Source organism: Mucilaginibacter rubeus (assembly GCF_014643835.1).
GTDB lineage: Bacteria > Bacteroidota > Bacteroidia > Sphingobacteriales > Sphingobacteriaceae > Mucilaginibacter > Mucilaginibacter rubeus.
Genome location: NZ_BMKD01000001.1, coordinates 865,074 through 1,095,759 on the forward strand (window position 1 = coordinate 865,074; position 230,686 = coordinate 1,095,759).

At 42.0% G+C, this 230,686-nt stretch carries 209 protein-coding genes, 1 tRNA gene and 1 riboswitch (2 of these 211 only partly in view); of the genes, 64 read left to right on the forward strand and 146 right to left on the reverse strand.

Annotation, left to right across the window (positions count from 1 at the left end):
- The 4 genes from IEX80_RS03395 to IEX80_RS03410 all read left to right on the forward strand — a co-directional run.
- Nucleotides 1-479 carry the 3' portion of a glycosyltransferase family 2 protein gene (locus IEX80_RS03395; protein ID WP_229701538.1) on the forward strand. Its footprint begins 361 nt before the window's first position, so only the last 479 of its 840 coding nucleotides appear in the window; its start codon lies off the left edge, out of view; the stop codon is at nucleotides 477-479.
- 175 nt (nucleotides 480-654) lie between these two features.
- Nucleotides 655-1,743 carry a GNAT family N-acetyltransferase gene (locus tag IEX80_RS03400; protein WP_188831915.1) on the forward strand — a complete coding sequence of 363 codons (1,089 nt, stop codon included), beginning with the start codon at nucleotides 655-657 and terminating at the stop codon, nucleotides 1,741-1,743.
- 62 nt (nucleotides 1,744-1,805) lie between these two features.
- Nucleotides 1,806-2,555, forward strand: a complete 750-nt coding sequence (locus IEX80_RS03405) for a phytanoyl-CoA dioxygenase family protein (protein WP_229701502.1) — start codon at nucleotides 1,806-1,808, stop codon at nucleotides 2,553-2,555.
- A 107-nt stretch (nucleotides 2,556-2,662) separates the two neighbouring features.
- The gene (locus IEX80_RS03410) at nucleotides 2,663-3,457 is read left to right on the forward strand and encodes an SDR family NAD(P)-dependent oxidoreductase (protein WP_188831917.1); all 795 of its coding nucleotides are present in this window, start codon (nucleotides 2,663-2,665) and stop codon (nucleotides 3,455-3,457) included.
- A 74-nt stretch (nucleotides 3,458-3,531) separates the two neighbouring features.
- On the opposite strand, the gene IEX80_RS03415 is transcribed toward IEX80_RS03410, so the two are convergent.
- Nucleotides 3,532-3,723 (reverse strand): hypothetical protein, encoded by a 192-nt coding sequence (locus IEX80_RS03415; RefSeq protein ID WP_139159935.1) that lies wholly within the window; start codon nucleotides 3,721-3,723, stop codon nucleotides 3,532-3,534.
- A 174-nt stretch (nucleotides 3,724-3,897) separates the two neighbouring features.
- On the opposite strand from IEX80_RS03415, the gene IEX80_RS03420 reads away from it, so the two are divergent.
- Genes IEX80_RS03420 through IEX80_RS03435 form a run of 4 tightly spaced genes read left to right on the forward strand, consistent with a single transcriptional unit; the run spans nucleotide 3,898 to nucleotide 6,920 of the window.
- Nucleotides 3,898-4,374, forward strand: a complete 477-nt coding sequence (locus IEX80_RS03420; protein ID WP_090525580.1) for a DUF4442 domain-containing protein — start codon at nucleotides 3,898-3,900, stop codon at nucleotides 4,372-4,374.
- 9 nt (nucleotides 4,375-4,383) lie between these two features.
- A complete protein-coding gene (locus IEX80_RS03425; protein WP_090525582.1) occupies nucleotides 4,384-4,839 on the forward strand; it encodes a GNAT family N-acetyltransferase in 456 nt (151 codons plus the stop codon).
- 13 nt (nucleotides 4,840-4,852) lie between these two features.
- On the forward strand, nucleotides 4,853-5,485 hold the full coding sequence (locus tag IEX80_RS03430) for an AlbA family DNA-binding domain-containing protein (RefSeq protein ID WP_308421671.1): 633 nt from the start codon (nucleotides 4,853-4,855) through the stop codon (nucleotides 5,483-5,485).
- 52 nt (nucleotides 5,486-5,537) lie between these two features.
- Complete coding sequence (locus IEX80_RS03435; protein ID WP_188831918.1) at nucleotides 5,538-6,920, forward strand: MATE family efflux transporter; 1,383 nt, start codon at nucleotides 5,538-5,540, stop codon at nucleotides 6,918-6,920.
- Here the strand turns inward: IEX80_RS03435 and IEX80_RS03440 are convergent.
- From IEX80_RS03440 to msrC, 6 genes are read right to left on the reverse strand one after another with little or no spacing between them, the layout of a single operon-like run.
- The gene (locus IEX80_RS03440) at nucleotides 6,917-7,819 is read right to left on the reverse strand and encodes a histone deacetylase family protein (RefSeq protein WP_188831919.1); all 903 of its coding nucleotides are present in this window, start codon (nucleotides 7,817-7,819) and stop codon (nucleotides 6,917-6,919) included. The two genes, IEX80_RS03435 and IEX80_RS03440, sit on opposite strands and share 4 nt — an antisense overlap.
- A 5-nt stretch (nucleotides 7,820-7,824) precedes the next feature.
- Nucleotides 7,825-8,679, reverse strand: coding sequence for a bestrophin family protein (locus IEX80_RS03445; RefSeq protein WP_090525589.1), 855 nt, complete (start codon nucleotides 8,677-8,679; stop codon nucleotides 7,825-7,827).
- Nucleotides 8,680-8,693: 14 nt separating this feature from the next.
- Entirely contained in the window at nucleotides 8,694-9,977 is a 1,284-nt protein-coding gene (gene kynU, locus IEX80_RS03450; RefSeq protein WP_188831920.1) for a kynureninase, read from the reverse strand.
- Nucleotides 9,978-10,002: 25 nt separating this feature from the next.
- A complete protein-coding gene (locus IEX80_RS03455; protein ID WP_188831921.1) occupies nucleotides 10,003-10,605 on the reverse strand; it encodes a DNA-3-methyladenine glycosylase in 603 nt (200 codons plus the stop codon).
- Nucleotides 10,602-11,252, reverse strand: a complete 651-nt coding sequence (locus IEX80_RS03460; protein ID WP_090525595.1) for an alpha/beta hydrolase — start codon at nucleotides 11,250-11,252, stop codon at nucleotides 10,602-10,604. The genes IEX80_RS03455 and IEX80_RS03460 overlap by 4 nt, the downstream gene beginning before the upstream one ends.
- Entirely contained in the window at nucleotides 11,252-11,728 is a 477-nt protein-coding gene (gene msrC, locus IEX80_RS03465) for a free L-methionine (R)-S-oxide reductase MsrC (RefSeq protein WP_090525597.1), read from the reverse strand. The genes IEX80_RS03460 and msrC overlap by 1 nt, the downstream gene beginning before the upstream one ends.
- 23 nt (nucleotides 11,729-11,751) lie before the next feature.
- Between msrC and IEX80_RS03470 the strand changes: the two genes are divergently transcribed.
- Nucleotides 11,752-12,504 (forward strand): DUF3291 domain-containing protein, encoded by a 753-nt coding sequence (locus tag IEX80_RS03470; protein WP_229701503.1) that lies wholly within the window; start codon nucleotides 11,752-11,754, stop codon nucleotides 12,502-12,504.
- A 6-nt stretch (nucleotides 12,505-12,510) separates the two neighbouring features.
- Nucleotides 12,511-12,759: a hypothetical protein gene (locus tag IEX80_RS03475; protein WP_090525603.1), complete on the forward strand. Its 249-nt coding sequence runs from the start codon at nucleotides 12,511-12,513 to the stop codon at nucleotides 12,757-12,759.
- Between the two features lie 225 nt (nucleotides 12,760-12,984).
- On the opposite strand, the gene IEX80_RS03480 is transcribed toward IEX80_RS03475, so the two are convergent.
- From IEX80_RS03480 to IEX80_RS03495, 4 genes are all read right to left on the reverse strand, one after another.
- On the reverse strand, nucleotides 12,985-13,698 hold the full coding sequence (locus IEX80_RS03480; protein WP_090525613.1) for a Dph6-related ATP pyrophosphatase: 714 nt from the start codon (nucleotides 13,696-13,698) through the stop codon (nucleotides 12,985-12,987).
- Between the two features lie 38 nt (nucleotides 13,699-13,736).
- On the reverse strand, nucleotides 13,737-14,423 hold the full coding sequence (locus IEX80_RS03485; protein WP_090526225.1) for an SIR2 family NAD-dependent protein deacylase: 687 nt from the start codon (nucleotides 14,421-14,423) through the stop codon (nucleotides 13,737-13,739).
- Nucleotides 14,424-14,510: 87 nt separating this feature from the next.
- A complete protein-coding gene (locus IEX80_RS03490; protein ID WP_090525616.1) occupies nucleotides 14,511-15,083 on the reverse strand; it encodes a DUF6580 family putative transport protein in 573 nt (190 codons plus the stop codon).
- A gap of 51 nt (nucleotides 15,084-15,134) precedes the next feature.
- Nucleotides 15,135-17,084, reverse strand: coding sequence for a TonB-dependent receptor plug domain-containing protein (locus tag IEX80_RS03495; RefSeq protein ID WP_188831922.1), 1,950 nt, complete (start codon nucleotides 17,082-17,084; stop codon nucleotides 15,135-15,137).
- A gap of 120 nt (nucleotides 17,085-17,204) precedes the next feature.
- Nucleotides 17,205-17,404, reverse strand: a riboswitch (cobalamin riboswitch).
- Between IEX80_RS03495 and IEX80_RS03500 the strand changes: the two genes are divergently transcribed.
- Together IEX80_RS03500 and IEX80_RS03505 are read left to right on the forward strand one after the other, a co-directional pair.
- Nucleotides 17,378-18,706 carry a serine hydrolase gene (locus tag IEX80_RS03500; RefSeq protein ID WP_308421673.1) on the forward strand — a complete coding sequence of 443 codons (1,329 nt, stop codon included), beginning with the start codon at nucleotides 17,378-17,380 and terminating at the stop codon, nucleotides 18,704-18,706. (Overlaps the previous riboswitch by 27 nt.)
- Nucleotides 18,707-18,771: 65 nt before the next feature.
- Nucleotides 18,772-19,506: an SRPBCC family protein gene (locus IEX80_RS03505; protein WP_090525622.1), complete on the forward strand. Its 735-nt coding sequence runs from the start codon at nucleotides 18,772-18,774 to the stop codon at nucleotides 19,504-19,506.
- Between the two features lie 67 nt (nucleotides 19,507-19,573).
- Here the strand turns inward: IEX80_RS03505 and IEX80_RS03510 are convergent, their stop codons facing one another.
- The 6 genes from IEX80_RS03510 to IEX80_RS03535 form a co-directional block, all read right to left on the reverse strand.
- Nucleotides 19,574-20,710, reverse strand: a complete 1,137-nt coding sequence (locus IEX80_RS03510) for an acyltransferase family protein (RefSeq protein ID WP_308421674.1) — start codon at nucleotides 20,708-20,710, stop codon at nucleotides 19,574-19,576.
- Nucleotides 20,711-20,726: 16 nt separating this feature from the next.
- Nucleotides 20,727-21,071 (reverse strand): 50S ribosomal protein L20, encoded by a 345-nt coding sequence (gene rplT / locus IEX80_RS03515; RefSeq protein WP_022829871.1) that lies wholly within the window; start codon nucleotides 21,069-21,071, stop codon nucleotides 20,727-20,729.
- Between the two features lie 81 nt (nucleotides 21,072-21,152).
- On the reverse strand, nucleotides 21,153-21,353 hold the full coding sequence (gene rpmI, locus IEX80_RS03520) for a 50S ribosomal protein L35 (protein ID WP_090525627.1): 201 nt from the start codon (nucleotides 21,351-21,353) through the stop codon (nucleotides 21,153-21,155).
- A gap of 81 nt (nucleotides 21,354-21,434) precedes the next feature.
- Nucleotides 21,435-22,001 carry a translation initiation factor IF-3 gene (gene infC, locus IEX80_RS03525; protein ID WP_090525629.1) on the reverse strand — a complete coding sequence of 189 codons (567 nt, stop codon included), beginning with the start codon at nucleotides 21,999-22,001 and terminating at the stop codon, nucleotides 21,435-21,437.
- 1 nt (nucleotide 22,002) lies between these two features.
- Nucleotides 22,003-23,928 carry a threonine--tRNA ligase gene (thrS, locus tag IEX80_RS03530; RefSeq protein ID WP_188831924.1) on the reverse strand — a complete coding sequence of 642 codons (1,926 nt, stop codon included), beginning with the start codon at nucleotides 23,926-23,928 and terminating at the stop codon, nucleotides 22,003-22,005.
- Nucleotides 23,929-24,157: 229 nt separating this feature from the next.
- The gene (locus tag IEX80_RS03535) at nucleotides 24,158-26,761 is read right to left on the reverse strand and encodes a M1 family metallopeptidase (protein WP_188831925.1); all 2,604 of its coding nucleotides are present in this window, start codon (nucleotides 26,759-26,761) and stop codon (nucleotides 24,158-24,160) included.
- Nucleotides 26,762-26,978: 217 nt separating this feature from the next.
- Here IEX80_RS03535 and IEX80_RS03540 point away from each other — a divergent pair, with 217 nt between their 5' ends.
- The 6 genes from IEX80_RS03540 to rseP all read left to right on the forward strand — a co-directional run bounded on the left by IEX80_RS03540 (nucleotide 26,979) and on the right by rseP (nucleotide 33,752).
- Nucleotides 26,979-27,929, forward strand: a complete 951-nt coding sequence (locus IEX80_RS03540) for a glycosyltransferase family 2 protein (RefSeq protein WP_188831926.1) — start codon at nucleotides 26,979-26,981, stop codon at nucleotides 27,927-27,929.
- Between the two features lie 97 nt (nucleotides 27,930-28,026).
- Complete coding sequence (locus IEX80_RS03545; RefSeq protein ID WP_188831927.1) at nucleotides 28,027-28,995, forward strand: glycosyltransferase family 2 protein; 969 nt, start codon at nucleotides 28,027-28,029, stop codon at nucleotides 28,993-28,995.
- Nucleotides 28,996-29,000: 5 nt separating this feature from the next.
- On the forward strand, nucleotides 29,001-29,702 hold the full coding sequence (locus IEX80_RS03550; protein ID WP_188831928.1) for a hypothetical protein: 702 nt from the start codon (nucleotides 29,001-29,003) through the stop codon (nucleotides 29,700-29,702).
- Between the two features lie 2 nt (nucleotides 29,703-29,704).
- On the forward strand, nucleotides 29,705-31,204 hold the full coding sequence (locus IEX80_RS03555) for a GH3 auxin-responsive promoter family protein (protein WP_090525639.1): 1,500 nt from the start codon (nucleotides 29,705-29,707) through the stop codon (nucleotides 31,202-31,204).
- A gap of 6 nt (nucleotides 31,205-31,210) precedes the next feature.
- A complete protein-coding gene (locus IEX80_RS03560; RefSeq protein WP_218117146.1) occupies nucleotides 31,211-32,398 on the forward strand; it encodes a 1-deoxy-D-xylulose-5-phosphate reductoisomerase in 1,188 nt (395 codons plus the stop codon).
- A gap of 19 nt (nucleotides 32,399-32,417) precedes the next feature.
- Nucleotides 32,418-33,752, forward strand: a complete 1,335-nt coding sequence (rseP, locus tag IEX80_RS03565; RefSeq protein WP_188831929.1) for an RIP metalloprotease RseP — start codon at nucleotides 32,418-32,420, stop codon at nucleotides 33,750-33,752.
- Between the two features lie 172 nt (nucleotides 33,753-33,924).
- On the opposite strand, the gene IEX80_RS03570 is transcribed toward rseP, so the two are convergent.
- The 5 genes from IEX80_RS03570 to IEX80_RS03590 form a co-directional block, all read right to left on the reverse strand.
- Nucleotides 33,925-34,491, reverse strand: a complete 567-nt coding sequence (locus IEX80_RS03570) for a DUF4199 domain-containing protein (protein ID WP_090525643.1) — start codon at nucleotides 34,489-34,491, stop codon at nucleotides 33,925-33,927.
- 463 nt (nucleotides 34,492-34,954) lie between these two features.
- A complete protein-coding gene (locus IEX80_RS03575; protein WP_090525645.1) occupies nucleotides 34,955-35,533 on the reverse strand; it encodes a DUF4199 domain-containing protein in 579 nt (192 codons plus the stop codon).
- Nucleotides 35,534-35,541: 8 nt separating this feature from the next.
- Nucleotides 35,542-36,210 (reverse strand): hypothetical protein, encoded by a 669-nt coding sequence (locus tag IEX80_RS03580; protein WP_176624697.1) that lies wholly within the window; start codon nucleotides 36,208-36,210, stop codon nucleotides 35,542-35,544.
- Nucleotides 36,211-36,217: 7 nt separating this feature from the next.
- Nucleotides 36,218-37,468, reverse strand: a complete 1,251-nt coding sequence (locus IEX80_RS03585; RefSeq protein WP_090525649.1) for a dihydroorotase — start codon at nucleotides 37,466-37,468, stop codon at nucleotides 36,218-36,220.
- Between the two features lie 32 nt (nucleotides 37,469-37,500).
- Nucleotides 37,501-39,549 (reverse strand): vWA domain-containing protein, encoded by a 2,049-nt coding sequence (locus IEX80_RS03590; protein WP_188831930.1) that lies wholly within the window; start codon nucleotides 39,547-39,549, stop codon nucleotides 37,501-37,503.
- Nucleotides 39,550-39,721: 172 nt separating this feature from the next.
- Between IEX80_RS03590 and IEX80_RS03595 the strand changes: the two genes are divergently transcribed.
- The 6 genes from IEX80_RS03595 to IEX80_RS03620 all read left to right on the forward strand — a co-directional run bounded on the left by IEX80_RS03595 (nucleotide 39,722) and on the right by IEX80_RS03620 (nucleotide 46,854).
- The gene (locus IEX80_RS03595) at nucleotides 39,722-40,717 is read left to right on the forward strand and encodes an aldo/keto reductase (RefSeq protein ID WP_188831931.1); all 996 of its coding nucleotides are present in this window, start codon (nucleotides 39,722-39,724) and stop codon (nucleotides 40,715-40,717) included.
- A gap of 59 nt (nucleotides 40,718-40,776) precedes the next feature.
- Nucleotides 40,777-41,235 carry a DUF3592 domain-containing protein gene (locus IEX80_RS03600; RefSeq protein ID WP_188831932.1) on the forward strand — a complete coding sequence of 153 codons (459 nt, stop codon included), beginning with the start codon at nucleotides 40,777-40,779 and terminating at the stop codon, nucleotides 41,233-41,235.
- Between the two features lie 61 nt (nucleotides 41,236-41,296).
- Nucleotides 41,297-42,472 (forward strand): dipeptidase, encoded by a 1,176-nt coding sequence (locus IEX80_RS03605; RefSeq protein ID WP_090525657.1) that lies wholly within the window; start codon nucleotides 41,297-41,299, stop codon nucleotides 42,470-42,472.
- A 73-nt stretch (nucleotides 42,473-42,545) separates the two neighbouring features.
- The gene (trxB, locus tag IEX80_RS03610; RefSeq protein ID WP_090526227.1) at nucleotides 42,546-43,502 is read left to right on the forward strand and encodes a thioredoxin-disulfide reductase; all 957 of its coding nucleotides are present in this window, start codon (nucleotides 42,546-42,548) and stop codon (nucleotides 43,500-43,502) included.
- Nucleotides 43,503-43,786: 284 nt separating this feature from the next.
- Nucleotides 43,787-46,090: a family 20 glycosylhydrolase gene (locus tag IEX80_RS03615; protein WP_188831933.1), complete on the forward strand. Its 2,304-nt coding sequence runs from the start codon at nucleotides 43,787-43,789 to the stop codon at nucleotides 46,088-46,090.
- A 17-nt stretch (nucleotides 46,091-46,107) separates the two neighbouring features.
- Nucleotides 46,108-46,854: a hypothetical protein gene (locus IEX80_RS03620; protein ID WP_188831934.1), complete on the forward strand. Its 747-nt coding sequence runs from the start codon at nucleotides 46,108-46,110 to the stop codon at nucleotides 46,852-46,854.
- A gap of 121 nt (nucleotides 46,855-46,975) precedes the next feature.
- Here the strand turns inward: IEX80_RS03620 and IEX80_RS03625 are convergent, their stop codons facing one another.
- Entirely contained in the window at nucleotides 46,976-48,604 is a 1,629-nt protein-coding gene (locus IEX80_RS03625) for an acyl-CoA carboxylase subunit beta (RefSeq protein WP_090525663.1), read from the reverse strand.
- Between the two features lie 181 nt (nucleotides 48,605-48,785).
- A complete protein-coding gene (locus IEX80_RS03630) occupies nucleotides 48,786-49,370 on the reverse strand; it encodes an LOG family protein (protein WP_090525665.1) in 585 nt (194 codons plus the stop codon).
- A 97-nt stretch (nucleotides 49,371-49,467) separates the two neighbouring features.
- Between IEX80_RS03630 and IEX80_RS03635 the strand changes: the two genes are divergently transcribed.
- Nucleotides 49,468-50,247, forward strand: coding sequence for a hypothetical protein (locus IEX80_RS03635; protein WP_090525667.1), 780 nt, complete (start codon nucleotides 49,468-49,470; stop codon nucleotides 50,245-50,247).
- Between the two features lie 78 nt (nucleotides 50,248-50,325).
- Here the strand turns inward: IEX80_RS03635 and guaB are convergent, their stop codons facing one another.
- The 3 genes from guaB to IEX80_RS03650 form a co-directional block, all read right to left on the reverse strand.
- Nucleotides 50,326-51,798: an IMP dehydrogenase gene (guaB, locus tag IEX80_RS03640; protein WP_090525669.1), complete on the reverse strand. Its 1,473-nt coding sequence runs from the start codon at nucleotides 51,796-51,798 to the stop codon at nucleotides 50,326-50,328.
- 278 nt (nucleotides 51,799-52,076) lie between these two features.
- Nucleotides 52,077-53,354 (reverse strand): M16 family metallopeptidase, encoded by a 1,278-nt coding sequence (locus tag IEX80_RS03645; RefSeq protein ID WP_090525671.1) that lies wholly within the window; start codon nucleotides 53,352-53,354, stop codon nucleotides 52,077-52,079.
- Nucleotides 53,355-53,461: 107 nt separating this feature from the next.
- Nucleotides 53,462-54,700 carry a M16 family metallopeptidase gene (locus tag IEX80_RS03650; protein WP_090525673.1) on the reverse strand — a complete coding sequence of 413 codons (1,239 nt, stop codon included), beginning with the start codon at nucleotides 54,698-54,700 and terminating at the stop codon, nucleotides 53,462-53,464.
- A gap of 123 nt (nucleotides 54,701-54,823) precedes the next feature.
- On the opposite strand from IEX80_RS03650, the gene IEX80_RS03655 reads away from it, so the two are divergent.
- Nucleotides 54,824-55,387, forward strand: coding sequence for a HEAT-like fold family protein (locus IEX80_RS03655; protein ID WP_090525675.1), 564 nt, complete (start codon nucleotides 54,824-54,826; stop codon nucleotides 55,385-55,387).
- A 138-nt stretch (nucleotides 55,388-55,525) separates the two neighbouring features.
- Here the strand turns inward: IEX80_RS03655 and IEX80_RS03660 are convergent, their stop codons facing one another.
- The 4 genes from IEX80_RS03660 to gpmA form a co-directional block, all read right to left on the reverse strand.
- Nucleotides 55,526-55,870 carry a phosphoribosylpyrophosphate synthetase gene (locus IEX80_RS03660; RefSeq protein ID WP_090525677.1) on the reverse strand — a complete coding sequence of 115 codons (345 nt, stop codon included), beginning with the start codon at nucleotides 55,868-55,870 and terminating at the stop codon, nucleotides 55,526-55,528.
- A gap of 176 nt (nucleotides 55,871-56,046) precedes the next feature.
- Nucleotides 56,047-57,657, reverse strand: a complete 1,611-nt coding sequence (locus tag IEX80_RS03665; protein WP_217633109.1) for a hypothetical protein — start codon at nucleotides 57,655-57,657, stop codon at nucleotides 56,047-56,049.
- Nucleotides 57,658-58,081: 424 nt separating this feature from the next.
- A complete protein-coding gene (locus IEX80_RS03670; protein ID WP_090525680.1) occupies nucleotides 58,082-58,567 on the reverse strand; it encodes a hypothetical protein in 486 nt (161 codons plus the stop codon).
- Between the two features lie 89 nt (nucleotides 58,568-58,656).
- The gene (gpmA, locus tag IEX80_RS03675) at nucleotides 58,657-59,346 is read right to left on the reverse strand and encodes a 2,3-diphosphoglycerate-dependent phosphoglycerate mutase (RefSeq protein ID WP_176624717.1); all 690 of its coding nucleotides are present in this window, start codon (nucleotides 59,344-59,346) and stop codon (nucleotides 58,657-58,659) included.
- Between the two features lie 190 nt (nucleotides 59,347-59,536).
- On the opposite strand from gpmA, the gene IEX80_RS03680 reads away from it, so the two are divergent.
- From IEX80_RS03680 to IEX80_RS03700, 5 genes are all read left to right on the forward strand, one after another.
- Nucleotides 59,537-60,127 carry an acetate uptake transporter gene (locus IEX80_RS03680; protein WP_129570160.1) on the forward strand — a complete coding sequence of 197 codons (591 nt, stop codon included), beginning with the start codon at nucleotides 59,537-59,539 and terminating at the stop codon, nucleotides 60,125-60,127.
- A gap of 23 nt (nucleotides 60,128-60,150) precedes the next feature.
- The gene (locus tag IEX80_RS03685; protein ID WP_090525689.1) at nucleotides 60,151-60,534 is read left to right on the forward strand and encodes an SRPBCC domain-containing protein; all 384 of its coding nucleotides are present in this window, start codon (nucleotides 60,151-60,153) and stop codon (nucleotides 60,532-60,534) included.
- A gap of 58 nt (nucleotides 60,535-60,592) precedes the next feature.
- Nucleotides 60,593-61,369, forward strand: coding sequence for an HAD-IIA family hydrolase (locus IEX80_RS03690; RefSeq protein WP_188831935.1), 777 nt, complete (start codon nucleotides 60,593-60,595; stop codon nucleotides 61,367-61,369).
- Nucleotides 61,370-61,681: 312 nt separating this feature from the next.
- The gene (locus IEX80_RS03695; RefSeq protein WP_175489937.1) at nucleotides 61,682-62,698 is read left to right on the forward strand and encodes a serine hydrolase domain-containing protein; all 1,017 of its coding nucleotides are present in this window, start codon (nucleotides 61,682-61,684) and stop codon (nucleotides 62,696-62,698) included.
- 18 nt (nucleotides 62,699-62,716) lie between these two features.
- Entirely contained in the window at nucleotides 62,717-63,139 is a 423-nt protein-coding gene (locus tag IEX80_RS03700; RefSeq protein WP_090525696.1) for an acyl-CoA thioesterase, read from the forward strand.
- Between the two features lie 9 nt (nucleotides 63,140-63,148).
- Here the strand turns inward: IEX80_RS03700 and xerD are convergent, their stop codons facing one another.
- A complete protein-coding gene (gene xerD / locus IEX80_RS03705) occupies nucleotides 63,149-64,048 on the reverse strand; it encodes a site-specific tyrosine recombinase XerD (protein WP_188831936.1) in 900 nt (299 codons plus the stop codon).
- Nucleotides 64,049-64,088: 40 nt separating this feature from the next.
- On the opposite strand from xerD, the gene aroQ reads away from it, so the two are divergent.
- Nucleotides 64,089-64,508: a type II 3-dehydroquinate dehydratase gene (aroQ, locus tag IEX80_RS03710; protein WP_188831937.1), complete on the forward strand. Its 420-nt coding sequence runs from the start codon at nucleotides 64,089-64,091 to the stop codon at nucleotides 64,506-64,508.
- Nucleotides 64,509-64,587: 79 nt separating this feature from the next.
- Entirely contained in the window at nucleotides 64,588-67,131 is a 2,544-nt protein-coding gene (locus IEX80_RS03715; protein ID WP_188831938.1) for a mechanosensitive ion channel family protein, read from the forward strand.
- Here IEX80_RS03715 and IEX80_RS03720 read toward each other — a convergent pair.
- Nucleotides 67,103-68,140, reverse strand: coding sequence for a glycosyltransferase family 2 protein (locus tag IEX80_RS03720; RefSeq protein ID WP_188831939.1), 1,038 nt, complete (start codon nucleotides 68,138-68,140; stop codon nucleotides 67,103-67,105). The two genes, IEX80_RS03715 and IEX80_RS03720, sit on opposite strands and share 29 nt — an antisense overlap.
- Nucleotides 68,137-69,021 (reverse strand): lysophospholipid acyltransferase family protein, encoded by an 885-nt coding sequence (locus tag IEX80_RS03725; RefSeq protein ID WP_188831940.1) that lies wholly within the window; start codon nucleotides 69,019-69,021, stop codon nucleotides 68,137-68,139. Before IEX80_RS03725 ends, IEX80_RS03720 begins: the two co-directional genes overlap by 4 nt.
- Nucleotides 69,022-69,056: 35 nt before the next feature.
- Here IEX80_RS03725 and IEX80_RS03730 point away from each other — a divergent pair, with 35 nt between their 5' ends.
- Nucleotides 69,057-69,668: a WbqC family protein gene (locus IEX80_RS03730; protein ID WP_188831941.1), complete on the forward strand. Its 612-nt coding sequence runs from the start codon at nucleotides 69,057-69,059 to the stop codon at nucleotides 69,666-69,668.
- Complete coding sequence (gene corA, locus IEX80_RS03735) at nucleotides 69,669-70,793, forward strand: magnesium/cobalt transporter CorA (RefSeq protein WP_188831942.1); 1,125 nt, start codon at nucleotides 69,669-69,671, stop codon at nucleotides 70,791-70,793. It begins immediately after the preceding gene.
- A gap of 95 nt (nucleotides 70,794-70,888) precedes the next feature.
- Here corA and IEX80_RS03740 read toward each other — a convergent pair whose 3' ends face one another.
- Together IEX80_RS03740 and IEX80_RS03745 are read right to left on the reverse strand one after the other, a co-directional pair.
- A complete protein-coding gene (locus tag IEX80_RS03740) occupies nucleotides 70,889-71,158 on the reverse strand; it encodes a DUF3820 family protein (RefSeq protein WP_188831943.1) in 270 nt (89 codons plus the stop codon).
- A 37-nt stretch (nucleotides 71,159-71,195) separates the two neighbouring features.
- Nucleotides 71,196-72,131 carry an MBL fold metallo-hydrolase gene (locus IEX80_RS03745; RefSeq protein ID WP_188831944.1) on the reverse strand — a complete coding sequence of 312 codons (936 nt, stop codon included), beginning with the start codon at nucleotides 72,129-72,131 and terminating at the stop codon, nucleotides 71,196-71,198.
- 164 nt (nucleotides 72,132-72,295) lie between these two features.
- On the opposite strand from IEX80_RS03745, the gene IEX80_RS03750 reads away from it, so the two are divergent.
- Nucleotides 72,296-72,535 carry a hypothetical protein gene (locus IEX80_RS03750; RefSeq protein WP_090525721.1) on the forward strand — a complete coding sequence of 80 codons (240 nt, stop codon included), beginning with the start codon at nucleotides 72,296-72,298 and terminating at the stop codon, nucleotides 72,533-72,535.
- A gap of 52 nt (nucleotides 72,536-72,587) precedes the next feature.
- Here IEX80_RS03750 and IEX80_RS03755 read toward each other — a convergent pair whose 3' ends face one another.
- The 7 genes from IEX80_RS03755 to IEX80_RS03785 form a co-directional block, all read right to left on the reverse strand.
- The gene (locus tag IEX80_RS03755) at nucleotides 72,588-73,898 is read right to left on the reverse strand and encodes an MFS transporter (protein WP_188831945.1); all 1,311 of its coding nucleotides are present in this window, start codon (nucleotides 73,896-73,898) and stop codon (nucleotides 72,588-72,590) included.
- A 19-nt stretch (nucleotides 73,899-73,917) separates the two neighbouring features.
- Nucleotides 73,918-74,580 (reverse strand): bifunctional 4-hydroxy-2-oxoglutarate aldolase/2-dehydro-3-deoxy-phosphogluconate aldolase, encoded by a 663-nt coding sequence (locus IEX80_RS03760; RefSeq protein WP_188831946.1) that lies wholly within the window; start codon nucleotides 74,578-74,580, stop codon nucleotides 73,918-73,920.
- Complete coding sequence (locus IEX80_RS03765; protein ID WP_188831947.1) at nucleotides 74,580-75,608, reverse strand: sugar kinase; 1,029 nt, start codon at nucleotides 75,606-75,608, stop codon at nucleotides 74,580-74,582. Before IEX80_RS03765 ends, IEX80_RS03760 begins: the two co-directional genes overlap by 1 nt.
- Nucleotides 75,609-77,009, reverse strand: coding sequence for a glucuronate isomerase (gene uxaC, locus IEX80_RS03770; protein ID WP_188831948.1), 1,401 nt, complete (start codon nucleotides 77,007-77,009; stop codon nucleotides 75,609-75,611).
- Between the two features lie 208 nt (nucleotides 77,010-77,217).
- The gene (locus IEX80_RS03775) at nucleotides 77,218-78,924 is read right to left on the reverse strand and encodes a sodium/sugar symporter (RefSeq protein WP_188831949.1); all 1,707 of its coding nucleotides are present in this window, start codon (nucleotides 78,922-78,924) and stop codon (nucleotides 77,218-77,220) included.
- 48 nt (nucleotides 78,925-78,972) lie between these two features.
- Complete coding sequence (gene xylA / locus IEX80_RS03780) at nucleotides 78,973-80,298, reverse strand: xylose isomerase (RefSeq protein ID WP_188831950.1); 1,326 nt, start codon at nucleotides 80,296-80,298, stop codon at nucleotides 78,973-78,975.
- Nucleotides 80,299-80,409: 111 nt separating this feature from the next.
- A complete protein-coding gene (locus tag IEX80_RS03785) occupies nucleotides 80,410-81,885 on the reverse strand; it encodes a xylulokinase (RefSeq protein WP_188831951.1) in 1,476 nt (491 codons plus the stop codon).
- 130 nt (nucleotides 81,886-82,015) lie between these two features.
- On the opposite strand from IEX80_RS03785, the gene IEX80_RS03790 reads away from it, so the two are divergent.
- The 4 genes from IEX80_RS03790 (at nucleotide 82,016) to IEX80_RS03805 (ending at nucleotide 86,793) form a co-directional block, all read left to right on the forward strand.
- Nucleotides 82,016-83,047 (forward strand): LacI family DNA-binding transcriptional regulator, encoded by a 1,032-nt coding sequence (locus IEX80_RS03790; protein WP_188831952.1) that lies wholly within the window; start codon nucleotides 82,016-82,018, stop codon nucleotides 83,045-83,047.
- Between the two features lie 272 nt (nucleotides 83,048-83,319).
- Nucleotides 83,320-84,642 carry a cytochrome ubiquinol oxidase subunit I gene (locus tag IEX80_RS03795; protein ID WP_188831953.1) on the forward strand — a complete coding sequence of 441 codons (1,323 nt, stop codon included), beginning with the start codon at nucleotides 83,320-83,322 and terminating at the stop codon, nucleotides 84,640-84,642.
- A complete protein-coding gene (locus IEX80_RS03800; protein WP_308421675.1) occupies nucleotides 84,639-85,652 on the forward strand; it encodes a cytochrome d ubiquinol oxidase subunit II in 1,014 nt (337 codons plus the stop codon). Before IEX80_RS03795 ends, IEX80_RS03800 begins: the two co-directional genes overlap by 4 nt.
- A gap of 112 nt (nucleotides 85,653-85,764) precedes the next feature.
- Nucleotides 85,765-86,793, forward strand: coding sequence for a GntR family transcriptional regulator (locus IEX80_RS03805; RefSeq protein ID WP_188831954.1), 1,029 nt, complete (start codon nucleotides 85,765-85,767; stop codon nucleotides 86,791-86,793).
- 107 nt (nucleotides 86,794-86,900) lie between these two features.
- Here the strand turns inward: IEX80_RS03805 and IEX80_RS03810 are convergent, their stop codons facing one another.
- The 4 genes from IEX80_RS03810 to IEX80_RS03825 all read right to left on the reverse strand — a co-directional run bounded on the left by IEX80_RS03810 (nucleotide 86,901) and on the right by IEX80_RS03825 (nucleotide 92,011).
- On the reverse strand, nucleotides 86,901-88,262 hold the full coding sequence (locus tag IEX80_RS03810) for a 3-keto-disaccharide hydrolase (RefSeq protein ID WP_188831955.1): 1,362 nt from the start codon (nucleotides 88,260-88,262) through the stop codon (nucleotides 86,901-86,903).
- 70 nt (nucleotides 88,263-88,332) lie between these two features.
- Nucleotides 88,333-89,664, reverse strand: a complete 1,332-nt coding sequence (locus IEX80_RS03815) for a Gfo/Idh/MocA family protein (protein WP_188831956.1) — start codon at nucleotides 89,662-89,664, stop codon at nucleotides 88,333-88,335.
- Between the two features lie 332 nt (nucleotides 89,665-89,996).
- Nucleotides 89,997-90,815 (reverse strand): peptidoglycan-binding domain-containing protein, encoded by an 819-nt coding sequence (locus tag IEX80_RS03820; RefSeq protein ID WP_188831957.1) that lies wholly within the window; start codon nucleotides 90,813-90,815, stop codon nucleotides 89,997-89,999.
- Nucleotides 90,816-90,979: 164 nt separating this feature from the next.
- A complete protein-coding gene (locus IEX80_RS03825; protein WP_188831958.1) occupies nucleotides 90,980-92,011 on the reverse strand; it encodes an aldo/keto reductase in 1,032 nt (343 codons plus the stop codon).
- Between the two features lie 149 nt (nucleotides 92,012-92,160).
- On the opposite strand from IEX80_RS03825, the gene IEX80_RS03830 reads away from it, so the two are divergent.
- The 4 genes from IEX80_RS03830 to IEX80_RS03845 all read left to right on the forward strand — a co-directional run bounded on the left by IEX80_RS03830 (nucleotide 92,161) and on the right by IEX80_RS03845 (nucleotide 95,325).
- Nucleotides 92,161-92,388: a hypothetical protein gene (locus IEX80_RS03830; protein ID WP_139159937.1), complete on the forward strand. Its 228-nt coding sequence runs from the start codon at nucleotides 92,161-92,163 to the stop codon at nucleotides 92,386-92,388.
- 102 nt (nucleotides 92,389-92,490) lie between these two features.
- Complete coding sequence (locus tag IEX80_RS03835; RefSeq protein WP_090525766.1) at nucleotides 92,491-92,715, forward strand: CDGSH iron-sulfur domain-containing protein; 225 nt, start codon at nucleotides 92,491-92,493, stop codon at nucleotides 92,713-92,715.
- Nucleotides 92,716-92,808: 93 nt separating this feature from the next.
- Nucleotides 92,809-93,621 carry a tRNA pseudouridine synthase A gene (locus IEX80_RS03840; protein ID WP_188831959.1) on the forward strand — a complete coding sequence of 271 codons (813 nt, stop codon included), beginning with the start codon at nucleotides 92,809-92,811 and terminating at the stop codon, nucleotides 93,619-93,621.
- Between the two features lie 405 nt (nucleotides 93,622-94,026).
- The gene (locus IEX80_RS03845) at nucleotides 94,027-95,325 is read left to right on the forward strand and encodes a DEAD/DEAH box helicase (protein WP_188831960.1); all 1,299 of its coding nucleotides are present in this window, start codon (nucleotides 94,027-94,029) and stop codon (nucleotides 95,323-95,325) included.
- A gap of 63 nt (nucleotides 95,326-95,388) precedes the next feature.
- Here IEX80_RS03845 and IEX80_RS03850 read toward each other — a convergent pair whose 3' ends face one another.
- The gene (locus IEX80_RS03850) at nucleotides 95,389-95,601 is read right to left on the reverse strand and encodes a VF530 family protein (protein ID WP_091170888.1); all 213 of its coding nucleotides are present in this window, start codon (nucleotides 95,599-95,601) and stop codon (nucleotides 95,389-95,391) included.
- A 173-nt stretch (nucleotides 95,602-95,774) separates the two neighbouring features.
- On the opposite strand from IEX80_RS03850, the gene IEX80_RS03855 reads away from it, so the two are divergent.
- Nucleotides 95,775-100,079 (forward strand): hybrid sensor histidine kinase/response regulator, encoded by a 4,305-nt coding sequence (locus IEX80_RS03855; protein WP_188831961.1) that lies wholly within the window; start codon nucleotides 95,775-95,777, stop codon nucleotides 100,077-100,079.
- An 18-nt stretch (nucleotides 100,080-100,097) separates the two neighbouring features.
- Here the strand turns inward: IEX80_RS03855 and IEX80_RS03860 are convergent, their stop codons facing one another.
- A complete protein-coding gene (locus IEX80_RS03860) occupies nucleotides 100,098-100,628 on the reverse strand; it encodes a hypothetical protein (RefSeq protein WP_176624770.1) in 531 nt (176 codons plus the stop codon).
- A gap of 301 nt (nucleotides 100,629-100,929) precedes the next feature.
- Here IEX80_RS03860 and IEX80_RS03865 point away from each other — a divergent pair, with 301 nt between their 5' ends.
- Nucleotides 100,930-102,429 carry a malate:quinone oxidoreductase gene (locus IEX80_RS03865; RefSeq protein ID WP_188831962.1) on the forward strand — a complete coding sequence of 500 codons (1,500 nt, stop codon included), beginning with the start codon at nucleotides 100,930-100,932 and terminating at the stop codon, nucleotides 102,427-102,429.
- 7 nt (nucleotides 102,430-102,436) lie between these two features.
- Here the strand turns inward: IEX80_RS03865 and IEX80_RS03870 are convergent, their stop codons facing one another.
- The 14 genes from IEX80_RS03870 to IEX80_RS03935 form a co-directional block, all read right to left on the reverse strand.
- Nucleotides 102,437-102,955, reverse strand: a complete 519-nt coding sequence (locus IEX80_RS03870) for an energy transducer TonB (RefSeq protein ID WP_188831963.1) — start codon at nucleotides 102,953-102,955, stop codon at nucleotides 102,437-102,439.
- Nucleotides 102,956-103,047: 92 nt separating this feature from the next.
- Nucleotides 103,048-104,136, reverse strand: coding sequence for an efflux RND transporter periplasmic adaptor subunit (locus IEX80_RS03875; RefSeq protein ID WP_188831964.1), 1,089 nt, complete (start codon nucleotides 104,134-104,136; stop codon nucleotides 103,048-103,050).
- The gene (locus tag IEX80_RS03880) at nucleotides 104,133-107,294 is read right to left on the reverse strand and encodes an efflux RND transporter permease subunit (protein ID WP_188831965.1); all 3,162 of its coding nucleotides are present in this window, start codon (nucleotides 107,292-107,294) and stop codon (nucleotides 104,133-104,135) included. The genes IEX80_RS03875 and IEX80_RS03880 overlap by 4 nt, the downstream gene beginning before the upstream one ends.
- The gene (locus IEX80_RS03885; protein ID WP_188831966.1) at nucleotides 107,291-108,697 is read right to left on the reverse strand and encodes a TolC family protein; all 1,407 of its coding nucleotides are present in this window, start codon (nucleotides 108,695-108,697) and stop codon (nucleotides 107,291-107,293) included. Before IEX80_RS03885 ends, IEX80_RS03880 begins: the two co-directional genes overlap by 4 nt.
- 78 nt (nucleotides 108,698-108,775) lie before the next feature.
- Nucleotides 108,776-109,615, reverse strand: coding sequence for a chromate resistance protein ChrB domain-containing protein (locus IEX80_RS03890; RefSeq protein ID WP_188831967.1), 840 nt, complete (start codon nucleotides 109,613-109,615; stop codon nucleotides 108,776-108,778).
- A gap of 109 nt (nucleotides 109,616-109,724) precedes the next feature.
- Entirely contained in the window at nucleotides 109,725-110,933 is a 1,209-nt protein-coding gene (locus tag IEX80_RS03895) for a glycoside hydrolase family 88/105 protein (protein ID WP_188831968.1), read from the reverse strand.
- A 110-nt stretch (nucleotides 110,934-111,043) separates the two neighbouring features.
- Nucleotides 111,044-112,699, reverse strand: a complete 1,656-nt coding sequence (locus IEX80_RS03900) for a glycoside hydrolase family 43 protein (RefSeq protein WP_176624784.1) — start codon at nucleotides 112,697-112,699, stop codon at nucleotides 111,044-111,046.
- Nucleotides 112,689-113,411, reverse strand: coding sequence for a rhamnogalacturonan acetylesterase (locus IEX80_RS03905; RefSeq protein ID WP_229701504.1), 723 nt, complete (start codon nucleotides 113,409-113,411; stop codon nucleotides 112,689-112,691). Before IEX80_RS03905 ends, IEX80_RS03900 begins: the two co-directional genes overlap by 11 nt.
- Nucleotides 113,412-113,591: 180 nt before the next feature.
- Nucleotides 113,592-115,250 (reverse strand): RagB/SusD family nutrient uptake outer membrane protein, encoded by a 1,659-nt coding sequence (locus IEX80_RS03910; RefSeq protein WP_112652357.1) that lies wholly within the window; start codon nucleotides 115,248-115,250, stop codon nucleotides 113,592-113,594.
- A gap of 28 nt (nucleotides 115,251-115,278) precedes the next feature.
- Nucleotides 115,279-118,533 (reverse strand): SusC/RagA family TonB-linked outer membrane protein, encoded by a 3,255-nt coding sequence (locus IEX80_RS03915; protein ID WP_229701505.1) that lies wholly within the window; start codon nucleotides 118,531-118,533, stop codon nucleotides 115,279-115,281.
- A gap of 243 nt (nucleotides 118,534-118,776) precedes the next feature.
- On the reverse strand, nucleotides 118,777-119,796 hold the full coding sequence (locus IEX80_RS03920; protein ID WP_188831969.1) for a FecR family protein: 1,020 nt from the start codon (nucleotides 119,794-119,796) through the stop codon (nucleotides 118,777-118,779).
- Nucleotides 119,797-119,860: 64 nt separating this feature from the next.
- Nucleotides 119,861-120,526 (reverse strand): RNA polymerase sigma factor, encoded by a 666-nt coding sequence (locus IEX80_RS03925; RefSeq protein ID WP_188831970.1) that lies wholly within the window; start codon nucleotides 120,524-120,526, stop codon nucleotides 119,861-119,863.
- Between the two features lie 135 nt (nucleotides 120,527-120,661).
- Nucleotides 120,662-121,015, reverse strand: coding sequence for a HopJ type III effector protein (locus IEX80_RS03930; RefSeq protein ID WP_176624791.1), 354 nt, complete (start codon nucleotides 121,013-121,015; stop codon nucleotides 120,662-120,664).
- Between the two features lie 91 nt (nucleotides 121,016-121,106).
- Nucleotides 121,107-122,621, reverse strand: a complete 1,515-nt coding sequence (locus IEX80_RS03935) for a lipase maturation factor family protein (RefSeq protein ID WP_090525786.1) — start codon at nucleotides 122,619-122,621, stop codon at nucleotides 121,107-121,109.
- A 177-nt stretch (nucleotides 122,622-122,798) separates the two neighbouring features.
- Here IEX80_RS03935 and IEX80_RS03940 point away from each other — a divergent pair, with 177 nt between their 5' ends.
- Complete coding sequence (locus tag IEX80_RS03940; RefSeq protein WP_090525787.1) at nucleotides 122,799-123,215, forward strand: DUF1003 domain-containing protein; 417 nt, start codon at nucleotides 122,799-122,801, stop codon at nucleotides 123,213-123,215.
- 130 nt (nucleotides 123,216-123,345) lie between these two features.
- Here IEX80_RS03940 and IEX80_RS03945 read toward each other — a convergent pair whose 3' ends face one another.
- The 5 genes from IEX80_RS03945 to IEX80_RS03965 all read right to left on the reverse strand — a co-directional run bounded on the left by IEX80_RS03945 (nucleotide 123,346) and on the right by IEX80_RS03965 (nucleotide 131,116).
- Complete coding sequence (locus IEX80_RS03945) at nucleotides 123,346-124,398, reverse strand: metallophosphoesterase (protein WP_188831971.1); 1,053 nt, start codon at nucleotides 124,396-124,398, stop codon at nucleotides 123,346-123,348.
- 76 nt (nucleotides 124,399-124,474) lie between these two features.
- Complete coding sequence (locus IEX80_RS03950) at nucleotides 124,475-126,013, reverse strand: RagB/SusD family nutrient uptake outer membrane protein (RefSeq protein WP_188831972.1); 1,539 nt, start codon at nucleotides 126,011-126,013, stop codon at nucleotides 124,475-124,477.
- Between the two features lie 18 nt (nucleotides 126,014-126,031).
- Entirely contained in the window at nucleotides 126,032-129,385 is a 3,354-nt protein-coding gene (locus tag IEX80_RS03955) for a SusC/RagA family TonB-linked outer membrane protein (RefSeq protein WP_229701506.1), read from the reverse strand.
- 122 nt (nucleotides 129,386-129,507) lie between these two features.
- Nucleotides 129,508-130,452, reverse strand: coding sequence for a FecR family protein (locus IEX80_RS03960; RefSeq protein WP_176624801.1), 945 nt, complete (start codon nucleotides 130,450-130,452; stop codon nucleotides 129,508-129,510).
- Between the two features lie 70 nt (nucleotides 130,453-130,522).
- Nucleotides 130,523-131,116, reverse strand: a complete 594-nt coding sequence (locus IEX80_RS03965) for an RNA polymerase sigma factor (RefSeq protein ID WP_176624803.1) — start codon at nucleotides 131,114-131,116, stop codon at nucleotides 130,523-130,525.
- Nucleotides 131,117-131,239: 123 nt separating this feature from the next.
- On the opposite strand from IEX80_RS03965, the gene IEX80_RS03970 reads away from it, so the two are divergent.
- Entirely contained in the window at nucleotides 131,240-132,217 is a 978-nt protein-coding gene (locus IEX80_RS03970) for a 3-keto-disaccharide hydrolase (protein ID WP_188831973.1), read from the forward strand.
- A gap of 88 nt (nucleotides 132,218-132,305) precedes the next feature.
- On the opposite strand, the gene IEX80_RS03975 is transcribed toward IEX80_RS03970, so the two are convergent.
- From IEX80_RS03975 to nirB, 6 genes are all read right to left on the reverse strand, one after another.
- Nucleotides 132,306-133,748: a rubredoxin gene (locus tag IEX80_RS03975; protein ID WP_229701507.1), complete on the reverse strand. Its 1,443-nt coding sequence runs from the start codon at nucleotides 133,746-133,748 to the stop codon at nucleotides 132,306-132,308.
- A 4-nt stretch (nucleotides 133,749-133,752) separates the two neighbouring features.
- A complete protein-coding gene (locus tag IEX80_RS03980; protein WP_188831974.1) occupies nucleotides 133,753-137,268 on the reverse strand; it encodes a nitrate reductase in 3,516 nt (1,171 codons plus the stop codon).
- A 124-nt stretch (nucleotides 137,269-137,392) separates the two neighbouring features.
- A complete protein-coding gene (locus IEX80_RS03985; RefSeq protein WP_188831975.1) occupies nucleotides 137,393-138,679 on the reverse strand; it encodes an MFS transporter in 1,287 nt (428 codons plus the stop codon).
- 106 nt (nucleotides 138,680-138,785) lie between these two features.
- On the reverse strand, nucleotides 138,786-140,327 hold the full coding sequence (locus IEX80_RS03990) for an alginate export family protein (RefSeq protein WP_188831976.1): 1,542 nt from the start codon (nucleotides 140,325-140,327) through the stop codon (nucleotides 138,786-138,788).
- Between the two features lie 596 nt (nucleotides 140,328-140,923).
- Nucleotides 140,924-141,274 (reverse strand): nitrite reductase small subunit NirD, encoded by a 351-nt coding sequence (gene nirD, locus IEX80_RS03995; protein ID WP_090525796.1) that lies wholly within the window; start codon nucleotides 141,272-141,274, stop codon nucleotides 140,924-140,926.
- Nucleotides 141,275-141,340: 66 nt separating this feature from the next.
- Nucleotides 141,341-143,836 (reverse strand): nitrite reductase large subunit NirB, encoded by a 2,496-nt coding sequence (nirB, locus tag IEX80_RS04000; protein WP_188831977.1) that lies wholly within the window; start codon nucleotides 143,834-143,836, stop codon nucleotides 141,341-141,343.
- Nucleotides 143,837-144,124: 288 nt separating this feature from the next.
- Between nirB and cobA the strand changes: the two genes are divergently transcribed.
- Nucleotides 144,125-144,853 (forward strand): uroporphyrinogen-III C-methyltransferase, encoded by a 729-nt coding sequence (gene cobA / locus IEX80_RS04005; protein ID WP_188831978.1) that lies wholly within the window; start codon nucleotides 144,125-144,127, stop codon nucleotides 144,851-144,853.
- A 4-nt stretch (nucleotides 144,854-144,857) separates the two neighbouring features.
- A complete protein-coding gene (locus IEX80_RS04010) occupies nucleotides 144,858-145,217 on the forward strand; it encodes a DUF7009 family protein (RefSeq protein WP_188831979.1) in 360 nt (119 codons plus the stop codon).
- A gap of 37 nt (nucleotides 145,218-145,254) precedes the next feature.
- Here the strand turns inward: IEX80_RS04010 and IEX80_RS04015 are convergent, their stop codons facing one another.
- Nucleotides 145,255-145,491 (reverse strand): hypothetical protein, encoded by a 237-nt coding sequence (locus IEX80_RS04015; protein WP_188831980.1) that lies wholly within the window; start codon nucleotides 145,489-145,491, stop codon nucleotides 145,255-145,257.
- A 4-nt stretch (nucleotides 145,492-145,495) separates the two neighbouring features.
- Entirely contained in the window at nucleotides 145,496-148,999 is a 3,504-nt protein-coding gene (locus IEX80_RS04020) for a beta strand repeat-containing protein (protein WP_188831981.1), read from the reverse strand.
- Between the two features lie 528 nt (nucleotides 149,000-149,527).
- Here IEX80_RS04020 and IEX80_RS04025 point away from each other — a divergent pair.
- Entirely contained in the window at nucleotides 149,528-149,857 is a 330-nt protein-coding gene (locus IEX80_RS04025) for an ArsR/SmtB family transcription factor (protein WP_090525802.1), read from the forward strand.
- 14 nt (nucleotides 149,858-149,871) lie between these two features.
- Here IEX80_RS04025 and IEX80_RS04030 read toward each other — a convergent pair whose 3' ends face one another.
- Complete coding sequence (locus IEX80_RS04030; RefSeq protein ID WP_255485253.1) at nucleotides 149,872-151,026, reverse strand: hypothetical protein; 1,155 nt, start codon at nucleotides 151,024-151,026, stop codon at nucleotides 149,872-149,874.
- Nucleotides 151,027-151,729: 703 nt separating this feature from the next.
- Here IEX80_RS04030 and IEX80_RS04035 point away from each other — a divergent pair.
- From IEX80_RS04035 to IEX80_RS04045, 3 genes are all read left to right on the forward strand, one after another.
- A complete protein-coding gene (locus IEX80_RS04035) occupies nucleotides 151,730-152,065 on the forward strand; it encodes a hypothetical protein (RefSeq protein WP_188831982.1) in 336 nt (111 codons plus the stop codon).
- A gap of 172 nt (nucleotides 152,066-152,237) precedes the next feature.
- Nucleotides 152,238-152,324, forward strand: a tRNA-Ser gene (locus tag IEX80_RS04040).
- Between the two features lie 247 nt (nucleotides 152,325-152,571).
- On the forward strand, nucleotides 152,572-152,769 hold the full coding sequence (locus tag IEX80_RS04045) for a hypothetical protein (RefSeq protein ID WP_176629017.1): 198 nt from the start codon (nucleotides 152,572-152,574) through the stop codon (nucleotides 152,767-152,769).
- Between the two features lie 100 nt (nucleotides 152,770-152,869).
- Here the strand turns inward: IEX80_RS04045 and IEX80_RS04050 are convergent, their stop codons facing one another.
- The 10 genes from IEX80_RS04050 to IEX80_RS04095 form a co-directional block, all read right to left on the reverse strand.
- Nucleotides 152,870-153,088: a transposase gene (locus IEX80_RS04050; protein ID WP_188831983.1), complete on the reverse strand. Its 219-nt coding sequence runs from the start codon at nucleotides 153,086-153,088 to the stop codon at nucleotides 152,870-152,872.
- Nucleotides 153,089-153,243: 155 nt separating this feature from the next.
- The gene (locus IEX80_RS04055; protein ID WP_188831984.1) at nucleotides 153,244-154,509 is read right to left on the reverse strand and encodes a glycosyltransferase family protein; all 1,266 of its coding nucleotides are present in this window, start codon (nucleotides 154,507-154,509) and stop codon (nucleotides 153,244-153,246) included.
- A gap of 145 nt (nucleotides 154,510-154,654) precedes the next feature.
- Nucleotides 154,655-155,971: a hypothetical protein gene (locus IEX80_RS04060; RefSeq protein WP_176629020.1), complete on the reverse strand. Its 1,317-nt coding sequence runs from the start codon at nucleotides 155,969-155,971 to the stop codon at nucleotides 154,655-154,657.
- A gap of 188 nt (nucleotides 155,972-156,159) precedes the next feature.
- Complete coding sequence (locus IEX80_RS04065; RefSeq protein ID WP_188831985.1) at nucleotides 156,160-157,791, reverse strand: DUF6734 family protein; 1,632 nt, start codon at nucleotides 157,789-157,791, stop codon at nucleotides 156,160-156,162.
- Between the two features lie 46 nt (nucleotides 157,792-157,837).
- A complete protein-coding gene (locus tag IEX80_RS04070; RefSeq protein ID WP_188831986.1) occupies nucleotides 157,838-160,639 on the reverse strand; it encodes a TonB-dependent receptor in 2,802 nt (933 codons plus the stop codon).
- Entirely contained in the window at nucleotides 160,636-161,361 is a 726-nt protein-coding gene (locus tag IEX80_RS04075) for a hypothetical protein (protein ID WP_188831987.1), read from the reverse strand. Before IEX80_RS04075 ends, IEX80_RS04070 begins: the two co-directional genes overlap by 4 nt.
- Before the next feature lie 4 nt (nucleotides 161,362-161,365).
- A complete protein-coding gene (locus tag IEX80_RS04080; RefSeq protein WP_090525811.1) occupies nucleotides 161,366-163,543 on the reverse strand; it encodes a peptidase domain-containing ABC transporter in 2,178 nt (725 codons plus the stop codon).
- A gap of 242 nt (nucleotides 163,544-163,785) precedes the next feature.
- Nucleotides 163,786-164,628, reverse strand: a complete 843-nt coding sequence (locus IEX80_RS04085) for a hypothetical protein (RefSeq protein ID WP_188831988.1) — start codon at nucleotides 164,626-164,628, stop codon at nucleotides 163,786-163,788.
- 397 nt (nucleotides 164,629-165,025) lie between these two features.
- Nucleotides 165,026-166,612 carry a vitamin K epoxide reductase family protein gene (locus IEX80_RS04090; RefSeq protein WP_188831989.1) on the reverse strand — a complete coding sequence of 529 codons (1,587 nt, stop codon included), beginning with the start codon at nucleotides 166,610-166,612 and terminating at the stop codon, nucleotides 165,026-165,028.
- A gap of 741 nt (nucleotides 166,613-167,353) precedes the next feature.
- On the reverse strand, nucleotides 167,354-167,587 hold the full coding sequence (locus tag IEX80_RS04095) for a hypothetical protein (protein ID WP_188831990.1): 234 nt from the start codon (nucleotides 167,585-167,587) through the stop codon (nucleotides 167,354-167,356).
- Between the two features lie 104 nt (nucleotides 167,588-167,691).
- On the opposite strand from IEX80_RS04095, the gene IEX80_RS04100 reads away from it, so the two are divergent.
- Complete coding sequence (locus IEX80_RS04100; protein ID WP_188831991.1) at nucleotides 167,692-168,453, forward strand: hypothetical protein; 762 nt, start codon at nucleotides 167,692-167,694, stop codon at nucleotides 168,451-168,453.
- Between the two features lie 628 nt (nucleotides 168,454-169,081).
- Here IEX80_RS04100 and IEX80_RS04105 read toward each other — a convergent pair.
- The 9 genes from IEX80_RS04105 to IEX80_RS04145 form a co-directional block, all read right to left on the reverse strand.
- Nucleotides 169,082-169,855 carry a hypothetical protein gene (locus IEX80_RS04105; RefSeq protein ID WP_188831992.1) on the reverse strand — a complete coding sequence of 258 codons (774 nt, stop codon included), beginning with the start codon at nucleotides 169,853-169,855 and terminating at the stop codon, nucleotides 169,082-169,084.
- Between the two features lie 68 nt (nucleotides 169,856-169,923).
- Nucleotides 169,924-171,255, reverse strand: coding sequence for a beta-helix domain-containing protein (locus IEX80_RS04110; protein WP_090525818.1), 1,332 nt, complete (start codon nucleotides 171,253-171,255; stop codon nucleotides 169,924-169,926).
- A gap of 398 nt (nucleotides 171,256-171,653) precedes the next feature.
- On the reverse strand, nucleotides 171,654-174,908 hold the full coding sequence (locus IEX80_RS04115) for a TonB-dependent receptor (RefSeq protein WP_188831993.1): 3,255 nt from the start codon (nucleotides 174,906-174,908) through the stop codon (nucleotides 171,654-171,656).
- A gap of 140 nt (nucleotides 174,909-175,048) precedes the next feature.
- Nucleotides 175,049-176,074 carry a FecR family protein gene (locus tag IEX80_RS04120; protein ID WP_188831994.1) on the reverse strand — a complete coding sequence of 342 codons (1,026 nt, stop codon included), beginning with the start codon at nucleotides 176,072-176,074 and terminating at the stop codon, nucleotides 175,049-175,051.
- Between the two features lie 235 nt (nucleotides 176,075-176,309).
- Nucleotides 176,310-176,915, reverse strand: a complete 606-nt coding sequence (locus IEX80_RS04125; protein WP_188831995.1) for an RNA polymerase sigma factor — start codon at nucleotides 176,913-176,915, stop codon at nucleotides 176,310-176,312.
- A gap of 79 nt (nucleotides 176,916-176,994) precedes the next feature.
- Complete coding sequence (locus tag IEX80_RS04130; RefSeq protein WP_188831996.1) at nucleotides 176,995-178,395, reverse strand: S41 family peptidase; 1,401 nt, start codon at nucleotides 178,393-178,395, stop codon at nucleotides 176,995-176,997.
- 236 nt (nucleotides 178,396-178,631) lie between these two features.
- The gene (locus tag IEX80_RS04135) at nucleotides 178,632-178,871 is read right to left on the reverse strand and encodes a PDDEXK nuclease domain-containing protein (protein WP_176629034.1); all 240 of its coding nucleotides are present in this window, start codon (nucleotides 178,869-178,871) and stop codon (nucleotides 178,632-178,634) included.
- A gap of 15 nt (nucleotides 178,872-178,886) precedes the next feature.
- On the reverse strand, nucleotides 178,887-179,408 hold the full coding sequence (locus IEX80_RS04140; RefSeq protein ID WP_176629035.1) for a DUF1016 N-terminal domain-containing protein: 522 nt from the start codon (nucleotides 179,406-179,408) through the stop codon (nucleotides 178,887-178,889).
- A gap of 88 nt (nucleotides 179,409-179,496) precedes the next feature.
- Nucleotides 179,497-180,696, reverse strand: coding sequence for a site-specific integrase (locus tag IEX80_RS04145; protein WP_188831997.1), 1,200 nt, complete (start codon nucleotides 180,694-180,696; stop codon nucleotides 179,497-179,499).
- Nucleotides 180,697-181,220: 524 nt separating this feature from the next.
- Between IEX80_RS04145 and IEX80_RS04150 the strand changes: the two genes are divergently transcribed.
- Both IEX80_RS04150 and IEX80_RS04155 read left to right on the forward strand, forming a co-directional pair.
- Nucleotides 181,221-181,766, forward strand: a complete 546-nt coding sequence (locus IEX80_RS04150; protein WP_188831998.1) for a hypothetical protein — start codon at nucleotides 181,221-181,223, stop codon at nucleotides 181,764-181,766.
- Nucleotides 181,767-181,781: 15 nt separating this feature from the next.
- Entirely contained in the window at nucleotides 181,782-182,696 is a 915-nt protein-coding gene (locus IEX80_RS04155) for a DUF4365 domain-containing protein (protein WP_188831999.1), read from the forward strand.
- Nucleotides 182,697-182,706: 10 nt separating this feature from the next.
- Here the strand turns inward: IEX80_RS04155 and IEX80_RS04160 are convergent, their stop codons facing one another.
- From IEX80_RS04160 to IEX80_RS04175, 4 genes are read right to left on the reverse strand one after another with little or no spacing between them, the layout of a single operon-like run.
- Nucleotides 182,707-184,584 (reverse strand): HsdM family class I SAM-dependent methyltransferase, encoded by a 1,878-nt coding sequence (locus IEX80_RS04160; RefSeq protein ID WP_188832000.1) that lies wholly within the window; start codon nucleotides 184,582-184,584, stop codon nucleotides 182,707-182,709.
- A 1-nt stretch (nucleotide 184,585) separates the two neighbouring features.
- Entirely contained in the window at nucleotides 184,586-185,377 is a 792-nt protein-coding gene (locus IEX80_RS04165; RefSeq protein ID WP_188832001.1) for a hypothetical protein, read from the reverse strand.
- 2 nt (nucleotides 185,378-185,379) lie between these two features.
- Complete coding sequence (locus IEX80_RS04170) at nucleotides 185,380-186,459, reverse strand: hypothetical protein (protein ID WP_188832002.1); 1,080 nt, start codon at nucleotides 186,457-186,459, stop codon at nucleotides 185,380-185,382.
- A 7-nt stretch (nucleotides 186,460-186,466) separates the two neighbouring features.
- Nucleotides 186,467-188,755 (reverse strand): ATP-binding protein, encoded by a 2,289-nt coding sequence (locus tag IEX80_RS04175; RefSeq protein WP_188832003.1) that lies wholly within the window; start codon nucleotides 188,753-188,755, stop codon nucleotides 186,467-186,469.
- 193 nt (nucleotides 188,756-188,948) lie between these two features.
- Between IEX80_RS04175 and IEX80_RS04180 the strand changes: the two genes are divergently transcribed.
- Both IEX80_RS04180 and IEX80_RS04185 read left to right on the forward strand, forming a co-directional pair.
- A complete protein-coding gene (locus IEX80_RS04180) occupies nucleotides 188,949-189,251 on the forward strand; it encodes a hypothetical protein (protein WP_188832004.1) in 303 nt (100 codons plus the stop codon).
- Nucleotides 189,200-190,135 carry an SOS response-associated peptidase gene (locus IEX80_RS04185; protein WP_188832005.1) on the forward strand — a complete coding sequence of 312 codons (936 nt, stop codon included), beginning with the start codon at nucleotides 189,200-189,202 and terminating at the stop codon, nucleotides 190,133-190,135. The genes IEX80_RS04180 and IEX80_RS04185 overlap by 52 nt, the downstream gene beginning before the upstream one ends.
- Nucleotides 190,136-190,137: 2 nt before the next feature.
- Here the strand turns inward: IEX80_RS04185 and IEX80_RS04190 are convergent, their stop codons facing one another.
- Genes IEX80_RS04190 through IEX80_RS04205 form a run of 4 tightly spaced genes read right to left on the reverse strand, consistent with a single transcriptional unit; the run spans nucleotide 190,138 to nucleotide 195,870 of the window.
- Nucleotides 190,138-193,347 carry an error-prone DNA polymerase gene (locus IEX80_RS04190; RefSeq protein ID WP_188832006.1) on the reverse strand — a complete coding sequence of 1,070 codons (3,210 nt, stop codon included), beginning with the start codon at nucleotides 193,345-193,347 and terminating at the stop codon, nucleotides 190,138-190,140.
- Nucleotides 193,344-194,846, reverse strand: a complete 1,503-nt coding sequence (locus IEX80_RS04195; RefSeq protein WP_188832007.1) for a Y-family DNA polymerase — start codon at nucleotides 194,844-194,846, stop codon at nucleotides 193,344-193,346. Before IEX80_RS04195 ends, IEX80_RS04190 begins: the two co-directional genes overlap by 4 nt.
- The gene (locus IEX80_RS04200; RefSeq protein ID WP_188832008.1) at nucleotides 194,839-195,564 is read right to left on the reverse strand and encodes an ImuA family protein; all 726 of its coding nucleotides are present in this window, start codon (nucleotides 195,562-195,564) and stop codon (nucleotides 194,839-194,841) included. The genes IEX80_RS04195 and IEX80_RS04200 overlap by 8 nt, the downstream gene beginning before the upstream one ends.
- A 9-nt stretch (nucleotides 195,565-195,573) precedes the next feature.
- Nucleotides 195,574-195,870 carry a hypothetical protein gene (locus IEX80_RS04205; RefSeq protein WP_188832009.1) on the reverse strand — a complete coding sequence of 99 codons (297 nt, stop codon included), beginning with the start codon at nucleotides 195,868-195,870 and terminating at the stop codon, nucleotides 195,574-195,576.
- 105 nt (nucleotides 195,871-195,975) lie between these two features.
- Between IEX80_RS04205 and IEX80_RS04210 the strand changes: the two genes are divergently transcribed.
- Both IEX80_RS04210 and IEX80_RS04215 read left to right on the forward strand, forming a co-directional pair.
- Nucleotides 195,976-196,329 (forward strand): hypothetical protein, encoded by a 354-nt coding sequence (locus tag IEX80_RS04210; protein WP_188832010.1) that lies wholly within the window; start codon nucleotides 195,976-195,978, stop codon nucleotides 196,327-196,329.
- A 5-nt stretch (nucleotides 196,330-196,334) separates the two neighbouring features.
- Nucleotides 196,335-196,586, forward strand: coding sequence for a hypothetical protein (locus IEX80_RS04215; protein ID WP_188832011.1), 252 nt, complete (start codon nucleotides 196,335-196,337; stop codon nucleotides 196,584-196,586).
- An 11-nt stretch (nucleotides 196,587-196,597) separates the two neighbouring features.
- On the opposite strand, the gene IEX80_RS04220 is transcribed toward IEX80_RS04215, so the two are convergent.
- The 3 genes from IEX80_RS04220 to IEX80_RS04230 all read right to left on the reverse strand — a co-directional run bounded on the left by IEX80_RS04220 (nucleotide 196,598) and on the right by IEX80_RS04230 (nucleotide 198,287).
- Nucleotides 196,598-196,858 (reverse strand): hypothetical protein, encoded by a 261-nt coding sequence (locus IEX80_RS04220; protein ID WP_188832012.1) that lies wholly within the window; start codon nucleotides 196,856-196,858, stop codon nucleotides 196,598-196,600.
- A gap of 190 nt (nucleotides 196,859-197,048) precedes the next feature.
- On the reverse strand, nucleotides 197,049-198,014 hold the full coding sequence (locus IEX80_RS04225; RefSeq protein WP_188832013.1) for a phage exclusion protein Lit family protein: 966 nt from the start codon (nucleotides 198,012-198,014) through the stop codon (nucleotides 197,049-197,051).
- A gap of 51 nt (nucleotides 198,015-198,065) precedes the next feature.
- On the reverse strand, nucleotides 198,066-198,287 hold the full coding sequence (locus IEX80_RS04230; RefSeq protein ID WP_188832014.1) for a DUF6965 family protein: 222 nt from the start codon (nucleotides 198,285-198,287) through the stop codon (nucleotides 198,066-198,068).
- Between the two features lie 69 nt (nucleotides 198,288-198,356).
- Here IEX80_RS04230 and IEX80_RS04235 point away from each other — a divergent pair, with 69 nt between their 5' ends.
- On the forward strand, nucleotides 198,357-199,589 hold the full coding sequence (locus IEX80_RS04235; RefSeq protein ID WP_188832015.1) for a hypothetical protein: 1,233 nt from the start codon (nucleotides 198,357-198,359) through the stop codon (nucleotides 199,587-199,589).
- 306 nt (nucleotides 199,590-199,895) lie between these two features.
- Nucleotides 199,896-200,675 (forward strand): hypothetical protein, encoded by a 780-nt coding sequence (locus IEX80_RS04240; RefSeq protein WP_188832016.1) that lies wholly within the window; start codon nucleotides 199,896-199,898, stop codon nucleotides 200,673-200,675.
- Nucleotides 200,676-200,918: 243 nt separating this feature from the next.
- Here the strand turns inward: IEX80_RS04240 and IEX80_RS04245 are convergent, their stop codons facing one another.
- The 12 genes from IEX80_RS04245 to IEX80_RS04300 form a co-directional block, all read right to left on the reverse strand.
- On the reverse strand, nucleotides 200,919-201,752 hold the full coding sequence (locus tag IEX80_RS04245) for a DNA adenine methylase (RefSeq protein ID WP_188832017.1): 834 nt from the start codon (nucleotides 201,750-201,752) through the stop codon (nucleotides 200,919-200,921).
- A gap of 17 nt (nucleotides 201,753-201,769) precedes the next feature.
- Complete coding sequence (locus IEX80_RS04250; protein ID WP_188832018.1) at nucleotides 201,770-201,970, reverse strand: hypothetical protein; 201 nt, start codon at nucleotides 201,968-201,970, stop codon at nucleotides 201,770-201,772.
- 216 nt (nucleotides 201,971-202,186) lie between these two features.
- Complete coding sequence (locus IEX80_RS04255) at nucleotides 202,187-202,687, reverse strand: hypothetical protein (RefSeq protein WP_188832019.1); 501 nt, start codon at nucleotides 202,685-202,687, stop codon at nucleotides 202,187-202,189.
- Entirely contained in the window at nucleotides 202,684-203,556 is an 873-nt protein-coding gene (locus IEX80_RS04260) for a hypothetical protein (protein WP_188832020.1), read from the reverse strand. Before IEX80_RS04260 ends, IEX80_RS04255 begins: the two co-directional genes overlap by 4 nt.
- 19 nt (nucleotides 203,557-203,575) lie before the next feature.
- Entirely contained in the window at nucleotides 203,576-203,896 is a 321-nt protein-coding gene (locus IEX80_RS04265) for a hypothetical protein (protein WP_188832021.1), read from the reverse strand.
- Entirely contained in the window at nucleotides 203,886-204,494 is a 609-nt protein-coding gene (locus IEX80_RS04270) for a hypothetical protein (RefSeq protein ID WP_188832022.1), read from the reverse strand. The genes IEX80_RS04265 and IEX80_RS04270 overlap by 11 nt, the downstream gene beginning before the upstream one ends.
- A gap of 6 nt (nucleotides 204,495-204,500) precedes the next feature.
- Complete coding sequence (locus IEX80_RS04275) at nucleotides 204,501-205,283, reverse strand: DUF4099 domain-containing protein (protein WP_188832023.1); 783 nt, start codon at nucleotides 205,281-205,283, stop codon at nucleotides 204,501-204,503.
- Between the two features lie 10 nt (nucleotides 205,284-205,293).
- Complete coding sequence (locus IEX80_RS04280) at nucleotides 205,294-206,502, reverse strand: ArdC family protein (protein WP_188832024.1); 1,209 nt, start codon at nucleotides 206,500-206,502, stop codon at nucleotides 205,294-205,296.
- The gene (locus IEX80_RS04285; RefSeq protein WP_188832025.1) at nucleotides 206,492-206,668 is read right to left on the reverse strand and encodes a hypothetical protein; all 177 of its coding nucleotides are present in this window, start codon (nucleotides 206,666-206,668) and stop codon (nucleotides 206,492-206,494) included. The genes IEX80_RS04280 and IEX80_RS04285 overlap by 11 nt, the downstream gene beginning before the upstream one ends.
- Before the next feature lie 17 nt (nucleotides 206,669-206,685).
- On the reverse strand, nucleotides 206,686-207,177 hold the full coding sequence (locus IEX80_RS04290) for a M23 family metallopeptidase (protein WP_188832026.1): 492 nt from the start codon (nucleotides 207,175-207,177) through the stop codon (nucleotides 206,686-206,688).
- A 1-nt stretch (nucleotide 207,178) separates the two neighbouring features.
- Nucleotides 207,179-207,601, reverse strand: a complete 423-nt coding sequence (locus IEX80_RS04295; RefSeq protein ID WP_188832027.1) for a hypothetical protein — start codon at nucleotides 207,599-207,601, stop codon at nucleotides 207,179-207,181.
- Nucleotides 207,602-207,622: 21 nt separating this feature from the next.
- Nucleotides 207,623-209,656, reverse strand: a complete 2,034-nt coding sequence (locus tag IEX80_RS04300; RefSeq protein WP_188832028.1) for a TraM recognition domain-containing protein — start codon at nucleotides 209,654-209,656, stop codon at nucleotides 207,623-207,625.
- Nucleotides 209,657-209,754: 98 nt separating this feature from the next.
- Between IEX80_RS04300 and IEX80_RS04305 the strand changes: the two genes are divergently transcribed.
- Nucleotides 209,755-210,792 (forward strand): hypothetical protein, encoded by a 1,038-nt coding sequence (locus IEX80_RS04305; protein WP_188832029.1) that lies wholly within the window; start codon nucleotides 209,755-209,757, stop codon nucleotides 210,790-210,792.
- Nucleotides 210,793-210,794: 2 nt separating this feature from the next.
- Here IEX80_RS04305 and traN read toward each other — a convergent pair whose 3' ends face one another.
- The 27 genes from traN to IEX80_RS04440 form a co-directional block, all read right to left on the reverse strand.
- Nucleotides 210,795-211,637: a conjugative transposon protein TraN gene (traN, locus tag IEX80_RS04310; RefSeq protein WP_188832030.1), complete on the reverse strand. Its 843-nt coding sequence runs from the start codon at nucleotides 211,635-211,637 to the stop codon at nucleotides 210,795-210,797.
- Between the two features lie 14 nt (nucleotides 211,638-211,651).
- Nucleotides 211,652-212,857, reverse strand: a complete 1,206-nt coding sequence (locus IEX80_RS04315; protein ID WP_188832031.1) for a conjugative transposon protein TraM — start codon at nucleotides 212,855-212,857, stop codon at nucleotides 211,652-211,654.
- 18 nt (nucleotides 212,858-212,875) lie between these two features.
- Complete coding sequence (locus tag IEX80_RS04320) at nucleotides 212,876-213,307, reverse strand: hypothetical protein (RefSeq protein ID WP_188832032.1); 432 nt, start codon at nucleotides 213,305-213,307, stop codon at nucleotides 212,876-212,878.
- Entirely contained in the window at nucleotides 213,279-213,905 is a 627-nt protein-coding gene (gene traK, locus IEX80_RS04325) for a conjugative transposon protein TraK (RefSeq protein ID WP_188832033.1), read from the reverse strand. The genes IEX80_RS04320 and traK overlap by 29 nt, the downstream gene beginning before the upstream one ends.
- Before the next feature lie 66 nt (nucleotides 213,906-213,971).
- Entirely contained in the window at nucleotides 213,972-215,090 is a 1,119-nt protein-coding gene (locus tag IEX80_RS04330; protein WP_160845188.1) for a TraJ family protein, read from the reverse strand.
- 10 nt (nucleotides 215,091-215,100) lie between these two features.
- On the reverse strand, nucleotides 215,101-215,889 hold the full coding sequence (locus IEX80_RS04335) for a hypothetical protein (protein ID WP_188832034.1): 789 nt from the start codon (nucleotides 215,887-215,889) through the stop codon (nucleotides 215,101-215,103).
- 4 nt (nucleotides 215,890-215,893) lie between these two features.
- Nucleotides 215,894-216,565 carry a hypothetical protein gene (locus IEX80_RS04340; protein WP_188832035.1) on the reverse strand — a complete coding sequence of 224 codons (672 nt, stop codon included), beginning with the start codon at nucleotides 216,563-216,565 and terminating at the stop codon, nucleotides 215,894-215,896.
- A 6-nt stretch (nucleotides 216,566-216,571) separates the two neighbouring features.
- Nucleotides 216,572-217,228, reverse strand: a complete 657-nt coding sequence (locus tag IEX80_RS04345) for a hypothetical protein (RefSeq protein WP_188832036.1) — start codon at nucleotides 217,226-217,228, stop codon at nucleotides 216,572-216,574.
- On the reverse strand, nucleotides 217,225-217,893 hold the full coding sequence (locus IEX80_RS04350) for a hypothetical protein (protein ID WP_188832037.1): 669 nt from the start codon (nucleotides 217,891-217,893) through the stop codon (nucleotides 217,225-217,227). The genes IEX80_RS04345 and IEX80_RS04350 overlap by 4 nt, the downstream gene beginning before the upstream one ends.
- A gap of 17 nt (nucleotides 217,894-217,910) precedes the next feature.
- Complete coding sequence (locus tag IEX80_RS04355) at nucleotides 217,911-220,370, reverse strand: TraG family conjugative transposon ATPase (RefSeq protein ID WP_188832038.1); 2,460 nt, start codon at nucleotides 220,368-220,370, stop codon at nucleotides 217,911-217,913.
- Complete coding sequence (locus IEX80_RS04360; RefSeq protein WP_160845194.1) at nucleotides 220,342-220,647, reverse strand: DUF4133 domain-containing protein; 306 nt, start codon at nucleotides 220,645-220,647, stop codon at nucleotides 220,342-220,344. Before IEX80_RS04360 ends, IEX80_RS04355 begins: the two co-directional genes overlap by 29 nt.
- Nucleotides 220,644-220,958 (reverse strand): DUF4134 domain-containing protein, encoded by a 315-nt coding sequence (locus IEX80_RS04365; protein WP_158993902.1) that lies wholly within the window; start codon nucleotides 220,956-220,958, stop codon nucleotides 220,644-220,646. Before IEX80_RS04365 ends, IEX80_RS04360 begins: the two co-directional genes overlap by 4 nt.
- A 43-nt stretch (nucleotides 220,959-221,001) precedes the next feature.
- Entirely contained in the window at nucleotides 221,002-221,331 is a 330-nt protein-coding gene (locus IEX80_RS04370; protein ID WP_188832039.1) for a DUF4134 family protein, read from the reverse strand.
- A gap of 1 nt (nucleotide 221,332) precedes the next feature.
- Nucleotides 221,333-221,680, reverse strand: a complete 348-nt coding sequence (locus IEX80_RS04375) for a hypothetical protein (protein WP_188832040.1) — start codon at nucleotides 221,678-221,680, stop codon at nucleotides 221,333-221,335.
- Nucleotides 221,677-222,066: a hypothetical protein gene (locus tag IEX80_RS04380; protein WP_188832041.1), complete on the reverse strand. Its 390-nt coding sequence runs from the start codon at nucleotides 222,064-222,066 to the stop codon at nucleotides 221,677-221,679. Before IEX80_RS04380 ends, IEX80_RS04375 begins: the two co-directional genes overlap by 4 nt.
- Complete coding sequence (locus tag IEX80_RS04385) at nucleotides 222,063-222,698, reverse strand: ParA family protein (RefSeq protein ID WP_188832042.1); 636 nt, start codon at nucleotides 222,696-222,698, stop codon at nucleotides 222,063-222,065. The genes IEX80_RS04380 and IEX80_RS04385 overlap by 4 nt, the downstream gene beginning before the upstream one ends.
- Nucleotides 222,699-222,715: 17 nt before the next feature.
- The gene (locus tag IEX80_RS04390; protein WP_188832043.1) at nucleotides 222,716-223,927 is read right to left on the reverse strand and encodes a relaxase/mobilization nuclease domain-containing protein; all 1,212 of its coding nucleotides are present in this window, start codon (nucleotides 223,925-223,927) and stop codon (nucleotides 222,716-222,718) included.
- Between the two features lies 1 nt (nucleotide 223,928).
- Complete coding sequence (locus IEX80_RS04395) at nucleotides 223,929-224,348, reverse strand: plasmid mobilization protein (RefSeq protein WP_188832044.1); 420 nt, start codon at nucleotides 224,346-224,348, stop codon at nucleotides 223,929-223,931.
- Nucleotides 224,349-224,536: 188 nt separating this feature from the next.
- Nucleotides 224,537-225,136, reverse strand: a complete 600-nt coding sequence (locus tag IEX80_RS04400; RefSeq protein WP_188832045.1) for a hypothetical protein — start codon at nucleotides 225,134-225,136, stop codon at nucleotides 224,537-224,539.
- Nucleotides 225,137-225,318: 182 nt separating this feature from the next.
- Nucleotides 225,319-225,615 carry a hypothetical protein gene (locus IEX80_RS04405; RefSeq protein WP_188832046.1) on the reverse strand — a complete coding sequence of 99 codons (297 nt, stop codon included), beginning with the start codon at nucleotides 225,613-225,615 and terminating at the stop codon, nucleotides 225,319-225,321.
- A 297-nt stretch (nucleotides 225,616-225,912) separates the two neighbouring features.
- Nucleotides 225,913-226,884, reverse strand: a complete 972-nt coding sequence (locus IEX80_RS04410) for a DUF8464 domain-containing protein (RefSeq protein ID WP_188832047.1) — start codon at nucleotides 226,882-226,884, stop codon at nucleotides 225,913-225,915.
- Between the two features lie 30 nt (nucleotides 226,885-226,914).
- A complete protein-coding gene (locus IEX80_RS04415) occupies nucleotides 226,915-227,190 on the reverse strand; it encodes a hypothetical protein (protein ID WP_158993882.1) in 276 nt (91 codons plus the stop codon).
- On the reverse strand, nucleotides 227,159-227,860 hold the full coding sequence (locus tag IEX80_RS04420; RefSeq protein WP_188832048.1) for a DUF8464 domain-containing protein: 702 nt from the start codon (nucleotides 227,858-227,860) through the stop codon (nucleotides 227,159-227,161). The genes IEX80_RS04415 and IEX80_RS04420 overlap by 32 nt, the downstream gene beginning before the upstream one ends.
- A 108-nt stretch (nucleotides 227,861-227,968) precedes the next feature.
- Nucleotides 227,969-228,247 carry a hypothetical protein gene (locus IEX80_RS04425; RefSeq protein WP_188832049.1) on the reverse strand — a complete coding sequence of 93 codons (279 nt, stop codon included), beginning with the start codon at nucleotides 228,245-228,247 and terminating at the stop codon, nucleotides 227,969-227,971.
- Nucleotides 228,248-228,454: 207 nt separating this feature from the next.
- Nucleotides 228,455-229,135 carry a hypothetical protein gene (locus tag IEX80_RS04430; protein WP_188832050.1) on the reverse strand — a complete coding sequence of 227 codons (681 nt, stop codon included), beginning with the start codon at nucleotides 229,133-229,135 and terminating at the stop codon, nucleotides 228,455-228,457.
- A 145-nt stretch (nucleotides 229,136-229,280) separates the two neighbouring features.
- Entirely contained in the window at nucleotides 229,281-230,222 is a 942-nt protein-coding gene (locus IEX80_RS04435; RefSeq protein WP_229701509.1) for a response regulator transcription factor, read from the reverse strand.
- A protein-coding gene (locus IEX80_RS04440; RefSeq protein WP_188832051.1) for a GNAT family N-acetyltransferase crosses the window boundary here: on the reverse strand, nucleotides 230,209-230,686 show its 3' portion. The gene runs 95 nt beyond the window's last position; the window shows 478 of its 573 coding nt (coding positions 96-573); its start codon lies beyond the right edge, outside the window — the gene reads right to left on this strand; the stop codon is at nucleotides 230,209-230,211. The genes IEX80_RS04435 and IEX80_RS04440 overlap by 14 nt, the downstream gene beginning before the upstream one ends.

Sequence of the window (230,686 nt, forward strand, 5' to 3'; positions counted from 1 at the left end):
CAAGAGTGATTGATATCAACAATAACACCCTGAATATCGAGCCAAATCCTGTACCGCTTGAGTATACTTATCAAGATTTATTAGTTGGCCGGCAGGTAGAGACTAAAACAGCAACTGTTGTTTATCATAACATCCCAGAAGTACATGAATTGTTTCAGGAGTCATGGTATACGAGTTGCTATGCAGCAGATAAATTCTTTAAAATCTTTGCCACATTCAACACCGGGCGCAAAATATATGTAATGCCTGAGGTTATGAGCTGCTATCGCAATCATGTTGGCGGCATTTGGAGCATGATAAGAGATGACGCCCGGATGGAGATGGTTATCAGTGATTTTAATCTCATTATCCGGCGCTTTCGCTATCGTGGAATGCAAAAGAAAATGCTGCTGCTGCTGTATCTTAAGAGATACATACTATTTGAATTAGGCCGGTTTCGGTTACGTAAAGCTTTTGATACTGTAAAATATCTGCTTTAAACTTTATCCCAGTTTTTCCTTCCTGCTGTATTATGATCAACCTGTATCCAACCGGTACGTGGATAAGTATTTTCATTTTTTTGAGGCATAAACTGCCTCGTATTATCGACTAACAAGCACCCCATGTCCTACCCTCGGGCATATAATCAATAATTAAACGTAATTAAAACCACTTATGAGCTATCGAAGTTTCACCATACATAATAGAAAAGATTGGGACGAATATATAAACCAGTCATATGCGCACGAGGGATTTCATACCTGGTACTATCACTCTTTAAATAATGAAGGCGAGCCGCTTTTATTTGTTTATGAAGAAGATGCGGTTTTTATAGCATTACCTGTAATCAAGAGGAAAATTGAAGGTTCCGAATACTTCGATATGACTTGCGTGTATGGCTATTCAGGGCCTTTATCCAACATACCCCTTGAAAACTTACCGGTCGCAATAACTACACAATTTAAGGTTGCATTTACAGGTTTTATGAAAGAAGAATCGGCCATTTGTATCTTTTCAAGATTACATCCGTTCCTCAATCAGCATCATCTTTTGGAAAATATTGGCGGTATTAAGGATAACGGCACAACGCTGTACGTTGATCTTTCCATGTCTGAAGAAGAACAACGGAATGGCTATGACAAAAGACTTGGCCGCCAAATAAGAAGCCTGCGAAAAATGGGCTTTGTTATTAAAGAAGCGGATACAATTCAGGAAATTGAACATTTTGCGGAAATGTATTATAAAAACATGGATAGGCTGCATGCCTCATCTAATTATTATTTTGATGTTCAGCATTTTATCAATCTTCTTAACGAGGAATACATGAAAAATAAACTGATCTTAATTTACGATGGCCTAAACCTAATGTGCGGAGCGCTCATTTTATTATCAGATAACATAGTAAGAAACCACCTTTCTGCTACTTCTCCCGATTATCTGAATATTTCTCCGAGTAAACTATTAACAGACGAGATAAGTATGATTGGAAGAAGATTAGGAAAAAAGATCTTTCACCTTGGAGGCGGCGTAGGCGGAAAAGAAGATTCACTTTTTAATTTCAAAAAGCTTTTCTCCAACTTACAGGTAAAAGACCGGATCTGGTGCTATATCAATGATGAGCCTGCATATAACGAGCTTGTTTTAAAATCGGGTGTGGATCCCAATCCTGAAATTAAATTCTTTCCATTATATCGCCATCCTAACAGAAAAACACGGTCAACTACCTCTGAACCAGAAACCACCACAATTGAAAACCTTAATTAAATACAGAAATGAAAAATAAGTTTAACTATTCCGATGCTGACCTTGCCGTATTCGACCGGGTAATGGATGAATATGGATGGATTATATACGAAAATGCCCTGGACGAAGAATTCATTGATGAAATAACAGATTCATTGATACCTGCATACGATATCAGGCGTAAAATTCAAATTGCAAATGGTATAGGTGATAACATGAACGGAACGTTACACCACCTTGTTGAACGGGAAAGATTTTCACTGAAGTTTCTTGAACGAAAATATTGTGCAGATCAGATGATGCATTTCTTAAAAGGAAATTACATTATAAATTCGCTGGGCGCGGTCATCAATTTAAAAGATGAAAAACCATATGTTCAAAACATCCATCGGGATATAAGAAGTTTTACCGGCGATTTTAAAGTAATGATTCAAATGATGATAATATTAGATGATTTTACTCCTGAAAACGGGTCAACTTATTTTTTGTCAGGCTCGCATAAAAGCGATGAAAAACCGGAGAGTGATTTCTTCTACAAAAATGCAGATCGTGCCAATGCAAAAAGAGGCAGCATTATCTTGTTTGACTCCAATTTGTGGCATGCGGCTGGTAAAAATTATACTGATGCATCAAGGCGGACATTAACCATGGCTTTTACTAAGCCTTTTTTTAAACAACAGCTTGATTATCCAAGATTTTTGGGATATGAATTTGGCGAAGGATTAAGTGATGACCTGAGGCAAGTTTTGGGTTATAAATCCCGGGTGCCGGAAAACTTAAACGAATATTATCAGCCTGTTGAAAAAAGAATGTACCAGCCCGGTCAGGGTTAAATTCAAAATTTGCCATCTATTGTCAATGCTGTTTAATCTTTGATTTTAAAATCTGCCTTAAACTAACAACAATGCTACACTTGTGTTATTAAGCAAAAACTAAAATCATGGATCTTAAACTTAATGACAAAATCGCGCTGGTAACCGGATCAACAGCCGGAATTGGCTATGCTATTGCAAAATCATTAGCCAACGAGGGCGCCACGGTATATGTAAATGGCCGAAGCCAAACCAAGGTTGACGAAGTTGTAAAAAAGCTGATTGCCGAAACCGGTAACAATAAAATTAAAGGCATTGCTGCTGATTTTTCAAATATTGCGCAAGTTGAAACACTGACAGCACAATTGCCGGAAGTTGATATCCTGGTGAACAACGTGGGGATTTTTGAACCTAAACCATTTACCGAAATTACCGATGCCGACTGGCTGAAGTTTTTTGAGGTCAATGTACTAAGCGGGGTACGGTTGTCGAAAGCCTATTTTGATAAAATGATCAGTAAAAATTGGGGCCGTATTATTTTTATCTCTAGCGAATCGGCATATCAGATCCCCGAAGAAATGATCCATTATGGCACAACCAAAACGGCTCAAATTGCAGTTGCACGTGGTTTGGCCGAACTTACTAAAAGCACAGGTGTTACTGTAAATACTGTTTTGCCCGGGCCGACTTTATCTGAAGGCGTGGGCGATTTCATTGAGGCTTTAGCAAAAGATCAGGGTTTGAGTAATACTGAGGTAGAAAAAGAATTTTTCACTAATGTGCGTGGCACGTCATTAATAAAACGCTTTATTACTACAGAGGAAATTGCAAACATGGTTACCTATATTGCAAGTCCGCTATCGGCAGCAACTAATGGTGCAACTTTACGTGCTGATGGCGGGGTTATAAAAACAGCATTCTGAAATTTAAACGAAAAAGCACAAAAATCCCGGTCAGGCGTAATACCTGGCCGGGATTTTTTATGCGTTCTAAATTTCTAATGTTTTGTAGTGTCTTTTTTGCTTGTGTCGGTCTTAGCTGTGTCAGTAGCCGCCGGTGCACTTTGACTTGTTGAATCCATTTTTGTACTGTCAGAGCCATCGCCTGCTTTTTTTTCCGAGCTACAGCTGGTAGCAATAGCGCCTATCATTGCCGCGACAAGTGCGAAACTTAAAAATTGCTTTTTCATAGTTATTTGCTTTTGATTAATAATCAATTTATGATGAACCATACTATTAACGAAGCTTTAACCGTATTGTTTACCGGTAATTCTGGATTTTATTATCTTTTTATTTTTAAACATACGCCTGTTTGATTCACATTTGCCACTTATTGTTTAATTTTTTTCTGATCTTTAAGCGCTATGGTAGTATCCGAAGGATTATTAAAGTGGGTAATGCGCTTCTACCCTCCTCTCCTTTTCCAGCGTATCTGGGTAGTTAAATTCAGCAAAGGCTATCGCGGTGTTAAGGTAAAAGTCAGGAAGAGTTTTCTCAATAAAAACTACAATAACTCAATTTTTGGCGGCACGCTTTTCTCGGCCGCAGATCCCTTTTACCCTATCCTGTTTTATCAAATATTTAGCCATAAAGGTTATAAACTTACGGTTTGGTCAAAATCGGCAACGGTAAAATACGCAAGGCCGGCAGCAACAAATTTATCTTTTGATATCGAGCTATCAGACAGCGATATAGCCGAAGCAGAGCATGTTTTAAATACAGCCGGGAAATTTATTCGCTCGTTCCCTATTGACATTTACAATAAAGATGGCGAAATATGCGTATCCCTCATGATTGAGGTATATATTCGAAACTTAAACTTTACTGATACTACTATATAACTTATACTGATGACTGTAATTATGAATGACGAAGCTTTTGAAAAAAAAGGCTTCAAAATCTCAACCGATAAAAACCTGCTTAACGTTGATGTTATTTATGATTATCTGAATAATGAATCATACTGGGCAAAAGGCATCCCGCGACAAAAAATGGCAAAAGCCATCGAAAACTCCATGTGTTTTGGTATTTATCTAAACCATGAACAGGCGGGCTTTGCACGTGTTGTTACCGATAATGCTACGTTTGCTTATATCTGCGATGTATTTGTACTGCCTGCTTATCGTGGTAAAAGCCTTTCTAAATGGTTAATCCAAACAATTGTTAAACATCCGGATTTGAAAGGTTTAAGAAGATGGTCGTTAGCTACATTGGATGCGCATAACTTGTATAATCAATTTGGTTTTTCGCCACTCTCCCGCCCGGAAAACTGGATGGAGATTTTTACACCATATATTAAGCCCTAATAATCAAAAGGCTATGAACAAAATAAACGTTAAGAAGCTGATTTTTGAAGGTGAAGGGGTTACTGTTGATTTTAAAAAAACGATAACCAGTTGTGAAAAAATAGCCCGGACAATGGTATCATTTGCTAACAACAAAGGTGGTAAATTACTTATTGGGGTTATTGATGACGGCACAATAAAGGGTGTGAAATCAGACGACGAAGAAAGGTACATGATAACAAAGGCAGCTCATTTTTTTTCGAGGCCGGCGCTTGAACCTGTTTTTGAAGAGGTATATTTTGATGATAAATTGGTACTCGTTGTAGAGATTGCTTCAAGCGAGCTAAAGCCTCATTATGCTCTCGCCGAAGATGGTAAATGGTGGGCTTATGTACGCGTTAAAGATAAAAGCGTATTGGCCAGTAAAATTGTGCTGGAAGTTTTAAAACGTTCGTCAAATGATCAGGGTGTTTTAATTGAGTATTCTGAAAACGAAAGCACCTTGCTTGGCCATTTGGAAAAGGCTGGCCGAATCACCATAAAAGAATGCAGCGAGCTGCTTAAAGTTGGGCGCCGTCGTGCTCAGAATGTACTTGTTGACCTGATATTATCAGGCCTGATCAAGATCAACACCACCGAAAAGGAAGAATATTATACAGCCTGCTGACTTTTCTGTGTGCCCGAATGGTTACTTTTGCCCTCCTGTTGCCTGAGTAATTATGAGAGCCCTTTACCAAAAATACAAACCTTATTATCTTGAAAGCCTTAAATTGGCTATACCGGTAATTATATCAAATGTAGGACATACGCTCGTTCAGATGTCTGATACCATCATTGTGGGGCATTTTGCGGGCACTGTTTCTTTGGCTGCGGTATCAACAGTAAATAGTCTGTTCATGGTTCCGCTGGTGATTGGTATGGGGATCTCTTATGGTTTAACGCCGCTTATCGCCCAAAATAATGGGCGCAAAAATCACAAAGAATGCGGTCTGTTATTATCCAATAGTTTATTCCTGAATATACTGAGCGGAATCATCCTGTTTTGCGGAATTTACTTTGGCACCATGTTGCTTATCAATCATCTTGACCAGTCGCCCGCGGTTGTGAAGGAAGCAAAGCCATATTTATTTTTGCTTAGCTTGTCCCTAATCCCCTTGCTCATTTTTAACACGTTTAAGCAATTTGCAGAAGGTTTGGGTTTTACTAAACAGGCCATGATGATATCGATATGGGGTAACCTTATTAATATTTTGTTTGGGATAATTTTTGTTAAGGGCCTGTTTGGCATCCAACCAATGGGTATCAGAGGTGTTGGCTACAGTACACTGATTGATCGTTGCTTAATGGCCATCGTTATGGGTATTTATGTTTTCCGCTCAAAAAATTTTAAAACTTATTTAACGGATTTTGCCATTAAGAATATTGATAGGCTTCGAGGTATTCAGATCATGAAAATTGGTGCACCGGTAGCTATGCAATATACTTTCGAGATCAGCGCATTTGGCGGCGCTGCATTATTGGTTGGCACCATCGGCGTAGTTGCGCAGGCCGCACACCAGGTAACCATAACCATGGCATCCATGACTTATATGATGGCCAGCGGCATTGGTGCGGCTGCAGCAATTAAATCGGGTAACTATTTTGGTGTAAGTGATCATCGTAATTTGAGGCTTGCGGCTATATCCAATTATCACATTGTATTGCTGTTCATGACGTTTACAGCAGTAGTATTTGCTTTAGGCAGGCATCTTTTACCATGGATTATTACTTCGGATAAAGAAGTAATAACCATTGCATCACAGCTACTTATCATTGCAGCATTTTTCCAGCTGTTTGATGGTGCGCAAGTTGTTGGGCTTGGTGTGCTAAGAGGTATGGGCGATGTAAATATCCCAACCGTTATTACTTTTCTGGCGTATTGGATAATTGGTTTGCCCGTTGGTTACCTGCTTGGTATTAAATTAAACCTTGGGGTTTATGGGGTTTGGTATGGCCTTGTGCTGGGCTTGGGAACCGCATCGGTACTTTTATTTGTACGGTTTAACCTGTTGAGCAAAAGCCACAAGATAAAGCCGGCAATGCCAATAATAGCAAAGGATTAAAAATAGAGGTCAATAGCTGCTTTGAAGGTATTACAATGCGCCTCGACAATATCTTTAATTTGTGGTGAATAACCTCCTCCCATACTTACTTGTACCGGCATATCGTATTTGATGCATTGTTCAAAAACAAACTGATCGCGGGCTTTGCAGGCTTCTTTGCTTAACGCAAGCTTGCCCAGTTTATCAGTAGCCAAAATATCTACACCTGATAGATAAAAGATAAAGTCGGGGTTACGTTGCTCAATTAATCGCGGCAGCGTTGTTTTAAGTATGTCGAGAAACTCATCATCACTTACGCCATCCTGTAAAGGTATATCCAGATCAGATTGCTCCTTTCTGTATGGGAAATTGTTAGCCCCATGCATTGAGAAAGTAAATACCCTGGACTCATTTTCAAAGATTTCAGCTGTGCCGTTGCCTTGATGTACATCTAAATCAATTATTAAGATAGATGTGGCTAATTTATTGTCCAATAAATAATTAGCTGCAATGGCTTGGTCATTTAACAGGCAGAAACCTTCACCCCAGTTACTGCCTGCATGATGTGTACCGCCTGCAACATTGAACGCGACACCATCGTCAAAAGCGTACCGGCAGCCATCAATTGTGCCTTTTGCTATCCTGATCTCCCGTTCAACCAATTGCGCTGATAAAGGAAAACCCGTGCGGCGTTGTTCCTTCGGTGAAAGCGTGAGGTCTCGAAGCTGGTGCCAGTAATTTTCATCATGGGTACGGGTAATGATATTTTCTTCCAGCAGCCCCGGCGAAAACAAATTATTCCTGCCTATCACGCCTTCATATAATAACTGGCCCGGGATCAGTTCATACTTCAGCATAGGAAAGCGGTGCCCTTCGGGCAGCGGATGGGCATATATCGGATCGTAAGCTATTTTGAGCATACCTTCTATCCTATCAACTCTCCAACATGTTTTTGAATATTGTCGCAAATGCTATCCAACGGTAAATCATTAGCATCCCGACCAAAAGGGTCCTCAATTTCTTCAGCTAATAACTCAATACTCGCAAAAACAAAAAGTACAAAGCAGATTATCGGGATAATAAAATATTTGAGGTCAAAGGCCCAGGTAAAGGGCAGGGTCATGATGTACGTAAAGATAAATTTCTTGATAAAAACATTGTACGAAAACGGAATAGGCGTTTTCTTAATTCGTTCACATGCTCCGCAAATATCTGTAAAAGAAGTAATTTCAGCTGTTATGCTAAACAATTGCTCCGGGTTGATAGCACCTTCTTTATTTAACCTGTAAATGTTTTTAATCATTTCAGAAGCTACCTGGTTGGGTACATGTTTTTGTGCATCAACACTGATGAACGACTGCTCCTCCGGAACATATTCATCCCGTAAATGATCTCTCAAGGCTCTTGCATAACGCGGAATAGCGTAATTAAAAAAAGCCAGTTCATTTTCGCCAATCAGATGTTTTAATTTGATGGCAAGGTTGCGGCTGTTATTCACCAGGCTTCCCCAGATCTTACGGCCTTCCCACCAGCGGTCATAAGCCGAGTTGATACGGAATGCCAGCAATAAGGAGAATACGAAACCTATTGTTTGATGAATAAAGATTACCTTCTTAAGTATGCTTGTATCGGGTAGCTGCCAAAAATCAATCAGGAAATAGGTAACAACACCTGCATATGCACCTACGGCAAGCATAAGTGGAAATAACTCGCGCAGCGTTTCGGCTTTATTTATTTTAAAAATGAATGAAAACCACTCTTTGGGATTGTAGTAAACCATATATCTCTGAAAATTTAAACAGCTTTTAGTGCATCAGCCATCAATCCGGCTGCTTTATAAACATCCTCAAATGTATTGTAAAGCGGTACAGGGCTTAGGCGGATCACGTCCGGTTCGCGCCAATCGCCTATAACACCATTTTGTGCAAGATAGTTGAAAATAGCCCTGGCTTTTCGTTCGCAAACTACTGAAAGCTGGCAGCCGCGGGCAGTCGCGTCAGATGGAGTAATTATCCGATAAACCTCTTCGCCCTGCTGTTTATTAATGCTTTGAATCAAAAATTCCAAATACCCCGTTAAATAAAGACTTTTTTGCCGGAGGGTATCTAACCCGCCTGCACTGTCAAAAATAGCCATAGAGGCTTTAAATAAAGCGAGAAGCGGAATTGGGCTTGTGCTTACCTGCCAGCCGGCTGCCCCAGCCTCGGGGTCGAAGCCCGGAGCCATCAGAAACTGCTTATCACGACGGTATCCCCACCAGCCGGCAAACCTGTTCAGTTCCTTATCGGTAAAATGTTTTTCATGTACAAAAATGCCGCTTATGCCGCCCGGTCCGGAGTTCATGTATTTGTACGAACACCAGCAAGCGAAATCGGCTCCCCAATTGTGCAACTGCAAGGGAACGTTCCCCGCAGCATGAGCCAGATCAAAGCCTGCATAAGCGCCTGCTGCGTGGGCGGCATCTGTAATTGCTTTCATATCAAAAAACTGTCCGGTATAGTAATTGATTCCGCCGAACAGCACTAAGGCAAGTTCATTTTTGTTTTGATCAATGGTTTGAATGATGTCTTCAGTACGTAATGTGACCTCCCCGTTCCGCGGGAAAATCTCAATTATTGTATCCTTAGGATCGAGACCGTGGAATCTCACCTGGCTTTCCATTGCATATTGATCAGAAGGGAAAGCCCCTCCCTCCATGAGAATTTTAAAACGCTTATTATCTGGTTTATAAAAACTTACCATCAATAAATGAAGATTTACTGTAAGTGAGTTCATTATGGTAACTTCATTATCCCGCGCGCCTACAACGCCGGCAATTGAGCCGGTAATAGATTTATGATAATCAAGCCAGGGATCATCTCCCCGAAACCAACCTTCAACAGCAAGGTTTTTCCAGGTGTTTAATTGATCGGCTAAATATTGTTGCGCGGAAACCGGTTGCAAGCCAAGCGAGTTACCGCAAAGGTAAACCGCGTCTTCACCATTGTGCTGGGGAATTAAAAAACGACTTCGGAAATTTTTTAATGAATCCTGCTCATCCTGCTGCCGGACAAACGCCAGATCGTTTTGATAGTTCATTCGCCAATAATACAAAATAGGAAGCTTATTTGTTGGGCTTGCTCACGTAAATATTGCCTTTTACATAGAAACGATAAGGCAGCAAGGCATCTTCAGCAGCGTAAGCCACTCCTATTCGTGGGCCGGCTTTTATCTGATTATCCGGAAAATGAAGGCCTCGGTCTTCAAGCCAGATCGTATCGCCCTGCAAACTAAACGCATTGATATTGCGCGAAATGCCTAACGCCTTGGCTACCGAACCGGGCCCGGCAGTTATGGTTGGCTTAAGAACCGGCATGTTGCGCCGTATCTGCATTGCTTCAAGCCCATCGGTAGGTTGGATAGCCCGGATAAGAATTGCCTGCGGGTGCCCTTCACTTGAGGTGACGATATTAAACATTTCATGAATACCATAACACAGGTAAACATAGGCAATGCCTCCCTGCATAAACATGGTTTTAGTACGTGGCGTAAGGCGGTTACCGAAAGCATGGGAAGCTTTATCTGCCCCCCCATTATAGGCTTCTGTTTCAACTATATAGCCACCTGTAGTTACACCGTCAATACAGGTAAATAAATACTTGCCTAACAGGTCTTTACTGATACTTACAACATCGTTACCCAGGTAATAACTTTCAGGTATTTTCATTTTTTCAGGATTCCCTTCAATAATTTGTTAATCTCTTTTGCCTTGTCAAAGATCATGATATGTGTACCTCCTTTAACAATGGTGGCGTTTTTTATTCTTTTGTAATCAAACACCAAATCCATATCACCGGTGATGTGATAGAGGTTTGGCGGGATAACTTTGTTCTCCCAGTGCAAAATGGCATACATAGCCCATTTCATAAATACCGGCGATGATCTTTTGAGCATATCGCTAAATAACCAGGCATCCTCCTGACTCATGTGACCAAACAAAGGTTTGATCATAAAACCCATCAAATTAAATACTTTTCCCGGGACAAGTTTGTAAACAGGCAGCGCGTGAAAGAGTTTAAAATACCATGGCGCCTCATCACTGGTTTTAATACTGGAAATCAAAATAACCTTTTCGGCAGGGATGAGCTTCGCCATTTCAACAGCGACAATCCCGCCTAAGGAGTTGCCAATCAGCACTGAGTTTGACTTGATATTGTATTGGTAAATAAGCTTTTGAGCATAACTAACTAAAGTGTCTTTTGAATTCGGTTCTATCCAGTCTACCGTAATTACCTCATGCTCATCACTGAGGTTAATATTGTTGTATACACGCGTATCAGCACCGAGACCGGCAATTAGATAGATCCTGCTCATTAAAAATTAATAAGCTTTATTATTTGTTCAAGATATTGCGCATCAGTTTCATTGAACTGATCAAGCAACTCGCTGTCTACATCAAGTACGGCCGCTACCTTATCGTCTTTAAATACCGGCACCACAATTTCCGAGCGGGAAAGTGAGCTACACGCAATATGCCCGGGAAATGCATCAACATCCGGCACAATCAAAGTTTTAGCCTGCTGCCATGCGGCTCCGCAAACACCTTTCCCCAGGCCAATACGGGTACACGCAACCGGCCCTTGAAATGGGCCTAAAACCAATTCGTTTTCTTTAACCAGGTAAAAACCTACCCAAAACCATTTAAACTGCTCTTTTAAAGCCGCCGCTACGTTTGCGATATTAGCTATAAGGTCAGGTTCGCCATAAAGTAATGCTTCTATTTGAGGGACAAGCGAGGCGTATTGCTCCGCTTTATCGGTCGATGTATTTATTGTTAGATCTTCTGCCATGATGTAAAAGTAAGGATGCCACGTTGAAACTAAATAAGGCAAATATCATATTTAATCTTTTATTTAGCATTTACATGATCGTTAGCCTTACCATAATCCGCTACCGCAAACTGTTTGTTCCTTTTGCCCTGTTGGCTATGGCTATTCATCGCCTTCCCCTATTGATGCAAAAAGGATGCAGTTTTTACAAACTTCTTGGTTCTGGAAAAAACGGAACATTTGACCTTGAACCCGACTGGCAACAATGGGGCTTATTGGCTTGCTGGGATAGCAGGGGAAATTTTGACGCATTTTATAACAGGTCGTTCGTCTCATCCTGGTGGAAGCTGTTAGGTACTGAAAGCTGGACAATGATTTGTCAGCCCCTGCAAAGCCACGGGAGTTGGGATGGAAAAGAGCCATTCGGCAAGCCCGATGTAAGCGACATCAATGGCCCAGTCGCCGTACTCACACGCGCAACAATCAAACTTAGCAGGTTAAAGAATTTCTGGGCCAATGTAGATACCGTTGCAAACATAATGACATCCGCTCCCGGATATATAAATTCATTTGGCGTTGGTGAAGCTCCGGTATACAGACAAGCTACATTTTCTGTTTGGGAAAGCCTGGAACACGTCAAAGCTTTTGCATATAAAAGCCCCGAACATGCCGAAGTAATTAAAAAGACAAGAAGCGAAGGTTGGTATAGCGAGGAACTTTTTGCACGATTTAAACCTATTGCCAGTTTCGGTACCATTAACGGAAAAGACCCATTAAAGGGCTTATTGAATAAATAAAAAGACATGAGAATTATTGCAGAACTCCCCCATCCCGATTTTAAAATCTCTATCCTGAATATGAATAATAAATTTATTGTAAAGGTAGAGCAGGGTTCCCTTGAGCAGAGTTACAAGATCCCGGAAATGGATTTAACCGACGGGGTAAACAGTGTTTTTGAATTACTTGATGAGGAGTTTTTAAAAAAGATAGCCGCCCGGTTTATCGACATGCGTAACGATTATAAAGACGCTTATTTTAGATATAACTATTGAAGTAAAACATCCATTTACATTGATAAACAATAGCTTATAAGTAAAAGCAACTGTAGGCAAAATTTAATTTGGCAAAAAAAATGCATTTAAGTTCTGCTTGTCTTCATTTTACATAGTATCTAAATAAAAAATTGAATAAACTAATATTAATATATTGATATTAAATTAGTTATATAGCTAAACAAAATTTTATTCTGCGTTGATTTTAACGGAATAAATGAAAGGTCAAGCCAATAGCAAGTCGCAATACCAAAAACCGGAAGGTTTGGTATCGGTAGCAGAAACGCAGGAATCATTGGCGTTTTTCGGCGTGGCGTATTCCTTAAAAATTTTCACACCTGTTTTGTATTCAATTGGGTTTTTAAATATTGGCCCTTTAAAAGTGAAGGTATGAAATTCCCCATTCTCGCCGCAAACGTCAACATCGTCAGGCAACGCATCAATTAACTCCCGACTGATCTCTTTACCAACAATGCGTTCCAAACGTTGCTGGGTACAGGCTATCACGGTTCCGAAACCGAGGTTCAAAAATTCATTTATTAATTCGGATGTATCCCTTTTCCATAAGGGGTAAATACCTTTGAGCCCAACCTCGCTTAACCGTGCATCGCGGTAATCTTTTAGGTCTTGCAAAAATATATCGCCAAAAATGGAATGGGTTACACCTTCATTTTTAAAGCGAGTTAAATGGTGTCGCATCACATCGTCATATTCCTGCATACCCGGCATTTCGGGCAGGCGGATTTGATATAATGGAATACCGATAGCTTCTGCTTGTTTAGTCAGTAATTCCGTCCTTACACCATGCATGGAAATCCTGTCGGCTGCATCATTGATCGTAGTTACAAGATAGGCGATTTCAAGATCCGGATTTTGCAGGCAATGATATAAAGCGAGGGCGCTGTCTTTACCGCCGCTCCAATTGAAGATACACTTCATATTTAATTGGTGATTTAGTGAGTTAGCGAATTAGTGATTTAATCCTTTAATAATTGGTTCACTAATTCAGGTACGCCAACTGTTGCTTTTTCCTGGATTTTAATAACCGGCCCTTTAACATTTACAAAAGGTATATTGGGATCGATAATATACTTTGGCGTCTCGCGGTCAACATAACCGATAAGCCCTGCGGCCGGGTAAACAGCAAGGGAGGTACCTATAAGCATAAATATATCAGCCCCCACGCATATAGCGGCTGCATGTTCTATCATTGGTACGGGCTCACCAAACCAAACTACGTGCGCACGTAATTGTGAACCTAATTCGCAAAGCTCTCCCATTTTAATTTCCCACCCATCGATAGGATAAGTAAGTTCTGGTTTGATACTTGATTGTGAGCGGGTGATAATGCCATGTAAATGCACCACATTGGTTGAACCTGCCCTTTCATGCAGGTCATCTATATTTTGAGTAATGATGGTTACCCTATACTTTTCTTCGAGCGCAGCAAGTGCATAGTGGGCCGCATTAGGTTTTGCTTCCAATACAGATTTACGGCGCTCGTTATAAAATTGCTGTACCATAACCGGGTTATGCTCCCAGGCTTCGGGGGTGGCTACGTCTTCAATATTATACCCTTCCCAAAGCCCATCGCTATCCCTGAAGGTTTTTAAACCACTTTCGGCGCTGATACCTGCGCCGGTTAACACTACTAAGTTTTTCATTTTAATATAAACAGATGATAATTGATTAGGCCATAAAAAAAGCGGACTGCCTTTCAACAATCCGCTTTAAATTTAAACGCTTTTATATTATAAAGCCAATTGCTTTTTGTCCTGAAGAAAAGTGTACTTATTCTTAGCCAATTCAAAACCACCAAAAAGTATTGCACTAAATACTAATGTACCCAATGCCATATTTTTCTCAAACGGAATAGCTTTAATCAATGATTCACCATAGCCAGCTAAGGTATGCGGATAAAGTGTACCATATAACCAGGGCAGATCTGTAATTAACCAGTGAATTAAAACTGCTGCGATTGAGCCTAAAAGCACATTAAGAACATTTACCTTTTCAAGCAAATTACCAACAAGCACCATTAATGCAAAACACAGGTAAACCCATGCGGCTCCGCCATACCATAAAGTTAACTTTGAAGTATACAGGTAATTAATCACGATATCTGTAGTAAACAACGTAAGCAATACAGTAGCATACCCTTTCCACTTTGAGGTAAAATAAGCACCGCCAAATAATGCAATAGCACCTACCGGATTGAAATTACTCAATTCTTTATACTTAAATGCTAAAAGCCTGAATGCGGCAGCAACCAGGATCATCAGGATCAGAAACAGGTTGCGGTTGGTGTTATCTTTTGCGGTCATGATTTTATATATGGCGTAAAATTACTTAATAATCCGAACAATACGCAAACGCTATTTAAATTGATACCTGGCACCAAGCAAGAAGTTGATACCACGGGTGTTATATCCTAACCAATCTACGTATTTGGTATCCAAAACGTTGTTCAGATCGCCAAAAACATTTAGATTTTTGGTTGCCTTGTATTCCAAATGTAAATCTACCAGGTTATAGTGTTTCAATGTAATCACTTCCGATCCATTGTTTGTAAAAGTCAGGTCAGTACGGTTGCCTGTATATTTGTAGTTAACGCCAACCTGAAAATCGTTTAAAATATCATAACTGATGTTGGTACCTAAAGTACTTTTAGGCCTGCGGTAAAGGTTGCCGGTTTGTGTACCGGCTTCGTCGGTTAGTTTACCTGTTACATAAGCGTAATATGCAGATGCATGAATGTTATTATCGTGATATTTTAATTCGGTTTCAAAGCCTTTATCTTTTTGCTGTTGCCCGTTTGCATATTGACTATAAGGAGGGCCAGACAGGTTTTTAAAATAGATAACATCTTTGGTATTGCGCTTGAAAAACTGGGTATTAAATGAAAGGGTATTCTTAACAATCTCCCAATCAAAACCAGCTTCATATGATGTAGTGATCTCGGGGTTTAATTTCGAATTACCATATTGCGAAAACAGTTGATATAGCGAAGGTGATTTGAAGGCCGAAGCTATGGTACCAAAGATCTTAAACTGATCGGCAAGGAATAATGATGGGTTGATGGTGTAGGTAAACTTGTCGCCATATTTGCTATGGTTGTTGTACCTGCCACCTAACTCCATGTGGAAGATATCGTATTTGAAAAATAACGACGTATAAGCGCTGAATATGTTATTAGCAGCATCACCAGCTTTAATAATGCTCGGCACACCCGGATAAGATGTTGATTCATACAGACTGTACTGGCTTGTGTTGCTGTATTTAAAGGCCGCACCGCTGGTAATATCAAAATACTTATTCAATTCATAATTAAACACAGCTTCGACATTGGTTATACGACCTGTATTTTTTGTAACCTGGTGGGTTCCGTAATTGTCAGATGGCAGGTTATTGAAATCATTTTGAACCGTATTTTGCGACAGGTTCACGTTGAGGTTACCTTTTGGTAAAATCAATTTTGCACCTATGCCACCAAATAAAAATGTGTTTTTATAAGTGTAATCATTGTCGTTTATAAAAGAACCGTAAGGCAGATCACCAGTATTGTGGCTCACCTGCAGGTTTCCATTAAGAATAAATTTAGATGAGACATTTTGGCTCAGGTTTACACTGGCCGAACGTTGGTGAAAACCATCTTTCTTAAAATCGCCTTTGCCAGTGGTATCTGTAGCCGCGGCAAAGCCTTTTGAATCGGTATTTGACAGATTAATGGCTATGCCTGTATTTTTCACCTGTCCAATTAATGAGGCCGACTCTTTGAACGTATTATAGCTGCCACCTGTTAGCTGCAATCCACCGGTTAATCCTTGCTGTTTAGCTTTTTTTGTGATGATATTAATAACGCCTGCTACAGCATCAGAACCATACAGCGTTGAACCGCTTCCTTTCAAGATCTCGATATGATCTATCAGATCCAGCGAAAAAGCGTTAAGATCATAACTACCATCAATGCCCGAAGCATTGTTTACCGGAAAACCATCAACCAGGATAAGGGTATTGCCAGATGAAGCCCCGCGCAGGAAAACCGATGTGCTGATACCGGGGGCATTATTTGCACCAGAAAAAGTTATCCCGGCAACCGTATTTAATAATTGAGGCAATGATTTGCCCTGCGATTTATTGATCTCATCGGCAGAAATGATGGTAACAACGCGGCCAATGTCTGACAGTTTTTTAGGCGACCGGCTTGCAGTTACTACTACCGTATTGAGTGTGCGTGTGGTATCCTGTGCATATGCTGCTGAGGTAGATAACCCAACAGTTAACAAACCGAATCCTAAAATAATTTTAGCGTACTTTTTTTCCATGTATGATTGATATGTATAAAATAATAATGCAGCCTTAATAGCATACACGGAAATGAATAAAATGAAAACACGCCAAACGAAGAGCATTCACATCCAAGCTTCAATCCCCGAAAGCTATGAATAACATATAATGCCTTGGCAGGTCTTCTGACTTGCTCCCCATTTTGCCTGGCCTTCCCTCCTGTTTACAGAAAGTGGCTGTATAGATTTGGCAACGGTTACGGAGCTTACAGCTGCGGGACAGTTACGGATTTACACCATATTCCCTTTTAATTCATTAAAAAAATAGTTTAATGAAACCTAAAGCGCTGCAAAAGTACAATAAGTATCTGTTAACCTCAAACTACATAACTATATTTATCATGATGAAATATTGCTGCATTTTATTATTGATGATGAGCTCGTTTGGCAGTTTTGCCCAGCAACCAGATACCATTTTTCTGAAGGGTTTGCTACATGAACATCCCGAATTCTTTTCAGGTATCCTGAACCATATTACACAAAACGAGGTGCAAATACTGTATACCCGGATAGACAGGGATAAAAACAACATTCCTCACTTTACCTCATACAGTTATCGCCTTAATGCGCAGCATTATTTTTATCCGGCAAGCACGGTAAAGCTTCCGACGGCCATATTTGCGCTGGAAAGACTTAACGAATTAAAAATAAAAGGCTTAAGTCGTAAATCGGTCATGATTACTGATAGCGCATTTGCCGGCCAAACTAAAGTTAAAATAGATACATCATCCTCAACAGGTTTGTCGAGTATCGAAAATTATATTAAAAAGATCTTGCTGGTAAGCGATAATGATGCATATAACCGGCTCTATGAATTTGTCGGCCGTACAGAGATCAATCAAAAGCTAAAGAAGTATCATCTTAACAATACCCGTATTGTAGGCAGGTTAGCCATAGGTGATGCAGGCGAAAGCACAAAGCACACCAACCCTATTGATTTTTACAATGATAATAAGCTAATTTATCAGAAACCGGCGCTATATGATGCGTCAAATTATCCCATGCACCTGGAAAACATGCTGCAGGGTAAAGCTTATTTAGATAGCAGCGAACGGCTGGTTAACAAGCCTCTTGACTTTTCTGAAAAGAATGTTTACTCTCTCGCCGATCAGCAAATGGTGCTTAAAAGGTTGTTGTTTCCTGAAACTTTCCCTAAAAAGCAACGCTTTAATTTAACGATAGATGACTATCGCTTCATTTACCGTTATATGAGTACCTTCCCCACCGAAAACACCAAACCCACCTATCGCCGCCCCGAATATTTCCCTGCTTATTGCAAGTTTTTGTTCTATGGCGGAGACAGTACAGCAGTTATTAACCCTGACATCAGGATCTTTAATAAAGTTGGTGATAGTTATGGTTATGATATTGATAATGCATATATCGTAGATTTTAAAAACAATGTTGAGTTCATGCTCAGTGCCGTCGTGCAATCAAATGAAGATGGGATACTGAACGATAATAAATACGAGTACACAACGGTATGCCTGCCTTTCCTGAAAAACCTTGGCCAGGTGATATACCAATATGAACTCAAGCGCCCTAAAAAACACCTGCCCCATTTAACTAAATTTAAATTTACTTATAGCAAAAAGCAATAAAATTCACTTCTGGAAAACTTAGTAGCCCTAAAGGTGTTTTAAAAACGATAACTATTTAAAAACCTATGGCAACTACAATAGTAAAATATACCGACAACTTCCCTGTGCTTTATGGAGATGACCGCATAAACCTGAATTGGCCCGAACGCTTTACGTCCATCGCAGGTGGTATGAAGCTCGGTTTCTCAGGTTTTAAAAATATTTTTAAAAACCCGTTTGCAAGTATCGTAAAAATAGGTGCCGGTGGCTATTTGTTAAACAGGGGCATCACAGGGCATTGTGAGCTTTACAAACGTATTGGTAAATTATCCACCAATCCCATAAATGTAAATATTCGTTCGTCGTTTATTGTAAATAAACCCCGGCAAAAGGTTTATGAATTTTGGCGCAAGCTTGATAACCTGCCCCTTTTTATGAAACACCTGGAAAGTGTGGAGGTCATCGACTCTAAATATTCACACTGGGTTTTGAAGCTTCCCAAAAATGTAGCTACAATCAGCTGGCATGCCGAAATTGTCCATGACGAACCTAATGAAGTGATCGGCTGGAGTTCGCTGTCTGATTCGATGATTAATAATGCGGGTAAAATTCGTTTTCAGGATACGGTTGACGGGCAGGGTACCATTGTTGATGTGGTGATCAGTTATCAGCCCCCGGCAGGCGGTGTAGGCGCAGGCATAGCCAAAATACTAAACCCGGTATTCAAAAATATGGTTGATAAGGATATTCAGAACTTTAAACAGTATATGGATATCAATAACGATCCGGATGAGTTTGTTGAAGTAATTGTCGTCAAATAAAAAAATAACACCTTTATCCAAGGGCGCTCAGGTAATGCGAACGCCTTTATATCTTACAACAATAGCATCATTTATGGGTGAATTTTGATTTGAGTTTTAGAAAACGCCGTTCATAAAGATAATACGATAATAAAGGGACAGTAATCAAACCCAATACATTGTTAGGAAATATGCTTAATAGCATTTTACTATCCCGGCCGGTAAATAACTGTTGCCATATGTATATGCCATAAGATAGAATACCAATAAATGATAGAAATTTATTGTTTAACACCTTAAAAATCCAATCGTTTGCGGGTACGATATTGCTTAAAATTAAATAGCCGGTAATTACTGAAATCGCCAGGTTTACGTACAGTGATTTTAAGGTATAAAATTCGTCAAAGCGCAATCCAAACATCAATATTATAGCCAAAATATTGCCAGCTGCCTTTGTTTGTTTGAGCCAAATTACATTCAAAATTTCTTTGGACGCCATCAACGCAAAAAAACAGCCGACACCAATTGATTGAAACTTTATAAAATAGTGAGTAAAACAGTAAATAATGCCACGATTCAAAACCGGAACAAACTGTTGCACTGTACACAATAGCGGCAATGCGAATACAATGCTGATAATAATATAATAAAATGCAGTTCTGTTGATCTTTAAAATAAAAGGAAAAAGGAGATAAAATTGTTCTTCAACCGATAACGACCAATAATGACTGAAGTAATAAGTGAAATCATGGCTGCGGAAATAGCTAAAATTCATTAGATATAATGCCGAGCCAAAAAATTGAATCCAGGAAATGTTTAAACTATAGAAATGGTTTAATAAAAACACCACTCCAATATATAAATAGGCTAAAGGAAATATTCGCAAAAAACGCCTGATATAAAATTTTTTTAGCGATAAGCCACCTGTTACTTCTTTTTCTTTTAAACATAGGCTCGTAATTAAAAAACCACTTATTACAAAGAAAATGTTTACTCCCAACCCACCATTGAATATTGTAGTATAAAAATAATTATCAGATAACTGAAGGTGGTAAAATACAACCAGGATAATTGAAATGCCGCGAAATCCATTTAAAGAGTAATAATAGTTACTGCGCAATAAGCTGGATAAGACAGGCTGTCCCTCCTTGTTTGATGTCATACCATAAAAATAGACACTCAAATAATTAAAACAAAAAAGGCCGCAATTTGCGGCCTCTCTCATGCATTAGAATGCGATATTATTTTACTGCATCAACAACTGCTTTGAAAGCGTCTGGGTTGTTCATTGCTAAGTCAGCCAATACTTTACGGTTTAAACCGATTTCTTTAGCGGCTAATTTACCCATCAACTGAGAGTAAGAAATTCCGTGCTGACGGGCACCAGCGTTAATACGTTGGATCCATAAAGCCCTGAACTCTCTCTTTTTGGTTTTACGGTCGCGGTAAGCGTATTGTAAACCTTTTTCAACTGTGTTTTTTGCAATGGTGTATACCTTGCTACGTGAACCCCAATAACCTTTGGCGAGGTTCATGATCCTTTTCCTGCGTCTTCTCGACGCTACTGCGTTAACTGAACGTGGCATCTTGTGTGTTTTTTGGTAGTGAGTGCCTGCATCTCGTGTGCCGGACTTAAAACTCTAATACCTGGTTTTAAAATTTGTGAATTACTTTCCGATACAAAGCATACGTTTTACGTTACCCATGTCGGCATCAGATACTAAGCTGGTTTGACCAAGGGCACGCTTACGTTTTGTCGACATCTTGGTTAAGATGTGGCTTTTGTATGCGTTTTTTCTTGCGATTTTACCGGTTCCAGTAAGCTTAAAGCGCTTTTTAGCACTGGAATTGGTTTTCATTTTTGGCATAACTCTATTTATTTGTGTTAGATATTAACGTTTCTCAACGTTTTATTTTCAAACCCCGATCCTGAGACCGAGGTTATTTAATTACTTTTTAGCTGCCTTAGGTGCAAGGGTTAAAAACATCCTTTTCCCTTCAAGCTTTGGTAATTGCTCCACTTTACCAACTTCTTCCAATGCCTGGGCAAAGCGAAGTAGTAAGATCTCGCCTTGTTCTTTGTAAACAATGGCACGACCTTTAAAGTGTACGTAAGCCCTCACCTTTTCGCCAGCTTCCAAAAACTTAATGGCATGCTTTAATTTAAATTCAAAGTCATGATCATCAGTATTCGGTCCGAAACGGATCTCCTTAATAACCGTTTGCTTGGCATTGCTTTTTATCTCTTTAAGCTTTTTCTTTTGTTCGTAAATGAACTTGTTATAGTCCGTTACTTTACAAACCGGCGGTACGGCGTTAGGAGATATTTCAACCAAATCCAGTTCCTGCTCCTGCGCTATTGCAAGGGCATCTCTTAATGAGTAAACTCCCTGCTCAACGTTATCACCTACAAGGCGAACTTCCTGAGCCCTAATGAATTGGTTTATGTTATGTTCGGCTTCTTTTTTCTTAAAAGGAAGCCTTGGTCCTCTATTGAAAGGTTTGTTTAATGCCAAGTTATACTGTTATTTCTTTAGTTATCTGTTCTTTAAAATCTTCAATGCTCATACTTCCCAAATCACCGGTACCATGTTTACGTACAGAAACCAAGCCTTCGGCAGCTTCTTTTTCGCCCACAACCAGCATGTAAGGGATTTTTTTGACTTCAGCATCTCGTATCTTTCTGCCTATTTTCTCGTCCCTGAAGTCGATTAGCCCGCAAATATCGGAATCTTTTAATATATCAGAAACTTTTTTTGCATATTCTTCATATTTTTCTGATATGGGAAGTATAATGAACTGCTCGGGCGATAGCCACAACGGGAAATTACCTGCACAATGCTCAATTAATACCGCTATAAAGCGTTCCATCGAACCAAACGGCGCCCTGTGGATCATTACCGGACGGTGCTTCTGATTGTCGCTGCCTGTATATTCCAGTTCAAAACGTTCAGGCAGGTTATAGTCAACCTGGATAGTACCCAATTGCCATTTACGGCCAAGAGCGTCTTTTACCATAAAATCAAGCTTAGGGCCGTAAAATGCAGCCTCACCGTATTCAACAACGGTAGGCAAGCCTTTTTCGGCTGCTGCCTCAATGATGGCATTCTCGGCCAATGCCCAGTTTTCGTCACTGCCGATATATTTAGCGCGGTTCTCCGGGTCACGTAACGACACCTGCGCTATGTAGTTATCAAAGCCCAAAGCTTTGAATACATACAATACAAGGTCAATTACTTTTTTAAATTCATCCTTCACCTGATCCGGACGGCAAAATAAGTGGGCATCATCCTGAGTAAAACCACGTACACGGGTTAAACCGTGCAACTCGCCGCTCTGCTCATAACGGTACACAGTACCAAACTCAGCAAAACGAACCGGCAGGTCTTTGTATGAACGCGGTTTTGTTTTGTAGATTTCGCAATGGTGAGGGCAGTTCATCGGTTTTAAGAAAAACTCCTCTCCTTCCTGCGGGGTCTTTATCGGCTGGAATGAATCGGCACCGTATTTTTCATAGTGACCCGATGTTACATACAGATTTTTATGACCAATATGAGGAGTGATTACCTGCTCATAGCCTGCTTTTACCTGTGCTTTTTGCAAGAAATTTACCAAACGTTCGCGCAATGCAGTTCCTTTAGGTAACCACAATGGTAATCCCATACCTACCTTTTCCGAAAAAGCGAACAGTTCCAGTTCCTTACCCAATTTGCGGTGATCGCGCTTTTTAGCTTCTTCGATCATGTGCAGGTATTCAGTAAGTTCGCTTGCTTTAGGGAATGTAACGCCGTAAATACGGGTTAATTGCTTGCGGGTTTCGTCACCACGCCAGTATGCACCGGCAAGGCTCATCAACTTAACCGCTTTTATAAAGCCTGTGTTAGGGATGTGAGGCCCACGGCACAGATCTGTAAAATTACCTTGCGAATAAAAAGTAATAGCACCATCAGGCAAATCTTTAATCAGATCGAGTTTATACTCATCGCCTTTTTCTGTGAAATACTCAATAGCATCAGCCTTGCTCACCGGTTTGCGGATGTACTCTTCTTTGGTTTTGGCAAGTTCAATCATTTTATCCTCTATCTGCTTAAACTCGTCAGAAGATAAAACCTTGTCGCCAAAGTCAACATCGTAATAAAAACCTGTTTCAATAGCCGGACCGATACCAAATTTAGTACCCGGATAAAGGGCTTCCAAAGCTTCGGCCATTAAGTGGGCCGATGAATGCCAGAAAGTCGACTTTCCATCAGCATCATTCCAGGTTAATAATTTAACATGGGCATCCTGCTCAATGGGGCGACTTGCGTCCCAAACCTGACCGTCAACTTCGGCCGCTAATACGTTACGAGCTAATCCTTCGGAAATCGACTGTGCGATTTGCATTGAAGAGATCCCTTTGTCATACTGACGAATGGATCCATCAGGAAGTGTAATGTTAATCATCTACAACTATGATTTAATTTTTATAAAATTACGTTTAAACGGTCACCTACAAAGTGACCCTCATTTTGTGGGTACAAAAATAGAATTTTAAATAGCATTTAACATCAAAGCAGTTTCAAATTTTTGTTTGATAGGGATTTTCAGACTCACACCATAGAAAATAAAATGGGGCGTCTTCATTTTCATATAAATTGAAAATTAAGATGCCCCATCAGTTTATGTATTGAACCTACTTAAAAGCCTCGTTCGACGGATTTGAATTAACAGATGTCTCTTTAATCTTAAATTCAATTGGTTGCCCAACCAGGATGGCCTTTACAGAGAACGGAATTTTAATACCTCCGTTTATACCTTCGTAGTTACCAAACTCAATAGTCAGGTCATTTGCCCCTTCAATGGTTTGTTTAAGCTTCAACCCTGTTTTTTGGCTGTAATAATTATGAATATGAATTTCAGTACCTATGTTGATATCAACCTCGTAGGCAAGCTCGTTATTTACCACTCTTAAAATAGGCTGCAGCGTTATATTTTGATTTATCCGTTCATAATCAAGTTCAGGAAACGGGCGACTTTTAAGTTTGATCATTTTTTTAGCTGCATCATCAAGCTGTACATCCCTGTTAACCTGTCGTGCTTTTATACTATCGCCATTAAGTGTTATATGCGACACAACAAGGTTATTATATGAAGGCACTATTGCTTCCTGGTAGTACTTATCAGGCATTTTATACCGGGTTACCAATTGCACGTCAGCGCCTTGTATATTACCAACTGCCGATGTTTGCAGATCGCGAATATTTTTTAGTTTGTCGGCACCGCCAATGGCATCTAAATACGCCTTGATTACAGTACTTGCAGTTGTGCCTTGTGGAATCGGCAGCCCGCTATATGAGTTATTTTCGGGATTAACATCAGGTAAATTATGATCAGGATCGATGGTTGCATAAGCAATTTTCGAGGTCGATTTGTACGGGAAGGTCCAGGTATCGCCGCGCTGCCAGATCTCTGCCGGAAGCTTTACAATGCCGGTTTTTCCGTTCTCTTCTTTAATTGATATGGTAACCGGCAATGCCATTTCTTCCAGGTTTACAATGGTGATCATAGCACCTTTGGTGGCATCATTATCAGGATATGAAATATCCTTTATACCCTGATCAACTTTCCAGGTGGTGAAAAACCATTCGTTCCAAAACCAGCTCAGGTCCTCACCTGCGGCATTATCCATCGTATGGAAAAAATCCCAGGGAGTTGGATGTTTAAAAGCCCAGCGTTTGATATAGGTTTTAAATGCATAATCAAAACGCTCTTCACCTAAGATCTGTTCGCGTAAAATAGTTAATCCTAAGGCCGGTTTTTCATAAGCAGCAACTGCTAAAAAATCCTCCTGTATCACATCGGGCGTATTCATAATAGCCTCAGCACCTGGGCTAAATAAATAAGCGGCACTTTTTTGCTGATCGGGCTTTTCATAATATTCACCCTTGTTAAATACCTTGGTATCAACATTATTTAAAAAGGTGTTAAAACCCTCGTCCATCCAGGCGTATTTACGCTCATTTGAACCGACGATCATCGGGAACCAGTTATGGCCAAACTCGTGGTTGGTAACCTCCCACAAACCCCCGTTTTGATTATTTGAGCCACAGAATACGATACCCGGATACTCCATCCCTCCTACTATACCGGCCACGTTGGTAGCTACAGGATAGGTATATTCAAACCATTTATCACTATATAGTTCAATTGCGGCTTTAACATATTCGGTTGAGCGGCCATACGAGTTATTCCCTTTAGCTTCCACAGGGTAAACAGATTGGGCAAGCGCTTTTTTACCGCTTGGCAAATTGATGCGTGCAGCATCCCAAATGAATGCTTTTGACGCAGCCCAGGCCACATCGCGGGCGTTTTTACACATAAAATGCCAGGTAAGCGTCGGCTTTTTCGGGTAATCGTTATTACGTAAAATATCAGTTGAATCTTTAATGATAACTGTTTTATCACTCTTACGGGCTTCGGCCAAACGGTTTATCGAGGTAGGTGATAATACTTCGGCAGGGTTAAGCAGTTCGCCCGATCCTGCTACAACCAAACTTGCAGGCGCGGTAATAGTATAATCAAAATTGCCGTACTCCAGGTAAAACTCGCTTGCACCAAGATATGGTATGGTGTTCCATCCGGTTACATCGTCGTAAACTTCCATGCGTGGGTACCACTGCGCAATTTCATAGATCCAGCCATTTTTAGTATGCTGACGGCCCATTCTGTCGGTACCATATTCGGGAATATCAAAACCGTATTCAATCTTGATCTGCAATTTGCTCCCGGCTGCACGTAATGAATCTTTAAGCTTGATCTGCATACGGGTATCAGTGATCAGGTAATCGGCTTTCAGCGTTTTGCCTTTGTTGATGATATAAACCGATTTTATTTCGGCACCCTTTGTATATGATTTATTTGCAAACCTTCCACCCGAAACATTGCTTGTAGATTCGGCACGTGAATCCTCTTTATAAATATTCTGATCTACCTGGAGCCATAAAAACCCAAGCGCATCCGGGCTGTTATTGGTGTAAGTAATTAAAGTACTGCCCTCTACCCGGTGTTTAGCGGTATCAAGCGTAACATCAAGCTTATAATCGGCCCGGTTTTGCCAGTATTTTGGACCTGGAGCACCACTGGCCGTCCTGAACTCACCGCCCCTTTCGGGGTAAAATATAGGGTTAAATACTTTGTGCTGATCATACTTGGGTGCTGCCTGATCTGCATTTTGCGCTTTTACTTCACCGGCATAAATGCCTAAAACCAATAACAACGCGGCTTTGTAGAATTTCATTAACTGTGTTTTAATTGTGAGGGAAAGATATTAAAATATATTTGACTTGAAACGTAATTGCTTGGTTACGTAGTATCAAGCTCATTTGTTTATAACAATTACGAATAAACTATTTTGCTAAAATGGCCGTTGATACATTGTTGCAAATCAATCCCTATTTTTTATATTTTTGCGGATGATTTACGGCACATACAGTCGTTGATCGCAGCCCTAATAAATGGATATATCAGTTATAGTACCTCTTTACGATGAAGTAGAGTCGTTACCCGAATTAACCTCTTGGATTAGCCGGGTAATGGACGAAAACCGTTTTACTTACGAGATAATTTTGGTTGACGATGGCAGCAAGGACGGATCATGGGAAATGATCAGGAAGCTGCAAACCGGTAATCCTTTTATCAAAGGCATTAAATTCAGGCGTAATTATGGTAAATCCGCAGCCCTTAACACCGGTTTTATCGCTGCCAAAGGCAATGTGGTGATCACCATGGATGCCGATTTGCAGGATAGTCCGGATGAGATCCCGGAACTTTACCGCCGGATAACTGAAGAGAAATACGACCTTGTTTCGGGCTGGAAAGCAAAAAGGCACGACCCATTGAGCAAAACTATACCTACCAAACTATTCAACGCGGCAACCCGTCGTATGAGTGGCATCCATAACCTGCACGATTTTAATTGCGGTTTAAAAGCCTATCGTAATGTTGTAGTTAAAAACATTGAAATTTATGGCGAGATGCACCGTTATATCCCGGTTCTGGCAAAATGGGCCGGCTTCACCAAAATTGGCGAACAGGTTGTTGAGCACCGTCCTCGTAAATATGGCAAAACCAAGTTTGGCTTAAGCCGGTTTATCAACGGCTTTCTCGATCTGCTTTCAATTTTCTTTGTAGGTAAATTTGGCAAGCGTCCGATGCATTTTTTTGGTACGCTGGGCACATTGAGCTTTTTTACGGGTTTGATTATGGCCATCTGGATAATTTGGGAAAAGCTTTACAATATAGCACACAACCTAAAATACAGGGATGTAACCACGAGTCCGCTGTTTTATATAGCATTGGTAGCTATCATATTAGGTTCACAATTGTTTTTAACAGGCTTTGTTGCCGAGCTTGTTTCACGCAGCGCAAGCGAACGTAACCATTATCAAATTGAGGAAACAATTTAATTAGATTTGAGATGTTAGATATGAGATTTGAGACTTTTTGAATACTTGCTTCCTGTCTCATATCTAACATCTCAAATCTCACATCTATTCTAAAAACATGTTTTTTTCCATCATCATTCCTTTATATAACCGACCGCAGGAAATTAAAGAACTGCTGGAAAGCCTCACCTTGCAAACCTATCACAATTTTGAGGTTTTGGTTATTGAAGATGGTTCTGTAAATGATGCTGAAGTCATAGTAAATACCTTTACCGATAAGCTTAACCTGCGTTATTTTAAAAAACAGAATGAAGGCCAGGGTTTTGCACGTAACTTTGGTTTTGAGCGTGCCAAAGGCGATTATTTTGTAATTTTTGACTCGGATTGTTTAGTCCCCCCCAATTACCTCCGAGTTGTAAACGATTCATTGGCAAAAAACTATCTCGATGCCTATGGTGGTCCCGATGGCGCACATGAATCTTTTACCCCAACACAAAAAGCCATAAGCTATTCCATGACCTCCCCTTTTACTACCGGAGGTATTCGTGGTAATAAAAAAGGTATAGGGCAGTTTCACCCACGTAGTTTTAACATGGGTGTTTCAAGGCAGGCCTGGGAAAAAGCCGGCGGATTTATTATCACCCGCCTTGGTGAGGATATAGAATACAGCATTAGGATCCATTCGCTGGGCTTTAAAATTGGGTTGATTCCAGATGCAATAGTCTATCATAAACGACGAACCAACTTTTATCAGTTTTATAAGCAGCTGCACTTTTTCGGAAGGGCGCGCATCAATATTTCTAAATTTTTCCCGCAGGAGTTAAAGCTGGTTCATTTTTTCCCGGCTGCTTTTACAGTAGGTGTTATCCTTACTATTATTCTAAACCTATTTGGCTCTGTATTAGCACCTGTAGGTAATTTTATACTGTTGATTTTCACTTTGTTAATATTTTTCCATGCATGGTGGAAAAATAAATCGTTAAAAATCGCATTTTTGAGCATTATAGCTGCCTTCACACAACTTATTGCCTACGGGTTAGGATTTATACAGGATTTTTGGAAGCGGAAAGTTTTAAGTAGATCATAAGCAATATGTACCACCCCTTTTCTGTAGCGGAGACCATTAAAACCGCATGGAATATTTTAAAGAAGAATTTTGCCATAATCTCGGTCTACTCGGTAGTTGCCATGATATTTGTCTTCATATCAGGCTTTGCCGTATTTTATTTTGATGATAATGCAATGGTGAGTTCTATTGGCTTTGTTGTGTTACTGGTTGAAATAACTTTCATATTCTTAGCATTTATAAAGCTGGTATTCAGATTAATGGACAAAGAATACTATGATTTTGATTTTAGCGAGATCATTCCTAAAATCAGGATGCTGGTAAGCTATCTTACGTTATTGGTACTGGTGAGTACATTAGCTGTTTTTGCGACCCACCTGGTTGAAGGTTTAAAAGAAGGTTTCGCCCAGGATTTTTTCAAATTTATTATCGGACTTATTGTTCAGTTCTTTTTCCTGTTCTATTTTCCTATTTGCACCTGTTTCATTGTTGATGACGCGTCGGGGCCGATAGAATCAGTACAACAAAGCTTTTATTTGATAAAGGGGAATTTTTTTAAATATTTCTTGATCTTCATTATAATCGAAATATTGATGCTGGTTGCAGCAATCACCGTTGTAGGGTTAATAATAGCTATTCCATTTGCTAACATAATTTTGATGGCAGCCTATCGCAAACTGGTTTATAGCCACCTTGATGTGGATGATGACCTATCTGAAACCAATTAAAAATGGGATTTAAATCTGCATTAAGTAAAGTATTTGCTGCCTTTGTTAATCGGGAATTAAATAAGGTTCGTAAAAACGCGGTTGCATTTCAGCAAAAGGCATTTACAGATCTGGTGCATGCGGCCAAAGACACCAGTTTTGGTAAAGATCATCAGTTTGAAAAGATCAACAACTACGAGGATTTTAAGCGATTGGTGCCTGTACATGACTATGAAGACCTTCGCCCCTATATCGACCGAGTGGTTAATGGCGAGGAGGATGTGCTATGGCCCGGGAAACCTGCTTATCTCGCCAAAACATCCGGTACAACATCCGGTGTAAAATATATCCCCATTTCTAAAGAAAGCATGCCGGAGCATATCAAAGCGGCACGTAATGCTTTGCTAAGCTATATCCACGAAACCGGTAACTCTGATTTTGTTGATGGCAAATTGATATTTTTGCAGGGCAGCCCCATTTTAGCCGAAAAGCATGGCATTTCAACAGGCAGGCTTTCGGGTATCGTTGCGCATCATGTTCCCGCTTATCTGCAAAAAAACCGCTTGCCCAGCTACGAAACCAATTGCATTGAAGATTGGGAGCAAAAGGTTGAAGCCATTGTAGACGAAACTGTTAATGAAGATATGCGCCTCATCAGTGGGATCCCGCCATGGTGCCAGATGTATTTCGACAGACTTTCGGCCAAAGCAGGAGGTAAAAAGATAAAAGACATTTTCCCAAACTTTAAGCTTTACGTTTATGGAGGAGTTAATTACGAGCCTTACCGCGCCCGTATTGAGGAAAGTATCGGTTTCAAGGTCGATTCGATAGAAACCTACCCGGCATCCGAAGGCTTTATCGCGTTCCAGGATTCACAAAAAGAAAAAGGCCTTTTATTATTAGTTGATTCTGGGATCTTCTACGAGTTTATCCCATCCGATGAGTATTTTAATGAAAGCCCAACCCGCATTAATATTAAAGATGTAGAGTTGAATAGAAACTACGCGCTCATCATGAACACCAGCGCTGGTTTATGGGGCTATAGTATAGGCGATACGATTAAATTTGTTTCAAAAGATCCGTATCGTATTGTCGTAACCGGCCGTATTAAGCATTATATATCGGCTTTTGGTGAACATGTTATAGGCGAAGAGGTAGAGTATGCATTAATGAGCGTGGCTAAAGAAGAGGGCGTTGACGTGGTTGAATTTACCGTTGCACCCCAGGTTAACCCTGCAGCGGGGCAATTACCTTACCATGAATGGTTTATCGAGTTTGGTACAGCCCCTGACAATCTTCAGGCTTTCGCCATAAAAGTGGACAAGGCGTTGCAGAATAAAAATATTTACTATTTTGACCTGATTGAAGGTAACATTTTGCAACCTTTGGTGATCCAAAGCCTGCAAAAAGATGCCTTTATCAATTATATGAGGACTGAAGGTAAACTTGGCGGGCAAAACAAAGTACCACGGCTATCAAACGACAGGAAGATTGCCGAAGGATTAAAGAGTTTTATAAAATAAAGATACTTGAGTAACCAAATAAAAAACATTGCCATCCTTGGCTCAACAGGCAGCATCGGTACACAAACACTTGATGTTATAAGGTGGAACAGCAATTTATTCAGGGCGTTTTTGCTCACAGCACATTCTAATGCCGATTTACTCATCAGCCAGGCTATTGAGTTTGTGCCGGAATATGCCATTATCTGTGATCAAAGCAAATACCAGGAAGTTAAAGAGGCTTTAGCACATTTGCCAATACAGGTACTTGCCGGTCACCAGGCTATCATTGATACAGTAACGCATCCCGAAATTGCGGTTGTGCTAACTGCCATGGTAGGCTTTGCAGGTCTGGAGCCAACAATAGCTGCCATTAAAGCCGGTAAAGACATTGCTCTTGCTAATAAAGAAACATTGGTTGTTGCCGGCGATATCATAACCGCTTTGGCGAAACAAAATGCAGTTCAGATTTTACCGGTTGATTCGGAACATTCAGCAATATTTCAAAGCCTTGTTGGTGAGGAGTATAAGTCGATAGAAAAACTGATCATTACCGCATCGGGCGGTCCTTTCCGTGGCCGTAGTCTCGACTTTTTAGCCAACGTTACCCGTGAGGATGCCCTTAAACACCCCAACTGGGTAATGGGCGCTAAAATAACTATCGACTCGGCATCATTAATGAACAAAGGGCTTGAAGTTATTGAGGCCAAATGGCTGTTTGATATTGAGGCCGATCAGATCGAGGTTGTAGTTCATCCGCAATCTATTATTCACTCACTGGTACAGTTCAGGGATGGATCAATTAAGGCACAATTGGGTTTGCCCGATATGAAGCTACCTATACAGTATGCCCTCACCTATCCCAACCGGATCGAAACGAATTTTAAACGTTTCAGCTTTGCCGACTACGCTAACCTCACTTTCGAAAAACCAGACATGGAAACTTTCCGTAATCTAAGCTTAGCGTACGCTGCGTTAAAACAGGGAGGTAACATACCTTGCATTATCAATGCGGCAAATGAAATAGCGGTTGCCGGGTTTCTTGACCGTAAAATTGGCTTTTTAACTATGAGCGGCATTATTGAAGAATGTATGCAGAAAATAAATTTTATTGCAAAGCCAACCCTAACCGATTATTTGAATACTGACAAAGAAACACGCATCTTTGCGGAAAATTATATACAGCAACTACCTTCAAAAACATTACAGTTTTAATATTACATAGATATAGATAATGAGTATAGTGATCATGGTGGGCCAGCTTATACTGGGCCTTTCAATTTTGATAATCCTGCATGAACTGGGGCATTTCCTGGCGGCACGGGCCTTTGGCATTAAGGTAGAAAAATTCTACCTGTTTTTTGATGCCTGGAACGTGAGCCTGTTTAAATTTACATATAAAGGCGTTGAGTATGGTATTGGCTGGCTACCACTTGGTGGCTATGTTAAAATTGCCGGTATGATTGATGAATCGATGGATACAGAACAAATGGCTGGTCCGCCGCAACCTTGGGAGTTTCGTTCAAAACCAGCTTGGCAGCGCCTTATTGTAATGCTTGGTGGTGTTACGGTAAATGTTATACTGGGCATCTTGATATTTTGGGTGCTAACCATGCGTTTTGGCGATAGTTATATACCTAATTCGGCAGCAAAATACGGTATTGTACCAGGTGAAGTAGGTAAAAAAATAGGCCTTCAAATAGGCGACAAGGTTGTTGCTATCAATGGTAAGCCATTTGAACGTTTTGATGATCTTACAAGTCCGCAGGTATTATTGGATAATACTGTTTTTACCGTGTTGCGTGGCACCCAAACTTTGCAGATCAGCATTCCGCGTACCATCCTAAATGATTTGAACGATCATGATATAGAAGGTTTCATCAGTCGCCTGCCCCGTGCCAAGTTCATTGTTGATTCATTGGAACCGGGCAGTAATGCTGTAAAAGCAGGTTTAAAAAAGGGCGACAGCATTGTAATGGCCAACAATCATCCAATTGTATTTTGGGACGAATTGCAGGCTCAACTATCGGCTAATAAAGGCAAACAGGTTGAACTGGGTATAAAACGCAACCATGAACTGGTTACCTTGAAAGCACAGGTTACGCCAGAAGGCAAGCTGGGCTTTTACCGTGCAAAAAGCGATTTTCCGGATATCAAAACAATAAAGTACGGTTTTTTCGAAGCTTTTCCTATAGGAGCACAAAGAGCATGGGGAACTTTCAGGGATAATGCCAAAGGTATCGGTAAGATTTTCAGAGGTGATGTTAACCCTAGTAAAGCAGTAAGCGGACCGGTAGCTATAGCCAACCTGTTTGGTGGTACTGTTGATTGGGTCCACTTTTGGACATTGGTAGGCTTTCTTTCGATGGTATTGGCATTGATGAACCTTTTGCCTATCCCGGCGCTTGACGGAGGTCACGCGGTATTCCTGATCATTGAAATGATTAAAGGTAAACCGTTGAGCGATAAGTTCCTTGAACGCGCCCAGATTGTAGGCTTTGTAATTTTAGTTACCCTAATGGTATTTGTTTTTGGTAACGATATTGTGAAGCTGGTAATGAAGAAATAGCGATTAGAGATTAGTGATTGGAGGTTAGAGATGCCTCCCAAGCATATAAAACAAGAAAGGTCTTTCAACTACTGAAAGGCCTTTCTTGTTTTATATGAATTTATCAATCAATTGAATAGCTGTACAAATTAGAATTAGCTTTAAGCTTTGAGCATTCTGCTTTCAGCTTGTTTTATACCGCCGGATCAATAGGTTTAGGATCTTCGTAATTATCGGAAACGGTGTCAAAAGGTGATCTTTCATTTTTGAATACCGCTGCCGAGATCAGACTCACTATAGCGCCAAAAATGGCGTATATAAATACAACGCTTACTGTCGCTATAACCGCAAAATATTTACTTACCATACTTAAGGCATTGTCTATTTGATCCTGCGACAGATTTCCTTTTGCTTCCATTTGCGCGCGTGAGGCAGTTAGGGCCTTATTAACCATTTCCGGACTTAATATCGCATAATATACATAAGTGAATACCGCAACGAAAACTCCTGTAAAAATCGCATATAAAAAACCGGATAAAAAGCCTTCTCCGTAGGTAATATATCCGCCAAGCTGATCTTTGTATTCTTTTTGCGTTAACAGCAAGAAAGCGATGAAGGGCAAAAAGCTCAGGTATTTAAGAGATGAGTTGGGGTCAATATCAAGAAACTGAAATGCATAAGTTATAACTATTGAAGTTACCAGGTTAATTAGCGCCCACTTCAGGGCTGGTTGCGATGGGCTCGCTTTTTTTATTTCCATGATATAGGTTATTTAGTGTTTGGTTAAAATTAACTAATTATCTTATATCATGTATATGTTTATTTTTTACCCAGGCAAATGCTTTTCAAATGTTTATCGCCGATATCTCGTTGTTAATTAATATAACTGAGGAAAGGCTATGATACAGGCGAGCTATTAGATGCTGTTTTATGGTCTGAAGCAGGTTAAACGCCCAGGCCCACTCGGCACCTATTTTTGCAAATAACAGGCGCAAACATTCAGATGTGCTTAATTATTCAAAAATATCAGTAGTGTTAACCCGGTAGAAATACAATATACTGATTACTAATTATTTATAATCACTTTATTTAAAATGTGTTAGCCAGTGTTAACCCAGTTTATTAGGGTGTGTTATCTTGGTTTTAATTTCGTAAACTCGGTATAACAAAACAGGCCTTTCAAAATTTGAAAAGCCTGTTTTGTTATACGATTAATCTTTTATTCAAGAAATAGACTCCGCCGGCTCCCGTTTAAAGAAAGCAGCGAAAATTATCGATAAAACAAACAGAAATATAATGCTTATACCTAATGACTGGATTTGCTGACCTATGGTAATGCTTTTTCCGGTTTGAAAGCTTTTCTCCATCTCCTGAATCTTGGCGTCAGCTTCCTTCTTTTCTTCCGGTTTGGCAGTGCTTTCTTTCAGTTTAGTCAAAGCTGTAACCATAGCTGTCTTAGTCTTCTGAGCCATTTGCGGTTCTATAGCGTTTGCAAATATCTGATCACGTAGTATAAATATGGTCAGGTTTGAAATGAAAAACATAATGAAAATTCCGGTGGCGGCCTGCCTCATTGTCCAATACCCGCCGACTTTGCTCCTCAGATTTATGCAAAACAAAGCAGCAATAGCTATCGGAAATATGTACGTGAAAAGTATTGCACCAACTGTTATTGCGACAGCCGATGCTACACTTACCATAAAATAAAAATAAATAATACTTACCACAGCCAATACTGCACCTAAAATCAATCCTTTGATAAGTCCTTGTATTTTTATGGTTCTTTCTAATTGTGCGCTCATCAAAAAGGCTATTGAAAACTAACTAAAATTTCTAAAACTGCCATATCAAACTCTTTGTTGATAGCATTATCAGCAATCTCTTTCTTCTCTTCGTCAGATGGATCAATGTTTTGAAAAAAGCACATCATGGGGTAAAACAGCTCTTTAAGCTCCGAATCTTCAGGAAGCGTAGTAGCAACCTTGCTGATTTCGGATACCGGGCTTTCAATCAGGATTTGGTTGGCAATAACCGGCTCATAAATGCGGTATTCATCCTGGAACTCGTCTTCATCAACTAATAAAAACTCTTTCAGGTAATCTTCCAGTTCCGGCTCAATATCTTCATCTTCACACTCATTCAGATATAGTAAAAGGTTAAGGAGTTCGGTACCGCGGTCGAGTGTTTCTTCTTCAATGCTCTCCCATTCAGGAGTATCGAGGTAATCTTCTTCCAGTTTTTTAACATCTGCGCTAAAGAAGTTGATCATTAGCAAATCGAAGAAGATCTCACGAAGTTCTTCTACTTCAGGATTTTCATCAAAAACCGCATCAAGCTCATCTACTTTAGATAAAAAATCTTCGTCGGACGCAAAAACATCAGCAAACTCATCGGTTAGCTGGGTTGCATCAAAGTTGTTGTATTTGGAGAAGGCCTCAAGCGCTGCTATAAAGGCGTTTTCTATTTTAGGATCGATCATAGGTATATTATTTAAATATTTGGTGATTGTTGTAAGTTAACAATACTTTACCTTTTAAACGCTGCCCGATATAAGGCGAGTTTGCAGATTTAGATTTGTTGTTAGCCGCAGTGTATTCCCATTCGGTATCAGTATCAAAAACCACGATGTTTGCCTTTTCATCTTCAGCGATAACCGACAGTTCAACACTAAGTATTTCGCGGGGATTAACAGCCAGTTTTTCAACTATAAGTTCAACCGGTAAACCCGCTTTTAAAGCCAGGGAAAATGCGGTTTGCAGACCTATTATGCCATATTCAGCAACTTCAAACTCCACATCTTTAAATTCAATTTCGTGTGGGGTATGTTGCGATACAATGGCGTCGATAGTGCCGTCTTTTAAACCTTTTATCAACGCAGCAACATCATCGGCAGTACGCAGGGGTGGTTTCACTTTATATAAACTGTCAAAGCCTAAAAGGGCTTCATCGGTTAATATTAAATGATGCGCAGCAACGTCGCAGGTAACTTCAATGCCTTTACGCTTGGCCTCACGGATCAATTCGACCGAACGCGCAGTTGATATGGTTGTAAAATGGATGCGGGACACGGTGTATTCTGCAAGATAAAGATCACGGGCAACCATCAGTTCTTCGGCCAGTGAAGGAATTCCCTTCATGCCAAGCAGTGTGCTGATCTCTCCCTCATTAACTTTTGCCTTACCTGCTATAGCGGTATCTTCAGGGTAAGAGAAAACCAGTGCATCAAAACCCTGTGCATACAGTAAAGCTCTTTCCATTAAACCCGCGTCCTGTACCGGGCGACTGCCATCGGTAAAAGCCCTGGCACCGCTTTGGTACATATCATACATTTCGGCAAGATCTTTCCCTTCACGCTTCTGCGATATGGTACCCAGAGGATAAACATCAACCAGGTTACCTTTTGAGCGGTTTAGCAGGTATTCAACTTCCGACTTGGAATGCACCGGCGGCTGGGTATTGGGCATTAGTGCTATGCCCGTAAAACCTCCTGCTGCTGCGGCTACTGTACCGGAACGAAGGTCTTCCTTGGTTTCAAGGCCCAACTCGCCTACATTACAGTTAAGATCGAAAAAACCGGGCGAAACATATTTGCCTTCGGCATCAAACAGTTCGGCATCGGCATCTATATCGTCGCCTATGCGGGTGATAACACCATTTTCAATTAAAATATCGGCAACTTGTTGATGAAAGGATGATCCGGGATCAAGAATAGTGGCTGATTTGATAAGCAAATTCATTAGCACTGCTTTATGTGTGGATTTGTATCGATCTATCCAGCCTGAATAACGCCCTGTTGATCAGGCTTATAAAACCTGATTAACAAAATTTCTGCAAGCAGGAAGATCAGCGCCAAAATTATACAAAGTTTCCATAATTGTGTGCCAAAATTTGATTCGGCAACAACACTTTTTAATGAACCGCTTCCTGCTGTTAATAAGGGCTTTGCATTTGGTAGTATTTTTTCGAGATCGGCCGCCGTAAAATAACTCATATCTGATTCTGCCCGGTTATCGTTAAGAGCAAGTGTTGCCAGCGTACTGTCCTGCTTGCGGAGCGAATAAATTCCGGGTTCATTTAATTGATCAGAAACATATAACAACGTACTTCCCTCCTGCTGCCTTACATCCGGGATAACGCTTTGATTGCCTTTGGTGAGTTTGAGCAATTGCTTTTCGGTGGTTTGTACGGGTGGTACCTCAAAATTTTCGTCGGCACCAAAAGTGTAAAATAAGGGTTGGTCATGCCCGCTTAATAATGCCATCCTAAAAAGTATGGGTACAAACAGCGCATGCCTTGGCAGGTTACTAAAATCTTCGCTAAGAGGTACAGCACACATGTAAACATTCCCTTTTCCGCTGCTGTAACCCTCCCAAAAAGCTTCGCCGGTAGCAAGGTTCATCAGGCTTTCCTGCTTAGAACCGCTTTTACTCAGCTGATAATATTTTTTTACGGATGGCAAATCAGGATTTTGAGGAAAGCTCTCAAATACATTTTTAAATACTGCGCTCTGTTTGTTGATGGAGGCTACTTTTACGTCCTGGGTTATTAGCTTTTCAGGATATCCGGCATTTAAGGCTAATAAAAATGACTTATAATTAGCCAGATCAGCATCGGCCGACGGAAATACAACCAGCGTCCCTCCTTTTGTCACGTAGGTTCTCAACTGCTGTGCCAGTCCGGTAGCTATGGTTTTAATGTCGCTGATAATTACTATAGGGTAGCTATTAAGTGCAGCGTAATCAACGTTACCATCGGTTACACGGGATGCAGCAAAGAAAGCGTCAGATGCAAAAACAGCCTTCAGATATGGATTTGGAGCGCCTCCATCTATCAGCAGAACCGGCATTTGCTCCTTTACATTAAAACTAAAATAAAACTGGTTGTCAAATGTGACCGGGTTGTCCTGCAACTGAATTTCACCGCTCTGCCATCCAGGTTTTAAGCCCGAAAATGATAAGGTATCATTTTGAACATGGCGGGCATTGATACTGAAGCTACCGAGCGCCTTTTGCTCACCATTAATTAATATTTTGAGGGGAATCTTTTCTGCTTTTTCTGTAGCGTAATTATGTAGGCGTACAACCAGTTTTTCACTTTCACCCGGGCGATGTACCGCACCAAGGAGCCAAATCGAATCAACAGCAACATTGGGAAGGTTCCCGGCTTTAAGCTGAACAAGGTTAACGGCAATATTACTATCGGCTTTCACTGGTTTATCATTTCTGTTTTTTTGAAAATCAGAAATAATAAACACCGACTTGGCAGCTCCCGGTTGATTTTGCAATAGGTTTTCCTGTCTGCTGATAACCTGTTGTAAGCTCCTGCTTTGTGAACTTACTTTAACCGCATCAACTGCATCATTAAATTCATCACGGCTCAATAGTCTTTGATGTTTACCTTCAAAATCTTGCGTAAGTAATTGAAACCGATCATTAATATTATAAGCCGAAGTAATTTCCTTAGCACGGCGTTTGGCTTCATCAAGTAACGAGCCCTCGCGGTTAAGGGTTTCCATGGAGTAAGAATTATCCACAAAAACGCTGATCACCTGCTGTTTACCAGCATTAGCATTTTGCGCGCCGGGGATATAAGGTCGGGCAAATGCCAGTATCAGAAATAACAAAGCAAGTAAACGCGACGCCAATATCAATCGCTCCTTCAAATTGCGGCGTGAAGCCTGCTGTTCCTGCACCTCTTTCAGAAACTGTACATTACTGAAATATACCTTTTTGTATTTACGAAAATTGAACAGGTGGATCACAACCGGGATAGCCAGGCTCAGCAACGCGAATAAAAAAGCAGGATATAAAAAATACATATTTTATATAGATGGTTGTGCTATTTACAAATGTGGTAATTTTTTAAATATGCCGATGTGCAAATTTCAGATGCGTAGGTTTTAGCCTGGCTTTATTCATACATCTATAGATGCCCCTTTCAAATCATGTATAAATAAATATATTTGGTGCATACATCAATCTACTTAAAAAATGGAATACAGAAGATTAGGCGAAAGTAAACTAAGCGTATCGGCAATAACTTTTGGGGCATGGGCTGCTGGCGGCTGGATGTGGGGAGGCAATGATGACCAGGAAGCTATTGATGCCATGCGCGCGGCTTACGATCTTGGAATAACATCAATTGATACAGCCCCAGTTTATGGACAAGGTAAAAGCGAAGAGCTGGTGGGCCGGGCTATTAAAGACCTGCCCCGGGATAAGGTACAGATCCTGACTAAATATGGCTTGCGCTGGGACCTTGCTAAAGGTGAGTTCTTTTTTAAGAGTAAAGACAACAACGGGAAGGATATTGATGTATATCGATATGCCGGTAAAGACAGCATTATTGCCGAGTGTGAAACCAGCCTCAAACGTCTTGGTACCGATTATATCGACTTGTACCAAATTCATTGGTCGGACAAAACTACGCCTATTGACGAAACGATGGAAGCCATTTTACGTCTTCAGGAACAGGGTAAAATTCGCGAAGCAGGTGTTTGTAATTATAATTTGAGTCAAATGCAAATCGCTGCCAAAACCATTAAGCTGGCGGCAAACCAGGTTCCGTTTAGCATGGTAAACCGCGCTATTGAAGATGAGCTAATTCCTTATTGCATCGAGAATAGGAAAGCGATATTAGCTTATAGTCCCCTTGAGCGTGGTTTATTGACCGGTAAAATGAAACCCGGCCAAAACTTTGATGAGGGCGACCATCGCGCAGGCGTCAAATACTTTAAAGATCAAAACATTGAGCGTACCAATGCCTTTCTTGCCAAAATAAAACCATTGGCCGACGAAAAAGGTGCAACTTTAGGGCAATTGGTTATCCGCTGGACAATCAATCATCCAGGCATAACTGTAGCGCTGGTTGGCGCCCGTAATGCCGAACAATCTGTTCAAAATGCCAAAGCCATCAATATTCATATCAATGGAGAGGAAATGGAGTTTATCAATAACCAGTTAAGTGATTTGGTGATTGCTGGATAAACATCTTTAACACCGCGGAGAGCTATTAGTCTCTTCGCATGATTATATAAACCTGAACCATGATCATTGATACATTACTATATAGCAGCCATTTAATATCAAGCAATAATCCTACAATAACTGCTTTGACACTGGGGGGTACCGGAGCCATATTTAGCCTGTTTGGGGCTATACTATATGATAGCCACAAAAAACTCATGAAAAGAGGTATACAAGTTGAGGGTACGGTTATAAGTATTGAACATGAAAGGAGCAATAAAGATTCGATGGTATTAAACTACCCGGTAATTAGATATCGGACATTACAAAACGAATTGATAACAAAAAAACACAACATTGGTATCAGCAGATACTCATATAAAGAGGGTGATTCGGTAAATGTGGTATATGATCCTGCTGATAATTCGCTATTTACATTAAATGACAGTTCTTCAAAAAGCGTCCCCATTAGCTTCATTTTACTTGGATTAACGTTATTAGCTGCATCAATTATTATTTTCATAGTGAAAGCTGGATAGCCAAAATCGGTAAAATCGAAAAAACATGTGAATCAGCGGTCAATTTCCTTATCTTCCAATTATGAAAAGATCGTTATTATTATTTCTTTTATCACTCACGCTAAAACTATCTGCCCAAAACGTACAGCAAATTCATCAAAAGGCAGTTCTAATTGATGCCCACAATGATGTTATTTCAAATGAGCTGATAACCAAAGTTGATTTAAGCAAACATCAAAGCGAAGGTAACTTCGATTTGGTTCGTGCGAAAGAAGGCGGGCTTGATGCACAAATCTTTTCTATCTGGTGCGGTGAGAGTTATGGTAAAGGATCCGGTTTTGCCTTTGCTAACCGGGAAATTGATTCTTTGTACGCGCTCATCAAGCGTAATCCTGATAAAATAGCTTTAGTGCGCAACACCAAAGAACTTAAAAAAGCTGTGGCCGACAAAAAGCTGGCGGCGTTGATTGGTGTTGAAGGCGGGCATATGATCGAAGACAGGATGGATTACATCGACAGCCTTGCTAAACGTGGGATGCGTTACCTCACCCTCACCTGGAATAACAGTACTTCATGGGCAACTTCAGCACGTGACGAGGTTACTAAAAAAGATAGTTTGAAACATTTAGGGCTCACCGATTATGGTAAGCAGATTGTTAAACACCTGAACGAGCTTGGTGTTATGGTTGACGTATCGCACGTAGGTGAACGCACTTTTTATGATGTACTGGCAACTACCACAAAGCCTGTTATCGCTTCACATAGCTGTGCTTATAGTATCGATCCATTTCGCCGCAACTTAAAGGATGACCAACTAAAGGCGCTGGCAAAAAACGGCGGTGTGGTATGCATTAATTTTTATAGTGGCTTTGTAGATAGTACCTATACACCCAAAGTGCTTAAGTTTTTGGCGCTGCATAAAACAGAGCTCGATTCATTGACCAAAGTTTATCATGACGTCGATCTGGCCAATATCAGGATAAACGCCTTGTATAAATCGGAATCAGACAAGCTCAGACCACCGCTTGAGCTGCTGATCAAGCATATCGATTATATTGTGAAACTGATAGGTGTTGATTATGTGGGTATCGGGTCGGATTTTGATGGTGCCGAATCATACCCTCTTGGTTTGGATAGCGTTGCTGATTATCCAAAAATAACCGGAGAACTATTGAAATTAGGCTACAGCCAAAAAGATATTGATAAAATATTAGGTGGAAATGTAATGCGGGTGCTTGCCGCAAATACAGGCAAATGATGTCACTTTGTTGACGATATGCGCTTTGCCTTATGCGCTTAAAATCGTAAATTCGCAACTCATTTATAATAAAATGTCTCAAGAAACTGAACACGTAAAATGCCTGATCATAGGCTCAGGTCCTGCAGGTTATACTGCAGCTATATATGCTTCCCGCGCTGATCTTAAGCCAGTTATGTATACTGGTTTACTGGCAGGCGGCCAGCTTACACAAACTACCGAAGTTGAAAACTTCCCGGGCTATCCGCAGGGCATTATGGGTCCTGAACTGATGGAAGATTTTCGCAAACAGGCTGAGCGCCTGGGTACCGAAATCCGTTTCGGATATGTTAGTTCTGTAGATTTTTCAAGCCTGCCACATAAAGTTGTAGTTGATGATGTGAAAACCATCACAGCTGATACCGTGATTATTTCAACCGGAGCTTCGGCCAAATGGCTTGGTTTAGAGTCTGAACAAAAATATAGCGGCTTTGGTGTTTCTGCATGTGCAGTATGCGATGGTTTCTTTTTTAAAGGCCAGGATGTGGCTATTGTTGGTGCCGGTGACACCGCTGCCGAAGAAGCTACTTATTTAGCTAAACTTGCCCGCAAGGTATATATGATCGTTCGCAGGGACGAGTTCCGCGCTTCAAAAGCGATGGTTCACCGCGTGCTGAACACTCCAAACATTGAAATATTATATAATACCGAAACCAAAGAAATTTTAGGCGATGGTCAAAGCGTTACTGGTGTTAAAGTAATTAACAACCAAACAAACGCCGAAACCGATCTTGATGTTACAGGATTCTTTGTAGCAATTGGTCACCACCCTAATACCGATATTTTTAAAGGCTGGTTACATATGGACGAAACCGGTTATATCATCACCCGTCCCGGTTCAACTGAGACCAACGTTGAAGGTGTATTTTGCGCCGGCGACGCCCAGGATCACATTTACCGCCAGGCTGTAACAGCAGCCGGCACCGGCTGTATGGCCGCTATCGACGCTGAGCGTTATCTGGCTGCCAAAGAGCATGTGGTGACGGCTTAATTAAAGTGATTAGAGATTGGAGGTTAGAGATTAGTGTCTTAGCCTCAAAAAAGCGATAGGTTTTGCCTGTCGCTTTTTTATTTTCAAAGTACTCATCATTAAATAGCAACCGTGTTAGATTGCAATGGAAAGTCCACAGCGAGTATTGGGATTGTGGGCGGGCAAAGAGAGGCGAAGTATGTAATCATCTCTACTATTGAACTAACATTTTTACACATTAAAACTTTTTAAATTTTTTAAAAAAGTTTTATCTTACGGGCTCACACTAACCTGTTAGATAAATTATGTATAAAAAGGCTTCTTTAGTACTGCTTGCCGTGCTTGCAGTGTACACCTCCACTGTAAACGCACAGGACACGGATCCAAACCTGGGTATTATCCCCGCTCCTGTTTCCTTGAAAAAAGCTTCCGGGCAATTTGTTTTGAGCCAGGAAACTACCGTTCAGGCAGATACACCATCAAATAAAGCGGTGATATTTTTTAAAGATTACCTTGCCAACAATAAGGCTTATAACAAACCGGTTGCTTTAAAAGGCAGCAGAAGCAACAACGTTATAACTCTTACTGCAGCCGGTACCGAAGGTTTACCTGCCGAAGGTTATCGCTTAACCATTACGCCACAACAAATTACTGTTGCTGGCAAAGGGGCTGGATTATTTTACGGTGTGCAAACATTACTTCAACTGATGCCTACCGAACATTCCGCTACCATAAAGCTGCCTGCCGTGCAAATTGAAGATTACCCGCGTTTTGGATATCGTGGCGCAATGCTTGATGTTGGTCGTCATTTTTTTGGGATTGAGATGGTTAAGAAATATATCGACCTGTTGGCTGCTTATAAACTGAATACTTTTCACTGGCACCTTACCGAAGATCAGGGCTGGCGCATTGAAATAAAGAAATACCCTAAGCTTACCCAAATAAGCAGTATGCGTGCACAAACGCTTATAGGTGGTTATCACGACCGTACGCCACAACAATTTGATGGGACACCGTACGGCGGCTTTTATACACAAGATCAAATCCGCCAGGTAGTAAAGTATGCCTCAGACAGGTTTGTTACCATAGTACCTGAAATTGAAATGCCGGGACACTCTAAAGCTGCGCTTGCTGCTTATCCCGAGTTAAGTTGTGACCCGTCAAAAACGTATCAGCCTGCCGAAACCTGGGGCGTATTTAATGATATTTATTGCCCTAATGAAAAAACCTTTGCTTTTTTGCAGGATGTTTTAACAGAAGTGATGGCGCTTTTCCCGAGCAAATACATTCACATTGGCGGTGACGAAGCTCCGAAAGATGCCTGGAAAAGTTCGCCATTTTGCCAGCAATTAATAAAAAAATTAAAGCTGAAAGATGAGCACGCACTGCAAAGTTATTTTATACAACGCATTGAAAAGTTTTTAAACTCAAAAGGTCGCAGTATCATTGGCTGGGATGAGATTTTAGAAGGTGGCCTTGCCCCTAACGCTACAGTTATGAGCTGGCGCGGCGAAGAAGGTGGAATTGCAGCAGCTCAACAAAAACATGATGTGATCATGACACCGGGAAGCAACGGTTTATATATTGATCATGGCCAGGGAAAACCAAGCCAGGAACCTTTGAGCATTGGCGGTAACGAACCATTATCAAAAATTTACAGCTACAACCCTACCCCTGCTGTGTTAACACCAGATGAGCAGAAATACATTAAAGGTGTACAAGCCAATTTGTGGACAGAATATGTAGCAACCGATGCCAAGGTAGAGTTTATGCTATTGCCGAGACTGCTTGCCCTGTCGGAAATAGCCTGGTCGCCATTGGCTAATAAAAATTATGTTGATTTTGCTGATACACGTTTACCTGCTCATTTGGCCTGGCTGGATAAAAACGGTTTTGATTACCACGTGCCAACAGCTATAGGTGCAAAAGATACAGTGATGATAGGCAGTAAGTTAAATGCCGTATTAAAACCATCTGTTGAAGGTGCAAAAGTTCATTATACTATTGACGGTTATACCCCGCGCGAAACAGATTTGATTTATACTATTCCGTTGAATTTGGAGATACCTGTTGATCAATACCGCGAACTACAGACTATCGTTATCACTCCTTCGGGCAAACGGAGCAATGTTACCCGTACATTGGTTTACAATAAAGCGCCAATGGCAGCCGTTACTTATACAGGTACAGCATCAGGACTAAAGTATCAGGTTTTTCCTGGTCTTTACAGCAGTACAAACCAACTTGGCGTTATGCCTGCCGACAGCGGTGTAACCAAAACCTTTAATACGGCCGATCTGCGAAAAAATAAAGGTAAATATGGTGTGATTTATACAGGATTTATTAATATTGAAACAGATGGCGTTTATGGCTTTGCAACGTCATCCGCAGGTGGTTCGGTTTTATTAATCGATGACCAACCGGTAGTTGATAACGACGGAAAGCATACCATAAATGAACAAATGGGAGCTGCGCCGTTATTAAAAGGCTACCATAAGGTAACGGTAAAATATTTTGATCAGGGGATTGGCCCGGTATCGTTAAAAGTGTTTATTACCGCACCTGGTAAAGCAAAAGCCGAGCTAACACCAGATACATTATACAACTAAGTTGAACCCTAAGAAATATGACTAACAGGTTTTACCTTTTTGTACTTGCAATAAGTGCATTAATGGCTGGATGCGGTGGGCAGGAAACAAAAAAGCCTGCCGCTCCTACGGCACCTAAAAAGCCGGAACTGATGGCACCTTTCAGGTATCACAAACTGATAGAGGTGTCTCCGGGCCAAAGCTATGATATTTTGAGCTGGGGGCGCGGTGCCGAAGAAGCTGGTTCGTTCATGATATTGCATTCAGATTCGTCGGCCATAAAATACACTACAACAACCGGCGATTTGGATGGCGCAATTATTGATGTTTACAATTCGGATATGGATGTGGATGGCAATCCGGAGATCCTGATCCAGGCGAAATCAAAGGATACAACCAATTACACGTCAATTTACGCCTTTGAGTTTAACGACAATAATAGTAAGGCCAATAAGCTGGATTTTCCGAAGCTGACCAGCTCGCAGCGCAAAGGTTACCGTGGTAATGATAATTTCTATATTAAGGAAGGTAAGCTGATGCGGGAGTTCCCGATATTTAACGGAACCGGCAAAGATGCCAAACCATCAGGAGCAAAACGCCAATTGGAGTATGGTTTACGGGGTAATGAATTTACCGTTAAGCAGTTGAGCAAAGATTCGACAGATGTAAAGCAACCGGACAATCAGCCTGCTAAAACTGATGAGAAAAAATCATCAGATAAACAAAATTCATCGTCATCCTCGTCAAAACCATCTAAGAAAAAGCATAAAAAGCGTAGAGGGTAGTTTAGTTTGCGTTACAAACGAGCGCAAGGCGAAACAAATCAAAATATTAAAAGCGCCGTGATGAGCAGTTCATCATGGCGCTTTTTATTAATCACTAATCTCCAACCTCTAATCACTAAGATCACGTCTGCATAACCCCTACATTAAAAGCCTTTTCTATCGGTGCGTGGTTAGCCGCGTCGATACCCATTGAAATTACTTTACGGGTTTCAAGCGGGTCGATGATCCCATCAACCCAAAGTCGGGCAGCGGCATAATATGGAGTTGTTTGAGAGTTATATTTATCTGTTATCTGTTTCAATAACTCAGCTTCTTTTGTTGCGTCAATCTCTTCGCCTTTCGCTTTGAGGCTTGCTTCCTGGATTTGTAACAGCGTTTTCGCTGCTTGTCCGCCGCCCATTACCGCAATTTTGGCCGACGGCCAGGCATAGATCAATCGTGGATCGTACGCTTTGCCACACATGGCGTAATTGCCCGCTCCGTAACTATTGCCAATAACAATGGTAAACTTTGGCACTACTGAATTTGCTACTGCATTCACCATTTTGGCGCCATCTTTAATGATGCCTCCCTGCTCCGAGCGGCTACCCACCATAAAACCGGTGACATCCTGTAAAAACACCAATGGGATTTTTTTTTGATTGCAATTCATGATAAAACGGGTAGCCTTATCTGCCGAATCAGAATAGATCACCCCACCAAACTGCATTTCTCCTTTTTTTGATTTGATCACTTTGCGCTGATTAGCTACAATCCCTACAGCCCATCCGTCAATGCGGCCTAAGCCGCAAATGATAGATTGTCCGTAGCCATCTTTATAGGGTTCAAATTCTGAGTTATCCAACAAACGGAGTATGATCTCCTTCATATCATAGGCTTTTTCCCGGTTATCGGGCAGTATTCCATAAATTTCTTTTTCACTGAGTTTTGGAGCTGAGGGCTGGATCCTGTCGAAACCGGCTTTGGTATAATCGCCCGTCATACTCATGATATTACGGATGGAATCAAGAGCGGCTTGATCATTAGGCTGTTTATAATCGGTAACGCCTGAAATTTCGCAATGAGTAGTGGCACCACCGAGGGTTTCGTTATCTACATCCTCGCCAATGGCCGATTTTACGAGATATGATCCCGCCAGGAAAACAGAGCCTGTGCCTTCTACTATCATCGCTTCATCGCTCATGATAGGCAGATATGCACCTCCTGCCACGCATGAACCCATAATGGCGGCGATCTGGATAATTCCCATACTGCTCATGATAGCATTATTGCGAAAAATGCGGCCAAAGTGTTCTTTATCCGGAAAGATCTCGTCCTGCAAAGGCAGATAAACTCCTGCTGAATCGACGAGGTAAATGATAGGTAACTTGTTTTCGATGGCTATTTCCTGGGCACGGAGGTTCTTCTTAGCTGTTATCGGAAACCAGGCCCCAGCTTTTACAGTTGCATCATTGGCAACTACAACACATTGCCTGCCGGATATGTACCCAATGCCACAAATAACGCCACCTGACGGACAGCCGCCATGCTCGGCGTACATGCCGTCGGCAACAAAAGCGCCGAGCTCCAGCCATGGTTTATCTTTGTCAATGAGGTAAGCTACCCGCTCGCGGGCCAGCATTTTTCCTTTTTCTTTTTGTTTGGCTGCGGCTTTTTCACCACCGCCCTGATGTACTTTGTTAAGCCGGGTGTTTAGCTCATAAACAAGCTGCTTATTAATATCTTCATTTTTATTGAATTCGATATTCATAATTGGTTTTAGATAGGACAGGTAATTTAGAAAATTTCCTATCTAAAAAAGGAAATTGTAAACGGTTTTGTTTCAAAGGGATAAAACAGTTAGCAGTAAATAGTTGGCAACAGGCAGTTCATTAGCTTATAAAACCTTCGCAAACACCAAAACTTTTGACTTAAAACTTCGAACTTAAGACTTAAATAAGGTTTTTGTCTTTAAACCATACTTCATCCGGTTTTACGTCGAAATTATCCATCAGGTTTACCAGCTCTATCGGATCGCCTGAGGTAAGAATCAGTTCGCGATTGGTTGGCTTCAGAAAACGTTGTTCAACCATTACATCCATTTGTTTAAGTAACAGATCGTAAAAGCCGTTGACGTTGAGCAAGCCGATAGGATGGTTATGCAAACCCAACTGCAGCCAGGTTAGCACCTCAAAAAACTCCTCAAGAGTGCCCCATCCGCCCGGAAGCGTAATGATGCCTTCACTAAGATCGTTCATCATTTGTTTACGCTGATGCATATTTTCTACAATGTGCAACTCGGTTAAACCTGTATGTCCTACTTCTTTATCCATCAAAAACTGCGGGATTATACCGATAACTTTACCTCCCCTGCTTAACACAGCATCGGCCATCAAACCCATAACGCCAACTTTACCGCCGCCAAACACAAGTGTAATGTTACGGCTTACCATAACCTCTGCCAATAGTTCGATGGCTTGTTTTAATGCAGGATCGCCATTGAAATTGGCACCGCAGAACACACAGATAGATTTCATGCTCAATGATAACAAAATTTGTTCAATGGCCTATTAAGGTTTTGTTACCTGTTGATTGTATGTTATCCAATATTTATATATTTAGAAAAATTATCACATGAAAAAACCTATCTTAACCATTATCACGTTTTTTATTGTTGCAGTGCAGGCATTCGCACAAAACATCACAACTCCTAATGTTGAGCAAAAAGACGATCAATCAACAATCATCAAAAAAATAGAAACCAATAGTCAGTATACTATTGTGACCTTTGAAAACTATGCTTACCAGGATAATGCGTGGCTACAGCTCAATAAAGAGATCTTTATTCAAACTGATTTAAGCAACGCACATTATGAGTATGTTAAGTCGGAAAACATAGCCATGGTACCCAATAAAAATGTATTAAAAAAGGCTGGTGATAAGCTTGAGTTTAAGGTATATTTTAAAAAAATACCTTCTGCTGCAAAATCCATTGACATCATAGAGCATGCCGGGTTAAGCAGGTCGGGAATTAACTATTTTAATTTTTATAATGTTAGTTTAACTGAGCAAGCTGCCGCAACCAAGCATGTCAAGGTAACCGATGTTGTATTGCTTCCGCCACCACCTGTAGCCACGGATACAGCCTCAACAGGACTATTTAATGGAAGCCCCTCTAATGACATGCAAAACGCGATGAATTCTATGGGACCGATGTACGCATCGATGGCAAAATCAGTGCTTGATGCTCAACTCGCTTACTTTAAGCAGCCCGGCAAAATAGCCGAAATAGCTAAATTAAATAAAGATTATTTTGATGCACTTGTTAAAGTGGGATTCAATTACGAACAGGCGTTAAAGATCATCACCGCGAACGGTTTAATTTCAAAATCATCATCAGTGACCGGCCAATAGGTTATTATCAAAAACAAAAGCGGCTGAAAGATAGAGGATCTTTCAGCCGCTTTTGTTTTATGCAGTTTATATTAAGAATTACCTGCTTGTATAGTTAGGCGCTTCTTTAGTGATAGTAATATCATGCGGATGACTTTCGCGCATACCAGCAGCGGTGATCCTCACAAATTTGGCACGTTGGAGGTCTTCGATATTGGCAGCACCGCAATAGTGCATGCCGGCACGTAAACCACCGATGTACTGGAAAATCACTTCGGCCATGCTGCCTTTAAACGGCACGCGACCAACAATTCCTTCTGGTACCAGTTTTGTCACTACATCGGTTTCATCCTGAAAATAGCGGTCTTTTGAGCCTTTGGCCATCGCCTCAACCGAACCCATACCACGGTATGATTTAAATTTACGGCCTTCATATATAATAGTTTCGCCGGGCGACTCTTCAACACCGGCAAATAATGAACCTGCCATAATTGAGCTTGCGCCGGCGGCAATAGCTTTAACGATATCTCCGGTTTGTTTAATACCGCCATCGGCAATTACCGGAACCCCACGACCTTCAAGTGCCTTGGCGCATTCATATACCGCGTATAACTGTGGTACACCCACACCGGCAATGATACGGGTTGTACAAATCGAGCCCGGGCCAATACCTACTTTAACCGCATCAGCACCGGCATCAGCAAGTGCGATAGCAGCATCGCCTGTTGCGATGTTGCCGGCAATTACCTGTAGGTTAGGATAGAGTTTTTTAACTGCCTTAACCATATCAATAACTCCTTTTGAATGGCCATGAGCTGTATCAACCGTAATTACGTCAACACCGGCATTAACCAGGGCGGTTACCCGGTCAATGTTATCGGCGGCCACACCAACGGCTGCACCAACACGTAAACGACCGTATTCGTCTTTACAAGCGTTAGGGAAGTTTTTAACTTTCTGAATATCTTTATAAGTGATGAGGCCTACCAGTTTCCCATCTTTATTCACAACCGGTAGTTTCTCAATCTTATTACTTTGCAATATGTTGGCAGCGTCAACTAAAGTAGTTCCTTCAGGTGCAGTGATCAGGTTGGTTTTGGTCATTACTTCGCTCACGGGAACGCTCATATCTTTTTGGAAGCGAAGATCACGATTGGTGATAATGCCTTTCAGATTATGATCGGCATCAATAACCGGGATACCACCAATGCTAAATTCCCTCATGATCTGGAAAGCGTCTGCAAGCAAGGCGTCTTCCAGTAAAGTTACCGGATCCTGGATCATACCGCTTTCTGAGCGTTTAACCTTGCGCACCTCGTCGGCCTGTGCCTGTATGGTCATGTTTTTGTGTAACATGCCTATACCGCCTGCCTGTGCAATGGCAATAGCCAGATCAGCCTCAGTAACGGTATCCATGGCTGCCGAAATGATAGGAATGTTTAACCGGATGCTTTTAGTTAAGTAAGTGCCGGTATTCACTTCGCGCGGTAACACTTCTGAATAAGCCGGGAGTAGTAAAACGTCGTCGTAAGTTAATCCTTCGGCAACAAATTTTGATGGGTCTAACTGCATAGCAAATAATTATTTTGGAGTTATTATTTGCCGGGCAAAGGTAATAAAATATTTCGGATTTTGGAATTTCGCTTTTCTATTTATTTAAAATTGCCTTAAGATGATAATTCGGGATTTGGGATTTCGAATGTTCGATTTCGGATTTATTTTATTTTTACTGCTCAAATCCATTCAAGAATTTTGGAATTTCGCTTTCTGATTCGCCGTTAGACAAATCAAAAAGCGAAATTCCGAAATCAAAGTAATCCGAAATCGAACATCCCAATTCCGAAATCAAATTAATATTTCCCTACAATCACTTTATAAAACTGATCGAAGTTGAAATACGTATTGGCCAGTTGGATCAGCTTATCTGAAGTTATGTTTTTTACGGTCACCGTGTACCTGTCATAATAATCGTAATCCAAACCTGCAAAATAGATGGTTTTGAATTTATCAGCATGTGAAAATACATTTTCCAAACTTCCTAATAATGAGCCTAACATGTAATTGCGCACCAGGGAAAGTTCCTCTTCCGGTACCAGTTCGGTTTTCAACAGGTTCATTTCTTTTTCAATCTCGGCAACCGCCGACTTACAAACATCTGCACCAACCTCTGTCGCTATAAAGAATGATCCGCCCTGCTTAAATGACGCCAGCCCTGATCCTATACCATAGGTATATCCTTTATCCTCGCGGATATTAGCCATTAACCGCGATCCAAAATAACCACCGAATACTGTATTTAAAACCTGTAACGCCTGGAAGTCTTCATGCGAACGGTTGATGATAGGCGTACCTATCCGGATAGCCGATTGCAAAGCTTCCGGTTTTTCTGTAAAATAAAACAGGTCGGCGGCGGCTTTAATATCGGGCTGAATTGTAACCGCCGGGGTTGGGCTGTTTTCCCAGTCTTTATCAAACGTATCGGTAAGCAATGTCAGCATTTCAGGCTCAATCTTACCCGCTATAACGATAGTGCAATTGGAAGGCTGGTACATTTTTTTGTAATGTGCCAGCATATCATCATGCTGTAGGGTTTGATAGTCGGTCATCTCAGCAGCATATCCAAAAATGGTAGTTCCATAAACAGCCCTGTTAAATGCTCTGCGGGCCACCACATCATTTTTTTGCAGACTAACCTGCAATTTTTGTTGTTGGTTGCGCTTAAAGGTTTCCAGTTCCTTCTTCGGAAAAATGGAATTATTCAGGATATCGGCAATAACCGGTAAAGTATGGTGCAGGTGTTTATTTAAGCTATACAGTGTTACCTGCGAGTTTTCATATCCATAGTCAACCTGTAAAAAGGCGCCGTAAAAGTCAATTTTGTCGGCAATCTGTGCAGCAGTTAAAGTTGTAGTGCCATCAGTAAGCATGGAGTTTACGGCCATGTTAAGCAATGGTTTCGCCGGATCAAAGCTTAGGTTACCGAAGACCCACTCAATGCGCACAAGCTCCTGGTCGCCGGAGTTAAAGCAAAAAATGTTGCAGCCATTGCTTAGTTTCTTGTGCTCTGGCCTAATCAGATTAATATTATCGATAGCCCTGAATTCGGGGGCTAATTTTCTGTTGATCATATGTATATTGTTTATCTGAATCAGAATTTACAGAATTTTACAATTCACAGAATGCCATTTGAAATTCAGCTAATTCTTAAATTCTGTAAATTCTGATTCAGACGGTTTTATTTCTCAGCCAAATAAATAAGTGTTGATGAATTATCTTTTCTGAACAGTTTATTGGCTTGTGCTTTTACCTGGGCAGCGTTTACAGCAAGATATTTTGCTGTTTCATGGTTGATCAGGTCAGCATCACCCAGCAATTCAAATGAGGCCAGGTTCATGGCCTTATCCAATAGCGACATTTCGGAAAATATCATGGTTGACTCGGTTTTGTTCTGAACTTTAGTAAGTTCATCTGCCGGGATTCCCTCAGTTTTTATTTTCTCCAGTTCCTCCCATAATGCAGTCTCTGCCTGTTCAATGCTGATGCCATCGAGCGGTTTGCCTTCTAACACAAACATGCCTTTATCCAAACTGCCGGTAATATAGGCATGCACCTCGCTAAAAATCTGTTTTTCCTTAATCAGCGATTTATATAACCGTGATGAATTGCCGCGCGAAAGAATATCCGAAAGCAGCTCTACCACATAGTAATCTTGATCTGTGCGGGCCCCCATCTGAAAAGCGATATACACATCATTGAGTGGTACTTTGGCGGTAACCGTTTCGCGGCGGGCTTCCTGCTGTTCAGGTTCCTGGGGAAGGCTGCGGTGATATCTTTCGCCGGCCGGGATCGGAGCAAACCATTTTTCGGAGAGCTCTTTTACCTGTTCAGTTGTTACGTTACCCCCTACTACCATAATGGCGTTTTGTGGGTTATAATGTTTTTTGAAGAACGCTTTTACGTCTTCGATTTGTGCATCCTCGATATGTTTGATGGTTTTGCCGATAGTCGCCCAACGATAAGGGTGTTTTTTGTAAACCAGCGGACGAAGCTTTAACCAAACATCGCCGTATGGCTGATTTAAGTACCGCTGTTTAAACTCCTCTATAACTACGTTACGCTGCACCTCAAGGCTTTTTTCGCTAAAAGCAAGGCTCAGCATCCGGTCACTCTCCAACCAAAATGCGGTTTCCAGGTTAGCCGATGGCAGAGTGATATAATAGTTGGTGATATCGTTGCTGGTAAAGGCATTATTTTCACCTCCTACCCTTTGCAGTGGTTCGTCATAAACAGGGATATTGACTGATCCGCCAAACATGAGATGCTCAAACAAATGGGCAAAGCCGGTTTGTTCAGGATCTTCATCGCGTGCACCAACATCATATAAAATGTTAAGCACCGCCATTGGCGTTGTATTATCTTCATGCACAATAACCCTAAGGCCATTGTCAAGTGTGAATCGGTTGAATTTAACCATGTATCTCTTAAATTTTTAATACGGATAGCAAATGTATAACTTTTGATGACATTGAAAGTGAATGCCAAAAATGAACAAGTGTTTTAGGTTAGGCCCCGGTATTTTTTTACTTTTAGGCTACCAATGACCCGCGACGAACTTACCCAAAAAATAGCGAATACCATAGGCAAACTCAAAGTGCTTGAATTAAGCCGTATTTTGACGGAACAACAGTTTGATTTGCGCGACCTGATAGAGATTACCTTTCATGCTGATAAACCCCTCGGGTTCCGTGCGGCGTGGCTCCTGGAAAACATGTTTTTAAAAGATCCTGAGGTGTTTACCAATAATCTTGAATATTTGATTGAACGGTTACCACAGGTTACCAATCCAGGCTGCCAAAGGCATTATGCTAAAATATTGATGCACGCCACCGAAGAAAAAGAACAATCGCCGGTAAAACAAAAACTGAACAGCATCGATCTTGAACCAGCGGTTGAGCAGCTTTTTGACTGGATGATAGATCCAAAAGTTAAAATAGCGGTGAAAGTATTTGCTGGTTGGGCTTTGTTTAATTTGCGGCACCGTTACCCCTGGGTGGCCGATGAGCTACCGGCCCAGCTTGAATTTTTAACGCGTAATGGTACGGCGGCTATCCAGTCGGCAGGAAAAAAAATGACGAAGGAATTGAGATCTAAGCCTCTCTAATCCCCCGAAGGGCAGACGTTTAAAAATTGGCTGTTATATTAAAAGCCAAAAGCCGCCAACAAATATCCCGCTGTCCCTACAGAAATATTTGTCACCGACTTTTAACTTAAGATTTTTGACTTAAGACTTTCGACTTACTTACGCAGTGGGCCTGTCGTCGCCGTGCAGGTTATGACTTACCTGCCCATGATGCAATTTGGCAGCTAACGCGGATGAGCTATCATCGGCATAAGTACCATAAGCATTTACCAGCACTCCTTTTAAGTTATATTTTGATGATGATACAGCGTATACTATCGACATATCCGATGGGTTACTTGGACCTTCAAAGCGGTAAAACTCATCAATCTCAAAATCATCAGCGGTCATCCTGATATCTTTTTCTTTATCATCAATTGTATCGCCATCAAGGCTAAGGTTGGCCGTATATCCCCTCTTCATGAGGTCATTAGTGGCATCCACTAAGGTTTCATAATTTTTCATGGTGATGTTTTTGTATAGGTAAAACAGAAGATGAGTTCATTGATCACCTTCGTATAATATATAACTGCAAAAGCAACTAACTTGTTTGAAGCGGGGTAATAAAAAGTCCGGTTGCCACGGGCAACCGGACTTAAACTAACAAATGAAAATTCTCCCGTTCTAAGGTTATTTTATGCTTACTGGGCTTTGGCCAGCCAGAATGAAGCATTTAAATGAAATGACGAATGCGAGGTATATCCTGACGGAGCATCACCCGACCAACCATTAAACAGGTTATCGCCTGTATCACCTGTGCCGTCATCGGCGTCCGAGCTGTCGCCGATCCAAACAACACGGCCGCTTCCATAGGTTGCCAATAATGCCATAGCGTTGGCATTGCCACCATTGGTAGCGCTGTTACGCCAGAATAAGCCCTGTACGGTTGAGTTGTTGGCCGGGAACAAGGTTGCTGTAGAACCATCGTAGAAAGCCATTTTTGAAGCAGTACCTGCCGCACCATTCAGCACTTTTTGCGCATCGGCATTGGAGCCGGTATAAACGTTGGTTGACGGGCTTTCGTTGATATCAACATAATTTACACTAAAGCCGAAAGGGTTGTTGTTATTGATGCCATTGTTGGTCATTAAGTCATTCCAAACCCTTGGCGAATCATAACCATCACCATCGCGGTCTGAAGGATTGTAGCCATTAGCATCGGTACCGGCAGTTGTTGCCGCCGTATGATCAGCTATCATAAATAAACCACCACCGTTTGCTACAAAGTTCATCAAAGCAGTTTTCTCGGCGGCAGTAAATAAGCGGTTAGGTTCGCAAACAACAAATACATCGTAATTGCTCAAATCCTGGGCTCCACCGCCGCCATAAGTGATGGCAGTGCCTACAGGTAACGATTCAACCAGTTCGCCTCGTTTTACCAATTCTACAGCCCATGCTGAAAGAGCGCCTTTCCAATAAGTTTCGGTAGTAGATGAAGTAATACCTGTGTATGACGGAGTAGGAATGCGTTGTGCCTTGGTTTCGGTAGTGGTACCGCCTGTGTAAATAGCAACCTGCTCAGTGCCGTCGGCATCTATTTGCCAGTCGGCGCTGCCTGCATTTTCCAGGTGACTTGCATCAAACAGGAATTTTTTGCCTGTAAGTACAGTACCCCCGCCTGTACCGCCGCCGCCGTTATCATTAATGGTGATATCATCAATATTGATACGGTTGGTGCCGCCGGATAATTTACGGATCTCTAAACGTACATTACCGGTTTGTGTAACAGTAAAAGTTGATGTAGTAAGGGTTGCAGTAGTAGTAATTGCTGAGCCGGATTGCGTCCAGGACGAACCTCCGTTAACAGAATAAAACAATCCCCATGTGCTTGGAGTATCGCCATTATAAGTTGCACTTTTAATAGTAACAGTACTTATGCCGGTAGTAACATCAAACAACATGGTAATTTTACCGGTATTGCGTACACGGGCACTCCATGAGCCTGCTTTTTGATCTGCTGCGAGATTACCGATCAGGGCATCATACATATTCCATGAACTGCCGGATAGGGTAACATTGTCGCCGCTTGATGAACCGGTTGGTGATACATCATAAGCAGTTTTTGGACTGGTTGCGCCAACTTCAAAACCCTGTGTTAAGGACACAGCTAAGGTTTTAATCGTTTTTGAACCGGTTGCAGTTTGATCAGCATCTTTCAATGCAGGCATCTGGCCATTTTTCTGACAGCTTGCCAGCATGCCTGTTGCGGCAGCGGCCAATACCCACATACGTAGATTAGTAAGTTTTAGCATAATGATTTTTTTAGGTTTTAATGTATAAGTTAATAATGTTAAATTATACGGTAAAGCTGCACAAAGGTTAATTCGTAATTATTGCTATTTCATTAACTTATTGTTAAGTAAACCTTGAAACTTTTTACATTTATATAAAGTGTTCCATTTTCAGAAGTGGAACATTGTGGAATACTGCGCATTTATGTTACCACTGGTTATCAACAACTTAAGTGGTTCAAAAAGTGAAAGGTAACTATATTGCTAATAATCAGATATTTAAGATTTTTGGCGTTTTTTTTAGTGGAACACCCTTTGGTCATACACATCAGGTGTGGACAACCCATGGTTGAAAGAGTTTTGACAACGGTTAACATATGGCCGGCCGCAAACAAAAAAAGCGTCCAAAAAGGCCGCTCTTTCAATACATTAAAGTTGTTCAAATTTATTTGGCAAAATAAGCCCCTATCCTTTTGGCAAATGCCACGGTAATTATGCCGATAAATATTTTTGCCCCTGCCGATATTACACTGCTTTGTTCATTAACGTTAGCAAGCGTATACAGGTGATATAAAAAATCAGGGATAGTGCCAACTAACAATAACCCTCCTATTATTACCAGGGATATTTCGTAGATGACTTTTCGTTCGGCAAAAAGTTTCGCGTTTTCCTGGTAATCACTTTCATTAGTGATCCAGCGGGTGATCCTTTTAGTACCGGCAATTAACAGCACCGCCAATATGATCAGGAAAATAAAGTTTAACCCGTTTACCAACAAAAGGTTTCCCTGATCGGCAGGCTGCTGTTCGGCAGGGGAACTTGCATGGTTACCGATAAAAGTGATCAGGCCGGGAAGTTTAGAGATATCGGCCACCAACAGGTATATACCCAGTATTTTAATGGCGACCTCATAGATATCGGATTTTTTCATTCGTCTTAATTAGGGATTAATTGGTTTATGGCTTACAAGATAAACAATTGTGCTACATAAAAAAGAGAAATGAAGATCCGGAGGGTAAATTATTCCAGGTAATAATGCCTGATCCTGTTTAAATCCCCATCAAGTTCATAAACCCAGGGGGTAGCGGTAGGGATTTCCAGCGAAGTGACTTCCTTATCATTTAAATTATCAATATATTTTATAAGCGAACGCAGGCTGTTACCATGTGCCGCTACAATAACCTTTTGATTGCGGCGCAAGGCCCTGACAATTCTTTCGTTCCAAAAGGGCAATACCCTGTCCATAGTTTCGCTCAGGTTTTCGGTCAGCGGGAGCTCACGCTCGGTCAGGTCCTTGTACCTGAGATCATGACCCGGATAGCGCGCATCATCTTTGGTTATAGCGGGCGGGTGTTCATTAGGGTCGCGCCGCCATTTTAACACCTGTTCTTCGCCGTATCGGGCAATGGTTTCATCTTTATTTAACCCTTGTAAGGCACCATAAAACCGTTCGTTCAACCGCCATGATTTTTCGACGGGGATCCATAAATGATCAAGTTCTTCCAAAATATAATGGAGCGTTTTAATGGATCTCTTTAAATAAGATGTAAAGCCGATATCAAAATTGTAGCCGTTTTTATTAAGGATCTTTCCGGCGCGATGGGCCTGTTCGTAACCTTTTTCTGACAGGTCGACATCTTCCCAGCCTGTAAATCTGTTTTCCTGGTTCCAGGTACTCTCGCCGTGGCGTATTAATACTAATTTTTGCATAGGTAGGTGTCTCTAAATCCCCTCTAATGGGGAAACTTTTATTGTTTGTTATTTAAAAGTCTGCTCTGCCGGACATGCTTTTAGTGGGGTTGTTTAATTATTGCAAAAGTAGGTTAAGGGTATGAAAAACTTGCTTAATATTTATAAATAAGTTAGCTTGCGGTACAAACCAAATAAACTAAAACCTATTATGATCCCTACCACACCAGTACCAGTGAAGGATGGCATTGCCAACCCGGCGCCGCTTGGCCTTTGCGCTTTCGGAATGACCACCGTTTTATTAAACATTCACAATGCCGGTTTTTTTGAAATGAACACCATGATATTAGCTATGGGCATATTTTACGGCGGTTTGGCGCAAGTTATTGCCGGTGTTATCGAAGCTAAAAAGAACAATACCTTCGGGCTGACCGCATTCACCTCTTATGGATTTTTCTGGCTTTCATTAGTGGGCCTATTGGTAATGCCTAAATTTGGCTGGGGAGCTGCGCCATCTGAAGGGGCCATGATCGCTTACCTAAGCATCTGGGGTGTATTTACCCTGCTGTTGTTTTTTGGAACATTGAGGCTTAACCGTGCGCTGCAATTTGTTTTTGCATCGTTAACTATATTATTTTTCCTGTTAGTGGCTGGTGATGTCACCGGCAATGCAGGGATTAAGCACCTTGCCGGTTATGAAGGTATTATTTGCGGGGCATCGGCTATTTACACAGGTATCGCTAATGTTTTGAATGAGATTTATGGAAAAACCGTTTTGCCGATTGGCCCGGTGAAGGTTTAAATTATTTGAGCTAAATTGCGCGGGTGAAAGATTATAAAAAATATTACAGCATACCGGCCACTCCCGAAGAGATATACATGGCCATCACCAACCCGGTTACAATTGAATTGTGGACTGGCGAAGTCGCCGAAATGTCGACAGAGCCCGGTACCGAATTTTCTATGTGGGATGGCAGTATCGTGGGTAAAAACGTCGAGTTTGAACCCAATAAAAAGGTGGTTCAGCAATGGTATTTTGAAGGACAAAGCGATAATTCTATCGTTACCATCAAATTACATGCTGATAAGCAAGGCACTTCGGCCGAGTTAAGGCACACCAACATTCCCGATGATGATTATAATGATATTGTTGACGGGTGGAACGAGAGTTACTTTGGCGGCCTGATCGATTTTTTTGAGGGAGCTTAAAACACCGGGTATTCAACACCACCTCTTTAATAAAACAAAACATTTATAATTTATACGCATGAAACAAGGTCTTTTAATTGATATGGATGGTGTAATTTACAGCGGCGAAGAACTGATACAGGGCGCCGATAAATTCATCAAACACCTTATTGATAACAATATACCATTTGCCTTTATGACCAACAACAGCCAGCGCACCAGCCTGGAGGTTGTACGGAAACTTAAAAGATTGGGAATAACTGTAGAAACAAAACATATTTATACAAGCGCCATGGCTACCGGGAAATTCCTGGGCGATCAAAGCCCTAACGGTACCGCTTTTGTGCTTGGCGAGGGCGGCCTATTGAGCAGTTTGCACGAAAACGGCATCACGCTTGTTGATTCCGACCCGGAGTTTGTTGTCTTGGGCGAAGGCCGCAACTTTACATTGGAAATGGTGCAGCGTGCGGTCGACATGATCCTGGCGGGCGCCAAGTTTATAACCACCAACAGGGATCCATCCCCTAAAAAACCGGGCTGGAACAATTTGGGTATTGCAGCTACAACAGCCATGATAGAGGAAGCTACCGGCCGTAAGGCTTTTGTAACCGGCAAGCCAAGCCCGGTAATGATGCGCTCGGCAAGGAAATTCCTGGGCCTTGAAACTGCCGAAACGACTGTAATTGGCGATACGATGGAAACTGATATCCAGGGCGGTGTACAAATGGGATATAAAACTATCCTGGTGCTATCTGGTATCTCCAGTAAAGATCAGTTGAGCCATTACGCGTTTAAACCGGATATGGTAGCGAGCTCGGTTGATAAGATAGTTTTTCCGCTTAAGTGGTGGTCATAAAATAGATTCTGTATCCTCATTTAAAGCGGACGATCCACAAGATCGCCCGCTTTTTGTTTTTAGATATTTTAATAGGTAGGCAGAAATCCGGCAATAAGGTACAGCACTTAAAATATAAAATAACCTGTAACGAAATCTTTAATATTCGCGTCCCATTTAAAAACTTACCTCATGCAAAACATGCAATCTTCTCACATACACAATAAATATACCCGGATGCTTATACTTACCTGTTTAGTTTTGTCCGGGCTCATCTGCAACTTACAAGCACAAATCATAAGCCCAGCCGGGAAACTTATCAGTAACACTGCTATGGATGCTTTTTTGAAAAAACAAATGGATTCGTTGCAGCTCCCGGGGGTATCTATCGCATTTATAAATAAAGGTAAGATAGTTTATCACCGGGCTTTGGGTATAAAAGATATTAAAACAAAAGCGCCTGTAGACGAGCAGTCGATTTTTGAAGCAGCCTCACTTTCCAAACCAATATTTACTTATTGGGTTTTAAAAATGGCAGATCGCGGAATATTAAGCCTGGATACTCCTTTGTATAAATATCTTCCCTATCCTGATATCGCACAGGATGAGAGATACAAACTAATCACCGCCCGGATGGTGCTTTCTCATCAATCCGGGCTTCCAAACTGGCGCTTCTTCACGGCCGATTCCTCTTTACACGTGAAACAAGGTGACCTTTATTTGAATTTCAAGCCCGGTACATCATTCAATTATTCGGGCGAGGGGTTTCTTTACCTGGGCAAAGTGGTAGCACATTTGCTTAACCGTTCATTGCAAAATATAGAGCCACTGTTTGAACGTGAAGTGGCTATCCCACTACACATGCCCCATAGTTCATACACTGCCAATACCTATATTTTGAAACATAAGGTCAGAGGACATCAGGCTGGGCACATAGATCCTGCTAACGGATTAAACTGGCCTGTAATTCCATCCATCAGCATTGATTCAAACACTTTCAATCCTGCAGCTTCCCTGCACACTAATGCTTTAGATTATGCCGCATTCCTCATAGCCCTGATGAATGACCAAGGACTAAGTACCAATAGCATCCATGAAATGTTCCGGCAGCAATTAACCGTGCCCCTTCCCGAAGATTTCCGCAAAGCAGGCTATTCAGCCTGGGGATTGGGCATAGCAATAGCGCAAATTTCATCAGGTACAATTTACTTACACTCAGGCAATAATGGCAATTTTCAATCAGCTTTCATGATGGATAAGGCCCGGCAGTCCGGCTATGTATTTTTTACCAATTGCGATCACGGGAACACTTTTAATGAGAAACTGGAGGCTTTCCTTTCGCTTAAATAGGTTTACTATATTTGCTGCATGGATACACCACTCCAACTTTCCACTTTTGAATCTGAGTTTCGCGTACGCCCCGATGATATCGACATGTTTCAGCACGTACATAACAGCAAATATTTTGATTATGTACTGGCTGCGCGTTACGACCAGATGGAGCGTTGCTATGGAATGGCGATGGAAAAATTTATGGAACGCGGCTTCGGGTGGGTAGTACGTACCGCCCATGTGGATTATAAACGTGCTTTAACCATGGGCGATTACTTTATTGTGAAAACCGGTATTGAAAGTATTGACGACAAAGGCTGCCGTGTGAAGTTTACCATCACCAATAAAGCCACTAAAAAGATCTGCTGCGATGGTTGGTTTGATTATGTGATGATTGACATGGCTACCGGACGCGGTGCAAAGATCCCTCAGGATGTAATTGATCAGTACCTCATCTGATCGCCCGTTTTAGCTCCGCGGATGGAATTGGCTGATGGTGCTTTTTAAATACTCCCTGTCTAAATGGGTATAGATCTCTGTTGTGGTGATACTTTCATGTCCCAGCATCTCCTGTACTGCCCGTAAATCGGCGCCCCCTTCAACCAGGTGTGTGGCAAAGGAATGCCGAAAGGTATGCGGACTTATCTTTTTCTTCAATCCGATGGTTTCAGCCAACCCTTTGATGGTTAAAAAAATAATCTGCCGGCTTAACCTTGTGCCGCGCCTGTTCAGGAAAACATAATCCTCCTCACCTCTTTTTATTGGGTTATGTACTCTTACATTTTCTATCCAGATCTTCAGCGCTTTTATAGCTTCGCTGCCTATCGGCACCAATCGTTCCTTATTGCCTTTACCGGTCACCTTTATAAATTCAATATCAAGGTACAGGTTAGAGAGTTTCAGTTCGGTAAGCTCGGATACACGCAGGCCTGAACCGTATAGAGTTTCCAGGATGGCTTTGTTTCGCATGCCTTCGGGTTTGGAAAGGTCTAAGGCAGCTATAATTTTGTTGATCTCTTCATAGCTCAATGTATCCGGCAGTTTACGCCTGATCTTGGGCGATTCGAGCAGTTCTGACGGGTCAGATTTAATAATATCTTCCATCAGCAGGTATTTATAAAACGCTTTGATCCCGGATAGGATCCTGGCCTGGGATGACGGGATCATCCCCAGTTCATTTATCCAGTTAATGAACCCGCGCAAATCAGTTAAAGTAATTAATTCTGGCTTTAGTTTAACTATCTGTGAATCTGAATATTGATATAACTTTTCTATATCTCTGCGGTAAGCTTCGATAGAGTTGTCGGATAGCGACTTCTCTAATTTTAAATAAGCCTGGAAACCTTTTATTGCCGAACGCCAATCCAATTGATTTTAGTTTTGATGATTTATAGCTAAGTTTGAACTAATGAAGATACAAATTATAAACGGCCCCAATTTGAACCTGTTAGGCGTTCGCGAAAAATCAATTTATGGCGATGCCAGTTTTGAAACCTATCTTGAAACCCTGCGCCAACGCTATGCAAACATCACCATTGATTATTATCAAAGCAACATTGAAGGCGAAATTATAAATAAACTGCATGAAATTGGTTTTAGTTACGATGGTATTGTAATAAACGCCGGCGCTTATACCCATACCTCCATTGCTATTGCAGATGCAATTTCTGCCATCAATACCCCGGTTATTGAAGTGCATATATCCAACGTGCACAAGCGCGAGCAGTTCAGGCATAAATCAATGATAGCGGCCAGTTGTCGTGGTGTAATTGCGGGTTTCGGGATGGATAGTTATCGCCTGGCTATTGAAAACCTGTCGCTTAAATAATATTAAAATATTTTATCGTTTTGATAAAACGCTTTTGGTGTAAAAGCGTTTAAACATTGCTTTCAGCTTATTGTTCCAGATGCTTAAAATATTCAGGGTTGCCGCGCTAAGTTTACTTTTTATTACGCTGTTATTCAGTGTTGATGCATTTGCCCAAGCCAAAAAGAAAAAGCCAAGATCGGTAAGAGACTCGCTTCGCGCCTCTATCCTCTCGCGCGATTCGATGATGCGGGCGCTTAAACGTTCGGATACATCGGTCAATAACCTGCTGCAAAAGGTTGAATATTATACATCTGCCTTTAACCAGATCAAAAGCAATCTGTCAAAAAAGTTAGATACAGCAGAGATCAGCACGAAGCTGCCATCATTTGAAAGGCGGATTACGCTCATCAAATCGCTTATTGATAACGATAAATCAAGTACATTAAGGTACTTGTATACCATCAGGGATGTGCTTACCCGCAGTGATGACCAGCTTGACCTTTGGCAGGAGCAGCTTGCAGATATCAACAGTAAACTTGTTCAAAATCAAAACGATCTGGACGCCATATCGCGCGATAGCGTTTTAAAAATCCTGCCTGCTGATAGCTCACTGGCTACTACCTATCTCATCCAAAAAATAGCAATCGACAGCAAATATCACCGCCTGGATACTACCAACAAAAAGGTGATGGTAAAAGTAGGCCTGCTGCAAAACCGCACCTCGGCTGTTTATATTTCGATACTTGACCTCAAAGACCAGATTGATACCAAGATCAGGGATTTCAGCATCAGGGCGATGTCTCAGGAGTATAGCAACATATGGAACATGAATGCTGATGAAGGCAGCGATTTCGGCCCGGCAACAAAAGCTACGGCCGATATGAACGCCAAGCTGTTCAACTTTTTTATAGGTCGGGATATCCTGATCCATCTTTCTGGCCTGGTGGTTCTATTTGTTTTTTTTGCCTGGGTCCGCGCCAGTCGCCGTAGGATCATACGTGATAACGATGCGCCCGAAAGTGTGTTTGGCCAGGCCAATTACGTTGTAAATTATCCGTTTGTATCCTCAATTGTTTTAACTTTTACGTTGCTGCCAAACGTTTATGATCACCCGCCGGTAATTGTATTGGAGATGTTTTTATTGGTGCTGATGATCGCCCTGCTTTACCTCATAAAAAAGGCATGCCCTGCAACTATGTTCCGTTATATGCTGCAGCTATTTGGCATCACTATTATTTACAGCCTGAGCAATCTTTATATCCAGGTAACCAATATCGACAGGGTAGTTGTTTTGATTTTAGGTCTGGCGGCATCGGTAATAAGTTTCAGGTTTTTATCGGAAGTGCGCAAGGCCAGAACTGATTACCTGCCTTATACCGGCTTTATATTGAAGGTTTTCATATTTCTGCAGGGGGCATCTTTTTTATGCAATGTTTTCGGCAGGGTGAGTTTGGCTAAAATCATTGGTGTTAGTGTAGTTTATAACCTATGGCTTGCCCTTGCTATGTATTACATAGTGCATATCATTATGGAAGCCTTGTTCCTGCAACTGGAAGCCGGTAAAAAGAGCAACAACCTAACTTCTTTTATCGATTATAAATTAATGCAAAATAAGTTCAGGAGTGTGCTGAGCATATTGGCTACCTTGCTATGGCTGGTAATGCTTACCCAAAACCTGAACGTTGAAGATACCGTATTTGATTACCTGGGCGATTTTCTGACCAAAAACCGCAGCATCGGGGGTACCAATACCCAGTTCACGTTTCAAAGCGTGATCATATTTGTGGCCGTGATCTGGCTGTCATCTATCGCGTCAAAGATAATCAGCTATCTTTATGATATTGCAGCCAAGCATGCCAATGATATTGATGTAGCCAAGAAAAAGAACCGCACCTCTACCCTGCTTATCCGTATCGGGGTAATTGCTTTAGGCTTCTTCCTGGCCGTAGCTGCTTCAGGAGTGCCTATTGATAAGATTACTATCATTATCAGCGCCTTTGGTATTGGTATTGGTTTTGGCTTACAGAATATCGTTAACAACCTCGTATCGGGTTTGATACTTGCTTTCGAGAAACCGATCCAGGTTGGTGATATTATTGAAGTTGACAGCCGTTCGGGTACTATTATGGATATCGGCATCCGTGCCAGTAAAATTGCTACCGCCGATGGCGCGGAGGTAATTATCCCTAACGGCGACTTAATATCTCACCACGTAATTAACTGGACCTTAAGTAATAACAATCGCCGGGTTGAACTGATTATTGGGGTAGCATATGGATCAAACATTGAGCAGGTTAAGGCAATATTGTTAAATTTATTAACTAACCATGATGATATCATGAACCAGCCATCGCCTTCTGTATTCCTGCATAATTTAAATGAAAGCTCGGTTGATTTCAGGGTGTTTTTCTGGGCAGCCGATATCAATACCTGGCTTGGACTTAAGAGCCGCGTATTAGCCGATATTTACGATGCATTTAACAGAGAAGGTATCGAAATACCGTTCCGCCAGCAGGACGTACGCGTAATATGGCCAAAAGGCTTGCCTCCCATTAAAGTAGAAGCGCGGGGCATAAGCGACGAAACTGAGCCGGAACAGGGTACAGATGCCGCTAAAACTCCGAAGGATCAAGATCAGTAAAATGAGTTTTCTTTTTAACAAAGAAATCCCAAACTATACTGCCTCTGTATATGCCTTTTGTGTTTTGTACCGCGTTGCCTTTCGCCTTTTGCCTTTCGTCTTTAACCTTCTTGAAGAAACTTAACACAAAGCTTTGATGTGCCCTGCTTACTGCCCAGGCATCTTTGCGTTTACCTTCCATCAAAAACCTGAACAAGGCCAGGAGATCCATTATAAAACGGATGCTGATCACCCAAAACGCCCGCCAAAATGGAAGGTTCTTTTTTATAAGCAGCAGGTTATTCCTGAAATTGAGATAGGTCTTAAACGGGTTTTCGGCATTTAATGTACCGCCGCCAACGTGATATATGGTTGATTGCGCGCAGTACATTACTTTATAGCCCATGTTTTTTAAGCGCCAGCAAAGGTCGATCTCTTCCATATGGGCAAAAAAGCTTTCATCAAAGCCGCCGGCTTCATCCCAGATGCTTTTTTTGATAAACAAAGAAGCTCCCGATGCCCAGAATACCTCACCTGATTGCTCATATTGACCGTTATCCTTTTCCAGCTCGTAAAAGATTCTGCCACGGCAAAAGGGATAGCCGTGCTTATCAATAAAGCCACCGGCAGCGCCGGCATGTTCAAAATATTCTTTTTGTGCGTATGACCGGATCTTGGGAGCAGCAGCAGCGATTAAACTATCGCTTTCCATTAATTCGATAACAGGTTCAATCCAGCCTGGAACAACCTCAACGTCGGAGTTAAGCAGGATATAATAATCGGCATCAACCTGGGCCAGCACCCGGTTATACCCCCCTGTAAAGCCGTAGTTTTTATCATTTTGGATAATCCTTACCGATGGATAGTTTGCGCGCATAAACGCTACTGAATCATCCGAAGAAGCGTTATCCCCCATAACGATATCCAGGTTAGGATACGTAGAGGATAATACCGAAGGAAGAAATTGTTTAAGGTACTTTGCGCCGTTCCAGTTTAAAATAACTACAGCAACTTTAGGTGTATAGGTCATCTATGTAAATCCTCCGGCTTAAATTTCCATCTCCGGTGCGACCATAGCCAATATTGCGGTTCTCTCCTGATCATCCCCTCAAGATATTTAACATGCATATCTGTTATTTCGTATTCGGCAGTTTCTTTTGGTGTTTCGGTAAGCGGGATTAGCGTATATTCATAATATCCGCGTTTTACCCTTTTCATGTCGTAAAAAACAACAGCTGCGTCAATTGTTTTGGCAATTTTTTCGATACCCAAAAATACCGCAGTAGGCTGGTTTAAAAAATTGGTGAAATAGTTTACCTCATGCATCACGGGAGTTTGATCGCCCACGAGCACGCTTACAGTAAGTTCTTTACGGTATTCAATCATTTTACGCAATGTTTGCTTCATGGCAACCGGCTGCCCACCAAACCTTGAACGGATCTTAATGAAAAAATCATCAAACGTTTTGTTAGACAGGTTTTTGTAAATGATCATAAACCTTTTATCGGTAACAAAGTTAAAATTGAGGGCGGCCATTTCCCAGTTGCAGTAATGGCCGGCAACAGCAATAATACTCTTACCTTTAGCAAAGTATTCAAACACCAGGTCGGAGTTGGTAGCCACTACCCTTTTTTGGATCTGTTTTTCTGATACGGTGATCATTTTAATGGTTTCCACTATCAGGTCGGCCAGGTAGCGATAATACTTTCGTTCAATATCACGGCGCTCCTGATCTGTTTTTTCGGGAAAGGAATTGCGGAGGTTTTGCTGCACTACATCACGGCGGTAATGAACAACGTAGTAAATAATAACAAACGCAATATCGGATAAAATGTATAAAAACCAAAAGGGAAGCAACGAGATAAGGTATAAAATTAATATCCCTAACTTAGTAAAACCCTTTTTTATCATTATTTTAGCCAATTTTGAGCACAAACATAAAATATATGATTGAAAAAGGCGCTGTGTTACCCATGTTTTATCTTCCACCGGTAGATTATTTTGTACAGTTAAATGCGTACAAGCCTGATATACTGATAGAAAGAGAAGAACATTTCCCCAAACAAACTTATCGCAACCGGGCCAATATCTACTCGCCCGATGGTGTACTGGCATTGGTGGTTCCGGTAATAAAAGGTTCAAAAAATCACACTAAAGTTAAAGACGTAAAAATCAGCTACGATTTTATGTGGCAGCGCCTGCACTGGCAAAGCTTGCAGGCTTGTTATCGCCGTTCGGCTTATTTTGAGTTTTATGAAGATGACTTTGCACCTTTTTATGAAAAACAAATTACCTACTTGTTTGATTATAATCAGGAGCTTTTGAAACTGCTGCTCAAGCTCACTAAAATAAAAACGGAATTAAATTACACGAATGAATACCAGGCCGAATATCCGAACCTGCACGATTTTCGGTTTTCTATTCATCCAAAAAAAGAAAGCGAAATGCAGCAGAAACCATATTTCCAGGTATTTGAAGACCGCAAGGGCTTTATGAAAAACCTGAGTATCATTGACCTGCTGTTTAACCAGGGCCCGCAAACCATAAACTATTTGTAGATGAATGGCAACTTTAAACGCCTGCGCCTTAAAAAACACAAACAAGCAGGAAATGTAGGCGACAGACCGGGTACTATCAGGGTAGCCGAGGATGCACTGAAACCCATTATATCAGTTTACTCATACAATAAAGATGAGTTGGTAACTTGCGAGGGCAAGGATATCAAAACAGCATTAAAACAGCTAAATAAATGTGATAATCATACCCATTGGATCAAGATTAATGGGTTGGGCGAAGCCTCGCTGATTGAGCAAATTGGTGAACATTGCAATATCAATTCCCTGGTTTTGGAGGATATTGCCAACACCCACCAGCGCCCCAAATTTGATGAATACGAGGATTATGCCTTTTGTACCAGCCGCATTGTTCATTTTAATAAGGATAATGAGATCATCAACTGCCAGTTTTCGGCTATCATAAAAGATAATATCATTATTAGTTTTGAGGAGGACCACACCGAGCGCTTTGATGCCGTAAAAGCCCGTTTAAAAGCCGGAAAGGGCGCTATCCGTACCGCGGGCCCCGGATATATGTGTTATGCGCTTACTGACACTATAATTGATACCTACTTTGTGCTGCTTGCCGAAATTGGCGATCATTTGGATGCCCTTGAAGATAAGCTTTACCTGAGCGCCGATAAAACCATCATGTTTAATGCCCAGCAATTAAAACGTACGCTCATTGTTGTACGCCGCGCCAGCTGGCCCGAGCGGGATAAGATCAATGACATGATCCGGTCTGAAAGTCCGTTGATAACGCCGGAAGTTAAATTGTTTTTGCGCGACGCTTATGATCATTGCATCCAGGCCATGGACCTCATTGAAAACTATAAAGAGGTAACGTCAAGTATCATCGACCTGTACCTATCCATGGTAAGTAACCGCATGAACGAGATCATGAAGGTGCTTACTATCATTTCTGTGATCTTTATCCCGCTTACTTTTATAGCCGGTATCTACGGGATGAATTTTTCCCGGCAGGATGATAAAGGCCATCTTCTGCCGGATAACATGCCAGAGTTATATTGGCACCATGGTTACATTTATGCTATCGTGTTTATGTTTTTGATAGCCATAATACAGGTGTTTGTATTTTGGAAGAAAGGCTGGTTTAACAGATTGTAGATGCCCCCCAGCCCCCTAAAGGGAAGTTATCGGCATAAAAAAGAAGCGTTACGAGTACTGCTTCTTTTTTTAATGGAGATGGGTAAGAAACCTTATCAGAATCCTCCCCCTTTAGGGGGTCGGGGGGCTTGGGCTTGAACTTGTTTCTTCACCATATACAGGATCTCACCCAGCCCATTTGTTTTGATCTCAAATGTGGTTGAAAGTAACATCCCCATTTTATCTTTACTAAAACCCTTGCCTGCCATCCATTCAAGATATGATACAGGGATATCAGCTATAATTGTGCCTTTATACTTGCCATAAGGCATTCTGGTTTGTACAATATCAATTAGGATCTTTGGATCTGGCTTTAAATTTTCCACGCGGTAAAGGTACGCACAAACCGATGGGATTCTGCTTCTATTCCTGCAATCCTTTTATAATAAAAAATGCTGCGAGTGCAGCTGCGACGCCAAGTGTTGCTTTTAAAATACTGCTGCTTATATAAGGCGGGATATAGGTCACGCCCATTTCATCGGCAACAGCCGGATGCCCCACATAGCGGCCTTTTACGGGTATTGCAACCTGCTCAAAGTTATCGGCCAGTTCACGCAATTGATCATGCAGCTCACGGCCGCGCATTATCGGGCCATGGCCTGCGGCCACCGTACGTGGTTCAAGCGCGGCAAGCCTGCGTACTGATTGGGCAGCAGCTTCCCAGTCGGTAGTGAAATACCTTGGCGGTCCGGTTAACTTTTTAAGCGAACTAAATGAATATAAAGCTGATTCGGCCTTAGTAGTTGAAAAGGCATCCCCGGCTACAAGGGTCGAATTTATTGGCAAAAACAGGGAAATATGGCCCGCCGTATGGCCGGGTGTGTGAATGATCTTCCATTCGGGCAGTTCGGGGATCCCTTCCTCCATATCGATGGTTTTTACTTTAGTACCGAGGTTAATGGGGGATGTTGGGAAAAATACCGACAACAAGCTCATCAGCCCGTCGGTCAGCGATGGATCGGCTGGTGGGTATGATGACAGGCCTGTTAGGTAAGGCAATTCAAGTGCGTGGGCATAAACAGGTACATTCCAAATCTCCAAAAGTTCTGCTAATCCTCCCGAGTGGTCGGCATGTCCATGTGTGAGCACAATAGCTGCAGGCCTGGTTCCCGGGCCAAAAAGCTCTTCGGCCATGGCAATTATTTTTTTTGCCGAACCTTTTAACCCCGTATCAACCAAAACCCAACCTTTGGCAGCACCGGGACGGTTGGCGATCATGTAAACATTAACAAATAATAGTTTAGTTCCCCATACCCTTTGCGATACCTGGAAATATTTTGTACTGAGCCTTCTGTTCATGGTTTATAATTATTAACAAAACGTAACTCGTGTATTAAAAGTTTTAGTTGCTTAAATTTAAATACAATTTTATCAGTCTAAAATAAATAACATGGCCTTCGGCTTAACACCAGCGCAAACAGAAACTGCCAGAACTATGTTAGGTTAGTAAAACTATAAACACTATGAAACAACAATTTGATGCCACGCTTACGGGGACCGATAGCATTATTGAAGGTACAGCGCAACAGGTGACCTGGGCCGGTTATGCCAATGCATATGAGTTTAAATCGATAGATGGCACACTACATTTGGTAATTGTCAAAGATCAGGATAGCGAATGGATCAGGATTGATGGTACAGAGCCTTACCTTTCGAGCTGGATTGATGAACTGGCCGAACAGGCGGTAAGCCACTCTTTATAAAAAAAGGAAGCCGGATCATTTGCCCCGGCTTCCTTCGTTATATTTCATATGGTTAATCCAATTCAATTGGTTTCATTTTAGGCACCAGGAAATGCATAATGAGCCAGGCTAAAATGTAAGCGCTTCCGCAAACAAAGAACATAATATAATAGGCTATCTCAATTTTACCGATTGACCGGTAATACACAAAGAGGTTTTTTTGCACGGCAAGCGACAGGAACACACCACCGATAGAACCGAACATGCCACCTAAGCCCGTTACCGAACCAATAGTGCGTTTTGGGAACATATCCGAAACTGTGGTGAATATATTAGCGCTCCATGCCTGGTGCGCCGATGCTGCTATCCCTATCACTATAACCGCAAGCCACATATTAACACCACCCAGAATTTGCGCAAATATGATTGGTATTACCGCCAGTGCGTAAATAAACATAGATGTTTTACGGGCTTTAAATACAGGCCAATCCTTTTTAATAAGGTTCATAGGCAACCAACCGCCGCCAACACTCCCAAAGGTAGACATGGTATAAACCAACGCAACGGGAATGGCTATTTCTGTGCCCTTTAAATGATACTGGCTTTCCAAAAAATCGGGGAGCCAGAACAGGTAAAACCACCATATAGGGTCGGTAAGGAATTTGCCTACAACAAAGGCCCAGGTTTGCTTAAACGAAAGCAGCTTGCCCCATGATATTTTCTTTTGCTCAACTGGCTGCAAAGCTTCAGTTTGACTGTCATGATCACTGTTGATGTAATCAAGCTCTGCTTTTGATACCTTACTATGTTTTGAAGGTGCACGATAATTAACCTGCCAAAGCACCAGCCATATAAAACCAATAGAACCTGTGATAATAAATGCCCAGCGCCATCCCCAGGCAGCTGCGATAAACGGAACCGTTAAAGGTGCAACTATAGCACCTATATTTGCACCCGAGTTAAAGATCCCCGTAGCAAATGCACGTTCTTTTTTCGGAAACCACTCGGCAACGGTTTTAATGGCTGCAGGAAAATTTCCAGCTTCACTAAGACCCAACGCAGAACGCACTACGCCGAAACCAAAGGTGCCGCCAACAAAAGCGTGGCACACAGCCGAAATACTCCACAACAGTGTTGAAAGGAAATAGCCGAGTTTGGTGCCTATCTTATCGATGATCCGTCCGGCGGCCAGCAAACCTATTGAATAAGCTATTTTAAAAGCTATCTCAATGTTTGCATAATCACCGTCATTCCATTTAAACTCTTTGGTAAGGTCTGATTTAAGCAAACTGATTACTGCCCGGTCAAGGTAATTAACGGTTGTTGCGAAAAATACCAGCGAGCAGATCACCCAGCGGTAGTTTCCAACTTTTTCTTCTCTCATTATAATTTAGGTTTACAGGCTATTTAATGGTTTGTACTATTTCCAGCAGCTTCAGGGTATCGTTATACAATTTGTCGTACTCCCGGTTTTCCAATACGCTTTTGCTGATGAGCTTGCTGCCCATGCCCACGGCGCATACCCCCGCTTTAAACCAGGTACTGATGCTGTCATGGTTCAAATCAACCCCACCTGTTGGTATGAACAACTGACCGGCAAACAAATCCCTGATTGAGGATACAAACTCCGGTCCCAGTATGTTGGCCGGGAATATTTTTATCAACGCAGCCTCATTTTGTTGAGCTGTATAGATTTCGGTTGGTGTCATACAACCAGGAATCCATAACAGGTTATGCTGCGCCGCCAGTTTCCCAACCTCGGGGTTAACAATTGGCGAAACGATAAAATCAGCTCCAGCAGCAATAAAAGCTTCAGCTTCCTGAAGGCTTTTGATGGTGCCGATACCTAATTCCAGGCCCGGCATTTCGCCGTTTGCAAGGGCTTGTTTTAAAACCTTGAAGTTTTCGAGGGCGGCGGCGCCGCGGTTGGTATATTCAAATACCCTAATGCCAGCTTTATAAAGCGTGCGGGTAATCTGCAGGCTCACTTCCGGGTCTTTGTAAAAGAACAGCGGCAATGTTCCCTGTTTTAATATGGCATCAAGTACTATATCTTTTTTACTCATTATTTCATTGTGTTATAAATTTCATCAACTGTTTTGGTGGTCGCATCGCCTTCAATAAACAGCTTTTCGAATGCGGCTGCCGTTGCAAAGTCCAGCAATTGCTGCGGATCCTGCTTGTTAAAAAAGCCGTAAATAAGCCCAGCCATAAAGCAATCGCCGCTGCCAACTTTGTCAACCACGGTTTCGGTAGTATAGGTTGGGGAGTGATAAAAGCGGTTGCCAGTATAAAGCGAAGTATAATATTCAACGCCTTTGCCTGCATCAAAGCGGAAGGTATTGGCAACAGCCCGGCAGCGCGGATAAGCATCCATGATCCTTTCAGACGAGTAGAGCCCCTCTTTAAGGTAGATGCTCTGCTGACCCGATTCATGGATATCCGGTGTAACGGGAATGCCCAGCATGGTTTCCTCTGCCCAAACATTCCCCATAATGATATCAGCATATTGCACCAGCTTTGGCATAATCTCCGTTGGCTTTTTACCGTACTGCCATAATTTGGGGCGATAATTAAGATCGACAGATATGGTGATATGTTTTTTGCTTGCTGCCTGTAAAACTTCTTCGCAAACATCGGCAGCCTGCTGGCTTAAGGCCGGGCATATCGCACTGAAATGAAACCAGCTCACCCCTTCCAGAACAGCATCCCAGTTAACCATGCCCGGTTTCAGATCGGCAAATGCCGAACCGGCACGGTCATATACAATGGCATTGTTCTTTACATCTTTACCACGGGTGAGGTAATAAAGACCTATCCTGTTACCACTATGATGTATTGCTGATGTGTCGATGTTTTTGCTTTCCAGGTAACCGATAATCTGTTCGGATAAGGCATTATCAGGCAAAGCAGTAAAATATTTTATTGGCTGCTCCCAAAGGGCTAAAGCATTGGCTACGTTAAGCTCAGCACCGCCCATAAAAAATGGCAGCTTGTTTTTTGCAAGCCACTGCCCTTCACCGTCCGGGCACATGCGTAATAATAATTCGCCGAACGACAGGATGCTCCCTTTTGTATTTTCGATATTGCTCATTTAAAAATTGAAATAGTTTTTGGCGTTAAAATAGCAAATATCGCTCACGATCTTTCCTGTCCATTCAATATCGTTTGGTAATTCGCCGTTTTCAATGTCATCACCCAACAAGTTACAAAGCAACCTGCGGAAATACTCATGCCTCGGGAACGACATAAAGCTCCTCGAATCGGTAAGCATCCCAACCAAACGGCTCAGCAGGCCCATGTTTGATAAAGCGTTTAATTGCTTAATCATGCCATCCTTTTGATCCAAAAACCACCAGGCCGATCCAAACTGCATTTTGCCGGCTACCGAACCGTCATTATAGTTGCCCACCATAGTAGCAAACAGCTCGTTATCGGCAGGGTTAAGGTTATAAATAATGGTTTTGGCTAACTGGTTGGTGGTATCCAACCTGTTCAGGAATTTGGATAATGCCCTGCCTTGTGCAAAATCGCCTATAGAATCCCAGCCGGTATCAGGCCCCAAATTGGTTAAAGCACGCGCATTGTTATTACGCAATGCACCAAGGTGGAATTGTTGTACCCAGCCTTTTTCATGATCCCAAATGGCAAAGTAATACAACATGGCCGATTTAAATTTCAGGATTTCCAAAGGCAACAACACTTCGCTGTTCCTTATTTTGGTAAAGATGGTAGCTATCTCTGCGTCAGTATAATCTTCGGAATAAATTTGCTCCAGTCCGTGATCTGATAATTTGCAGCCGTTTTCGGCGAAGTAATCGTGTCTTGCTTTTAACGCCGAAAGATATTCATCAATGTTAGATATAGATACATTTGCCACTGATTCCAGTTGGTCAATGTATTTGTTGAGCCCGGCAATGTCATCGGCGTTCATAGCTTTATCGGGGCGGTAGGCTGGCAATACTTTCACACTGTACCCGTCCTGTTTCAGTTTCTGATGATGGCTAAGGTTATCCAACGGATCATCAGTAGTACCCACAACCTCTACGTTTTTAATTTTGAGGATATTACGGATGCTAAACTCCGGCGATTGTAGTTTTTCGTTGCACTGGGCATATATTTTTTGTGCCGATGCTGGTGAAAGCAACTCATTGATGCCAAAATATCGCTGCAATTCAAGGTGTGTCCAATGGTATAGCGGGTTTCTCAAAGTGTAAGGAACCGTAGCGGCCCATTGCATAAACTTTTCTTCGTCGGTTTTATTACCGGTGATATAGGCTTCATTAACACCATTTGCCCGCATAGCGCGCCATTTGTAATGATCACCATAAAGCCAGATCTGCGTTATGTTTTTAAAATTGATATCGTCAGCAATCTGATCTGGCGGCAGGTGGCAATGATAATCAATAATAGGCTGATGGCTGGCGAACTCATGATATAAGCGCTGCGCCGTTTTTGTTTGAAGTAAAAAATCCTGATCTAAAAAATTCTTCATTGGTTATTAACAGATATATACCGGAGTTAGCGGTATAGTAGTTTATACTTGTAAGCGGCAAATTACACATCATACGGGCAAGTTGGAAGTAATAAGCCTAAACAATCCACGCAAACGTTTTCGTTAACGGGTAAAAACAACTAGTATGAAGCAAAAAGGCGATGGGGTTATCATCCCATCGCCTTTTTATCTATTGGTAAAATTTCTGCTACCAGAAAATTGAGTACAATGCAACCACAATACCTGTTACAATTAAGGCGCCAGCTAAAAATCCTCTCGAAGTTTTAAACATTGAGCCATCAATTTCAAGGCCATTTGTTGTAACGCCCCTGGCCTGGTCAATTTTTGAAATAATGTACATACCAATAACGCACAGAATAAATACAAAACCCATACGGTCAAGGAAAGGGATTTCATATAACTTCGTTACTTTATCATCCTGCAAGGCTAATTTTGAGAAGCCATACGGCGACAGGAAGCTCAGATCAATAAACCTTGGGCAAAGTTTAAAGAAGCATGAGAATATGAAACCACCGATAGTTGCAAATAAAGCAGCGTTTGAAGTAGCTTTTTTCCAGAAGAAACCAAGGATGAACATGGCAAAGATACCCGGAGATACGAAGCCTGTATATTCCTGGATGTATTGGAAGCCTTGCTTACCTTCGCCCATTAATGCTTTACCGATAAGCTCTGATAACAGGATACCTAATAACAAAGCAACAAGCACCGAGATTTTACCCAGGTTAACCAGTTTTTTATCGGTAGCTTCAGGGTTGATTGCTTTTTTGTAAATATCTAACGTAAAGATGGTAGCAATACTGTTTGCTTTACCCGCTAACGACGCTACAATAGCAGCCGTTAACGCAGCGAATGAAAGGCCTTTTAAGCCGCTTGGCAATAAGTTTAACAGTGATGGATACGCTTTGTTAGGATCCAAAACTCCAGATGAACTCGCCATTTCCTGGTGGAACATCCCTTTTTGATATAAAAGGTAAGCCGCAATACCAGGCAGCACTACAATAACAGGCATCAGCAACTTAAGGAAAGCTGCAAACAGGATTCCACCACGGGCAGTTTTAAGGTTTGCGCCCAAAGCCCTTTGGGTAATATACTGGTTACAGCCCCAATAGTTAAGGTTAGTGATCCACATGCCGCCTATCAGAACAGATAAGCCGGGAAGATCCATGTAATTTGGATTATCCTTTTTAAAGATCATATGGAAGTGATCAGTAGCTTCACTATGCAGGATCTTGAAACCATTGAGTAAGCCTGTTGTATTTTCTTTTTCGCTTAACAAAGTAAGTGCAAGGTAAGATGCCATTAAACCACCCAATATCAATACCGCCACCTGGATAACGTCGGTATAGCCGATAACCTTCATACCGCCCAGTGTAATAACCGCCGAGAATATGGCCAGCAGCCAGATACACAGGTGAATATCAAGACCTGAAATACCGCTGACAGCTAATGCACCAAGGTAAAGGATCGACATTAAGTTAACCACAATGTACAGCAACAGCCAAAATATGGCCATGATCATGGCTACTGTTCCGTTATACCGCTGATGCAGGAACTGCGGCATGGTAAAAATCTTATTTTTAAGATATACCGGGATAAAGAAAACCGCCACAATGATGAGGGTGATAGCGGCCATCCACTCGTAAGTAGATATGGCTAAGCCCATTTTAAACGCAGACCCACTTGTACCTATAAATTGTTCGGCAGAGATATTTGAGGCGATGAGCGATGCTCCGATAGCCCACCAGGTTAACGATCCTTCGGCCAAAAAATAGTCTTTTGAGGTGGCATCGGCGTTGTGTTTACGCTTATACACCCACCAGCCGTAACTGGCAACAATTATAAAGTAGATAAAGAAAACAGCATAATCGCCATTTGAAAGGGTTTTGAGGTTCATTGTTTTGGTTTGTCTTTGGGTTTAATATGTATGATTGACAATTATAAACTATATATATCGATTTATCAAATTTTCGATGTATTCTTGTTTACCGCTTGTCACTTTAGGTTCGCCGTTAGCTATCGCATAGTTACGCAAATCTTCCAAAGAAACCTTACCCTCTTCAAAATCTTTCCCGGTGCCGGTATCAAATGAGGCATACCTGTCGGTACGTAATTTTTTATACTCCGATTTTTGCAAAATGTTGTCAGCAGTAACCAAAGCCCTTGCGAAAAGGTCCATGCCACCAATGTGAGCGTAGAACAAATCAGCCGGGTCAGTTGAGTTACGGCGGATCTTGGCATCAAAATTAATACCACCACCCTGGAAACCGCCTGCCTCAAGAATGATCAGCATGCACTCGGTTACTTCATTAATATCGTTAGGGAACTGGTCGGTATCCCAGCCGTTTTGCGTGTCACCGCGGTTTGCATCTATCGAACCTAATAAACCCGAATCGGCAGCAACCTGTAATTCGTGCTGGAAAGTATGACCTGCTAAAGTAGCGTGGTTAACTTCAAGGTTCAGTTTAAAATCGTTGATCAGGTCGTATTTCTGTAAAAAACCTAATACGGTGGCCGCATCATAATCATACTGGTGTTTGGTTGGCTCGCATGGTTTTGGCTCAATAAAGAACGTGCCTTTAAAACCTTGCTTGCGGGCATAATCTTTAGCAGTATGTAAAAACTTAGCCAAATGCTCCTGTTCGCGTTTCATATCGGTATTCAGCAGGCTCATATAACCTTCACGACCACCCCAGAAAACATAATTTTCGCCGCCTAATGCAATCGTTGCGTCAAGTGCCGCTTTTACCTGCGCACCGGCATGAGCCAATACATGAAAATCGGGGTTGGTTGATGCACCGTTCATATAACGTTTGTGGCTGAACAGGTTTGCAGTACCCCAAAGTAATTTTACACCGCTGGCAGCCTGTTTTTGTTTGGCATAATCAACCAAAGCCTGCAAACGGCGGTCGTTTTCAGCAACATCATTACCATAGTCAACCACATCAACGTCGTGGAAACAGTAGTAAGGCAGGTTCATTTTGGTCAAGAACTCAAACGCTGCATCCATTTTGTCTTTAGCTCGCTCAACAGCGTCAGCTTTTTCATCCCAAGGGAAAACGTGTGTAGCGCCGCCAAACGGATCGGCACCGTTACCGCAGAACGAATGCCAGTATGCACCTGCAAAGCGTAAATGATCCTTCATGGTTTTGCCTGCCACTACCCGATCTGCATCATACCAGCGAAACGCCAGCGGGTTGTCTGATTCAAGGCCTTCAAATTTGATCTGGCCTATTTCTTTGAAAAATTCTTTTTCGCCTGTTACTATCATTTTAATTATTGAATTAGTGAGTTATTGAATTAGTGATTTTTTTATTGGGCAATTGTTTAATTATTTATTTGGATACACGGGCAACACCTTTCGCCTTTAACCTTTTCCCTTTCACCTCAGTTTCGTTTCTAAAAGCTCTTTCCACTCCTGGTAAACGGGTTCAAATTGGTCTGTAGTAGGTTCAACCAGTTTAATGGCCTTGATATTACTGAATGCCTCAGCCGGTGATTTGAAGATGCCTGCGCCTATACCTGCGCCTAAGGCCGCACCTACACTACCGTCGTTATTATAGAGCTCGACAGGAACGCCTGTAGCATTTACAAAAGTTTGGGTAAACAGATCGCTCAGGAAAAGGTTGCTTTTGCCCGCACGGATCACAGTAGGGTTCATACCATTGCCGCGCATAATGTCAAAGCCATAACGGAACGACGAGGCTATCCCCTCCTGCACAGCCCTGAAAATATGTGCGGGGGTGTGCAGGTTAAGGTCGATATTTTGAAAATGCGCACCAACCTGCTTATTATTTAACATACGCTCGGCACCATTGCCAAAAGGCAGTACCTGTAAGCCTTCGCTGCCCAAAGGTGCTTTTTCAGCTTCTGCGTTCATTTGGTTATAGGTATAGCCTGTACCGAAGGTGTTTTTTACCCAGCGATACAAACTGCCGGTTCCGTTAATGCAAAGCAGTACACCAAGCCTCTTTTGCTCATCGGCATAATTAACGTGCGCAAAGGTATTGATGCGTGATTGCTGGTCATAAACCAGCTGATCATCCACACCATATATCACGCCAGAAGTACCTGCAGTAGCAGCTACTTCGCCGGGGTTAAGTACATTTAATGATAAAGCGTTGTTGGGTTGGTCGCCGGATTTATAAGTAACCGGAATACCTGCCTTTAAATTCAGTTTTTCGGCAACGGATGCCTGCAAACTTCCGTGCGATGAAAAAACAGGATTGATAACCGGGAACAGGCTGGTATCAAAACCAAAGTAATTGATGATCTCTTTAGAGATGCCATTGGTTTTGAAATCGAAGAACACACCTTCAGACAATGCCGATACAGATGTGGTGATCTCGCCGGTAAGTTTCATGGCGATATAATCACCAGGCAGCATGATCTTATCAATTTTACTGTAGATCTCCGGTTCATTTTCCTTTACCCAAGCCAGTTTTGAGGCCGTAAAGTTACCCGGCGAATTGAGCAGGTGCGACAGGCAATGTTCTTCTCCTATTATACCAAAGGCTTTATCGCCAATTTCAACGGCGCGACTGTCGCACCATATAATACTATCGCGTAAAACATTTTGATCTTTATCAACCAATACCAGGCCGTGCATTTGGTACGCTATACCTATTGCTGCTATATCTTTTGAATTATAATTGCCTTTAGCATGACAGCGCTCCAATGCTTTTTGTGCCTGCTCCCACCACATAGACGGAGATTGTTCGGCCCAGCCGGGATGCAAGGCTTTAATTGGCGACTCCTGGTCAGGGTATTGTGCCGAAGCGATTGTATTTTGCGTTGCGGCGTCAACAACACTTACTTTTACCGACGAAGTACCTATATCGATCCCTAATAACAGCATAGCCTATTCAGATTTTTGTATGATTTTTTGGTTGTATTTATTAATTGGTAACTTAACGCAACGAAAATAAAGAAATAAATAAAAATTGCAATCGATTGCGTAAAATATTTTTTCCAACTTGCACGCTATAATGAAGAAAGTTAAACGCACCACCATTTATGACATTGCCGCTAAGCTCGGCATAACCGCGTCTTCTGTATCAAGAGCGCTGAATAACAGCAGCCAGGTGAACGAAAAAACCAGGGAGCTGATCATCAAAACCGCCGATGAGCTCAATTATAAACGCAACACCCTTGCCTCCAACCTACGCAAAGGGCATTCAAAAACTATTGGCGTAGTGGTGCCGCGGATAAATCAGAACTTTTTCAGTAACGTGATAGCTGGCATTGAGGAAACAACTTATCAAAAAGGATATAACCTCATCATCTGCCAGTCGGGCGAAGTGCATGATAAAGAGATCCAGTGCGTTAATACGCTCATTAACCAGCATGTGGATTGTATTGTGATCTCGGTATCGGCCGATAGCTATGATTACCAGCACCTGCAAAATGTGCTTGACCATGGTATTCAGCTGATCCAGTTTGACCGTGTTGCTGAAGAACTGGAAACACTTAAAGTGATCAACGATAACGAACAGGCTTCATTTGAAGCGGTATCGCACCTGATAGAGAACGGCTATAAACGTATCGCCTTACTTGAAGGCCCGCAAAACCTAAACATTTTTCGCCAGCGAAAAAACGGGTACCTAAGGGCATTAGAAACGCATAAGGTGAAAGTTATAGATGAACTGGTGGTTGAAAATGCGTGGACAAAGGAGCTTGGTGCCGAAGCTACCCGTAAACTGCTTAACCTCCCCCACCCGCCGGATGCTATATTTGCCTCTACATCTGACTTTTCGGCTTTAGGTGTCTTGGAGGTAGCTAATATCATGAATATCAAGGTACCGTCAGAATTGGGTATTTGCGGCTACTCCAATGAAGCTTTTACGGAGATTACCAGTCCATCGATAACTACTATAGATCAATTTAGTGTTTATATGGGCAAAACCATTGGCAACCTGTTTTTCCAGGAGATTGCCAGCATCGAGGTTTCGGTTAAACCCAAGATCATCAGTATTAAGCCTGAATTGATTATAAGAGGATCAACAGCAAAGAAGGGATAAGTTAGCTCCTTATAAGATTGATGATTTATAAAGATTAAAATAAATGTCATTGCGTAGCGCGGCAATCGCATGCTATACAGAGCGGCCATGCTTCCGTGCGATCGCTTCGTGCCTCAATGACATTTTTTTATTCGTAATTTTTACTAAAATTCCACCACAAATCCAACTCTTTCCCGATAAAAAACATATTTTAAATTCAATATCGATAAGCATTTAGTTACAGATTTGTTACATTAAGCTTTAATTTCAACCATTATTTAAGTATAACACGTATGGATGATTTTTTAGCCGCCAGATCTCAAATGGCTTTATCCTTAGGTTTTCATATCATATACTCCTGTATCGGTATGGTAATGCCGGTTTTCATGGCTATATCGCATTATAAATGGATCAAAACTCAGGACCCGGTTTATAAAAACATCACTGTAGCCTGGAGTAAAGGCGTAGCTATATTTTTTGCTACCGGTGCGGTATCCGGCACCATGCTCTCTTTTGAACTCGGGTTGCTTTGGCCAGGCTTCATGAAACACGCCGGACCGATCTTCGGGATGCCGTTTTCGTTAGAAGGCGTCGCCTTTTTCATCGAAGCTATAGCACTTGGCTTATTCCTTTATGGCTGGAACAAATTAAATAACTGGGTACATTGGACAGCCGGGGTTATTGTCGGTATAAGCGGCGTTGCATCAGGTATCCTCGTAGTGTCAGCCAATTCATGGATGAATAGTCCATCCGGTTTTGATTTTGTGAACGGACAGTATGTCAATATCGACCCTGTAAAAGCCATGTTTAACAAGGCCTGGTTTTCCGAGTCATTACATATGATCATAGCCGCCTTTTCGGCCACAGGCTTTGCAGTGGCTGGGATCCATGCGCTCATGATCTACCGTAAAAAGAATATCGCTTTCCATACTAAGGCGTTTAAAATAGCTATCATCTTTGGAGCAGCCGCAGCTATTTTACAACCTTTCAGCGGCGACTTATCAGCCAAAAACGCAGCTAAACGCCAGCCTGCAAAACTGGCCGCAATGGAAGCCTACTTCCACACCCAGGAATATGCACCCCTTGTTATCGGTGGTATTCCTGATACCGCTGCGAAAAAAGTGAATTACGGTTTAGAGATCCCCGGCCTGTTAAGCTTTTTAGTACATGACAATTTTAAAACACAGGTAAACGGGTTGGACAAGATCCCTGTTAAAAACCAGCCGCCGGTAGCTGTTACGCACTATGCTTTCCAGATTATGGTTGGGATAGGTGTTTTGATGATGCTGATCGGGATTATTTACTTTTACGAGCTCTGGAAAAAGAAGGACCTGCTCTCCAAACCATGGTTCCTGAAAACCTTTATCTGGGCAACTCCACTGGGCTTTATAGCCCTCGAGGCCGGCTGGACGGTGACCGAGATTGGCCGGCAGCCCTGGATCATACAAGGTGTTATGCGTACCAGCGAGGCAGTTACGCCAATGCCGGGTATCCAATATTCGTTTTACCTGTTCAGCTTTATTTATTTTACGCTGAGTGTAGCTGTTATATTTTTATTAAAAAGGCAAATCCAGATGGTGCCTGAATTGTATGACCGTAAAACCGCACAGTCATGATGCTATATATTGTAATCCTATTTCTTTTTGCGGCTATCACCCTCTACTTTTTATTGGGCGGAGCTGATTTCGGCGCTGGCATTATCGAACTTTTTACATCAACTGACAATAAACACCGCACGCGCAAGATCATGTACCAGGCTATCGGCCCTATTTGGGAGGCCAATCACATGTGGCTTATTATTACCGTGGTAGTTTTGTTTGTGGGCTTTCCTGTTATCTATAGCGAAATGTGCATCTACCTGCATATTCCGCTGCTGGTGATGTTGCTTGGCGTTATAGCCCGGGGTACCGCATTTTCGTTCCGTAACTATGATGCTATTAAGGACGAAAAAACACAGGCATTTTATACGCATATATTCTTTTATTCAAGTTTTGTTACGCCGTTGTTCCTGGGCATCATTGCAGGCAGCGCCCTATCCGGGCAGATTGATCCTAAAGCCACTGATTTTCTGCACGCTTACATCTTTAGCTGGTTCAATTGGTTTTCGGTATCTGTTGGCTTTTTTACCGTGGCACTGTGTGGCTTCCTTGCAGCTATTTATATAGTTGGTGAAACGGAAGATGTTGACGAAATTAAACGCTACATCCGCAAGGCGAAGATCATGAACATTGCTGCCGTAATATGCGGTGCATTGGTATTCCTGGCATCTCATTTTGAACATGTTCACCTCGCTAACTGGATTTTTGGCAATCCTGTAAGTTTAGTTGCAGTAATAGCTGCAACCATTTCATTGGCAGTACTTTATCTGATCATATCACATCGCCGTAACCGGCAATGGATTAGGGTACTTGCTGCTTTCCAGGTGTGTATGATCCTGATATCGGTTGGGTTTTCGCGTTTCCCGAGATTTGTTATTTTTAAGGACGGCAGCTCCATGTCTTTACTTACCGAACACGCCAACAGCAACAGTATTGATGACTTAGGGATTGGTTTATTGGTAGGTAGCTTATTTATATTGCCGGCGCTGGGGTATTTGTATTATGCGTTTAAGAAGAAAGACCGTTGATTTTTTGATTATGCTGATTTCGTTGATTCTGTATTGATCGATAGTTTGATATAACCATCCTTGTCTATCCTGTTGTCGATAGAGTTTTATTTTCAAATATTACATTTGTGTTGTGAAGAACTATTTAAAGATCCTGTCAATCGACGAATACTCCATTACGCCTAAGTACCTGCAACTCTCCAATGCTATTATCAGGGCCATTGAAAGCGGGCAGATTGTAAAGGATGATATGCTCCCTTCTATCAATGATCTCAGCTATGCACTGGATACTTCACGTAATACCATTGAGCGCGTTTATAAAGAATTGAAGGAAAAAGGCATAGTAAGCTCTGTTCCGGGAAAAGGCTTTTTTATTTCCAATACCGATTTTCAGAAGCCGCTTAAGATTTTCCTGTTATTCAACAAACTCAGCGCGCATAAGAAAATTATTTATGACGCCTTTGTTGCTACCATTGGTGAGCAGGCCGCCATAGATTTTTATATCTACAACAATGATTTTTACTTTTTTAAAAAGATCATTGCCGAGAATATTCAGAGCGATTATGCCAAATACATCATTATCCCACATTTTTTAGATAATGAAACCAAGGCCCATGAAATCATCAACACCATCCCTAAAGACAAGCTGATTTTACTGGATAACCTTGTACCTGGTGTAAACGGTAAATTTGCAGCGATATATGAGAATTTTGCTACGGATGTCTATGAAGCACTGAAGAACATGTTGGATAACCTGAGTAAATACCATACGCTCAAGCTGATTTTCCCCGGTAAAACCTATCATTCTAAAGAGATCATGAAGGGGTTCCTGAATTTTTGCAGGCAGTATGCTTTTGAGTATGATATCGTTGAAACGCTATCGACAGAAACAATCCAAAAAAATACGGTATATATCAGTCTTACAGAGGATGACCTGGTTGAGCTCATTAAAAAAATCATCGCTTCCGATCTAAAAGTGGCTAAGGACGTTGGCGTGATATCCTATAACGAAACGGCGCTTAAAGAGATCATTCTTGACGGTATCACCACCATCTCAACCGATTTTAAATTAATGGGCAGCAAAACCGCCGAGTTTGCGTTGAATAACTGCCACGAGCATTTTGCAGTGCCGTTTACGGTGAGGTTGAGGAGTTCGTTGTAGCACCCTAACCTCCTAAAGGGGGAACGATAGTTTAAAAGTAACGATGAATCCGGACTTGCGAAGTTTTAAAACTTCGCAAGTCCGGATTCCGCAATTTGAAGCTATTTTTATTTTAAGTTCTTAACCTTAATACTTCTAAAAAACACCTCATTGCCATGATCTTGTAGCAATAAATGGCCCTCGGGAGCTTCGCCGAAGTTTTTCCAGATTTTGTACTTGCTGATGGCTACCAGGTCGCGAAAAGCTTTTGAACCACGGTCGTATTCCAGCACTTTAACGCCGTTCAGGTAGTGCTCAACATGGTTGTTTGGATATACTACCACACGACCAGTATTCCAGGCACCTATCGGGTGTATAAAACGTTCTTGTTTATTGGCTTTGATAAGGTCATACAACGAGGCTAATGTACGGTCGCCATCACGGCCAAGTTTGGCATCGGGGTGCAGTTTATCATCAAGTACCTGGTACTCCAGGCCAATAGCCGACCCTTTGGTAACTTCAGACAGGGTGACAAAATATTTGACACCGCTATTAGCACCCGGAGTAAGCTTAAACTCAAACGACAGGTCAAAAGCGCTATAATTATCATTGGTGACGATATCGCCGCCGCCAGATTCTTCCTGTCCGGCAGAGGGCAGCACATGCATAGTACCGTCAGCATATTCCCAGCCTTTATCCGGGAAACCTTTAAGGGTAGCACCGCGCCAGCCTGTATTGGTTTTGCCATCGTATAATAATTTCCATCCGTTTGCTTTTTCAGCAGCAGTTATGCTGTTTGGTGTAAGGTTAACAACATACACATCCTTTGGAAACCGGGTAGCTTTTAAATTAGTGGTTTTAATGTTTATGTTTTTGAAGTATACCTTTTTATTAGCCTGCTTTTCTTCGCTTACCGCATGCACCTGTAAAGCGATAAAGCCTTTGCTGTCGATAGTATCAACAACATCGCTTGCAGGGACACCGTTTACCCATGTTTTCATCTCGTTGCCGATGCATTCAATTTTGATGTGATTGTATTCGCCTACTTTAAAAGCATCCTTGGCTTTAGGGTTCAGATCAAGCGGGTATAGCCAATCGCGCCGGCCTTCGTCATAAATGCCACCAGTCCATTTGCGTGAAGATGGGTCTATTTCAAATTGCCTGCCATAAACTTTTCCTTTGCCCTTATTACCGGCCGGGTCGTAATGGCTGCGGGTTTGCACGCCCGAATTACTCAACTCACTTTCAATTTTTGCATCCAACTCTAATATAAAATTACCGTATTCCTTTTCGGTAACTAAAAATGAATTGCCCGAGTTGAGTACAGTAGTGCCTACTATGGCTCCGTCCTCTACTTTATAATCGGCATTGCCGGCAAGTTTTTTCCAGCCTTTTAGGGTTTTACCATCAAACAGTTTGGTTTGCGCGCTTACTGGGCTAAATGCCGTTGACGCCAAAAGCATAATTGCAGGGTAGATTATTTTTTTCATATTTGATATTTTCTTGTTTGATTAAAATAAATCGTCATTGCGAACACGAAGCAACAGCGTAATTAAGAAATTACACTTTCACTTCCCAACCCTTTTCATATTCGCGGCTCCAAAGCTTTTGAGCTTCAGGGTCATTTAAAATATGACCATTATTTGGATCGATATGCAATACACGATCAACGCGATATGAGATATTGCCTAATTGCGGCAACAGGGTTGATTTGAAACCGATCTCAATCGGGCAGTTCAGTTTATCTGTACCTCTTACTGAGTCGACAAAGTTTTTCATGTGGAAGCCATCCAACGCCTCCGTTGGGCTTACCTTGTTGGTGCCATCAACCTTGGTATCATCTTTAATTTCTTTTACCAATTTGTTATCACCGTCGTAAACCCGGTAGCTATTGCCGCTGTCATAAAACAGGGTGCCTTTATCGCCATAAAATACTACCCCCCTGCTTAATTTTTCAATATCGAAACCATTGCAACTGCGGCACTCCCATTCGGCTGCTGTGTTGTTAGGGAAATTGTAAAGGATATTTTGTGTATCGGGTGTTTGCCAGTCATCATTAAAATGGAACCGGCCACCTGTTGATACTACCTTGTTGGGATAGTCGACACCGAGCCCCCAACGAATTACGTCGAGTTCATGCGTGCCATTATTAAGCGCTTCGCCTGTACCCCAGTTCCAAAACCAATGCCAGTTATAATGGATCAGGTTATCCTGGTAAGGCTTTCTTGGCGCCGGGCCCTGCCATAAATCATAATTTAAGTTGGGCGGCACAGGTGCGAGTTTACCTTTGCCAATACTTGCGCGGTGGTTGGTATACCAACCTTTAGCATAATAGGTACGACCGATTACACCTTCATGCAATTCTTTTACCATAGCCTGCACATTAGAGAACGAACGGCGCTGGCTCCCCATTTGCACCAGTCGTTTATATTTATTTGCCGCTTCAACAGCCATTTCCCCTTCATGCGGATTATGACTGCATGGTTTTTCTACATAAACGTGTTTACCGGCCTGACAGGCCATAATTGTTGCGGGTGCATGCCAGTGATCGGGCGGCGCAACCACTACTGCATCAAGATCCTTTATCTCCAGCATTTTGCGGATATCCGTTAAACCCTTCGGCTTTTTCCGTGTTTGCTTATAGATAGCATCAATTGTTTTAGCAACCACGTTTGAGTCAACATCGCAGATATACCCAATCTCTACATTAGGCAGCTTAGCAAAACTTTGGGCAAGGTACAGCCCGCGGCTGTTGGTGCCCATCATTCCTAATACTACTTTTTCGTTGGGCGATCCTTTAAAAAATCCGGCGGCTTTTGACAGTTGAGGCGCAAGCAGGAAACTTGTACCAGCTACAGCAGTGGATTGAATAAACTTTCTACGATTGATCATATTCAAAACAGGTTAATTGGGTTGATAAGCGCGCCCCGGCGGACTGCGCCGCAAATTAGCTAAGTTTTGGAAAGGGCTAAAGCTATCCGGCCATTTTTTTATGAAGCAATTGTAATTTAACTGTTACTTAATTGAGCTTAAAGCGGAAAGCGAAGATCATAAAGGTTACTCAAGCTTAAAGCAAAAAGCCTAAGGCTGAAAGCGAAGATAGTCAACGTTAAATAATTTCGACTATCAAACTATTGGCTTTAGGCTTTCAGCCTTAAGCTTTTAGCTTTTAAAGCGAAAAGCCCCATCAAGGGGCTCCGGGAGTATTAATTTGCAGGACATGCTTAAACAAGAGGTTGTATCGAAAAAACATCGAGCTTTGAAGATTGAAAATTACGTACACGTTTGTATACGCCGTTCCCGTTGCTGCTTCCATCGGTATTGGTATTTCCTTCAATAGTATCAAATAAGTCGCCATGTACGCCAATAACAATGCCTGTATGTACCCAGTCGTTAGGCGTTTTCTGAACCAGGAAAATATCGCCGGGCCTTACTACAGCAGGATTAGACCTTACTGTTGCAACACGGCTTAACAAACCTTTATTAATGCCGGTAGTACCAACAGTATCGCAACTGTAGGTTAGCGGCATAAGTGTACGAAAATCTTTTCCTAACTGGCTTGCAGCCTGGTCAATAATGGTTTGTACAAAACCCATGCACCAAAACCACTCCGTTCCTTCATTATTATCCATATAGGCCCGCACCCAGGGACCGCAATTACTTTGCCCCTTAACAGTAAGTTCAAATGGTGCGTTGCTTAAATGCTGTATAGCCGTATTCACAACCAATTCCCTTAAGCCGGTACCTGCAACTGGGCTTTTAAATGCTTTTATCATGGGTTGGCATAACTCACCGAAAACACTACTGTCAACAATGCCGGTTTGCGGCAGGTTTTTTGCCTTCTGGAAATTCTTAACCGCTGTTTCGGTACCCGGGCCAAAGCTCCCGTCAATGCCTGTTGCTGTACCTGCCGAAGGGTTGGTAACCGCATACAGGTTAAGCCAGCTTTGAATTTTACTTACTTCTTTTTGATTGTTTGAGGCGCTGCCTTTTTGTTGGGTAGCTGATATAGCTATTTCTTTAAGGTATTGTTTTTTAATCATAAAGGAAAGGTTAATAGTGATAAGGTTTAGATATCGTAATAATGGATATTTTATTACCTTCAAAAGCAAAGCTAAAGCAATCATTACAACTATAACAGCGTACTGTTACGGGATTTAACAGGAAAGCTTACGTAAAACTACGTAAGCTTTCCTGTTAATGATTTTTAATATTGTATTGGCAGCGGTACCAGCTTTAAGTTCTGGCGCTGGTGCCAGTATGGATATATTGGGTCTACCTCGCTGGCGGCATCCAATTTTTTAACCTGCTCAACCGTCAGATTCCATCCTATGGCGCCGAGGTTTTGCTTAAGCTGCTCTTCGTTACGTGCGCCAATTACCAGGTTGGCAATAGTAGGCCTTTGCAGTAACCAGTTCAATGCTACCTGTGCCACAGATTTACCGGTTTCTTCAGCAACTTCGTCAAGCACATCAACGATGGCATATAAATGCTCAAAATTTGTGGCCGGACCATGTGCGCCACCCTGCACGGTCCTTGAGTTTTCGGGGATCGGCTCTCCCCTCCTGAATTTTCCGCTAAGCTGGCCGGATGATAGCGGGCTCCAAACAATAGTGCTTACTTTTTGATCGATACCTAATGGCATCAGCTCCCATTCAAACTCGCGGTTAAGCAACGAATAATATGCCTGATGGGCTACATAACGGCTCCATCCATATTTTTCAGACACCGACAGTGATTTCATTAAATGCCAGCCCGAAAAGTTTGAGCAGGCAATGTAGCGCACTTTACCGCTGGTCACCAAATCATCAAGTGCCCTTAATGTTTCTTCAACCGGGGTGTTGGCATCAAAGCCGTGCATATGATAAATATCAATCCTGTCGGTATTTAAACGCTTAAGACTGTCCTCAGCCGATTTGATCAGGTGATAGCGTGATGAGCCGAAGTCGTTAACCCCTTTTCCCATCGTGAAAGTAGCCTTGGTTGAGATCAGTACTTCATTACGGATACCTTCCAGAGCCTTACCTAATATTACTTCAGATATGCCGTGCGAATAAACGTTTGCGGTATCAAATAAATTAACACCTGCATCAAGGCAAATATTTATTAGCTTCTTTGCCTCGTCAACCTGGGTATTGCCCCATGCCTTAAAAAACTCATTGCCGCCGCCAAATGTGGCTGTGCCAAAACTTAATACCGGCACCCTTAAACCGGATGCGCCTAATTGTCTGTATTCCATAGTTTAATGTTTTTGTGATGTAATGGCCGCAGCCTGTATCGCAAATTTATGTTGAATGGATCGCCCGGTGGGGTTTTTGCGCATCATAAGTTTGTCATTTATGGCCAGTGTTTCATTGCAGAGCAGTAAACAAATCTTAGTTTTGAGTAATGATTGCAGACCCGCTAAGCGTTTCCCTTTTTGAGATGAGGCTGGAAGAAATCCATCGCCGCGATCCTATGCTAAGGTATGAAATCAGTATCCGTGATTTCATAGCGTTATTTCCGCTTAAAATAAAAAATGGCAGACCGTTAAAACCCGAACAGCCTTCCTCCTTTGCACTCGACAGGGATGTGTTTTTGCAGGTGCTTGTAGCGTTTAACCAGTCATTCAACTAATTAATCCGCTCCTCCTGCTTCGTCCAATCAGGAACACTTCTAAATAACAAATAAACAATTTTGACGGCTTGTCAAGTTTTAACTTTGGCCAAAATTTAACACATGGAGAAAACTAAACTTACCATTAATAATAACGGTTCGGTTAAAATAGAAGGCGATTTTGAAATTGTTGATATGCAGGGTAACGCTTACGGCTTACAGGGCCGTACTGTGGTTTCTATTTGCCGTTGCGGCTTATCAGCAAACAAACCATTTTGTGATGGTTCGCACAAAGGCCATTTCGAGCATAACGCTATCGCATTTGATCTGCCTCCAAAAAAAGTATAAACAATTGTTTTATATACATTAAGCCCGGTGTTTAATTACATTGGGCTTTTGTTTTATACGGGATTTTTAAAATAATCTGCATTTTTGAAAACTATGCTTAAAACAACAAAGCGGCACTTTTTTCATATAGGTTATCACGGCGCAAGGTATTCGGGCTGGCAAAAACTTTCTAAAGCCATTACCGTACAGGAAGTGATTGAAACGGCCCTCTCCAAAATCCTGAAACAACCTGTTGCCATTAATGGTTGCGGCCGTACAGACGCCAAAGTGCATGCAAGTCAGTATTTTTTTCACGCAGATATTCCAGATAATTTAGATTTCGACCTGCTATTCCGCCTTAACAAACTGCTGCCGGATGATATCGCTGTATTTGATATTATCCCGATGCAGGGAGACCCGCATGCCCGTTTTGATGGCGTGATCCGTACTTATGATTATTTCATCCATAATTATAAAGACCCATTTCTTAGTAACTTCAGTTCACTTTATCCGGATCAGGATCTTGATTTGGATGCAATGAAAAAGGCTGTTTCCATCCTGCCTCATTACACCGACTTCCGCGCCTTATGCAAAACGCCCGACAGGATTGAGCACACTATTTGCCACGTAAAATCTGCAGGGCTTTATATCGACGGCAATGGAAGCAAACTCAGATTTAACATTACCGCCAACCGTTTTTTATATAAGATGATCAGGATCACCGTTGGTCGCCTGCTTGAAATTGGCAAAGGACAGATGAGCACAGATGAATTTGAGTTTTATATTGCCAACCAACAAACACCTAAAATCATTATTCCGGCACACCCCCAGGGCTTGTATCTTTCAAAAGTAACGTATCGTTACCTTGATCTTGAACCGCGGTCGGCATTTTCACTGCTCAACAGTACAGACTGGTACCCCCTATAACATTTATTTGCCCTGGCAAACGTATGTAAATGGGGGTTAACAGGGTTAACACTTTTTAAATAAAACGTTTTTAAACATCTAATATTAAGACACTTAAGCCGAAGCAAGGGTTACACTAACTGATGTTTTGAGCACTTAAACATGTCCGAATGTTTGTGGCTATTATCGGCAAAAGCAGGTACACATGAAATCAGGGACATTAACCGCGATCAGGCCATAAAACAAGTATCATTTGATGCTGATTGCTCACCAACATCATAACCTTATTTTGTTAGCAATCTTATAGCAAGTCGTCGCCGCTAAATATTTAGATGCAGTTCCCCTGTCTTATCTGCTGATTTTTAAAAATATGACGCGTTAATTTGGTACTTTTGCACCCTCATTTTAAATTTTAATAGTATCCTGATGGCGTGGTCTGATAAATTGAAGCTTAATAAACAATTATTGCGTTCGGTAAACGAAGCCGGTTTTGCAAACCCTAAAGAGCTCCAGCTTAAAACCATCAACCGCATTATTGGCGGGCAGGACATTATTGCCATTGGCCCTGAAGGCAGCGGAAAAACCACCACTTATGTATTAGGCGTATTAAACCGCTTTAACTATGCTCCCGAAGGCGTTCCGCGCGTATTGGTGCTTGTACCCGAAAAAGAACAAGTGTTTGCTGTTATAGAACAGTTTGACAGGCTTAACAAAAATAAATCTATCCGCATAGTTGGCCTGTACGTCACCCCTGGCTTTGAAAGCCAGATGGATGAGCTTGCCGACGGTGCCGACATTGTTGTAGCCACTCCCGACAGGGCAAGGGCCATCTATCTTAAACTGGCCTTAAATTTAAATAAAGTTGATTTGCTGGTAATAGATGATGCCGACCAGATTGTAAAAAAAGGTTTGCAATTGCCGGTTGTTGAATTGGCTAACAGTATTGACAAGGGCCAGCACCTGGTGTTTACCGAGGTGATGCACGCCAAACTCGAAAAAATGCTTGATCCGTTCATGAGGCAACCGGCTACAATTGAGGTTGATGAGCTGGGCGAAACGGCTATTGAAACCCATGAGCAGCTTTTATATAACGTACCAAACTTTGGCACCAAGCTAAACCTGCTCAATTTATTCATGTACGATGAAGAACTGTTTACTAAAACCATTGTATTTGTAAACACCCAAACAACTGCCGAAAAGCTTTTCCAAAGCCTTAAAAGTCGTTTACGTACAGGTGTGGCATACTTAAACCCTAAGTTCTTCGACTCAAAGGGGTTCAAAACCATTGAAGAGTTTAAAGCCGAAGCAGGTGCAAGAATCCTGATCGTGACTAACGAAAATGACGAAAACCTTAACCTGAGCGGTATCCCCTTCCTGATCCATTTTGATTTGCCTGCAGATAATGAACTGTTTATTAGCCGTGTGGCAAATCCTAATCCTGACGATAAGGAAGAAACGCTGGCAATGACATTTGCTACTGATATTGAGTTAAGCCAGGTGAAAAAGATTGAGCAGATGATAGGGAATAAAATTCCTGTAGCCGAGCTGCCGGATGACCTGGTGATAGTAACCGAGTCGAAGCCTAAAAAAGCGGATGCTAAGGAAGATGTTAAACCCGCAGGTGTTGGTGAAGCTTTTCATGAAAAGAAAGCGTCGAATGCCAAAACTTATAATTTAAGCGCCAGTACTAAGGCCAAAATGAACAAGAAGAAAAAGCACGGATAAAGACTCCGTTGTATCCAGACTTACGAAGTTTTAAAAACTTCGTAAGTCTCCATCGCATTTTTACTATACTATCTCCAAATACAACTCTTCTACCTTTTTCCTTGCCCAATCAGTTTTTCTCAAAAATTTGAGGCTTGATTTTATACTTGGATCATCATTAAAACAATTGATCCGGATCCGTGTGCCCAACTCTTTCCAGCCAAAGTGAGCTACCAATTCATTTAGGATCATCTCAAGGGTTTTGCCATGTAAGGGGTTATTGGGCTGTTGCTGCATATGGCAAAAGTAAATGTTTGTTTTGTTAAAATGGTATAACAAAATTTGTTGCCCTGCCGTTTAAATAGTAAATGATATTAGCTGATATTTAATAAACGGTAAATTTTATTAAATTTAATGCAGCCAATCATGCACGGTTAAACCACTTCTTCAATTTGCCCAAAAATATTTTAATGAATAGCTATAAGTGTTATCTTGTTTTATTGTTGCAAGCTATTTCGTTATGCGTGTTTTCACAAAACCGCCCCATTCATTTTCAGCATATCGGCAGCCGCGAGGGGCTTTCTGAGTTAAACATCAATTGTATTATGCAGGATAGCCGCGGCTTTATATGGGTGGGCACGCGCGACGGTCTTAACCGTTATGACGGTAACAAATTCAAAGTTTTTAAAAACATCGTTAACGATACTAACAGTATCAGCAACAGCTTTGTTCAGGATGTACTTGAGGACAAAAACGGAAACCTGTGGATCTCGACCAGCGGTGGCGGTTTAAACATGTATGACCGTAAACTTGATCGTTTTATCCATTATCGCCATAATCGAAACAATACCAATTCAATTGCGAGCGATATCTTAGTTAAAATAGCGCTTGATAAAAGCGGCAACCTGTGGATCTCGAATCAAAAAGAAGGTCTTGATCAGTTTAATATTGCTAAAAAAAAGTTTACACATTACCGCTATAATGCAGCCGATGCAACCAGTTTAAGCGATAGCAATGTCCGCACAGTTTATGTAGACAGTCAAAATAAGGTATGGGTGGGTACAACCTACGGGGGACTAAATCTTTATAAGCCTCAAAGCGATGATTTTACCCGCTTTGTTCATGATGAAAACATCCCCTCCTCTCTATCAGCTAACAAGGTCAATGCTATTTTGGAAGATAGCGATCATCGTTTATGGATTGGGGTGAGTGATGGGGGCCTTAATTTGTTTAATCCGGCAACCCAAACTTTTACTCATTATAAGAATGATCCGTACAATAATAATTCCCTTTCGTACAACACGGTACAATGCATGGTCGAAGACAGTAATCATAACTTGTGGATAGGTACGGAAAACGGCGGTTTAAGTATTTTTAATTATGCCGAAGGAAAATTCAACAACCACTTTGAGGATGATGTAGATAACAGCAGTATTGCTAATAACTCGGTAGACGTAATCCTAAAAGATAAGAGTGGGAATATATGGATCGCTGCATTTGCATCAGGCCTTAACTTTTATAAAAAAACAAGCGAAAACTTTATACACTACAAGCACGGCGCCCAGCCAAATAGCTTGTCAAATAACTTTGTATTAAGTATTTACGAAGACAAAAATAACAACGTATGGCAAGGCACAGATGGCGGCGGACTAAATCTTTTCAATCCGGAGAAGGGTGAGTTTAAGGTTTATAAAAATAACAAAAACGACAATGCCAGTATTTGCGGCAACTATGTTTTGGCTATACAGGAAGATGCTAAAAATAACCTGTGGATTGGCACCTGGGGCGATGGGGTAAGCATGATGAACCCGCAAACCCGCAGGTTCAGGACATTTAAACACAACCCGGACGACAGTACAAGCATAAGCGGCAATAACATTTATGCCATAACCAAAACACTTGATGGAAAACTATGGTTCGGCATGCTTGGGACAGGGCTTGATTTATTTGACCCTAAAACCAATAAATTTATTCATTACCGCCATAAAGCCAATAACCCCAAAAGCATAAGCAGCGATAATATCAATTCGCTGCTTGGCGATTCGAAAGGTAACCTTTGGGTGGGCACGAATGATGGAGGTGTAAACCTGTATGATGCCGCAACTGATTCATTTAAACCGGTACAATACGAAAAACTGAACAGTGCGGTAGGCAATAATACAGCGCTCGACCTTTTTGAAGATCACCTGGGTAATATCTGGATCTGCACTTACGGCGGTATCTATCGCCTAAATCCTGCTACAGGTAAGGTTACAAACTTTAAAGCAAAGGATGGCCTTCCCAATGATTATGCGTACGCGGTTGAAGAAGATAACAGCGGTAATTTATGGATCAGTACCAATAAAGGCATTTCCAAATACAATCCTAAAACTAACCAATTCAGAAATTTCACCATTGAGGATGGTTTACAGGCCGACGAGTTTAAACCTCACTCGGCTGTAAAAAGTCATGATGGCACTATGTACTTTGGCGGGGTTAACGGGTTTAACATGTTCAATCCCGAAAATATCCATGAAAATATATATAACCCTCCGCTGGTGCTTACTGATTTTCAGATTTATAACAAATCTATCCGCGTAGCTCAAAACAGCGATGATCCGTCGCCCCTGAAAGAAGATATTTCCGAAACTAAAGCAATAGCTTTAACGCATGATCAATCGGTTATATCGTTTGAATATGTATCTATGGACTTTGCCCTAAGCAATAAGGGAACCTATGCTTATTTACTCGAAGGCTTTGATAAAACCTGGAATTATGTAGGCAATAAAAACACGGCCACGTATACCAATCTGCCGGCCGGAAATTATGTATTCAGGGTGAAAAGCCGCAGCGCCGATGGCAAATGGTCTATCCGGCAGGTAAGCCTGAATGTTACTGTGCTTCCGCCTTTCTGGCTTACCTGGTGGTTTATCAGTTTGCTGATCTTGCTGATTGTTACAGCCATTTATGCATTTTATCGCTATAAAGTAAATGCTATAGTGAAACAAAAAAACCTGCTTGAAAAGCAGGTCAGCGAACGTACCGCCGAGGTAATGCAACAATCGGAAGAGTTGAAAACACAGTCCGAAAATCTGCAGACCTTAAATGCCGAACTCCAAAATCAGTCAGAAGAGTTACAGGCTTTGAACGAAGAACTGCTTTCCCAGTCGGAAGAGCTGCAACTGCAAAAAGAACAGGAACGGGAGGCCCGGGAAGAAGCTGATAAAGCCAACCAGGCCAAAAGCATATTTTTAGCTACCATGAGCCATGAGATCAGAACGCCCATGAACGGCGTTATTGGCATGGCCTCGCTACTGGGCGAAACTGAACTGAATGCCGAGCAGCGCGATTATACGGATACCATTATTTCCTGCGGTGATAGCTTGGTAAATGTGATCAATGATATCCTTGATTTCTCCAAAATTGAATCAGGAAAGATGGAAATGGAGCAGGAAGATTTTGACCTGCGCCAGTGTATTGAAGAGGTGATGGATATCTTTTCACAAAATGCAGCCAAACGCGAACTGGAGCTGGTTTACCAGATTGACCCCGCTCTGCCGCAGCAGATTGTTGGCGATAGCTTGAGATTAAAACAGGTGCTCACTAATTTAACCGGCAATGCACTTAAGTTTACGGAACGTGGCGAAGTATTTATTAAAGTATTTTTATCCAAAAATATTGGCGATAAGGAAATTGAGATTGGCTTTAGTGTAATGGATACCGGTATAGGGATCCCGGAGGATAAATTGACAACCTTGTTTAATGCTTTTTCGCAGGTTGATTCATCAACGACGCGGAAATATGGAGGCACCGGGCTTGGCCTTGTGATCAGCCAGCGCCTGGTAAACTTAATGGGGGGCGAAATATGGGCTGAAAGTGTTTATGGAGAAGGCTCTGTTTTTGTATTTACCATAAAAGCCACTATCAGCAACAAACAGTCGAAACATGTACCTATTGTTTTTAATGCCGAAGAGCTGGAGGGCAAAAAGGTGCTTATTATTGACGATAATAAAACGAACCGCTTTATCCTGCAAACGCAGCTCGAGCAATGGGGAATTCAAACGGTGGCGGTGGCCTCGGGCAGGCAGGCGCTTGACATCCTTACTGCCAATAATGGATTTAACCTGGTTATAACCGATATGGAAATGCCTGAGATGGATGGTGTGGGATTGGCGCGGGAAATCAAGAGCAATTATGGAGAATTGCCGGTAATTATGCTTAGTTCTATAGGCGATGGTTCAAAGAAAAAATATCCGGGTTTATTTTCAACTATTTTAACCAAGCCAGTAAAACAATCGCAATTAGGTAAAAGCCTACAGGCTGAGTTCCAGGGGAAAAAACAAGCGCCGGCTCCTGAAGCAAAGCCGGATAAACTGCTTGATATAAATTTTGCGAAAGATCACCCCCTCAGCATACTTGTGGCTGAAGATAACACGGTTAATCAAAAGCTCATTAGCCGCATGTTGGAGAAGCTGGGCTATAGTTTTGAACTGGCCCATAATGGGCATCAAACGCTCGATAAACTAAAGGCTAATCCAACCTTCGATGTAATTTTCATGGATGTACAAATGCCTGAGATGGATGGCTTTGAGGCAACCCGGCATATTCGTCAATATGCTTTTAAGCAGCCTTTTATCATTGCTATGACCGCTAATGCCGGCCCCGACGACCGGGATATGTGTATAAGTGAGGGCATGGACGATTATATTGCCAAGCCCATGAAAACCGATGCACTGATCAATGTTTTAAAGGGCGCTTACAAAATGATGAAGAATGTAAGGGGCAAGTATGTTTAACTGTTGAAAGCAAACTACCTATTGTGATGCCACGCCCCAGTAACAACTATGGCGGATTTTTTTAAGAATGGCAGGTGTTATGCTTGACACTTCATGCTGATATTTATTTTGGTTATTGAGCAGGTACATGGTACCGCTGGTATTGTTATAAATATATGAGCATAAACGCGCGTCTTCACCGTCTTCATCTTTCTTCACGTCAACTCTTATACCGTTGGTTTGGTTACTGGTGTCTGGTGTTAATGCAGGGGCCGACGCTTTTACCCAGTTAATGGTATAATTTATACTTTGCGGCGAAATACCATTAGTACTTTCTTTGTAACTTTTACTATCCTGAATAACTGCAAGCAAACATTTTACGCATGGATCGCCCACCGTTGCTTCCCCATATTTTTTGCGCGGATTATTGATCACACTATCTTTTTTACCTGCTACTGTAACTGTTGTTTTTGAAATATCATTTGATACAGGTTTCGGTTTATTTTGTTTGCAGGCAAATATGGTCATCGCCAAGGCGCAAAAACAAATACATGGTTTAAACAGAATCATGGTTTATAAATTAGCTCTTAACTTATATACATCATTTTAGCCGTTTTGTGTTATCGTATTTTGATATACCAAATGCGGTATTAATCTATAAATAGAGTTTAAACAATTTAAACATAGATTTTATTGCATTTAATGGACAGGTAAAGGACAGTTTTTCTATAAAAATTTCTTAAAATTGCCTGATTTATTTTGCCGGGCCGGTTAATTAGCGGCAGGACTTAAACCATCATAACAATTTTAAAAAAACGAGGTTTACCTTGTTATAAATAACACTGCGGCATATGCAGGATATCATAATAAAATGACTAATAGCGGTACAGGTTCAAATTTAACAGTTGATGTGGTTTTAATTGGCGCAGGTATTATGAGCGCCACCCTTGGTGTAATGCTTAAAGAGCTGCAGCCCGATCTGACGATTGAAATTTTTGAACGCCTGGATGTTATCGCTGCCGAAAGCTCGGCACCGATGAACAATGCAGGTACCGGTCACTCGGCATTTTGTGAATTAAACTACACCCCCCAGCTTCCCGATGGTACCGTTGAAATAAAAAAAGCTATTAAAATTGCCGAGCAGTTTGAAACCAGTAAAGAGTTTTGGGCTTATCTTATTGAACAGGGCCTTTTAAATAACCCGCAAAGTTTTATCCGTAAAGTGCCGCACATGAGCTTTGTTTGGGGCGAAGAAAACGTTGAATATCTAAAAAAACGTCAGCAGGCCCTTACCAAACATCACTTTTTTAAAGGGATGGAATACTCGGAGGATAAGGCTCAAATAAAGAAATGGATCCCACTGGTGATGGAAGGCCGCGACCCTGATGAAAAAGTATCGGCAACGTTTATGGATATAGGCACCGATGTAAACTTTGGCAGCCTTACCAGTGCGCTTATAGACGAGCTTAAACAAAAAGGGGGCGTAAACATAAGCCTTAATCATGATGTAAGGGATATTAAACGCAATGCCGACGGCACCTGGAAAATTACCGTAAAAGACAAAAACACAGGCAATAAAAGAAAACTGAATGCCAAATTTGTTTTTGTTGGTGCTGGTGGTGGTGCCTTGCCCTTGCTGCAAAAATCAGGGATCCCGGAAAGTAAAGGCTTTGGCGGCTTCCCGGTAAGCGGCCAGTGGCTGGTGTGTAATAACCCCGATATAGTAAAACAACATGAAGCTAAAGTTTATGGTAAAGCATCGGTTGGTTCGCCTCCAATGTCGGTTCCGCACCTGGATACCCGGATGATTGATGGTAAACGAGCTTTACTTTTTGGACCATATGCAGGTTTTTCAACCCGCTTCCTGAAAAAAGGATCATTGCTTGATCTTTTTAGCTCTATTAAACTAAACAATATACTTCCCTTGCTTGCTGTAGGGCGCGATAACTGGCCTTTAACCAAGTACCTCATTTCTCAGGTTATGCAATCGCCTGCCGACAGGCTTAACGCACTTAAAGATTACATGCCAACGGCCAAAGCCGGGGATTGGGACCTGGATATAGCCGGTCAGCGTGTACAGGTTATTAAAAAGGACGCCAAACATACTGGTGTGCTGGAATTTGGCACAGAGGTGGTTACCTCTGCTGATGGTAGTATCTCGGCCTTGTTAGGTGCCTCACCGGGCGCTTCGACTTCGGTACCTATTATGATCCAGCTTATCGAACGCTGTTTTAAAAAACACGTCAAAACAGAGGCCTGGCAGCAAAAATTCAGACAGATGATCCCTTCATATGGTGTGTCATTGGCCAGTAACGAGGCTTTGAGTGACGAGACCAGGGCAAGAACGAGCAAAGTGTTAGGATTGATTTAAAATTAGCTTAGTTTTCATAAGCCAAGGAAAAACTTATTGGTACAGAATAAATTGCATCAACAGTAATTCCATAACTGGTGGCGGGTTTCCAGGGCGGGGATAAACGAATTACACGCAAAGCTTCTTCGGCCAGGATTTCATTTCCCTGTACGCAGTGAATGTCATGTAGAATACCCAGCCGGTTAACAGTAAAGGTTAAGATTGCCCGCCCCTGTATATTATGATTGCGTGCTTCAGGCGGGTATACTATACTCTTCGCAAGATAGCTTCCAAATTTGTTTAGCCCTCCCATAAATTCAGGGACAGTATATTCCATATTAAAAGGATATTTATTACCGCTTTTAGCATAGCCGTTTCCTTTAATCACGTTGCCGCTTTTATAAGTTGCCTCATATCGTAAGGTATCGTTTAATGATCCATTCCAGGCGCCGTCTTTTAAACCGTCTTTTATAGGGCCGGTACCGACTACACTTTTAAAATCATTTGAATAAAGTATTGCAGTTCCGTTGCCGTTTTCGGCTAACATCCGCCCTGTTGAGTCACTGCATTGGCTTACTGTCAATGTTTCGATTGGAACCCCGGAATTAATTTATAACCTCGGTGTAATACATTAATCAACTATTGCTTAACAGGAAGAATTGTGCCCTCTTTCATCTCCTCGTTAGCTTGTTTAACCAGCTTGTCACCGTCTTTCAACTCACCGGTAATTTCTACTTTTTCTTTGCCTGTAAATCCTGTTTTTACATCTACCCAATTGGCTTTGCCGTTTACCAGTTTCACCACAAACTTGCGTTCCTGCGTGGTTACAACAGCCTTGTAAGGTACCGTAAAGCCAGGATCAGGACGATCAACATTTAAGGTGATCTGGGCAAACATACCGGGCTTAAGCTGTTTTTTTTGATTGGGGAAACTAAACTCCCATGTTTCGTTCCGGGTATCTGAGCTGATCGCTTCAGATTTCCGTGCAAGATTGGCTTTAAATATAACTCCCGGCAAAGCGGAAACGGTAAACGAGGCCTGGTTATCTTCTATTTTAGTGGCATTATAAGCCTCCGGTACCGGTACCTGGATCCTTAACAACGAGTTATCCTCTACTGTAAAAAGCAGGATCTTACCGGTATTATCCACATAATCGCCTTTAAAAATATTACGGGCGGTAACTACTCCGTTAAATGGTGACCGGATAACGAGGTAATCTTCTAATGCATGGTTAGCCCGGGTAGCAGCTTTGGAAGCTTCATAAGCGGAGCTGTCTGTTTTCATTTGGTTGCGGGCAATATCCAGTTCATTATCTGATATGGCGCCGGGTGTTTTGGATGCTTTTAACAGCCGCGAGTAAATGCTTTTGCTGGACAGGAACTTAGAATAAGCTCCCTGGCTGTTACTGCGACTCTGCGCCTCGCCGGCTTTTAATTCAGGCGCGTCCAGGATACAAAGCACCTGGCCTTTACTTACCGTGCTGCCAATGTCCGCTTTTACATCTTTTACGTAACCGGCTGTACGGGCATAGATATTGGCGCGGTCGTTTGGAATAATTTCCCCGGTGAGGCTGAGTTTATTGCTCACCTTACCGGCTTTAAGTTCAATCAGCTCTACAGGTTGTTTTACCGGCGCCACCGTAGCTACTGGCGTCTTATTTTCATTGTTGCCGCAAGCCCCAAGTACCAGCAACAGGCCTAATCCTAAATATGTATGTAATGCTTTCATGCGTTTGGTTCGGTAATGGTAAAGTATTTGCTTTCCTTATCGTCGGGATCAAGTGAAATTAACTTAACCGGACGGTCGCCAGTTAAGACCTGGTAGATCAACGGTAAAATCAACAGGCTTAAGAGCAACCCGAATAGTAACCCGCCTATCACGGCTATGCCTAATGGCGCGGTCTGATCCCCGCCCTCACCTATTCCCGATGCCACCGGGACCATCCCGGCAATCATTGCAAGGCCGGTCATCAGGATTGGCCTTGTCCTGTCCCTGATTCCGATCAGAAATGAATTTTCGGCTCTTAGTTTACGATAATTTTCCGCCTGGATGATAAACAGGATAGCATTGGCAACCGCCACGCCAATGGCCATAATACAACCCATGTAAGATTGAATGTTTAAGGTTTTACCCGTTAGCCACAGCAGTAAAAAACACCCGGTCAATACGCCCGGTATAATACCGATCACGATCAACGAAACCCTGAATGATTGGAAATTAACAACCAGCAGCAGGAATATCACGACAATGGCCAGCAGGACACCGATTTGCAGTTCATCAAATGTTTGCTGAAACACTTCTGCCTGGCCTTGCTGCTGGATCTTCATACCAGCGGGCAACTTCCCTAAGCCTGCAATAATCTTATCAATATCGTCGATGGCCGCGCCTAACGATTTACCGTGCAGGTTAGCCGTAAGCGTGATAAAACGCTTTTGGTTTAAACGGTCATACTCCCCTTCTATCCTACCCATCTTCCAGCTGGCCACATCCCTCATAAACACCTGCTTGCCGCCATTTGAGCCCAACAGGATATTATCAACCTTACCAGGATCATTCATGATAAACTCGGGCACCTGAACTTGCACCTGGTAAGCAGTGGCGTTAGCTTTATCCAGCCAGTAATTAGGTTGCGTAAACCTGCTGGAGGACGTGGCCGCGATCAGTGATTTACTTGCGTCATCTACCGTTAAGCCTAATTGTCCTAACCTAACCCGGTCAAACTCCAGTTTCATGGCGGGGTAACTTTGAGGTGCGCCATAGGTAATATCCCGCAGGTATGGCAATTTATGTAGTTGATCCAGGATCCGCTGCGCAAAATCCCTGTCCTGTAATAAATTTTTACCCAATATCCTAATCTGTACAGGGGTATTGGTGCCCTGGCTCATCACCTGGTCTACCAGGTCCGACGGCTCAAAGGAAATTTGCATACCGGGCATTTTCAGGGCCACTTCTTTTCTCAAAGTTTCCTTAAAATCTTCGAGATGTATGCCTGCATCCTCCACGAAATTAACTTTTAGAACTGCCTCCTGGGGGCCGCTTGTCCATAAGTGAATAGCATTAACAGGATATGACGAGCCCTGGTTGCCAATAAAGGCAGAGGTAATGGCTATTTTTTGCCCACCCGATAAACTATCTATCAGGGCCAGCAATGCTTTGGTTTTGGTTTCTGTACGTTCCAGACGAGTGCCATCGGCTAAGCGTAACCTAACCTGGAACTGGCCGGCATCAACTTTAGGAAATAATTCTTTACCTAAAACATTAAACAATAAAACCGCGGCAATCACAGATATCAACAGGTATAGCGTAACAATCAATGTAGATGCGGTGGCGGCTTTTGTCAGCCATCTGCTATGCCGGTCTTTAAATTTGCGCATCCTTTCCCCCTCTTTCGCGTTTTCGCCCGGATGATCCTTAAAAAGCCAGTTGGCCATGACCGGGACAAAGGACTGAGAAAGCAGGAATGACGCGATCATGGCCAAACCTACCGCTAAGGATAAAGGCAAAAACATCGCTTTAGGAATGCCGGACATAAAAAAAGCCGGGAAAAATATCGCAAGGATACATAGCAATATTAACAACTTGGGCAATGCTATCTCTTTAGAAGCTTCCAGTATCGCCCGGCCTTTCGGCTCGCCTTTTTCCTGGTGATGATGGATATTTTCTATGGTAACAGTAGCTTCATCTACCAAAATACCTACGGCCAGCGCCAGGCCGCCTAAAGTCATGATATTGATGGATTGCCCGAATAATTTCAAACAAATAACCGCTGATAACAAGGCCAGCGGAATAGTAAGCACTACAATGAGCGAGCCCCTCCAGTCGCGCAGGAATAACAGTACCATCAGGCCGGTGAGCACGGCGCCCAATACCCCTTCTGTAGTTAAACTTTTTATCGAATTGATGACATAGCCCGATTGGTCAAACTCGTAGCTCACTTTGATATCCGGCGGTATGGCAGCCTGCATATCCGGCAATGCCGCTTTAACCCGCTGAACCACATCCCAGGTAGAAGCATCGGCCCTTTTGGTTACAGGAATATATACTGAGCGTTTGCCGTTAATGAGCGCATAACCTGATGTAATATCCGCCCCATTATCTACCGCGGCCACATCATGTACAAAAACAGCCGGGCCGCTGCCAGTTTTAATGGGAATATTAGCCAGGTCCTGGATATTTTCCACAACCGTATTTTGCGGCGTGATCAACGTTTGGTCGCCCACACGAATATTGCCCGATGGGGTGATGACATTCCCCTTGGCAATGGCGGTTACCAGGTCCTGGGGTGTAACGTTGTAACTACGCAATTTATCAGGATCAGCTTTAATGAGTACGGTTCTCTGGTTACCCCCAAACGGCGGCGGGGCGGAAACACCCGGCAGGGTTGAGAACATGGGCCTTACCTTAAACAAGGCCAGGTCCTGCACTTCAGACAGGGAGCGCGTTGAGCTGAATACCAGTTGCCCTACCGGTACGCTGCCACCGTCAAAACGGGTAACAAAGGGGGATATAGTACCCGGTGGCATAAATGCCCTGGCCCGGTTCACCATCGCCACAACCTCTCCGGTGGCCTGGCCCATATCCGTACCCTCGTGAAAGTTCAGCTTTAGCAGGGTTACGCCTTGTATAGTCTTGCTTTCAACCGATTTGATGCCGGTAACATACAGAAAGTGGTATTCATAATAAGAAGTGATATAACCTTCCAATTGCTCGGCAGACAGGCCGCCATAGGTTTGTGCTACATAAATGGTTGGGGTGCCCAGTTTTGGAAAAATATCCACGGGCATATTGCGAATAGAAATTACGGAAAAGAAAATGATGGCGATAACCGCGACAATGATCGTTACCGGTTTTCTTAATGAGCCATATAAAAGCTGGATGATATTCATTTTCCGTATTGATTTAAAAAGAGATCTATATTGCCCTGGTAAGCGGCCTTAGTTAATAAAGATTTCCAGGCTCCCCAATAAGCGATCTTAACCGAGGCTTCCGATTGGTAGAGCAATTGCAGGGATTGGATCACATCATAATAACTGATGAGCCCCGACTGATAGCGGGATTGTATTGCCTGGTAGGCGTACCGCGCCGCTTTCAATGCTTCCGGGGCCAGGCGGGCAGATTGTATGGACTTAGTTAAAGCGGAATCTGCTATTTCCCGCTCAGTATTCAAATGAAGTTCGGTTTGTTTAAGCTGCTCCCGGCTGGCCTCAATATTCAGTTGCTGCTGTTTGAATAAGGGTTTCTGTCGAAATACTTCCATGATAGGAAAAGAAAGCTGTGCGCCGATACCATAATTATACCGCTCAAAACGCCACCCATCACCATTATTAACCGCCCCATCGGCGGCTACGCCTGATCCGCGGCCATAACCCACGCTCCAGATAGTTAGTTTAGGCAAAAGGCTTCTTTTGTAGGTTTTAAGGGTTAACTCATTGGTCAGTACATTGGTTTTTTGCAAGCTAAGCTCGGGATGTTCAGTATCATCAGCATTGAGTGGAACAACAGGCAGGCTCTTAAACATCGCAGAATCTGCCACCGGGGTACCGGGTAAGTTACCACCGGTAAGTTCTTTTAAAACGATCAGGCATGAATCCCTTCGGCGTTCAAAAGCTATGAGTTGGATCTGTGCTTTAGCCAGTTCGGCGTGAAAAGTAGATGAATCCGTTCCGGGCCTTAACCCGCTTGATACAACAGCCTGCGATTGTTTCAGGTGATAAGCATCCCTGCTGATATTACTTTGATAAACTTTAACCAGGTCGGCCGTAAGCAGGTAATTGAGCCAGGCATTAATCACAAATATCTTATGCTGAAAAATGGTAAGCGTTTCGTCGGCTTGCCCGTTTTTGAGTTTCCCCCTGGCCAATTCAACGGTTGCTCCACGCTGCCCAAAGGTAAAAGGCTCCCATTGCAGGTTCAGAGCTGCGGCACTTCCTGGCGTGCCTTTATAATCATTTGATTTGCTTGGCGGGCCGCTGATAGGTGTAATGTATTGCGGGTAAATCATACCCGTAATATTGTTGTAAGTAGCGTAATCTACCTGGTAAGATGCATTTATAGAAGGAATGATGCCGTTTTGCTGTAATTTAACGGCATATTGCAATCCCTGGGTCTGCAAACGTTTGGCTTTAATCAGCGGATAATTACGGGCCGCCGTGCTGAGCAGGGAATCAAGGTAAATGCTGCCGGATTGCTGCGCATGAAGCTGCAGACAAAATAACCCCATGGCCAGCATCAACAGTATAATTTTTGAGGTTTTAGCCTGATAAAATTTCGAATAGGTTTTTGAATACACTATATATAAATTTATGGTTGCAACGCTATAAACAATCTACAGGAAAAGCTTGAATAAAATTTACTATTTGGACAGATTTTACTTTTTGGCCAGGCTTTTTTTATACTCCGAAGGGCTTTGCCCCGTATGCTGTTTAAAAATCCTCGAAAAATGGCCCTGATCAGAAAAGCCGGTCAGGTAAGCAATTTCTGTGAAGCTGTGGGTGGTGGTCCACATCAGGTTAATGGCTTTTTCAATCCGCATTTTCCGGATATAATCGCCAAAACTCATATTCTCAAAATATTTGGAAAACTCCCTGGATAAATAGGCCGGATTGATTTCCAACTCTTCAGACGCCTGTTGCAGGCTCAGGCTCATATTGGTATCGATCTGGCCCTGGATCATCTCTTTAAGTTCCTTTGTCCAGGATGGCGCTTTTTTATCTTCTTTAGTTTTGAGGTACTGGTGGTAAACCTCTATAAGCCTTTGTTCAACAGGCCCGTCTGTATGTTTTTGTTTATGGAGGTATTTAGCCCAGTTGTATAGTCCGTCGTAGATCACCATGCCTAATGCCAGGAGTTGCTGATCATCGGCAATATCATGCCTTAACCCCGAAAATACCGCTTCCAACCCGGCTGATTGCGGCGCAAAATCGTGACGGTCGGTGTCCGCGCCCCTGATTATTGAGGCCAGTCGATTTAAAGCTGCATCTTTTAACTGGTGTTTTTTAAGGAAATAATCAAAGGTGCATTGATCTTCGTAATGGGTATATTCTACATTGGGAATATCAAAGGGGATAGCATCCAGTTCAGCTGCCTTTGCCAGCACTTCCTCGTACGGGACGTAGATAATTTCACCTTCAGGATCAATGAAGCGTTTTATGAGCCACGGGCAGGCAATACGGTCAATTTTAGGACGGGCACGCGTGATCCATTTCATAGTGGATCAAAGTTAAAAATCTAAAGCATATTAGTGGCGACCCCATTCCTATAATCGGCAATGGAATTAGTGATAATTATGATACATAAGATTTTTTCGACTACCAGAATTATTGTTTTATCATTCCGCTATGCGCATCGGCCAGGCGCTCTACCTCAACACTGGCTAATATAAATGCGCCGACACCTTTAGCATCGTTAGTTATTACCTTTTCGCTTAAATAATACTCGTAACTCCCATCCCGGTATGGTTTCCCTCCAAGACCCGACACACTCACGGTGCCGTTAAGATTCAACTGCCCATTTGCATCTGTTTCAATAAACTTTTTGATAATTCCGTTGTAGCCTTTTTGAATGGCGGGTAAATAGTTTGGTTGTAAGTATCCCTGCCTCACCGCTTTTGCCATGGTATATACAAACATGCATGATGCCGATGCTTCCGGATAATTCCCTTTGGCGTCACTTTTGTCAAGTACCTGGTACCACAAGCCAGAGTTTTCATCCTGATATTTAACAATTGCCTCGGCAAACCGGTTAAGTATTGCCAGTAACTCCACGCGTTTGGGATGCTGCGCCGGAAAATAATCAAGCACATCAACCAATGCCATCCCATACCAACCCATTGCCCGGCCCCAAAAATTAGCCGACTGACCAGTTTCCGGGTTAGCCCAACGTTCTTTTTTACTTTGGTCCCAGCCATGATACAACAGCCCGGTTTTTGTGTCGCGGACCTTTTCTTCCATCAGGATAAATTGCCTGGCTATATCATTAAATGCGGTATCTTCATGAAAAGCGGCAGCATATTCAGTATAAAAAGGCTCGCCCATATATAAACCGTCCAGCCACATCTGGTTTGGGTAACGGTTTTTATGCCAAAAGCCTCCCTGTGGTACACGCGGTTGTTTCCGCAGTTGTTCACGCAGCAACGTTGCCGCTTTATAGTATTTTTTGGCACCCAGCACTTTATATAACGTCAACAAATTACGGCCGCACAATACGTTATCTATATTATAATCAGCTTGCCGATAGGTGCGGATATTGCCGTCGGCCGTAACATATCTGTCCATACATTGCTGTATATAGGTGAAGTATCTTTTGTCGCCTGTTTGTTGCCACACGCCTTCTATGCCTTTCAAAATCACGCCCTGGTCATAAGTCCACTTGTCGCCGGTTGTCAGGCTGTCTTTCCAGATAGTCATAACCGTTTGTGCCATGCGCTGCGAATAAGGCTGCTTGTTTTGAGCCTGTAATATCAATGAACACTGTGCAAGGATGGCAATAACAAGCAGGCACCTTTTTATAAGCTGATCACTTCTCATACAAATTTATTTTGGTGATGATAAACTAACCGGATCATCTTCGTTTATTTTTATTTATTGTTGATTTACAATTGATGGATACCGGTTCCAATATATGCTCACACATCGTATTAATTATTAGGCGTTACCCTAAACCAATCTACATCAGCATAACCCGAATCATTGATCTGGCTTGTACGTGTACAAAACAAGCCAATCTTGGCCCCAATCCAACGGCCTGCCTCGGCCGTAAATGGCCTGCCGGTACTTTTATAATCTATTCCATCGGTGCTGTAGCTGAAGTTACATACGGCATTCTTCGTTACTTTAACACGCAGGTAAACAATTGGTGACGATAGCTTCGTAATCACTTCCTCCAGCTCCTTTTTGCCCTTATCTGCTTCCGTACAAGTAGTAAATACCAGGTATATGCCATCTTTTTTACTTTGCATGGCTATATTAGCGTAGCTGAAACCCATAATGGTAAGTCCCGTTTTTTCACCCTCCAGCTTTAAGTTAGGCGTGAAGGTGATTTTGGCAGTAGCCATAAATTCATCAGCCGGAAACTTTTGTAACAGCACATTTGGCGTAAACCACAGGTTAGCGGGATCATTTGGGGGTTGATAACTATAAAGCCTCAAAGCGCCTTTATTGGTGTTCATAAACATCCATACGGGCTTCGCGTTAGCTATCCATTGCCATTGTAAGCCTGGAGACATGGTATTAAATTCGTCACTTTCCTGCGGAGTGCTCACCGGAAAGATTTTACCAACATTGGGCTTTTTATACGTTAATACCGGTTCGCCTTTGCCATCACCATCCTTATCCACACCAATAACAGGCCAGTTATCCTTCCAGATCATTGGTTGTAAATGCACTACGCGCCCATAAACGCCCTTATCCTGAAAATGTAGAAACCAGTCTTCTCCGGTTGGTGTATCCACCCATGCACCCTGATGCGGGCCATTGATGCTACTTTTCCCCTGATCCATTACCACCCGCCGCTCATATGGCCCATAGATATTTTTTGAACGCAGCGCCAGTTGCCAGCCTGTGGGGACGCCCCCTGCCGGAGCAAAAATGTAGTAAAACCCGTTACGCTTATAAAACTTCGGGCCTTCTATGGTAGGGTCCATTTCATGTCCGTCATAAACAATCACGCCATCGTCAACTACCCTGGTTCCGTCATTATTTAATTTATTTACAGCGATTACGCTTTTTATACCTGCCCGGCTTCCTGCAAAGCCGTGCACAAGGTACATGCTGCCGTCGCTATCCAGCAGCGGGCAGGGATCTATTATACCTTTGCCTTCCATTACCATAACGGGTTTGCTCCAGGGGCCGGCGGGATTTTTTGCTTTTACCACGTAAATGCCAAAATCAGGGTCAGGATAATAAATATAAAATTCGTTATGGTAATAGCGGATGGCGGGAGCCCAAACCCCATCGCCGTGCCGCGGTACGTCAAAATGATCAAAGGGTGGCTGCTTCAATAACGCGTAACCTAAGATGCTCCAGTTAACCAGATCTTTTGAATGCAAAACAGGCAAACCCGGAATTGCTTCAAAGCTTGAAGATACAAGATAGAAATCGTTGCCAACGCGAATAGCGTCAGGATCGGAATAATCGGCATTTATCACCGGATTTTTATAGGTGCCATTACCCTGATCAGCCACCCATACTTTAGAGATATAATTGGCACCAGTTACGGATAGTCCTTTTTTTTGTTGCGCAAGAACCTGTCCGTTTATAATTAATAGCGTAACGAACAGTAATTTATTTTTCATATAAAGGTTTAACATTTGAATGCGCGATATGCGGGGTAAGTCCAAGCTTTAACGACCGGATGCCTGCTAAAACTATTTCGGCCATTTTCAGGGCTCCCAACTCATTAAAGTGCGTATCATCAGCCCGGCCTTCCGGATAGTTAATACTTTCTCCCGGAGTAAGGTAATTAAACAACTTTTTTGATCCCTCGGGTCCGAGTTTTTGCAATAAAGCCTGGCTTTCCCTGTCCAGATCAATTAGCGGGACCTTTTGTTCTGCTGCCAGTTTACGCACTATGGCCGAATATACTTCATGTGTGCCAACTATGTATCCTGTTGTATCAAACTTTCTTCGTGCTGCTGGTGTCAGCAATACCGGGTTTGCTTTTTTTTCTCTGGTTTCGCGGACGAACCTTGCTAAGTTATCCCGGAACCCCTGCTCATTGATATAGCTCTTTTTAGTAGGTACCTCATCATTGTGGCCAAACTGTATAAATACATAATCTCCTTCCTTTAAACTGCCGATAATAGAACTCCATAAGCCTTCACTAATAAACGTTTTGGTGCTTCGGCCATTCTGAGCACGGTTGTCAACAACTACCGTACTATCAAAAAAAGCGCTGAAAGGCATCCCCCAACCTGTCTCGGGAAATGCCTTTGGCTGCTTATTGGCCATTGTTGAATCACCCGCCAGGTATACGGTGGTATGGCCGGGAGTAATCAGAAAAGACATCAACAACAACGCGCTTATTAAAACACAAATAAATAATAAGCCTTTAATTTTAATATTACCACTCCTATACATCATATATCGTTTTTAGCAAAATTTTTTCTCTCCGGTTGCATACTTATAGCAGGCTCAAAAAATATAAAAAGGGATCATTTATCAGATCCCCTTTTATACCGTTTCAAATTAATTATAGCCCGGGTTTTGTTTAAATACATCTTTATTGGTTACGGCATCAATTTGTCCCTGAGGTATGGGTCGTACCAATTCATATGGCTTGAAATTGGCTGCGGCGTCCGGGTTCATAGCCTGGATCCGGCTCGCCAATTTACCCGTCCGCTTCAAATCAAACCAGCGTAACTGTTCGCCGCCCAACTCACGTGCTCTTTCGTCCAAAATAAAATCGAGCGAAACCTGTGCGGGAATGATCTGCATTTCTGCTATATGACCAGGTTTTGCTGCCCTTGTCCTGAGTACGTTAATATAAGTTGCCGCGGTTCCCGGGTCGCCCAGGTTTAATTTTGCTTCGGCAGCAATCAGGTACATCTCGGCCAGCCTGATCACAAAGACATCGCGGGCACTTTGGGCCTCAGCCACACTTGCGCGTGTTGAATCTTTAAATTTCGATAAAGAAACATAAAACTTACGCTGAATAGGTACCCCATTTGATTTATATACCTTGGACAGGTCATAAGTAACGTATTTACTGCTCTGCGAGGCTGCAGGTATAGTTGCATTAGGGGTATAACAAACCGTATCGCCAACTTTAACAGCATTACCATTATAAGTACCTGCTTTGTTAGCATACCAAACACTCTGAAAGGAGCCGGCATAGCGTGAATCATTTTGCTGATCAAACATGTTTAAATAAGCTAAAGTGGGCATATACCTGTTAAACGGCCTTCCGTTTGGAATATCACGGACGAGCAGGCTTGAATTTACCTGGTCATAAACCATCAGGTATAGTAAGTGCCCGTTGTTTGAACCCCGATAGTGCCCGTTTGGATATGTTGCCGAGGTAAGATCATTATTGGCCAGGTTGGTTGAATAATCAATGGCCCAAATCACTTCCTTATTTTTCAGGTTCCCCATATTCCACAGATCAGCATATTTAGGCTGCAATACATAGCTATAGTTTTTAATCACATCATCGGCCATGTTAAATGCCTCGGCATTCATACCCCGGGTTAAGTACATCCGTGCTAAAAAAGCTTTAGCTACCGGCACTGTTGCCCGTCCATAATCGGTGGTGGTTGGAGTCAGGTTAGCTACTGCAAATGTAAGATCTTCAAATATCTGCTTATAAAAAGTCTCAACCGGTGTTTTATTAGCTTCTGTATTGGCACCTGCGGTTGGTTTGGTGGTAAAGTTTACACCGCCCCAGGTTTCAACAATATGCCAGTAATAAAATGCTCTTAAAAAACGCAGCTCGGCTTCGCGGTTCAATTTTTGGGCTGCCGTATAATCTGTAACGGCAGCAATCTGGGCTATGCCCGTATTGCATAAATTTACACCGGCATACAAGTTGTTCCACAATAAAGGCAGCGGGTCTGCGGTGCCTTGTAAATTAATATATTGAGTAAACATTGGGTATGGGTCGCCGGTACCGCTCGTCCAGATATCCGTTCCCATTTCAGAGGCCAGGTACCCTTCTTCCTTCCCATACCAAAACCGGGTATAGGTATAGGCTGCATTAACCAATGTTTCAAAACCTACCGCTTTGGTATAAACCGTTGTAGCGGTTAAGTTACTGGGGTTATATTCTTCGAGCTTTTTGCTGCAGGCACTAAATAAAGTGGCAATGGCTATAAGCAGCAGCGCCCAACTTTTTAGTAAATTTTTCATAATATATTTTTTAAGATATTAGTATTTGTTAAAAAGAAAGGTTTACACCGGCCAGGAACAATTTAGTAAGTGGCCTGTCAAATGAACCACCGCCTTCCGGATCATAATCTTTTATCTTTGAGAAGGTCGCAAAGTTTTTGGCGCTCACATAGATTCTTAAATTAGACACATGGATGGGTTTAGTTACACTTGCGGGAAAGGTAAACCCAAGCGTTGCGTTCCTTATTTTAACATACGAACCATCTTTATAGCCCAAGGTTGAAGCAAATGGCTCTGATGCCTTTGTGATATTGGCACTTGGCCTTGGGTAGGCGTTTGTTGGGTTTTCCGGCGTCCAATAGTCTACATTGGCGCCATTTTCAATTCCATTAGGCTCATACTTCAATGCGTATTGAGATACGAACATCTGCCCGATACGTCCAAATACCTGCACATTTAAATCGAAGCCCCTATATTTAAAATCGTTGCTAAAGCCAAAGCTATACCTTGGGACAGCTGAGCCAAGTATTTTACGGTCAAATGTTGTGGTAAACTTTCCGTCATTATCTAAATCAGCAACCTTAATATCACCTGGCTTGTACCCATAAGTTGCAGCCTGGGCGGCTTCAGATGTTTGCCAGATACCTGTTTTTTGATAATCGTAAAAAGATACAACCGGGTAGCCTATAAACCAGCCATTGGCAAGGTCGTTCACACCATTTGGTAAATAAGTGATGCGTTCCTTATTGCGTGTATAGGTGATATTGGATGTCCATGTAAAGCTTTCTGATTGGATGTTAATGGTTTTCAGTGCAATCTCAATACCTGTATTACGACTTTTGCCAACATTGGCCAATGTTCTTTGCGCTCCTGTTGAGGCAGGTAATTGCTGTGGCAATAACAAATCCCTGGTGTGCGAATCATAATAATCTATAGTGCCCGAAACCCTGTCTTTATAAATTCCGAAATCTATACCGGCGTTTAAGGTTCCTGTTAACTCCCACTTTAATTGAGGGTTTCCGATATTGGGGTCAAGGCCATATGCTAACGCGGTTATATCGTTCCATGAAAATGGAATAAGCACTGCCTTACTTTGGGTTTGGTATGCGCTTACAGCAGCATTGCCGGCAACCCCATAGCTTAAACGTAATTTCAACTCAGAAAACACGTTTTGGGTTTTCATAAATCCCTCATCAACCACACGCCAGGCCGCGGCAGCCGAAGGGAAGAATGCCCATTTATTTCCCGACGACAATACGGATGAACCATCAGCACGCCCGGTGAGGGTTAGTAAATACCTATCTTTAAACGCATAATTTAAACGTAATGCTCCTGAAGTTAAATGTTGCCCAACGTAATTACTTGATATTTTTAAGTTAGACGGATTGTTTTGCAGCGCGTAGAAAGATTGGTCGGGTATTAATTGTCCGGTGCCTTGTGCTGCAGATTGGTCCATAACATTTGATTGATAACTGGTAACACCCGTTACAACTACGCTATGCCTGGCTATTGTCTTTTGCCAGGTAATAATATTTTCCCAAAGCAAATTAGTTTCGTTTGAATTGGTTACTGACGATAATGACCCTGAAGATAAGGCCCGGTTTATAGTATTGGCACTTTCAAAATGGCCGTTTCGTGAACCAGATAGTGTGATACCTAAATTTGACCGTATGGTTAAACCATTTATTGGCTTCCATTCTGCATAGGCGGTTGAAAGCAAATGAGTAATCTTGTTTTTATTTACAAACTGGGATGCATCATCATCAAAAAGAGGATTGGCCTGGTTACCGTTACCCGGAAATTTAGCTATACTACCATCTGCATTATACGGATTAAAATAAGGAATAATTTTATTGGCTATGGATAATACCCCATCGTTTCGAAGGTTTTGATCATAATAAGCAAGCTGACTTTGCAGCCCCACTTTAAAAGCTTTGAATAACTGGTGATCTATATTTAACCGCAGGGTATACCTGTTTGAGTAATCATTAGCGTATAACCCTTTTTCCTTAAAATAATCAAAAGAAAAGTAAGCTTTTGTTTTTTCACTACCACCGGAAACGCTGGCGTTATAATCCTGTTGGGAGCCTTTATGCAGTAAAAATCCCGGCCAGTAATATGACAGGCCGCTTTGAACTGCAGCCAGATCGCCTGCACTGGTAAAAACTTTCGGATCGTCGGCAGGGGAATTCCATGTTCCGATAGTTCTGAAGCTTTCACGTTTCAGGTTTGCATATTGCGACCCTGTCATGGGTACCGGATAGCCTGCGACATCCGAAATTCCATAATATGAACCCGCGGCTACTTTCGGTTGCCCGCTGCTGCCTCTTTTTGTTGTAATTATAATTACACCGTTTGCTCCGCGCGAACCATAAATAGCGGTTGATGAAGCATCCTTTAAAAACTCCATTGATGCAATGTCGTTTTGATTGATATCTTCATAATTGCTGTACTGGATTCCGTCGACTATATAAAGCGGGCCGTTACCTGCAGATAGAGACCGGTTACCCCGAACAGTTACGCTTACATTTGCACCTGCAGCACCGCTTGTACGCACGATATCTACACCCGAAACCTTTCCCTGAAGCGCTTCCATAGGATTTGATGCCGCAACTTTGGTGATCTCATCCCCCTTAACAGAAACAACGGAACCGGTAAGATCCCTCTTTTTTACCGCGCCATAACCCACAATAATCACCTCTTCGAGCGATTTGCTTAAAGGAACTAAAGCCACCTTTAAAAAGGTTTTGCCATTAACACTCTGTTCTAACGGCCTGAATCCTAAAAAAGTAAATACCAATACGGTATTGGCATTGGGAACAGTAATGGTAAAATCGCCTGAAACATTAGTTGCTACACCGATATCAGTGTCTTTTATCCTTACCGATACACCAGGCAGGGGTTCGCCTTTTTCGTCGGTTACTTTGCCATTTATGGTTATTGTTTCAATTTGCCCATTGTTGCTCGCAGCAGGCCCTGCAGTTGTGGTATTAAACAAAATAATATTGTTGTCTATCTGGCTATACCCAATTCCCCGGTTGGCAAAAAGTTCGTCCAGGATATCCTTTACCGATTTGTCGAGCGAAGAAAGGGTAACACGGGCGTTGGGTGACAGGACATTGTCTTTATATGCAAACCGCAAATTGGTTTGTTTTTCAATTTTTTTGATTACCGATTTTATCGTCTCGTTACCTACTTCCAGCCTGACATTGATCTTATCGAGCGATTGCCCCTTGCTTGAGGATGCCAAGAGCAATTGGCCGGAGACCAGAAATACCAACAGGATCATAAAACTGAATCGCATAACTTTTCGGAACGTGTTTAAAAATTGGCGTGCAGAGGCACCGGATAATGTGCACCATTGCTTAAACGCAAGAGTTTTTTTCATAACTTGCATTGGTTTTAATCGGTTAATAATAATTGGTTAAATACTTGCCCTGTCGCCGAATGATGTGAGAAGTCGTAAGCAACGGGGCTTTTTTAATCTGGAAGGTTTAAAGTATCAATGTTTCATAGGTTTTTTATTTAAGAGGTAAAAAATTGGTTATTATTCACAGCCGGAACCGGATAGTGTAACATCACCCTCCTTACTCCATTTATAGCTCAAATTATTCAGGTGCGATAATACTTTGATAACCTGTTCCAAACCCGTAGTATTTAAGAAGGTGGCGCTAAAACGACAGCTTCCTATCTTTTCGTTATCAAGGATAACTTTTACACCATATCTTTCTGTTAAAACGGCCACGGCTTCTTTCAATGTCATATGATCCATCACCAAATCGGTCTCTTTCCAAAGTACCGTTGTTTTGGCATTCAATATATCTATGGAAGATTGATTATTGACTTCGTTATAACTTATCTGATGATTGGGCAATAAAATGCCTAAAGTTTTTTTAGGGGTTGATACTTTAACTTTTCCACGGGTTACCGTTACCTGGATCAAACTGCCTGCCGATTTAATATTAAATGCCGTACCTAACACGCGGGTTGTAATTTGCCCTGTATGCACCAGGAAAGGGTGAAGCGGGTCATGTCTTACATCGAAATAAGCTTCGCCGGTTAAATATACCTCGCGGGTTTTCCCGGTGAATTTTGCCGGGTAATCTAAATGACTGTTCTTATTTAATGTCACTACGCTTCCGTCGGCCAGCCTGATCTCGTGCACATGGCGGACGGGGTTTGATGGTGTTACCCGGGCCTGCATGGGCATTGGTTTAGGCCTTGTGTGTAAAAAGTACAGGCCTGCGCATATTAACAATGCAATGGTAGCGGCAACCGAACGGATAATTGTTTTGGAGCTTCTTTTTTGAAATGAGTAAACGTTTTTTTCCTTTTTTACAATCTCAAGCAACTTATTGTATAAAACTTCCTGGTGAACGACTTCTGCGTCAGCATCAGGTTTCATTTCAGTATCGGCCCATAGTTTCTCCAATAAACCTTCAATTTCTGGCAAATTCTCCTCTTTGGCCATCAGCTCAAAAAGTTCGTTAAACTCTTCTGTAGTACACGAGGTGTCCAGGTATTTTTGAAATAAGTATTTTATGCGAAAAACAGAGGCTGTTGACATGCTGCACTTGGCTGGTTTAAAACCAATTCATATACATGACGATAAAAAGAGAAGAGAGGACTAATCAGATTTGAAAAAAAATAAAAAAAAACGAGATTGTAAGCAAGATGGATAGTTGACCGTGTTTTATAAACTCGCGCATTTTTTTTAAAGCAGTAACAATGTGATTTTTTACCGTGTTTTTTGACAGGTTTAGCTTATCAGCAATTTGCTCATGCGTAAGCCCTTCTTCCCGGCTTAAATTGAGTATCAATTGTTGCTGCTGAGTAAGCATTTGCAAACAATGTATCACATGCTGGTTATATTCTTTAAAATCGTGATTTGAGGCTGCAGTTGCCTGCTCATACAGCATGTGTTGGTTAAGGAGCTGCTGTATTTTTTTTTCGCGGGCGGCCGTACGTAAAAAGTCGAGTGATTTATTTACAGCCATCCGGTAAAGAAAAGCATCAACATTTTCTACTTCACTTAAGATCTCTTTAGCCGACCAGATCTTTACAAAAATATCAAGCACCAATTCTTCTGCAATTTCGCGAGACTTGACAACTTTATAAATATAGGCGAAAAGCCGGGGTTGGTTTTTTTGGAAGAATAACTTAAAAGCAAGCTCATCGCCCGATGACAGACGCTGGTGCAGCGAATTTGATATTTCGTCACCTGTATCGGATGAGCCCAAATTGTTGAACAAGGCAATATTATAATTGGAATCATAAAGTAACAATCTATTATTCAAATAATCAATAAGTAAGTGAATAAATGATTGTTTAGAATACAATTAATAATACGCTCCGTACCGGTCAACCAATACTTAAATGATATATCCTAAATTATTGCTAAATATAGTGATAACGGAATCTTACGGCCTCCTTCAGACCTGTCCTGACTTCAATACAAGTCCATCCCTTTCAAACCTGATTCCCGGCCAGCCATAGGCCATAAACTGTCGGATATTTTGATGATCTGTACCATCTGGATTTGCCAGTACGGCCCTGTAATGCTCCGCAAATAAATAAAGCGTATCAGGCTCACTTAGATTATTGAGTTGAGCAAAAGCAAAAACTCTGGCGCTGCCCTGGTTTTGTGCTGCTTCGTTATAAACATTGCCATTTTTAAATGCAGTCGGCTGATGCTCATAATAATTGGCAATAAATTCAATAACTTCATTAAATGTAACCGTACCCTCTTTTAGGGCGGTAAGTAGATCAGACAGTTGTTCTTTCATTAAGAAAATATTTTTGCGAAAATAAAATTTAAAAACAGTTATTGATGCAGGTGGTTGATTTCAATTGAAATGGAGCCAGATTAACCGTAGCTTATAGCCAGCCCTGCCCTTTCAGATAAGCAACAAATTGCGGGTTTTGCACGGAAAGTACGGGTAACCATAATCCTAACTTTTCCCGCTCCCAGTAAGGGCCGGCACCAGGCGTGGGACGGGCAAAGCGGTAACGGTAAATAACTGCACGAATATAACGCGGTGGTTTTCCCGGGAAGGGATTTCCGGCAAATAAACCAACTCCCCCCGGGTCATTATGCAATAGTTTCCAGGCCAGATGATATGTCCAGGGGTACTGATCGGCTGTGGACATTGCGGCAAACCACATCTGCCAGTCCAGTCTTAATTGGTATGGCGCCACCTGGCGGGGCGTACCATCAGGCGCGACAGGCAGCCCTTTATAAGGATAAGCTTTCCAGTTTGCACTATCGGGATTGAGGTCTCTTGTTCCTTCAAAAACTACATTAAAACGTTCCTGTCCCACGCTGCCGAATGCACCATAGGTATTTACAAGCTCCAGAGGGTCAAATGAGGTATTCATAATTTGTTTGGGCGACAGGAGGTTAAACGCGGGCTGGAAGCTTAGCAATCCTACTGTACAAGTTACTATCAGTGCGGTGTACTGCATAGGCAGCGAAACTTCAGCTTGCTCTTCGGCCTTCGCAGCTTTGCGTACAAGTACGCCCGGCAAAAGTTTAGCCCAAAAACCATCATCAAGGCAAGCCAGCGCAGGCACAATGGTAAGCCAATTCAAAAAAGAGAGGTTCCCGCTCAGGATGATTGCAAATTGGAACAGAATGATAACGGTACCTGCGATGTGCCTGAATATCCGCGGGCCAAAAACAAACCAGGGTGCCAATAGTTCGGCCAGCCAATTGAACCAAACACCAAGCTGCAATAACGAATGTGGCAGAAAGTGAAACCAGCGACTAAATGGTCCCGGTATTGGCTGGGTTTCAAAATAATAATACAATGCTGTGCCATTACGCCACACAGCATCGCCACGATATTTGATCATCCCCGCGCCAAACATGATCCGGAAGATGAGCCAGCGAAACAGGATGATAACCAGCAAAGGCGGCGGACGTTTGGGAAAAGGCCGCATATCCAACAAAGGGCATAAAAATATAGCAAGAAAACCGGTTTCTGTAAGTTGGATTTCCCAGCCATAACCGTACCACTCCTGTCCAACATGTACCAATGATAGATACAATACCCACAATACCCCCATTGAAAGCCCGTTGGCATAACCGGCCACAACAATCAGGGATAAAATTAAACCTGTCCATGAAACAAGCAGTAATGCCTGATCTGAATGCCAAAACCAAAACACTGAAGGCAGCCGCATAAACCCTGCTCCTTTTGAACCCAGTGCTATACTTACCTGATGCAAATAATGATCAACCGGTAATAAGCCATTTGAGCCGATTAATGGCAGCACCTGGGTTATAGCCACAAGGAACGCCACCGCGTAAACCGCACCCAGCAAACGAAGGATCACAAAACGAGTGAGCCAATACTGAGGTGCTGAGGTATGTTCAAAGCTATATAACATAGTGACGTGTATCTTAAAGTTACAGAGATTTGAAGATTATGGGTAGAAATATTTAATTAACGCAGTGTTCGAATCAAAATGAATTTTCTTGCTCATAGCTTAAGGAGTTCAGCCCAATAAAAGCAGCCATGGCAATTAAATTTATATATTTATTACCTAAAGCTTAATTCTTAAAAAATGTCAAACAATAAAAAAAACTGGTATCAAAGGCATATCGATTCCATGAACTTTGGGCAGCGATTGGCCGACTCTGTAGCGGCTGGCATGGGTTCATGGCGGTTCATCATCATTCAAACCTTAATTGTTGCATTGTGGATGGCGCTAAACGTAGTGGCCTTTATTGGTCATTGGGATCCCTACCCATACATTTTATTAAACTTGTTGTTTTCAACCCAGGCAGCATATGCAGCCCCGATTATCATGATGGCACAAAACCGCCAAAATGAACGTGACCGCGCCCAGGCCAATGAAGATTTCCGAACCAATGTGGAAGCAAAAAAAGAAATTGAAGAATTACAACTGCGCTTAAACGCCATTGAAGTAGACAAGCTCGACAGGATCCTGGCACTGCTTGAAAAAATGGATAAAGAATAATCCATAATCGCACAAACACGAAACCAACCGCCTTTTCAGGATAGTTGGTTTCGTAATCTTTGCCAATCGTTATGGAGTGTAAACTACGGGGCAATGATTGCCGGCGCTTTAAAAAAAATCTTCATAGCTATTATTTTACAGATGTATCAAATAAAGAAACCGTAAACTGGCTATCGGCGTCCGTTTCGCTTGTTTTAGCATAAGGAGAAAATGTTTTGACTGACAACTCGTTGCGCTTAACCGAAAATTTATACAAACGCATCAACCCGTTACCGCCGTTTGGCCTGCTTTGATAATCGTTAAGGAAAGCCTTAATTGTGTGGCCGTTAAAAACTTCTGTACGATAACCCTCCCCATTATCACCAACGTGCCCGCAAAGCATCATAAACAGATTGGGATTGTTTTTAAGACTTTCATAAATAGCCTTACCTTGTGCGTTAAAAGGGGCTTGCGGTGTGTTAGAGCCGGTTACAGGGTTAAAATGTAAAATGGAGTGACTTACAACAATCGCTTTCCGCGAAGCGTATTTGTTTAACATTTGGTTAGCCCAGCCATACAAGCCAGCCTGATCTTCATTAAAAGCATCAAATTCGAGGAACAGTACTATGAAATCAAAGCCGCCTGCAGTAAACAGGTCATAATGGCTATCATTATTGTTGCCGTAATGGCCACCATAATATGAACGGCCCTCAAAGTGTTTTACACCAAAATATTGATTATATCCATTAGTAGTGCCTGTAACCGGGCGCTGTGACGGGAACTGGTCATGATTACCAACAGCCAAACCATAAGGAATACTAACCGGGTTTTCCAGGCCATAAAGCGCGGCTTTGGCAAGGTGCCACTCACTTCTGGCTGTTACCGGGTTATCACCATGTTCGGTAATATCACCCATGTGTGCTACATAAGCGATGTTTTCTTTGGCCTGGTTCTTCTGGATCCAGTCAATCTGGGCTTTGAACATATCAAAAGTTCCGCCAAGCTGAGCCTGGGCCAGGTAGTATTGCGAATCGGGAATTACAGCGATTGAAAAATCACCGGGTTTAACCGTTGCCGCGGGCCCGGGAGCGTTTAAAACGGTATCAATTGAAGGCAATATCTCTTTTGCCTGCGCGTTATAATTCAGCGACAATAAGCCAAAACAAAGCCCTGCCGATAATGCATTTCTGTATTTCAGTAACATAATTTTTTGTTTGAAGGGTTAAACCTGATCCCCGCCTTCAGCAATCTGAAAAGCAGGGATGATAAGTTTTAATGGATCAATAGCCCGGGTTTTGAGTCATTTGACCCGGATTTAAATCAATTTCGGGCTGAGGGATGGGATATAACAATTTGTTGGCTGTTACATTGTATGTATCAGGTGTAAGGTAGTTTACCTGAGTTTTTAGTACAGCTCCAAAAGCGTTCATCACGTCAACAGCTTTGCCGGTGCGTACAAGATCGTTCCAGCGGTGGTTTTCGAAGGCCAGCTCGACCCGGCGTTCATGTGCTATGATAGTGCGCAAAGATGCCTGGTCGGCAGTGGTTGTTGCGGGTAGCCCTGCCCTTGACCTTACTGTGTTCAGTGCAGTTAATGGCGATTTACCCTGCTCGTTCTGTGCTTCGGCTAAAAGCAGCAATGCATCTGAATAACGGTAAACAGGGAAGTTATCACTTGACCCGGTAACCGCAATGAGTGGCGGGTGCTCGTACTTTTTGATGTAAGGTACGCCCATTTTACCTGCTGCCGGTGTATAACCAATTACACTTTTATTGGCCGAATAAACAAACAGGTCGCTGGCGTTATAAGTACCTTCAACAATCCCGATAGAAGCATCAAGGCGCTTGTCATTGGGCTCATAGGCATTGATCAAATCCTGTGTAGGTGTATTCCAGCCACCGGTTGAGCTGTTGTTGATATTAATCCCGATGATGATTGAGGTGTTGGTACTCCGCGGCAAAAAATGAAAAGGCAGCGGATTTGGGGTTGTGCCTAAAACTGTTCCTTCTAAAAACTGGATGTCAAATAATGATTCTTTGCTGTTTTTATTTCCGGGTGTAAAGGCATCTGCGTAATTAGCGTTTAATCCGTAACCCATGCCCGAAAGCGTAGTTAGTAAGGTTTCAGCGTCTGCCCATTTCTTTTGAGTAGCGTAAACCTCGGCCAGGAGAATCGTTGCCGATCCTTTGGTGGCTTCTCCTGTTTGAGGGAATTTCGCCGGTGCACTCAACTCGCTGATGGCATCCTTAGCATCGGCAATAATTTGATTATATATCGCGTCAGCTGCTGAACGTGGTAAAAAGGCATCTTCGGCCTTGGTCACTTCCTTTAAAAATAAAGGAACGCCACCAAATAACCTAACCAGTTTAAAGTAATAAAAAGCCCTTAAAAATTTGGCTTGCCCATCAATGGGCGCCTTAACTGCTGCATCAAAATCTGTTGTTTTCAATCGCTCAATAACAATATTGGTGCGGGAGATGCCGGTATAGCAATGCTGCCAAACAGCGTTTACGTAATCGTTAGTAGATGTATTTGTGAAGTTTGAGATACTTTCGCGATATAAATACGCGGTACCACGGTTGCTGGGATAAGCCTGATAAATGGTATTGTCCGAACGCATTTCTGAAGTAAAGTAATCGTTTACCAAAACATCGCGCAGCGGCGCATATGCCGCAATGTCGGCCTGTTTAAATTGATCGACAGTTTTATAAAATGTAGCATCGGTATAGGAATCCTTAGGCGTAAGATCAATAAAGTCTTTTTTACACGAAGCCGCGGTAAGCGCTGTTAAAGCAAGGATGATATATGTCTTTTTCATACAATGTTCTTTGGGAGATTATTTAAAAGTTGCTGAAACACCAAATGAAAAGGTGCGTGGGATAGGATAAGCATTTTCATCAACGCCGATACCCAGCGTAGGGTCAAGCCCGGCAAAGTTGATCTCGGGGTTCATGCCCGAATATTTTGTAAATACAAAAGCTTGCTGAACAGATGTATAAACTCTCAGGCTGCGCATCAAAAACTTTTCGCCCAAATTAAACCGGTATCCCAGCGAAATATTCTTTGCAGTTAGGTATGAACCATCCTCAACCCATTGCGAGTTAACCTGCCTTCCCATTGCTGTAGTACCGGTTTTTGTACGTGGATAAGCGCCCGAACCAGGGTTTTCCGGCGATCTCCAGCGGTCGGCTGCCGCGGCAAGCATCACGCGTGAACCATCCAGGTTGGTTTGATAAGCCCATTTAGCGGCATTTAATATTTTGCCCCCAACTGAAAAGGCCATGTGTATGTTCAGGTCCCAGTTTTTATAAACAAAGTTGTTGGTAAGGCCGCCGGTAAATGTTGGCGTAGGATCGCCGATAAAGGTACGGTCGTTCACATCATCAATAACACCATCGCCATTAATGTCCTTAACCTTGATGGTACCGATATCCGAGGCGCTGCCGTACTTGGCCGAATTAGCCAGGTTATTGGCATCTTTATACAGTCCTAAAAACACAAAGCCGTAAAACTCGCCCAGGTGGTGTCCCTCCTGCTGGCGGTAATAATCAGACGATACGGTATTGTTACGGCGGATATAACCCGGAGAAATCAGGTTTTTGATCAGGTTGCGGTCGAACGAGATATTTAAATTGGTAGTCCATTTCAATTTACCGGTAAGGTTGGTTGAATTAACTGTAAACTCGTGTCCCCATAACTCAATAGCACCAACGTTATCCAGGATACTGGTAAAGCCCGATGCTTTTGGTATTGGGCGCTGCATGATAAGCCCGTCGGATATTTTGTGGTAATAATCGTAAGTGAAATTCAAACGATTGTTAAACAGCGACAGGTCTAAACCGATATCGAATTGTTTATTGCGTTCCCAGCGGAGGTCATCATTAGCCAACCGGTTAATGGTTTGCCCTGCTACAGATGTACCACCAAATTCATAATAATATTTCGCTATTGTTGCCTGTGCAGCATAGTAACCCGGAAAGAAATTATTACCGGTTACGCCATAACTCGCTCGGATCTTCATGAGGTTAAGAAAACTGAAACGATCCATGAACTTTTCATCACTGATTACCCAGCCTGCCGATACCGAAGGGAAATTACCATAGCGCTGGTTCGCACCAAAGCGCGAAGATCCGTCACGACGAACAGCCCCCTGCAGCAGGTACCTGCCTTTATAATTGTAGTTAATACGAGCGATACCAGATAACAACGAATAAGCACTATATGAACTGCCACCTTCTGATAAACTTGTAGCCGCGTTTAAATATGGGATATCGTCGCTTGGGTAACCTAAACCGGTTAACGTATTATTAGTACCGCTATATTTTTGAGCAGAATAACCTGCCAGTGCTTCAATATTGTGATCTCCGAAAGATCTATGGTAAACCAGGTTCGCCTCCGCAGTATATGATCCATTATCTACTGAACTGCTGGTTCCGGTGGCCTGACCTACCGTTGAAGTAACTACACCCGACTGGAAATACTGCCGGGTTTCGGCGCCTTTATCTACAGCGATATTAGTTTTAATGCTCAGGCCGGTTAAAAACTCGTAGTTTAAATAGCCATTGGCCAGGATGCGTGTAGTTTTATAATCATCGTTAGTAAGGTTGAACTGGGCCAGCGGGTTAATATAAGCCACCATACCCGGTGAATAAGTATCACGGTTGTAACTGCCATCTGCATTATAAGGCGACTTTAACGGACTGGCTTCAAAAATCCTTTCAAACAAACCGCCAACCCCATCAGTACCTAAACGGTTGTTATGATCAAGGCGATAGCTTGGCGCAAGATTAAAGCCTATTTTTAATTTATTGTTGCTTAATGAAAGGTCCTGATTTATACGCAATGAAAACAATTTGGTGCCGGTATTAATCAGTACGCCCTGCTGCTCCTGGTAACCAGCCATAACTGTCGAACTTGATTTTTCGCGCGCGCTGCGGATGGTGATGTCATAACTTTGAATCGGAGCAGTACGGGTAAGCAGTTTATACCAGTTAGTACCTTCGCCATATTGCTCCGGGTTCAAATAATCGGCTGGGGTAGCTGTTGTATAGCCAGGTTCGTACTGACGGCTATCGGCAAATTTTTCATTCATGTACTGGGCAAAGCCACGGGCATCCATCATTTTTGGAACACGCTCGCCCGGTATTTTCTGCACACCATAATTAGCATTAAATTCAATTTGAGCATCGCCCGGTTTAGCATGTTTTGTAGTGATCAGTATCACGCCATTTGCTGCCCGTGAGCCATAAAGCGCTGTAGCCGAAGCATCTTTTAAAATACTGAAGCTTTCGATCTCGGCAGGATTCATGTTATTGATGCTGCCTGTAACAGGGATTCCATCAATCACTACCAAAGGCTGGTTGCTGGCATAAAAAGAAGCCGCACCCCTGATCCTGAATTCTACGCCACGGCCCGGTTGTCCGCTGCTTTGCGCAACCTGGACACCGGCCGCCTTACCTTGCAATTGCTGAGCAAACTGCATTACAGGCATATCCTGAAGCGGAGCTGCATCAACCTGGGTAAGCGAACCCGTAACTTCCCTTGCACGCTGTTTTCCATAACTTACAGTAACTTCTTTTAACTGGCTACCGGCCACAAGGCTTATATTTAAAGTAGTTGTTTGATTACCGTTGATTGTAACATTGGCAGATTCAACCCGGGTGTAACCCACAAATGAAGCGGTCACAGTATAAGTACCTTCGGGCAGGCTGATATTATACCTGCCCTCGGCATCGGTCATCATTCCCAACGAGGTGCCAACAACACTTACCGATGCACCGGGCAAGGGCTGCCCGCTTTCATCTGTTACCCTGCCGCTTACGCGCCCTGAGAGCTGCCTGTATAATATAATATTACCGGCTTGTTCTTTAAAGCCTATCTCCTGCCCTTTTAGCAATGCAGTAAGGATGTTTTTCAGGCTTTCGTTCTGATAATTTGCCGCATTGACGTGTTTATTAGCGAGTTTTAAAAACAACTCGTCATAGGCAAAAGCAACGTTGGCCTTTTGCTCCAGTTTTTTTATAACTGAAGAAAGGTCTTCGTTTCCGATGCTAATATCAAGCCGGGTATTCACCCCCTGGGCCGCTAACTCAGTGGCCTTTACTGATACCAGGCCGATGGTTATTGATATGGAAATTAGTAAAAAAGAGATACGCATAAACTGTCTGCATAACTGTGTATGGAAATTCATATTTTTGATTGCTTTGTAATAGTCAAATTTTGCTGAGCCTTGCAGGCTGGGGTCGGCAAACCTTCACCTGCTGAAATTAAAGCCGGCTCCTGCTGAAACAGGACCGGTTTCTTTTTTAAGGGTTAATAAATAATTACTTCAGTACCCTCCTTTCTGAAATGTGCATTATGTATGGCGCTGATGAGTTTCAGCGTTTCTGTGGCCGGTGTATTGCGCTTAATACGTAAGGTGAATAAATAATCATGCACCCGTTTGCTGCCTGCTTTTAAAGTAAGGCCATACAGGTTTTTAAAAACCAATGACAGTTCCTCAAACTTTACTCGATTTAAATAAGTGTCACCATCTTTCCAACTCTGGCTTTGACCGGCATCCACTTTTTTCTGCTCAAAAGTGCCATCGTCCGTTGTATAACTAAGTTCCTGTCCCGGCGTGAGGAATGACAGCAGCTTTGTGCTTTTACTTACCCCTACCTTGCCGGTAACAACAGTAATTTTAACATGAGAAAGGCTGTGATATGCGTTGATGTTGAACGAGGTTCCTAAAACCTGCACCTGTAAAGGAGCGGTGATAACCCTGAATGGTTTGTGAACATTGTGCTTAACCTCAAAATAAGCCTCCCCCTCATCCAGGTAAACCTGGCGTATAGTTTTATCAAAATTAGAAGGGATCCGTACACGGCTTTGGGCATTTAACCAAACAACAGAACTATCCGGCAATGTCAGTTTCCTGATCTCACCGTTATGTGTACTTAAAGTGGTATAAGTTTCCGGAACTACAGTTGCGGGCTTTCTCAGAAAATAAATCAACGCAGCCGAACAGCATAACAACAAAATACTTGCCGCGATTCGATAGTTGAACCACATTAACCGTACAGGCGTATTGATGGAACTGCTGATCTTTGCGTGCATAGCATTTCTTACGCGCTCCAGCTCTTCTGCCGGCAACGCTTGCTTTTCATTCCCGGCATCATATGAATCATACCAGGCTTCAATGATCGCTTTTTCGGTTTCGTTAGTTGCGCCTTTCTGGTACCGGCCCAGTTGTTTTATAAATTTACGTAGCTCCATAGTGGGTTTTCAACAGTAAGTCGTCAAAAGGCCCTGGAGGTACTTATAATTTACATCAACATTTTGTTAATTAATTGTAAAGCACAAATAGTATTAGTGCTAAATAGGCGGCGCTTTGTTCGGGGTGTTTTTCGGAGATAGCGATACGGAGCCGGCGCAGTACTTCAGAGATGTAATTTTTTACCGTTTGCTCAGCCAGTCCTAATTCGCTGGCAATTGCTTTTACCGAGTGGTTTTCGCTGCGCAGTTCGTAAACCTTTTGCAGCATTTCGGGCATATGCTTAACCGCCTGTTCAAGCGTTTGCTCCAATTCAAGATATCCGGAATGGTCATGTATGGAATTTTCAAGCAGTTCTACCCGCTGCAGCGCATCCTCCAGGCGCACATGCGTAACCTTTTGCGATCTGAAATAACTGATCACACTCAGACGTACCGCGCTCAATAAATATTGCTCAAAACTTGTTTGAATGGCTAAGGTATGTCTGCGTTGCCACAGTTTTATAAAAATCTCCTGCACAAGGTCCTGTGCCTGCGCTTCATCATCAAGCCTGGCACGGGCTGCCTGGTACGCGCGCTCCCAATAACGCTCAAACAGCAGATCAAAAGCCGAATGATTGTCTTCCCTGATTCGTGAAAGTAAAATAGTATCGGCAATTTCTATCATTTGATGCTACAAACCTACATTACTAATGTTAACTAAACTTTAAGAAAATGATCGCTGCATGGTTGTTACAAAAAACTAACCGTCTAATAAAATATTGGATGATAGTTTGTAGATTTAAAAATTATGAGAAACCAACCTACTATTAAAAAGAACTCAAATAGCAGATTCATCCGCATACAGCTCATCGCAGGATTGCTGCTTTTAATGATTTCGGGAGCCAAAGCTCAACAGGCAAAGGACCCTGCCGTTATCGGCAGATGGGATATAACTATCGACAAAGGTGGTAAAAGCCTTCCTTCCTGGCTGGAAGTTCAAAAATCAGGCACACATACCCTGATTGGCCGTTTTACCTATGCTTTCGGAAGTGCGCGACCAATATCAGAAGTAAAACCACATGACGGCAAATACAGCTTCTCTATCCCGCTGCAATGGGAAGAGGGAAACCGGAACATGGATTTTGAATTTGAGGTTAAGGGCGAAGAAATAACCGGAACAATGGTATATTCAGATGGGGTTACTTATCATTTTACAGGTGTCAGAGCTCCATCAATGACAAGGGCAAAGGCACCGGTTTGGGGCAAACCTGTTAAACTGTTCAACGGTAAAGACACCAAAGGCTGGCATACGGACGGCAAAAACCAATGGGTAGTAGAATCGGGCATATTGAGGAGCAAGCACTCCGGCGCAAACCTTATTACCGATCAAAAATTCAGCGATTTTAAATTACACATCGAATTTCGCTATCAAAAAGGCAGCAACAGCGGCGTTTACCTGAGAGGGCGCTATGAGGTACAGGTTATCGACACTAAAACCGGTGAGCCTGAACCTATCAATAACCAGTTTAGCGCTATTTACGGTTTCCTGCCGCCTAATAAAATGATGGCAAAAAATGCCGGGGAATGGCAGTCATATGATATTACGCTGGTTGGCAGATTAGTTACCATTGTAGCCAACGGTACTATGGTAATATGCCAGCAGGAAATTCCGGGCATTACGGGCGGGGCTATCGACAGTAAAGAAGGTGAACCAGGGCCGCTCCTGATTCAGGGGGATCACGGACCTATCGATTACAGAAACATTATCATTACTCCGGCAAAATAAATTACCGAAGGTATATTATTAAAAAAATCGGCCTGTTTATACTAAGCAAACAGGCCGATTTTTTTCAAACTGATTTATTTAAAAACGATTAATCGGCTTGATACATCAGTTCTGCAAAGTTCTCCTTTTCGGCGCCGCAGGTTGGGCATTCATATTCGCTTAAATTTTCAAAAGGCATTCCGGGTTCTATATTATTAAAGATATCTCCATACAACTCGTCATAAATAGTGAAACAGCTTTTACATTGATGAACCGTTTTTTGATTGGGTGATTTAATTTCAGTATTGGTTTTGCTTACCGGCAACGGTGATAGATTATTGATTTGTTGTTCATAAAACATATCGCAAAGCGCTGTCAGGTGCCTGCTTAAATCTGCTTTGGCAACACCTTGTTTATAAATCACAAATTCGCGGGTATTGTGGTTAAAGTCACGTGTATGCACAATTTCAAATTCATCGGGCATCCGCGCGCGGATCATAATTGAGCCATAAATCCCCGATTTAGGCGACCGCTTTATGGCAAAGCTAAGTCCATATGTTCGCAAATCGGCCTCTTCAAATTCGCTTACCAATTGCTGCTTAAGCTCGAGGCAGGGATTGCAAAGGTCTTCAACCTGCCAGTTAAGCTCATTTGAAGCATGCCTGATGTTTACCCGGTATTTATTAAGCAGGTTACCCCATAACGGCCTGTGCTTTGCCTCGATATTTTTAATGAGTAAGGATTTCCACGGGCTAAAATACAATTGTCCAACCCTGGTTTGCATACACAGGTTGCAGATTTCTTTCAAAAACTCAATATCAAAAAGCTCGTGGCGCCTGTAAATACCCAGCCAGTATTTATTACCCTGTTTGTTAAAACCCTCATAATAGGGTAGTTGAAATTCGGGAATAATAAGCGGTTGATCAATTTCCTGGATTACAAATTGGTAACCGGCAGTAACTAATTGATAAAGCTTATCGGGATTGATTTCAACCTGATCGTAAAACAGCTTTTTGTTGGCAAATATAACCTGTTGTATTGCTTTGCCAATGGCGGGAATATCATCCGAATAAACCAATACAGGCCAGCAATACAGGATATTAGTTTTAGGAAACCTGATATACAAGTACCAGTAATTACTTACCGGCGAAGAAATAAAATTAAGGTTACCGGTAAAAAAAGAAGCAAAAGTTTGATTGCTGTCAACCAGGTTTATTTTCAGTTCGGGCTGATAATCAAACAGGTCGAAAATGTCTTTATAAACACCTTCTTTGAGCCAGTTCTCCTGGTTAAAAATACCATCAGCTATGTACGAACTGGTGATGTTGGGATAAGTATCCTGGTTAACTTCATGGTCAATACCGGCACTAAGCATATCAAATCCCAGATCCTCCAGCTGCGCTTCTTCAATTTCAAAATACAGTTGCTGCCGGTTCCCAAAACGGACCTGTTTAGCACCAGCATTTTGCGCGATGATGAGCATCTCGTAAAAATCACCGGCAGAAGCTACACCGCCGGGTAAATTTATCTTAATTAGTTGCTTATTATCCATTAGTTCAAGCTTTTAATAATTGTTGCTCAAGTACTTCTTCCAACAGGCGTTTTACTTCGGGCCTGCATGATCCGCAGCCCGTTCCAGCTCCGGTTTGGCTGCAAACATCGGCCAGTTGGGTACAGCCGCCGGCTACTTTATTACGTATATTATCGGCCCCCACGTTGTTACAACTGCAAACCAGCTTGCCCAAAACAGGTTCGGCTACCTTACCGCTGCGAAGCAATTTAAGGCGCTTATCGCTGAGCTCGGTTTTGTTTGCTATCAGCTCCCTGAATTCCTGAAACTCACCTTTATCACCAATTAAAATGGTGCCCACCAGCCTGTCCTGGTGAATAATGCATTTTTTATAATAACGCTTGGCCTTGTCTATAAACACAATTTCTTCATAGTCTTTTTCATTCGGGCAATCAGATAAACCGATACTGCACAAATCAAAGCCATGAATTTTGATGATATTCATAAACAGGCTGCCCTTGTAATAACTGGCTATGTCGCCGTTCATATAGCCTGCAACTACAGCAGCTTGTTGTTCTGCAGCGGCAGTTATACCGTATAATGTGCCGTTAAACTCTGCTATTTCGCCAATGGCATATATGTTTGGATCGCTGGTAAGCAGGCGTTCATTTACAATTACGCCGCGCTTAATTTCAAGGCCGCAATCTTTTGCTATTTCAAGGTTTGGCGTAGTACCGATGGCCAGGATCATGGCATCACAATCTATTTTCCGCCCGCTTTTTAAGCCGATGCCGGTAAGCTTACTACGCCCATAAAACAACTGCACTTCATCATCATAGAAAATGTCGCAACCTTGATCAACCATTTCTTCGTGCAACAGCCTGCTGCCAAGCTCATCCAGCTGACGGTTTAAAAACCTTGATGTACGTTGAATAATGGTGATGGTAATCCCTATTTCACGCAGGGAAGCCGCCATCTCCAATCCCAATAAACCACCACCAACAATAACCACATGCCCGTTTTTAGGTACATGCTTTTTGAAATTATCAGCATCGTTACGGCTGCGCATACTGAAGATCCCCGGCAGGGATGGAACGTTTTTAGGAATTGCCGCCCGGCTGCCGGTAGCCAACAGCAACACATCGTAATAGGTTTTTACACCGCGGCTATCGAGGACATATTTGTTAACACGATCTATTTTCTCGACACTTACGCCACGTAATAACTTTATTTTAAGTTCGGGTTCTTCCTCATCCGTCATTTTTACCAGTTGCTCCCAGCGTTGCTCACCGCTGATATAATCTGGCAGCATAACACGATTGTAAAAAGGATGGTCTTCTTTACTGAAAATGATGATCTCATCATCTTTGTTGAGTTCCCGATATGATCGTACAAAGCCGTGCGCACCGGCGCCGGCTCCAACAACCACAATTCTTTGAAATGGCTTTTTATATTTTTGGATATTTACCGCGCAATACTTAAAATCCGGCTCCTTTGATATCGGATCAAGTGCGTCATTAGTAACATTGTTAATGCGGTGCAGATCATTGTTCAGGATCTTGCCCCAATGCATCGGCACAAAAACGACACCCTGCTTTATCTGTTCGGTAATCCTGGCTTTTACCCTCACTTCCCCCCTTCTGGATGTAATAATAGTTACATCGCCTTCCCTGATTTCCAATGCTTCAGCATCAGCAGGATTGATCTCGATAAATGACTCTTTAATATGCTGGTTAAGCTTATTCACCTTACCGGTTTTGCTCATGGTGTGCCATTGATCTCGAATGCGGCCGGTAGTGAGAATAAAAGGATAGTCGCCGTCAGGAACCTCGCTGGTATGCGCATCCGGTACCGCGCTTATCTTAGCGTTACGTGTTTCGGTATAAAATTGCTTGTCGGTAAACAAGCGGGGTGTCCCTGGTATCGCATTACGTTTTTTATAAGGCCATTGTATTGATCGTTGTTGTATGATGGTTTCGTGCGTAAGCCCGCTGATATCAATATTGGTTTTGCCTGTTAGTTTAGCATGCTCGGCATAAATTTCTGCGGCATTTTTGAAGTCGAAGCCTTTGTACCCCATTTTTTGAGCAAAACGGCAAATGATCTCGCTATCCGGCATAGCCTCGCCTGGTGGGTCAAGTACTTTACTCAAATAACTGATCCGCCTTTCAGAATTGGTCATAGTACCCTCCTTTTCGGCCCAGGCTGCTGCGGGGAGGATCACATCGGCATAAGCCAATGTTTCGGGCTTATTGCTGATCTCCTGAACCACTACAAACTTTGCTTTTTTCAGAGCTTCTTCGGCAAGGCGTACGTTTGGCAAGCTGGTTAATGGGTTGGTACACATGATCCAGATGGCTTTAAGGCGGCCATCATTTAATGCCTCAAACATCTCCGTTGCGGTAAGACCAGGTTTTGCGGCTACCTCTGTACCTCCCCAAAACTTCTGCACCTCCGCCCTGTCTGCCGGATTGGTTAAAACACGATGCGCCGGTAAAAGATTAGCAAGCCCTCCCACTTCACGTCCGCCCATAGCATTTGGTTGCCCGGTTAGTGATAATGGGCCAGATCCCGGCTTACCAATATGGCCTGTTATCAAATTAAGATTCAGGAGGCTTAAATTTTTATTTACCCCAACAGCGCTTTGATTTAGCCCCATTGTCCACATCGTTATAAAGCCTTTTGCTTCACCGATATAACTGGCAGCAAGCCGGATATCGTTTTCGCTTACGCCGCAAATAGCAGCCGATTCAGCGAGGGTACGTTCAAATACCAATTTGCTGTACTGCTCAAAACCATCAGCATGGTTGTTTACAAAATCAATATCGATATCCCCGTTCTCTATCAATACCCTGCCAATAGCGTGGTTAAGGGTGATATCGGTACCCGGGTTTAACTGCAGGTGCAAATCGGCATTGCTGCAGGTATCCGTAGCGCGAGGGTCAACTACGATGATCTTTACCTCGGGATTTGCGGCTTTATGCGCTTCAACCCTTCGCCATAAAATAGGATGGCACCAGGCTGGGTTAGCTCCGGTAACATAAAAACAATCGGCCAGCTCAATATCATCATAGCAAACAGGTACAGTATCTTCGCCTAAAGCAATTTTATATGCGGCAACCGCGCTGCTCATACACAAACGCGAATTGGTATCTATATTATTACTGCCAATAAAACCTTTAATTAGCTTATTAACAACGTAATATTCCTCTGTAAGGCACTGGCCTGAGGCATAAAATGCAACCGAATCCGGCCCGTATTTATCAATGAACGTTTTAAAAATGGCTGCTGTGCGCTCCAATGCGTCGTCCCAGCTTACCCTTTGCAGGGGCATGCTTTTGTTATAACGCATTTGAGGGTACAGCAGCCTGTCGGTTTTATCGTTAGCTGTGTAATGCAGGTTAAGCCCTTTACTGCACAACATGCCTTTATTTACAGGATAGTCCTTATCGCCCTCAAGCGTTATACTGCCATTTTTTTCTTTATTAATTACCACACCACAGCCTACCCCGCAGTAGCAGCAAGTACTTTTAAATGTATTTTGAGGGCGTTTGTTCAACATTTCTTTTAAGCTAAAAGCTTTTCTTTAAGCCGAAAGCTTAAGGCTTAAAGCCTAAAGCTTTCATATGATTTCTTTTCTATTTATTCAGCCTTCTGCTTTTCGCTTTCGGCCTTTTGCTTTAAGCTTATAAAGCCAAAGCAGGTTCATCTGCTGTTTGAGCTTCAGCCTGTTTTTGAAAACGGGTGATCAGCACAATCACTGAAATTACCATAACAGTTATACCGATGTAGGTAAATGCTTGTATATAGGTGATATGCTCCGATTTAAAAAGAAATCCAAACAACATCCCGCCAAGGTTACCGCCCGCACCCACTATACCACTTACCATCCCAACATTTTTACTGTTGATGAAAGGCACTATGCCATAGGTGGCGCCGTTTGACATTTTGAGGAACAACGCGAATGAAAGCATGGAAATAATAGCCATTGTAAGGCTGCCCGAATTTGCAAACAGAACAAGGCCAATACCCTCCAGCAGCAGCACGCCGGCAAGCAATAGGCCTTTGCCGCGCATACCGAATTTGCCGCCAACTTTATCAGATACAATGCCGCCTAACGCGCGGGCAAAAATGTTCATGAAGCCAAAAATACCTGCCCAGAAACCGGCCGAACTTTGCGACAAATGAAAAGTATCTACAAAATGCAGAGAAGCTACATTATCAAAAGTGATCTCCATACCAAAACACATCGCATAGGCCATTGTAAGTGCCCAAACACGCCAGTCGGCCAATATCGACCAATCGGTTTTTGATGGGTTGGTTTTGGCATAACCTACTTCATCATAGTTACCGTTAGGCGTGTCTTTGGTAAATTTCCAGTATACAAATGCAATTATCAGCATCATTACACCCGGAACTATCATGGCATACCTCCAGGCTTCGGCCTTGGTAAAACCGGCCCCTACTATAGCAGCAAATATTAAAGGCATCACCATATTGGTTACACCACCGCCAAGGTTACCCCAACCACCGGTTACCGCGTTGGCTGTACCTTTTATATTAGGCGCAAACATCATAGAAGTGTGGAACTGGGTAATTACAAAGGATGAACCTATTACACCAATAGCCAGGCGGAACAGTAAAAACGAAGTATAATCATGAGCCAGACCTACCAGAAAAACAGGCAATGACCCTATAATTAATAACCTGACTGCTGTTTTACGCGGTCCCCAGGTATCACAAAGTTTACCTATAATAAGGCGCGCAATAATTGTTGCAGCTACAGATGCAATGATGGTGTTACCCACTTGTCCTTTGCTCAAATGTAATTCAGCACGGATGGTTGGCATTAACGGAGCCAGGCCGAACCAACCAAAAAAGCAAACAAAAAACATGAGCCAGGTAATGTGAAAGGTGCGCATTTGTACACCCTTTAATGAAAATATGTTGAGTTTGGTAAGTTGTTTTTCCATTTTTTTAAGCTTAAAGCTCAAAGCCTAAGGCTAAAAGCTGTTTGTTGTACTTTAATTTTTTAACATTTCTCGCTTTCGGCTTTTAGCCTTAAGCTTTCAGCCTACATTACTTGTTTAAAAACTCAGGTTTGATATTAAGTTGCAGGTATGCCCAAAACGGGTGCAGCTTGCTGCTGTCTGGCGTTAAACCTTTAGCATACTCCATGCTGTGGGTTGCTGCCATGTAGGATAAGCCCAGATCAACAGCGGTAAATTTGTTAAGCTTATAGCTGTTGGTGAGATCAAACTCAGTACCCAAATATTTGTCGATAGGTTGGCCGTTTGTTCCTTTCTGATCTTTAGCCAACAGAAAGTAATGATTAGCCAAATCAACGCTAAATCGCTTATTATCTGAAAGATATTTGATTTTAACGTAAGGGTTGCTCAAGCCGCCGGTTGGGGATCCGGTGCCTGCATAAAAATAGTCCATATAGCCCCAGAACTTATGCGGAGTACCATACAATGGGTCAAACCTGTGATTGGTTTTTGAAGTGGACAGCGCATCATTTCCTGACAGATAGTCCCATCCGGCTGTGTAAGCCATGTTACTGCTTTTGTATGATAAAGATGCGGTATAAGTGTAAGCACTTAACTCAGCACCGTCGCGATCATGACCTCCCTGGTAATAAAATCCAGCGGTAGCAGCCCATTCATCTTTGCTGCCGAAAACGGGATTAACAAGCAGCCCGGTTGTATAGCGGGTATTAACTCCTGGTTGATTAAACCGGCGGCCATATATATAACCAACATCTTCGCCTGATACATTTTTTACCGAATCGAGCTTGTATTTGGCAAACTGATCGGCCAGGAAAAGGCCGGTTACTTTAGTTTTATTAAATTTTTTAGCAAAGTAGAGATATTCAAGTGCTTTATAGTTCTGGTTTTGCCCGTTAGTACCGGGAGGATTTAAAAATGAGAGGTTGCCGTTTTTGGCGCTAATACCAGAGGCATTGACTAGCGGGATAAGCCCGGCAGGGGTGTTAGCCAGATTACCTTTGCTATCCTTTACTGTAGCGGGTACATTGGCCGGTGTATAATAGGTGCCATTATAGTTAATAGCATCAGAGCTTTGATTAAAGGCAGCGCCGAGATCAACCTGCCAGCCTGATTGAAGAAGTTTTAATACGATGGCGTCATGCCTGCGGGCTTGCTGAATCCAGTCGGTAGCGCCAAGCAAGCGTTCATCGTCATAGCTAATTTCCTGGCGACCAGCTTTTATGGCGAAATAATCGACAGGTGATTTTTTAAAGGAAGTGTCTTTTTTGTTGGAGAGGATCAGCTCGGCCCAGGCTTCGTGAAGGCTTAGCCGGCTGCCATCGTTGATAGTAATAGTTGAGGCATCCTGGCCCCAAAGCCTTACATCCTGTACGGATGTTTGGAAAATAAGCTTGCTGCTTTTGTAATTAAAGGTGAGCCGCGTTCGTTGTGACACAAAGGCCGCGTTTTTGTTACCTACCGGTTCTAAAGTTCCATAACCATCACGTAATTCGCCCCTTGTTTTGATCTGGCCTGTCAAAGACAGCTGCGCAGAAGCATTATAAGAAACGAAACATGATATAATTAATAGAATTTTTCCAATAGTGTATTGATTAGATACATTTTTGTACATTTGAATTGGTTTTTTATTTGTTAAAGCGATTAAAAACTATTTAACCCTGTCTGGGAATGCGACCTCCCGGCAGGGCTTTTTTATGAATTTTTGATTTTTACCATAGGCTCAACCTTTTTTGATTTATTTGTCTGTTTAATTATGATAAATATAACTTATTTAATGATTGCGTACAAATAATTGATTTTTAAAATGAATTTTTATGATTAAAATCATTAAAAACTATATTTTTTGATAAAAACTCAAATTACAAACGATCAAAAACAACTGAAATGCATTTTTAACAATTTATTAATAGATAAAAAACCAATAAACCATCGCAAAAACCAAATTAAAATCCTTTCAATAAAATAAAATCACTATAAAAAATCACATACATTGATATAAATCCATTTAAATTTGCTTTAAACTCTAAAAATTCGAAAAATAAATTCAAAATAAGACGGCAAAAACGAATATGGCTTTATTAACCAATACCTTGGTGTATAAAATACACTGAAATTTTAAACAAAAACGCAAAAAAAGCGCCATTACCCCTTTCGGCAACGGCGCTTAATGTAAATTTCGTTCTGTTTTCCGCCTAAATACACCAGCATTTAATCAACTCCGACAAAAACTTTTCCGTCGGCTATTTTTACCGGATAAGTTTTTATCACCAATTCCTCTTCCCCCAAGCACTCACCGGTAAGGAGCGAAAATGTTTTTTTATGAAAAGGACAAGCTACTTTTGGCTCGCAGCTTTCGCCGGCACTGCCGATCATGCCACGCGATATTGCCATTTGCTGCTTATGAGGGCAAAGATTTTGCGTTGCATACCATTCATTGCGACGTGTAAAATTAAATATTGCTATCTGTTCATCGCCGTGCTTAATACATGATCCGCCATTTTCGGGCACATCATCAACATAACAGGCCATGATCCATTGGGTTGCTATTGTTGCTTCCATTGTGTTTTCTTTTTAATAATGATCAATCTAACTTTGAACTAAAAACTCGGGATTTCCTAATAAAACCTACCATTCCTTAGCGCGAACCTGTTCACGCATTGGCTCAAATTGAGCATGAGGATCTTTTTCATCAGGCGCATTTATAAAATGAGCGAAGCGCTTACGCATTGAAGGGTTATTTATAGCCTCTTTCCACTCGCAATGGTAGGTATTTACCAACGCCTGCATTTCCTCTTCCAACTGCTCACCCAATCCAAGACTGTCATTTACTATTACATTTTTAAGATAGCTCATGCCACCGTCGAGCTTATTAAGCCAGGTTGCTGTCCGGGTTAACTGATCGGCTGTTTTTATATAAAACATCAAGAACCTGTCGAGATATTTAATTACGGTCTCCTTATCAATATCTGTAGCCAGTAACTGGGCGTGCTGAGGCTTTGAGCCACCATTGCCACACACATATAAATTCCAACCTTTCTCTGTGGCTATAATTCCAAAATCTTTTGATTGCGCTTCGGCACACTCCCTAACACAACCACTTACGCCGCCTTTAATTTTATGCGGCGCGCGAATCCCTTTGTATCTATCCTCCACCTCGATGGCGAAAGTCACACTATCATGCAAGCCAAACCTGCACCAGGTACTGCCTACACAGCTTTTTACAGTACGGAGTGCCTTGCCGTAAGCATGCCCGCTTTCAAAACCGGCATCAATAAGCTCTTCCCAAATTAAAGGCAGATCGCTCAGGTGTGCACCAAACATATCAATGCGCTGCCCTCCGGTTATTTTAGTATACAACCCGTATCTTTTAGCAACCTGGCCAATCACGATCAATTTATCAGGCGTAATTTCACCACCCGGAATACGCGGCACAACAGAATAAGTGCCTCCCTTTTGAATATTGGCTAAAAAACGATCATTGCTATCCTGTATTACTTCCTGTTTTACAATAACATCATTCCATAAGCTGGATAAAATACTGGCAACAACCGGTTTGCAAACCTCACAGCCATCGCCCTTGCCGTAATGGTCAAGCACCAGGTCGTAGTTTTTCAGCCCGTTTATTTTAACAAGATCAAATAGCTCCTGGCGCGAGTAATCAAAATGCTCGCAAATAACATTTTTAATATACTGGCCATTCGCCTTCATGGTGCCGGCAATCAAATCTTTTACCAATGGTACGCAACCGCCGCAGCCTGTACCCGCCTTGGTGCATTTTTTCATGCCATCAATACCAGTAACGCCACCCTCATTTACAGCCGAACAGATTGCACCTTTGGTAACCGCCTCGCATGAGCAGATCAGCGCATCATCAGGCAAGCTCATTACACCTGCCCCTGCATTAGCTTCACCTCCCCTTGATCCTAATATCAGATCTTCAGGATCCGGCGGCAGTACTATTTTATTATTAACGGTTTGCAGCAGCATATTATAAGCATCTGCATCGCCGATTAAAATACCACCTAAAAGGTTCTTGCCATCGTTTGTTATATTAATACGTTTATAAATCCCCTTATGCGTATCCTCAAACAAAATAGTACGACAATCAGGTTCAGTAATAAAGGCATCACCAAAGCTGGCCACATCAACACCAATCAGCTTTAGCTTAGTGCTCATATCATAGCCATAAAAACTCTTATCAGCCCCAGTTAGATGAGCTGCTACAATATCAGCCATCTCATAGCCGGGTGCAACGAGGCCATATATCATACCTTCGTATAAAGCACATTCGCCAATAGCATAAATACATTCATCACTGGTTTGCATTTTTTCGTTCACTACAATACCGCCACGTGTACCTACATGCAAACCCGCCAGTTTAGCCAGCTCATCGCGCGGACGGATGCCGGCCGATATAACCAGCATATCTACAGCAAGCTGGCTATCATCATTAAATTTTAACGAGTGGATTTTTTTATCGCCGGTAATAGCAGCAGTGCTTTTATTAAGGTGAATATGCAACCCCAGCTGGCTCAATTTCATTTGCAACATATTACTCCCTGCAGAGTCTATCTGACGCGGCATTAGGCGCGGTGCAAATTCAATAACATGCGTTTCAGAAATACCAAGATCTATTAAAGCCTTAGCAGCTTCCAGCCCCAGCAAGCCACCACCCATTACAGCTCCTGATTTTGCATTAACAGCGCAGGCCTTGATCAACTCCAGGTCTTCAATGGTGCGATACACGAACACGCCTTCCTTTTCAATACCCGGGATATCGGGCACAAAAGCCGATGAGCCGGTTGCTAAAACCAGGTAATCATATTTAAGTGTAATGCCTTTTAAAGAGTGGATTGTTTTTTCGGTGCGATTGATTTCCTGGATGGGGTCATCCAAATGCAGCGAGATGCCATTATCTGAATACCACGATAAAGTGGATAGCGACAGGTCATCAGCAGTCTTACCGTTAAAATATTCACTAAGGTGCACCCTGTCATAAGCGTGACGCGGCTCTTCGCCAAAAACAATTATTTGGAACTGTGTTGATCTGGCTAAAAGTTTTTCGCAAAACTTATAACCTACCATACCGTTGCCAACAACAATGATGGTTGGTTTTGACATATCGAAATTTTTTAAATGTTAAAGCAATTTTCAAACTAAAAATGAATCAACTGCGACCTTGATTTCATTTATATCACAATTATAACTCAAAAAAACATCAAATAAAAATTAATTTCAATTTTTTATTAAATAAATCATGATTATTGGTGTTTAAATTCATAAATTAGTGCTATTAATATAATTTATATCAATATTTAAACAGTTTTTTTTCATTGATTTTGTAATTTTCACAAAATCAATGAAATATAAAGGCTTAAAAATCTATTTTTCAATCACTAATTTAATAAAATGCAAAAAAAAATACAAAATCCAGAACTTTTTGTACTTGGAGCCGGTCCAGGAGACCCGGAATTGATGACTATCAAGGGATTTAAGGTATTACAGCAGGCAAATGTGATATTATATGACAATCTGGCTAACAAAGAGTTACTGGCGATAAGCCGGGATGATTGTGAAAAGGTATACGTTGGCAAGCAACCTTATGGTGACTATACACCGCAGGAAACAATTCATGAGCTGATAAAACACTACGCATTTACTAAAGGTAATGTGGTAAGGTTAAAGGGAGGTGATCCATTTATATTTGGCCGCGGATTTGAAGAAATTGTTTATGCCCGTCAACATGGTATCACCACACATTACATACCTGGTGTAACCAGCATGCAGGCCTCCGGACTGGAAGACATCCCCTTAACCCACCGGCAAGTGAGCGAAAGCGTATGGATGGTTACCGGCACCAAAAAAGATGGCAGTCTATCTGCCGATTTAGCCTGCGCCATGCACAGTAACGCAACAGTTGTTATATATATGGGGATGAAAAAGCTGGCAGAAATAGCATCAGCCTACATAAAAGCGGGTAAAGGCGATACACCGGCAGCTATTATACAACATGCTTCATTGCCTCAACAAAAATCTGCAAAAGGAAAAGTAAGCGGGCTTGAAGCTATCGCGGCAGATAATCAGCTTACTTACCCCGCTATTATTATTATAGGTGATGTTGTTAACGTAAAAAATTAAAAAAATGAAGATCAGAATAAAAGGAAACTCGCTGCGCTATCGCTTAACCAAAACTGACGTAGAAAACTTTGACAGGGACGGTTATCTGGAAGAAAGCACCAATTTTGGTTCACAAGTATTTAAATATGCATTGCAACGCTCTGCAACTGAATTTTTAACTGCCGGTTTCAGCGATAACACCATAATTATGTATATGCCGGCCGCGATGGCCGTTGAATGGGCAAGCACCGACCGTGTTGGTTACGAAAGCAACAACAACCAGATGTACCTGCTTATTGAAAAAGATTTTAAATGTCTGGATAATGTGGCTGAAGACCAAAGCGACAATTATCCTAACCCATTGAGTTTAAAACTTCAGCATTAAGCCAGGAAGGAGTAAATAAAAATCAATTAAACCGAAGTTATGATGAAGTTTTGGCGTGGTTATTTAATCTTAAATGCCGAACGGTAAAAAATAGCGCAACTAAAATCAAAATCCATACCCAGGTGTCCAGCGGGCAACCGTCGGGGCCGCCATCATTGCCATCGCAAAGACCATCTCCCGGATCGGCAAAACTCCAGGATACAGTGAGCAGGTTGATTATTATAATAGCTAATATTGTTTTCCATTTTGATTTAATCATAGCTAATTCAAACATGTTGTTATTGTCTAAAAAACATTCCACTCCCAATTCTATCTCCTGTGCCTTCATTAACTGCAACTACTATGTAAAGCCCGCGGCTCAAGCTATTAACATTTTCCTGTATAGTATTTGTGCCTGTTGCCGATAGTCTTCTCACAATAGCCCCCGAAGGGCTGACTATATTAATCCTAACAGGCCTGGTTGATGTTTGTTCTACCTTTATATTGACTGTACTGGCTGAAACTACGGTTGGATATACCAGAAATTTAGTTACTCCGGCGCCCGGTCGGATCTCAAAATTAAGGTTATCGGAGAGTTTATTTTCCCCGGTTACCAGGGTTTGGCCAAGGCGGTAGATTATCTGCCCGCTACCAGGAGTTTGGTCTGTATAGTTATATTTACCGATACCAGTTGACTGCAGGCTATCTATAGTCAAAAACGTTTTGCCCCCATCAGCACTTTTTTGAACAGCGAATTTGGTAAAGTTGCTTTCATTATTGGTTTCCCAGTTCAGGGCTACCCCTTCAGTAACTTTCTTTCCTGTAAAGGTCAATAAACGGTAATCATGGCCCGGCACGATACCGATTTTAAGATAAAACCTGTCATGTGCATAGCTTGCCGGGTTCGACTCTACTTTGAATGCGTATTCGGAGTTATGTACAACATCAAGCGAATCGTTGGTGTATTTATCCTTTAGATAAATTGAATACCTTGCATCTATATTCTTTTTTACGGGCGAGGTAAGTTTATACGTGCCATAATTTGAGAAAGTAACGATCAGGTTTACACGTTTTAACTTTTCGAGATTACCTGTGTAATTAGCAAAACACCCTACCGAATCGCTGCTTAACGAGTAAAACAAATCACCCTGCCCTGATGGCCGATAATAGGGTGCATCTTCGCCAGGAACAAACTTGTCTGTAGCATTTTTATCAAAATTGATATCGGTAGAGTTGTGGACTATCGTATCCTGCACCAACTCCATAGTAAGACGGGGCAAAGGGCTTTCAATATCATTGGTAGCTTTGCTCGCAAACGAAGCGTCAATATTTTTACTTGGGTTGCCAACGACATTGAATATTGGATTAGATGAAGGAGAGTTTGAGTAAAGAGAATAAGCCACCTTCATTGACTCATCAAATTTAAGAGCAGAAGCAGCTGTTGCTAATATGAAAAAACCTTGTCCTGACAAAGCATAACGACTCGCGCCTGCTCCGACACTATTAGTACTGGCATCATACAAAGCAAACTTAGTTGAAGAACTATTGGTGCCCGTACTTGCGTCTTTTACCAGCATATAATAAAATTTGTGAACACTCCCGTTTACAGTATAAAGTTTATTAAGGTCAATTACTGATGCATAAGGGTTACCAATAAGATTAAGTCCTTTCTTTGTTGAGACGGTTGAATTGAATGACAACGCCTGCGGAGCACTTACTGCTGTAGCCGTATAATAAGTTGGCGGCGTAGATGGAAAATTAACAATATTGGCCGTTAACGCGGCATTAGTAGCGGCTGAGCCAGTGCCTTTAATAACAGTACCGAAAAAATTTAATGTAGCGTTATCCGTCGCCGGAAAAGGCCTTACAAAAGGGTTAACCACGCTTCTGCTGCCTCTGAAATAATATAAAAAACCATTAGCAGCAGGCAAGCCCTGGCTTGTTGAGCTAAATGGCTTATACTCGTTATTTACCACCTGATTGGGGTCGGTACTGAGAGGCGCGTTTTCATCATATACAAAAACAGACGGACTATTATTCGTGGTTGGAGAAGAATCAAAACCACCGCCAGACGGGCCTGTGATATAAGTTGTTGCGATAAGCGGAATCAGATTATAGGTAGAAAGCGAGCCAGTTGTTGTAAATGTAGTTGTACCGTTAAGCAGCGGCGACGAAAGCAGCATATACCGGCGCAAAGTGCCTTTTACGTAACGCTGAACATTAATACTGCCGGTTATACTATTGACGAAACCACTTGATACAAGATTACCGATACTTGCGTCCCCAATAGCAGTAGACAATAACGTAAGCGCCGATGTTGTTGATGTGGCGTTACCTACCGCAAGGGTCGACCCCGCGCTTGCTGATGAGGTTACATTTAACGTATATAATGGAGCAACTGTAAATTTGCTGCCTGATGCCATTGTTTTGGTTCCGCCACCAGTGAAGGTTACGTTATAAAAATTTGTACCGGTGCTTGTAGCATCTGTGAGCGTTTGCGTTGTGCCATCAAATGATATCAGCGCGGATGCATTGGGTGTAAAAGTACCTGTATTGGTGTAGTCCTTGGCAATCGATAAGGCACCTGTCCCCATATTCATGGTGCCGGCATTGCTGAGCGTTCCGTTTACGTCAATACTTCCAGAACCGCCGGTAATCGTCGCAGCTGCATTATTAGTCCAGATGGCAGCTGTTGAACCAGCCACACCAATTTTGGTAGCCGTATTGGTTGCATTGGAAAATGACACATTTGAATTTGTGGTAAATGTGGAATCGATATTTAAATAACTTGTTTGACCAGCGGTTGTACCACCAATAACAGCTGTGCCGCTGCCTTGTATAATGAGGTTGTCATAAGTGCGATCTGTAGCCGCATTTGGGTTTACAGGCCCGCCACCCGAGCCAAAACCCTGAACTGAAGTAGTATAAATCACTGGGTTAGCCCCTTTATAATTAACAGTAGCTTTACCTCCATGGTCACCATAAAAATTACAGGACGCATAAGGTACAGGTATCGTTCCGATGGCGTTTGTGGCGTTAAGGATTAATGTTGGATTTACAACCGTATTAGTTGTTTTATATGATGTGAGGGCATTCACCGTAAAGTAAGCGCCATTCTGACTGGTAACACTGTGATTTGTAAAGGTTATCTGGTTATTTATGGTCATAGTCCCCCCTTCCAATCTGAATCCACTTCCATTTTGTTGTTTTACGTTCAGATGTATATTTACATTGTTGCTGACTGTTAGTGTGTTGACCTCCGAAAACAAAAATGAAAAACTACCATAGGTGGCTGAATTAGTACCGATCTGTATGTTTGTGCAGGAGATCGTACCGGTTCCTCTTATATCATTGAAAATGGTACCACTTGCATTGGTATTGACATCCTGGGTGATATCACCTGTTACGGTCAGTGTCGCGCTATTTACAGTTAATATTGTTCCGGTTAGCGATGTGCCCGCTAAGACGCCTCCCGAAACGTATTGAATCCGTCCAAAAGTGATTGAAGCTACTGTAACGTTTGCCGAAAGGACAGGTTGGTTTGTGTAAGTAGATCCTGTAACACCAAAGCGAACAATGTCGGCAGTACTACCGCCCTGACCGGGGTATGAGGTTGTTGTCGCTCCTCCAACAGTCCAGTTATCCGGATTGCTCCATAAAGTGCCGTTTATATAACCACCAGAACATAAAAAACCTGAACATGTTCCCGCGCCGGTCCAATCAAAAGTAGTCGCAAAAGCGAGCTTATTTATGAAGAGTGCACAGATTGATAGCAGGATAATTTTCAAATAGCTTATTTTCAAGATTTTTGTGCGCTTGGTTTTAAATTGTTTCTTTATACGTTATACATTTCCTTCAGGTTATATTTCAATGAAAAAAACAAGTTACATTTAATTAATAAGCAGAAATAAAACAATACAAATCCCCCTATCATTTGATTTGATCGGCCCGCTTATCGGAGTAGTATTAATATCCTTAGCGTAACCATCTAACGGCGTAAAAAGAATAATACAACAAGATGGCCACGAACTGTTATTAACAACACGTATCAAGAGAACTTTAAATTTCAGGCAAAAAACAATTCGGCCTGGCGGCTAATACTTTTTTTAACCCAACCCTAAAATCTTTTTTTCCTGTTTACTACCACAGAAGTATAATACGAATCAGAAACAATATAGAATGTATTCGACGATAATATGAGTTTTCCAGACCCAGACTTTCAGAAAGCAAGATTCAATTTTTATGTAATCTTATGAAGATTAGATGAAGGCTCCGGCCGACAGTTGTTCATGTTTAAATATGAATTATATATTTGTAACTCATATTTAAACATGGCTAATCATAAAAAGACTGAGTTTGCCGTAACAGATCAGGACATATCAATGGTAGCAAAGGCGCTGTCGCACCCTGCAAGAATCGCCATCATGCGTATTTTGGCACAGCACAAGCATTTTACCTGCGGCGAAATAGTTGAAATACTCCCTTTAGCGCAGCCAACGGTATCCCATCATTTAAAAGAATTAATGGATGCCAGGCTGATCACCGTTGCAATTGATGGTAAAAAATCATTGTATGATGTAAACTGGCCAACCTGGAACAAGTATACAGCCGAGTTTGAAAATATGCTCAGTGCTATTAACAATGCGGACCAGCAGACCTGATCTGCCTTGTTAACTTATGGGTTATATTCATACACAACCTTATAAGGTACCTGTTTAAGTGAAGCAGATACCTGTCCTATCCTCAGATCGCGCAGTTGTGGGGTGGGCTCACAAAAGGAATAAGCTTTTCCTTTATAAAGCAAGGGTTTCCCCATCGGTTTATTAAACTGCACTGCCATAGTTATATGAGTTGGATATAACACCGCGATCATCGGCAAATTGTATATTTCTTTAACAAGGTAAAAAAATAACGCGGCACGATCATCGCAGTCGCTGTATTGGGCAAACAGCGTTTCTTCCGGGCTCAACCGTTTCTCCCGGCCGAAATTCATATCATCATTTTCATATAAAAAGGCATATCGGGTAAAATGCATCAAGTAATCAACACCTTTTTTGATACTCATGCCGTCCACATTTTTTTTTAGCAGGGGGATCAGCGATCCATAAGTTTCTTTACTCAGCGGAATATTGAAGTAAGATTCAAAATCTACAACCGGATAGTTCTTGAAAATGGAATCAATCAGCGGGTTAAGCTTAATCCTGAAATAGTATGCTTTATGCCGGTAGGTAAACTGCAGATCCTTTTCAACATAGTCCGCAGGCGCAAAATCAGGCATGCTCGTAACCTTATATGAAAATGAGTTTATTGCACCGGGCACATTGATATCAACAGGAATAGCCGGTTGTATTGTAAGATCGGTACCCGGGTAGTCATGAATGTTAAGACACATGTACTTTTTATCATCAACCGTATAAGAAGGAATATCTGATACATCTTCATTGTTGTAAACATAAAAAATGATTTTTTTTCCGGCCAGCGCCAATCGTGCGTCATAGCCCGATTTAACCATCAGGAACCATTTACACAAGGTGTACGTATTGTAATTTTTTTCTTTAGGGCTTATTTGCTGGGCAGTTTTGCGCACGAGCTGGTAATACAGCCAGTCATTAAGCTGGTGATCTTGTTTATAACTCAATAATGCATTAAGCAAAGATTTATAATTACCGGCATCAACATTGGTATAAAAGCTTTTTATGTTATTTACCGATAGTCCGCTTGTGGTATCGCTAATAGTTAAAGCATCAGCATTAAATGTACCATCATAAAAAGCAAAACAAATCCTCCCGTTACTTTGAGCAAACAAATTAGCTGTACTTAAAAGTATCAAACAAGGGAATAATATTTTAACATATCTGCCCATAGCAAACACATCATTTTACTTATAAAGGTTAAAGCATTTTGGTTTATGTCTAAATATACAAAATTGCAAATTAAAACATCAATTGACTTAATATTATTTTAATCGTTTAACAACATACTATTAATATTACACGCATAGATTTGAATTGGAAAATTATGATGCATGAGGACAGAAACATTAGGTAAAAGAATACTATGCTTATTTATAGCTATAGGGTATTTCTTTTTTTCGTGTTTGTATGTTACACGATGTCCCAAAATTGCAGGTCATGTCAAAACAGGAAAGTATTTAACGCTTAACAACGGAACGGTAAAACAAAACGGTCCGGTTATCTCGAGTGCAAATAACGGTAAATCGGCACCTGTTCTCTTTTTATCCCGCCCGCGGGTCATTTTCGGCAAAACCTTAGCTGCATTAAATAATCAATTCAGGTTAATTCGTACTTGTGAGTTATGTCCGTTCCTGTTCATATCAGAATATGACACTCAAAGCAGATTTCGATCTCACAAGGTTTTTTACGCTGCTAACATTTTTTCCATTACCTGTACCTGGAAAATCTGATTTATCAACTTCTCTCCTGCCAGTACCTTTTACAACGTTTTCTTATTACCTGCATTTACAGCGATTAATGCTGTACTATTAATTTATTTAAAAATCGTGTAGACAAGTTATGCCTTATTTCAACTTAAAATTTTCAAATACCGATAATGAACTGGCTAATTTTGCGAAAGCCCTTGCATTGCCGGTCAGGATTGCCATTGTTCGTATCATTATAGCTAACGACAATTTAGTACCCAAAGAAAGTTTATATAGCATCCCGTTTAACCAGGAAACAATAACCAAGCACATTGCCGAATTAAAACGGATGGGTATTTTAAAGGCTTGTGGTTTACGCGGTTCAATTAAATACAGTATTGACGAGCGGTTGTTTCGTCAAATGGCCGATGGATTTGCCATGCTATTTGAAAGTATAAGGAGATTTGAACATGATCTGCCGGACTATTAAACTTGATTATACGAGTATTGAGGTGATTTTCTGAACGCAAGATGATTAATTACAAAAAAAATCAATTATAATAACCTGATAAACAGGTACTGCGTTATAACATTTACTTAACCTGTGCTTAAAATACCAATTCAGATTTGGCAATTCGGTTCAGATTTGTACTTTTGCGCCCGGAGAGTTGGCAGAGTGGTCGATTGCGGCAGTCTTGAAAACTGTTGAACTGTGAAAGGTTCCTGGGGTTCGAATCCCTAACTCTCCGCATCAAGTATTATTCAGTTAGGATAAAAAGCGCTGTAAATGAAATATTTACGGCGCTTTCTGTTTTTAGCCATCGCCAAAATAAACCGATCAATCGCGTTGTTCCGGTACCCGTGGGTGACCTTTTTCAAGGTAAGCTTGCCGATCACCGGAACGTTATAAGTCTCCTATATTGAACATTTTCTTAATTTAAACATCTTGATTTCAGTAGGATATGTAACTGATTTTATTCACTTAAAGCTTCAGTGATGAACAGATCTTTTAACCTCCTCTTTTACGTAAAGAGATCAAAAGCAAATGCCGAAGGCCTCGCCACATTTACCTGCGTATTACTACCACTGGGCACTTTAGATTGGCGAAGAGGGGGCAATATCACTGGTATATCCAAATTACCGCCTGAAACCGTCATTTTTCAGGGCGCAAAAAGGGCGCAGGAAAGAATTTAATTACAGTCTATTTAAGTCCTTTCAATCACTTATTTAAATACATAAACATCTTAATAACAGTACATTAACAAATAAATGCGCCTAAAATTAGAAACTAATTTCAGGGTGCATACATATGCTTCAGCTTTCGGTTCTCTTCCTCCATCTCTTTCAGCCGCTTCAGTTCCTGGCTATCCATACCGGCATACTTTTTACGCCAGTTGTAAAAGGTTGATTTGTGAACGCCCAGTTCGCGGCATAAATCGTTAAACTCACGGCCTCCTTCGTATTCTTTGATCGCCTTGACAATCTGTGCTTCGGTAATAATAGAGTGCTTCATCGTTTGACTGTTTAAAGTTAAGGCTTTTCGTCCTTTAAGCAGTCCGATTTTTAGGAGGGGTTACACTGCTCCCGCTTAATCAAATAACGACCACAATCGTTACTGTTTTGCCAGTCCCTTAAGATATCCTAAGCAACCTTTTTACTAACCCTTTATCAAATCAGGTTGGAATCTACGTAAGCCGCTTTTGCCTCATATATTCTCTTTAGCTGAGCATTTGCGCGAGTAAAGTTTCTGATTAACATCTCTTTATCGTCATTATTTCCTTTTGATACATCAGAATAGCCGAAGTATTTTTGCACCGAAATAAACGGGAAAAACACCATTTTATTAATCACCATTTTGGAAAGCAGAATATCCGCAACTACATTATTATTATAGGGTTCGTCCAATATTTTTTGAAATACAGGTTTATACAAAATAGTAAATTGTGTACAATGGGAATAGCCTATCCAGGCTCTATTATTGGTAATGGGAAGGGCCTTAATCAATCCACAGATACCACCCAACAGCATCTCGGCCTGCTGCAAATAAGCCTCCATAATATTTTTAAGTAAAAATGACCTGGAGTAGTCGGATGTAAACTCATGATCATCTTCACAAATAATAATTACATCATCCCCGTTTTCAATAGCTAGTTTTATAATTTTACGAACGGTTTCCCATAAGCCAACGGCGCCGACTGGATTTTTACAGGCCTCTATTATCTGGATATTGAACTCATCCTTCCCAGCAAATTGCCCTTTTATATGTTCCAGTCTTTCCGTTCGTTCCGGCAGATTAATTATATATGTTGGAATAATGACGTTATCATAGTTTTCTTCATTTAAGGCATCTGCATTTTCGATTGAAAATGACTTATAAAAGGCAGAAATGCGTTCTATTAGTTCAACTTGTTCCGAAGCATTGAAACTTGGTCGTTTTACGCGTGCCTCATTAGTATCCGACTTTAAACCGGCACCTTTTGGCTCTGTCAAATTTGATATAAATGGATATATAAAGAATTGTCCATTCGCAATTGAAAATATATTTTTATCCGCCAGTAATATGTCTTCAAAAAATGGGCGAAATATAATTGTAAACTGCGATTCGGAGAAATTCTCTACCCAAAATATGTTATTTGAAACTCTTATCGCACTCCCAAATGAGGTTACGTCACCACATAAAATATCTGCACCTAACTTTTCTGCCTGCCTTATACATTCTAATAAATTATCCGTCGAATAATTGGCCGTAAATTGATGGCTGTCTTTACATATCAAAATGTAATCTGCATTTGTGCTTATTACATTTTGTACAATTTGTTGGATAGTTTTCCATAAATCACTTATTTTATTTTCATCGGTAATGGGTTCCACAAAATTCAGTGCAAATTCTTCTTTCCCGTTAAACTCCTTAAGGATATTTTCTTTAAAATCCATCCGGTCTTTGGGGTTGATAATAAAGGTGGGGATGCATTGTCTTGTCATATTCATTTTTATAACTATTAATACGTGATGGGTAAAACAATCACTGATGATTGTTCTTAAATATTTCGAATCTATACACTAGAACATACAATTCTTGTCAGGACATTTGCAAACTCGAATAAGCGGCCTTTGCTTCATATATTCGCTTTAATCTTGTGTTCTCGCGATAAAATGACTTGGCAAACAACTCTATATTTTCATGATTACCTTTAGTTACATCTGAATAGCCAAACGGCTTTTGGGCAGAGATAAATGGGAAAAACACCATTTTATTACTCAGTATCATCGAAAGCATTGCATCTGCCGTTACCGTATTGTCGTAAGGGGTGTCCAATATTTTTTGAAATACAGGTTTATATAAAATTATAAATTGCGTACAAAAGGAAGTACTCACCCAGGCTCTGTTAGTGGTAACAGGAAGGGCTTTATGGAACTCACAGATACCGCCCGAAATCATTTCCGTATGCTGTTCATGAGCTTCCAATATATTTTTAAGTAAAAGTGATTTGGAATAATCGGCCGTAAACTGATGATCGTCCTCGCAAATAATGATTACATCATCTTCGTTATCCATAGCAATCTTTACTATCTTCCGAATGCTTTCCCAAAGCCCAACCGCACCAATCGGATTTTTGCAAGCTTCGATTATTTGAACTTTGAACTCATCCTTTCCCGCGAATTGCTTTTTTATATGGTCGAGTCGTTCTGTTCGCTCGGGAAGATTGATAATATAGGTTGGAATAGCTACATCATTCAAAAATTCTTCGCCCAAGTCGTTCTGCTTTTGCCCGGAAAATTCTTGATAAAATGCGGAAATATTATCTAATATTTCAACTTGTGCTGAAGCCAACCCGCTTACATTTTCCGTTCTGCTTATTTCGGTATTGCCGGGCGTTGCGTTATCACGGACGAGTTCCTTCTTAATTGATATAAAAGGATATATAAAAAATTTACCATTGGTAAATGGGAAAGTTTTATAATCATCTGTTAGAATGGATTCGAAGAATGAGCGGAAGACAATTGTAAATGGCAACCCTGCAAAATCCTCTACCCAAAAAATATGTTTTGAAATCCTCAAAGCACTCCTGAATGTGCCCAGCCCACCACATAAAATATCGGCACCTAAATCTTTGGCCTGACTAATGCACTTAATTAAATTATTCTTTGAATAGCTATCGGTAAATTGATGGTCATCCTGGCATATTAGAATATAATCGGTTTCGGTTGCCGTCACTTTTCGGATAATATGCTGAATAGTTTTTGGTAAGCTTATTACATTATCTTCGTCCATTACGGGCGCTATAATGTTTACCAGAAATTCCTTTTTTCCTGAAAATTCTTTCAAAACAGTTTCTGTGCCATCTGTACTGTTGTTGTTAATAATAAATGCGGGGATGAAGGTTTGATTTGTCATTTCTTGTTTTGCGATTATTAGGCTGGTAAATTTGCTTCCACCTTTTATGGAATTCCCACCTATGTTACTTTTCAGAAGCAACCGATTGTTTTATTTATTTAGCTTGGCGACTTTCCAGGCTTTAACAGTAAAGGCTCAACCTACCAAGAAAAACCCAGCGTATTCAAGTTTATATAGCCTTGTTCATTTTATTTAACAGCTTTAATTATTTTAGCTTGTAACATAAGTTTTATTCTACCGATAATTAACAACTCAAATTCAGCTAAAGAAGCCTTAAGATCATCCGGCTCAAAAACGGACCTTATTTCAGTTAATACATCATTTATTGCTACCGGCTGTTCCGATATCTGTAATAAGCGCATATCCAAATCATCAATTATTGACAACGAATAGCCCTTGTAATGGCATTCCGGTATAATGCATACATAAACACTTGTTGGCGTTTCATTTAAATTTAGCGGCCGTTTCTTTAAATTTTTACTGATTTCAGTATCAAACGACCTCCAGTCAAACGAGCTTTCCGTTATTTGAACTATCTTATCTGCTACGATCTTCTTAGCATAGCTACTGTCTCTGTCAGCAAAAATGTATTCAAAATAATTAGTATGTGCAATGTCTCGTTGGTACAGAAATTCATTTGAATGTTGAGAAAAATCGTTTTCTATAGTATCATTAAGCCTTGCCTCAAATAACTTTGCGTCATTCAGCATTTTGGAATATATGGCATCATCTATATTATTTGTTTCTGTATTATCGATCGCTGCTAATACATTTTCAACTATTTTACTTTGAAACTGACGTTTGGTTTCTGATTTAATACCTGTATTCTTTTCTGATATTACCAAATCCGGATGTTGTTGGCAATCCTTCAAATTAAAATATCTATCTGTTAAATATTTTTCGGTGGGCTGATTAATAAAATAGTAATAATCCTTTTTTAAGGGAGTCTGCTGATTCTTAAACAATGCAATTATCCGGTAATAATATTCAGGATAATCCTGCCTTAACCTGTTTGCCAGTTGTTGACAAACATTCGAAGTTCTTTTATATTGACCTATCAGATGCAGGTAATTTTTGTTAAAAGGCACTTCCGTAAAATCGCCGAACGATTTATATTGGTTATCAGGAATGATCTCATCAAATAACACATTTACCTTTTTATTAAATTTAGCTGCCAGGCAATAAAAAAGATATTGCTCAAAATATATATTGAAAGCGCCAATGTTAATATTGGAGAGACTGTTGACATTATTGCTTATTGTTTCCTTTGATCGTGCTGTATAAAGATTAAAAAAACTCAAGTCGTTGCCGCCTATGATCCCGGCGTTGTAGGCATATATTTTATTTTTTTTATCTTTTTCTTCTGTTACTTCAATTGGAATGTAGGTTAATCTGGGTTCCAATTCGCTAAATAAATTTTCATAAAAGCTAGTTCCAACTTCCAAATTCTGTGCTATCAAATCGCCATGAAGCAGACTTTCATCAAAGGGTTTCCAAATAATTACATCTCCGTCCACGTGTAAAAATGGTACGGCTTGTTGTGAATAGGTATGTATTTTGGGCAACCCCCATAACTCAGAGGGGTTTTGATCGAATTGATCCAAGTCGCATACTACATCTGTATAGGGTAGCCGTAAGGTATCAATTAGAGTTTTTGCTGTAACACTATCGGCATGTAATACAACCTCATCGTAATATTTTTTTAATTGCAGACAGCTTAAAGCCCAGCCCATTAAATGATATTCGGGCGAATACCATCCGGCATTAAATTTCAGCATATCCTTTTGATTACATGCCCAGGAAGTTTGAACGATTTTCATATTGGATTTTTAGTTGTGTAAATGTTCTAAGTCATTATTTAGCCGGTTAATGAATAAAGCTCCCGTCTCCCCTGCGTTTCAACGGCTGGCCGTTATGCATCGGCGTCCCCCCCCATTTTTGCAGATTTAATTTTAGCCCCACCAAAAAATATCGACTTAAAGTATTTGACTGTGTGTAAGTTGTGGACTGCGGCGTAACCGATTGCTGTAAAAAATTGTTCTGGTGTAATAGATCGAATACATCAAAGGTGAGTGCCAAACTCTGTGTCCGCATTGAAAATCGCTTTTCAAAACCGGCATTAATTACCAGCGGGTTTTGTTTATAATTTGTAAAGCCCGATATGTAATTCTTGATGGCATTATAATGTAACTGAAAATTTCTTGGTAAATAGATCTGACCATCAATCGCCAATTTGGTGGTTTGAATGGTGTTTGAAGTTGCATTTAATGTGTTGGTGAATGACCTGTTGACCTCATAACCTATGTAAGGGCTTATTATAAACTTATTATCATTTAAACTTATCTGAGGGCCAAACCTTTCATTAAAATCCCATTGGGATGTATGGTAGGATATACTATTGCTTACCGCATTGAAATAGCCATAAGTAATGCTTCCGTTTAACCCAAGATAATAGTTCCGATCATTTAATTGTTTTGAAATTGAGTAGCCGCCTGTTATTGCCTTGTCGCCGTTTATATTAACATAATTAATTTCATTGATGGTTTTATTTAATGTCGCCGAAATGGGTGCTGTGATCTGCACAATATTGGTCGCTACCTGATTATCATATAATCTTCCGTCTACATTAAAAGAAATATTAAACTTGTCATTGGGGAAATATTTGTTGTAACTGGCCGTAACGCTATGGGTAAAGGTAGGCTTAAGGTTGGGGTTGCCTATAATAATGTTATTGGGATCCGATCTGTCTATAAAAGGCTGTATTTGTTGAAACTCCGGCTCGGTGTTGATACCGGAATACGCTATTTGAAATCTTTCGGAAGTTGACCAGGAGTATGAATACCTGAATACGGGTATGATCCTAAAATCCAATCGGGAGGTAGAAACATTATTGGCCGTATTATTGTCTACCTGTGTGCCTGATAGTGCGGTAGGTACAAATGTAGCCCCCAGGGATAAATTGCTCTTTCGGCCGCTATACCGGTAATCAACCGTGGCCCTTGTTTCTGTAAACGAAAAATGATAAGTATTCTCCAACCGGGTGAGTTCCTGTAACTGACCATTCGCCAACACCGTATCCGATATCGCTTTATTGTCATAAACTGCGTTTCTTATTTGTCCGGTAAACTCAAGTTGCGCCCTGGCCGTTAACGGCTCAACATAAGTAACAACGGAACGATAGACTTTGCTGTTACTTGTTTTGTTAATTATTAAATGGGATAAGGAGTCCTTTACCAACGTGTTCTGCGTTGTGTCAAGGTAATAACGGTACTCAGTGCTTTTATCCCCCTTTATCTGGCTATTTGATTGAGTGAAGCCAGCCTGAATAGAAAAGTTTCTTTTGGGCTTTTTAAATGTATGCACAAATAGTGCTGTTAAACCATAGCCATGACCGGTAGTTGAATTGACTGCTTCGAGGTTGACCACCGGGTGTTCAAATCCAGTGGTAAAATAATTTAAATTACTTGTTAGCGTACTGGTGGTTGCCGAGGAATTAATATTATTGAATGTTGCGTTGATTTGGAGATAGTTGGATTTATCAAGGTTATCCTCCAGTTGAAATTTTACAGTATTGCCACGGCTTGAGTTTTTAACCGTGCTATTGTTAATGAAATTACTTAACCCATTGCTTGAATTTGCAAATCCGTAAGTATTGCTTATTGAGTTAGTATTATTAAAATTATAAACGTAACTGCCAGTGGCCACTATTTTACTGCCCCAATCATCAGTATAACTAAAGGTAGGTGATCCGGATCGGGTTGTTCCGGGAGTGGATATCACGGAACTTGTTGGCGACGTTGAAGCGACACCATTGACAGTGCTGCTTACATTGCCAATTAAATTTATTACCCGGTTGGCATTGATATGCTGTACCGAAAGCTGTTCATTATACCGGCCATGATTTCCTTCTTGCGATACGATCCGGGCAATAGTACCAATTGACTTATCGGCCCTGGTGGTGATGTTCAATGTTTTTGAAGGGGCGCCATCTTTTATCCCGGTCCGGGCAGCCTGATCTCCATAATCATCAACTATCTGAATTTTATCCACGATGGAAGCCGGCAAATTCTGGATGGCCTGTGCTACATTTCCCCCTCCAAATACTTTTCCGTTAAGCTTGGCTTTTGTCACTTGTTGACCCTGGTGTACCAATGTCCCATCTGCTCCAACCTCCATTCCCTCCATCTTCTTCAGTAACTGATCCACGGTAGAGTAAGCGGGTACTTTATAGTCGCTGGCCCTGTATTGGACGGTGTCCGTTTTATAAACAATCGTGGGCGTTCCGTTAACGTTGACTTGTTTAAGCTGATAATATTGATCTTTGAGTATTATTGGTGCCAGTACAATTTTTTTTGTCTCCTCATTATTTAAATACCGGCTCACCTTGGTTGTAAATCCTACTTCGGATACGGTAAGTAAAAATGTCGCCTCTCTTACATTCTCGAATATAAAAATCCCATCTTTATCAGAGCTTGTCGCCATCGAATCTTTTGCAGACTTTAGTATGACCGTAGCCCTGGCAACCGGCGTTCCGGTACTGTCCTGTACAATCCCGCTAACCTGGCGAAACTCCCGCGCAGGCAACTTCGGTGCGTCTTTATTGATAATTTGTTGCGCCTTCAAATTTGTCGCTACCATTAAAAAAAGGATAAAAAAAATATGTTTCATTTTATCCCTCTCATTAAGCTGTTAATTAAACGGTGAAATAAAGTGGCTTTGGCTGTTATAATTTCGGCGTCGGCTATCATCCCGTTCTTCAATAATAAATATCCGCTTCCATGGTTATCAAAAGCCACCTCTGCAACATATTCTCCTGTTTTTACTTGATCATCGGTAACATACCTGATTACACCGTCCAACGTACGTTGGTCATCAACAGGATTTCTAAGTTTAATTAATACTGTTTGCCCTGATTTAACCTTATAAATATCATTTTGCGAAACAATCATTTCTCCGTAAAACCCTCTATTCTCACCAACTATAAAAAATACATTCTGATTAGGATGTAATTGTTCATTTTCATGTATCACCCCCGCATAAATTAATTGCCCATCGACCGGTGCTTTAAGGTTCTTTCTGCCGGTCGAATTTTCGAGGACTGCCAAATAATCGTCTTTCTTGACGGAGCTATTATTTTGTACCAATATCTTGATTAATCTCGCCGAATCTTTTATTGACAAGCTATATGGTGAGTTTACCGAATGTATTTTTATCTGTGTTTGAATAGCTTCGGGATAGCTTATAGTTGATGAAATGAACACACATATTATTGCGATAGCTAATACCAGACTTATTCCCCACCTATACAACCACATTGGCGGTGTACCGATAATATCCTGCATTTCTTCAGCATGTACCGGCTCTTCTTGATTTAATAATTCCTTTGCCATGTAATTATATGCCTAATTCAAGTTGATTTTTCACCAGGTTAAAATACTCCCCCCTCATTTCAGTTAGTTGGCGATGAGTACCTTGTTCAATAATTTTGCCCTTATCCATAACAATAATATTATCAGCATTTCTTACGGTGCTTAAGCGATGTGCAACCACCACCACGGTTTTTCCGTTAGTAAACTGGTTCAGGTTGTCCATTATTATTTTTTCGTTGTTTGCGTCCAATGCATTCGTTGCTTCATCAAAAAATAAGTAAGCCGGATTTTTATAAACAGCACGGGCGATAAGCAGGCGTTGTTTTTGGCCCTGACTTATTCCATGTCCGCCTGCTCCAATCTTGGTATAGAGACCAAAAGGCAGCTCGCTTACAAAATCATTCAGGTTCGCTGTTTCAATGGCCTTATTTAATTTATCCAAATCCGGAAAATCATCTCCAACCGCTATATTATTGGCTATAGTGTCTCCAAAAATAAATCCGTCCTGCATTACGGTCCCGCAACTGCTCCGCCAAATCTTATAGCTTAAGCTGGTTAAGTGTATTTTTCCAACTTTTATTTTTCCGGTTTCGAGCGGATAAAAACGGAGAAGTAATTTCAGCAATGTGGTTTTACCGCTACCGCTCATTCCCACTATTGCCGTAGTTTTACCCTGCGGAATGTTTAAATTTATATTTTCCAAGGCGGGATTGGCATCGGCTCCCGGATATCTGAAAGTAAGGTCTTTAATACTAATGCTTTTGTCAGCGGGCAATTCATTGATAAACGTACAGTCAGCAGGCTCTTCATCTTTTAGCTGGTGCACTTCATTTAAACGTTCCAGGCTAATTTTGGCATCCTGATACGCCTGTATAAAACCAATCATTTGTTCGATAGGGTTACTTACCTGACCAACAATGTATTGTATAGCCATCATGCCGCCTAAAGTAATATTGCCGTCAATAACAGCCTTTACGCTTATAAATGTTATCAGTATGTTTTTTCCCTGATTTATGAATGCTGATCCGGTTTGCTGTATCTGGCTTAGGGCAAGATTTTTTATTTTAAATTTGTAAAGGCTTGCCTGTATATTTTCCCAGTGCCAGCGTTTTTGTTTTTCACAATTATTCAATTTAATCTCCTGCATACCATTTACAAGCTCTATTACATTGCTTTGATTATTTGAAGCGATGCCGAACTGTCTGTAGTTAAGGTCACGCCTGCGTTTCAAAAACAGAATTATCCATAAAACATAGAGTACGGTACTAATAAGAGAAATTAAAAAAATCAGCGTATTATAATAAATCAATACAATGGTAAAAACCACCAGGTTAAGCAATGAAAACAAGGTGGTTAATGCGGTGCCGGTTAAAAAGTTTTCTATCTTTTGCTGGTCATTCATTCGCTGCAGAACGTCGCCTGTAGTTTTTGTTTCAAAATAGCTGATTGGCAACTTCATGAGTTTTACCAAAAAATCGGTTAAAATAGAAACATTGATACGCACACTTATGTGAAGCAGTATCCATGATCTGATGAAATTGATGCTCATACTTCCCAAAAAAAACATCAGCTGAGCAATCAAAATCAAATAAACGAAGTTAAGGTTACGGGTATTGATGCCTGTATCTACCAGGGCCTGCGTAAAAAACGGGGTGACCAACTGTATTAATGTGCCAACACCCAGTCCAATAATCAACTGAAAAAAAAGTTGTTTATATTGGAAATAGTAACGGAGGATGGCACTCCATTTGACCTCATTTTGCTTATCTTCTTCAAGTTCATAAAACGAAGGCATTGGTCCTAGTAAAAGTGAGATGCCATCATAAAGCTCTTTGTGCGAAAACCAATTTGATTTAAATTCTTCTTCCTGTAGCATAACCAACCCTTTGGCCGGATCGGCGATGTAGTAGGCCGTGCCTCCTATTTTATAAAGTATAACATAATGGTTTTGACGCCAATGCAAAATACAGGGCAGTTGTACTTGCTTAAGCTGTTCAATAGTTACCCTTACGCCTAATGAGCGTAAGCCTATTTTTTCTGCCGCGTCGCTGATGTTCCATAAAGTTGTCCCCCCTCTGCCCGTAAAACACAAAGCCCTCAATTTTTGAATGGAATAATTGCGATTATAATACTTCGCAATCATCCGCAAACACGTTGGGCCGCAATCTAAATTGTCTTGCTGTTTGTAAAAGGTAAATTTCAATTGACTTGAGTTATTTTATTGTTTTCTGCCAAGGCATACTTGCCGAAAAAATCTATAGTTTGAATACCCAGGTATAAAGCGTTCTTGGGCATCAATGCGCTGAATTTGTTTTGCTTTTAATTTTCATACCGGCAGGTTCACGCGGACTGTTTTTTGAAAGATGTAGAGACTTTAAGCTTTCTTACCAGTAATGCTAAGCGCCATAACAAACAATATCAGTTTAAAATTCATTATTTATCCATTTACTTTTTTGCTAAAGTATATTCACTCCAAAAATCTGTGGAGGAAGTAAAAGCCTCTATATGGACTTTAACAGGAAACGAAGGCTGGTTATTTTTGATGTATTCGTCGCTAACCCCAGGCAGGGGCCCGATGGGGACAACATATACTCCCCCAGCCAACGTTGTTGCTTGGCCGGCCGCGTTATATACAGCGGCCATATCTACGCCCGGCAATTTAATATTATAAGTAAATTTTGCAGGCGCATTTGCATCAAGTCCCAATTGTTTTAAACTGATAGACAACTCATAGGTAAAAAACAATTTATTATTAAAAGCTCCGGCTGCTTTGATGCCATCATGATTATATACCGAAATAAGGCTGTCCATGCTTTTTATTCCGGTTACCTTAATGAGTTTGGATGCATTTGCGTAATCTGTATTTTTTACCTTCATAATCGAGTCGGCTTCCGTCTGAGAAGCTGGCTGGTATTTTAGATTAACCCAGACCCGGTTGTGCATATCTGGGAAAGGATAAGTTATACTAATGCCATTTTTGATGTTTTTTTGATTAGATGGATTAATAGTCAGAATGATACCGCCTCCCAGTATTTTATTGATATTGGTATGTTCCGTTGCCTGTATAGTTAAATACAAGTTATCATCATCGTTAGCCATCGTATAAAAAATATCTGTAGCATGGTTATAAGCCTGAAATTTGTTGCTCCATTCCGTTGATTTCCCGTCAATTTTCACGTTCGACGGAGCGCGCAGGCTGCTTTGTTGGATGCCGGGCAGCTTTTGAGCATAAATAATAACGGGTATTACGATTGACAACAACAGTAGTGAGAGGTGTTTAAAGTTCATTTTTTTACAAAAAAAGATTCACGGAAAAAACAACCATGATTTTTGTTATCATGGTTGTTTACTCAAAAATTAATAACAATCAACATTGTCGCAACAATCGTTCGTATTGCAATTATTATCTGCACCAGATTGAGTACCACTTGTGATACTGGTGTGAACTCCTACTGCCCCTGCACAACCGGGGGCACTACTCCAGTACCATGTACATGAGCCCCCACTAATCATTTTCATTTGATCTTTGGTGAGCATTTCCTTAATGTCTCCAAACTTAAGTTCCAACTTTTTCATAAATTTTTGTTTTTAAATTGATGCCTCTATTTTAGGGTTGCGGCTTTCCTTATCCTGTTTTACCAAGGCAGGCAACTTTTTTGTTCGCGAAACAAATTCTTTACACCTTTTACAAAACATATTTAATATCTTCTGCCTGGTAAGCAGAAGGTAATCTGCGACCGTTGATGAACAGCGTTGGCGTACTTGTAATTTCTACCATCTTACACCACTCTTTTTGCGCTGAAAGTGCGTTAGATTCAATCGCAGTTCCCATAGCCGGGTATTTCTCTTTCCATAATTCATATTTTTTTTTCTCCTGTTTATACCAGTCATTTATTGCTTCTTTAAGCCTGATTTCGTTCTTTTCAAACTTTAATGTCATAAAGTGGCTGATAACATTTTTGTCCAGTTCTTTTTGATATAGTCTGTTAACAAAAACCAATTGAAGTTTTATATCATCTCTTGAATCAAGTAAATTATCCAAAAGCATATGTGTTTTTGTACAATGAATGCAAAAAGGGTTAGATACCAGCGTAATCACGTTGGTAGCTTCTTTGTTACCTATCATGATAGTATTTTCTTCGGTTGGCAAAGCATACTTATTCTCCCGGTGCAGCATATTTTGGAATAATTCTTTATTGTATTTATACCTATACAACTCCAGTCGAAGCATTTGTAATTGCATAGAATTAATCAAGTAAGGCTTTATGAAGACCCATAAAAGGATCGGAACAAGTATTCCGACAAACAAATTGCTCAAGGTATGTAAATCGGGATACTGAATTCCATTGGATAGATAAGGTATAAAAGCAGCAAACTCCAGCCATAAAAGAGCCTGGACCGTGCAACAGAAAATACACCATTGCTTTGCTACCCGCCACTGATAATAAATGGAATAAAAAGTATAGGGTAAGCTTAGTAAATTTAGAATTCCCAATATTTGTATTAAGTGGGCGTTTGCGGCATTAAATAGCAAAGCAACCAATGTACCTGAATAGTAAAAAAAACCAATTTCGCTCCAACTCAATTCTTCGGTTACTTTTGCAGCCTTTGATGATAATATGACATGGCAATTTTTACTATTATCGTCCCCGCAAAATTTTTGTATCAGAGGATTATTTGCATCGATGCTTTGTATTAGTAACAATATGGAAGCTAATAAGCCTACCGTCTTAAAAAAAGCTAAGATGCCGATATGCCAATTTATAGTTTGTAGATAGGATTGATTGAAAAACAAATAAGCGAGAAAAACAATGATTAGTCCTGATACAACAAACGGCATGCGTAGGGTCTCGATGATTTCTTCCCTGCGTTTGGCAGAATAATCATACTCACCGGATGAGTCATCTTTTTGAAACGCTAATATAGATCCCTGATAACGACTTTTAAATTCGTCTATACTAAATGAATGGTTATTCCAATGGTCATTCGATATGGTGATTTGGCTTTCATCTTTTTGGTTTACTAAAACAAATTCCCCTTTTGCAAAACAAGCTATAAAAGGCAAAGGTATTTCCGTCTCAATTAATTCTTCAACACTAACCTGGTAAGCTTCATTGGGGATATTCCAATAGGTCAATACCTCACTGATAGCAAGTAGGCTGGAAGCATCGGTATGTTTTTGCAATTCACTAATAATGCTATTCCGGGTGACGGGAATACCCAATTGTTTCACGACAAGGCTTATTACCTTAATTGAGTTACGGTGTTCCATAGGATATTAAAATGGCTAAGCGATGGTCAATAAACGAGGACGATCAGGATGTTTTTCGAATTCCTCAGTGATATTATCACCAATAACGGATATATCAAATGCGTGGCCAATACAGGTTATTACCTGCGAAAAATTACTTTTCATAATAAGGTTTAGATGTACAATTAATACTCTTCAGTACTAATTAGTTGTATTAAATTGATCGTATTTAATCGGTAGTATAAATTGGTATTTCAAATATATAATTATATATGTCAATAACACAAGTATTTTTAAAAATAATTTTCATTTACATGTATACCGGCCTATTTAATCTGGATCGTTGTGTTTTGTCCATATCCAAATCCGCAATTAACCCCCTTGAATTCGAATTTTCCAACTTCGAATAACTGCTTAAGCAAGATATTGTTATGAATTCCAAATTTTGTTTGACTTTTTCCCTGATTGTCATTTCGAGATTTGTGAATTGCGGTTTTCTAATATCGATCTTAGCTTTGTATTTCCAGCGGCAAGAGGTCTTTTTGCCCTACAAAAAGCCTCTTACCCTCCGGGGATTTGTCGGAATTTCGCAACTCTTTCCGATGTATTAAATATTTTAAGTTCTATTTGAAAATATAATTTCGAGTATCTGAAAAATATCGATTTCAATTTTTGGAGTTTCATTACTACGTCGTCGTTAAATCGGCAGACACTTTTCTTTCAGTAGCCAAATGTACGAGCCTCATTTTTGTTGCCTGTCGTTTAACGGCGGTTGACAAACCAGGCAGGACAGCGCCGGAATTCCGCAATCATGAACAAGCCTGATTCTACCATGGGATCTGATTTAAAAACATTTTCTAAAGTGATGGCTGATTGCTTCCGCCCTACTATTGAAGATTTCTTTTTGGGGTGGTAAAACGTTTGCTTTACTTTATGCTTAAGCTGATGGTCCGAAGGGGAAAATAACCCCTTCGAATGAAAAATACGACTTTCCATGTTACGTATTTTACATTTTTATTTATGCCGGATTACCACCCTTTTCGCACTGTTTTCGCTATCTAAAACCCTGTTCATTTGCTCGTAAGAAACAATTCTTAAAAATGGAACAAGCATCAGTCAACGAAAAAAGATCAGTAGCAGCACTCGGGTACTCCATTTACCTCATGGAACAAGGTATTACATTTTCGCATACCCCACCCTATCTGATCTCGGGCGCTCTGACCGGTCCGGAATCCTGGCTGATCCACCTCTCTATCGTAAGCCAGCAATTTGATTCGTACATCAGGCCAATCCTGGATTTCCTGAAATCGGAAGGTCTGCCATTGGCTATACCCGCAGACGCTGTACAACATAACAGCATATTGGGTGGCACAGGCGGCTTTCAGTTCACCGGCAAAGTGATCTCGGTCAGGGTTAGCAGAACCAATGACCTGACAAGAATAACCGAAAAGATGCGCGATCTGACCAGGCACTGTCGTTTCTGGAGCCATGCGGCGCTCCTATTTACCCTCCCGTATGCTACTTACGTGATCCTCATGTACTGGGTACAGTTGGCGACGGTGATCCCCGAATCGCTGCGTGACCCGCGCGAAACCACCTTAACGGTAAAACCGCATTCCATTTTCTGGACGCTGGATGCGCTCGGTTTTATCTGCATGGGAAGTTCCACGTTTTTGGCGGCCTTGCGCTGGAAAAGAGCGACCGGAAAGCTTGCCGGCTGCGCGGCTTTTTACTGGCCAACGGCTTGCCTATTTCTACCCGCGTTTTTCCACCTTAGTGCTGTTCATCGTTTCGCCCTGGCTGGTCACCGCGCCGGGGTCGATGCTGGCGATGGCGATGTTTCTATGGACGACACAGGATAAACTTTAATAACCGGAAAACGCTGCTGCCGGCTTATGCGGCTTCCAAAGCTGTATCGCAGCTTTCTTTTCCCTGGCCGGACCCATGAACGATACCATATGGTATCGGTTTGATACTTGCAATATTATCTCGATGAATTCATCTTTAAATATAATCATAGAGGCAATAGACAATCTTTAACTTTTTAGTCAAAAAAACGGCTACTGCCTCCTGATGGGCTATTACTTTCAAGAGCCTCCGCCGGGGCAAAACAAACTAAAATAATTAAGCGCGCGACCAGTGGGATCTTTACTATTTTAGGGATTCCGATCGGACAATGCATCGATTATTTACTCAAAAGCTTAATAAAAGCCTGCCCAAAATTGTCACCATTTTCTATTTCAAAATCATTTGATATAGCGAAACTGAAGATACAGCCCAATAATAACCGCATAACACATACTGCCTACAATCGCCACAATTAATCCTGTTATAAACAGATGCCCGTTATAACAGGCGGGGCGTGGTACGTCGGTCTTTTTTTTTGCCATTTTTAATGCGTAATCCGGAATTATATTAACAAAGTATCCATTTGATTAAATCACCCAAGAGACGATCTGCTTAAATGTCGATGGTAAAACCAACCCGCTCTTATTTGAAATCAGCTGATAAATCGGCTGTTTGATAATAATCTGTAACAGCATTGGCATCGCCGTTAGGCATAATCGAAATAAGCTGACTGTCTCCCTTGGCAAAAGTCACAAATTGTCCGTAGTTGTTTTCTGGGTCGGCTATAAAAACGTGCTCATTGCTCTTATATGGCAACTCCTTTGTTCCGGATTTATAAACCTTGAAATAATACTGATGATCGGGTTCCAGTGGAGGCAGTTCTGTAAAATCGCTGAAGGCGCCGCTTACATTCTTAATTACTTTATTCAAAGGCTTGTAAACAAACTCAAATTTGTCATAGTCTATGTATTCGTCAAAAAACTCGACATCTACAGAACCTCCGTAAAAATCGATAAAAGTTGTTGTGAACCGGAGACGAAAGCCCATGTTTTCAGGGTTTTTAACAGGTGTAATAGCGACATTATCAGAAAACGTCACACCGTCATAAAAGATCCGTTTGGTCTGATTAAAGGGATTTTCTGAAAGGCTGATCGTACTGACAGCCTTATGGTCGTTTTTTTTGCGGACCTGTATCTGATCCCTGGAATTGAAAAGTGACACATTAATTTTAAACTCGTTGTTGATGGCTTCGCCGATATTTTTATCATTCAGTGTAAATTCAAGTGTATCAGTCAGCACCAGCCCTTTAATGTTGAGTTGTACAGCTTTTACAGGATTGTTATTTAACAACTGCTCTTTCTTACAGGCAAATAAAAACAACGATAATATTGGGAGCAGGTATTTTATTTTGATCATATGTTAATTATTTGAAGAAAACCGGGACATCAGCTGATGCCCCGGTAAATCACAATTCGGTGAAAATATTAGAAAGTAAATTTGGTCCAGTTGGCAACCCAGTTACCTGAACCAACGGTTAATGCACCGCTTGTACCAGGAGCAAGGAAATTAACCGCGCCTGCATTGTAGAATGGCTGGCTCATGCCCCAGGTAGGTGCAGTGGCAGCTGTTGATGTAGGATTGGCTACAGTGCTGGAATAAGCGCCGGTTGCTACAGAGATAGCAGCGCTGAAGCCGTGAACACTGGTACCATTGATGGTTGATGGTGTAGCACTTGCATCAGCATCAAAGACAACACCGGAAGGATAACCGGTAAAGAATGAGTTGCTCAAAGTAACTTCAGTACCACGACGGTTACGGAAGCCGTATTTAAAGCCTGGTGAGGTGATAGCCGGCGATAATGTAGCAGTTTTTGTACCGATAACACTAAAATTAGCTAACGTAGGGTGTGTTTTTGGTAATAAGCTGAAGGTAGCATCTTCAGTAGGTGCATTATTATCAGATTCGATACCGTTTGAATCACTTGCACCACTGCTGGCACTGTGTGTAGAGTAGGCATCAGCCACAGCGATGGCGTATTGGATAGAACCTGTAAAACCGTTATCAAAGTCAAACTGGTCGTCATCGTTACCAAATGAAACCAGGTATTTAGGGCTTACTTTACCACCAAAGAACTCAAACCCGTCATCCAGGCCGTATGAAGCCTGTACGTGATCAATGGTTGTTCCGCTACCGACGCCACCTAAAGTTAAAGAGTTTACCTCCACATTTGGTGCCAGTACGTAACCAGCATATTCAATACGGGCATATTGCAGGGTACCGCTGTTGTCTGCATCGTTCGAACCACCGTAATGGAATTTAGGATCATCAGCCAGACCTTCGATCAGTTTATCACCAACGTTGATCTTCGCGTTACCTAACAGGATGACACCGCCGAAATCACCAGGATGACCAACAGTGCTTGCGTTACCGTCCAATAAATAACGGCTGGTGAATACAATCGGGTTTGTTGAAGTACCAACTGCGTTGATTTTAGCACCTTTGGCAATTACCAAAACACCATTTTGAACACCAGCAGTGTTTACAGTTGATTTGATGAAAGTACCGGCATTGATGGTCAGGGTAGCACCGCTTCTAACAGTAACTACACCGCTAATTTCCCATACATGACTTGCGTCCCAGGTGGTATTGGTAGTAATATCGCCACTGACTGTTGTAACCGGCAATGATGACGCGCTGTAATCGGCAGCTGATGTACTGCGATTGTCAAATGCTTCGCCGTTTTTGGCTTCCTTTTTACAAGATGATACGAAAATACCTGCAGCAAGGCACAGGGTAATTATTGATAATTTTTTCATTTTTTCTGTTTTTCAGGGAGGTAATTTTTGTTTTATGCTCCCACTTTTTAAGGTTCATTTTTGGATTTGGGTCATACCGGTAAACTTTATACTGCTTTGCGAGATTAGATCAGCTCAATGTTTCCGGCATACATTTTTTATTATATCTTTGCCGTCAGTCCAAATCCAACAGCAACGATCTTATGTTTATACCCTTGGTTTAAACACGTATCCCTTTCGGGGGCTGATATATTACTTTCAGGTTTTCCTGTTTGTGCCGGTAGCGGGCAAGCTAATCGGTTTTAAACGAAGGGCAGTACAAGCGCCCTTCGTTTTATTTTATGGCACAGCGGAAATTGTTTTATCCTCCTTTTTTTGTTCAACCATTATATCTCTACATACAGAATGTATTCGTTCTGTTAAAAATTGTAGGTGAGCGATGTGCTGAAGGTCCGTCCAAAACGCTGCTGAAACATCACCTGGTCACCTTTTTCATAATTATTACTAAATCCGCTTTTTAAGCGATAGGCTTTACTTTTATCGCCGCTGTTATCGCCTGATATAAGCTCATAACTGGCTGTGTTACGATAAACATTGAATATATTATTGGTAAGATTAGCCATGTTGAATTTAGCCTCCATCTTATTTTTCAGGAAACGATAGCTGATCTGAATATCCAGTTGTTCTCTTGGCCTTTCATATTCAATAAAAGTAGGATCGTCACTAACAATGTAGGTTTTGCGCCCCGACTTATTATAAGCCGCGTTGAAACCAAGATGATTGCCAAGATATTGCAGACCGATATTATACAAATAAGGTGATTGCCCATACAGCGATCGTTTTTGTTGGGATGGAACCTGTATGTAGGGTTTGCCGCCTCCGGGATCTACGGTATAGGTATTTTGAACAGTTGATTTTTGAAAGGTAAGGTTACCGTACCCTGCTATATTTTTGAAGATCTCATTATCAGCTATAAAGCTGAAGTTTTTTCGCAATTCAAATTCCAGGCCGTATACTTTTGCCCAGTCCGCGTTTTGAAGGTAATAATTAGGATTGCCGTTTACCATAATAGCGTTCAGCTCTACGGGCTTATCAAAGCGTTTATAAAAACCGCCCACCGAAATAATCTCACCCAGGCCGGGAAACAATTCCGCTTTAAGGTCATAACTGTTGATACGGGTACTGTATAAGCCTTTATTACCGTATAAAGCATCAAGCGTGGGGCTATATCTCAAAAAGGGATTATTATCCATCAGCTCGGGCCGTACCACGCTGCTGGAAACAGCTCCCCGGATGTTTAGCGACTGTATAGGGCTATAGGTCAGATTAACCGATGGAAGCCATTGCCGTCTTTTATCAGGTTTTACCGCGAAAATATTCTCACCACCTCCCTTAATGATCGCGCCTGCTTTGATCTCGGTATATTTATAATATTCGCCCCTTAAGCCCCACACTAACCGCAGCTTATCAAATAGCCGGTTATCAAACATCACATAGCCCGCGTGTGTCTGGCTTTTGCCTTTATAATTGTCTACAAAGGAAGGATCAATCGCATATACATATTTATCATAAGCTATATTTCCAGGACTGATCAACTGTCCAATTGGCTTATAGCCTGAACTGTCCGCATATTTTTCAGTTGTGGCCAGGGCTGCGATCTGCCAGTCAAATTCCGCTTTTTTATGCGTGCCGAAATAGCCGGTTTTTATGGTGCTGCGGAAACCTGCCAATGTGAAAGGCAATGTGCCGGAGAGGTTCCATGAATAATGAGTTTCTTTATTAGCAGCATGCTGACGCGAGGTTTGCGATATCCTGGGTTCCGTAAGTTTACTCCCGTTATAGAAGTATTGATAGCGATCACCGACCAAAACAGGTCCGCTTGTGGCAATACCAGCGTCCTTTTCCTGCCTGTTTACCGAAGTTTTGGCTACGTCCCACTCTATCTTTAATTTTGCCACTTGGTGCTGCCCGTTTAGTTTATTTTGCAGCAAAGAGGTATAGGTAGGATCATCGGCCTCTAAAACCCGTCGTGGAGGCCTGCCAGCAGCTATGTCACCCGCCCCGTTATCCGGCTCGTAGCCAGCAATTCTTGTTAAGGTATTATCATACACATGGGTATAGGTATTGCGCAGGCCAAAGCGGTTATTGCCCAGTTGCAAACCCATATTGAGCAATGCCCCCAGGGTTGTGTTAAATACATAGGCCGAACCGGTATTTAAATCTGGTCGCTGAATATACCAGCCTCCCCTTGATTGATCATCAATAACATTAATATTTTGTGTGTTACGGTAACTTATAGCGCCTGTAAAACCAAATTTGTTGTTCCTGGCAGTATCCAACGCCAACAAACGGCCTATCGAGAACTGATAGTTTTGCGAGGGAGCCGTTTTATATTTATACATGGTAAAGTTGTCATTGATCAATCTTTTACTTTGATCAACTACCTTTTTTTGATACTCTGCGTCAGAAAGTGCGCGGTTAGGCTCAGTATTTCTGTTGGTGTGTACCAGCCCTGCGGGGAAATCTCTCCTGCCATCATCAAAACCCCAGTAATCGTACTTCCCGCGTTTGTGGCTCAGGAAATCTTTACCTGTGCTTTGGTCATTATACGAGGCCCCTGCCGTAAAATTCATGAAATTTTCGGCCGGGATATCCTTTGTATTCACCTGGATCAGGCCGCCCCCAAAACTGGCATTCATATCCGGGGTAACTGTTTTGCTGACAACCACGTTATCAACCAAACCTGCAGGGATCATATCGAACGAAAAGTTGCGGCTTTGTGCTTCTGTACTTGGCAATACCGTTCCATCCATCATGGCTGTATTGTAGCGCTCACCAATGCCCCGTACCAGTACAAACTTATTGTCAACAGTGCTTACGCCGCTAATCCTTTTCAGACTTTCGCCTATGTTCCTGTCGGGTGTGCGGTCCAATTGCTCGGCGCTGATGCCATTGCTGATCTGCGATGCGTTTTTTTGCCTGGCGAGCAATCCTTCGACCGATGCTTTTTGATAACTTGCCGTAACGACAACTTCTCTCAAGGCCGATGCGGCAGGCTTTAAAGTCACATCAAGTGCTGTATTTTTGTTTTCGTTAACAACTATTCCGGTTATACGCTGTGTTTGATAGGATATATAGCTGACTTCCAGGGCGTAGGATCCGGGTGGCAGGTTCAGCAAATAAGTCCCGTCAACGCTTGTTTGTGTTCCTGCGTCGCTTCCGATCACTTTTACCGAAGCACCAGGTAAGGTTTCCCCTTTCTCATCCAGCACTTTTCCTGCTATGGTACCGGGCTTGACAGGAACAGGAAGTTTGTACAGCAATATCGTTGACTGGTCCGCAAATTTAAACGTGACATGGGTATTAGCTAAAATTATTTTAAGCACGTCTGTAAGGGAAACATCCTTTACATCCAGGCTGATCCTGCTGTTGGGTTTAAAAATTGCTTTGTTGTAATTAATTACGCAACCCGCTTTATTTTCGAGTGCAGTAAGCCCCTGGGGAATGCTAACCGCTACCAGTTTAAGTGTGATAGTATGAGGAGGTGTTCCCTGATAAGCAGTTGCATAGGTATCCCAGAAAAGCAGGGCAAGCATCAGGGGTACAAGCAGGATTGCCCTACAGCTAATTTTGAAAAAATACAGATATACTTTTTTGTAAAAGCTTATATTCATAAGTTTACGATGTTTTTTAATTTTCACGATTTAAAAACTATTCCCGAAACCGTTCTGTTGGCGCAGAGCGGTTTCCTTGTATGATAAGTGGCGAACCCCACAACGGGCAACTGTTTGCCTGACTTTATAAGGTTATGTCTTCATTCACAAGTCTCCCCCCATAAGACGACTGTTTTATTGTTGTTGATCCTGTATTTGATGTGCCCGCTGCTCATAATGCTGAGCTGCTGCATAACACCATGGATGTTTTGGTTAAAAAAGGTAGCATTAAACCTGCAACGGGCAAGTGCCGGGTTTTTTATCTCAAAACGAACGTCATAATAGCGCTGAAGTTTAAAAAGGATATCACCCAGGTTTTCGTCCCTGAAAACGAAACGGTTGCTTATCCAACCATCAGACTCTGTGGCCTTAACACTGCTAACCTGGTAATTATGGTCATTGTTACGGTACGTTATCCGCATACCCGGCGACAGCAATGACAGGGTGGTACGAATGCCGTTCCGGTTCTCGATAACACCCACTTTCCCTGTTCGTACGGTCACGGTTACTGTATTATCGGCAGGGTAGGCATAAACATTAAAAGAGGTACCCAAAACCCTGGTTTCCAGCTTTCCGGATTTTATAATGAACGGGCGGGTTGCGTCGTGCTTCACCTCAAAAAAAGCTTCGCCTTCAAGGCTTATATACCTGGGATGGCCAGGTTCAAAATGTTCTGGCCAGGTAATTTTTGTTTCGCTTCCGAGATAAACTACAGAACTGTCAGGCAGCAGCATTTTAATTTTTTCACTGCCCACGGTTGTTTTACTTACCAGAGCGACGGGATCAACCACATGCTGCCGGCCCGGTTTCAACTTGTACCAGATCACTGCAGCCGAGCAAAGTAAAATCAGCGCACCCGCGTATTTGAGCAACGGGATACGGTTGTTTTTTTGCTGCCGGTTCCGGTTAATTTTGGTCCATATCAGATCCAGTTCAGCTTCCGGGTCAGTCACATCATCGGTGTTCATTTCCTCCTTTTGCCAGATATCTTCCATGACAGCCGACAGCTCTGATTCCGCGTCTTTATGATCTCTCAGGTACCGGAACAGAACTCCATTCTGAACCAGGTCAGTCTTACCTTCCAGATACATTTTGAATAAGCTTTTTATTTCGTCGCTGTGTTCCACGTTTTTGATCTCAACCGTTATGGGCCATTTTTATAGTATATAAGATTGGCAGGCGAAGTATGGCTATATCAATTTGAAATTATTTGAAAAAAGTTCGGGCTTGAATAAAAAGCATCTCCTCAAACACGATAACGATGTTCTTCCTCTGTATAACCTGCGTGCGCAATTAAGGCAAACCGGCATATCGCCGTGTTTGCTATTTGAAGCAATAGGAGAACTTATAGAAAAAGAGAATTTAGCCCAGTTCCGGGGTAAGGGATATGATTATCAGCAAAGCAGGAAGAATTGTATCTGGGGACAGATATCGAAATCTTGCACGGATGTGGCTCAGGGATTTTTTAATGTGATTATTAACGGTATTGGGAGAGATACCCATTTGTTGTGATATAGCAGCGTGTGAGCAGCCGCCTTCCCTGCTCAAAAGGTAAGCAGCCCTGGCCTGTGGAGACAAAGACTCGATCGCCTGCATGGCAATTTTTCCGCACTCGCGCAGCTCGATATATTGGTCTGTGGAATTATGGGTTGGTTCGCCTTGGTTCGCCGCTCTGTAAACAGACATCCTTGTTTTCTTTTTAAGAGCATCCAGAAAATAACTTCGTACCATACTGAACAGATAAGCGTCAAAGTTTTTTTCCGGGTCTATCTTACCACGGCTTTCCCAAAGACGGACAAAAACATCCTGCGTAAGCTCATGCGCATCTTCTGCACATCTTACAAAACGATAAGCGAAAGTGTAAACTTTTTTTCTGTATAGTCTATAAATTTCACCGAAAGCATCGCCATCCCCAGCTTTGACGTTTGCTAAAAGTTGCTTAACAGATAAGGTTTTCAAATATTTCATACAGCAGCAGGTTAAGACAATTGCAAGTTAACCGGGTTAATTTGAAGTTAATGTTAAATGTGCAAGATGCTTTTGAGTTTTAGCGGTGTGTAACAACCACACTTGATGAACTGGCCGATAGTTTGGAGTCTGCAAGTACAGTTAGCGCCCCCGTCGTCCTTTTTTTCGTTTGCGCAGCGAGCGTTACTGTTTGCGCATGAGCATCTTTGATAATAGTTATTGCGGTGTTTATAAGCGGATCATTCTCCGATCCAAGCGGGAGCAACGGTAAAGTCGCCAGCTCGTTTACGGAAATATCAGGATTAATCCCTCCGCTGTAATCTCCGCTCCCGACGGCGTTAAAGAGTTTATACACTATCGGATGCATTTCCCATGCTACCCGCTTAGGTACGCGCATATCAGAAATTTTAAAGGACGCAGCATCCTTCCCCCGCGTTACTTCGCCTATAAGCGTAACCTGCATGTACGGTTTTAAATTATTGATCATAACCTCAGATGCAGAAGCAGTAGCTCCGGTGCCCAGTATATAAATTTGTTTTAAGCCTAAGTTGTATTGTAATGCCAGCTCAAAATTTACGGTACCATCATAAGTAGCGGCATCCCCGACAGACTCTTTTCGCCTGCCGCCGTTCTTATTGCCCTGGTAAATGATAAAGGGCGTTGAATAATTTATATCATTCGCTATCATTGCCGTAAGACCGGCAGCCTCTGCAACTTGTCCGCCGGAGTTATAACGCAGATCAAGTATCAGATCTGAAATCCCCGAACTTTTAAACCTTGCAAAAACACTATAAAGAGAAGCAGCCAGCCCGGGGCTAAAATCATTGATATAGAGATAACCGATCTTTTTATTTCCGGCCGCTATAACTTTGCTGGTGGCCGGCTGTTCAAAGGTGGCACCTGATGAAATTTCCACATCCCTATCCGCGATCAGCTGATCTCCGCTAATACGAGCTATGGATAATGTGACACTATTGCCAGAAAGTAGTTCGCTCTGGAGGTCTTTGGCGTTATCACGGGTTAATTGCTTACCGTTGATCTTGTTGATATAATCCCCCCTCACCAAACTGTTCCTGGAGGCAGGCGAATCATTCAGTACCAGTTTAATTACGCCAATAACCAAACCTGTTCTTTGTTCAACGATCGTACTGTAATCAAATCCGAATTTACTTTTGCTGTTCGCAATCCCGCTTGTAGGATCGCTGGGGAGAATAATATAAGAAAAGGGATCGGCCGTGTTTTTTACAGTGTTAAAATATACCAAAGGGGGCTTGCTGATGTCTGCATGTGCAGGCAGTTGGTCTGTCCAATAATAATATCGTTTGAGACTATCCGTTATCCAGGTATTAATATCTTCATTGCTCCCGGCAGGATACACAACTTTAACGTTCTCTTTTTTGCAGGAAAACTGAACCAAAATACTGAAACAGAGCAGCAGATTTGGTAATTGCCTTTTAGACAACCGGAAAAAAAGCACCATAGGTATGATAGGTTTTTCACAAAGCTATCATAAGCTTGTTAACAAATAGTTAATATATCATATATTATATGATATATTAGCAACTATCTTTTTATCTCTAAAACAATGTGTTGCGCCGCTTTTCAACCATTCTTCACAAGGAATAATATCTTCATTGCTAAAATATTCTGGTGTAACATATATATAACCAACGCGGTTCGCCACTGGCTATATTCAGTTTTTGAGATCTGGCAGTATTATAGTTTTTGAAAACTTTTGAAGGAATAAAACCGTTCCGACCAGACCATGGTTCTCATTGAAGAAAACTGTCGACCAGGGAGGGTGATGCGCCGCTGCCGTCCTTCAAACAAAAAGCCTTTACCTAATTCCAGCATAAAGTGCTCCAGTTTATTGATGATGGCGGTCTCCAGATCATTCTCCGAATAGCCGCTATCCTCCTTTAAGCCCAAAAACTCCAGTACGAACGGGCTTTTCAACGCGCGAATGGGTTCTTAGCTTGTTTGACCTGCCTCCGCACCATCCGGTACGCATTTTTTATCGCGGCTTAACGCCAGCCGCTCGAACAGGGAAGAATTGTACTGACGCTGCAATTCCCGGACTGACCAGTTATTCGTTACCGATTGCTGCTCATAAAATTCCCGTTCACCGGGGTCGGCAATCTTCATTAACTGGATGTAATGTGTCCAGCTTAATTTGAACAGACCGGAAAACGCAATCAGTGATTGCGGAATCTGTTCCTGATATAACAGGTAGAACCTTTTGAAATAGTCCAGGTTACGATGCGAATAACCTTTGCCATATTCGCGCGTCAGCGCTTGACTGAGGTCTTTGACGATTGTTTCCGTATAAGCGGCCCGCTGGCTGCCGGCCTGCTCTTCATTGACAATCATTTCACCTATATGATAATAGGTGTAGGTCATTACGGTGTTCACATTCCGAACAACCTCGCTGCGGGATTTTTCGATCAGTTCCCTGACTGACCTGAAAAGTTTGTCATTGGTTAGCTGTTCCATTAGCTTACGCGTTTCATTGCGGGTTTAACATTCGATCTTCTTGCTGCCGGGCGCTTGGGTTCCGGTTTCAGTTTTTCCTTCAGCACGCTCATATCCTCGCTGATCTTTTTAAGCAGTACACGGGCATAGATCTGCGTCGTGGCAATCTTGGTATGGCCATCATTTTGCTGACGGTTTCAATAGATACGTTATTGGCTAAGGTGATCGTCGTGGCAAACGTGTGGCGGCCTACACCGAAGGTGAGGGTCTTTTTGATACCTAAGATCTTGGCAATCTCTTTAAGGTGCATATTAACCTTCTGGTTGGTGAGGGTCGGAAAGATCGTGCCGTGGTAAACTGCCCTGGGATCGTCTTCATACTTCTTCATCAGGGCAAGTGCCGGTGCCAGCAAAGGGATATTGGTTGCCTCATTGCTTTTCTGCCGGAACAGCTTCAGCCATTTTCCACCGTCTTCGCCATCGACCACATTGCGTTCCGTCAGATTCATCAGGTCGACGAACGAAAGGCCGGTATAACAGGCATATACAAAAAGGTCGCGGATCATGACGAGCGACCCGGAAGCGAACTCATGCTCCTGAACGAGCTTCAGTTCTGAATTGGAAAGGAAGGCTGTTTCTCCCTTCTTATACCGGAACCTGTAATTTTTGAAGGGGTCTTTATTGATCCATTGCAGTTTGAAAGCCAGCGTGGTCATCTTGCGCAGTCGGATCAAATGTTTCATCACACCATTATTGTTGATCGGCTGAGGGTGGTCAGCTGGCTTGTGATTGCGCAAATACGTTTCAAAATCGACGATAAATTTGTAGTCGATCTCATGGATGCGGATATCGGTGGTCTTGCGTTTCTCTTTCAGGAACTTTTCCAGGTAGCACCGGGTCACCGTGTAGTGCTTAAGGGTACTCCAGGTGAATGCTGCCGAAGCGACCTCATAATGATAATCCATCAGCCTGCTGAGCGAGTAGGTTTCCTCAGTTACTTCGCCGAGGAAGCAAGCTTTGAGTAAAGCCGGCGTGATCTCTTTTCCGGCGATCTGCAATTGCCGGTAGTAGGCGGTAATGGTGAATCTGACCTGCTCCAGATAGGTGTTGGATTCTTTGGCTTCCGGCAGCCTGACCTTGACACAGCCGCGTCCTTTGTCCCAGCTTTCTGCATTCACGAAATGCGGCAGGGCAATGATTACTTTTTCCTTGTTGACCGTGATCGAGGCGTAAACCTTGGTTTTACCATCTTCTTTTTCTCTTCCTTTCTTGATGCTGAAATGCACACCAAACGACTGCGATGTTTTCATTTTTGTAACAGTTTGTTTATGAATAAATGATTAATTACATCCTGAAACCGTTCTTTTCAGGCCGCTTTTGTCCGCCGGATTGCGATTTTTAACAGTTTTTCTGAGTGCATTTGAGTTCTTATTTCAGGAACTCAACTAACTGTATTACAATCAATTAAGTCATAAAAGCGGACAAATCTAAAAAACGATTTTTGTCCGCCGGATTGTCCGCCAAAACGGTGCATTCGAAAGGATTGAGAAGGATTGGAATAAAATAAAAAATCCTGTAAATCAACGACTTACAGGATTTTTTAGTGCCGAAAACACTAATTTGTGCGCCCACCTGGGCTCGAACCAGGGACCAAAAGATTATGAGTGGTCGAGTTGGCTCGGAATATCTTGAGTCAAAAACTGCGTTTTTGACTTGCTTAAGGCTAATTTACGATTATATTTTCTTTTTTGCAAGTATTTCAATGACGGAATGGTGACGGTTTTTCGTTAAATTCAACAGAAAATCCTGCTATTATAAATGTACCTTAGATGATATGGACTTACCACAGCGGATTTTTCTTGATACCTCTGTTATCAATTTTATCGTAGACCATTCGGAAAGCATTTTTGACGGCGGTGAGATAAGTGAAAGTGTAAATGATCGTGCTTACGATGATATCCGCGCGATGATGAGGATTTTTTATTATGCCGATCATAATGCAATTGAAATGATAATTTCGAAGACCACATTCCAAGAAATAAACGCTACCACGGATCAAGAGAAAAAAGAAAAGCTAAAAAAATATTGCGATGAGCTTTGGATGTATTTTCATTACCTTATCGAAGATGATTATACTGCGCCTGGGCTAGAGGTAAAATATTATGAAGAATATTTACTCGATAAGGGATTAGGTCAATTATCTGATGCCAATGACCGGCAGCTTATTATTGAAGCGCTATTTTATAAGTGCGATATTTTCTGTACCCGTGATTGGAAAACGATATTGAAGCATCGGCAACTGCTGAAACAAAAAATCCCATTAGAAATTTTAACCCCGTTAGAATGGTGTTTAAGATATGAGTACAAGAAAGCATATTAACTGCCGCAAAATACCATGAATAGATATTCCTCAACAGACAGAATTGGAATCAATCATGTAGAAAGTTTCTTTTTACAAAATGGCTGGATACCAAGAACAATTCTTCAGTCTGATGTCGGTTTAGATATGGAAGTAGAGATTTCCGAAGATGGAATGCCGACAGGTCAACTGTTGGGTATCCAGATAAAAACGGGGAAAAGCTATTTCAATGAAGCTTCAGAGGGCAATATCATTTTTCGTGGGTCAACCACGCATTTAGAATACTGGCTAAATCATAGTTTGCCAATTCTTATCATTCTTCACAATGACGCCACTAATCAAACAATTTGGCAAAAAATAACTGAAAAAACAATAATTAGAACTACAAAATCCTTCAAAGTTGCCATCCCGATCAACAACGCACTAAATGTTGCCGTCTTAAACAAGCTTAAGAAATTAAATAAATACCCTATCTATATTCAAAGATTGCAGCGTCTGGCCATTCATAAGCAGCTGATGTTGTTTATTAAAAATGATGAAAAGGTAATAATAGAATTACAGGAATGGGTCAACAAATCAATTGGCAGGGCTACAATAACAATAAAAAAACTTGACCACAATGGAGATGAACTTGTGTTAAGTGAAGGCGGCTACATATTTTTCAAGGGGCTGGAAGATTTGGAGGTGCTATTTCCCTGGGCAGATTTTTACATAGATGATGATTTCTATGAGGAAAGTGATGAAAACGATTATCATGCAACCTATGGTGAGCATCCACCTTACAGTTTTAGTGAATATCGAGAGCACTTACCTGATGTTCGTGCTATAGATCTGAATGGCGAAGTTCATTTATACCGGTTCGAGGTAAGCCTTAACGAAATTGCTCAATCTTTTCTTGTTTTACATGATTTTTTAGAAGGTGGACAGCAGACGAAATTGAAATTGGGTTAAACCAACGTAATTAACTTTTTGTAACAATTTCAGAGTTTGAAAGCTGGTACAGTTCAGATACATAACTGTTTGAGTCTTTTATTTTTAATAGTTTTAATTTTTCAATTTCATTTAGTTGGTAAACGCCAAAGTTTTTTAAATAGTTTCGGCTCATCGAAATGTAACCGGAGGCATAATCTTTTGTTGTCGCCTTGATATATTCAAAAAACACATCAGACTCCAATATTTTTTGAAGCGTTACAAGTTTTTCTTTTGTATCCGCGATTACAGCGATTCCGTTATAAAATAGCAAATCTCTATTTTCAGATATCACAAATGTTGGTCGTTCGCATATATGAGGAAAAAAAAGTTTGAAAGCATCAATGTCCATTGATTGCCGCCGACCAAACGCGTACCATTCCTCGTATTCCCTTTTGCCTTTGTCCCTTGTAGCTAATATTTCTCTTTTTGTAAGTAAATACTCAAATGCCTTTGGATATTCCCGTTGAAAATCAGACTCTCTTATTATAGCAGTATTCCCATTCAGAATTAAATAGGGAAATATTATCTTCTCCAGCTTCGTTTGTATGTCATCAGTAGTCTTCAACTTATTTGCGTTAACAATATCGCGGCACACTTTTTTCTCAATTGGAAACACAGCGCCGCCATCTTGCAAAAAGTAAAATTCATTATCCTCTCGTACAGGAATAAATTTATATACGTCATTTTTTAAGGTAGCAATTCCATTTTTAGTTGTGTAAAGGTCTTTAAAAGGTTTACCTGTACTTTCAACGAGTTGGACGTACATTTCAAGTTTCTTAGTGTTTACAAGATTCCACCCGTCTTTATGGTTTAGTTGATTATAATGAGTTTGATAAAAATCAGTCGGCCCTATGGTAAGCAACTTGTCACTCTGCGTTCTAAAATAACTAATTGAACCTACAGTTTTAGAGATAAAACAAAGGCATGTATAAGTATTTCTCCCCTTGAAAACCTGCTCGCCACCAAAATTTATAATTTTGAGACTAACTTGATTTTCTGCAAAGTATTCTCTTAAAGCCCGCCCATTAATACTTTTCATAAAAGTATTAACAGTAATATATCCGAGCGAACCGCCGGGTGCCAACGCTTCGTAACCGATTTGAAAGAATGGAATATAAAGATCGGGATGCCCAGTTTTAGAAACACTCCAATTCGACATCAATTTAAGAGTGTGATTATCCATATTCCGAGATGCAACATAGGGCGGGTTACCTGCTATGATGTCAAACCCCTGATTTTCGGATATTTTTGGATGAGTTTCTAACCAATCATATTCCAAAGAATTTCCTACTTCTATGTTAAACTCAAATTCAACATCCTCACCTTGAAACAATGCAAATAGGGACAACAATAGTTTGGATCGTATTGTGCTATATTCAGTAATGTCAATACCATAAATATTTTCATTGTAAATATCAAAATAGCTTTTTCCTGTTTTTTCATGGATTACAGATGCCATTGTTACTAAAAAGCCTCCACAGCCACACGAAATATCAGCGCAACACAAATTACCAATAGGTTTATTTGAAGCCTCTAAGAGGTTTAAAACAATATAATTTCTAATAAATTCAGGAGTATAAACAGCGCCGTTAATTATTTTATCCGCAGGCGATACCACAAATTCAAATAATTCAATAAGATTTTCAAAGTTAAAATCCCTTACGGCTCCGTTAATTAGAATAATAAATTTTTCAAGTTGGGTAGATTCGTCATCGTTCTTTTCGCTTTTGATAATATATCCTTTTAGAAAGGAATTTTTTACGTCGAATTTACTATTTAAATTTAAAAATGAGGTTACAATTAACCTGTCAATTAATAAAGGAGAACTTGAATATTGCTTTAAAAAGTTAAATACATCGGCATTCATATCAAAGTAATTGCGGCCATATATCCTTTGCTTTCCAGCAATTTGGTGTTTTGGCACTCATTCCAAAATGCTGAGATAAACTGGTAATAAATGGTAAAACAGTTCGTTTTTGGGAGCGCTGCAATACCCCAATATAGGTCTGATCTGAACGGAGTTTTTTCCAGGTCTTAGGGCTAAAATTTGAAGTTATAAAATCTATTCCTAAAACGATATCCATAGGGTAATGCATGAATCTTGGGCTGTCAATAAATAACGAATGCCCAAAATTATTGTTAGATACTTTTTTTAGGCGGTGACCCCCAAGCTGAAAATGGTATATTGGATGAACTTCCTCCGGATGATTTCCACCCGTTATATGCCGGTCGAGGTGGTACGACAAAATGTGATAATTTCCTTTCCTGGATAATCCTTCCAGTACCAAATTAAATTCCAAATGATGAAAAGGGTCTAATATTTCTGTACTCTTATCATAAGCGCCGGATAAAGAAATATCGAAAGTCAATTTACCTGTTTTTACACTTAAAGGATATTGAATTCCTGTGGTATCTACAGTAAATACCAAATTTTTAGCAGTATAACCCCAACTCATTGGGGTACTTTGTTTGACATCCTGCCCATTAACGACCGTATTTACTGGAGGCAAATAATTTGGATTATTTAATTCTTTAATAGCTGTGTCAATAGTATCTATGGTTCGTTTTTCCAAATTCACTTTTAAAAGACTCGCCTTTAATAATGTTAAATCCCTGGCAATGTCATTCCGGAATTTTTGGTTGTCAGTATTGATATTCATGATTACAAGTCTGCTATTTCAACTGAATATCTTTCCACCTCGGACGGGTGAATTACCACTCCGTCTCTTTCAGCAAGCCTCTCGATCAAAGCAAATAAAGAAACATAGTTGTAGTCTTGCCATGGTTTTGGTTCTGACTTCATATCTATCTTAAAGGCCTCATAGGGATCAATCGGTTGTTTTGTCACAACGCAAACAGTCCAATAGTTGGTACTAAAATTAAATTTAAGAGGTTTGGCAGCCACAATTTTTTCACCTACAATTGGTAATAATAAGGCAACTCTTTCCTCAGCATTTAACCCAGCAAGATTATCTCTTGTGAGATCGCTAAAAATTTCTGAAACAGAATCGCTCCACCATCTGTCCCAACTTTCATGAAATACCCCTTTATATTTTGCCTCAATAAATAATTTATCCCTGACAATTTCCCAGTTTGAAGATTCCTTTATATCAATTCCTAATCTTGCCGCTAAAATATCCTCATTAATTAAAACTCCGGTAGGTTGGACAATATCTTTAAAAATTACACGAGCAATTTCATGCACTGGGGGATTTTCTTCATTAATGAATCTTGATAAAATTCTATTATCTATTGAAGCATAATCTCTTTCGAGTAACTTGCTAAAATCTTTAAGATTGGCAGCTATTCTCTGATAGCCTAATATAATCGAGGAAATCTTCTTTATTGTATGATCCCCGATTTCATTTTTCAAAAATGTCCAATCGAATAAATCATGACTCGTGAAATCTCTTTTAAATGAATCTTTTATTCTGTCATCTGTGGAACAAAGAAATATCGGAATATCGGGTATTTTTTTTTCGGTAGCCAACGTTCTAACGGTTTGGGCCAATGGTGGTGCTTGGTATTTAACCTTTGTACCATCTTCCTGGTCACCGTTCAATTGTAGGTCAAGGAAAAGACCATTATAGTCTTTCAATATGCCTTCTAAACTGTCTAATTCTGATTCGAATGCCACAGGCTTTTCCCATTTGACATCCAACTCTCCTGTAGATTTTAATTTATTGACGATTGGTTGTATTAAATCAGCTTTTTCGTCATCAAGATAGAATACTTTATACATTATTTAATTAGGCTTTAGGTAATTCAATTCTTATAGTGGTGGTAAATCCGTCTGTGGGTTCTTTCACAAAAATATCACCACCATAACCTTCGACAATATCCCTTACAATTTTCAATCCTATTCCAGTACCGGTTAGTTCTTCCATTTCATTTGCAGAATTACCAGACGGCGCACTTGTTGTAAAGAATGGGGTAAATATTTTGTCCTCGTTTTCTTTAGGAATGCCAATACCATTATCTGAAAATTCCAAATAAACTATGTCATCAGCTTTCCCAGCCTTAATGTGTATTAACCCTTTAACTTTGGTTTTCTTAATAGCCTTTTTTGAATTGGTATAAAAATTAAACAGAATGGATGCCCACTCAGACATATGCATCGGGCAGGTGAATAAATGATAGCCAATAAATTCAGGCTTTTCCAATGTAATTCCTGATCTAATAAGGTCAGGAGAAATTACATCCGAAAACTTGTAAACAGCATCTCGCAATTCTATTACTTCTAATTCCCGGTTTACATTTTTAGAAATAGCTTCTTTAAAATAAGAAGTGTAAACAGTGAAAGCCGCCAAATTGTCTTGCAAGCGGACTCCAGTAGTTTTACCTTCTTCAGTGTTAACTAAGCTGGTTAGTAATTCGGCATCGTATTTAAATGCTGGTTCATAATGATTTATTTCATGCACAAACTCACCTATCGTCAATCCCAGTCCTGCTAAAATTCTTAATAATTGAATTTCCTTTAAGAGTTCCTTTTTAACCGCCTCTGCTTCGATTTTTTCTTCTATTGTAATTTCTTCTACTTCAACCAACTTTTGTTCTATAACTCTTAGGGTGTCATTAAAAGAGGCTTGAACTTCTTCAGGAGGTGAATTTGAATTACTTGTAGATTTTATAATACTTTCCAAATCCTCTTTTACTTCTTGTAGAACCTGAGAAGAAGACCGTCCTGTCCAATTTTTTTGAGCAGCTGTACCTTTACGTTCCCTTAAAAAAGATATTTTGAGGGCTACATCGGTTAGTACTTTATATCCAAAATCTTGTAATTCAGATAATGATTCATTGGCTAATAACCCCTCGCGACTTGACTGTTCTTGAAAATTAATCCCATTGGGGTCAATCAATTCAATAAATCCAAAAAAGTTGATATTGGAGTGCGGAGTGATAAACGTTCTTCTTCGAGCGGAGGCATCTAAACCTAACCAATCGTCATCCTTTTCACCGTATGGCAATACCCGAAACCCATTTCTATATAACCTTATCCCACCATTTTCACGAGCATTTTGCCTTATGTATGTTTCTATTTTTTTAGGGATAAGTCCGACATTATAAATGAAATAATAGGCTTTCAGATGAATGTTTTTTAATGAATTGAATTTATCATCTCGTTCTTTTTTGCCGATTAAATCGATGTCATCCTGATTAGTTACCCCTAACTTGTGGCTGGTAAATGAATAATAACCTTGCCCATCGTCATCAACGTAAGCTTCAATTTCGGCAAGGGAATGTTGAAAGAATGCACTTTCGACATCAATTATGGTTTCGCCATTTTTATAAAATGAAACAATAAATCCTGGATCATTCTCACTTTGTTGAAAGCGAGTTGAAAGTGGAAATGGCTGTAATAATTCAGAAATATATTTGTAGGCCCGACTGATCATTGTATCAGTCCAAATATCCCTTACATTTTCAATTAACAGCGTTGTACCTTCAGGCTTCTCTTTATCAACTTCAACAATAGAATTAGTAACTAATAAAAGATTTGTATCTATGGCGTAATTATCCCAGTTAACTGTAACTTTCAAAGCCTTATCCGATGCTAAGGTTTGAGTTATAATGGTCAAAACCTGGCCAATCCTTTGAGTTGCAAACCTGCCAATTCCCTTTTGACCTGCTCGCGATCTTTTATAACGTGGAGATTTTGGGTTATGAATTTTATCGCTGGAAGATATTGTCATAAAACCCTTGACCAGTTGTTCCCTGGTCATCCCTAAACCATTATCATCAATTGTGACATTGCCTCCAATTTGAGAACATCCATTAAAATAAAGATTTACTGTTGTTGCATCTGCGTCATATGCATTTTTAACAAGTTCGGCCACTGCTGATTCATGTCGCCCTACAAGTTCTTTGCCCAATCGATTAATTACTCCTGCATCAACAGAAAAACGGATATTATCCTGATCCAAGGACGCTATTTCATGTGAAATGGACAATAAAACATTATTGTCGGAAACACCTTTTTGTAATTCTGCATTAAGTTGTTCTTTTAATAATTTTATTTGTTTTTCAATGTCAGTCATGAATAGGTTATAAATTGTAAATGTATTCTTTTTAGATTGATTATTGAATGTCCAATTTACTATAACGTCACAAAAGACTAAAATTACAACAGCTCGGGAACTATAAAAAAATGTAGACGTTTCTAAAAGTCACATAATTGAAGTAAGGCACCATTGACTTGTAATTACTAATTTTGTTAGTATATTTGTTATAATGAATGATCCAAAGACATTTGAGGTGGAGGTTAACGGACAGATCGTTCGAGTGAGCGGTCACACGATAAAGTCGGCTCGGGTCTACCATATTGTTTATCCCAATTCCAAACCGCCTTTAAATATTACCATAGCTGAAGATACTGATGGGGTAAAATTTTGGACATCTCTTCCTGAAGGACGTCAAGAAGAAGCAGAATTTGCAGGCAAGATTATTGCTACGTATATTCGTGAATACAGGAGGAATCAACTATGTGTTACTACAACGGACAAAAAGTTACCCGCTCGGAATTTATTCGATTAAAAGGCATAGAAAAAGCGATTAGGAATTATAACTTTCTAAACGTCGGCGTTCATAAGGGTTTTAACTACGCCCCCTGTGCGATATTAGTTCCGTCTGAAGATGGAAAGGACTTTGAGATTGTCCAGGCCGAATGGGGTTATGTGCCGGGTTTTGTGAAAACCCGATCTGAAGCTAACATCTTCCGCGCCAAATACACTACTCTTAATTTTAAATCAGAAAATCTTTTTGTGAAGGAGGACGGCAAGAGGTCTATGTGGTCATCCGCAGCTAAGAATCGTCGTTGCCTGGTTTTATCTACAGGCATTGTCGAAAGCCGACATGTGCCGAAGATTGGCAAAAAGGGACAGGAGTTAAAAGAGACGATCAAATATCCATATTATGTAACGGTAAAGAACCAGGAGTATTTTTTTATGCCCGGTTTATATAACGAATGGTTAGACCCGGAAACGAGCCAGTTTGTAAATACCGTCGCTATTGGCATTACAGAGGCCAATGCCCTTATGCGCCAAGTTCATAATACTAAATTGCGCATGCCGACGATATTAACGGAAGACCTGGCCTATGAATGGTTACTCAAAAAGCCGGACGAGGAACGATTGAGCACAATTGCCCGCACCCAAATACCGTCACGCTTATTAGAGTTTTGTACTATTGATCCAGATTACCGCACCGCTAAAGAAGCGACACCGCGTGACTTTCCGGAATTAGCGCCGATAGACACGGCTTACCTTGACTTTGCTGAGGAACTACAGTTTAATCATTGGCCCGACGATCTTGAGCCCGTACTGGCTGGTGCTGAGCGGCCATCAGGAAAAGTCGTCGAAAGTACAGTCAGGACTTATTATCCTCCGGGTATAAACCCCCAAGGTGATCTGTTCAACTAATGTTATTTAAAATTCCTGCCTTTGTGCAGATAGTTGGCCGAATCGGTATCAAGAGACTTTAATGGTTTTTCCATCGGGATAAAGGGCGATGCTTTTTCATCGGCGCGAGACAACGTTAAAACAGGTTGTTTGTCGTTACGGATGGCAGTTAGGTCGCCGAGTAGTTTGGTAATATCAAAAACGCGTCGAACGATGATGTGCGTAACTTCAGTACGTTCGACCACACCCTCAACCATCAGTAACCGCGCATGTAAAATTTCTTTGCGGTATTTATCAAACAGTTTTGGAAAAACCACCAGGTTGGTTGTACCTGTTTCATCTTCCAATGTAATAAAGCAAACTCCTTTAGCTGTACCTGGGCGCTGGCGGATCAGAATTAAACCTGCCGTTTTAATGACCGTTTTATTTTCAGTTACATTAGCTTCTTTAGCTGTTTTGATATGTAACAATTCAAGCGTATGGCGAATAAAGCTAAATGGATGGCCCTTTATAGAAAGCCCTGTTGTAGCATAATCCTGTACGACGTGTTCTGACAAGCGCAGTTCAGGCAGATTCACTTCCGGCTCGTGAACGCTTTCCGATGGTTGGCCTTGCATCAATTGTACAGGACGGTCATGTAGTGCGGATACTTCCCAAAGCGCGCGCCTGCGGTCAAGTCCCATAGAACGAAAAGCATCAGCATTGGCGAGTTTTTCCATCGTGGCTACGCTGACTCCGGCATCACAAAGCTGATGAGGAGCAGTATAGGGTTTAGTTCTGCCTGCCACCAATTTATCCATTTCCTCTTTTCTAATGCCATCAATCTCTCTAAGCCCTAATCTATGCGCAAAATATTCACCTTGCTTGGCTTCAAGCATATTGTCCCATTGGGAAAGATTAACATCAATAGGTAACATTATAACACCATGCTCACGGGCATTCCTAACGATCTGCGCAGGTTGGTAAAAGCCCATGGGCTGACTATTAAGTAAAGCAGCGCAGAATACTTCGGGGTAATAAAATTTAAGCCAGCAAGATACATAAACCAATAAGGCAAAACTGGCGGCGTGGCTCTCTGGAAAACCATAACTCCCAAATCCCTCTAACTGTTTGAAAATGCGGCGGGCATATTCTTCAGTATAACCACGAGAAGTCATACCGTTGATCAGTTTGTGCTCAAACTTGCTGACCATACCGTTGAATTTGAAGGTCGCCATGGTACGGCGAAGCAGATCAGCCTCTCCGGGTGTAAAACCTGCGGCTACGATGGCCAGCTCCATCGCCTGCTCCTGGAACAGCGGTACGCCGAGTGTGCGCTCCAATATAGATTTAATTTCTTCCGAAGGATAATCTACAGCTTCTTCACCATTCCGTCGCCTGATATAGGGGTGCACCATATCGCCTTGTATCGGGCCTGGCCTTACAATCGCCACTTCGATTACTAGGTCATAAAAGCAGGTAGGCTTCATTCGCGGCAGCATAGACATTTGCGCCCGGCTCTCGATTTGAAACACGCCAACGGTATCGGCGGCGGTGATCATTTCATAAACTTTGGGATCATCCTGCGGGATATTAGCCAAAGTGAGTGTGATCCCATAGTGACTTTGCACCAGATCAAAAGCCTTACGAATACAGGTCAGCATACCCAAAGACAAAATATCCACTTTCATAAATCCAAGCGCATCGATATCGTCTTTGTTCCACTCGATATTAGTACGGTTCTCCATGCGGGCATGGAAGATCGGGCACAGGTCGCTTAGCTTACCATCGGTAATGACAAAGCCCCCCGTATGCTGGCCAAGCTGACGGGGAAAACCGATTAGCAATGAGGTAAGTTCAATTACTTTCAACAAATGAGGGTCTTTGTGATTAAGCCCTAAAGCGCCGACCTGCTCTGCCGTAATTTCCTCATCGGACAGATCGCCGTAAGCATCCGATAGCTGCTTGACCACATCTACCGAAAGTCCCATGGCGCGTCCAACATCATTTACCGCGCCTTTGTAATGGAGCATGAATACGGTTGGCAGGATCGCTGCACGGTCACGGCCAAAGCGATTGTAGACATACTGCATTACTTCTTCCCGCCGTTCATGCTCAAAGTCCACATCAATGTCAGGCGGCTCGTTGCGCTCTTTGGAAAGGAAACGGGCGAAGAGTAAATTGGATTTATCAGGTGCGACCGACGTAATGCCGAGTACAAAGCAAACTGCGGAGTTAGCGGCAGATCCCCGGCCCTGACAAAGGATATGCTGGTTCCTGGCCCAGGTAACATAGTCTTCTACAGTGAGGAAATAATCGGGAACATCCAATTCGGCTATGATCCCCAATTCATCTTCAATAGCTTTTTTGACTTTCGACGGTATGTTGTTATTATAAAAGCTATTCGCACCTTTCCAGGCGAGGTATTCCAATTGCTGCTGAGGTGTACGCCCGTCAGTGGTCAGTTCACTGGGATATTTGTATTTCAGTGATTTCAGGTCGAACCGGCAGGCATCAGCAATAGTCCGGGCATTAATGATCGCTTCCGGAAAATTGCGAAATAAGCGCTCCATCTCAGCTTTTTCTTTGAGATGCCTTTCGGCATTTTGATGCAGTTTATAACCGGCATTAAAAATGGTGCATTTTTCCCGAATGCAAGTCACAACGTCTTGCAGTTCCCTTCTGTTAGGGTGATGATAATGAACGTCATTAGTGGCGACCAATGGGATATTTAATTCAGCTAACAGGAAAAGGCGCTTGGCATCATCGCCTGTATAATACTTGGTTGCAGCGAGATAAAGATTAGGCAGGTTTTGCTTGTAATCTTTTACATGGTGCGTAAATACAAGTTCAAATTCAAAATCTTGGGTGATCTTGTCGGGTGGTATGATAATAAAATAAGACCCTTCGGAATGCTGGTAAACATCCCTTTTAGAAATATAACATTTTTCTTTTTCAGCACGCAAATTGCCCAATGTAAGTAAAGCGGAAAGCCGGGCATAGGATTCTTTGTCAGTTGGATAAGCCAACAAGCTTGGTCCATCGAGCAGGTCAAGGCGAACACCGGGAATCAGTCGGATATTGCGGTCTTTAGCAACTTGGTAAGCACGGACAACACCTGCAAAAGTGTTACGATCACTGATGCCAATCGCATCATACCCCAAATCGGCCGCCTGGTCGACGAGTTCTTCCGGGTGACTGCCGCCGCGCCGAAAGCTAAAATTGCTGGTCACCTGTAATTCGACGTAACTCATGCGAAAAAGCCATGTAGATACCAGTGTTGATTGTTTTCTGCATTATAGTGGCCTGAGCGAAAAAGCCAATACCGACGCCCTGCTTCATCTTCGGCGATATAGTAGTCCCGGTGTTCACCCGGTTCGAGCCACCATTCACGTTCGATGCGCTCAGGGCCGTCGGCACCTACGATAATATGCTGCTCACCTTTCCAGATAAATAACTTGGGCGGGTAATCCGGTGTTAGCGCCATCGCTTCAATACGTTCCGGATTATCCAGTATTTGCATAGGCCGTGGTTTATCCGTGCGCCAATCACTTTCGGGTTTCTTTTTAAAATTGGTGTTTGGTTCCGGCGTGCGTTCAGGCCAGTAATGTTCCCCTGGAAGGTAACGATTAATATGAGCTGTGCCGATCCGGCCTGCTACCCGGTCAAGCAGTTCGGCTACTTCTTCACTATCCGCGCCGCCTCTGGCTGACCAAATTTCACTTTGCTTATCGTTGACAGGTTCCGTCTTCAGTGCATCCAACACAAATAATTCAATGCCAAGTCCCGGCGCGATGGTTTCCAGCTTAATAAAAAATAATTTGAATAAGTGCTGTGTTCGGTTACTGGGATGATTGGTGCCTATGCTAATGTTCCCGTTCTTGCCATCTACCCGATACCAGGTTAATATAGCGGAGCGGACACCTAAACCTTCACCGTAAAGCCTTTTGCAAAGCCTTTCGAGCAAATCATTTAATCCTATTTCTATAGCCGTTCGGGTACGGACAGGTTCCATGCAATCGAGGCGTACGCTGTATGGCACTGGTTCTTTAAGTGGAAATAAATATTCTACCTCCTGACCGAGTGCTTGTTGCAGCCGCAGTACCATATCTTTACCAAAACGCCTGCGTAAGACGGCGTTTGGCATGTAAATAAAACTATTGATCTGATGCAGGCCCAAGTTCCGCAGCTTCAATAGCTGGTTCATAGGCAAACGTAGCGCGGATGGTGGTAACGGCATCAGCGCATTCCTGTGTTCGCCTTCAGGTATGATAAGGCCGGAGGTCGCGCAACGGGCAACGCCCCAGGCGGTGCCGATAGTGTCGGCAATCGCCGGGCGAACGTCATAGCCAATCGCTTTTAAGCGGGAAACAATTTCTTGTAAATAGGCTTTTTCCCCGCCTTTCAAATGTGTACAGCCGGTTACATCCAGTAATAAACCGTCAGGCGGATCAACCTGTACGAGCGGCGTATAACGCAGGCACCATTCCGCGAGGCCGGTTAGTAATTTCAGGTTGCGGCCCGGTTTACCGTCGAAAACCTGGAGATCCGGCGCGATGACCCGTGCATCGGCAACGGTCATACCTTCCGTTACTCCGTACTTACTGGCTTCATCTGTCAACGCGGTAATGAGCATACGTCCATGGTCGGGTTCGGCGAAGACATAGGCTTTCCCTTTCAGCCCGGTTTGGCGGATTGCCTTCCAGTCTGTGAGTAAATGCCGGAACCATATGGACGCAAAACGCTTAGGCATAACGACGCGCTTCTTCCGTAAGCTGCGGTATGATGATCGTTTGAAAATCCAGTTTTTTCCATTCTACAGTCCAGTTGCCTGGCCTGCCATTCCGTACTTTAAGCAATTCAACTTGCCAGCGCGGATGGCCGACGCCGGGCATACCTGTTCTCAGCTGACTACGCACAGGCCGGATTTGCCAACGGGTAACACAGGCAGTAGTATTGACTTTTTTGACATCCTTTCGCAAAACAAATCCGGTTACATGGCTTTTCTCAACGGCTAATTGTAATCGCTGGGATTCCGTAAAGCTGAGGTCTTTAGTTTCACATATCACTGTAGCAACACCATCACATTTTAGCGCTTCCTCGGTAACCCAAAGCACATCTTTTTGTAGCGGCACATCTACGAAAATAACACGGTCGGGATCGACACCAAAAAGTTTTAGCGCTGGCGGGTAAATGCGGCGGGTATAACTGATCCACAGGCACGCCCCACCGTTGCCCAATAGTTTTTGAACAAGACCGGCAATAAATCCGCCACTGGCGGCGGTGTCTTCCGGACAGTTGCTTATAAATTCGTGGATCGCTCCGGTTGGAAATACCCCGTATGGAAAAGCGGCGGCTACCGGGCCAAGGCCCAGGTCATTGTCCGTGCCGGGTTGTGGCGGACGGAAGCCCTCCCAGCGGGTCATATCGTGCCTGAGTTTGCTGATGATTTCTTCTTTCGTTGCAGTCATGGTCGTCGTTTAAAAGTCAAAGTGCATTTGGTCAAAATTCAGCTTACGGCTGCTGTTGTACTCCCTAATGGCGGCGGCAATGGTTCTCACTTCATCCAGCGAAAAAACCTCATCTTCGCTGAAACCAATAATATCTTCAGGTTCCAGCGGCTCATCCTCGATGTTCACATAAATCACCGAATGATGATTGAATGTCCTGATCTGATAGCGCATAAAATCAGCACTATCAGCAAGTTGATCAAGCTGTTCGGCAGAGAAAGTTACCAGCCGCACATTGAGTTCGATTTGTAAATTGAATGGTACCATGTTTGCCAAATTTGAGGACTATAAAGTTATGCTAATATTTTTAGCATTTTCTATTACTTTTTTACAATTTTTTATTCACATTTGTTTTATTAAAATTTACTGAACATGGATAAGGTATTTTTAAGTGGGTCTCAAAAGATTACAATTGATCGTAAACAGGGAGGGCAACTAAACCTGCGGGTAATCCCCGAATTTGATGATGCTACCGAAGCATTAATTTATGGCGGATTGGCCTTTCAATTATTGCGGGAAGATTATGGCATGTTTCAGTTATTTCATGTCGAAGCGCCTGGCTACGAAGCGCCCAAAATGGAATCGTTAGGCAGGCTATTATTTGACCGCGAGGAAAATTGGATTTATGACGGGGATAAATTAACAATTGATGAACAGGAAAAAGCTGCGGAATTCATTACCGGTCATCGTGGAACAATGGATAGACTGATCGAAGACATTCTTTAAAACATATGCATACAGAATACCTAAAGCGCGTGGTTATATATCTACAGCAGGAATTGCCGGAATATCAGGAAATGTTGACTGTGAAAGCTAATCAGATTGTTTTTACCGTACATCCCGGTGCCGTATTTGAACAATTTTACCAACAGCTGTTCGTCTCTGTATCTGCTTGTACCGCCCGTATCCGCAACAGGGAAATTGATCTGGAATTTAAGGTATGGTCACCTACGCAGGAGCGCGATTTTAAGGTGCTTAAATAAAATTTCAACTACTAAACAAAATGCCAGTCGATCTCATTGCCGACAAGCTGTGCCAGCCAATTCAGATCCGGATCGGTTAGCCATTCCCACTCGTTGATATCGGCACAAATAACGGTGCCAAGTTCTTTACCTGCCTGAAAAATATAAAAATTACAAAAGTTATCGCCGCTGAACCAATGCGGAATTATATCAAGTTCAGTCGTATCCCTGTTGATTTCAATAGTAATCAAAAAAGGTGGTGCTTCCGATAATATGGTTTCGACATCAAACAATGTTGAGGAGATTAGAAGTTAGGTATCCGATTAACATTTTTAATTTAGGATGCTGACCTGGATAATACCCTAAGCTAAGAAATCATAAAGTCATTTCAAATAACCCAATTTCAAATTGGATCAGATTGACTTCTTTGATATCTATAATAGCAACCTAAATTGTAAGTGAATAAAATTACTTTAATCGTCGTCAAGCCTTCTCTTTATCAATTTGATCGTATAGATATCTTAGCACTTCGTCAAAAGTTTCATGCCAGGTTATGTTATCGGGATCGGCAGGTAAGTAGCTGACTTGATGAATATGCAAGAAAAATGATAACCCCATATTCAAGGTTTGATCAATGTTCATTTGATACCTGACATCCTCGAACTTTATCTTATTCATCAGATTGAAAAGCCTTGTATCGATATCGGGATGCCTTTGCTGTTTAAGTTTTGCCGGACCGCTGATGACGAACAAAGCTGAAAGCTGAGCTACAATGCATCCCAAAGCTTGGTTGTAAGATGCGTCATTTAGTTCAGGACCAATCAACATGTCAAATGCATAATTGTCAGCTTCTGCCTCAAGAACTTTCAATTCAAATAATTCCTCCTGCGTGAGCTCTTTTGCTGGCTTCTCGACCAGAGAGAGATAGGCAACGTGATTATTGGCAAGATGGGCAACCTCATGGTATAAAAGAAATTTTAGAGCTTCGGTAACCAACACATTCGCCATACGTACTTTCAAATCAGAGTCAGTTGGGTTTGGCATAAATTCCGGCCATTCCGAATAGGCATCCTTTAAGGAAAATCCCCACCCTATTAGGTAATTCATTTCGTCCAACCCAGTTGTAGTTGAATTGTTAATTTGAATAACCTTTTGGTCTTCCACCACTAACTTTTGCGTGGCTTCATTTAAAAAAATAAAATTATAGCATAGGCACCAAAGGAAGGACATAAACGGTTCATGAACCTCAATCCGTTGGGAAACAAGATCCACTTTCGGTGTTTTTAAGGCACATTGCTCGGGATTGAAAAAGATACCCCGGCGGATAAGGCCATTGTTAACCAATTCGTCAAGCCTTTTAATAGTTAACGAGCTGTTTTCATAAAACGAATCAATAATCCGGTCATATAAAACCCGGATCGGACTTTGATATGAAGGCAAATCTGACATATCTAATTGATTTAATACAAAAATACTAAAAAAATTAGTGTGTTTTTGTCATCAAAGTTTTGGTATTTCCGGCCCGCTAAACGGGTTTTCAATAGCATCCATGATCTGTATTAACCTGTGCCTCGCATGGCTATTTTTGGGATCGTTCCGCATCATCTCTATATTCCGATCCACCGCCTCTTTTACATTAAACTGGGTTATGGCTCTGTTGATCCGCAATGTTTCCGGTAAAGTAGTCTTATCAAAGTAAGCTATTAACTCCTGAACTGTCATTGGGCAAAAATAGAAAGCCTACGACTACATTGGGATTATTTTTTATATTCATTTTTTAAAGCAAATATTATGAACAACTCACGGGGCTTATTATATCCAGCATTGCATAAATTCTATAGCGCCTTGAGTAGTTTAGAGAAATTTGAAAAAGGAACTAACTTCTTCGATAATATAGGCTACCTGGATAACTTTTTCTCAGAATACAGAAATATAACTTTTGTGCTTCAACATTCTTTGGCGCATACCGACTTTTTAGCTACCTATGAAAAGCTGCGCAATGAGTACCTTGTCAATAGTGTGGGTAAATGGTTTGTTGAAAAGCGTAATGAGGTATTAAAACAACAGCCATTTGATCTGGAAAAGCGCATTGTTATCACTATCTATTCCGCTGAGGCCACGGTATCGCTTCCTGAATTGATTTTTACGATTGATAACGATGTAGAAATTTCGACAATTGTAGATTCCTTGCGGGTCACCTTTATGAGCCTGCGGCAACTTGAGGTAATGTTTTCATCCGAGTTTTTCTTTTATGAACACGGCCACACTGAAGACCTGTACGATAGCTTTATTTTCGGAATTAACCAAATGAGGCTCCTTTTGGCGGTGTTGAAACAGGCTATAAACGAGCATTGCAAATTATCCGATGAGCTGGAAAGTAAAATCGAGTTGATGAATTTCTACCGGGTACCTAAAGATTTCCTTTTAGTGGATGACTATGTTTTTTTTGCTAAGAAAGACCGTTTTGAAAAAGGGTCAAGAGTTACCATGTGGGGTGGTCACGGCCAAACAAAAAGCCCAATCGAAAACCTCAATAAAGCTTATCCTAATGGCGACCTGTTCAGCAAATTTGAATTGATGCACTTGGTTACTTTCCAAATGCAAAAAACATTGTTACCCTCTTGCCTGGTTGTATATGGCGATGACACTTTTGAATTGCTAACATTTGGGTTTTCGATCAAAACAACGGTTTATCGTAAATTTAACGAGATTGCCAAACGCATTGAAGCAGATGCCATAACTAATGTACTTTTCGTGACCGAAATGTATGTCTACGATCCAAAGCATCTTAATGAGGATAGTCGTGAAAGGGTTAAGCACGCCCAAAAAGAGATTTTGGCATTTTATATGGTTGACAAGGAATTGGCTATGAAGTCCCACGCCTATGATACCAACAAAGTAGATGATTTTAACTATATCGCCTCGGTAATGTTCGTGAAACCAAAGAAGCCTGAATTACCATATTTTATGAACCCCGTCATACGGGAATTCGACAGGCTGAAATCAAATCAGAAGACACTTTAAAAGAGTAGCTAAAGCGTAGCTGCCAAACCCTGTGCAAAATGCCTTTGAAACAAAGTTCGGTTGATTTGTACGTCTCCGGAACATTTTATAAAGATCAAGGCCAAATTCCGGACATCGGTCTTTTTGCCGTTGGTTTTAAAAAATAATACGTAAACTTGTGTGTGCTTATGGCAAGCCAGCTCGTTCGTGCAAAGATTTCATCAGCCATTTGGTTAATAATGCAAACCCACCAAGCTTATTATCCTAACAAGATTACGAACGCTACACTCATTGGATAATAAAATTGGTACATAAAGGAAATGTATTATGAAACCTATTGATTTTTTTAAACTTCAATCCAAAAATCTTTTTAAGGATTACAAAACGCAAAGGCCTGCTACCGAGGCTGACCCTTCTTATTTTGGATACGATCCGAAATATTTCGACATCAATGGTCTGTTCCTGGACTATGATATCGATGAAGAAAATTTCAGCCTGATGAATGCACAGCACCTGATCGCCAAGTTGGTCGGATTTCGAAAGTGGACTGACCTTGTGAAAGCATCTGCTACCGAACTCGAACTTGCGAAGATGTTGTTTGATAATCAGCACAAGCTTAGTGCCGAAGACTGGCAGATGTATGTCCGCGGCGTTGAATCAGAAAACAACACTACCTTATCGCCTGAGTTTAAACTCGAAATTCTTGTACAAGTGTTCGTTAATGTTGATGGCCATGAGAGTACGTTCCAGGATTACCGCCTGAAACCAAGTCAACCAAGTGAGATAAAAAGTGAAATAACAAATCGGATAATTGCCAAGACCGGCAAGAAAATTACGTCACTTCCATTAAAAGGGAAAAATCGGGACGGATTTGTTGAAACTGCCAAAAGCGTCTTTGAAACTGTTATCTGGCGAATGGAACCTCAACATCCTGAAATTGTCCGCAAGCTTTGGAATCCGGAATCTTACATTGATAACGTTCTGTTAAAAGACGATATGCTGCCTATTGACAGGGACTATGCACTTTCGCTGATTGATGCATTTTTGGTTCACCATGTTCTCGAACTCGCGATCCAGGCGGACGAATTGGCGATAAAACTTAATTGATAGCATCGAGCCGTTTGTTATTTAACCTATCACTCAAAGTTATCTTGTCTAAATGGACTGGAGAATTATTTTTGTACACAAAAACACCCCGGCCCATATTGGATCGGGGTGTTTGTTAATATATCTTTTAAATATTAACTTGCGCTTCGTGAACTGGTAACCTTACCAGTTTATTGTGATAAGGTTTAGGTACGCCCCCTTGCAGCGATTGCAGTGGGGCGTTTTTTTACCAAACCAAATCAGTTAAAATAATAACTGGCTATAGTTTTGTGCTAAATGAAATGGGTAATTGGCGATAAGCATTTCAGTCTTTAACTTTTGCTTGCGGTTTTTGGAATTAACGGCTATCGGCTGAATAATAGCAAGTTTTACCCACCCATACTGTTTGACATACCTCGCTAAAACACTGGAAGGGTAAGCGGACAATAAGAATTTACCTTTTATTTTAGCCAATAAAAAGAGCAAGTTCTCAAAATCCTGCTCGGAATAGCCATCATAATGCCCCATATCGGAATTGAAATACGGCGGGTCGCAATAGAAAAAACTGTTTTCATGGTCACGGCTTTTGATAATTTTTAAAGCATCCGTACATTCCAACTGGCAGTTTTTCAACCTTTTGACCAGCCTTTTGGTAAAGTTGTCAATCTTGGTTTGAATCTTTCCGTTCATGGTATTACCGGTAATATCATACCCCCAGCCACCATCTATCATGGAGGCGAAACTTTGGCAACATAACACCCAGGTTGCCCAGGCACGCTTAACTTCGGAAAACATGTCGGTGTTATTATAGATAACCCAAGCATGGCGGTGCAATTCCCGGCTATGGAGTGTAGCTTTAATTTCCTCATATAAAGCTTCATAATTTTGTTGTATGACCCGGTAAAGGTTTATCAGTTCGCCGTTGGTATCGTTTAGCACTTCCACTTCGGAAGGGTGTTTAGCAAAAAATATCGCGGCACCTCCTGTAAATGGTTCTGCATAAAGCATGTGCCTCGGTATCATGGTAACAATCTTTTCGGCCAGATTTTGCTTGCCGCCATAATAAGTAACAGGCGTTTTGATTTGAACATTGCTCATGGAAAAGATTTATGGATTTAAAGTACATCGGTTAAAGTGAGGTCGACAACCTGGTCATTGATTAGCAAGGATACCCGGCACTTTACGCCTGGTGTACCCATACTTTGTACTTTGAAGATTTTGCCGTTATGGATAGCATGTGGCGAATCTTCCGGCACTTGAACCAAAGCGGTGCCGCTCGCCCTGATCCGGTCGACCTTAGCAAGAATGTGTTTCATGGTTTAAAAAATTTGCGGTTGGAAAAAGCCAGGTCTAAGCCGCCCAGCCCGTTTGAGAAAACGGGGCTGGTGAAGGGCGGCTTTGTCCTGGCGCGGGTGCCTGAAGGTGTGCGGGCGTTCCCGGCGCAAGCGATCCCGGCGATAGCGGGTACGCATGCGCAAAGGGTTAGCCCGCATTCATGCAAGGCATGGGAGAAAAAACGTTTAAGAAAGTACTTAACGGCCTATTTTACGGTTATCGTCCTGATCATTTTTTATCCCATTTATCCGAAACTCATTATACTTTTTACCGGTGAGATAAGATAAAACTTCCAGTTCGTGCAGGTCTAAACTTTGAGCAAGAATATGGCGTGTGAGATAGGTTTCCTTTTCGGCAAGTTGTTCCGGATTTTCGGCCGCATTTATAAATGCCCGAAGAAGATCTGCCTGTGGTGATAAAGGCTGCTGCTGTAAACAAGTATAGGTATAAGTGCCGCGATCCTCATAGGGTACACGAAAGTCTATCTTATAGCTAACATCGAATTGCTCGGCTATTTCGCTCAGGCTCCTGATTGGGGGTATCCAGCGCGAGTCAAAATGAAGCGCGTTATCATAAACCATAATTGAAAGAAATGGCGGGGTGTGTTCCTCCATTTTGTTAAAATGATCCAATATTGCTTGTTCGTTATCGCCAGCAAACACAACAGTGTTCATACAATGGCCGGTAAGACTGCTCATCTTCCTCTTGTTACATTATTCGCCTCACTTTCCGTCTGCTCAAATGAATTGGAGATATCATTTTCAACAACTTCCTGGCGTTTAACGGTTGTGGTTTTACCTTGTTCATCATTGGTTCTTGCTGCTGCTTTTTCCGGCCATATTTCCTCATCCCTGACCTCTTTCATATTTTTATCATAGATGTCAAAAGATTTCATAACCGGATTGGCAGCAACCAAAACTGGAATTGCTTTTTTACCCATGGTTAGTTCAGTCTGCCAGTAATTACCATTGCGCATAGCTTGAAGTCCCTCTGATTTGGTGGCTTCTTTATCCAGCCCCTTTAAAGGATATTTAGTTATGCCATTTTCAAACTGGTAGCCATATTCAGGCCTTAATACCTTCAGCGGATGATTACCATATGCATCCTTAACATCCAGCTGCAACTTAAACCAAGCCTTGATTTTTTCGGATTTTTTCGCATCAGCTTCCGCGCTTTGTGGCCTTACGTAGATATCCTTTTCAAATGATTGGCCGGATAACAATTTATAAGCCTGTAAAGCCGTAATGCGATGATCCCTTTCAATGTCGAAGGTTTGCTCACGCGGCACAGATTCTCCGGTTTTATGCAGGGTAACATCAATAGTGTTTAAGAAATAGGCATCGCCGTCCTTTTGCCTGTTAAAGTTAAGGCCGTACTGAATGTAATCGCTTTTTGGAGCGTTGACATCCTTGCTTTCCAACGGCCTAAGAAGATTACTGATACCCAGGGTAAATTTGGGCAACTCGCGGCTGATCGCCGATTCCAATACCGCATTTAGCTTTTCGCCGAAACCAAGGCTGGTTTGCAGTTTTTGAAGGTATTCCAGGTTTTTTTCATTCTTTACCATAATAATTAAAATTTAGTGATTAAAAAAGTTTGTATTGTTGACCGATGGCCGGAGGTTCAAAGCCATTTTCCCGCGCGAAGTATTCCCCGAATTCTGTAACCAGCTCTGCTATATCCCGGTAGGCCGTATCTTCCAATACTTCAGTATGAAAGAAATGTGAACGATAGCCTGTTTCGCTGATGATTGGGCTTTCTGAGCGAAACTCCATGTGGCTGACCAATGGCTCGTTTTCCGGATCGGGATGCTTATCCAGCCAATAATAGCGGTAAGCGACCTGTACATCCTGCCCGTAAACTTTGATTTCCAGGTCGACGTTTTGTTTAAACTGTTCAGGTATCATAGTTGGCAAATTGTAATTCGGTAAATGAAGGCAGGCCACGCGGCGGCTTATGTGTTCGCATGCCAGCCCGCAATCCGGTAAGCCGCTCAAATCGACTTAGTGAAAAAACTCCACTGTCTACAATAAAAGGCTTACCGCAGAAGGTAATCATTACGTGCTCATTCATGATCTGGAAAGAAACAGTACGGCCCTTAAACCACGTAGCTATTGCCGCATCTGCAATGCGGCCTACAAGATTGGCATCAAAAATCAGGTGCCAGCGCGCCAAAGGAAAAGTTGATTTTAAATCCTCCACTTGCGCGGTAGATGGTAATAACCCTACTGCCGCAAAAGCAACTTGTTCAGGAAATTTTAATAAAAATGCGCGCTGCGAAATAAAGCAAAGTAGTTCAGCGGCTGAATAACTGATATACAGATCGGCAATCAGATTTGGATGGTCGGCATTTGCCAGCCAAAATTCCGAGGTGGACGGGACGCGATGCGATTCCGGTGCCCAACTTTCGACGACTTCGTTGCCATAATGAAATATCAACCGGCCATCGGTATATTGAAGAAATGGAGTGAAAAGCTTTATCACCTCCGGCTTGAGGCCAAACATGGGAGGTTATCTTGCGCGGGTTTTGTTATAGCCCCTTGTTTCTTCAGTTTGCTGTTCGGTAGCTTTGAATTTCTTGGCAAAATGTTTTTCCATTTCGGCATAAGCCTTTTTGAAAGCTGGTGTCTGCTCGCCGGCTTGTTCTTTTTTATCGCTGTTTAACAGATGCCTTAAACCCCGGATCAACAAATAAGAAATTCCGCCGTCAAGCAATACGGATAATATCAAAGCTGCGCGGTCTGCGCGGATACCTTTGGGGTCGGTTGCCCGGTGCTGCAACTCGGTGCCGTCCGGCAATCTCACCTTAAAGCCTTTTTGAAAATCGTCCTTTTGCCAATCTTTTAGTTTATAGCCATTAATTTTATCAGGGGCGATAACCAGGCTTGGATCAAAAGAGATAAACTCTCTGGTATCAGGATCGTATTCAAAAACAACTTCTTTTTTCCCTGGGCCTGGGATAATCTTGTCAATACTTTGGGTTTTGCCAGTAATCAATGCCTGTGCTTCATCTTCGTCCAGTAGTGGCGGAATTAAAGGCTGTTTATAAATGGGGTGTAATTTAAAGCTTACCTGGCCATCCGGGTTCCTGTCCAATGATAATTTAGCATCAAGCTGTTCAATGTGGACACCACTCGTATCAAGGTTTTTTAGGCTCATTAAATTCGTTCGCCGTCCGGCAAGCAAAGCTTCAACATCATCCGGGCTGAGGATATAATTTCCGGTCTTATCAACCAGGCCGAGGCTTTCCATTTCCTGCTTCGGTAGTTCATTGACATAAAAAGGATTTTTCATAATTCTATTGTTAGCGTTTTAATTGATAATTATTATTGACCTCTATTTCTGAAATTTCGGAGTTCATCGCGTTTAGAGATTCAATTGTTAATACTTCAGGTTTTTGCTGTTTGGCTTCTAACAGATTTTTGTACAACAGATCCTCCCGGCTTAAAATAAATTGCTGGCCGCTTCCGAGGTCTTCCATTTTCAGCCGACCGTTTTTTAGGTTTTCGTTCACCTTAAAAATTGTCCCGTTATAACTGATATGATCGTTTTCCGTTAAAAGGTGACTGGACACCTTTTTATCGTCGGCAAAAGCAGTTAATTCCATGTTTCGTTTTCTTTCCAGGTCAAGCAGGTAGGTATAAATCTTTTCCGCATCGGCTGCAGCGCTGTGTATCTCAAAAGGATGATCTGTTAAAATGCTGATCCAGCTTTCCACATAAGCGGTATGCTGGCTGGGGTCATGGCCGATTCGCAATTCATCGCCAATCAGCAGGGACGCAATTTCTGCCCGTAATTCTTCCCGTGCGTAATCTTTAGTCCCAAACTTATTTAACAGGCTGCGGTCAAGTCGGCTTTCATGGCCAGTCCAATGACCGAGTTCGTGAAGGGCGGTTGCATAATATTTGCTCGGCTCATCGAACTGTTGTTTAAGGGGTAAAGTGATATTATCCTTAAAGGGGCTATAAAAAGCGCGATTTCCCGGAATATGCTGAATATCTGCACCGGAACTTTTGATGAGTTGTTCTGCTCTTTCCAGCGGTTCCCAACCAAGGGAAGAAATATCGGGTATGACCAGTTCGGGAATGCCGTTGACCTGCTCAGCGTTAAAAACAGCAAAATTGGTAATGATTGGCCTGTTCAACTTTACGGTAATTTTTACAGGATCACCTTTATCATCCTTAACCACCTTTCCGTTCTCATCCCTTTTCGTTCTTTGCTCGAACAATTTAATAAACTGGATAGTAGTTGATTTCGATCCTTTGCTTACCTGCCAGCCATTATCGTCGGCTTGTTTATAAGTCATCCACCGGGGATCGTGCCTTCCGCTCATGATAAGGGATAATGTATTGATCCCCTGGTAGCGGTTGCCGGTGACGGCGTTGTAAGGCAATTGAAATGCTGGCAGGCCCTTGCTGTTCCAGGGCTTTTGCCAGGGCGCGGTACCGGCTTTTAAAGCTTCGATTAGTTTCTCGGCTACTTCCACATGAAGTGCCTTTTTTTCATCGGCCATGTTCAGCCTCCTTTCTTTCGTCAGGGTCGCCGGGAAATTCATCGGCGTAGTCAACGCCGTAGATCAATGCTTCTTCGGGTGTCAGTTCTAGTTCCTGACCTTCAGCAATTAGTTGTAATTTCCTTTCCAGTGATCCGAGATGACTGTTTTGATATTCATAAATCATAATGCTTCGTTTTGGGGTTAAGGCGGCAATGCATTCATGCCGCATAAAAAGGCCAGCGGGGATAATTCATGGCCATGATATTTAATGGAAAAATGCAGGTGTTCCCCGGTAACCCTGCCCGTAGCTCCGGTGATTCCTATTAGCTGGCCAGCGGTCACCTTGTCATCGGGTAAAACTGCAATGGCAGATAAGTGTCCGTAAAGGCTTTGCACATCGTCCGGATGGGTAATCAGAATATAATTCCCAATTAATGGATTATTGCCAATTTTGCAAACTACACCATTCATAATGCTGAATACGGTATCGTTACGCGCTGCCAGGTCGACGCCTTTGTGGAAATGAAACTCACCAGTTATGGGGTGAATGCGCCAGCCAAACCCCGAGGTTTGCTTAAGATGTTTCAAAGGGAAAGCAATCTCTAAACGGCCACTATCCGATTGACTGAAAGCCGTTAAGTTGAACAATAGCAATAAAAAACATGCTGCTAAGGACAATCTTTGATATTTCATATTACCTACTGTAACCAGGTTTAGATTCTTGTCCGAGGTTCAGCCCACGATCAATCCATTCATTTAATGGCATCAAAGCCTTGGACCATAAGACTTCGCTAAATGCTGCAAGATTCAAAGCCTCAGTGATATCTTCATTCCTACCGGATTGTTGTAGCAGGTAGATATTTAGGAGTTCCAAAAGATCAGCCCTCGGCATCGTTTCAATTCCTTGGCGAAGATTGGTAATCAGATCGGCTGGAGGCCGAAGAACAAGCAAAGCGTCAGCCCCATACAGCCCGAAAAGGCCATCTTCGAACTTTACATAGATCTCATCATTTTCATGAATGACATTCGTAATGATGCCATTTTGCCCTTGTTTAATAACAGGGTCAAATGTTAGTTCCGGGTGCACCATGACCGGTGTATCAATGAGTTCGTGCATAATCCTATTTTGGTTAATTGATTAATGTTTGTGGGCTGGCTTCATGGTGCCTTTTGCTGTTCCTGCGGGTTGCTGTGGCGGAATTTTCCGGAAGGTCATTGTCATGGCTTGCACCTCATTTGTGATCCGCAAGTAGTTGCTGCGCAGTATGTCATCCTTTTTGCCCTTAAAATCATAGAATAGCGGTAAGTCCTGGTAGGCTTTTTCCTCCGCTTTTATGGCATCCAGATCGAGGTTAATGCGGCAATTGATAGCGGAGGTTTCGTATTTTCCGGTATATTTTTCTACCGCATCCGAGGCTAAAAGCCCTACCATTTCCCCGGCTTTCAAGGAAGCTATTTTACCAGCTGGGATCAGCGGTTCGAGTTTCTCGTTTAAGGATAGCGATGTTTTATTGCGGTCAATACTCAGGCTTTCGCCGGTTTGTTTAACCTTACCAAACAAGCGTTCCAGCCATTCCAGCGTATCCTTATTTCGAACTGATCCTGACAATACATTGCCCATGACCGAGGTAATGGTTTCGGCGGTTTCTTTACCATATTGCTGCCTCAGCATAGGCAACTCCTGCATTCCCAAAAGGACAGATACGCGATTACTTCGTGCCTGGCTAACGCATACATCCACCCGATGGCAATACAAACTTGGGCTTTCGTCGACCACAATCCCGACCGGGATATTACCTTTAGAATTGACTTCGCGCAAGATGCAATTCATCACTACAGAATAGCAGGCGGAATTGATACTTTGGGTACTTGGGTCGTTGGCCAGCACCAAAATTCCGGGATGGTTAGGGTCGCTTATTTTTAGGTCAAAATCATCACCGGAGAATACCCAAAAAGTTTCTTTTGTCGCCATACGGCTAATAAAGATCTTCAAAGTGCCGACTTGTCCCTCCAACTGCTCAAAGGCTTTTGCCCGGTAAGCAGTTACGAATGGCGATAGTAATGAGGCCAGTTCTGGCTCTGAAAAGAGCGTGGTAAACACTTCCTCGTAAGGCAGGTTTAAAAAAGCCAGCACATGAGGTAAAGTGGAATATTTACCATCCTCATATTTACTAAAGAAGTAAATGCAGGCCGCTAAAAAATTGACAGCGCTTTGCGTAAAAAATTGGTCACTGCCACCGCTCTTATCGCCTTTTTTTAATGCTTCTACCAGTGCTTCGGCATTTTCGGAGGCATCAGCAAGGGTTTTGAGATACTTCTTGTTAAAAGGGTTAATCCGCCTGCTCTTCTCCGGGTCATTCAGGTTCACCACATGAAAGGTGTAGCCTATGCATTTCTCGTTTTGTCTAGCAAGCAGGTAATGATAATAAACTATCTTACCCAAATCCGGAAACTTCAGGTCGTAAACGCAAAGTGTGAACTCGTTGGCTATCATCTGCCGGATAACAGGCATCACAATCCCAAAGCTTTTCCCGCTTCCCGGCACCCCCAACAGCAAAATTCCTCTGTATAAATTCTCTAAAACGAGGTAACCTTGCCTGACTTTATTTTTAAAATAGAACAGGGTCGGAATATTGACGGCGTTGGTTGCCAGTAGTGGCGTAGTTCGCTGCATGAAAGATTCTTCCTCGACGTTCCATCGGTCTTTGCCAAGCCTGGCGCTGATCATTTTGGAAACGTTATCCATTGAAGTGTGGATCAGAACAGTTCCCGTAAATGCAAAAGCGATATAGGCGATCTCATACCAGTTTAAGCCATAAAAAACAGGCAAACCTGGATGCCCGTAAAACCATAGGCCTCCGAAAAACAACAATAAACCTGAACTTAAAGGATAGGCAACCGAATTTTTAGGATTAAAATCCTGCTGCTTTTTGCTAAGTGTGCCGACGGAAACCAGGCAGATCAGGATTAGGGTAAAAAGCTTGCTGTATAGCGGTTGCTGGTAAATCTTCAGGCGATGCAGCCGGTCAATAAAAAAAGCCAGGCCTTTGTAGGCATGGCTTTGTAATAATTGGGGGCCGTAGATAAAGCAAAATATTTCGAGTGCTACGGACAAATAAATGGCAGCCTGCAGAAACCTATGCTGGCTTTGCTGCTCTTTGCTTTCTTCCATAAAAGTTTAATGATGCGCCAGAAATTGGCAATTATCCAACCCGGCAGTAATGACTATTTTTGTAATGGCACGAGGTTGTGCCTTTTAAATCACTCGCGATGACGCTTATTTCTATGGTCAATGGTAACGGCTATCCGGTAATTGTAAGTGACAGAGCAATTTCACTGCCTGATAGTAAGCAAAAAGTGATATTGCCAACAACCAATCAGGAAACTTATTCGCCTACACCTGTAGCCGATTTTCGCGTAAAAACAGCAATTATTAAGGACATACTATGTGTAGCGTTTGCTGGTGAAGTCAATTCAATAGAGCAGGTCTATGATTGGATAGTCGATTTTTTCTTACATCGACCAATCAACGTACAGACCTATGAAGAAATGCTTAACGAAATACAATATGGCAATGAAATATCAGTCTTATTTGCACTTGGTGGCTCAGAGTTTACCGAAAATCGTTTAATGGTAGCTTACTCCGGTGAGTGGATTCGTGATCAAAGCAAGGAACAACTGGACATCATCTCTTGTGGGACAGGGGCTGCTCGTTGGACTGAACACTTTGTACATTATGCCCCATATTTAGAAGAAACGGGCATTCGTTCTGTAGATTGCAAGCAAAGAGCGTTGTTATCTTGCATTTCCTTTCTTAGTCATGAACAAAAAACAACTGAGTTACTACAGGATGGTTGGGGTGGTGGATTTGATGTCGTTTATTACGAAAAAGGCCAATTTCATCGTTATGAAAATCTTTCTTATGCTTTTTATTACTGCAATGCAGGTACACCAGACCGATTAATATCCTATTCAATTATTCATAACAGTTATCTTCAAGGTAATGCTATCGTTCGTAATCTCGCGGCGGACAATCCTAAAATTCATATTATCAAACAATTCCGGGATCAAGAACCACTTGAACAAAAACTATTGACTCTTGATTGTAAAAGTTACGAAGTTGTAAGCTGCATTTTTATCTACAAAGACGGTAAGTACCATAGTGACCTTGTTGTCTTCGTTGATGATACTGATCCATCGGCACCTCCAATGCTTTACACAACTATAGTGGGTGACAAATTTGGCGTCCAATACCGACCGATTTACATTGATAAACTGAAAGAAGCTGTACGGTTATATCTAAATTAAATTTACAATGCATCCGCATCAAGGACATCCTTGTATTTTATTTTAAGGGTAATCGTCCTGCCGGATATCTGTTTTTCAGTTAGTTCCACGTTCAGAATTTTGCTATCCGGGAACGTGACCTTTTTAAAAACATAAATATTATGGTACTCCCTTTTAAAAGATTCCTGCGGGTAAAGTTTCCAATCGGGCTTAATCTCTATAGACTGTACGTTGGTTGCCTTAGTGATCTTTTTATCCTCAATCTTAAAGCGCAGTTCGTCGATGTCGTATGGCAGGTTAGTTTTGTTCTGAAAAGCCACATCTAAGAAAACGTGATCGCCTACGGTATAAACATGGTTAAGTATAGCCGTCAGGCCATATGCTTTAGCTTTTCGGATATCGGATTTTTTACCCCTATGTAAAATATCCATCGCATAGGTTTTCATTTGCGGGGTAGTCAGCGTTATTCCCGGAAAGTCAAGCGGCCGGCATTGTTCAGGCTGTATCGCAATCGCTGATGGTATTTGCTGGCCGGGCGAATTGGTAAAGACCAAGCGGTACTGTGCTATAAAGCTTTCGCCTACAATGGTGATCACGCCGAGGCCGGTGCAGTCCTGCTGTAGGTGTCGCAGCGAATCCGGCACCAGCTTAATGCGCAGCAGATTTTTCACTGGCATGTCGCCCACAATACTATGACTGGAAATGTCTGCATACTGGATGGGTTCAGGCGATAAAAAATGAATGTCTGCCTGGCTGCTGATCTCAATTTGCGGCAGCGAATCAATATTAGTTCTACCACGGCTTTGGGCAAAAAGAATGTGTGCCGCGCCTAAAAGGGCGGTTAACAACAAGAAAACTTTTTTCATAAATGTTATTGTTTTTATTGGTGGTTACGGAGGGTTTCGGGGTCAATCAGGTAAACGAGGGTATTGTATTTCAATTTGGCTTTATTCTGGCGTATTAGCTTGCTTACGGCGGTGGTGGTCGATTCAAACATGCGCGAAACTACGCTCATCACCATCTGATTATTGTTATCTGCGGATTGCTGTAAGGTCAGGCCTTGGCTGGCATCGCTGCCGAGATCTTTTGTAAAATCCCGAAATGCGGACGCCGGAACATACAGGCCGGGCAAACCGTCATTATCATAAATGGATAATTTGACGGGCAGTAGCTGGTCGCCTTCCATAATGGATTTTATGGTTAGTAATACTCTTTGCCCGGTAAAGCCGGATATTTCTGCATAAAGATAAGTTCCCTGTTTAACCAGGAAATGACCGGCCATCATATCTTCCAATAGCCGGATGCGCAAACGTGAACCTGCATAACCGGTAATATTTTGATCGACAATGGCGCGGATGAGTCCGTCATGCTGTTCCGGCATGATGGTATTAAAAGCAGCGGTTGAATTGCTGGCTTTAGTTACCGGCAGCGTTTTTTCCTGTGGTGTTGCCGCTGCCAGTTTTTCCACTAAAGCTTTTTTCTGCTGCGCCTTATAGTCCGGGTCATGTGATTTGTCCATGCTATCTATGAGCGCCATTTGCTGGCGGAATAATTGCATAGGATCAGCATTCTGCGGGTTGCCGCTATTGATGTTTTGCCTGGGCTGGCTTCGCATTCGGTTAAGTGCCTCTGCCAATGCCTGATCTGATTGGTTATGTTTTGCGGGCTTGGTTGGAAGCGCCGATGCATCAGGAAAACCGGAATAATTAGGCGATAACGACCGCGACCTTTTGCCTTTATACTTAGCGGCAACTGCTTTTTTCAAGGAGTCAAGTTTCCTTTTCTCGGCATCGTTATAGAGATTTGGCGCTGCCGAGGCAGTCGTCGTATCGTCCTGTAACTGGTTGATAGCGGTGTAGCCATCCGCTTTTTTGTACTGGTCGCGGTAGGCATCCAGTTTGTCGGATAAGGTACTTTTCTTAACCTGGTCGGAAACATCGGCCAGGTTATCCTGTAGGGTATCCTTTCCTTTGGCAACCGCTTTTGCCTTGCCAAAACTGCTTTTATAAGTATAAAAAAGTAGCAGGAAGAAAGGCAGCAGGATAAGCGGCAGGACGTACCTGGGGCTTTTAAAATTTACTTTCATGAGTTAATGATTTAGTTATTAATGGTTGGGCCGGGATTTTTTAAGCAATGCGCGCAGGCTTTCCATCTGTATTAGCGCTTGATTCAGGGTCAGGCTGTCGGCATGGGTAAGGGTATCTTTTTTCAACAGCAGATCGACCTGTTGCTGGGTAGCCCATAAAGTTTGCAATGCGTTTGCGGTGCTGATGATCTGGCCAAACCCGGAAGCTGTATTTTGAACCGATGATCTTACCTGTAGGATAGGCTTTTGCCGCTCCCGCATGACGGTAAAAGCCAATATGCCTGAAAATAGAATGGCGATAACCATAGCAGTAAAAACCTGGCGGGGATATTTTTCCATTAGCTGGCGGCTTTTTAAACCTGCGCGCTCGAAATAAATACCAAATTCCTTTTTCAGTTCGCTCCCCAATGTTTTACCGGGGTCACGGTTGGAAGTTATTTTTCTGAACATTATTGAGGTCTTTGTTTTCAAGGGTTTTCCATTGGGTAATCAGAACAGCGTTGGGATTATTATCCGAACGCACGTCGAGGTCTTTGAGGTAGCCCTCCGTGACCAGGGAACGAGTCAGGGTGCTGCTCCTGCGGTCAATCTTCTGTTTACCATAATACCTGAAATATTTGTGCGGCATGTCCAAATAAACCGAGTCCATTGTTATGGTGAGCACGGCGCTGGAGGATAAAATGGAATTGAAAAATCCTTTTTCCTTAAGGTTATTATATTGTAAGGCACCGCTTTCATCGACGAGATACATCGCCTGTTTCATTTGGTATTCGATGTATTTATCATCGGGAGTCAGCGTAAAAAACAGGCTGTGAAACCGGATAATGTCGGAGCGGTATTCGGCTGCACGGTTCATCTGCACATCGGTTTGCCTGGCCAGTACGGGGGTGCTGTTGGCATCCAGTACATAGACACTTTTACGGGCTATTGCAACCTGTTTATAGGCAAAAAAACTAACTATACCCACCATTGCCAGGGCACATAAAAAGCTTCCTGCGGATAAAAAGGTAGCCAGCCTGATCTTTGATTCAATGTTTTTTATAATCATAATGGGCTTGGAAATAAAAAAAGCCGCCTTGTTGGGGCAGCTTTTTAATGGTTAATAAAGAGGTTATTAAATCTTGGCGATCATACGGGTAACTGTCGCTCCGAGGCTGGAAGCGCCGCGTCCCATAGTAGAGGCTGCCGAGGTAATACCTGATGTCGACACTATCCAGGTGGATATGCTTGGTACTGTCAACATAGTTAAGCCGCCTATCAAAAAGGTTACTATGACCATTCCAAAGGATAAAATACCATTGGAGGCGAACCAGCCTAACTTCTCCATTGAGTTTCCCGCCGAAGTATCCAGTAACTGCTGGAAACGGGTAATTTCAGCCTCCATTGCAAACTGCTGAAATTGAGTGGCGATATAGAGTACGAGGAAAGCTATTCCGCTGTACAGGTTGACTGATATAAACCGGGCGACCCAGGTGGTAAACGAATCCCGAAAAGCGGGCATAATACTGACTGCGACGGAAAACGGCCCGAGTATAATCAGTATCGTTGAAAATATGATCTGTATAAAGAATATGATGTAAACACATATTCGTAATATCCAGATGGCACAAGTTTCCAACAGGGACGTGACCAGTAGCTGAAGTCCGACCTGCAGCCGGTTTCTTAATTCAATAATCGGGTTCCATATTTGTGCAAAGCCATCTTTGACGGCGGAGGTGACAGATTCCCATGCTTTCCCGTACCAGGTGGTGGCCTCATTGCTGGCAACTTCGGTTTGTGCCTGCATACTCATCAGCGAGTCGGCAACCGTTACCATTAATTGCGCCCGTTGCACCCGCAGGTCGTTTAACTGGGTTTCGCTGCCGTTAAACAGGGCGTTGGTTTTGCTTTCGATGACGTCCGTTGGAAAGGCCACTACTTTCGTGAAAGTTCCCCACCAAAGTATTACCATGACTAATCCGAAAGGCCGAAGCAGTGGCATGACTTCCAATTGCTTATCTCCCGACATCATTTCGTATGCCTTTAGTGAAAAAAAGATGATCATAAAAATGGCGGCAAGCGCCTGGGCATCGGCAATGAAAGTATCGTATTGTCCCCAAATGCTGGCTTTCATAGCCTGCAAAAAGTGCATGATACCGTCCTCATAAACGCCGTTGCCTTGCAAAAAATTAAAGGTGTCCTTAAACGAATCAGATACGCTGACCGGCTGGACTTGCAATAACATACCGAGCATAAATGATGAGTTAAAGTTTGTAATTGGCTAATATTTCATCCTCGATTTGCTGGTCTGACTTGTAGCCAGCCGGAATGGTGACAGTAGTTGCGGCGGGCGATTTCAGGCTTTTAGCCTTTTCGCTCAACGCGAGGAAGGTACCAGCTTGCTGCTTTTTCGTCGCCCAGGCCGCATTTAGCCTGCGGTATTCTGCCAGCAAACGATAATAGGTTAAAATACGCGAACCCCGGTCAAGTGTTGTCGTTCTCGCAGTGTTGAGCCGTTCGGAAAGGCTGTGGGATTGTTCAACGTACCAGTTGTACGTACCACTGCTAACAAGATAACTTTGCACTTTGGATGATACGCCGCTTAATAACTGGCTATCCTGCTGGTTAAGCAAATCCTTAAATTCCTTACTGTAATATAAAAGCCACAAAGGATCTGCGGAGGATACCAGTCCCGAATAATTGACGGCCTCAGATACAGCGGTATTACGCAACGTATCAGCCTGTAATTTATAAGCATTGTCGGTGTTCTGCATGGCGGCGACAAGTGCCAGCCTTTGAGTCTGCGGGCCGGACGGACCGAGCGGACGGAGATCGGTTTTATGATAGTTCGGGAACCAAGCCCAGGTCAACCAATATAGCGGGTTGAGCCAAAGAAAACCATGGGTCGGGGTAAAATCATTTTGATTCCATTGCTTAAAAACCATGCGCTCCTGCTGGTAACGGACTGATTGGTCGTTGACATACATTTGGGCAAAGGTGTATTTGCCCAAGCATAGCAATAGTATTGCTATGATGGCTGTTTTTTTAATCATAAACTTATTGTTTTAGTAATTGATACTGGAGTAATAGCTGGTCGGCCAGGTGGGTGTCCTGATTGATAAATCCCTGGAAAGGATCGGCTGATTTGATCACGCCGTTCAGCTTCGCGAAATACATGGTTTTGTAAATACTGTAGGAAAGCGCCCGCATAACCTGCAAATCAAGGATCACCTTGCGCAATAAAAAATCGCGCTTTTCATAATCCATCAATACGTTGTCGCCCTCCTTCAAAATAAAGGACGATACTTCGGATACCAGATTGATGCCCCGCGTTTTCATTTGCTCGGCATTCTGCTGGGCGAATAATAAGAATAAGGGATCGGCTTTGGCGAGGTTTGTGATCTGGCTACATTGCGTCGTGATATCGCCGATGATTTCCGCGACCTGTTTTACGGCCAGCCCGTCTTTGAGTGTGCCGTCAACAGTAGCGAGAGACTGGTGGATCATATCCTGTACCATTACAACTGAACTAACGTTAAGATTAATATTGTCTAAATCCTGCTTAATCTTATTCAAGGAACTTTGGTGTGTGTTTTCTGCGGCTTCCCTCGTCAGGCCGTTTTCGTTGACGATGGCAAAATGTTGTGCATCAAAAATGATCGTTTGGGCGTAGGTTTTCAGGCTGCCTGTAATGCACAGGGTTAAGCCCATCAATAAATATTTTTTCATGGTTTTTCATTTAAGGGCTTTGGCGTTCCGCATAATGTCATCCACCAGACTTTTATCCTGGTTGATAAAACTGCCGAACGGGTTGCCCGATTTGGAATGGAGTTGATTGTTAAAATTGACAATGGAGTTTAGCAGACCTCGGGATGCGCCGTCGATGCGGCGCAATTCGCTGACTACATAGCTGAAAAGCATTTTGCGGTCACTGGCCTTCATTTGGTTTACGTCGCCGATACTTAAAATCAACCCGGCGCAATATTCAGTTAAAAGGGTTGCCTGATCAGCAAGGTCAGCTTCTGAATTCACGGCCAGCAGGATCAAAATGGGATTGCCCTCGCATTGCGCTATAATTAGTTTTTGCTGGCTGACAATTTCGTTGACCAATGGAGCGGCTTCCAGCCCGATCTCACCTGCATCAATCACTAAGCCGAGCGTATGAAAGCGGCTTTGGATATTGCGATAGGTCGTTTTCAGGGTGGTCATTTGTGATTTGTTCACGTCCTCGTTTGCTGTTACCGTCGCCTGATTCGATCGTGCGGTTGTTTGGCGGTCGTGTTCAGACTGGCTTTCGGTAACCAGCTGGTCGATCAGTTCCACGTTGGTTTGTGCATAACCCATTTTTACCAGCAGCATTAGGCCGAGGCTTAAATAAACCAGCTTTTTCATTGCTTCAAGGTTTTGGAGTTTTGGATGATGTTGTCGCCGATCTGTCGGTCTATATTGATAAAGCCAGAGTACGGATTCAGCGATTTCAGGATGCCGCGCATTTTAGCATAATACATCGTTCGGTACATGCCATAAGCCACGCCCCTGATAATGGATAATTCACTGACTATGCGGTTTAGGAGTTTGGCTCTTTCACCGCTGTCCATTAAATTGCTCTGCCCGCCTTGTAATATGAAGGTGCTTACCTCGGCTGAAAGAGCGGTCGCCCTGGTCTTAAATTCCGTAGCCCCTTGTTGGGCAAAGAGCAATAACACCGGATCACTTTGGGCAAGGGTGGCCGCTTTATTGACGTCGGTTACAATGTCGCTGCTGATCTCGGCAATATCTTTAATGGCCAATAGGTTCGACATGACGGAGGACACCTGACTTAATCCTTTGTAAATATCCTTTTGTAAGGAATTAACAGCGGTTAACTGGCCGGTGACGGCAAGCTGGCCGGTTTGGATGAGCGTTAATTTGTTGTTAGTAGTATTCAACTGCCCGTTGATGATGCCCGAATGAACCGCCATTGCCGCCGCCGTGCTTGGGTCGACGTAGACTTCCTGGGCTGAAACTTTCGCGGCGCTAATTGCCGCAAGGATGATTACGAAAAATAATGATTTCATAGTTTTGAGTTTAATGGTTAAGCCGCATTTTGAGATAGTGGCCCGTGCTTATTCACTTGTTTCACAAAAGCTTCCAGCTTCAGACCTGATGTTTGCAGATCATTTACAAAGGCTGTTAATGCTGCGGGATAATCATGGAAAATGGCTACGTATTTTTCTACGGCACTTTTCTCCGGCTTTTCGGTTGTATAGGTCAAATACTGGAAGATGGATACCTCTACGCCATAAACCTCGCCTGTATTTCCCCTACGGATATAAACCTCTTTGAATTTTCCCCGGCCATCCTTGTTATCCAACTGGTTGATGGTGAAGATTTTCTTTTGTTCTGTTTCAGACAGGGATAACAATTTGGCGATCTCCTGGTAGTTGTCCTTAAACCGGGATTGATCCAGCAGCATAATAGTGTCTGAATTACTTAATATACTGTCCTTTACTACCGCGTTCCCTAAAATGTCACCGAGTTCCTGGGTAACCACTATTGCCTCTCCCCAAAACTTGCGAACCGTTTTGTACAAGTACAATAGATAACCTGCCATCAATGGCGACGCAATGGCTTTCCATGCTTCCTCCACGATCAGGCATTTGCGATGATCGGAACGGTAACGCATTTTTTGGATGAAAACATCCATAATGATGAGCGTGACAATGGGGAATAAAATGCGGTTTTCTTTAATAGAATCTATTTCAAAGACAATAAACCGCTCGGTAAACAGGGATTGGTCTGCCGCCTCGTTGAGTATGCTTTGAAATTCGCCACCTTTGGAAAACTTCTTTAACACATAACGAAACTCGTCCACGTCAAACGGAATGCGTTCTTCCTGCTTGATCTGTGGTATTTTGCTTAGAGCAAAATCATAAAAGGTGTTAAAGCAAAACGGATGATCGACTTCTCCAAACCCATAGCTATAATAAGCACTGATAACGTTGGAAATCACATCCCTTTCGACCGAAGAAATACTTCCCTCGGCACCTTTCCATAACAAGCTGATAAGGGTGACCAAAAAGTCCTTTTTCTCGATATTATATTCCGCTTCCGTGATCTGGAAGGGGTTCATCGTGATGGGCTTTTTATCGGTATAGGTGATGTACTTGCCGTTATAATAACTACATAGGCCGGAATAAGAATGCCCTGTATCTACAATCACCACATCCATGTTATACAGGAGGTATTGTTCAGTAAGGGAATTGATGAAGTACGATTTACCCGAGCCGCTGGGACCTAAACAAAAGCGGTTTCTCGCGCTGATCCTATTTTGCCGCATGGGCAGGTCTGAGGGGTCAATGGCTACTGGTATGCCCTGCCGGTCAGTGAACCTTACCAAAAAATCGGAGGGGTCATCGGTCAGCAGGGCTTCCTTGAAAAAAAAGCAAAGGGCAGCATCGGAGGTGGTCAGGAACCAGTCATACTTCTGCAATTCGACCGCGTTACCCGGTAAAATGGAGCGGTAAAGTTCCATTTGATTATAAGCGTTTTTGGATGGGATAATCCCTTGCTGAAACAGGGCTGCCTCGATATAATTTGCCGCCCGGCTTATTTTGTCATCCTGGGCGCAAACCATAATATTGAAATGGGCGTTTACCAGTAACTGGTTATCCCTGGCTACATCGGCCAGTAACTGATCGATGTCTTCGACGCATAGATTATTCGCCGGGTCAGGTACGCCTGAATGGCGCTTGCGTTTCAATTCCAGTTTATTCAGCGTTACCCGTTGCTGCGGAATTTCCAGTACCTGGTTAAAGATGATGCAATCGTAACCGGGCACGGTGTGCAGGAAACTAAAATTATCTACCGGCAGCGTACTTTTGGTTTGGCCTTCCTGCTTTTCGGTATAGGTAGCGACTTGCTCCGGCAAATCTATCAGGTCGGTATCGATCAGGCTGATACTGCGAATTGTGCGACCACCCATTTTGAGTTCCTGGTCAAGCGAAAGCAAATTATCGAGGGTGATCAGGTCACTGGAAAACGACATACCCAATATCCGTTTGACATATAGCTGAATGTCGTTTTCTTCCATTAAGATGGGCTGCAGACCTGCGCCTGATAACAGGTCGTTTGTTTTAAGCACCGACTGTTTGAATTCATTATGTGCTTTGTGGTCGAAAACATAAAAGGCATTGCGCTTGATCTGCCGGGTAATAATGAGGTAAGTATAAATTGCGGTGTATTCCCGTCCCTCGAAGTGCTCGTGATATTTCTCCTGCAAAAATTCGGCAGCGGGTTTGCCCTTGTATTGTTTCCGGCAAAAAACATCCTGCTTTTGGATGATATAACCTTCGCCTAAGATTTTAACGAGATTAAGCAGCAGGCCGTGATAACTATTATAGCCGTCCGGGTCGGCTGCATATTGAAGTACCGGATTTTGAATTTTAAAAATAACTGAGTAATCGCCGCGCAAACCATATAACAAGCTTAATCCGTTATGATGATCTATTCCCGCATACGGCAATTCAAAGGAGTTTTTCTGATGGGATGCCATGGGATTGAAAATTGACGGGGTGAACAAAAACGCCTTTATGGCGTGACTTGGAGTGGAGGCCTCCTTTCTGTTTTTGGAAAGTGTAAAAGAGTCCGCCTGCAATGGTGATGATGGTAACGGCACCGCCTAAATACATGCTGGTTAGTGCGCCAGTTAAGCCACCTGAAACCAATCCAATAACCAGCGAGCTGATTCCCCAGGCGATAAATTTGCCTTTGAAGCCTCGATAAATAAGGGGCTTTTGAAGCCCCTTATAAATTGCGTACTTGCGCATCATACCCCGAAAAAGGCCTTGATGACAACAGAAACCAACACCAGGAAAAGGCAAGATCCGCCCCAACCCATGATCTCCTTGTTGATGTCCTGGTCCCCTGAGTTCCACTTGATGTAAACCCGGACGCCGCCGATAATACCGACCACGGCACCGATGGCGAGGCAAAGTGTCGAAACGGGGTCTACATAACTTGTAAGGGATGAGGTGGCGGCATTGATGCCTGTCGTACCGCCTCCGGTTTGCGCGAATGCGCCTTGTGCTGCCAAAGTTACGGACGCAGCTACTGCTAACAGTTTCTTGTTTTTTACTGTCATAAAACTTAAAAAATAAAGGGGTGAATAAAAAAATGATGGATTGTTAAATCCCGTAAAGGGCTTTGATGAAGATGCCTGCGAGTATTAGAAACAGGCAGGAACCGAACCAGCCGATAACCTGTGCATCAATCGGGTGATGGTGCCGATGGCCTCGAATCTGCCAGTTGGTGTAGACCCGCAAACCGCCGATGATGCCAGTAAGCGCGCCGATAACCAGCACGAGATCTGAAAGGCTGAAATACACACTGTGGAGTTGCTGTGTAGCCTGGTTGAAATCATCGATGCCGGGCGGGTCTTGGGCGTAAGCCTTAAATGTGAAGGCAAAAAAAAAGACAGCGGATGCTGTCTTTAAAATCAATGATTGATTTTTCATGTCAATAGGGTATTGCCTTGGTGTATTGCAGCAAGCCCGCCTGTGCAACTTTGATCAATTCTTTTAGGCTGACCGCACCTGTTGATTCTAATACAGGTGACGGATAGGCGGGCGCAGTTTCCTGGGCTGGAGATTCCCGCTGAGGTGCCGTCGCACCGTTTACCACATGCTCAGGCTCGTCATCGTAGACAATAATTTCGGGCTGGGAGTCTTCGGAAAAAAACAGGATATCCTGATCAGTTTCTCCGCCGGGTGCTTTCTGTTTCAGGTATAGGTCGGCTAAAATATTGACGGCGTAATAGCCCAGGTAAATGCCAATGAGCAATAGTATAAAATGGTTCCAGTTCATAATTCAATGGTTTGCAGGGATGCTTTGATGTAATTAATTAATTCGGGACGCTCTTTAAAAAAGCTGTCGAGGCTGTAAGCGATCAACTTGTTCATGTCGATACTTTTGGTCACTTTAAGTTGCTTGAGCATAAAGACTGTGCGGCCATCCAACCGGATCAATAGTTTTTCATTTCCGGTTAATTCGTAAGCGGTCAGTTCAGCAAATATGGTTTCCAGCTCTACTGATGGTTTTTCGGGCGGCGGCTTACCGGCTTTCTTCTTGACGGGTTTATCCTGATTGTTAGCGTTTGGTTGACTTTGCTTTTCCGTTTCGGGTTCTTCGATACCGGGTTGCTGACGCATTTTCTCCCTCAGTTCGTCGGCTAATGATCGTATTTTAGTCATATGGCCTCCTTTTTAAACAGGTATTGTTCGTAGATACAATTGAGCGTCGGCAATACGACCGGATACAGAATCAACGGGGTTTGAAACGTGCTGATGCGCTGGAAGTCGATCCGGTCGGGAAGGCTTGGAATGATGGGGCCAAATTGACGTATTACCTTCTCCACCTCGGCCTGGGTTTCATATTTAACCGTTTGTTTAATACGGTTAGGAATAAATATCATTGGAGCACGGTTATTGATCCGGCGCACTACCATTGCAAAAAGGATCGTTGAGTCCACCGTAAACTCGTCATAGGCAAAAGGACATATGATAAAGTCAGCTGCCGCGATTGCAGGGATCAGGCCGTCATCATCCATCTTGCCCGGCATGTCTAAAATGGCGATATCCTTTTTCTTTTTGCTGATTACCTGTAGCAGATCCGGGAATTGTTTTAGGTCGGTGGGCACCACGTCATAAAGTGGTTCATTCTCCAGTATTTTCGCTTTTTCTGCTTTGGCCGCGATAGATTGCTGGTAATCCATGTCCAGTATGGTAACTGGATGCTGATGGACAGTGGTGAGGTAGTTGGCCAGCAGCAGCGTGAGCGTACTTTTCCCTGCGCCACCTTTTTGGTTGCCGATAAGTATGATCATAAAATAAGTTTAAAGGGTTATCGTGTATTGGTTCTTGCCTTGCGTTTTCTTTTGCGGTTCCGGCCATTGATCTGCTCGTCGTCAATATCATCGGATAATTCAATTCGCAATGGCGGGACGTATATGCCTGGGGGTTGAAATCCTGTAAATTCGGTGTGATAATTTTCTATGTCATCAGCAAACCAATGCTCCGATTCGTCGCCATCAATTTGAGGGGGTTCAAAATCTTTGGATTCAAGAAATTCGGATATCTCTACAGGCTTATTGATGGTGGTTTGATTGGCTTGTTCAGGTGCCGATTTGATAAACTCGGCTAATGGCATCAGGTCACCGCCTTTATACACGGCTTTTTTTGCATGGTCAATTACCGTATATCCATAGGGTTGTTTACCGTCTTTGGCATGGAAGAAGATTTGAAGACCAAAATCTCTTTGCAGCATTCCGGCCAATTCGGAATTATAGCCTGTCGTTTTTCCTTCGCCGCCTCCTGCCAGTTTACTTGTTTCAGGAAAAAGTGCAGGGTTAAAATCGGGCCGGTATTTTTCAATGATGGCTCGCAATTGCTCTAACCGCTTTTTATTTTGCTGGTGATCGGCAATGCGTTCATCAACTTTTTCAACGGGCAGGCTATCCAGTTTTTTACCGAACTTGAAGATTTGATAAATACCATCTTTCAGATTTATGGTATATCCTTTTACTTCAAGCAACATCATGAACTGCGCCCTTGAACTGAAGTTGTAGGTTAAAGCATGGTTCTTATCTTTTTGTACCTGCAAGTTTTCGTCCAGGCCCATAACTTCATTCAATACCTGATAGCCCTTTATTCTTTCGTAACTATCCTTAACCTTTTTGCCATCCCTGCCGATACGCGTGGATACCAAGTGTACGTGGTTATTTTGAGTGTCCTTATGAAAAATAATCAAATAAGGATGGCTGCCATAACCCATTCCCTCCAACCACTTTTCGGCAATATCAGTTAACTCCGATTTGCTGTGATCCCTGCCTTTCGTTGAAATGGTAACATGCAGCTGTGGGTAAACGATACGTTTATTCTTATCGGTTACTGCCTCCAGGTAATTGACATAATCTTCTGCGCGTGGGTTAGAAAGTCCTGCTAATGCGCCGAAATTTTTTACCTCCATCAATTCACCTTTATCCAGCAGCATTTTGGCGAAACTGTAGCCGACACCCTTAAAAGAGGATGCAGGTCTTAAAAATTTAACGATCATATCAGCCCCGGATTAAACGTATAATTTGCCGGAGCGATTTTTCGGTATCGTTACGGATTCGGGCATATTCCCGGAAAAGCAGGTTGAACTCCTTCACCACCATTTCGTCGAGCCGTCCCCGCTTGTTCAGGATATTTGCATGCCTGGCCAGCTGATTGATGTTATTTCCTGCCCGGCCTAATTCTGCGCCCATTACATCCAGCCGATTTAAAACTTCGCGGGCGTTAACCAGTTGTTTATGCTGGCTGCCTAAAAGGCGGTGCCGGATCAGGTCGGTATGGTTCATACCGAGTTCCTTTTCTAAAGCAAAAAGCTTGTTGTATTCATCCTCGGTCAGCCTCGCCCGGATGAAGCGTTCCTTTTTTCCCTGTTGTAATTCGGGTCGCCCCGATTTTTTAAAAGGCTTGCGGGGTTGATCCATCGGCTTATTTTTTTAAAAGGAAAACCAAGTTGCGCAGGTTTTCCCATCCCATGGCGCTTTGCGGCAATGGGCAAGTAAGTTTTTGTGACACAAAAACACAACTTGCCGCTTGAAAAACAAACGGGGGGCTGTGTAAACGGCTATACATATATGCAGCTATATTCAGGCGCTGGAAAAAAAAAGCCCTGTTAAAACAGGGCCAGTTGTACCGAATTTATTTGTGCCTGTTTAATGGCATTCAGGGTTAGCAGGATAACGCTTTGCTTAAAATTGGTGGTGTCGGTATGGCCGATAACGGCGGTCATTTTGGCCTTTAGGTCATTTAACCCGGCTGTTAAGGCTTCCTGACGGCTGTTAAATTGCTTATCGTAAACGGAGATATGCGACCCGCCGCCAGCCAACCCGTAATTATAATCCAGGGTATAAGTCCAGATAGGATTTTGCCCCCGGCCTAAATAAAGAATACTGTGTTCGCTGAACCTGTCGGGATTCCCTAATATAATATCCTCCCGTTCCAGGAATTTTGGTTGAATAAACCAGCCGTTTTTATCAAAACCTATTTCCGTAAAGCCAAATTCCAGTCCTTTACGATAGGCATAAACATTCATGGTCATGTGCCTTAGATCCTTTCCAAAGCTATTAAACCAGTCCAGTTTAGCTTGGTTATTTTGTTCTACCGCTTCGAGCATCTCGTTTAAAAGATGTTTTTCATAAGGCACAAGGCAGCTTTTGTTGATGTAATCCGTAATTACGTTTTGCGATTGAGGGCTTAAAATCAGATTTTCCATGACATACATTTAGTTTTTTTATGGAGGTATGAAAAGCGTTTGCCTGACCTGTCAAGGGCCGTGATGCAATCGCGGTTTATATACCCTTGACAGGTCAAAAAGGCAAAACGCAATACCTTTGCATACTAAAAAACTAAATGGTTAAGGAAAGCTGGCCAGCAAAAAGAAAAGTATTAAGGACATCAATCAAGCAATTTATCTTCTAAGGATTTGACCTTTATATCTGAGATTCTATGCTTCTCCTTCAGTTCCGCAATTTGCCTGCGGTATTTTTCGCATTTGATCCGCAATTTGTGGCTGCCGTGCAGATGTCCCATCTTCCAGCCTTCAGAATAAGAGGACGTTTCATAAAATTCTGTTGGGTCAAAGGGCGCATAACTGCCTGAATACCATTTTAGAAAAGAATAATAAAGGTATCGGCCGGAAAAATAAGTGAGTGTAACGACAAAGATTTTTGTCCAGGTGATGGTGATTTCCATAAGTTTTAATGTTTATATATGAATAGGTAACTATGCAGATAGCTGTATATGTAGCTATGCCAATAGAGGTCTATCGGACTATATAAATAAGCACATAGCTGGTTAGCGATTTATACCTATAGCTGATTAGCTGAATAGTTATTTATATAAATATTCGGATAGTTGAATAAATGACTAAGTGGATATATAACTAAAGAGATATTCCTATAGCTGTATAAACAGCTAAGCGTTTATATAACTTGCAATCTATCCAGTTAGCTGTATATTGGTATATCCGTATATATAGCTATAAAGGAATTACCTGCGCAGGCCGGTCTTTACCAGGTTATTGGTATCGGTGGCGGGAAGGCGATAGAGATTAGCCAGTTCGGATACCAGCCGTTGATTATAATCCTTGAAACCGACATAATTTGGAGCGCTGTTATGAGTCAGTGGGTAGGCATTTACAAAAGTCCGGCTTGCATCTTCACCGGCCTCATCATTGTCAAAAAAGATGGTTCTATCATTAAAATCTGAAGCTCGTTTGATGGCCGCTTCGATAAATGTTACCCCATTTAATAAAATGACTGTTTCACCGTCATCCTGCTGTTCAAACTTCCAGCTGAGGTAATCGATCATTCCTTCAAACAAGGCCAGCCGATCAGAGTCACCGGAAATTATGGTTAATCCCTTCGGGCCGAGGCATCCTTTAAAGTAAGGATTGTTGACCTCCCAACCACCATTTTCATTTTTCCAGCCTGCCGAAAAAAAGTATTTGCGGAGTTTTTTTTCGTCCTCGATATAATAATATACTTCCTTTAAATGCTGGTGAGCGACCGGCCATATGCCCCTGGATTGCAGGTAGTTTGTAATGGCTGGGTTATTACCGAGGTCTTTAACTTCTGAAATTTTATAATTAGGTATTTTGGTTGCTTTTCTTGGCCTAAAGTTTTCGCGGTTTGTAGAGGGTGCCGCTCCTGGTTCAATATTACAGGTTTCATTTATTCTCTCCAATACGTCTCTGAAACCGAGTGGGTACCAATAAGCCAGCGCAAGGTCAATCACGTTGCCGCCTTTAATGCCCGATGGATTAGCGCCCCCCCAATCGTACCAAACACCGAGTTTGTCATCAACACAAAAAGAGGGTGTGCGTTCTTCCCGCAGCATACTCAAATAAAAAAGTTCTTTGCCGGATTTGTAGGCCGGGTGATAGCCCAACCGGGCTAAAAAGTCAACCGGGGAAACCTGTTCCCTGATTTCCTGCGCATTGTAGTTAATTAATGTATTCATTTGTTTTGCAATTTGTAAATGGGTCAAATCCTACAGATAGCGTAAAAGTTCAATGGATTTGGCTATCGCCGCTACTTCCAGCCTATCAATGCGCCAAACGGCGGAATGATCCCCGTCTTTGCGTATGGTGAGTATTCCTTTTTCAGCCCAATTTTCGATATTGGCCCGCCCGTATTTTCGGAATGCTTCCGACTTTTTGAGGTAGGGTTTCAGTTTACCTACTTTGGTTAGCGCCTGGATAGCGCCCATTTCGGCAGCTTCCCGGATGATAAGTTTAAGCTGCTGCGTTGATAGGGTCAAATCCATCGCCAGAAGATTTAATGAGCGTTATTTGTTCCTGGTCGAAGCATACCGTTACTGAGTTGAACTTGAGGGCTCTCATTTTGGCTGCGCCCAGAAATTCAGGGTAATTCAGGATCAGGATGTTGGGGTAATACTGCTTATGAAAATACCGCCAGTAGAGGTAAGCGGTAAACTCCTCGAAAATAACGAGGTGGCCAGCTTCACCGGAAATAAAGGTCATTCCTTTGGGGCCGAGACAACCTGTGAAATTGGGATGCCTGATTTCCCAGCCTCCATTTTCGTTTGGCCAGCCAACGGCACAAAACTCCCTACGCTTTTTATTTTGGTCTACTTTATAATAGTAAACTTCCCGGAGGTCAGCTGTCACTAATTCCGATAATCCTTCCGAATGCAGACAGGCGGCAACAGCCGGTGTTTCGCCTAAGGGCAGTGTATGTTGCACTCGGTAGTAAGGTAGTTCAGCCGCTTTTCTTTTACGGTAATCTCTGTGGTGCTGGTTAGCTGTATTCATCGTATTATAATTTAATGGGAACCGGCAATGGGTAACGAACCCAAACAATTCACTTTTACCGGTTGATAAAAATCCGGGACTACCTGCGTTGGCCTGTACAGACCATGCCCAAACGGGCTGCCCAGGGTTCGCTGTTGTCCAGTCCCGCCTGTGCTTTTGCATAGCACGGGTTACTGTAGCTGCTTCCTGATTCCCGGCTCAATGCCGGGTAATGCTTCATCCCATGATGTCAAAAAACGTTCATTAACCTGTCCGCCGAAGCGGGAAGGTTTATCTGTCCGAAACCGGCAGATAGGTTCCGCGATTACTGGCCGCTGCAATAGCTTCCAGTTTTTCTCGGTCAATGCCTGATTTTGAGATGTAGATTTGGCCCTTTAAAGGCTTGAATAAGCCTTCGGAAATCCAGCGGTCAACCTGTGAACGGCCATACAGCCGGTAGGCTTCCGCTTTGCTGACACTCGCAGTTTGAATGTTTGTTTCTGATAGCGCTTTAGCGGTGCCACCGGTAACAGATTCAAGAAAAATACGTGTCAGTTCAGCCTGTTTCATCGTTATCCCTTTGGTGATTATGGGAGCAAAGTACATCGGATTTGGAATGCCCAAAAAGCGCAACTTTTATCTGCGCCCTGATTTGCGCCCTTGCGCCTTGCTGATTTTCAGGGCGTTATTTTGAGGTGGCTTTTTTAATTTTTTAAAAAAAATACATAAAAAGCCCCACCGAAAACGGGAGGCTTTCAAATGAAAACGGATTATGCGTTAATAGCCCTTAATTTTTAAAATGAGTTTTTCCAGGGTTGCGATGGCCACTTCCTTGTCGCTCTGTTCGATATGGTAAGTACTTTTGCGCATACTATCCCAGGAAAGGTTTTTGTTCTTATCGGTAGATAGGTATGGAACAACTGAACGAAAAATTACACTCATAGAACTGGCCAGTACTGTTTTGGTATCGTCGGCGGCCTTGAGAATAATACCGATCTGGTCGGCGCTAAGTTTGCATAATAATTTAGAAACCACCATACGCTTAGCTGGCGTCATGCTATTATCAGCCCCGGTTTCCGTTATATATTTACCATACCTTTTTTTAAAGACGATGCCCATATTTCGGATATAAAAAATAATGGTTTCCCCTGTTGTGGCTAAAGGGTGGTCTTCGGGGTATGCGGCCAGGTTTTCCATGGCTTGCCGTTCCAGCAGTATGAGTGAATCATAATATTGCGTGACAGTTGCCTTTATTTTCTTGGAAGAAATAAGATAAAATGTGCTCGCTTTTAGATCCCTTAATACACTTTGCAATTCCTGGTCGAATTGGCCTGCAATAATTTCAAGCTGTTGAAATTCTAATTCAATAACATTTGTTTTTTCCGGGTTTAATGTCACCTCCACCACCTCATCCAACCAGGCATAAGGATAGGCCCGTCCCCACGTTTTCTTATACATTTATGCGCCTTTCTGTTTTTGTCGTTTTGCGTTATCTTTTTAATTATTACGCAAAATAGATGTGGAATAAGCCGTTGAGCAATAGGGGATTTCACTCATTTAACAGAATAGGTATAAACCACTACGAAGATTTTATCGCGATATTTTAGGATGGAAATAATTTATGGAGCAGCGCTACTTTATTTTTTACGCTTGTTTTTTCATAAATATTCTGCATGTGATTTTCAACGGTTTTCCCCGCTATAAAAAGTTTATTCGATATTTCCCGGTAGGTTAAGCCTTCTCTCACCAAAAGCACAATTTCAATTTCCCGATTAGTAAGTTTGTAATAGCGGAACATTTCCTCAAGATTATTCCTCTGGGCACCCCCCGTATTGAATTCCAACAACTGTTCGTATTCAACTCTTGCATTTCTGATCGATCTTGAAATAAAAAGAATACTTAGGATAACAATTCCTGTATTTGTGCATAAAACCTCTAGAAGCTGACTTGATTCTACCAACCCGAAAAAAGTCAATGCGAGCCACGGAATAACCGCGCAATACATTGCGATCTCCTCTAAATATTGATTTCTATTTCTTTCAGTTTCATGTTTTTTTCTTATTGCCTTAAATATCACCCAAAGTAGTATTACTGCGTAGATGAATGGAACAATCATCCCAAATTTAATATCTACGTTAAGTTTTCCGTTTATAGCGTAAACAATGACAAAGAAAATTAAATACGGCAACATTAAGAATAGAGGAACCCCGTACAATGCATGCCAGCGCAAGGTTTTTAAATCGAATGCTTTATAAAAATAAAACGGGAAAAAAGATGCCATCAAAAATCCACTTCCATAAGCTATCATTAACTGGGTGGGGACAGGAATATTGATTTTGGGATCGGGAAATAGACCTCCAGTAATATTATAAAATTGAAAAAGAAGAAGTAATAAAAGATACCATAAGCGCATCTTATCCTGCGGCCGAAACAAATAATAAAGTATCTGGAAAAAAAACATGCAGAATTCCAGCACTATAAAAATGAAGGTGACAATGTGAATTTGCGTACCGAACACCAGCATAATTCCCTTAGTTTTGATCAACTTTAAGGAAAAAAAGCGTGTAACCCAGCTCTAATTTTGCATAAATTTCAAATCCAAATCGTTTGTACCAAGGTAGGTTTATGACAGTTGATGTTTCTAAAAATACAGGCAAATGTTCTTTCGTTTTCGCCTCTATAATTTCAGTAAGCAATTTGCTTCCAATTCCCGTATGCTGAGAACTTGGTATTACTCCGATAAACCAGAGGTAAGCCATGTCGATTTTCGGTTGCAATTTTTTTATTGCAGCCTCCCGTTTTAACGCTTTAAAAATGCGCGTTACTCCGATTGCCTTGAAGATTAAATTGATGTCCAGCCAAATAGCTTTAAAACTAAAATGCTTTTTTTGCGGATATAGAATTAACGCACAAGCGTCCATATCATCGGAAAGGTATATACTACCAAAAAGGTAACATTGCTCAAAAGAATAATCCATTAGAGCTTTTATTTGGGTTTTATTGTGCTTC

Excerpts from the sequence above, each read along its gene's own strand:
- IEX80_RS03950 (WP_188831972.1), bottom strand. The coding sequence starts at position 126,013 with ATGAAAAAGACATATATCATCCTTGCTTTAACAGCGCTTACCGCGGCT.
- IEX80_RS03540 (WP_188831926.1), top strand. The coding sequence starts at position 26,979 with ATGGATATATCAGTTATAGTACCTCTTTACGATGAAGTAGAGTCGTTA.
- IEX80_RS04290 (WP_188832026.1), bottom strand. The coding sequence starts at position 207,177 with ATGAAATATCAAAGATTGTCCTTAGCAGCATGTTTTTTATTGCTATTG.
- nirD (WP_090525796.1), bottom strand. The coding sequence starts at position 141,274 with ATGGAAGCAACAATAGCAACCCAATGGATCATGGCCTGTTATGTTGAT.
- IEX80_RS04275 (WP_188832023.1), bottom strand. The coding sequence starts at position 205,283 with ATGAAAAATCCTTTTTATGTCAATGAACTACCGAAGCAGGAAATGGAA.
- IEX80_RS04235 (WP_188832015.1), top strand. The coding sequence starts at position 198,357 with ATGAACAACTCACGGGGCTTATTATATCCAGCATTGCATAAATTCTAT.
- IEX80_RS04190 (WP_188832006.1), bottom strand. The coding sequence starts at position 193,347 with ATGAGTTACGTCGAATTACAGGTGACCAGCAATTTTAGCTTTCGGCGC.
- IEX80_RS04255 (WP_188832019.1), bottom strand. The coding sequence starts at position 202,687 with ATGAGCAGTCTTACCGGCCATTGTATGAACACTGTTGTGTTTGCTGGC.
- IEX80_RS04175 (WP_188832003.1), bottom strand. The coding sequence starts at position 188,755 with ATGACTGACATTGAAAAACAAATAAAATTATTAAAAGAACAACTTAAT.
- IEX80_RS03725 (WP_188831940.1), bottom strand. The coding sequence starts at position 69,021 with ATGATAAAAAAGGGTTTTACTAAGTTAGGGATATTAATTTTATACCTT.
- uxaC (WP_188831948.1), bottom strand. The coding sequence starts at position 77,009 with ATGAAGAATTTTTTAGATCAGGATTTTTTACTTCAAACAAAAACGGCG.
- IEX80_RS04380 (WP_188832041.1), bottom strand. The coding sequence starts at position 222,066 with ATGACTAAAATACGATCATTAGCCGACGAACTGAGGGAGAAAATGCGT.
- IEX80_RS04075 (WP_188831987.1), bottom strand. The coding sequence starts at position 161,361 with ATGGCAAAGGAATTATTAAATCAAGAAGAGCCGGTACATGCTGAAGAA.
- IEX80_RS03415 (WP_139159935.1), bottom strand. The coding sequence starts at position 3,723 with ATGAAAAAGCAATTTTTAAGTTTCGCACTTGTCGCGGCAATGATAGGC.
- IEX80_RS04395 (WP_188832044.1), bottom strand. The coding sequence starts at position 224,348 with ATGGATCAACCCCGCAAGCCTTTTAAAAAATCGGGGCGACCCGAATTA.
- IEX80_RS03960 (WP_176624801.1), bottom strand. The coding sequence starts at position 130,452 with ATGGAGCTACGTAAATTTATAAAACAACTGGGCCGGTACCAGAAAGGC.
- IEX80_RS04315 (WP_188832031.1), bottom strand. The coding sequence starts at position 212,857 with ATGAAAGTAAATTTTAAAAGCCCCAGGTACGTCCTGCCGCTTATCCTG.
- IEX80_RS03635 (WP_090525667.1), top strand. The coding sequence starts at position 49,468 with ATGAAAAAACCTATCTTAACCATTATCACGTTTTTTATTGTTGCAGTG.
- xylA (WP_188831950.1), bottom strand. The coding sequence starts at position 80,298 with ATGATAGTAACAGGCGAAAAAGAATTTTTCAAAGAAATAGGCCAGATC.
- IEX80_RS03425 (WP_090525582.1), top strand. The coding sequence starts at position 4,384 with ATGACTGTAATTATGAATGACGAAGCTTTTGAAAAAAAAGGCTTCAAA.
- IEX80_RS03505 (WP_090525622.1), top strand. The coding sequence starts at position 18,772 with ATGGCAACTACAATAGTAAAATATACCGACAACTTCCCTGTGCTTTAT.
- IEX80_RS03490 (WP_090525616.1), bottom strand. The coding sequence starts at position 15,083 with ATGACCGCAAAAGATAACACCAACCGCAACCTGTTTCTGATCCTGATG.
- IEX80_RS03495 (WP_188831922.1), bottom strand. The coding sequence starts at position 17,084 with ATGGAAAAAAAGTACGCTAAAATTATTTTAGGATTCGGTTTGTTAACT.
- IEX80_RS04285 (WP_188832025.1), bottom strand. The coding sequence starts at position 206,668 with ATGATTTATGAATATCAAAACAGTCATCTCGGATCACTGGAAAGGAAA.
- IEX80_RS03405 (WP_229701502.1), top strand. The coding sequence starts at position 1,806 with ATGGATGAATATGGATGGATTATATACGAAAATGCCCTGGACGAAGAA.
- IEX80_RS03845 (WP_188831960.1), top strand. The coding sequence starts at position 94,027 with ATGGCGTGGTCTGATAAATTGAAGCTTAATAAACAATTATTGCGTTCG.
- IEX80_RS03815 (WP_188831956.1), bottom strand. The coding sequence starts at position 89,664 with ATGATCAATCGTAGAAAGTTTATTCAATCCACTGCTGTAGCTGGTACA.
- IEX80_RS04145 (WP_188831997.1), bottom strand. The coding sequence starts at position 180,696 with ATGAAAACATCGCAGTCGTTTGGTGTGCATTTCAGCATCAAGAAAGGA.
- IEX80_RS04370 (WP_188832039.1), bottom strand. The coding sequence starts at position 221,331 with ATGAAAAATCAATCATTGATTTTAAAGACAGCATCCGCTGTCTTTTTT.
- IEX80_RS03570 (WP_090525643.1), bottom strand. The coding sequence starts at position 34,491 with ATGGAAATAAAAAAAGCGAGCCCATCGCAACCAGCCCTGAAGTGGGCG.
- IEX80_RS04100 (WP_188831991.1), top strand. The coding sequence starts at position 167,692 with ATGGAACAAGCATCAGTCAACGAAAAAAGATCAGTAGCAGCACTCGGG.
- IEX80_RS04115 (WP_188831993.1), bottom strand. The coding sequence starts at position 174,908 with ATGAATATAAGCTTTTACAAAAAAGTATATCTGTATTTTTTCAAAATT.
- IEX80_RS03670 (WP_090525680.1), bottom strand. The coding sequence starts at position 58,567 with ATGAAAAAATCCGATATCTATGAGGTCGCCATTAAAATACTGGGTATA.
- IEX80_RS03655 (WP_090525675.1), top strand. The coding sequence starts at position 54,824 with ATGACCCGCGACGAACTTACCCAAAAAATAGCGAATACCATAGGCAAA.
- IEX80_RS03430 (WP_308421671.1), top strand. The coding sequence starts at position 4,853 with ATGAACAAAATAAACGTTAAGAAGCTGATTTTTGAAGGTGAAGGGGTT.
- IEX80_RS03790 (WP_188831952.1), top strand. The coding sequence starts at position 82,016 with ATGAAGAAAGTTAAACGCACCACCATTTATGACATTGCCGCTAAGCTC.
- IEX80_RS03910 (WP_112652357.1), bottom strand. The coding sequence starts at position 115,250 with ATGAAAAATTTACTAAAAAGTTGGGCGCTGCTGCTTATAGCCATTGCC.
- IEX80_RS04320 (WP_188832032.1), bottom strand. The coding sequence starts at position 213,307 with ATGTTCAGAAAAATAACTTCCAACCGTGACCCCGGTAAAACATTGGGG.
- IEX80_RS04225 (WP_188832013.1), bottom strand. The coding sequence starts at position 198,014 with ATGTCAGATTTGCCTTCATATCAAAGTCCGATCCGGGTTTTATATGAC.
- traN (WP_188832030.1), bottom strand. The coding sequence starts at position 211,637 with ATGAAAAAAGTTTTCTTGTTGTTAACCGCCCTTTTAGGCGCGGCACAC.
- IEX80_RS03930 (WP_176624791.1), bottom strand. The coding sequence starts at position 121,015 with ATGAAAGAACAACTGTCTGATCTACTTACCGCCCTAAAAGAGGGTACG.
- IEX80_RS04010 (WP_188831979.1), top strand. The coding sequence starts at position 144,858 with ATGAAGATCAGAATAAAAGGAAACTCGCTGCGCTATCGCTTAACCAAA.
- IEX80_RS03400 (WP_188831915.1), top strand. The coding sequence starts at position 655 with ATGAGCTATCGAAGTTTCACCATACATAATAGAAAAGATTGGGACGAA.
- IEX80_RS03550 (WP_188831928.1), top strand. The coding sequence starts at position 29,001 with ATGTACCACCCCTTTTCTGTAGCGGAGACCATTAAAACCGCATGGAAT.
- IEX80_RS03855 (WP_188831961.1), top strand. The coding sequence starts at position 95,775 with ATGAATAGCTATAAGTGTTATCTTGTTTTATTGTTGCAAGCTATTTCG.
- IEX80_RS04385 (WP_188832042.1), bottom strand. The coding sequence starts at position 222,698 with ATGATCATACTTATCGGCAACCAAAAAGGTGGCGCAGGGAAAAGTACG.
- rseP (WP_188831929.1), top strand. The coding sequence starts at position 32,418 with ATGAGTATAGTGATCATGGTGGGCCAGCTTATACTGGGCCTTTCAATT.
- IEX80_RS04420 (WP_188832048.1), bottom strand. The coding sequence starts at position 227,860 with ATGCAAAAGCACAGGCGGGACTGGACAACAGCGAACCCTGGGCAGCCC.
- IEX80_RS04050 (WP_188831983.1), bottom strand. The coding sequence starts at position 153,088 with ATGAAGCACTCTATTATTACCGAAGCACAGATTGTCAAGGCGATCAAA.
- IEX80_RS04330 (WP_160845188.1), bottom strand. The coding sequence starts at position 215,090 with ATGCTCGGTATGTTATTGCAAGTCCAGCCGGTCAGCGTATCTGATTCG.
- IEX80_RS04230 (WP_188832014.1), bottom strand. The coding sequence starts at position 198,287 with ATGACAGTTCAGGAGTTAATAGCTTACTTTGATAAGACTACTTTACCG.
- IEX80_RS03645 (WP_090525671.1), bottom strand. The coding sequence starts at position 53,354 with ATGATCAACAGAAAATTAGCCCCCGAATTCAGGGCTATCGATAATATT.
- IEX80_RS03870 (WP_188831963.1), bottom strand. The coding sequence starts at position 102,955 with ATGTTAGCCGAAAACGGCAACGGAACTGCAATACTTTATTCAAATGAT.
- IEX80_RS03680 (WP_129570160.1), top strand. The coding sequence starts at position 59,537 with ATGATCCCTACCACACCAGTACCAGTGAAGGATGGCATTGCCAACCCG.
- IEX80_RS03600 (WP_188831932.1), top strand. The coding sequence starts at position 40,777 with ATGATCATTGATACATTACTATATAGCAGCCATTTAATATCAAGCAAT.
- IEX80_RS04205 (WP_188832009.1), bottom strand. The coding sequence starts at position 195,870 with ATGGTACCATTCAATTTACAAATCGAACTCAATGTGCGGCTGGTAACT.
- IEX80_RS04125 (WP_188831995.1), bottom strand. The coding sequence starts at position 176,915 with ATGAAATATTTGAAAACCTTATCTGTTAAGCAACTTTTAGCAAACGTC.
- IEX80_RS03765 (WP_188831947.1), bottom strand. The coding sequence starts at position 75,608 with ATGAGCAATATCGAAAATACAAAAGGGAGCATCCTGTCGTTCGGCGAA.
- IEX80_RS03920 (WP_188831969.1), bottom strand. The coding sequence starts at position 119,796 with ATGTCAACAGCCTCTGTTTTTCGCATAAAATACTTATTTCAAAAATAC.
- IEX80_RS04085 (WP_188831988.1), bottom strand. The coding sequence starts at position 164,628 with ATGAACTTTAAACACCTCTCACTACTGTTGTTGTCAATCGTAATACCC.
- IEX80_RS03745 (WP_188831944.1), bottom strand. The coding sequence starts at position 72,131 with ATGAACAGAAGGCTCAGTACAAAATATTTCCAGGTATCGCAAAGGGTA.
- IEX80_RS04090 (WP_188831989.1), bottom strand. The coding sequence starts at position 166,612 with ATGGAACACCGTAACTCAATTAAGGTAATAAGCCTTGTCGTGAAACAA.
- IEX80_RS03940 (WP_090525787.1), top strand. The coding sequence starts at position 122,799 with ATGTCAAACAATAAAAAAAACTGGTATCAAAGGCATATCGATTCCATG.
- IEX80_RS03830 (WP_139159937.1), top strand. The coding sequence starts at position 92,161 with ATGATTGCAGACCCGCTAAGCGTTTCCCTTTTTGAGATGAGGCTGGAA.
- IEX80_RS04210 (WP_188832010.1), top strand. The coding sequence starts at position 195,976 with ATGGATAAGGTATTTTTAAGTGGGTCTCAAAAGATTACAATTGATCGT.
- IEX80_RS03905 (WP_229701504.1), bottom strand. The coding sequence starts at position 113,411 with ATGTCTTTTCTGATTACTCCCGGCCATACCACCGTATACCTGGCGGGT.
- IEX80_RS04405 (WP_188832046.1), bottom strand. The coding sequence starts at position 225,615 with ATGGAAATCACCATCACCTGGACAAAAATCTTTGTCGTTACACTCACT.
- IEX80_RS03825 (WP_188831958.1), bottom strand. The coding sequence starts at position 92,011 with ATGGAATACAGACAATTAGGCGCATCCGGTTTAAGGGTGCCGGTATTA.
- rplT (WP_022829871.1), bottom strand. The coding sequence starts at position 21,071 with ATGCCACGTTCAGTTAACGCAGTAGCGTCGAGAAGACGCAGGAAAAGG.
- IEX80_RS03695 (WP_175489937.1), top strand. The coding sequence starts at position 61,682 with ATGGATGCTTTTTTGAAAAAACAAATGGATTCGTTGCAGCTCCCGGGG.
- IEX80_RS04215 (WP_188832011.1), top strand. The coding sequence starts at position 196,335 with ATGCATACAGAATACCTAAAGCGCGTGGTTATATATCTACAGCAGGAA.
- IEX80_RS04070 (WP_188831986.1), bottom strand. The coding sequence starts at position 160,639 with ATGAAACATATTTTTTTTATCCTTTTTTTAATGGTAGCGACAAATTTG.
- IEX80_RS03615 (WP_188831933.1), top strand. The coding sequence starts at position 43,787 with ATGTATAAAAAGGCTTCTTTAGTACTGCTTGCCGTGCTTGCAGTGTAC.
- IEX80_RS04095 (WP_188831990.1), bottom strand. The coding sequence starts at position 167,587 with ATGGAAAGTCGTATTTTTCATTCGAAGGGGTTATTTTCCCCTTCGGAC.
- IEX80_RS03720 (WP_188831939.1), bottom strand. The coding sequence starts at position 68,140 with ATGACCTATACACCTAAAGTTGCTGTAGTTATTTTAAACTGGAACGGC.
- IEX80_RS03480 (WP_090525613.1), bottom strand. The coding sequence starts at position 13,698 with ATGAAGTGTATCTTCAATTGGAGCGGCGGTAAAGACAGCGCCCTCGCT.
- thrS (WP_188831924.1), bottom strand. The coding sequence starts at position 23,928 with ATGATTAACATTACACTTCCTGATGGATCCATTCGTCAGTATGACAAA.
- IEX80_RS03690 (WP_188831935.1), top strand. The coding sequence starts at position 60,593 with ATGAAACAAGGTCTTTTAATTGATATGGATGGTGTAATTTACAGCGGC.
- IEX80_RS03510 (WP_308421674.1), bottom strand. The coding sequence starts at position 20,710 with ATGAGAGAGGCCGCAAATTGCGGCCTTTTTTGTTTTAATTATTTGAGT.
- IEX80_RS03900 (WP_176624784.1), bottom strand. The coding sequence starts at position 112,699 with ATGAAAAATAAATTACTGTTCGTTACGCTATTAATTATAAACGGACAG.
- IEX80_RS04055 (WP_188831984.1), bottom strand. The coding sequence starts at position 154,509 with ATGGATTTTAAAGAAAATATCCTTAAGGAGTTTAACGGGAAAGAAGAA.
- IEX80_RS04105 (WP_188831992.1), bottom strand. The coding sequence starts at position 169,855 with ATGATCAAAATAAAATACCTGCTCCCAATATTATCGTTGTTTTTATTT.
- IEX80_RS04060 (WP_176629020.1), bottom strand. The coding sequence starts at position 155,971 with ATGACAAATCAAACCTTCATCCCCGCATTTATTATTAACAACAACAGT.
- IEX80_RS03625 (WP_090525663.1), bottom strand. The coding sequence starts at position 48,604 with ATGAATATCGAATTCAATAAAAATGAAGATATTAATAAGCAGCTTGTT.
- IEX80_RS03555 (WP_090525639.1), top strand. The coding sequence starts at position 29,705 with ATGGGATTTAAATCTGCATTAAGTAAAGTATTTGCTGCCTTTGTTAAT.
- IEX80_RS04260 (WP_188832020.1), bottom strand. The coding sequence starts at position 203,556 with ATGGTAAAGAATGAAAAAAACCTGGAATACCTTCAAAAACTGCAAACC.
- IEX80_RS03605 (WP_090525657.1), top strand. The coding sequence starts at position 41,297 with ATGAAAAGATCGTTATTATTATTTCTTTTATCACTCACGCTAAAACTA.
- IEX80_RS03665 (WP_217633109.1), bottom strand. The coding sequence starts at position 57,657 with ATGCTAAAACTTACTAATCTACGTATGTGGGTATTGGCCGCTGCCGCA.
- IEX80_RS04340 (WP_188832035.1), bottom strand. The coding sequence starts at position 216,565 with ATGAAAAAATATTTATTGATGGGCTTAACCCTGTGCATTACAGGCAGC.
- IEX80_RS03650 (WP_090525673.1), bottom strand. The coding sequence starts at position 54,700 with ATGGTTAAATTCAACCGATTCACACTTGACAATGGCCTTAGGGTTATT.
- IEX80_RS04240 (WP_188832016.1), top strand. The coding sequence starts at position 199,896 with ATGAAACCTATTGATTTTTTTAAACTTCAATCCAAAAATCTTTTTAAG.
- IEX80_RS03660 (WP_090525677.1), bottom strand. The coding sequence starts at position 55,870 with ATGAAAAATTATGAAACCTTAGTGGATGCCACTAATGACCTCATGAAG.
- IEX80_RS04150 (WP_188831998.1), top strand. The coding sequence starts at position 181,221 with ATGGACTTACCACAGCGGATTTTTCTTGATACCTCTGTTATCAATTTT.
- IEX80_RS03980 (WP_188831974.1), bottom strand. The coding sequence starts at position 137,268 with ATGTTGAACAAACGCCCTCAAAATACATTTAAAAGTACTTGCTGCTAC.
- IEX80_RS03630 (WP_090525665.1), bottom strand. The coding sequence starts at position 49,370 with ATGAAATCTATCTGTGTGTTCTGCGGTGCCAATTTCAATGGCGATCCT.
- IEX80_RS03595 (WP_188831931.1), top strand. The coding sequence starts at position 39,722 with ATGGAATACAGAAGATTAGGCGAAAGTAAACTAAGCGTATCGGCAATA.
- IEX80_RS04200 (WP_188832008.1), bottom strand. The coding sequence starts at position 195,564 with ATGACTGCAACGAAAGAAGAAATCATCAGCAAACTCAGGCACGATATG.
- IEX80_RS04155 (WP_188831999.1), top strand. The coding sequence starts at position 181,782 with ATGAATAGATATTCCTCAACAGACAGAATTGGAATCAATCATGTAGAA.
- IEX80_RS03820 (WP_188831957.1), bottom strand. The coding sequence starts at position 90,815 with ATGATTAAAAAACAATACCTTAAAGAAATAGCTATATCAGCTACCCAA.
- IEX80_RS03535 (WP_188831925.1), bottom strand. The coding sequence starts at position 26,761 with ATGAAATTCTACAAAGCCGCGTTGTTATTGGTTTTAGGCATTTATGCC.
- IEX80_RS03575 (WP_090525645.1), bottom strand. The coding sequence starts at position 35,533 with ATGAGCGCACAATTAGAAAGAACCATAAAAATACAAGGACTTATCAAA.
- IEX80_RS03445 (WP_090525589.1), bottom strand. The coding sequence starts at position 8,679 with ATGGTTTACTACAATCCCAAAGAGTGGTTTTCATTCATTTTTAAAATA.
- IEX80_RS03785 (WP_188831951.1), bottom strand. The coding sequence starts at position 81,885 with ATGCTGTTATTAGGGATCGATATAGGTACTTCGTCGGTAAAAGTAAGT.
- rpmI (WP_090525627.1), bottom strand. The coding sequence starts at position 21,353 with ATGCCAAAAATGAAAACCAATTCCAGTGCTAAAAAGCGCTTTAAGCTT.
- IEX80_RS03890 (WP_188831967.1), bottom strand. The coding sequence starts at position 109,615 with ATGAAATGGATCACGCGTGCCCGTCCTAAAATTGACCGTATTGCCTGC.
- IEX80_RS04170 (WP_188832002.1), bottom strand. The coding sequence starts at position 186,459 with ATGTATAAAGTATTCTATCTTGATGACGAAAAAGCTGATTTAATACAA.
- IEX80_RS04140 (WP_176629035.1), bottom strand. The coding sequence starts at position 179,408 with ATGGAACAGCTAACCAATGACAAACTTTTCAGGTCAGTCAGGGAACTG.
- IEX80_RS04110 (WP_090525818.1), bottom strand. The coding sequence starts at position 171,255 with ATGAAAAAATTATCAATAATTACCCTGTGCCTTGCTGCAGGTATTTTC.
- msrC (WP_090525597.1), bottom strand. The coding sequence starts at position 11,728 with ATGGCAGAAGATCTAACAATAAATACATCGACCGATAAAGCGGAGCAA.
- IEX80_RS04360 (WP_160845194.1), bottom strand. The coding sequence starts at position 220,647 with ATGATGCGCAAGTACGCAATTTATAAGGGGCTTCAAAAGCCCCTTATT.
- IEX80_RS03715 (WP_188831938.1), top strand. The coding sequence starts at position 64,588 with ATGCTTAAAATATTCAGGGTTGCCGCGCTAAGTTTACTTTTTATTACG.
- IEX80_RS03760 (WP_188831946.1), bottom strand. The coding sequence starts at position 74,580 with ATGAGTAAAAAAGATATAGTACTTGATGCCATATTAAAACAGGGAACA.
- IEX80_RS03700 (WP_090525696.1), top strand. The coding sequence starts at position 62,717 with ATGGATACACCACTCCAACTTTCCACTTTTGAATCTGAGTTTCGCGTA.
- IEX80_RS04245 (WP_188832017.1), bottom strand. The coding sequence starts at position 201,752 with ATGAGCAATGTTCAAATCAAAACGCCTGTTACTTATTATGGCGGCAAG.
- IEX80_RS03875 (WP_188831964.1), bottom strand. The coding sequence starts at position 104,136 with ATGAAAGCATTACATACATATTTAGGATTAGGCCTGTTGCTGGTACTT.
- IEX80_RS04300 (WP_188832028.1), bottom strand. The coding sequence starts at position 209,656 with ATGGAAGAAAGCAAAGAGCAGCAAAGCCAGCATAGGTTTCTGCAGGCT.
- IEX80_RS03420 (WP_090525580.1), top strand. The coding sequence starts at position 3,898 with ATGGTAGTATCCGAAGGATTATTAAAGTGGGTAATGCGCTTCTACCCT.
- IEX80_RS03500 (WP_308421673.1), top strand. The coding sequence starts at position 17,378 with ATGAAACCTAAAGCGCTGCAAAAGTACAATAAGTATCTGTTAACCTCA.
- IEX80_RS04280 (WP_188832024.1), bottom strand. The coding sequence starts at position 206,502 with ATGGCCGATGAAAAAAAGGCACTTCATGTGGAAGTAGCCGAGAAACTA.
- IEX80_RS03895 (WP_188831968.1), bottom strand. The coding sequence starts at position 110,933 with ATGAGAAGTGATCAGCTTATAAAAAGGTGCCTGCTTGTTATTGCCATC.
- IEX80_RS04015 (WP_188831980.1), bottom strand. The coding sequence starts at position 145,491 with ATGTTTGAATTAGCTATGATTAAATCAAAATGGAAAACAATATTAGCT.
- IEX80_RS03990 (WP_188831976.1), bottom strand. The coding sequence starts at position 140,327 with ATGTACAAAAATGTATCTAATCAATACACTATTGGAAAAATTCTATTA.
- IEX80_RS03750 (WP_090525721.1), top strand. The coding sequence starts at position 72,296 with ATGAAACAACAATTTGATGCCACGCTTACGGGGACCGATAGCATTATT.
- IEX80_RS04025 (WP_090525802.1), top strand. The coding sequence starts at position 149,528 with ATGGCTAATCATAAAAAGACTGAGTTTGCCGTAACAGATCAGGACATA.
- IEX80_RS04265 (WP_188832021.1), bottom strand. The coding sequence starts at position 203,896 with ATGATACCTGAACAGTTTAAACAAAACGTCGACCTGGAAATCAAAGTT.
- IEX80_RS03985 (WP_188831975.1), bottom strand. The coding sequence starts at position 138,679 with ATGGAAAAACAACTTACCAAACTCAACATATTTTCATTAAAGGGTGTA.
- IEX80_RS04065 (WP_188831985.1), bottom strand. The coding sequence starts at position 157,791 with ATGAAAATCGTTCAAACTTCCTGGGCATGTAATCAAAAGGATATGCTG.
- IEX80_RS04390 (WP_188832043.1), bottom strand. The coding sequence starts at position 223,927 with ATGATCGTTAAATTTTTAAGACCTGCATCCTCTTTTAAGGGTGTCGGC.
- IEX80_RS04130 (WP_188831996.1), bottom strand. The coding sequence starts at position 178,395 with ATGGTGCTTTTTTTCCGGTTGTCTAAAAGGCAATTACCAAATCTGCTG.
- IEX80_RS03835 (WP_090525766.1), top strand. The coding sequence starts at position 92,491 with ATGGAGAAAACTAAACTTACCATTAATAATAACGGTTCGGTTAAAATA.
- IEX80_RS04400 (WP_188832045.1), bottom strand. The coding sequence starts at position 225,136 with ATGGAAAATCTGATTTTAAGCCCTCAATCGCAAAACGTAATTACGGAT.
- IEX80_RS04295 (WP_188832027.1), bottom strand. The coding sequence starts at position 207,601 with ATGCACGAACTCATTGATACACCGGTCATGGTGCACCCGGAACTAACA.
- IEX80_RS04045 (WP_176629017.1), top strand. The coding sequence starts at position 152,572 with ATGAACAGATCTTTTAACCTCCTCTTTTACGTAAAGAGATCAAAAGCA.
- IEX80_RS04180 (WP_188832004.1), top strand. The coding sequence starts at position 188,949 with ATGAATGATCCAAAGACATTTGAGGTGGAGGTTAACGGACAGATCGTT.
- IEX80_RS03840 (WP_188831959.1), top strand. The coding sequence starts at position 92,809 with ATGCTTAAAACAACAAAGCGGCACTTTTTTCATATAGGTTATCACGGC.
- IEX80_RS03455 (WP_188831921.1), bottom strand. The coding sequence starts at position 10,605 with ATGAAAATACCTGAAAGTTATTACCTGGGTAACGATGTTGTAAGTATC.
- IEX80_RS03965 (WP_176624803.1), bottom strand. The coding sequence starts at position 131,116 with ATGATAGAAATTGCCGATACTATTTTACTTTCACGAATCAGGGAAGAC.
- IEX80_RS04335 (WP_188832034.1), bottom strand. The coding sequence starts at position 215,889 with ATGATTAAAAAAACAGCCATCATAGCAATACTATTGCTATGCTTGGGC.
- IEX80_RS03755 (WP_188831945.1), bottom strand. The coding sequence starts at position 73,898 with ATGAGAGAAGAAAAAGTTGGAAACTACCGCTGGGTGATCTGCTCGCTG.
- IEX80_RS03880 (WP_188831965.1), bottom strand. The coding sequence starts at position 107,294 with ATGAATATCATCCAGCTTTTATATGGCTCATTAAGAAAACCGGTAACG.
- kynU (WP_188831920.1), bottom strand. The coding sequence starts at position 9,977 with ATGAACTATCAAAACGATCTGGCGTTTGTCCGGCAGCAGGATGAGCAG.
- IEX80_RS03955 (WP_229701506.1), bottom strand. The coding sequence starts at position 129,385 with ATGAATTTCCATACACAGTTATGCAGACAGTTTATGCGTATCTCTTTT.
- traK (WP_188832033.1), bottom strand. The coding sequence starts at position 213,905 with ATGATTATAAAAAACATTGAATCAAAGATCAGGCTGGCTACCTTTTTA.
- IEX80_RS03485 (WP_090526225.1), bottom strand. The coding sequence starts at position 14,423 with ATGAAAAACTTAGTAGTGTTAACCGGCGCAGGTATCAGCGCCGAAAGT.
- IEX80_RS04035 (WP_188831982.1), top strand. The coding sequence starts at position 151,730 with ATGCCTTATTTCAACTTAAAATTTTCAAATACCGATAATGAACTGGCT.
- IEX80_RS03860 (WP_176624770.1), bottom strand. The coding sequence starts at position 100,628 with ATGATTCTGTTTAAACCATGTATTTGTTTTTGCGCCTTGGCGATGACC.
- nirB (WP_188831977.1), bottom strand. The coding sequence starts at position 143,836 with ATGTCAAAACCAACCATCATTGTTGTTGGCAACGGTATGGTAGGTTAT.
- corA (WP_188831942.1), top strand. The coding sequence starts at position 69,669 with ATGAATGGCAACTTTAAACGCCTGCGCCTTAAAAAACACAAACAAGCA.
- trxB (WP_090526227.1), top strand. The coding sequence starts at position 42,546 with ATGTCTCAAGAAACTGAACACGTAAAATGCCTGATCATAGGCTCAGGT.
- IEX80_RS03915 (WP_229701505.1), bottom strand. The coding sequence starts at position 118,533 with ATGCGATTCAGTTTTATGATCCTGTTGGTATTTCTGGTCTCCGGCCAA.
- IEX80_RS04415 (WP_158993882.1), bottom strand. The coding sequence starts at position 227,190 with ATGGATTTGACCCTATCAACGCAGCAGCTTAAACTTATCATCCGGGAA.
- IEX80_RS03810 (WP_188831955.1), bottom strand. The coding sequence starts at position 88,262 with ATGAAAAAAATAATCTACCCTGCAATTATGCTTTTGGCGTCAACGGCA.
- guaB (WP_090525669.1), bottom strand. The coding sequence starts at position 51,798 with ATGCAGTTAGACCCATCAAAATTTGTTGCCGAAGGATTAACTTACGAC.
- IEX80_RS03440 (WP_188831919.1), bottom strand. The coding sequence starts at position 7,819 with ATGCTCAAAATAGCTTACGATCCGATATATGCCCATCCGCTGCCCGAA.
- IEX80_RS03795 (WP_188831953.1), top strand. The coding sequence starts at position 83,320 with ATGGATGATTTTTTAGCCGCCAGATCTCAAATGGCTTTATCCTTAGGT.
- IEX80_RS04270 (WP_188832022.1), bottom strand. The coding sequence starts at position 204,494 with ATGTTTGGCCTCAAGCCGGAGGTGATAAAGCTTTTCACTCCATTTCTT.
- IEX80_RS03730 (WP_188831941.1), top strand. The coding sequence starts at position 69,057 with ATGATTGAAAAAGGCGCTGTGTTACCCATGTTTTATCTTCCACCGGTA.
- IEX80_RS03620 (WP_188831934.1), top strand. The coding sequence starts at position 46,108 with ATGACTAACAGGTTTTACCTTTTTGTACTTGCAATAAGTGCATTAATG.
- IEX80_RS04375 (WP_188832040.1), bottom strand. The coding sequence starts at position 221,680 with ATGAACTGGAACCATTTTATACTATTGCTCATTGGCATTTACCTGGGC.
- IEX80_RS03935 (WP_090525786.1), bottom strand. The coding sequence starts at position 122,621 with ATGTTATATAGCTTTGAACATACCTCAGCACCTCAGTATTGGCTCACT.
- IEX80_RS03585 (WP_090525649.1), bottom strand. The coding sequence starts at position 37,468 with ATGAATTTGCTTATCAAATCAGCCACTATTCTTGATCCCGGATCATCC.
- IEX80_RS03775 (WP_188831949.1), bottom strand. The coding sequence starts at position 78,924 with ATGAACCTCAAAACCCTTTCAAATGGCGATTATGCTGTTTTCTTTATC.
- IEX80_RS03850 (WP_091170888.1), bottom strand. The coding sequence starts at position 95,601 with ATGCAGCAACAGCCCAATAACCCCTTACATGGCAAAACCCTTGAGATG.
- aroQ (WP_188831937.1), top strand. The coding sequence starts at position 64,089 with ATGAAGATACAAATTATAAACGGCCCCAATTTGAACCTGTTAGGCGTT.
- IEX80_RS04195 (WP_188832007.1), bottom strand. The coding sequence starts at position 194,846 with ATGCCTAAGCGTTTTGCGTCCATATGGTTCCGGCATTTACTCACAGAC.
- IEX80_RS03435 (WP_188831918.1), top strand. The coding sequence starts at position 5,538 with ATGAGAGCCCTTTACCAAAAATACAAACCTTATTATCTTGAAAGCCTT.
- IEX80_RS03460 (WP_090525595.1), bottom strand. The coding sequence starts at position 11,252 with ATGAGCAGGATCTATCTAATTGCCGGTCTCGGTGCTGATACGCGTGTA.
- IEX80_RS03800 (WP_308421675.1), top strand. The coding sequence starts at position 84,639 with ATGATGCTATATATTGTAATCCTATTTCTTTTTGCGGCTATCACCCTC.
- IEX80_RS03475 (WP_090525603.1), top strand. The coding sequence starts at position 12,511 with ATGAGAATTATTGCAGAACTCCCCCATCCCGATTTTAAAATCTCTATC.
- gpmA (WP_176624717.1), bottom strand. The coding sequence starts at position 59,346 with ATGCAAAAATTAGTATTAATACGCCACGGCGAGAGTACCTGGAACCAG.
- IEX80_RS04160 (WP_188832000.1), bottom strand. The coding sequence starts at position 184,584 with ATGAATGCCGATGTATTTAACTTTTTAAAGCAATATTCAAGTTCTCCT.
- cobA (WP_188831978.1), top strand. The coding sequence starts at position 144,125 with ATGCAAAAAAAAATACAAAATCCAGAACTTTTTGTACTTGGAGCCGGT.
- IEX80_RS04365 (WP_158993902.1), bottom strand. The coding sequence starts at position 220,958 with ATGACAGTAAAAAACAAGAAACTGTTAGCAGTAGCTGCGTCCGTAACT.
- IEX80_RS03970 (WP_188831973.1), top strand. The coding sequence starts at position 131,240 with ATGAGAAACCAACCTACTATTAAAAAGAACTCAAATAGCAGATTCATC.
- IEX80_RS04410 (WP_188832047.1), bottom strand. The coding sequence starts at position 226,884 with ATGAATACATTAATTAACTACAATGCGCAGGAAATCAGGGAACAGGTT.
- IEX80_RS04350 (WP_188832037.1), bottom strand. The coding sequence starts at position 217,893 with ATGAAATCATTATTTTTCGTAATCATCCTTGCGGCAATTAGCGCCGCG.
- IEX80_RS03580 (WP_176624697.1), bottom strand. The coding sequence starts at position 36,210 with ATGATCGATCCTAAAATAGAAAACGCCTTTATAGCAGCGCTTGAGGCC.
- IEX80_RS04430 (WP_188832050.1), bottom strand. The coding sequence starts at position 229,135 with ATGTATAAGAAAACGTGGGGACGGGCCTATCCTTATGCCTGGTTGGAT.
- IEX80_RS03590 (WP_188831930.1), bottom strand. The coding sequence starts at position 39,549 with ATGTATTTTTTATATCCTGCTTTTTTATTCGCGTTGCTGAGCCTGGCT.
- IEX80_RS03410 (WP_188831917.1), top strand. The coding sequence starts at position 2,663 with ATGGATCTTAAACTTAATGACAAAATCGCGCTGGTAACCGGATCAACA.
- IEX80_RS03975 (WP_229701507.1), bottom strand. The coding sequence starts at position 133,748 with ATGGATAATAAGCAACTAATTAAGATAAATTTACCCGGCGGTGTAGCT.
- IEX80_RS03865 (WP_188831962.1), top strand. The coding sequence starts at position 100,930 with ATGACTAATAGCGGTACAGGTTCAAATTTAACAGTTGATGTGGTTTTA.
- IEX80_RS04185 (WP_188832005.1), top strand. The coding sequence starts at position 189,200 with ATGTGTTACTACAACGGACAAAAAGTTACCCGCTCGGAATTTATTCGA.
- IEX80_RS04305 (WP_188832029.1), top strand. The coding sequence starts at position 209,755 with ATGACGCTTATTTCTATGGTCAATGGTAACGGCTATCCGGTAATTGTA.
- IEX80_RS04250 (WP_188832018.1), bottom strand. The coding sequence starts at position 201,970 with ATGAAACACATTCTTGCTAAGGTCGACCGGATCAGGGCGAGCGGCACC.
- IEX80_RS04425 (WP_188832049.1), bottom strand. The coding sequence starts at position 228,247 with ATGAAACAGGCTGAACTGACACGTATTTTTCTTGAATCTGTTACCGGT.
- IEX80_RS04355 (WP_188832038.1), bottom strand. The coding sequence starts at position 220,370 with ATGGCATCCCATCAGAAAAACTCCTTTGAATTGCCGTATGCGGGAATA.
- IEX80_RS03545 (WP_188831927.1), top strand. The coding sequence starts at position 28,027 with ATGTTTTTTTCCATCATCATTCCTTTATATAACCGACCGCAGGAAATT.
- IEX80_RS04165 (WP_188832001.1), bottom strand. The coding sequence starts at position 185,377 with ATGAATATCAATACTGACAACCAAAAATTCCGGAATGACATTGCCAGG.
- IEX80_RS04345 (WP_188832036.1), bottom strand. The coding sequence starts at position 217,228 with ATGAAAAAGCTGGTTTATTTAAGCCTCGGCCTAATGCTGCTGGTAAAA.
- IEX80_RS03945 (WP_188831971.1), bottom strand. The coding sequence starts at position 124,398 with ATGTTACTGAAATACAGAAATGCATTATCGGCAGGGCTTTGTTTTGGC.